The organism is Rhodococcus sp. NPDC060086 (assembly GCF_042730275.1).
Classification (GTDB): domain Bacteria; phylum Actinomycetota; class Actinomycetes; order Mycobacteriales; family Mycobacteriaceae; genus Rhodococcus.
Window position 1 is genome coordinate 1 of the sequence record NZ_JBHWWZ010000002.1, and the last position, 230,686, is coordinate 230,686.

203 protein-coding genes, 3 pseudogenes and 1 riboswitch (1 of these 207 cut by a window edge) are annotated in these 230,686 nt (G+C 66.0%); of the genes and pseudogenes, 123 read left to right on the forward strand and 83 right to left on the reverse strand.

Translation table 11 applies throughout. The features are described from left to right. A partial coding sequence (locus tag ACFWB0_RS01735) for a transposase (RefSeq protein ID WP_378488699.1) occupies positions 1 to 340 on the reverse strand: 340 nt, incomplete at its 3' end. Positions 341 to 478: 138 nt separating this feature from the next. Here ACFWB0_RS01735 and pglX point away from each other — a divergent pair. Continuing rightward, complete coding sequence (gene pglX, locus ACFWB0_RS01740) at positions 479 to 3,436, forward strand: BREX-2 system adenine-specific DNA-methyltransferase PglX (RefSeq protein WP_378488887.1); 2,958 nt, start codon at positions 479 to 481, stop codon at positions 3,434 to 3,436. Positions 3,437 to 3,517: 81 nt separating this feature from the next. On the opposite strand, the gene ACFWB0_RS01745 is transcribed toward pglX, so the two are convergent. Continuing rightward, a complete protein-coding gene (locus ACFWB0_RS01745) occupies positions 3,518 to 5,914 on the reverse strand; it encodes an ATP-dependent endonuclease (protein WP_378488700.1) in 2,397 nt (798 codons plus the stop codon). A gap of 1,608 nt (positions 5,915 to 7,522) precedes the next feature. On the opposite strand from ACFWB0_RS01745, the gene ACFWB0_RS01750 reads away from it, so the two are divergent. The 5 genes from ACFWB0_RS01750 to ACFWB0_RS01770 all read left to right on the forward strand — a co-directional run bounded on the left by ACFWB0_RS01750 (position 7,523) and on the right by ACFWB0_RS01770 (position 10,233). Then, positions 7,523 to 8,410, forward strand: a complete 888-nt coding sequence (locus ACFWB0_RS01750) for a GlcNAc-transferase family protein (protein WP_378488701.1) — start codon at positions 7,523 to 7,525, stop codon at positions 8,408 to 8,410. Then, a complete protein-coding gene (locus ACFWB0_RS01755) occupies positions 8,410 to 9,024 on the forward strand; it encodes a 2OG-Fe(II) oxygenase (protein ID WP_378488702.1) in 615 nt (204 codons plus the stop codon). Before ACFWB0_RS01750 ends, ACFWB0_RS01755 begins: the two co-directional genes overlap by 1 nt. Before the next feature lie 18 nt (positions 9,025 to 9,042). After that, positions 9,043 to 9,318 (forward strand): hypothetical protein, encoded by a 276-nt coding sequence (locus tag ACFWB0_RS01760; RefSeq protein WP_378488703.1) that lies wholly within the window; start codon positions 9,043 to 9,045, stop codon positions 9,316 to 9,318. Positions 9,319 to 9,692: 374 nt separating this feature from the next. Next, entirely contained in the window at positions 9,693 to 9,845 is a 153-nt protein-coding gene (locus tag ACFWB0_RS01765) for a hypothetical protein (RefSeq protein WP_378488704.1), read from the forward strand. Next, positions 9,832 to 10,233, forward strand: coding sequence for a Fic family protein (locus ACFWB0_RS01770; protein WP_378488705.1), 402 nt, complete (start codon positions 9,832 to 9,834; stop codon positions 10,231 to 10,233). Before ACFWB0_RS01765 ends, ACFWB0_RS01770 begins: the two co-directional genes overlap by 14 nt. Positions 10,234 to 10,471: 238 nt before the next feature. Here the strand turns inward: ACFWB0_RS01770 and ACFWB0_RS01775 are convergent, their stop codons facing one another. Further along, complete coding sequence (locus ACFWB0_RS01775; protein ID WP_378488706.1) at positions 10,472 to 10,810, reverse strand: hypothetical protein; 339 nt, start codon at positions 10,808 to 10,810, stop codon at positions 10,472 to 10,474. Between the two features lie 348 nt (positions 10,811 to 11,158). Here ACFWB0_RS01775 and ACFWB0_RS01780 point away from each other — a divergent pair, with 348 nt between their 5' ends. The 3 genes from ACFWB0_RS01780 to brxD are packed head-to-tail and all read left to right on the forward strand — an operon-like array spanning position 11,159 to position 18,797. Next, positions 11,159 to 14,866, forward strand: a complete 3,708-nt coding sequence (locus ACFWB0_RS01780) for a DUF6079 family protein (RefSeq protein WP_378488707.1) — start codon at positions 11,159 to 11,161, stop codon at positions 14,864 to 14,866. Then, positions 14,863 to 17,520, forward strand: coding sequence for a BREX-2 system phosphatase PglZ (pglZ, locus tag ACFWB0_RS01785; RefSeq protein ID WP_378488708.1), 2,658 nt, complete (start codon positions 14,863 to 14,865; stop codon positions 17,518 to 17,520). Before ACFWB0_RS01780 ends, pglZ begins: the two co-directional genes overlap by 4 nt. Beyond that, positions 17,517 to 18,797 (forward strand): BREX system ATP-binding protein BrxD, encoded by a 1,281-nt coding sequence (gene brxD, locus ACFWB0_RS01790; protein ID WP_378488709.1) that lies wholly within the window; start codon positions 17,517 to 17,519, stop codon positions 18,795 to 18,797. Before pglZ ends, brxD begins: the two co-directional genes overlap by 4 nt. Before the next feature lie 21 nt (positions 18,798 to 18,818). Here the strand turns inward: brxD and ACFWB0_RS01795 are convergent, their stop codons facing one another. Further along, positions 18,819 to 20,216, reverse strand: coding sequence for a GreA/GreB family elongation factor (locus ACFWB0_RS01795; RefSeq protein WP_378488710.1), 1,398 nt, complete (start codon positions 20,214 to 20,216; stop codon positions 18,819 to 18,821). Between the two features lie 840 nt (positions 20,217 to 21,056). Between ACFWB0_RS01795 and ACFWB0_RS01800 the strand changes: the two genes are divergently transcribed. Beyond that, positions 21,057 to 21,383, forward strand: a complete 327-nt coding sequence (locus tag ACFWB0_RS01800; protein WP_378488711.1) for a nucleotidyltransferase family protein — start codon at positions 21,057 to 21,059, stop codon at positions 21,381 to 21,383. Next, complete coding sequence (locus ACFWB0_RS01805; protein WP_378488712.1) at positions 21,380 to 21,643, forward strand: DUF86 domain-containing protein; 264 nt, start codon at positions 21,380 to 21,382, stop codon at positions 21,641 to 21,643. The genes ACFWB0_RS01800 and ACFWB0_RS01805 overlap by 4 nt, the downstream gene beginning before the upstream one ends. Here ACFWB0_RS01805 and ACFWB0_RS01810 read toward each other — a convergent pair. Continuing rightward, entirely contained in the window at positions 21,592 to 22,446 is an 855-nt protein-coding gene (locus tag ACFWB0_RS01810) for an IS5 family transposase (protein ID WP_378488888.1), read from the reverse strand. The two genes, ACFWB0_RS01805 and ACFWB0_RS01810, sit on opposite strands and share 52 nt — an antisense overlap. Positions 22,447 to 22,559: 113 nt before the next feature. Here ACFWB0_RS01810 and ACFWB0_RS01815 point away from each other — a divergent pair, with 113 nt between their 5' ends. The 4 genes from ACFWB0_RS01815 (at position 22,560) to ACFWB0_RS01830 (ending at position 26,658) form a co-directional block, all read left to right on the forward strand. Next, positions 22,560 to 22,724, forward strand: a complete 165-nt coding sequence (locus ACFWB0_RS01815; protein ID WP_378488713.1) for a DUF86 domain-containing protein — start codon at positions 22,560 to 22,562, stop codon at positions 22,722 to 22,724. Next, complete coding sequence (locus ACFWB0_RS01820) at positions 22,721 to 24,820, forward strand: DEAD/DEAH box helicase (RefSeq protein WP_378488714.1); 2,100 nt, start codon at positions 22,721 to 22,723, stop codon at positions 24,818 to 24,820. The genes ACFWB0_RS01815 and ACFWB0_RS01820 overlap by 4 nt, the downstream gene beginning before the upstream one ends. Before the next feature lie 846 nt (positions 24,821 to 25,666). Continuing rightward, positions 25,667 to 26,086 (forward strand): hypothetical protein, encoded by a 420-nt coding sequence (locus ACFWB0_RS01825; RefSeq protein WP_378488715.1) that lies wholly within the window; start codon positions 25,667 to 25,669, stop codon positions 26,084 to 26,086. A gap of 131 nt (positions 26,087 to 26,217) precedes the next feature. Next, the gene (locus ACFWB0_RS01830; RefSeq protein WP_378488716.1) at positions 26,218 to 26,658 is read left to right on the forward strand and encodes a VOC family protein; all 441 of its coding nucleotides are present in this window, start codon (positions 26,218 to 26,220) and stop codon (positions 26,656 to 26,658) included. 100 nt (positions 26,659 to 26,758) lie between these two features. Here ACFWB0_RS01830 and ACFWB0_RS01835 read toward each other — a convergent pair whose 3' ends face one another. The 3 genes from ACFWB0_RS01835 to ACFWB0_RS01845 form a co-directional block, all read right to left on the reverse strand. Further along, positions 26,759 to 27,547 (reverse strand): hypothetical protein, encoded by a 789-nt coding sequence (locus tag ACFWB0_RS01835; protein ID WP_378488717.1) that lies wholly within the window; start codon positions 27,545 to 27,547, stop codon positions 26,759 to 26,761. A gap of 72 nt (positions 27,548 to 27,619) precedes the next feature. Then, positions 27,620 to 29,878, reverse strand: a complete 2,259-nt coding sequence (locus tag ACFWB0_RS01840) for a hypothetical protein (RefSeq protein ID WP_378488718.1) — start codon at positions 29,876 to 29,878, stop codon at positions 27,620 to 27,622. Further along, positions 29,875 to 30,219: a hypothetical protein gene (locus tag ACFWB0_RS01845; protein WP_378488719.1), complete on the reverse strand. Its 345-nt coding sequence runs from the start codon at positions 30,217 to 30,219 to the stop codon at positions 29,875 to 29,877. Before ACFWB0_RS01845 ends, ACFWB0_RS01840 begins: the two co-directional genes overlap by 4 nt. Before the next feature lie 124 nt (positions 30,220 to 30,343). Here ACFWB0_RS01845 and ACFWB0_RS01850 point away from each other — a divergent pair, with 124 nt between their 5' ends. After that, on the forward strand, positions 30,344 to 31,840 hold the full coding sequence (locus ACFWB0_RS01850) for a YdiU family protein (protein ID WP_378488720.1): 1,497 nt from the start codon (positions 30,344 to 30,346) through the stop codon (positions 31,838 to 31,840). 75 nt (positions 31,841 to 31,915) lie between these two features. Here ACFWB0_RS01850 and ACFWB0_RS01855 read toward each other — a convergent pair whose 3' ends face one another. After that, a complete protein-coding gene (locus ACFWB0_RS01855) occupies positions 31,916 to 32,059 on the reverse strand; it encodes a hypothetical protein (RefSeq protein ID WP_378488902.1) in 144 nt (47 codons plus the stop codon). Positions 32,060 to 32,220: 161 nt separating this feature from the next. On the opposite strand from ACFWB0_RS01855, the gene ACFWB0_RS01860 reads away from it, so the two are divergent. Together ACFWB0_RS01860 and ACFWB0_RS01865 are read left to right on the forward strand one after the other, a co-directional pair. Then, positions 32,221 to 33,804 carry an ABC transporter substrate-binding protein gene (locus ACFWB0_RS01860; RefSeq protein ID WP_378488721.1) on the forward strand — a complete coding sequence of 528 codons (1,584 nt, stop codon included), beginning with the start codon at positions 32,221 to 32,223 and terminating at the stop codon, positions 33,802 to 33,804. Continuing rightward, the gene (locus ACFWB0_RS01865; RefSeq protein WP_378488722.1) at positions 33,789 to 34,043 is read left to right on the forward strand and encodes a hypothetical protein; all 255 of its coding nucleotides are present in this window, start codon (positions 33,789 to 33,791) and stop codon (positions 34,041 to 34,043) included. Before ACFWB0_RS01860 ends, ACFWB0_RS01865 begins: the two co-directional genes overlap by 16 nt. A 27-nt stretch (positions 34,044 to 34,070) precedes the next feature. On the opposite strand, the gene ACFWB0_RS01870 is transcribed toward ACFWB0_RS01865, so the two are convergent. After that, positions 34,071 to 35,027 carry a LysR substrate-binding domain-containing protein gene (locus ACFWB0_RS01870; protein WP_378488723.1) on the reverse strand — a complete coding sequence of 319 codons (957 nt, stop codon included), beginning with the start codon at positions 35,025 to 35,027 and terminating at the stop codon, positions 34,071 to 34,073. Positions 35,028 to 35,177: 150 nt separating this feature from the next. On the opposite strand from ACFWB0_RS01870, the gene ACFWB0_RS01875 reads away from it, so the two are divergent. Both ACFWB0_RS01875 and ACFWB0_RS01880 read left to right on the forward strand, forming a co-directional pair. Beyond that, entirely contained in the window at positions 35,178 to 36,416 is a 1,239-nt protein-coding gene (locus ACFWB0_RS01875; RefSeq protein WP_378488724.1) for a Glu/Leu/Phe/Val dehydrogenase dimerization domain-containing protein, read from the forward strand. Between the two features lie 307 nt (positions 36,417 to 36,723). Continuing rightward, positions 36,724 to 37,296: a peroxidase-related enzyme gene (locus ACFWB0_RS01880; protein ID WP_378488725.1), complete on the forward strand. Its 573-nt coding sequence runs from the start codon at positions 36,724 to 36,726 to the stop codon at positions 37,294 to 37,296. Between the two features lie 110 nt (positions 37,297 to 37,406). Here ACFWB0_RS01880 and ACFWB0_RS01885 read toward each other — a convergent pair whose 3' ends face one another. Next, entirely contained in the window at positions 37,407 to 37,631 is a 225-nt protein-coding gene (locus ACFWB0_RS01885) for a hypothetical protein (RefSeq protein WP_378488726.1), read from the reverse strand. A gap of 26 nt (positions 37,632 to 37,657) precedes the next feature. Between ACFWB0_RS01885 and ACFWB0_RS01890 the strand changes: the two genes are divergently transcribed. The 3 genes from ACFWB0_RS01890 (at position 37,658) to ACFWB0_RS01900 (ending at position 39,527) form a co-directional block, all read left to right on the forward strand. Then, a complete protein-coding gene (locus tag ACFWB0_RS01890) occupies positions 37,658 to 38,200 on the forward strand; it encodes a CGNR zinc finger domain-containing protein (protein ID WP_378488727.1) in 543 nt (180 codons plus the stop codon). An 81-nt stretch (positions 38,201 to 38,281) separates the two neighbouring features. Then, on the forward strand, positions 38,282 to 38,761 hold the full coding sequence (locus ACFWB0_RS01895) for a hotdog fold domain-containing protein (protein ID WP_378488728.1): 480 nt from the start codon (positions 38,282 to 38,284) through the stop codon (positions 38,759 to 38,761). Between the two features lie 121 nt (positions 38,762 to 38,882). Beyond that, entirely contained in the window at positions 38,883 to 39,527 is a 645-nt protein-coding gene (locus tag ACFWB0_RS01900; protein ID WP_378488729.1) for an MBL fold metallo-hydrolase, read from the forward strand. Positions 39,528 to 39,529: 2 nt separating this feature from the next. Here ACFWB0_RS01900 and ACFWB0_RS01905 read toward each other — a convergent pair whose 3' ends face one another. Genes ACFWB0_RS01905 through ACFWB0_RS01915 form a run of 3 tightly spaced genes read right to left on the reverse strand, consistent with a single transcriptional unit; the run spans position 39,530 to position 42,656 of the window. Then, positions 39,530 to 40,432, reverse strand: a complete 903-nt coding sequence (locus ACFWB0_RS01905; RefSeq protein ID WP_378488730.1) for a macrolide 2'-phosphotransferase — start codon at positions 40,430 to 40,432, stop codon at positions 39,530 to 39,532. Positions 40,433 to 40,476: 44 nt separating this feature from the next. After that, positions 40,477 to 42,006 (reverse strand): glycerol-3-phosphate dehydrogenase/oxidase, encoded by a 1,530-nt coding sequence (locus ACFWB0_RS01910; RefSeq protein WP_378488731.1) that lies wholly within the window; start codon positions 42,004 to 42,006, stop codon positions 40,477 to 40,479. Then, positions 42,006 to 42,656, reverse strand: coding sequence for a TetR/AcrR family transcriptional regulator (locus ACFWB0_RS01915; protein WP_378488732.1), 651 nt, complete (start codon positions 42,654 to 42,656; stop codon positions 42,006 to 42,008). Before ACFWB0_RS01915 ends, ACFWB0_RS01910 begins: the two co-directional genes overlap by 1 nt. Before the next feature lie 17 nt (positions 42,657 to 42,673). On the opposite strand from ACFWB0_RS01915, the gene ACFWB0_RS01920 reads away from it, so the two are divergent. Beyond that, positions 42,674 to 44,296 (forward strand): FAD-binding oxidoreductase, encoded by a 1,623-nt coding sequence (locus ACFWB0_RS01920; RefSeq protein WP_378488733.1) that lies wholly within the window; start codon positions 42,674 to 42,676, stop codon positions 44,294 to 44,296. Then, the gene (locus ACFWB0_RS01925) at positions 44,293 to 45,189 is read left to right on the forward strand and encodes a diacylglycerol kinase (RefSeq protein WP_378488734.1); all 897 of its coding nucleotides are present in this window, start codon (positions 44,293 to 44,295) and stop codon (positions 45,187 to 45,189) included. Before ACFWB0_RS01920 ends, ACFWB0_RS01925 begins: the two co-directional genes overlap by 4 nt. A gap of 307 nt (positions 45,190 to 45,496) precedes the next feature. On the opposite strand, the gene ACFWB0_RS01930 is transcribed toward ACFWB0_RS01925, so the two are convergent. Then, positions 45,497 to 46,885 carry a rhodanese-like domain-containing protein gene (locus ACFWB0_RS01930; RefSeq protein WP_378488735.1) on the reverse strand — a complete coding sequence of 463 codons (1,389 nt, stop codon included), beginning with the start codon at positions 46,883 to 46,885 and terminating at the stop codon, positions 45,497 to 45,499. A 314-nt stretch (positions 46,886 to 47,199) separates the two neighbouring features. Here ACFWB0_RS01930 and ACFWB0_RS01935 point away from each other — a divergent pair, with 314 nt between their 5' ends. The 3 genes from ACFWB0_RS01935 to ACFWB0_RS01945 all read left to right on the forward strand — a co-directional run bounded on the left by ACFWB0_RS01935 (position 47,200) and on the right by ACFWB0_RS01945 (position 48,947). Further along, positions 47,200 to 48,069, forward strand: a complete 870-nt coding sequence (locus tag ACFWB0_RS01935) for a sulfite exporter TauE/SafE family protein (RefSeq protein WP_378488736.1) — start codon at positions 47,200 to 47,202, stop codon at positions 48,067 to 48,069. A gap of 116 nt (positions 48,070 to 48,185) precedes the next feature. Continuing rightward, complete coding sequence (locus ACFWB0_RS01940; RefSeq protein WP_378488737.1) at positions 48,186 to 48,455, forward strand: metal-sensitive transcriptional regulator; 270 nt, start codon at positions 48,186 to 48,188, stop codon at positions 48,453 to 48,455. A 78-nt stretch (positions 48,456 to 48,533) separates the two neighbouring features. Continuing rightward, positions 48,534 to 48,947, forward strand: coding sequence for a DUF302 domain-containing protein (locus tag ACFWB0_RS01945; protein WP_378488738.1), 414 nt, complete (start codon positions 48,534 to 48,536; stop codon positions 48,945 to 48,947). Between the two features lie 124 nt (positions 48,948 to 49,071). Here the strand turns inward: ACFWB0_RS01945 and ACFWB0_RS01950 are convergent, their stop codons facing one another. After that, on the reverse strand, positions 49,072 to 49,404 hold the full coding sequence (locus ACFWB0_RS01950) for a type II toxin-antitoxin system Phd/YefM family antitoxin (RefSeq protein ID WP_378488739.1): 333 nt from the start codon (positions 49,402 to 49,404) through the stop codon (positions 49,072 to 49,074). Positions 49,405 to 49,669: 265 nt separating this feature from the next. Here ACFWB0_RS01950 and lexA point away from each other — a divergent pair, with 265 nt between their 5' ends. Beyond that, the gene (lexA, locus tag ACFWB0_RS01955) at positions 49,670 to 50,332 is read left to right on the forward strand and encodes a transcriptional repressor LexA (protein WP_378488740.1); all 663 of its coding nucleotides are present in this window, start codon (positions 49,670 to 49,672) and stop codon (positions 50,330 to 50,332) included. A gap of 37 nt (positions 50,333 to 50,369) precedes the next feature. Here the strand turns inward: lexA and ACFWB0_RS01960 are convergent, their stop codons facing one another. After that, on the reverse strand, positions 50,370 to 51,386 hold the full coding sequence (locus ACFWB0_RS01960; RefSeq protein ID WP_378488741.1) for a DUF2399 domain-containing protein: 1,017 nt from the start codon (positions 51,384 to 51,386) through the stop codon (positions 50,370 to 50,372). Positions 51,387 to 51,455: 69 nt separating this feature from the next. Next, positions 51,456 to 51,668 carry a transposase gene (locus ACFWB0_RS01965; protein WP_378488742.1) on the reverse strand — a complete coding sequence of 71 codons (213 nt, stop codon included), beginning with the start codon at positions 51,666 to 51,668 and terminating at the stop codon, positions 51,456 to 51,458. Between ACFWB0_RS01965 and ACFWB0_RS01970 the strand changes: the two genes are divergently transcribed. Both ACFWB0_RS01970 and ACFWB0_RS01975 read left to right on the forward strand, forming a co-directional pair. Beyond that, positions 51,662 to 52,996, forward strand: a complete 1,335-nt coding sequence (locus ACFWB0_RS01970) for an RNA-guided endonuclease InsQ/TnpB family protein (protein ID WP_378488743.1) — start codon at positions 51,662 to 51,664, stop codon at positions 52,994 to 52,996. The two genes, ACFWB0_RS01965 and ACFWB0_RS01970, sit on opposite strands and share 7 nt — an antisense overlap. Before the next feature lie 49 nt (positions 52,997 to 53,045). Continuing rightward, positions 53,046 to 53,312, forward strand: a complete 267-nt coding sequence (locus ACFWB0_RS01975) for a hypothetical protein (protein WP_378488744.1) — start codon at positions 53,046 to 53,048, stop codon at positions 53,310 to 53,312. Between the two features lie 144 nt (positions 53,313 to 53,456). Here ACFWB0_RS01975 and ACFWB0_RS01980 read toward each other — a convergent pair whose 3' ends face one another. Together ACFWB0_RS01980 and ACFWB0_RS01985 are read right to left on the reverse strand one after the other, a co-directional pair. Beyond that, positions 53,457 to 53,672, reverse strand: coding sequence for a maltose regulon activator MalT (locus ACFWB0_RS01980; RefSeq protein ID WP_378488745.1), 216 nt, complete (start codon positions 53,670 to 53,672; stop codon positions 53,457 to 53,459). Between the two features lie 91 nt (positions 53,673 to 53,763). After that, positions 53,764 to 54,555 carry a helix-turn-helix domain-containing protein gene (locus ACFWB0_RS01985; protein WP_378488746.1) on the reverse strand — a complete coding sequence of 264 codons (792 nt, stop codon included), beginning with the start codon at positions 54,553 to 54,555 and terminating at the stop codon, positions 53,764 to 53,766. Positions 54,556 to 54,642: 87 nt separating this feature from the next. Here ACFWB0_RS01985 and ACFWB0_RS01990 point away from each other — a divergent pair, with 87 nt between their 5' ends. After that, positions 54,643 to 54,981: a DUF1330 domain-containing protein gene (locus tag ACFWB0_RS01990; RefSeq protein ID WP_378488747.1), complete on the forward strand. Its 339-nt coding sequence runs from the start codon at positions 54,643 to 54,645 to the stop codon at positions 54,979 to 54,981. 12 nt (positions 54,982 to 54,993) lie between these two features. On the opposite strand, the gene ACFWB0_RS01995 is transcribed toward ACFWB0_RS01990, so the two are convergent. Further along, positions 54,994 to 55,563 (reverse strand): mismatch-specific DNA-glycosylase, encoded by a 570-nt coding sequence (locus tag ACFWB0_RS01995; RefSeq protein WP_378488748.1) that lies wholly within the window; start codon positions 55,561 to 55,563, stop codon positions 54,994 to 54,996. 146 nt (positions 55,564 to 55,709) lie between these two features. Between ACFWB0_RS01995 and ACFWB0_RS02000 the strand changes: the two genes are divergently transcribed. Both ACFWB0_RS02000 and ACFWB0_RS02005 read left to right on the forward strand, forming a co-directional pair. Then, positions 55,710 to 56,642: a winged helix-turn-helix domain-containing protein gene (locus tag ACFWB0_RS02000; protein ID WP_378488749.1), complete on the forward strand. Its 933-nt coding sequence runs from the start codon at positions 55,710 to 55,712 to the stop codon at positions 56,640 to 56,642. Positions 56,643 to 56,758: 116 nt separating this feature from the next. Next, positions 56,759 to 57,481, forward strand: a complete 723-nt coding sequence (locus ACFWB0_RS02005) for a DUF1906 domain-containing protein (protein ID WP_378488750.1) — start codon at positions 56,759 to 56,761, stop codon at positions 57,479 to 57,481. On the opposite strand, the gene ACFWB0_RS02010 is transcribed toward ACFWB0_RS02005, so the two are convergent. The 3 genes from ACFWB0_RS02010 to ACFWB0_RS02020 form a co-directional block, all read right to left on the reverse strand. After that, positions 57,482 to 58,909, reverse strand: coding sequence for an MFS transporter (locus ACFWB0_RS02010; RefSeq protein WP_378488751.1), 1,428 nt, complete (start codon positions 58,907 to 58,909; stop codon positions 57,482 to 57,484). A 122-nt stretch (positions 58,910 to 59,031) separates the two neighbouring features. Next, positions 59,032 to 59,400: a hypothetical protein gene (locus tag ACFWB0_RS02015; protein ID WP_378488752.1), complete on the reverse strand. Its 369-nt coding sequence runs from the start codon at positions 59,398 to 59,400 to the stop codon at positions 59,032 to 59,034. Positions 59,401 to 59,511: 111 nt separating this feature from the next. Further along, positions 59,512 to 60,348 carry a hypothetical protein gene (locus tag ACFWB0_RS02020; RefSeq protein WP_378488889.1) on the reverse strand — a complete coding sequence of 279 codons (837 nt, stop codon included), beginning with the start codon at positions 60,346 to 60,348 and terminating at the stop codon, positions 59,512 to 59,514. 350 nt (positions 60,349 to 60,698) lie between these two features. Between ACFWB0_RS02020 and ACFWB0_RS02025 the strand changes: the two genes are divergently transcribed. Further along, complete coding sequence (locus ACFWB0_RS02025; RefSeq protein ID WP_378488753.1) at positions 60,699 to 61,943, forward strand: mannosyltransferase; 1,245 nt, start codon at positions 60,699 to 60,701, stop codon at positions 61,941 to 61,943. Here ACFWB0_RS02025 and ACFWB0_RS02030 read toward each other — a convergent pair. Further along, on the reverse strand, positions 61,888 to 62,175 hold the full coding sequence (locus ACFWB0_RS02030) for a 4a-hydroxytetrahydrobiopterin dehydratase (RefSeq protein ID WP_378488890.1): 288 nt from the start codon (positions 62,173 to 62,175) through the stop codon (positions 61,888 to 61,890). The two genes, ACFWB0_RS02025 and ACFWB0_RS02030, sit on opposite strands and share 56 nt — an antisense overlap. 76 nt (positions 62,176 to 62,251) lie before the next feature. Next, complete coding sequence (locus ACFWB0_RS02035) at positions 62,252 to 62,434, reverse strand: hypothetical protein (protein ID WP_378488754.1); 183 nt, start codon at positions 62,432 to 62,434, stop codon at positions 62,252 to 62,254. A gap of 354 nt (positions 62,435 to 62,788) precedes the next feature. Here ACFWB0_RS02035 and typA point away from each other — a divergent pair, with 354 nt between their 5' ends. From typA to ACFWB0_RS02060, 5 genes are all read left to right on the forward strand, one after another. Then, a complete protein-coding gene (gene typA / locus ACFWB0_RS02040) occupies positions 62,789 to 64,687 on the forward strand; it encodes a translational GTPase TypA (RefSeq protein ID WP_378488755.1) in 1,899 nt (632 codons plus the stop codon). A gap of 128 nt (positions 64,688 to 64,815) precedes the next feature. Beyond that, positions 64,816 to 66,771 carry an ABC transporter family substrate-binding protein gene (locus tag ACFWB0_RS02045; RefSeq protein ID WP_378488756.1) on the forward strand — a complete coding sequence of 652 codons (1,956 nt, stop codon included), beginning with the start codon at positions 64,816 to 64,818 and terminating at the stop codon, positions 66,769 to 66,771. Continuing rightward, complete coding sequence (mshB, locus tag ACFWB0_RS02050; protein ID WP_378488757.1) at positions 66,768 to 67,652, forward strand: N-acetyl-1-D-myo-inositol-2-amino-2-deoxy-alpha-D-glucopyranoside deacetylase; 885 nt, start codon at positions 66,768 to 66,770, stop codon at positions 67,650 to 67,652. Before ACFWB0_RS02045 ends, mshB begins: the two co-directional genes overlap by 4 nt. Positions 67,653 to 67,688: 36 nt before the next feature. Further along, positions 67,689 to 67,847, forward strand: a complete 159-nt coding sequence (locus tag ACFWB0_RS02055) for a hypothetical protein (RefSeq protein WP_378488758.1) — start codon at positions 67,689 to 67,691, stop codon at positions 67,845 to 67,847. Between the two features lie 78 nt (positions 67,848 to 67,925). Continuing rightward, positions 67,926 to 68,360, forward strand: coding sequence for a hypothetical protein (locus ACFWB0_RS02060; protein ID WP_378488759.1), 435 nt, complete (start codon positions 67,926 to 67,928; stop codon positions 68,358 to 68,360). On the opposite strand, the gene ACFWB0_RS02065 is transcribed toward ACFWB0_RS02060, so the two are convergent. The 3 genes from ACFWB0_RS02065 to ACFWB0_RS02075 form a co-directional block, all read right to left on the reverse strand. Then, on the reverse strand, positions 68,323 to 69,015 hold the full coding sequence (locus tag ACFWB0_RS02065) for a uracil-DNA glycosylase (protein WP_378488891.1): 693 nt from the start codon (positions 69,013 to 69,015) through the stop codon (positions 68,323 to 68,325). The two genes, ACFWB0_RS02060 and ACFWB0_RS02065, sit on opposite strands and share 38 nt — an antisense overlap. A gap of 53 nt (positions 69,016 to 69,068) precedes the next feature. Continuing rightward, a complete protein-coding gene (locus tag ACFWB0_RS02070; RefSeq protein ID WP_378488892.1) occupies positions 69,069 to 70,544 on the reverse strand; it encodes a PH domain-containing protein in 1,476 nt (491 codons plus the stop codon). A gap of 62 nt (positions 70,545 to 70,606) precedes the next feature. Beyond that, positions 70,607 to 71,110, reverse strand: coding sequence for a PH domain-containing protein (locus ACFWB0_RS02075; protein ID WP_378488760.1), 504 nt, complete (start codon positions 71,108 to 71,110; stop codon positions 70,607 to 70,609). A gap of 112 nt (positions 71,111 to 71,222) precedes the next feature. On the opposite strand from ACFWB0_RS02075, the gene ACFWB0_RS02080 reads away from it, so the two are divergent. From ACFWB0_RS02080 to ACFWB0_RS02120, 9 genes are all read left to right on the forward strand, one after another. Further along, complete coding sequence (locus ACFWB0_RS02080) at positions 71,223 to 71,435, forward strand: hypothetical protein (protein ID WP_378488761.1); 213 nt, start codon at positions 71,223 to 71,225, stop codon at positions 71,433 to 71,435. Positions 71,436 to 71,490: 55 nt separating this feature from the next. Further along, positions 71,491 to 74,082, forward strand: a complete 2,592-nt coding sequence (locus ACFWB0_RS02085; RefSeq protein WP_378488762.1) for a bifunctional FO biosynthesis protein CofGH — start codon at positions 71,491 to 71,493, stop codon at positions 74,080 to 74,082. A gap of 152 nt (positions 74,083 to 74,234) precedes the next feature. Further along, positions 74,235 to 74,558, forward strand: coding sequence for a ferredoxin (gene fdxA / locus ACFWB0_RS02090; RefSeq protein WP_169687621.1), 324 nt, complete (start codon positions 74,235 to 74,237; stop codon positions 74,556 to 74,558). Positions 74,559 to 74,564: 6 nt separating this feature from the next. Then, a complete protein-coding gene (dapC, locus tag ACFWB0_RS02095) occupies positions 74,565 to 75,674 on the forward strand; it encodes a succinyldiaminopimelate transaminase (RefSeq protein WP_378488763.1) in 1,110 nt (369 codons plus the stop codon). A gap of 168 nt (positions 75,675 to 75,842) precedes the next feature. Further along, complete coding sequence (gene pruA, locus ACFWB0_RS02100; protein ID WP_378488764.1) at positions 75,843 to 77,498, forward strand: L-glutamate gamma-semialdehyde dehydrogenase; 1,656 nt, start codon at positions 75,843 to 75,845, stop codon at positions 77,496 to 77,498. After that, the gene (locus tag ACFWB0_RS02105) at positions 77,495 to 78,484 is read left to right on the forward strand and encodes a proline dehydrogenase family protein (protein ID WP_378488765.1); all 990 of its coding nucleotides are present in this window, start codon (positions 77,495 to 77,497) and stop codon (positions 78,482 to 78,484) included. The genes pruA and ACFWB0_RS02105 overlap by 4 nt, the downstream gene beginning before the upstream one ends. Before the next feature lie 30 nt (positions 78,485 to 78,514). Then, positions 78,515 to 79,201: a rhomboid family intramembrane serine protease gene (locus ACFWB0_RS02110; protein WP_378488766.1), complete on the forward strand. Its 687-nt coding sequence runs from the start codon at positions 78,515 to 78,517 to the stop codon at positions 79,199 to 79,201. A gap of 52 nt (positions 79,202 to 79,253) precedes the next feature. Beyond that, positions 79,254 to 80,696, forward strand: a complete 1,443-nt coding sequence (locus ACFWB0_RS02115) for an acyl-CoA synthetase (RefSeq protein WP_378488767.1) — start codon at positions 79,254 to 79,256, stop codon at positions 80,694 to 80,696. A 226-nt stretch (positions 80,697 to 80,922) separates the two neighbouring features. Beyond that, complete coding sequence (locus ACFWB0_RS02120; protein ID WP_378488893.1) at positions 80,923 to 82,143, forward strand: PucR family transcriptional regulator; 1,221 nt, start codon at positions 80,923 to 80,925, stop codon at positions 82,141 to 82,143. Positions 82,144 to 82,219: 76 nt separating this feature from the next. On the opposite strand, the gene ACFWB0_RS02125 is transcribed toward ACFWB0_RS02120, so the two are convergent. Further along, on the reverse strand, positions 82,220 to 83,545 hold the full coding sequence (locus ACFWB0_RS02125) for an amino acid permease (protein WP_378488894.1): 1,326 nt from the start codon (positions 83,543 to 83,545) through the stop codon (positions 82,220 to 82,222). An 82-nt stretch (positions 83,546 to 83,627) separates the two neighbouring features. Continuing rightward, positions 83,628 to 84,581: a 2,3,4,5-tetrahydropyridine-2,6-dicarboxylate N-succinyltransferase gene (gene dapD, locus ACFWB0_RS02130; RefSeq protein ID WP_378488768.1), complete on the reverse strand. Its 954-nt coding sequence runs from the start codon at positions 84,579 to 84,581 to the stop codon at positions 83,628 to 83,630. Positions 84,582 to 84,679: 98 nt separating this feature from the next. Between dapD and dapE the strand changes: the two genes are divergently transcribed. The 10 genes from dapE to ACFWB0_RS02180 all read left to right on the forward strand — a co-directional run bounded on the left by dapE (position 84,680) and on the right by ACFWB0_RS02180 (position 93,281). Continuing rightward, positions 84,680 to 85,756: a succinyl-diaminopimelate desuccinylase gene (gene dapE, locus ACFWB0_RS02135; protein ID WP_378488769.1), complete on the forward strand. Its 1,077-nt coding sequence runs from the start codon at positions 84,680 to 84,682 to the stop codon at positions 85,754 to 85,756. A gap of 10 nt (positions 85,757 to 85,766) precedes the next feature. Then, positions 85,767 to 86,579, forward strand: a complete 813-nt coding sequence (locus ACFWB0_RS02140; RefSeq protein WP_378488770.1) for a TIGR00730 family Rossman fold protein — start codon at positions 85,767 to 85,769, stop codon at positions 86,577 to 86,579. Beyond that, on the forward strand, positions 86,573 to 87,133 hold the full coding sequence (locus tag ACFWB0_RS02145; RefSeq protein WP_378488771.1) for a TIGR00730 family Rossman fold protein: 561 nt from the start codon (positions 86,573 to 86,575) through the stop codon (positions 87,131 to 87,133). Before ACFWB0_RS02140 ends, ACFWB0_RS02145 begins: the two co-directional genes overlap by 7 nt. A 136-nt stretch (positions 87,134 to 87,269) precedes the next feature. Beyond that, positions 87,270 to 89,045, forward strand: coding sequence for a long-chain-acyl-CoA synthetase (locus ACFWB0_RS02150; RefSeq protein ID WP_378488895.1), 1,776 nt, complete (start codon positions 87,270 to 87,272; stop codon positions 89,043 to 89,045). 19 nt (positions 89,046 to 89,064) lie between these two features. Continuing rightward, the gene (gene folP / locus ACFWB0_RS02155) at positions 89,065 to 90,042 is read left to right on the forward strand and encodes a dihydropteroate synthase (protein ID WP_378488772.1); all 978 of its coding nucleotides are present in this window, start codon (positions 89,065 to 89,067) and stop codon (positions 90,040 to 90,042) included. Continuing rightward, positions 90,039 to 90,956 carry a glucosyl-3-phosphoglycerate synthase gene (locus tag ACFWB0_RS02160; RefSeq protein WP_378488773.1) on the forward strand — a complete coding sequence of 306 codons (918 nt, stop codon included), beginning with the start codon at positions 90,039 to 90,041 and terminating at the stop codon, positions 90,954 to 90,956. Before folP ends, ACFWB0_RS02160 begins: the two co-directional genes overlap by 4 nt. A 34-nt stretch (positions 90,957 to 90,990) precedes the next feature. Continuing rightward, a complete protein-coding gene (locus ACFWB0_RS02165) occupies positions 90,991 to 91,416 on the forward strand; it encodes a DivIVA domain-containing protein (RefSeq protein WP_378488774.1) in 426 nt (141 codons plus the stop codon). Further along, positions 91,413 to 91,985 (forward strand): DNA-3-methyladenine glycosylase I, encoded by a 573-nt coding sequence (locus tag ACFWB0_RS02170; RefSeq protein ID WP_378488775.1) that lies wholly within the window; start codon positions 91,413 to 91,415, stop codon positions 91,983 to 91,985. The genes ACFWB0_RS02165 and ACFWB0_RS02170 overlap by 4 nt, the downstream gene beginning before the upstream one ends. 151 nt (positions 91,986 to 92,136) lie before the next feature. Continuing rightward, the gene (locus tag ACFWB0_RS02175; RefSeq protein ID WP_006554284.1) at positions 92,137 to 92,304 is read left to right on the forward strand and encodes a DUF3117 domain-containing protein; all 168 of its coding nucleotides are present in this window, start codon (positions 92,137 to 92,139) and stop codon (positions 92,302 to 92,304) included. 101 nt (positions 92,305 to 92,405) lie between these two features. Continuing rightward, a complete protein-coding gene (locus ACFWB0_RS02180) occupies positions 92,406 to 93,281 on the forward strand; it encodes a putative RNA methyltransferase (protein ID WP_378488776.1) in 876 nt (291 codons plus the stop codon). Here ACFWB0_RS02180 and glgA read toward each other — a convergent pair. Next, positions 93,268 to 94,440: a glycogen synthase gene (glgA, locus tag ACFWB0_RS02185; RefSeq protein WP_378488777.1), complete on the reverse strand. Its 1,173-nt coding sequence runs from the start codon at positions 94,438 to 94,440 to the stop codon at positions 93,268 to 93,270. The two genes, ACFWB0_RS02180 and glgA, sit on opposite strands and share 14 nt — an antisense overlap. Before the next feature lie 160 nt (positions 94,441 to 94,600). Here glgA and glgC point away from each other — a divergent pair, with 160 nt between their 5' ends. Further along, a complete protein-coding gene (gene glgC, locus ACFWB0_RS02190) occupies positions 94,601 to 95,815 on the forward strand; it encodes a glucose-1-phosphate adenylyltransferase (protein WP_378488778.1) in 1,215 nt (404 codons plus the stop codon). Between the two features lie 22 nt (positions 95,816 to 95,837). Here glgC and ACFWB0_RS02195 read toward each other — a convergent pair whose 3' ends face one another. Next, a complete protein-coding gene (locus ACFWB0_RS02195) occupies positions 95,838 to 96,473 on the reverse strand; it encodes an O-methyltransferase (protein ID WP_378488779.1) in 636 nt (211 codons plus the stop codon). 352 nt (positions 96,474 to 96,825) lie between these two features. Here ACFWB0_RS02195 and sigE point away from each other — a divergent pair, with 352 nt between their 5' ends. From sigE to tatB, 4 genes are all read left to right on the forward strand, one after another. Further along, positions 96,826 to 97,395 carry an RNA polymerase sigma factor SigE gene (sigE, locus tag ACFWB0_RS02200; protein WP_378488896.1) on the forward strand — a complete coding sequence of 190 codons (570 nt, stop codon included), beginning with the start codon at positions 96,826 to 96,828 and terminating at the stop codon, positions 97,393 to 97,395. Between the two features lie 16 nt (positions 97,396 to 97,411). Beyond that, positions 97,412 to 97,783: an anti-sigma factor family protein gene (locus ACFWB0_RS02205; RefSeq protein ID WP_378488780.1), complete on the forward strand. Its 372-nt coding sequence runs from the start codon at positions 97,412 to 97,414 to the stop codon at positions 97,781 to 97,783. 198 nt (positions 97,784 to 97,981) lie between these two features. Further along, positions 97,982 to 99,478 carry a trypsin-like peptidase domain-containing protein gene (locus tag ACFWB0_RS02210; RefSeq protein WP_378488897.1) on the forward strand — a complete coding sequence of 499 codons (1,497 nt, stop codon included), beginning with the start codon at positions 97,982 to 97,984 and terminating at the stop codon, positions 99,476 to 99,478. A gap of 68 nt (positions 99,479 to 99,546) precedes the next feature. Then, positions 99,547 to 99,963 carry a Sec-independent protein translocase protein TatB gene (gene tatB, locus ACFWB0_RS02215; RefSeq protein ID WP_378488781.1) on the forward strand — a complete coding sequence of 139 codons (417 nt, stop codon included), beginning with the start codon at positions 99,547 to 99,549 and terminating at the stop codon, positions 99,961 to 99,963. 35 nt (positions 99,964 to 99,998) lie between these two features. On the opposite strand, the gene ACFWB0_RS02220 is transcribed toward tatB, so the two are convergent. The 5 genes from ACFWB0_RS02220 to ACFWB0_RS02240 form a co-directional block, all read right to left on the reverse strand. Further along, positions 99,999 to 101,132 carry an Mrp/NBP35 family ATP-binding protein gene (locus tag ACFWB0_RS02220; RefSeq protein WP_378488782.1) on the reverse strand — a complete coding sequence of 378 codons (1,134 nt, stop codon included), beginning with the start codon at positions 101,130 to 101,132 and terminating at the stop codon, positions 99,999 to 100,001. Positions 101,133 to 101,157: 25 nt separating this feature from the next. Further along, positions 101,158 to 102,039, reverse strand: a complete 882-nt coding sequence (locus ACFWB0_RS02225; RefSeq protein ID WP_378488783.1) for a lytic transglycosylase domain-containing protein — start codon at positions 102,037 to 102,039, stop codon at positions 101,158 to 101,160. A 284-nt stretch (positions 102,040 to 102,323) separates the two neighbouring features. Next, positions 102,324 to 103,247 carry a hypothetical protein gene (locus ACFWB0_RS02230; protein WP_378488784.1) on the reverse strand — a complete coding sequence of 308 codons (924 nt, stop codon included), beginning with the start codon at positions 103,245 to 103,247 and terminating at the stop codon, positions 102,324 to 102,326. A 120-nt stretch (positions 103,248 to 103,367) separates the two neighbouring features. Next, positions 103,368 to 103,889, reverse strand: coding sequence for a DUF1003 domain-containing protein (locus ACFWB0_RS02235; RefSeq protein ID WP_378488785.1), 522 nt, complete (start codon positions 103,887 to 103,889; stop codon positions 103,368 to 103,370). Continuing rightward, positions 103,882 to 105,156 (reverse strand): magnesium transporter MgtE N-terminal domain-containing protein, encoded by a 1,275-nt coding sequence (locus ACFWB0_RS02240; protein WP_378488786.1) that lies wholly within the window; start codon positions 105,154 to 105,156, stop codon positions 103,882 to 103,884. Before ACFWB0_RS02240 ends, ACFWB0_RS02235 begins: the two co-directional genes overlap by 8 nt. A gap of 58 nt (positions 105,157 to 105,214) precedes the next feature. On the opposite strand from ACFWB0_RS02240, the gene ACFWB0_RS02245 reads away from it, so the two are divergent. Both ACFWB0_RS02245 and ACFWB0_RS02250 read left to right on the forward strand, forming a co-directional pair. Further along, a complete protein-coding gene (locus ACFWB0_RS02245; protein ID WP_378488787.1) occupies positions 105,215 to 106,171 on the forward strand; it encodes an HpcH/HpaI aldolase/citrate lyase family protein in 957 nt (318 codons plus the stop codon). 98 nt (positions 106,172 to 106,269) lie between these two features. Next, complete coding sequence (locus ACFWB0_RS02250; RefSeq protein WP_378488788.1) at positions 106,270 to 106,755, forward strand: general stress protein; 486 nt, start codon at positions 106,270 to 106,272, stop codon at positions 106,753 to 106,755. Positions 106,756 to 106,785: 30 nt separating this feature from the next. Here the strand turns inward: ACFWB0_RS02250 and ACFWB0_RS02255 are convergent, their stop codons facing one another. Beyond that, positions 106,786 to 107,445 (reverse strand): response regulator, encoded by a 660-nt coding sequence (locus tag ACFWB0_RS02255; protein WP_378488789.1) that lies wholly within the window; start codon positions 107,443 to 107,445, stop codon positions 106,786 to 106,788. Beyond that, on the reverse strand, positions 107,436 to 108,710 hold the full coding sequence (locus ACFWB0_RS02260) for a sensor histidine kinase (protein ID WP_378488790.1): 1,275 nt from the start codon (positions 108,708 to 108,710) through the stop codon (positions 107,436 to 107,438). The genes ACFWB0_RS02255 and ACFWB0_RS02260 overlap by 10 nt, the downstream gene beginning before the upstream one ends. Positions 108,711 to 108,936: 226 nt before the next feature. Between ACFWB0_RS02260 and ACFWB0_RS02265 the strand changes: the two genes are divergently transcribed. The 4 genes from ACFWB0_RS02265 to ACFWB0_RS02280 all read left to right on the forward strand — a co-directional run bounded on the left by ACFWB0_RS02265 (position 108,937) and on the right by ACFWB0_RS02280 (position 113,307). Continuing rightward, entirely contained in the window at positions 108,937 to 109,194 is a 258-nt protein-coding gene (locus ACFWB0_RS02265; protein WP_378488791.1) for a hypothetical protein, read from the forward strand. Between the two features lie 86 nt (positions 109,195 to 109,280). Further along, complete coding sequence (locus ACFWB0_RS02270) at positions 109,281 to 109,985, forward strand: ABC transporter ATP-binding protein (protein WP_378488792.1); 705 nt, start codon at positions 109,281 to 109,283, stop codon at positions 109,983 to 109,985. Next, entirely contained in the window at positions 109,982 to 112,471 is a 2,490-nt protein-coding gene (locus ACFWB0_RS02275) for an FtsX-like permease family protein (RefSeq protein WP_378488793.1), read from the forward strand. The genes ACFWB0_RS02270 and ACFWB0_RS02275 overlap by 4 nt, the downstream gene beginning before the upstream one ends. Before the next feature lie 20 nt (positions 112,472 to 112,491). Continuing rightward, the gene (locus ACFWB0_RS02280; RefSeq protein WP_378488794.1) at positions 112,492 to 113,307 is read left to right on the forward strand and encodes a hypothetical protein; all 816 of its coding nucleotides are present in this window, start codon (positions 112,492 to 112,494) and stop codon (positions 113,305 to 113,307) included. Here ACFWB0_RS02280 and ACFWB0_RS02285 read toward each other — a convergent pair. Continuing rightward, on the reverse strand, positions 113,296 to 113,733 hold the full coding sequence (locus ACFWB0_RS02285; RefSeq protein WP_378488795.1) for a protein-tyrosine phosphatase family protein: 438 nt from the start codon (positions 113,731 to 113,733) through the stop codon (positions 113,296 to 113,298). The genes ACFWB0_RS02280 and ACFWB0_RS02285 overlap by 12 nt on opposite strands. A 77-nt stretch (positions 113,734 to 113,810) precedes the next feature. Between ACFWB0_RS02285 and ACFWB0_RS02290 the strand changes: the two genes are divergently transcribed. Genes ACFWB0_RS02290 through ACFWB0_RS02300 form a run of 3 tightly spaced genes read left to right on the forward strand, consistent with a single transcriptional unit; the run spans position 113,811 to position 116,831 of the window. Beyond that, positions 113,811 to 114,926, forward strand: coding sequence for a winged helix DNA-binding domain-containing protein (locus ACFWB0_RS02290; protein ID WP_378488796.1), 1,116 nt, complete (start codon positions 113,811 to 113,813; stop codon positions 114,924 to 114,926). 21 nt (positions 114,927 to 114,947) lie between these two features. Continuing rightward, positions 114,948 to 116,177 carry a GNAT family N-acetyltransferase gene (locus tag ACFWB0_RS02295; RefSeq protein WP_378488797.1) on the forward strand — a complete coding sequence of 410 codons (1,230 nt, stop codon included), beginning with the start codon at positions 114,948 to 114,950 and terminating at the stop codon, positions 116,175 to 116,177. 60 nt (positions 116,178 to 116,237) lie between these two features. Then, entirely contained in the window at positions 116,238 to 116,831 is a 594-nt protein-coding gene (locus tag ACFWB0_RS02300; protein WP_378488798.1) for a suppressor of fused domain protein, read from the forward strand. Between the two features lie 58 nt (positions 116,832 to 116,889). Here ACFWB0_RS02300 and ACFWB0_RS02305 read toward each other — a convergent pair whose 3' ends face one another. Together ACFWB0_RS02305 and ACFWB0_RS02310 are read right to left on the reverse strand one after the other, a co-directional pair. Further along, positions 116,890 to 118,692, reverse strand: coding sequence for a hypothetical protein (locus ACFWB0_RS02305; RefSeq protein ID WP_378488799.1), 1,803 nt, complete (start codon positions 118,690 to 118,692; stop codon positions 116,890 to 116,892). Next, a complete protein-coding gene (locus ACFWB0_RS02310; protein WP_378488800.1) occupies positions 118,683 to 119,753 on the reverse strand; it encodes a magnesium and cobalt transport protein CorA in 1,071 nt (356 codons plus the stop codon). Before ACFWB0_RS02310 ends, ACFWB0_RS02305 begins: the two co-directional genes overlap by 10 nt. A 98-nt stretch (positions 119,754 to 119,851) precedes the next feature. On the opposite strand from ACFWB0_RS02310, the gene ACFWB0_RS02315 reads away from it, so the two are divergent. The 4 genes from ACFWB0_RS02315 (at position 119,852) to ACFWB0_RS02330 (ending at position 123,856) form a co-directional block, all read left to right on the forward strand. Beyond that, on the forward strand, positions 119,852 to 120,706 hold the full coding sequence (locus ACFWB0_RS02315; protein WP_378488801.1) for a PHP domain-containing protein: 855 nt from the start codon (positions 119,852 to 119,854) through the stop codon (positions 120,704 to 120,706). Then, the gene (locus ACFWB0_RS02320) at positions 120,703 to 121,131 is read left to right on the forward strand and encodes a hypothetical protein (RefSeq protein WP_378488802.1); all 429 of its coding nucleotides are present in this window, start codon (positions 120,703 to 120,705) and stop codon (positions 121,129 to 121,131) included. The genes ACFWB0_RS02315 and ACFWB0_RS02320 overlap by 4 nt, the downstream gene beginning before the upstream one ends. A gap of 483 nt (positions 121,132 to 121,614) precedes the next feature. After that, complete coding sequence (locus tag ACFWB0_RS02325) at positions 121,615 to 122,808, forward strand: NADP-dependent malic enzyme (protein WP_378488803.1); 1,194 nt, start codon at positions 121,615 to 121,617, stop codon at positions 122,806 to 122,808. Between the two features lie 103 nt (positions 122,809 to 122,911). After that, positions 122,912 to 123,856, forward strand: a complete 945-nt coding sequence (locus tag ACFWB0_RS02330; RefSeq protein ID WP_378488804.1) for a glycine betaine ABC transporter substrate-binding protein — start codon at positions 122,912 to 122,914, stop codon at positions 123,854 to 123,856. 13 nt (positions 123,857 to 123,869) lie between these two features. On the opposite strand, the gene ACFWB0_RS02335 is transcribed toward ACFWB0_RS02330, so the two are convergent. Genes ACFWB0_RS02335 through ACFWB0_RS02345 form a run of 3 tightly spaced genes read right to left on the reverse strand, consistent with a single transcriptional unit; the run spans position 123,870 to position 127,185 of the window. Continuing rightward, entirely contained in the window at positions 123,870 to 124,775 is a 906-nt protein-coding gene (locus tag ACFWB0_RS02335; protein WP_378488805.1) for an alpha/beta hydrolase, read from the reverse strand. Between the two features lie 8 nt (positions 124,776 to 124,783). After that, complete coding sequence (locus ACFWB0_RS02340) at positions 124,784 to 125,611, reverse strand: SDR family NAD(P)-dependent oxidoreductase (protein WP_378488806.1); 828 nt, start codon at positions 125,609 to 125,611, stop codon at positions 124,784 to 124,786. Continuing rightward, on the reverse strand, positions 125,608 to 127,185 hold the full coding sequence (locus tag ACFWB0_RS02345; protein ID WP_378488807.1) for a flavin-containing monooxygenase: 1,578 nt from the start codon (positions 127,183 to 127,185) through the stop codon (positions 125,608 to 125,610). Before ACFWB0_RS02345 ends, ACFWB0_RS02340 begins: the two co-directional genes overlap by 4 nt. Before the next feature lie 71 nt (positions 127,186 to 127,256). Between ACFWB0_RS02345 and ACFWB0_RS02350 the strand changes: the two genes are divergently transcribed. Further along, the gene (locus tag ACFWB0_RS02350) at positions 127,257 to 127,922 is read left to right on the forward strand and encodes a TetR/AcrR family transcriptional regulator (protein WP_378488808.1); all 666 of its coding nucleotides are present in this window, start codon (positions 127,257 to 127,259) and stop codon (positions 127,920 to 127,922) included. A gap of 37 nt (positions 127,923 to 127,959) precedes the next feature. Here ACFWB0_RS02350 and ACFWB0_RS02355 read toward each other — a convergent pair whose 3' ends face one another. From ACFWB0_RS02355 to ACFWB0_RS02375, 5 genes are all read right to left on the reverse strand, one after another. Further along, positions 127,960 to 131,691 (reverse strand): multifunctional oxoglutarate decarboxylase/oxoglutarate dehydrogenase thiamine pyrophosphate-binding subunit/dihydrolipoyllysine-residue succinyltransferase subunit, encoded by a 3,732-nt coding sequence (locus ACFWB0_RS02355; RefSeq protein ID WP_378488809.1) that lies wholly within the window; start codon positions 131,689 to 131,691, stop codon positions 127,960 to 127,962. 204 nt (positions 131,692 to 131,895) lie between these two features. Beyond that, complete coding sequence (locus ACFWB0_RS02360) at positions 131,896 to 135,726, reverse strand: ABC transporter ATP-binding protein (RefSeq protein WP_378488810.1); 3,831 nt, start codon at positions 135,724 to 135,726, stop codon at positions 131,896 to 131,898. Positions 135,727 to 135,777: 51 nt separating this feature from the next. Further along, positions 135,778 to 136,557, reverse strand: a complete 780-nt coding sequence (locus tag ACFWB0_RS02365) for an ABC transporter permease (protein ID WP_378488811.1) — start codon at positions 136,555 to 136,557, stop codon at positions 135,778 to 135,780. Next, complete coding sequence (locus tag ACFWB0_RS02370) at positions 136,554 to 137,603, reverse strand: ABC transporter ATP-binding protein (RefSeq protein WP_378488812.1); 1,050 nt, start codon at positions 137,601 to 137,603, stop codon at positions 136,554 to 136,556. Before ACFWB0_RS02370 ends, ACFWB0_RS02365 begins: the two co-directional genes overlap by 4 nt. Before the next feature lie 75 nt (positions 137,604 to 137,678). Beyond that, a complete protein-coding gene (locus ACFWB0_RS02375) occupies positions 137,679 to 138,425 on the reverse strand; it encodes a hypothetical protein (protein ID WP_378488813.1) in 747 nt (248 codons plus the stop codon). Between the two features lie 70 nt (positions 138,426 to 138,495). Here ACFWB0_RS02375 and ACFWB0_RS02380 point away from each other — a divergent pair, with 70 nt between their 5' ends. Together ACFWB0_RS02380 and ACFWB0_RS02385 are read left to right on the forward strand one after the other, a co-directional pair. Continuing rightward, positions 138,496 to 139,341, forward strand: a complete 846-nt coding sequence (locus ACFWB0_RS02380; RefSeq protein ID WP_378488814.1) for a helix-turn-helix domain-containing protein — start codon at positions 138,496 to 138,498, stop codon at positions 139,339 to 139,341. Further along, positions 139,338 to 139,781 (forward strand): VOC family protein, encoded by a 444-nt coding sequence (locus tag ACFWB0_RS02385; RefSeq protein WP_378488815.1) that lies wholly within the window; start codon positions 139,338 to 139,340, stop codon positions 139,779 to 139,781. The genes ACFWB0_RS02380 and ACFWB0_RS02385 overlap by 4 nt, the downstream gene beginning before the upstream one ends. Before the next feature lie 25 nt (positions 139,782 to 139,806). Here the strand turns inward: ACFWB0_RS02385 and ACFWB0_RS02390 are convergent, their stop codons facing one another. Next, positions 139,807 to 140,853: a glutathione S-transferase family protein gene (locus tag ACFWB0_RS02390; protein ID WP_378488816.1), complete on the reverse strand. Its 1,047-nt coding sequence runs from the start codon at positions 140,851 to 140,853 to the stop codon at positions 139,807 to 139,809. 40 nt (positions 140,854 to 140,893) lie between these two features. Further along, positions 140,894 to 141,574 carry a GNAT family N-acetyltransferase gene (locus tag ACFWB0_RS02395; protein ID WP_378488817.1) on the reverse strand — a complete coding sequence of 227 codons (681 nt, stop codon included), beginning with the start codon at positions 141,572 to 141,574 and terminating at the stop codon, positions 140,894 to 140,896. Positions 141,575 to 141,613: 39 nt separating this feature from the next. On the opposite strand from ACFWB0_RS02395, the gene ACFWB0_RS02400 reads away from it, so the two are divergent. The 3 genes from ACFWB0_RS02400 to ACFWB0_RS02410 all read left to right on the forward strand — a co-directional run bounded on the left by ACFWB0_RS02400 (position 141,614) and on the right by ACFWB0_RS02410 (position 145,283). Then, positions 141,614 to 143,095 (forward strand): MFS transporter, encoded by a 1,482-nt coding sequence (locus ACFWB0_RS02400; RefSeq protein ID WP_378488818.1) that lies wholly within the window; start codon positions 141,614 to 141,616, stop codon positions 143,093 to 143,095. A 44-nt stretch (positions 143,096 to 143,139) separates the two neighbouring features. Next, positions 143,140 to 144,195 carry a class I adenylate-forming enzyme family protein gene (locus tag ACFWB0_RS02405; protein ID WP_378488819.1) on the forward strand — a complete coding sequence of 352 codons (1,056 nt, stop codon included), beginning with the start codon at positions 143,140 to 143,142 and terminating at the stop codon, positions 144,193 to 144,195. A gap of 149 nt (positions 144,196 to 144,344) precedes the next feature. Further along, complete coding sequence (locus ACFWB0_RS02410; protein ID WP_378488820.1) at positions 144,345 to 145,283, forward strand: adenosine deaminase; 939 nt, start codon at positions 144,345 to 144,347, stop codon at positions 145,281 to 145,283. Between the two features lie 36 nt (positions 145,284 to 145,319). Here ACFWB0_RS02410 and ACFWB0_RS02415 read toward each other — a convergent pair whose 3' ends face one another. Next, on the reverse strand, positions 145,320 to 146,624 hold the full coding sequence (locus tag ACFWB0_RS02415) for a D-arabinono-1,4-lactone oxidase (protein ID WP_378488821.1): 1,305 nt from the start codon (positions 146,622 to 146,624) through the stop codon (positions 145,320 to 145,322). Between the two features lie 76 nt (positions 146,625 to 146,700). On the opposite strand from ACFWB0_RS02415, the gene ACFWB0_RS02420 reads away from it, so the two are divergent. From ACFWB0_RS02420 to ACFWB0_RS02430, 3 genes are read left to right on the forward strand one after another with little or no spacing between them, the layout of a single operon-like run. Continuing rightward, positions 146,701 to 147,345, forward strand: a complete 645-nt coding sequence (locus ACFWB0_RS02420; RefSeq protein WP_378488822.1) for a TetR/AcrR family transcriptional regulator — start codon at positions 146,701 to 146,703, stop codon at positions 147,343 to 147,345. An 18-nt stretch (positions 147,346 to 147,363) separates the two neighbouring features. Beyond that, positions 147,364 to 148,587, forward strand: coding sequence for an amino acid deaminase/aldolase (locus ACFWB0_RS02425; RefSeq protein WP_378488823.1), 1,224 nt, complete (start codon positions 147,364 to 147,366; stop codon positions 148,585 to 148,587). 15 nt (positions 148,588 to 148,602) lie between these two features. Then, a complete protein-coding gene (locus ACFWB0_RS02430; RefSeq protein WP_378488824.1) occupies positions 148,603 to 149,229 on the forward strand; it encodes an alpha/beta hydrolase in 627 nt (208 codons plus the stop codon). Positions 149,230 to 149,323: 94 nt separating this feature from the next. On the opposite strand, the gene ACFWB0_RS02435 is transcribed toward ACFWB0_RS02430, so the two are convergent. Both ACFWB0_RS02435 and ACFWB0_RS02440 read right to left on the reverse strand, forming a co-directional pair. Then, positions 149,324 to 151,126 carry an AMP-dependent synthetase/ligase gene (locus ACFWB0_RS02435; RefSeq protein ID WP_378488825.1) on the reverse strand — a complete coding sequence of 601 codons (1,803 nt, stop codon included), beginning with the start codon at positions 151,124 to 151,126 and terminating at the stop codon, positions 149,324 to 149,326. A 169-nt stretch (positions 151,127 to 151,295) separates the two neighbouring features. Next, entirely contained in the window at positions 151,296 to 151,931 is a 636-nt protein-coding gene (locus tag ACFWB0_RS02440; protein WP_378488826.1) for a phosphoribosyltransferase, read from the reverse strand. A 159-nt stretch (positions 151,932 to 152,090) separates the two neighbouring features. Here ACFWB0_RS02440 and ACFWB0_RS02445 point away from each other — a divergent pair, with 159 nt between their 5' ends. Further along, complete coding sequence (locus tag ACFWB0_RS02445; protein ID WP_378488827.1) at positions 152,091 to 153,950, forward strand: DEAD/DEAH box helicase; 1,860 nt, start codon at positions 152,091 to 152,093, stop codon at positions 153,948 to 153,950. 21 nt (positions 153,951 to 153,971) lie between these two features. Here the strand turns inward: ACFWB0_RS02445 and ACFWB0_RS02450 are convergent, their stop codons facing one another. The 3 genes from ACFWB0_RS02450 to ACFWB0_RS02460 form a co-directional block, all read right to left on the reverse strand. Continuing rightward, positions 153,972 to 154,493, reverse strand: coding sequence for a DUF664 domain-containing protein (locus ACFWB0_RS02450; RefSeq protein WP_378488828.1), 522 nt, complete (start codon positions 154,491 to 154,493; stop codon positions 153,972 to 153,974). After that, a complete protein-coding gene (locus ACFWB0_RS02455) occupies positions 154,490 to 156,391 on the reverse strand; it encodes an ABC transporter ATP-binding protein (RefSeq protein ID WP_378488829.1) in 1,902 nt (633 codons plus the stop codon). The genes ACFWB0_RS02450 and ACFWB0_RS02455 overlap by 4 nt, the downstream gene beginning before the upstream one ends. A gap of 224 nt (positions 156,392 to 156,615) precedes the next feature. Further along, complete coding sequence (locus ACFWB0_RS02460; protein WP_378488830.1) at positions 156,616 to 157,200, reverse strand: hypothetical protein; 585 nt, start codon at positions 157,198 to 157,200, stop codon at positions 156,616 to 156,618. A 125-nt stretch (positions 157,201 to 157,325) separates the two neighbouring features. On the opposite strand from ACFWB0_RS02460, the gene ACFWB0_RS02465 reads away from it, so the two are divergent. From ACFWB0_RS02465 to ACFWB0_RS02475, 3 genes are read left to right on the forward strand one after another with little or no spacing between them, the layout of a single operon-like run. Next, positions 157,326 to 158,057: an ABC transporter ATP-binding protein gene (locus tag ACFWB0_RS02465; protein ID WP_378488831.1), complete on the forward strand. Its 732-nt coding sequence runs from the start codon at positions 157,326 to 157,328 to the stop codon at positions 158,055 to 158,057. Between the two features lie 2 nt (positions 158,058 to 158,059). Next, complete coding sequence (locus tag ACFWB0_RS02470; protein ID WP_378488832.1) at positions 158,060 to 158,815, forward strand: ABC transporter permease; 756 nt, start codon at positions 158,060 to 158,062, stop codon at positions 158,813 to 158,815. After that, positions 158,812 to 159,444 carry a TetR family transcriptional regulator gene (locus ACFWB0_RS02475; RefSeq protein ID WP_378488833.1) on the forward strand — a complete coding sequence of 211 codons (633 nt, stop codon included), beginning with the start codon at positions 158,812 to 158,814 and terminating at the stop codon, positions 159,442 to 159,444. Before ACFWB0_RS02470 ends, ACFWB0_RS02475 begins: the two co-directional genes overlap by 4 nt. On the opposite strand, the gene ACFWB0_RS02480 is transcribed toward ACFWB0_RS02475, so the two are convergent. Then, positions 159,413 to 160,138 (reverse strand): SDR family NAD(P)-dependent oxidoreductase, encoded by a 726-nt coding sequence (locus tag ACFWB0_RS02480; RefSeq protein ID WP_378488834.1) that lies wholly within the window; start codon positions 160,136 to 160,138, stop codon positions 159,413 to 159,415. The two genes, ACFWB0_RS02475 and ACFWB0_RS02480, sit on opposite strands and share 32 nt — an antisense overlap. A gap of 100 nt (positions 160,139 to 160,238) precedes the next feature. Here ACFWB0_RS02480 and ACFWB0_RS02485 point away from each other — a divergent pair, with 100 nt between their 5' ends. After that, entirely contained in the window at positions 160,239 to 161,114 is an 876-nt protein-coding gene (locus ACFWB0_RS02485) for a helix-turn-helix domain-containing protein (RefSeq protein ID WP_378488835.1), read from the forward strand. Positions 161,115 to 161,405: 291 nt separating this feature from the next. Here the strand turns inward: ACFWB0_RS02485 and ACFWB0_RS02490 are convergent, their stop codons facing one another. After that, the gene (locus ACFWB0_RS02490) at positions 161,406 to 162,176 is read right to left on the reverse strand and encodes a deoxyribonuclease IV (RefSeq protein WP_378488836.1); all 771 of its coding nucleotides are present in this window, start codon (positions 162,174 to 162,176) and stop codon (positions 161,406 to 161,408) included. A gap of 41 nt (positions 162,177 to 162,217) precedes the next feature. After that, on the reverse strand, positions 162,218 to 162,835 hold the full coding sequence (locus tag ACFWB0_RS02495) for a hypothetical protein (protein WP_378488837.1): 618 nt from the start codon (positions 162,833 to 162,835) through the stop codon (positions 162,218 to 162,220). A gap of 156 nt (positions 162,836 to 162,991) precedes the next feature. On the opposite strand from ACFWB0_RS02495, the gene ACFWB0_RS02500 reads away from it, so the two are divergent. From ACFWB0_RS02500 to ACFWB0_RS02530, 7 genes and pseudogenes are all read left to right on the forward strand, one after another. After that, positions 162,992 to 163,753, forward strand: a complete 762-nt coding sequence (locus ACFWB0_RS02500) for an SDR family NAD(P)-dependent oxidoreductase (protein ID WP_378488838.1) — start codon at positions 162,992 to 162,994, stop codon at positions 163,751 to 163,753. Positions 163,754 to 163,831: 78 nt separating this feature from the next. Continuing rightward, on the forward strand, positions 163,832 to 164,599 hold the full coding sequence (locus ACFWB0_RS02505) for an ABC transporter ATP-binding protein (protein WP_378488839.1): 768 nt from the start codon (positions 163,832 to 163,834) through the stop codon (positions 164,597 to 164,599). 12 nt (positions 164,600 to 164,611) lie between these two features. Continuing rightward, positions 164,612 to 167,140, forward strand: a complete 2,529-nt coding sequence (locus tag ACFWB0_RS02510) for an ABC transporter permease (protein ID WP_378488840.1) — start codon at positions 164,612 to 164,614, stop codon at positions 167,138 to 167,140. Positions 167,141 to 167,254: 114 nt separating this feature from the next. Continuing rightward, the gene (locus ACFWB0_RS02515) at positions 167,255 to 168,868 is read left to right on the forward strand and encodes an alpha/beta hydrolase (protein WP_378488841.1); all 1,614 of its coding nucleotides are present in this window, start codon (positions 167,255 to 167,257) and stop codon (positions 168,866 to 168,868) included. After that, positions 168,865 to 169,350 (forward strand): LppA family lipoprotein, encoded by a 486-nt coding sequence (locus tag ACFWB0_RS02520; RefSeq protein ID WP_378488842.1) that lies wholly within the window; start codon positions 168,865 to 168,867, stop codon positions 169,348 to 169,350. Before ACFWB0_RS02515 ends, ACFWB0_RS02520 begins: the two co-directional genes overlap by 4 nt. Before the next feature lie 58 nt (positions 169,351 to 169,408). Beyond that, a complete protein-coding gene (locus ACFWB0_RS02525; protein WP_378488898.1) occupies positions 169,409 to 170,542 on the forward strand; it encodes a hypothetical protein in 1,134 nt (377 codons plus the stop codon). A gap of 58 nt (positions 170,543 to 170,600) precedes the next feature. Beyond that, positions 170,601 to 171,563, forward strand: a pseudogene (locus ACFWB0_RS02530) (MsnO8 family LLM class oxidoreductase); the annotation flags it as partial. On the opposite strand, the gene ACFWB0_RS02535 reads toward ACFWB0_RS02530, so the two are convergent. Next, positions 171,533 to 172,528, reverse strand: coding sequence for a glycerate kinase (locus ACFWB0_RS02535; protein WP_378488843.1), 996 nt, complete (start codon positions 172,526 to 172,528; stop codon positions 171,533 to 171,535). The pseudogene ACFWB0_RS02530 and the gene ACFWB0_RS02535 sit on opposite strands and share 31 nt — an antisense overlap. Next, positions 172,525 to 173,433: a hydroxymethylglutaryl-CoA lyase gene (locus ACFWB0_RS02540; RefSeq protein ID WP_378488899.1), complete on the reverse strand. Its 909-nt coding sequence runs from the start codon at positions 173,431 to 173,433 to the stop codon at positions 172,525 to 172,527. The genes ACFWB0_RS02535 and ACFWB0_RS02540 overlap by 4 nt, the downstream gene beginning before the upstream one ends. A gap of 184 nt (positions 173,434 to 173,617) precedes the next feature. Between ACFWB0_RS02540 and ACFWB0_RS02545 the strand changes: the two genes are divergently transcribed. From ACFWB0_RS02545 to ACFWB0_RS02580, 8 genes are all read left to right on the forward strand, one after another. After that, complete coding sequence (locus ACFWB0_RS02545) at positions 173,618 to 173,827, forward strand: hypothetical protein (RefSeq protein ID WP_378488844.1); 210 nt, start codon at positions 173,618 to 173,620, stop codon at positions 173,825 to 173,827. A 158-nt stretch (positions 173,828 to 173,985) separates the two neighbouring features. After that, complete coding sequence (locus ACFWB0_RS02550) at positions 173,986 to 176,109, forward strand: hypothetical protein (protein ID WP_378488845.1); 2,124 nt, start codon at positions 173,986 to 173,988, stop codon at positions 176,107 to 176,109. Positions 176,110 to 176,160: 51 nt separating this feature from the next. After that, positions 176,161 to 177,063 (forward strand): hypothetical protein, encoded by a 903-nt coding sequence (locus tag ACFWB0_RS02555; protein WP_378488846.1) that lies wholly within the window; start codon positions 176,161 to 176,163, stop codon positions 177,061 to 177,063. Positions 177,064 to 177,189: 126 nt separating this feature from the next. Continuing rightward, complete coding sequence (locus ACFWB0_RS02560) at positions 177,190 to 184,107, forward strand: amino acid adenylation domain-containing protein (RefSeq protein ID WP_378488847.1); 6,918 nt, start codon at positions 177,190 to 177,192, stop codon at positions 184,105 to 184,107. Then, the gene (locus ACFWB0_RS02565) at positions 184,107 to 184,748 is read left to right on the forward strand and encodes a DUF6875 domain-containing protein (RefSeq protein WP_378488848.1); all 642 of its coding nucleotides are present in this window, start codon (positions 184,107 to 184,109) and stop codon (positions 184,746 to 184,748) included. The genes ACFWB0_RS02560 and ACFWB0_RS02565 overlap by 1 nt, the downstream gene beginning before the upstream one ends. Before the next feature lie 18 nt (positions 184,749 to 184,766). After that, entirely contained in the window at positions 184,767 to 185,711 is a 945-nt protein-coding gene (locus tag ACFWB0_RS02570; RefSeq protein WP_378488849.1) for a LysR family transcriptional regulator, read from the forward strand. A 147-nt stretch (positions 185,712 to 185,858) separates the two neighbouring features. Further along, positions 185,859 to 187,196: an MFS transporter gene (locus ACFWB0_RS02575; RefSeq protein ID WP_378488850.1), complete on the forward strand. Its 1,338-nt coding sequence runs from the start codon at positions 185,859 to 185,861 to the stop codon at positions 187,194 to 187,196. Between the two features lie 3 nt (positions 187,197 to 187,199). Continuing rightward, a complete protein-coding gene (locus ACFWB0_RS02580; protein ID WP_378488851.1) occupies positions 187,200 to 189,098 on the forward strand; it encodes an FAD-dependent oxidoreductase in 1,899 nt (632 codons plus the stop codon). 88 nt (positions 189,099 to 189,186) lie between these two features. Here ACFWB0_RS02580 and ACFWB0_RS02585 read toward each other — a convergent pair whose 3' ends face one another. From ACFWB0_RS02585 to ACFWB0_RS02615, 7 genes and pseudogenes are all read right to left on the reverse strand, one after another. Continuing rightward, the gene (locus ACFWB0_RS02585; RefSeq protein ID WP_378488852.1) at positions 189,187 to 190,038 is read right to left on the reverse strand and encodes a (2Fe-2S)-binding protein; all 852 of its coding nucleotides are present in this window, start codon (positions 190,036 to 190,038) and stop codon (positions 189,187 to 189,189) included. A 20-nt stretch (positions 190,039 to 190,058) separates the two neighbouring features. Then, positions 190,059 to 191,153, reverse strand: a complete 1,095-nt coding sequence (locus ACFWB0_RS02590; protein WP_378488853.1) for an ABC transporter substrate-binding protein — start codon at positions 191,151 to 191,153, stop codon at positions 190,059 to 190,061. Continuing rightward, entirely contained in the window at positions 191,146 to 191,946 is an 801-nt protein-coding gene (locus tag ACFWB0_RS02595) for an ABC transporter ATP-binding protein (RefSeq protein WP_378488854.1), read from the reverse strand. The genes ACFWB0_RS02590 and ACFWB0_RS02595 overlap by 8 nt, the downstream gene beginning before the upstream one ends. Beyond that, entirely contained in the window at positions 191,946 to 193,007 is a 1,062-nt protein-coding gene (locus tag ACFWB0_RS02600; RefSeq protein WP_378488855.1) for a FecCD family ABC transporter permease, read from the reverse strand. Before ACFWB0_RS02600 ends, ACFWB0_RS02595 begins: the two co-directional genes overlap by 1 nt. Positions 193,008 to 193,161: 154 nt before the next feature. Further along, a riboswitch (cobalamin riboswitch) is annotated at positions 193,162 to 193,363 on the reverse strand. Positions 193,364 to 193,446: 83 nt separating this feature from the next. Beyond that, complete coding sequence (locus tag ACFWB0_RS02605) at positions 193,447 to 194,106, reverse strand: SDR family oxidoreductase (protein WP_378488856.1); 660 nt, start codon at positions 194,104 to 194,106, stop codon at positions 193,447 to 193,449. A 79-nt stretch (positions 194,107 to 194,185) separates the two neighbouring features. Next, positions 194,186 to 194,953, reverse strand: a pseudogene (locus tag ACFWB0_RS02610) (FAD-dependent oxidoreductase). A 139-nt stretch (positions 194,954 to 195,092) separates the two neighbouring features. Further along, the gene (locus ACFWB0_RS02615) at positions 195,093 to 196,289 is read right to left on the reverse strand and encodes an FAD-dependent monooxygenase (RefSeq protein WP_378488857.1); all 1,197 of its coding nucleotides are present in this window, start codon (positions 196,287 to 196,289) and stop codon (positions 195,093 to 195,095) included. Between the two features lie 69 nt (positions 196,290 to 196,358). Between ACFWB0_RS02615 and ACFWB0_RS02620 the strand changes: the two genes are divergently transcribed. The 4 genes from ACFWB0_RS02620 to ACFWB0_RS02635 are packed head-to-tail and all read left to right on the forward strand — an operon-like array spanning position 196,359 to position 199,910. Next, positions 196,359 to 197,231: an IclR family transcriptional regulator gene (locus tag ACFWB0_RS02620; protein ID WP_378488858.1), complete on the forward strand. Its 873-nt coding sequence runs from the start codon at positions 196,359 to 196,361 to the stop codon at positions 197,229 to 197,231. Positions 197,232 to 197,287: 56 nt separating this feature from the next. Then, positions 197,288 to 198,358, forward strand: a complete 1,071-nt coding sequence (locus tag ACFWB0_RS02625) for a cupin domain-containing protein (protein WP_378488859.1) — start codon at positions 197,288 to 197,290, stop codon at positions 198,356 to 198,358. Between the two features lie 5 nt (positions 198,359 to 198,363). Continuing rightward, positions 198,364 to 199,185 carry a fumarylacetoacetate hydrolase family protein gene (locus tag ACFWB0_RS02630; protein WP_378488860.1) on the forward strand — a complete coding sequence of 274 codons (822 nt, stop codon included), beginning with the start codon at positions 198,364 to 198,366 and terminating at the stop codon, positions 199,183 to 199,185. 11 nt (positions 199,186 to 199,196) lie between these two features. Beyond that, the gene (locus tag ACFWB0_RS02635; protein ID WP_378488861.1) at positions 199,197 to 199,910 is read left to right on the forward strand and encodes a maleylpyruvate isomerase family mycothiol-dependent enzyme; all 714 of its coding nucleotides are present in this window, start codon (positions 199,197 to 199,199) and stop codon (positions 199,908 to 199,910) included. Positions 199,911 to 200,026: 116 nt separating this feature from the next. Here the strand turns inward: ACFWB0_RS02635 and ACFWB0_RS02640 are convergent, their stop codons facing one another. From ACFWB0_RS02640 to ACFWB0_RS02650, 3 genes are all read right to left on the reverse strand, one after another. Next, positions 200,027 to 200,401 (reverse strand): excalibur calcium-binding domain-containing protein, encoded by a 375-nt coding sequence (locus ACFWB0_RS02640; protein WP_378488862.1) that lies wholly within the window; start codon positions 200,399 to 200,401, stop codon positions 200,027 to 200,029. 115 nt (positions 200,402 to 200,516) lie between these two features. Beyond that, a complete protein-coding gene (locus tag ACFWB0_RS02645; protein WP_378488863.1) occupies positions 200,517 to 202,460 on the reverse strand; it encodes a ketoacyl-ACP synthase III in 1,944 nt (647 codons plus the stop codon). Between the two features lie 51 nt (positions 202,461 to 202,511). Then, on the reverse strand, positions 202,512 to 203,342 hold the full coding sequence (locus ACFWB0_RS02650; RefSeq protein ID WP_378488864.1) for a beta-ketoacyl-ACP reductase: 831 nt from the start codon (positions 203,340 to 203,342) through the stop codon (positions 202,512 to 202,514). Between the two features lie 692 nt (positions 203,343 to 204,034). Between ACFWB0_RS02650 and ACFWB0_RS02655 the strand changes: the two genes are divergently transcribed. Next, a complete protein-coding gene (locus ACFWB0_RS02655; protein WP_378488900.1) occupies positions 204,035 to 204,796 on the forward strand; it encodes an alpha/beta fold hydrolase in 762 nt (253 codons plus the stop codon). A gap of 98 nt (positions 204,797 to 204,894) precedes the next feature. Next, positions 204,895 to 205,290, forward strand: coding sequence for a hypothetical protein (locus ACFWB0_RS02660; protein WP_378488865.1), 396 nt, complete (start codon positions 204,895 to 204,897; stop codon positions 205,288 to 205,290). 67 nt (positions 205,291 to 205,357) lie between these two features. Here the strand turns inward: ACFWB0_RS02660 and ACFWB0_RS02665 are convergent, their stop codons facing one another. Further along, complete coding sequence (locus ACFWB0_RS02665; RefSeq protein WP_378488901.1) at positions 205,358 to 210,835, reverse strand: carboxyl transferase domain-containing protein; 5,478 nt, start codon at positions 210,833 to 210,835, stop codon at positions 205,358 to 205,360. Between the two features lie 779 nt (positions 210,836 to 211,614). On the opposite strand from ACFWB0_RS02665, the gene ACFWB0_RS02670 reads away from it, so the two are divergent. The 5 genes from ACFWB0_RS02670 to ACFWB0_RS02690 all read left to right on the forward strand — a co-directional run bounded on the left by ACFWB0_RS02670 (position 211,615) and on the right by ACFWB0_RS02690 (position 215,659). Then, on the forward strand, positions 211,615 to 212,799 hold the full coding sequence (locus ACFWB0_RS02670; RefSeq protein ID WP_378488866.1) for a hypothetical protein: 1,185 nt from the start codon (positions 211,615 to 211,617) through the stop codon (positions 212,797 to 212,799). Positions 212,800 to 212,958: 159 nt separating this feature from the next. Beyond that, positions 212,959 to 213,426, forward strand: coding sequence for a hypothetical protein (locus tag ACFWB0_RS02675; protein WP_378488867.1), 468 nt, complete (start codon positions 212,959 to 212,961; stop codon positions 213,424 to 213,426). Positions 213,427 to 213,508: 82 nt separating this feature from the next. Further along, on the forward strand, positions 213,509 to 214,366 hold the full coding sequence (locus tag ACFWB0_RS02680) for a ParA family protein (protein WP_378488868.1): 858 nt from the start codon (positions 213,509 to 213,511) through the stop codon (positions 214,364 to 214,366). Further along, positions 214,363 to 214,854 carry a hypothetical protein gene (locus ACFWB0_RS02685; RefSeq protein WP_378488869.1) on the forward strand — a complete coding sequence of 164 codons (492 nt, stop codon included), beginning with the start codon at positions 214,363 to 214,365 and terminating at the stop codon, positions 214,852 to 214,854. Before ACFWB0_RS02680 ends, ACFWB0_RS02685 begins: the two co-directional genes overlap by 4 nt. Before the next feature lie 49 nt (positions 214,855 to 214,903). Continuing rightward, positions 214,904 to 215,659, forward strand: coding sequence for a hypothetical protein (locus ACFWB0_RS02690; protein ID WP_378488870.1), 756 nt, complete (start codon positions 214,904 to 214,906; stop codon positions 215,657 to 215,659). Positions 215,660 to 215,667: 8 nt separating this feature from the next. Here the strand turns inward: ACFWB0_RS02690 and ACFWB0_RS02695 are convergent, their stop codons facing one another. After that, the gene (locus ACFWB0_RS02695; RefSeq protein ID WP_378488871.1) at positions 215,668 to 216,087 is read right to left on the reverse strand and encodes a CoA-binding protein; all 420 of its coding nucleotides are present in this window, start codon (positions 216,085 to 216,087) and stop codon (positions 215,668 to 215,670) included. Positions 216,088 to 216,122: 35 nt separating this feature from the next. Beyond that, positions 216,123 to 216,992 (reverse strand): hypothetical protein, encoded by an 870-nt coding sequence (locus tag ACFWB0_RS02700; protein ID WP_378488872.1) that lies wholly within the window; start codon positions 216,990 to 216,992, stop codon positions 216,123 to 216,125. Positions 216,993 to 217,111: 119 nt separating this feature from the next. Here ACFWB0_RS02700 and ACFWB0_RS02705 point away from each other — a divergent pair, with 119 nt between their 5' ends. Next, positions 217,112 to 218,083, forward strand: a complete 972-nt coding sequence (locus ACFWB0_RS02705) for a TauD/TfdA dioxygenase family protein (RefSeq protein ID WP_378488873.1) — start codon at positions 217,112 to 217,114, stop codon at positions 218,081 to 218,083. A gap of 57 nt (positions 218,084 to 218,140) precedes the next feature. Here ACFWB0_RS02705 and ACFWB0_RS02710 read toward each other — a convergent pair whose 3' ends face one another. Continuing rightward, positions 218,141 to 219,031, reverse strand: a complete 891-nt coding sequence (locus ACFWB0_RS02710; RefSeq protein WP_378488874.1) for a hypothetical protein — start codon at positions 219,029 to 219,031, stop codon at positions 218,141 to 218,143. A gap of 217 nt (positions 219,032 to 219,248) precedes the next feature. Here ACFWB0_RS02710 and ACFWB0_RS02715 point away from each other — a divergent pair, with 217 nt between their 5' ends. Further along, complete coding sequence (locus ACFWB0_RS02715; protein ID WP_378488875.1) at positions 219,249 to 221,588, forward strand: esterase-like activity of phytase family protein; 2,340 nt, start codon at positions 219,249 to 219,251, stop codon at positions 221,586 to 221,588. 51 nt (positions 221,589 to 221,639) lie between these two features. On the opposite strand, the pseudogene fadD1 reads toward ACFWB0_RS02715, so the two are convergent. The 4 genes and pseudogenes from fadD1 to ACFWB0_RS02735 all read right to left on the reverse strand — a co-directional run bounded on the left by fadD1 (position 221,640) and on the right by ACFWB0_RS02735 (position 226,301). Next, positions 221,640 to 223,205: pseudogene (gene fadD1, locus ACFWB0_RS02720) on the reverse strand (fatty-acid--CoA ligase FadD1). Between the two features lie 2 nt (positions 223,206 to 223,207). Next, complete coding sequence (locus ACFWB0_RS02725) at positions 223,208 to 224,143, reverse strand: alpha/beta hydrolase (protein WP_378488876.1); 936 nt, start codon at positions 224,141 to 224,143, stop codon at positions 223,208 to 223,210. Continuing rightward, positions 224,140 to 225,468: a flavin-containing monooxygenase gene (locus tag ACFWB0_RS02730; RefSeq protein WP_378488877.1), complete on the reverse strand. Its 1,329-nt coding sequence runs from the start codon at positions 225,466 to 225,468 to the stop codon at positions 224,140 to 224,142. Before ACFWB0_RS02730 ends, ACFWB0_RS02725 begins: the two co-directional genes overlap by 4 nt. 53 nt (positions 225,469 to 225,521) lie before the next feature. Continuing rightward, on the reverse strand, positions 225,522 to 226,301 hold the full coding sequence (locus ACFWB0_RS02735; protein WP_378488878.1) for an SDR family NAD(P)-dependent oxidoreductase: 780 nt from the start codon (positions 226,299 to 226,301) through the stop codon (positions 225,522 to 225,524). A 194-nt stretch (positions 226,302 to 226,495) separates the two neighbouring features. Here ACFWB0_RS02735 and ctaD point away from each other — a divergent pair, with 194 nt between their 5' ends. After that, complete coding sequence (gene ctaD, locus ACFWB0_RS02740; protein ID WP_378488879.1) at positions 226,496 to 228,253, forward strand: cytochrome c oxidase subunit I; 1,758 nt, start codon at positions 226,496 to 226,498, stop codon at positions 228,251 to 228,253. A 4-nt stretch (positions 228,254 to 228,257) separates the two neighbouring features. Here the strand turns inward: ctaD and ACFWB0_RS02745 are convergent, their stop codons facing one another. Continuing rightward, positions 228,258 to 228,941: a TetR/AcrR family transcriptional regulator gene (locus ACFWB0_RS02745; RefSeq protein WP_378488880.1), complete on the reverse strand. Its 684-nt coding sequence runs from the start codon at positions 228,939 to 228,941 to the stop codon at positions 228,258 to 228,260. Between the two features lie 176 nt (positions 228,942 to 229,117). Here ACFWB0_RS02745 and ACFWB0_RS02750 point away from each other — a divergent pair, with 176 nt between their 5' ends. The 3 genes in view from ACFWB0_RS02750 to ACFWB0_RS02760 are tightly spaced (at most 7 nt apart) and all read left to right on the forward strand, a layout consistent with a single transcriptional unit that may run on beyond the window. Then, the gene (locus ACFWB0_RS02750; protein WP_378488881.1) at positions 229,118 to 229,960 is read left to right on the forward strand and encodes an urea amidolyase associated protein UAAP1; all 843 of its coding nucleotides are present in this window, start codon (positions 229,118 to 229,120) and stop codon (positions 229,958 to 229,960) included. Positions 229,961 to 229,963: 3 nt separating this feature from the next. Then, positions 229,964 to 230,629, forward strand: coding sequence for an urea amidolyase associated protein UAAP2 (locus ACFWB0_RS02755; RefSeq protein WP_378488882.1), 666 nt, complete (start codon positions 229,964 to 229,966; stop codon positions 230,627 to 230,629). Between the two features lie 7 nt (positions 230,630 to 230,636). After that, on the forward strand, positions 230,637 to 230,686 hold the beginning of the coding sequence (locus tag ACFWB0_RS02760; RefSeq protein ID WP_378488883.1) for a 5-oxoprolinase/urea amidolyase family protein. Its footprint extends 1,921 nt past the window's final position; 50 of the gene's 1,971 nt are visible here — the first part of the coding sequence; its start codon is at positions 230,637 to 230,639; the stop codon falls past the right edge of the window.

Genomic DNA, 230,686 nt, shown 5'->3' on the forward strand with positions numbered 1-230,686 from the left:
CGGCCAGGTAGCAGTCGGCGACCACGGTGATCAATGCCGCTTCGGCGCGTTTACGGCGTTCGAGAAGCCACTCGGGAAAATACGTCCCGGACCGGAGTTTGGGGACAGCGACGTCGATGGTGCCGACGCGGGTGTCGAGCGGGCGGCGCCGGTAGCCGTTGCGCTGATTGACTCGTTCGGTGGACTGTTGGCCCCATTCGGCGCCGCAGACCGCGTCGGCTTCGGCGGACAGCAGGGCGTTGATCATGGTTTGTAGCAGTTCGCGCATCAGGTCGGGAGACGCGTCGGTCAGGGCTTGGTGCAATACGCCCGCAGGGTCGACAATGTGGGGTGCGGTCATCGTGATGACTCCGTTCGAGGATTCTGTGGAAGGTTGACTCGAAGGATCACGCGGTGACCGTTTCACGTCCAGCAGCGACACGCTGTCGGTTGTGGTGCTGGTCACCGGGTTACACCACTCTATGGGGCACTACTGTTCATCCTCGACCAGACCCTCGAGCCGGCACTGAAGGAACGCCCACTCGAGGGCTTCACGGTGATCGACCCGACGTGCGGTTCGGGGCACTTCCTGCTGGGTGCGTTTCACCGGTTGTTGGAGCGGTGGGAGAGCGAGGCGCCAGCGCTCGGCCGACGCATGCTGGTGAAGAAGGCACTTGCCTCAGTGTTCGGTGTGGACATCAACCCGTTCGCGGTGGCGATTGCGCGGTTCCGGTTGATGATTGCGGCGTTGGATGCGAGTGGGGACAAGTCGATCGAGAAATTGATCGATATCGAACTGAACCTCGCGGCCGGTGATTCCTTGCTGTGGGGTTCCGACAAGGAGGCACTGGGCGACGATCTGCTGTCGATCGGGCAGGGTGAGTTCGCGTTGTCGATCGAAGACACCGGCGCGCTTAAGCGAATCCTGCGTAGGGAACACGATGTGGTGGTGGGTAATCCGCCGTACATCAGCATCAAGGATGCGGCGTTGCGGGACCTGTATCGACGCCACTACGACACGTGCCACGGAAAGTATGTGTTGACGGTTCCGTTCATGGAGTTGTTCTTCCGGCTCGCAAAGCGGGATGGCGCTGTGCCCGCTGGTTGGGTTGGGCAGATCACGTCGAACTCGTTCATGAAGCGAGAGTTCGGCACCAAGCTGATCGAGGAGTTCCTCGCGTTCAAAGACCTGCGGAAAGTCATTGATACTTCAGGTGCCTACATCCCCGGGCACGGAACGCCGACCGTGATCCTGGTTGGCCGCAACAAAGGCACCGAAAACGCGATACCGACAGTTCGTGCGGTCCTGGGGGTACGCGGTGAGCCTGGTCGGCCTGATGACCCCGCCAAGGGGATTGTGTGGTCGGCCATTGTGGATCACATCGACGAAGTCGGCTTCGACAACGGATGGATCAGCGTTGCGGACCTGCCTCGTGCCACGCTTCGTTCGCATCCGTGGAGCCTGTCCGGAGGTGGCGCGGTGGAGCTCGTCAGTGCGATCGAGTCCGCAAGCAATAGGGTTCTGGATCGTGTGGCGTCGTCGGTAGGTATCACGTCGTTCACGCTTGAAGATGACGTGTTCATCCAGCCACGCCGTGTTATGGATCGCGAGCTGGGAGGACAGTCGGCACGCGACATGGTGGTCGGTGACGAACTCCGTGACTGGGAACAGTCTGCCCACGAACGAACTATCTGGCCGTACGATCCGGATTTCCGTCCAGTTGAGTCAACTGATATCCCATTAATGATCAAGTTCATGTGGCCGTACCGAACCTTGCTGTCGCAGAACAAGATGTTTGGCGGTAAGACGAAGGTGGAAGTGGGTCTCAATTGGTATGAGTTTGGCCGGATGACGGCTGCAAAACTTCGCACCCCCCTCTCCATCACCTTCGCCGAAGTGGCAACCCACAACCATTTCGTCCTGGACCGCGGCGGCAAGGTGTTCAAGCAGACCGCGCCGGTGATCAAGTTGCCGGAGAGCGCAAGCGAGGACGACCACCTGCGCCTACTCGGCGTGCTGAACAGTTCGGTGGCGTGCTTCTGGCTCAAGCAGAATTGTCACAACAAGGGGCGACCGGGGGCTGAGCAAGCTGGCGCCGATGAGCCGTGGGAGCATCGCTACCAGTTCAATGGAACCACGGTCAAGGACGTGCCTCTTCCTGCGTCCTACCCCCTGGAACGTACCCGTAAGCTCGACGCTCTTGCGCAGGAACTCGTCACCAATGGCCCGGCCATCATCTTCGCGGCAGGAGTGCCGACCACTGAGGTTCTGGAAGTGTCGCGTACCGCGTTCGAGCGGATTCGTGGGCTGATGATCGCGCACCAGGAGGAACTCGACTGGGAGTGCTACCGCCTGTACGGACTCATCGACCAGGACCTCACATACTCCGGCGAACTTCCCGGAATCCTGTCCAGCGAGCGGGCGTTCGCGATCGACCTTGCCCGGTCTGTCGAGAAGGGCAATGACACGTCGTGGTTCAGGCACCACAACCATAAGTTCAGCCCGACCACCGAGATTCCGCCGCACCTGCCAGCTAGCTACCGCGACCTCCTGCAGCGTCGCCTCGATGTGATCGCGTCGAACCCGGGCATCCGGCTGTTGGAGAAGCCGGAGCACAAACGACGTTGGGCGTCGGAGCCGTGGGACAAGCGTGTCGCCGTGGCATTGCGCGATTGGCTGCTCGATCGTGTCGAGAATCGCGACCTGTGGTTCGAAGGTGACCACCCCACTCCGCGTAGCGTCGCTCAACTTGCTGATCGCCTCGACCGCGATGAGGATTTCCGTCGTGTGCTGCGGCTTTGGGCTGGCAGCGACCAGGTTGCCACGTCGGCTGCGTTGACGAAACTTCTCGATGTAGAAGGTGTGCCGTATCTCGCTGCGTTGCGGTACAAGCCGTCCGGTCTCATCAAGCGCGAGGCGTGGGAACACACCTGGGAGCTTCAGCGCCGCGAGGATGTGGGGGAGGGGCTGAAGGATCCGATCCCTGTGCCGCCGAAGTACAAGCCCGCCGACTTCCTCAAGACTTCGTATTGGTCGCGACGCGGCAAGCTCGATGTGCCGAAGGAACGGTTCATCTCCTACCCGAATGCAAACCGCGAGACGGACCCGACCATGCTTCTCGGCTGGGCTGGTTGGGACCACGCCGAGCAAGCACTCGCGCTCGCGGGCCTCGTCGACGAACGTGTCGCGACGGATGGTTGGGATCAGACGAGCCCCGAGAAGTTGACTCCGATGCTTGCCGGCCTCGCCGAACTTCTGCCGTGGGTACGGCAGTGGCACGGTGAGATCGATCCGGAGTACGGGGAGTCGGTGGCCGACACCATCGACGAGGTTCTGCGCTCCCATAGCGCCGACTTCGACGTCACCCCCGACGACCTCGCCGCTTGGCGACCTTCTGCGCCCACCCGCGGTCGCCGAACCAAGGAGAAGCTCGTCGCGAAAAACCAGCCCGCATGAGCAAGGTTGTCCATTGTCCTCAAAACGATTTGTAGCGGCGCATCTCCTACTTTGCGATGTTGGCTGCGTTACGTGCTTGAGTCATTTTGTGGGTGAGAGCGCCGCTTCCTGAACGTCAATTACCGGACGGTAGACGATCTCGGCTAGCGATTGCTTGAGTGCGTCGAAGCCGGCGACTGGCGTCATAGGGTCGACGTCCAGCTTGAAGTCCACGCGAATGCCTCGGATGGTGTCGCGCACTTTGTCTGCCTCCGCGTTGTTCTCGCGGAGCTGTTCGAGCATGCTGTCCAGCAGTTCCTCGACTTGCCGGCGGGTTGCCGTCGTGGGGTGATCCCGCTCGAATCGAGTACGGAGGTCTTTGAGGTTGCGGGTGGTGAGGTCGTTCGTCTTCTTACGTGTCGCGGCGCGTTGCGCGCGGTCAAGGAGGCGGAAGAGTTCGGTGAAGTTCGCAAGCGTGCGGTCGCGAAGCTCATCGTTCACGTCCTTCTCGACGACGTGAAGGACGGCGCGTGCCACACCTACCTTGTCCAGATCCAGAGGACGCTCCTGGCTCGGGCTCGCCGCCCGAGCCGCACGCTCGGCTGCTTTGAAGAGCTTCTCGTCGTCCTGAGGGTCGATCGTCGTGAGATGCTCGGCTATGTAGTCGGCGTCTACCTGGCTTAGTACTTCTCGAGCGAAGCGAATTACAGCCAGCCGAAGCACCTCGGCGGGAATCAGATCCTCAATCTCGATGAGTTTCCCAACGTCGGTAGCCAACCTGTCGCCGTCAAGGTCACCGACCTGGATGATGAAACCGTCGTCTACCAGGCGCTTGTTTCGGTACCCCCGGCGAAGCTCAGCGGCCTGGCGGTTCCCCTCATCGTCGGAATCGAGGAGAACGGTCACGGCGGGCTTGTCCACGTCGCGACCCCGTGCGAGATAGACCATGTACGGGATGTGTTCTGCACCACCGGCCGGAACGAGAGTCAACGTGTTGAGGTCGAGCGTCGTGTCTTTGGTCCCAAGCCGTCGTGCGAGCGAGCTGAGACCTGCGAGCAACACCTGATCGGCTTGGCCTTCAAGCATGAGGTTGCAGTTGCCAATGAAAGTGGTCTCAGCGACGAAGGCACCGAAGGCCGACCGGAGAGGCTCGTAGTGGTTCTTGGCCGCGTTCTCGACGACCCGGCTTCCCTCATCGCCCTGCCCCTTCTCCAGCACCCTGATGCGCTCGCCGTGGTTCTTGTCGATGAGAAACGGCGAGTGGGTGACGTAGAGAACCTGGACGGGCGCGACATCCGGTTCCTCCGGTGCAGCGAAGTCGGTGAAGATGCGGAGTAGGTCCTGCTGACCCTGCATCGAAAGGTAGGTGTCTGGCTCGTCCATAAGTAGAATCTCTTGGTGGTCCGCTGGAACGTGCGATCGGTATCGGACAAAGTACGACAGGAAGTAGCTCATCCCGCTCGACCTCTCACCGAAGGAATATTCCTGACCGGTTCGGTCGCGCACCGTGAAGATGAGATCGAAATCGCGCAGCGTGAGGTAGACCGAGAACTCGGCGTCTTGCGACCACCACTTGGGGAAGTTGAGGGCGTCGGCCAGTTGCGCGTTCATCTTTCGAACCAAGCCGTTCGCCCAGCCCTCTGCACCCGAGCCGGCCTCAACGGCCTCCTGAAGCTCAACGAAAGATGACTTGTCGATCTGGCCCACGTCAAACAGCAGCTTCTCAGCGAGCTCAAGCCGTGCGTGTAGGTCGTGGTCCGTGACCGCGGTGTACGAAGCGTAGGTCGTCACGACCTTCTCAGCCGCCTTGGCCAACGCGTCGGTTGTTTCGAAGATCTTGGTGTCATCGAAGAGTGTGCGGAAGAACCGCAGGCGGCCGTCGCGTGAGAATGCAGTCTTCTTCGACTTCGCAGCCGTCAGGTACTCAAGGGGGACACTGCTCGGGAGCGGAACATTTGCGTGAATCTCGAAAAAGGTTGGAAGCGCGATTTTCCTGATTTGGGTGTCCGTCAAGGTCTTGCTGAGCCACACAGGCTCCGCCGCGCCTGAAGCAGCCTGTCGGCCATAGATGGTGACTCGCTTGTTGAAGCGAAAAATCCAGAAGGAGTCGAGCGGATTGTCTGCATCGGCACCTAGCAATCCGCGGAGGACCGCTCGTTCCTCGTCGGTGAGATCCCCGAACATACCCCCGAACTCTGGTACCGCCATCTCCTTGTTGACTGCCAGTAGTTCGGAGTAACGGCAGAAGTCCCGCCGCTCGATGCGGTCGCCAGTCAGAAGACACTTGATTGCAGAAATGACCTGGCTCTTGCCGGACTCATTCGCTCCGACAACAGTGGTGATCTCCCGTTCGAGGGAGATTTGAACGAACGGAAAGAAGCGGATATCGTGCTCATCGACGACGTCCCACGGATCGGGCACCGCTCGGGTGTCGCTCTTGCGCAGATAGTCGTAGTTGAACGACTTGTAGAACCTGATGTACAAGGTCTTGACTCGCACGTGGACTCCCGTTCTGTTTCGGGACATGCTATCGGGCCCTCCCGACACCGTTCGGAGACACGATCGGCACGCATTCGGGCGACCGTCGGTGCAGGTAATGACGTTCAAGCCCATCTGGGCCGAACTATGCGCGGCCAGGACCTCGGGTACCCGGACCCGGACCGGACTTCCACCGGCAAGCGACGACGAGCTTACGAACAACACGTCACCTACTCAAGGGAGCCTCCCGTTCTGCTGGACGCACGAAAGCTCGAGGCTAGTCGGTCCAGGCGCGCACGACGTGCGGATTCGGTCAGGGTGTCCTTTAGCGGCTCGAAGCTCATCGATCGCGGCGACCTGCTGCCACTTCGCTCGGTCCGAACATTCATGCCGCGTCGGTGGCGGCGCGCGGACGCGACATGGTCGGTTATCTCGTCGTCGAATGCCGGCGGGCTTGTGGATCTCCGTCCGGGTGGTGGTCGGTGGGGTGTCGCTCGTTGCTCGGCAGTGGGAAACCAGCCACGGGATGGAATGTGAGAACGATTTACCCACTGCGGCTTTCGATGTGCTTCTGGAGACACGAAAAGCGGACGCCCTGCGGGCGGCTGCGCCCAACCGTATGGAGACCCTACGGGTCCCTGAGCTTGCCTTCGGCCCCTTCCCCAACGCTGCCCGGTCGACATGCCCCGATAGACCATCTCGGCCAACGCTTCTGGCCCCACGTCGGAGGTGACGTGTGGCTTGCGCTGGACCCGGTCGTTCGTGTCGACCCTCACGATCGGGTGCTCCACCGCCAGAATGGAGACGAAGGTACTGGCGCCCAGTCGGTTTCACGCACGGGAATGGCACCCCTGCGTGCAGCGTCGATGCGCTGACGTCGGACCTCGGGAGATGAGCGACGAATGCCCGACGTGTCGCGGCTACCGGACCGGCCCGCGCACACGTCGCAGCACAAACACCTCGAGCCTCTCGACCGGACGGGTCGAGAGGCTCAGAAGATCAGGACGTCAGCGAAGACCCCGGCGGGGCGAGAAGAAGAGAGTCGGAATCGAAGACCGACCCATGAGAAGCGCCCCCTGGGGGCGTGTGGATAGACTCCACCCTACGGTGCATGACAGCTCTTTCTGTCGTGTGCCCAGACCCCGGTTCGGTGTTACCAGCACCGGCCGGGGTCGACCTGTATTCAGGTTGGTGCTGGGATAATCCCATGCGCAGCGATGGGCGTCAACTCGAACACGCGTTCGTGTCGTCGACGGATGTGTGAACGCGGGCGTTGGGGTGCGCCCCACGGAGGGCGCGTTGTACCGCAGCGGCGTCATGTCCTTCTGTGCTGCGCCAGCGGGTAGAAGACTTGCTTGCTCGCACCTGCTTCACGGTCGAGGCAGGTCAGACCTTCCAAGAATTGCCACGCATGATGTACGACCGGATTATGATTGTCTCGGTCGGAGACGCTGGATCGGTGTGCCGACGTCCAAGAGAAGAGCTCGTGCAGGCGGGGGCAGCGGCACACCCGACACCGGGGGAATCCATGTCTCGCACCATCGACGGCGACAGCCGAGCCGGACAACGATCCTCCCGGCGCCGGAGCACAGTCCCGGGCAGGCGCAGTGTGGCACTGGTTGGCGCGCCATGGAACTGACCACCGGTCGGTCGTCGGGATCCGTCGCGCCGGATCTATATGTTCAGGTGCCTGCGTACCGGGATCTCGAGCTGGTCCCGACCCTTCGGGACCTGTACTCCAGGGCGGCCCAGCCTGGGCGTCTGCGGGTACGGGTGATGTGGCAGCGAACACCGGGCGAGGTGTTGCCGGGTGAAGTCCTCAGCTTGCCCCACCTGGAGATCGACGAGGTACCGGCCGATCTCAGTGAGGGCTGCAACTGGGCACGCCGACGATTGCAGGAGGCATGGGAGGGTGAGCGTTACACTCTGCTGCTCGACTCCCACCACCGCTTCGTCGCCGGCTGGGACGAACTGGCATTGGGCATGCTCGAACAGGTGCGGGCCGAAGGTGCGGTCAAACCGATACTCACGGGCTATCTGCCTGCGTACCACCCTGGGTGCGAGCTGTACGGGCCGAGCCGCCCGCAGCGACTCTATCCATACGCGCGGGACAGGGGCATCCTGACTCGACTCAAGGGCTCAGTGATCCGCGACGTCGACACACTCACCGCCCCGGTGGCCGCCGACTTCGTGTCCCTGCACTTCCTTCTCGCCGACGGATGCTTCAACGACGAGGTGCAGTTCGACCCCACGGTGTACTTCTTCGGTGACGAGGTGCTGATCAGTGTGCGGGCGTTTGCCGCCGGGTACCGGTTGTTTCATCCCCATCGGGTGATCGGCTGGCACGCCTACGACAGGACAAGCCGCGTGACCCACTGGGCCGACCACAAGCGGTACGACGAACGTCACGGCCGCTCCCTGGCTGAGCTTCGTCGCTCCTTCACCGGGCAGCGGGAGCTGTCCTGCGCGGATATCGCGGCGTTCGAGGACCACGTTCATCTGTCGTTGGTGTTCTGATGATCGCGGCCCCCGTCACCCTCCGCGACGGCAGCGTCACGTGCGTGGACGAGTTCCTCGACGCGCAGGAATGTGCCTGCATCACCGACGATCTGCGGTATACGTACTGGTGGAAGAGTCCTGTCATCCGGTTCGATCGGCGCAGCCGCCTGGTGTACGGGCAATCGATCGGCCGCACAAGTTCTACAACGGACGAAACCTGGCTCGGCGAAGACTCCCGCGCGTTCCTGCGCACCGTTGAGCACCGGTTGGCTGTGGACTTCGACGTGTCCGCCACACGCTTCGAGCCCTGGCAGATGTCGCGATACCGGGCCGGTGAGCGGTTCGACGAGCATCACGACAGTGGTTTCTTCGCCGGGGACCGGTGGGGGGAACGTTGCATCTCGGTGCTCATCTATCTCAGCACGTCCCCCTCGGGGGGAAGCACCTACTTTCCCACCCTCGGGCAGCGGTTCCAGCCGGTTGCAGGTCGGCTGCTGGCGTGGCCGAACCTGCTGCCGGATGGCTCGATCGATCCGACCATGCGCCACGTCGCGTGCCCGGCCCGACGGGTCAAAACGATCTTGGCGACATGGGTGCGTGAGGCGCCGACGACAACATCCACCACCGAGTGAAGGACGGATAACGTGTCGATGACGAACAAAGAGAACCGAGTGGTCCAGCAGGTCATCAAAGCGCATGGGCCCATCCTCGATCTCGAAGCCCATCCGGAGGTGCTTGTCGAGATCGTCCGGAAGTGGGCGTTCGATCTGGTCGAGGAGGTCCCGGACGCCGGCGTGAGTCCGGGTGGGGTGGGGCCGGTGGGTCCGACGAGCTTGGAAGGTGGACCCGGTATCGAGGAGGTTCTCAAGGCAGTGATCTCGTTGCAACGGCAGGTCGACAAGCTCGGCCGCCGACTCGGAGATTGATACTTCTCGTCCGCTGCGGACCCCAGCCGTGACGGTGATTGTCTGTCCATCGTTTGCGATCTTGCGGGTTCGTGGATTGCTCGGCTTCGTTGCCGCCTGTCATCATGTAGGTACGGGCACACGGACCTGCAAGGAAGGACGCACATCATGACTGTGCACAGCGTTCGGGCGCAGGTCGCACGGTGGCGTGCTTTACCTGACAGTGAGAAGGTCCATCGTCGGCGCGCTGCGGTGGTCGATCATGTGATTCACAGCATGGCGATGGAAGGCGAACCAGTCTCCGATCGGTGGGTCGAGGACGCGCGGAGAAGGCAGGATACTTCACTCGACTTGCACTGATTTGGTCCCCATTTTCCGAGGTGCAGCAACAAGCAGTGCGTGAGCCAGCAGAGCCGCTCGATACCGGCAGCACGCGTCAGTTCGACACGCTGTTCGGGGCCAAGACCTATCTCGAGGTCGCCGACCTGATCGCGGAACCCTTACGGCATCGCTGGCAGGTGGCGGAAGAAGTCGGTGGGGGTCGGTAGCCACTACCCGCCGGAACATATTCATGTCGACCGAGAGATGCGGGAGTTGTTCGACAGCTTCCACAGTCGGCTCGACTACTGCGCCGACGATGTTGAGCTTCAACTCGAAGCCCTCGCTTATCTGGAAGCGCAGGCGCTTCACATTCATCCATTCGAGGATTTCAACGGTAGAGCGGTGCGGGTGATGGTCGCCGAAGCGATGAGACGTCTGGATTTCCCCGTTCTCGAGCTCAGTGTCGAGCGTGACACCGACGAGCACGCCAAGTATGTGCTGGCGCTGCGGGAGTGGGACCAGCACCGGTCGTTGGTATTGCTCTGCGAGTTCTGGCGTGACGTACGTTTCGGGGTGCTCGGAGACGGGACAGAGAATCGGTCAGCGGGCGGGTAGTGCCGATGGTTCGCAGACGAGAGCAGATGTGAACTGCGTCCCGACCACTTCCGGCGCCTGGGGGACCCTCGATCCCGCTGCGCGGAAACACATCCGACCTCACGCGACAGCGTCGCGTACTCGGGAGTTCGGTTTCGTACGTAGGTACCGAGAATCGACTGGGAGCCGAAGACGATGACCTGGTCTTCTTCGATGTTCGCGCAGGCAGCCTTGATCGCCCGTTCCAACTCATCGCGGGTCACTGCAGAGCGAGCTTGCGCAGGTCGTCGAGCACCTTCATTCGCTCGTCCTCGGTCAGCAGGACGTAGAGCGGGGACAGGTTGCGCATCTCGTTGCCCGTCTCGTCGTCGGACTTGACGACCCGGCGAAGGGCCTCGACGTCGTTGTCCTCGATGATCTGCTCCCAGCAATCGAGCATCTCGGTGAAGTACGGGCTACGACTGACGTGCTCGCGGACCGTCTGGAGGCTGCGGCGAACGCGATCGGTGTTCAGTGGGAGATGCTCACGATCGACCTTGTCCAGTATGGCCGTCTGCATGAGACTTTGCCGGGTGACCCTCATGTTGACGACGGTCATCCTGCACTCCTCTCATGATCAGGCCGGCTACCCCGGCGGTCAATGCTCACAGTGTACGGGCCAAGGCTACCGTTTTCCCAGGTGAAAGCGGGTGCATTGGCCGCTGTCAACGTTCGAGGGCGCGGCCGACACCCGAGTCCTCGACCTGGCTCTCAGGGTGACAAGATGGCCGGCCGAGTGCTGCTCGAACGATACGAGCCGGGGCATCCGAAGGAGACCGACTGAGCACACGGCACGCCCGAGCCGGGCGGGATCAGTAACGCCACTGTTCTTTGGCAGGATGAACCCCGCAGCGACCTCCATATGGCCGCCGTACCGAGAACGACCATGAAGGAGTGCAAAGAAAGCGTGAGCATCCTGCTGCGGGACGTCATCGACATCCCCGAACGTATCGGCGCCGACGACTACGTGCTGCGCTTGACCGACAGCACCGACAACGACGCACACATCCGTGCCACCGTCGATGCGTACGTGCTCACCGACTCCCTCAAAGACAACTTCGCGTCGGCCATCTCCCTCATCTCCGACGCCGTCCGGAAGAACACCTCGCGCGGCGCCTACCTCGCCGGCTCGTTCGGCTCCGGTAAATCGCACTTCATGGCCGTGCTCTACGCCCTGCTCGGCAACCACCCGGCGCTGCGCACCGAACGTTTCCGCACTCTCACCGACCGCTACGACGCGGACATCGCCGGCAAGAAGATCCTCAGCCTCACCTACCACTTCCTCGGCACCAAATCGATGGAAGAAGCGATCTTCCGCGGCTACGTCGACCAGATCCGCCGCCTCCACCCCGAAGCCCCCCTGCCGGCACTGCACGTGTCCGACACCCTTCTCACCGACGCCGAGAACCTGCGCGAGCGGATGGGTGATGCTCCGTTCCTGGCCGGTCTCGGCGGCGACAGCACCGACGGTGGCGACGCGTGGGGTGGACTCGTCGTCGACAGCTGGACCCTCGAGCGCTATCAGGCAGCGCTCACCGCTCCCGCGGAAAGCGATCAGCGCAAGGAACTCGTCTCCGCGCTGGTGCGCAACTACTTCACGTCGTTCCTCGAACAAGCCGAGTATGTCGACCTCGACCGCGGCCTGAGCGTCATCTCCGAACACGCCAAGGAGCTCGGCTACGACGCCGTGGTGCTGTTCCTCGACGAACTGATCCTGTGGCTGATCTTCTACGTCCGCAACAACGAGATCTTCAGCCGCGAATCGCAGAAGATCACCAAACTCGTCGAAGGTTCCGGCAACCCGCGCCCGATCCCGTTGGTGTCGTTCATCTCCCGTCAGATGGACCTGCGCAAGTGGCTCGCCGACGCTGGTGCATCCGGCGCCGAGCAGGACGCCTCCGACCGCGTGCTGCAATACCAGCAGGGCCGATTCCGCACCATCGAACTCGGCAACGACAACCTCGCCGAAGTTGCCAATATCCGTCTGCTGCAACCGAAGAACGACGACGCCAAGCAGACCCTCGACGACGCGTTCCGCACCGTCACCCGCAGCCCCGAAGTGTGGGACGTGCTGCGCGACTCGATGAACACCACCGAAGAACACCGCGGATCCTCCGAGCAGGAATTTCGGCTCACCTACCCGTTCTCCCCGGCACTGGTGTCCACCCTCCGTGAACTCGCCTCGGTGATGCAGCGCGACCGCACCGCCCTGAAGGTGATGCAGCGGATGCTCGTCGAACGCCGCGACACTCTCACCACCTCCGACCTCATCCCCGTCGGCGACGCCTTCGAACCCATCGTCGACGGCGAACAACCCATCGACAATCTCGCCTCCACGCTGTTCAAAGCGGCTGAATCCCTCTATCGCGACAAGATGCTCCCGCTGCTGCTCACCCGCCACCAGCTGACGCAGGAACAACTCGACACCGACCCCGACTCGGTGCCCGCCGGGTTCCGTGCCCACGACCGGATCGCGAAGACGCTGCTGCTCTCGGCGATCGCCCCGAAGGTCCCGGCGCTGCGCGACATCACCGCCTCCCGGCTGGCCGCGCTCAACCACGGATCTATCAAGACCCGCATGAAGGGTGGAGAAGCGCGCGTCGTCCTCGGCGTGGTGCGTGAATGGGCCAAGGACATCCCGGAGATCACCGTCTCCGAGGGCGCCAACCCGATCATCCGGGTGCAGCTGTCCAACGTCGACTACAACTCCGTCCTCGAACGCATTCGCGGCGAAGACAACGTCGGCAAACGCAAGGTGCTCATCCGCACCCTCGTCCACAAGGCTCTCGGCGTCGACACCAAGCAGGACGACCTCGCCGGCGGCGCCACCCGCACCGTCATCTGGCGCGGCTCCCGTCGCGAAGTGGATGTGGTGTTCGGCAATGTGCGTGACGCCTCGTCGGTGCCCGAACAGAACTTCGACAACCGGCCCGGCACGTGGCGGCTCGTCGTCGACTACCCGTTCGACGAAGAAGGCTTCTCCGCCGCCGACGACATCGCCCGCATCGACCGTCTCCTCGCCGGCGGCGACCGCCACACCATCGTGTGGTTGCCGAAATTCTTCTCCGACGAAGCCATGCAAGACCTCGCGCTGCTCGTCAAGCTCGAGTGGCTGTTCAGCGGCACCGGCGATCACTGGCAGGAGAACACCGACCACCTGTCGCCGGCCGATCGAGCGCAGGCCCGCGGCATCCTCGAAAACCTCTACCGGGGGACGCTCAACGCCTTCGAGCGACTCCTCGAACAGGCCTACGGCATCGAGGCCGTCGACCCGAAACGCTTCATCGACGACCCCGGGCACACCGAGATCCTCGCCTCGCTCAGCAAGGACTTCAGCCCCAAACTGCCCACGGCGCTGAACCTGCAAGACGCCTTCGAGAAGGTCATCGACCAGGCGTTCACCGCGCTCTACCCGAACCATCCGCAGTACCCCAGCCCCGACGACGAGGTCACCACCCGCCACTACGAGATCGTGCGCAGCTACGTCGAGCAGGCTGTTGCCGACCGTCAAGGCCGAGTACCCACCGCTGGCGCCGAACGCAAAGTGGCACAACGCATCACCGTGCCGCTCAAAGTCGGTAAGGCCACCGAAGACCACTTCCTGTTCGGAGAGGACACCTTCGCGTACTGGGCCGGCGAACTCGACCGCGCAGCCGCTGAATCCGACCGCGTCACCGTCGGAGCGCTGCAGGCCCGCATCGACTCCGTCAGCCCCGCATGGGGTCTGCGTCCGGAAGCGCGCGATCTGATCGTCGCTGCGTGGGCGCTGCTTCGGAAACGTGCCTGGTTCGAGGCCGGAGCCCCCGTTCCGGCGCCGTCACTCGGACGGATGCGCGAGAGCATCGAGCTGCGTGCCGAAGAACTGCCCGAACAGACCGCGTGGGACGCCGCCCGCACCACCGCCACCTACCTCCTGGGCTACACCATCCCGCGCACCTTCCTCACCGGAGCGAACGTCGCCGACTTCGCGCAACAGGTACGCGCCAGGGCGGGGGAGAGGACCGCGGACCTGCGTCAGCTTGCGGAGCGTCTCGCTGACGCCCACCGCACCTTGGGCATGGACGTCACCGACACCGACCGCGTCAGCATCGCCCGCGCGCTCGTCGACTACCTCGACACCCTTGCCACGACAGCCGGCAACGTCGCGCTCATCGACCTCCTCGCCACCACAGAGGTGCCGGGGTCTGCAGAATCCGCCGGACGGATGCGGACCGAAGCCGCACACGACGCCGCAGCGCTGCGCAGCTTCCAATGGAAACTGATCGGAACACTCGTCGCCGGTGCCGAAACCGACGGTGAGCGCGGCGGATCCGCACGAGTGATCGTGAAAGACCTGAAGGAACTGATCACCACTCCGGGAACCTCGCTTGCCGACCAACTCAACCGCATGGAAACCCGCGTGGTCGAGTGGGTGGTGAGCGATCATGTCGAGCCGGATACCGACACCGACCCTGATCCCGACGACGACGGCGGTGATTCTCACGATGATGTCATCACGGACCCGGACGACGTCACCCTCGACGACATCCGCGACATCGAATCCGTCGCCAGGCGCCTGCGCGCGGCCCACAAGAAACACGGCAAGCGCCTGCACGTGAAGTGGTGGGTGCAGTGAACACCCTCACCGCCACCCGGCCCATCATCACGGCGAAACTGAACAAGGCAGTCAAAAAGCGCTACACCCACGGCGTTCTCGGCCTGCGTGCCACCCCCACGTGGGACGGCGGCAGCTTCCATCACGACGGGACACCGGTGACGGTCGTGCCGTGCCCGTCCACCCTCGCTGTGTGGGAAGCCCTCGAATCCCGCGCCGACGGACAGTGGCTCGTCATCCTCACTCCCGTGGACGACAAGGAACTCGGAGACGGGGTTCTCTCCCACCTCATCGACGGCAGGCTCCTCACCCCGGAGCCATGGGCCGCACTGCAGTCGGTGTTCGCAGCTACCACCGTCGAACCCGCCCTCTACCGAGTACAGAACGACCGTGCACTGGCCCTCGGATTGCTTGCAGCGATCCCTACCTCCGCACTCACTCCCGCGCCGGGTGGTGTCCTCACCCGAACCCATGCCATGACCACGATTGCGCGCGGTGCGCTGTCGATCACCGACGATCCCGCCACCGAGATCGACACCCTCGCCATCCTCGAATGGAGCCGCCGACCTGGCGTCACAGAAGATCTCGCTCGTCTCCGGAGTGATGGCGGCGCCGAGGTAGTCACCGCAGTCACCACATGGCTGGCCGAGCGGGCAGGGCGACTCGGCAAACCCGTCGCAGCGTTGCTGCAATCCCAGCGCATCACCGAGCTGGTGCCGCTCGGCCTCCTCGCAGGACTGTTCACCGACCCTGCCAGCAATCTGGAACGCGGCATGTTCCTCGGCCATTACGGCCTGCGAGGCCTGGAGGACGCGGATCTCGCCGCGTGGCACGACGACACCTCCGGACTCGTCGTCGGCACCCTCACCGAACGGGAACGCCGCGCCGTCCTCGAATCGGCAGCCACGCATGTGCGCGACCTGAACATCGAACATCTCGCTGCGCGGTCGGAGCTCCTTCCCCAGGGACTCACCGCGCGACTCGACGACCTGGCCAACGCTATCGAAGTTGCGCTCCCCGACGACGCCGCGCACAGCCCGAAGCAGACCGGCATCGACAGCGTCGAATGGGCATGGCAGCAGGTGCTCCAGCACCTGTCGGCGCGCACCTCCACCTCCTGCCGTGCCGCCGAAGCGGCCGTGCGGCTCTTGCGCTGGATGGCTGTCGACACTTCCACCAGCGGTGGGCTCGACACACTGACCCGTCGCTACGTCGATACCGACGGGTGGGTCGATGCTGCCTTGGTGGCGGCGCATCGAGGCTCCGACCATCGACGCCTCGCCGAAGCGCTCACCCGGGTGATCGACGTGATCGGCGCGCGTCGACGCGAACACGACCGCCGGTTCGCGACCGCCCTCGCCGACACACCGCAACCCACGGGTGCCCTCGTCGAGCAACTCATGGCGACCGTGGTCGTGCCGCTGGCCAAGGAACGGCCGACGCTGCTGGTGGTCGTCGACGCACTCTCGATCGCGGCTGCCACAGAACTCGCCTCTGTCGCAATCGAATTCGGTTGGACCGAATCCGGTGTCCTCGGGGACTCCCGCCGCACCGGCGCTCTCGCCGTATTGCCCACACTCACGCAGCGCAGCCGCTGCTCACTGCTCACCGGAGATCTCCGCGAAGGCACCGACACGGCCGAACGCACCGGCTTCCTGAAAGTGCTGCGCGAGGCGAAGTTGCAGGCAGCGCCCGGTCGCACCGACCCGATCTTCCACAAGAAGGCCCTCGACACGGTGCCCGCCGGCGCGGACCTGGCCACCGACGTCGCCAACGCGATCGCCGACACCGCGGGACGTCCGCTGGTGGCTGCGGTGCTGAACTTCGTCGACGACACCCTCCATCACACCGATCCCGGCGGAACCGACTGGGGAATCAACAACATCACCCACCTCCGCGCCTTGCTGCAGGCTGCGCAGCGGGCAGGTCGAGCAGTGGTCATCACCTCCGACCACGGGCACATCATCGAACGCCGCACCTCCGTCAAACGTGACCGCGCGACGGTGTACGGGCAGCGCGCCCACGGTGATCTCGACCGCGTGGACGACGGAGAGGTCGTGGTGCGCGGACCACGGGTGCTCACCGACAGTCGCGCCGCCGTGCTCGCTGTCGACGACACCATCCGCTACGGGCCCGTCAACGCCGGATACCACGGTGGTGCCAGCCCAGCGGAAGTGGTGGTGCCGGTCCTCGCCCTGCACACGGGGGAGCGACCCGAGACTCTCACCGCGCTCGATCCCGTCGAACCGCAGTGGTGGTACAGCCCCGTGCAGATCGACGCACCGGAAGTGCGCCCGGAACCGGTCGCCAAGCAAACTGCGCCGACACTGTTCGACAACGACGAACCCGCCCCTGCCGGTTCGGGTGTCGATGTGTCCGATCAGGTCCTCGCAACCGCGGTGTTCGCCGATCAGTTCCGGCTCGCGGGGCGGATCGTGGTGCGCCACGACCAGATTCGAATGCTGTTGAGCGCACTGCTGGCGGCTCCGGCCAGGGAAGTGACCACCGAGCGCGCTGCCGGTCTGCTCGGGCTGGCTCCGGCGCGTGTCGGGGGAGCGCTGTTGCAGGTCAAGCGGGTGCTCGATGTCGAAGGATACGAAGTGCTGCTTCTCGACGGTGGTGTCGTCCGCCTGGACGAGGCGGCCCTGCGCGAACAGTTCGGGATCGGCTCATGACAGCCGCAGTGTCGCCGCGCCGCCGCCGCGAGATCCTCGACGCGTTGCGTCGCGGCACCGTGCCGTCCAACGGACTCGACCAGCTGGCCGTCGGCCTCGGCCGGTTCGAAACCGAACTGGATGCCGAGCTGTCCGTCGTCGCCGGTGGCGGTGCGATGTTCAAGGCTGTGCGCGGCGACTACGGCTCCGGTAAGACGTTCTTCGCCCGCTGGCTCGCCGACCGCGCTATGAAGCGAGGATTCGCGGTCGCGGAAGTGCAGATCAACGAGATCGACACGCCGCTGCACAAACTCGAGACCGTATACCGGCGCAGCATCGAATCGTTGCGGACCGCGTCGATCGCGCCGTCCGCGCTGCGGCCGATCCTCGACGCCTGGCTGTTCACCATCGAAGACGACGCCACCACGCAGGGCGTCGGCGTCGACGAGCTGCTCGAACGAAGACTCGCCGACGTTGCGACCCGAGCACCCGTGTTCCCCATGGCGATCCGCGCCTACCGGCGGATGCTCGCCGAGGGTGACAACGACGGCGCTGACGGACTCGTCGCATGGCTCGGCGGGCAACCCCACGTCGCGGCCGCGGTGAAACGCCGCGCGGGGATCAAGGGCGACCTCGACCATTTCCTCGCCCTCGGATTCCTCCGCGGACTTCTCGCCGTCCTGGCCGATGCAGGCAACGCTGGACTGGTGCTGGTCCTCGACGAGATCGAAACACTGCAGCGAGTGAGGTCCGACGCCCGAGCGAAGGCGCTGAACGCGCTGCGTCAGCTCGTCGACGAAGTCCACGACGGTCATTTCCCGGGCCTGTATCTGCTCATCACCGGCACCCCCGCATTCTTCGAAGGACGGCAGGGCATCCAGTTGTTGCCGCCGCTCGCCGACCGGTTGCACACCGACTTCTCCCGGGACCCCCGTTTCGACAACCCTCGTGCGCCGCAGCTGCGCCTGACCGGGTTCGACCTCGATCGGCTTGTCGAGCTTGGTGGTCGGGTGCGGGATCTGTTTTGCGCTGGGCTCGACGATGCAGACCGCGTGCGCCACGTGGCCGATGACGAGTTCCTTCGCCGCTTCGCCGGCGCCGTAGCGGGGGGACTCGGTGGCCGCGTCGGTATCGCGCCGCGCTTGTTCCTGCGCAAACTCGTCGACGTGCTCGACGTCATCGAACTGCACCCCGACTTCGACCCGTACAGCGACTACGACATCAAGATCTCCGTATCTGAGCTGTCGGACGCAGAACGTGAAGTCGTCAACGCCGACGACGTCGAACTGGATCTGTGACTACTGCTGATCGGCGATAATTCAGGCTCGGTTGAGCTTCTGTCCGGCGGCGATGTACTTCGCGCCCAGGTCTTGGTTCAGGCGCTCGATGTACTCGACCGACCGTTTGGCAGGATCGACTGCTCTCGGACTCGTATGACGGGTTGGAAATTCCCAAATTCCGGCTGCGATGCGTGGATCTCGCTCCTTCATCACTCCCCAGACGCGTCTTGCGACGACGCCATTGAGGATCACGACTTGCAAGTGGGGAAGGAGTTCGAGGAAACCTCGAAGTGCGACCGCCGCAGCAAGGTCGGAAGCGTCCGTTTGTGGATGAGGCTTCGCCCACGGGTAAGCGTTCCAGGAAACAATTTGTGAAACATCGATTCCGGCCTGAGCCATGAAGTACTTCTGCCGAGCTGCCGTCAGGTCTGCGTTCTCGAGACAGATCATTCCCGAGCCGTTGTGCTTGGCCAAGTCGGTTTTCGGGCCAGGGTCTTGCATCAGCGTGAGCAACCGAGCGTGCACGCCGCCATACGTTGGCGCGACGTATGGAATGAAAACTCCAGGATGTTCAGACCTAAGCCGATCGACGTACTCGTTGATCGATCGCACATTCGGGTCGGTACGTCTGCGATACATGTCGTCGCGATAGGCCTTGTCGCTGCACTGCTGCTGTCCGATCCATCGGTCAGCATTGCTTGCTGCGGGCGCATGGTGGGGCGGTATCGGCTGAGTAGATCCGTTTCGAGCTGCGATTGGACTTCCCTCGGCGGAGCTTGAATCCACGCGGAATCCAGGGATTATGTCGACGATGACGAGTGGAGCTCCAGCGGGCAGCGAGACCTTGTCGCCGACCTTGCGTCGCCTGACCGTTTGGCCCAAAGGAGACTCGTAGGAGACGGTTTCGTACTCGGTGTCGATCGGCCGCTCCGTCAGTACGAACGTGGATTGATCGCCATCCAGATATCGGATTGTCACAATCGATCCGGCGACAACCCAGTCGTCTGTGGAGCCCCACGACGCGAGACGATCGCGGTCCGCAATGTACTGGCTTCGGTTGGCTCCCAGCCCGACGAGCTGTGCGTCTACCTGGCGAACTCTGTTGTAGTAGCGCTGATAGTCGACCAGGAGATCGCCGCCGTCGCGGCACTCGTCCATCTTTGCTTGGAGCGCTCGTTTGCGCTCGGTCAGCATTTCTTCGGCGAGTTGATACTGCTTGAGTTCGCGGTCGAATTGAGTGTGCGGAAGGTCGGCCATCGCCTGATCCTCGGCCGGAGTCACAACGGCGAACTGAGCCCTCTCGTCGCTCATCAGAGTCGCCGAATCCGGTTCGCTGGACACTGTTGTTTCGGCAACTTGGACCTGCGTGATCTCTGCATGTGCAGAGCGCCCGAACCTTTGTCGCAACTTCCACATTCGGCTGCGCCGTGCTTTCATTCCGCGATAGTAGCGTGCAACTCCGTCAAATCGGACGACGTGTCGATGTCGGTGAGCGGCACGTCATATGGCAGTTCCGTGGCGGGGTTCTACGTGGACTGGCAACAGTGCCTGTCGCCGGCGCGCGGTATCTGCCTGGGCACATGCTTGGTTGTACTCGGGTGGGAGGGCGAATGGCTCGGGCTCGTCGAACTGGGGTGCACTTGCACACTGGAGATCCGGGCAGCAAGGCACGGACGCCGGGGTTTCGCCATGCCGATGACTTGGCTGCGTTGCTCGATGTGCTGAGCACTGAGCGGACCGCGCTGACCGGTATCCATGGGGGCCGGATCGCCATCGATTGCGCACGCACGTATCCGGATCGGGCCGGTCGTTTGGTGCTGATCAGTCCCGGACTCGCGGGTTGGGACTGGTCGGACACCTGGTCGCCGCGGTGGTTCGAGCTGACCCGGACTGCACGGAGTGGAGACCTCGAACGCGCCAGGGACATGTGGTCCCACCACCCGTTGTTCGCCACTGCCCGCCGCGATCCGGCAATGCCGCTCAACTGTGGGCTGCCATCGCATCGGAGATGTCCGATGTAGAACGCGAAGTCGTCAGCGCAGATGATGTCGAGCTGGATCTGTAGACGAGCTCCGCACGAAGCACGGTACAGCGCCTTTCCGTGCTATTTCCGTGCGTGTCCTCGGTGAGTTGCTGCGTGGGATCGGTGGCCCCTCGCCGCCGCCGTGTGCCAAGGAACGAGCAACCGTCGATACAGGTGGTCTTCGGTATCGTCGATCATCGGCACGCAGCTCGGACTTATGCTGGACATGCCGGTGTCAGCGGAAGGAGCACGACATGACCGAACGGACACCCTCCGCCGACAGTCGACGTCTTCGTGACCTGCTGCGCACCCGCAGTGCTGAGGTTGCTGCCGTCCTCGACCGGTACGGGGCCTTCGACATCAAACTGTTCGGTTCCGTGGCACGTGGTGACGCCGGACCGCGCAGCGATATCGACCTCATGATCAGCATCGACGCCCCCGAGTACGAGCAGGTCGTATCCATGCTCGGACTGACCGAAGAGCTCTCCGAGCTCCTCGGTGTGAAAGTCGATGTGGTCGCACGTGGAGTCGCGCTCGAGCGGGTGTCCGCGTCCGCACGCGCCGATATGCTCGACGTGTGAGCCGAGTTGATCATGAGCGTTGTCGAGATATTCTCGACGCAGCTGCCGACATCGAGCGGTACGTGCCCGAACTCGGCGGCAAGTACGGCGACATGGCGTACGACGCGGTTGTTCGCAAGCTCGAGGTGATCGGAGAGGCCGCGAATCGGCTTACCTCAGCCGCGAAGGCGCTGGCCCCTAAGAGCGCATCTGAATACTCCGGTTCGGGTCAGGCAGTACGGGCGAGACGGCGCGACATGGTCGCGATCATGGCGATATAGACCATCGCTTCATGGTGGTCGGGCCGGGTCTCGTAGTCCCGGACACAGCGACGGTGTTTACAGATCCACGCGAACGTTCTCTCGACGACCCACCTGCGGGGAAGCACCTTGAATCCCTTGGCATCGTCGGTGCGCTTGACTATCTCGACCACAAGGGCGAGAACGTCTTTCGTCCAGCCGATGAGCCGTCCGGCGTAGCCGCCGTCGGCCCACACGAGCTCGACGGTGGAGAACCGGGCACGCAACGCCGCCAGCAGTCGCACCGCGCCGTCCCGGTCCTGGATCCCGGCCATGGTCACCGCGACCGTCAGCAGCAACCCGTTGGTGTCGACCGCGATGTGCCGTTTGCGGCCGTTGGTCTTCTTTCCCGCATCGAATCCACGACTCGACCGCGGTACGGTGTCGGCTCCCTGCACCGATTGGGAGTCGATGATCGCGGCCGACGGCAGTGGAGTGCGCCCGTCCCGCACGCGGGTGCGGTCGCGCAGTGCGTCGTGGATGCGCTGCCACACCCCTGCCCGGACCCAGCGGGCGAAGATCGCCCACACGGTGGTCGCCGGCGGGAACTCCGACGGCAGTTGCCGCCAGGCGATGCCGCCTCTCACGACGTAGAAGATTGCGTCGAGAACTACCCGACGGCAGTGCTTTTCGGGGCGGCCACCTCGACCTTCGGTGTTGCCGAAAGGTGGGAGCAGGGGCTCGAGGAGTGTCCATTGTGCGTCGGTCACCGACGATGACGGGTATACCGCGCACCGGTGTCCACCGAGCTGATCGGGGGTAGGACATGACGGGCACGGCGTGATAGGTGAAGATGACAAGTGAGCTCCTGGTAGGGCAGGGACGTAAGCACTCACTGACCTACCAGGAGTTCGCCCGTATCTCACCTGTCACACGCCGACGCTCACCGAGTTTTCAGATGCTCTCTAAGATCGAGTGGTACAAGATAAGTGGCTTTCGGAACATCGCCATCCACGAATATTGGCGCCTGAATCCTGCGGTTGTCGAAGCGATCGCCGTCAACTATCTTCCTCCACTGCGCGCCGCGATCCAGCAGATCATGCCTGAGCAGGGCGATTCATGACCGATGACGCCTTCGCCCAGCTCCATCCCGGAGTCCAGTACCATCTCGCGAACACGCTGCGTTGGGATGGGCTGCGTCCGACACAAGCCGCAGCGGTCGCCCCGATCCTCGCCGGTGAAGACGCGCTCGTACTGGCTCCGACTGCGGGCGGCAAGACCGAAGCCGCGACCTTCCCGCTGCTGTCGGCGATGGCCGAACACGACTGGCAGGGCACCTCGGTGCTCTACGTCTGTCCACTGCGCGCGCTGCTCAACAACCTGCAACCACGCCTGCACGGCTACGCCCAATGGCTCGGCCGCAGCGCCGCAGTGTGGCACGGGGACGTCGGTCAATCCGCCCGCACACGCATCTTGCGTGAGCGCCCCGACATCCTGCTCACCACCCCCGAATCGCTCGAAGCGATGCTCGTGTCCACCAAGGTCGACCCACGGGTCCTGTTCGCGGGGTTGCGGGCGGTGGTCGTCGACGAGGTCCACGCGTTCGCCGGAGACGATCGCGGCTGGCACCTGCTTGCCGTCCTCGAACGGCTGTCCCGCATCGCAGGTCGGGAGATTCAGCGCATCGGTCTGTCGGCTACCGTCGGCAACCCGGACGAACTGCTGTCGTGGCTGCAGGGCGGGTTCACCGACCGGACCAAGCGCGTCGTCGCACCCACCGTTGCTGCGCCCGCAGTCCGACCCGACATCACCGTCGACTACGTCGGATCCGTGTCCAACGCCGCGACCGTCATCGCCTCTCTCCACCAGGGAGAGAAGCGGCTGGTCTTCGTTGATTCGCGTCGTCGAGCCGAGGAACTGGGCGCCGCGCTGCGTGATCGTGGTATCACCACGTTCCTGTCCCACTCGTCATTGTCCGCCGCCGAGCGGCGCCAATCGGAGGAAGCCTTCGCCGAGGCCCGCGACACGGTCATCGTCGCGACGTCCACCCTCGAGCTCGGTATCGACGTCGGCGACCTCGACCGGGTCATCCAGATCGGCGCACCCCGCACCGTCGCGTCGTTCCTGCAACGGCTCGGACGGACCGGACGACGCTCCGGATCAACTCGAAACTGCCTGTTCCTGTGCCTCGACGACGAACAGGAACTTCTTGCGCTGGGAATGCTGGATCGCTGGTCGCGCGGGTGGGTCGAACCCATCACGCCGCCGCCATCCCCGCGGCACATCGCCGCCCAGCAGATGATGGCGTTGTGCCTGCAGGAACACCGCATCGGAGCCTCATCGTGGCAGCAGTGGTGGGGTGCGCTGCCCGTGTTCGACGATTCTGCCGGAGAAATCATGGAGTTTCTCTGTGCCGAAGGTTATTTCGAACGTGACGGCGACTTCCTGCACATCGGCCCCGAAGCCGAGCGACGGTTCGGCCGCCGCTACTTCTCCGACCTCACCGCGGTCTTCAGCGCGCCCCCCGAATTCGCGGTGCTCGCCGGCCGCAACGAGGTCGGCACCATCGGCACCGATCTGCTCGTCGAGGAGGTCGACGGTCCACGAGTGCTGTTGCTCGCGGGTCGCTCCTGGGTGGTCACCCACGTCGATTGGCAACGCCGACGTTGCTTCGTCGAACCCGTCGACTCCGGTGGTCGCGCGAAGTGGTCGGGGCTCGGAGGCGGCGTGTCGTATGAGATCGCACAGGGAATGCGGGCGGTGCTGCTCGGCAGCGACTCTGGCGGAGTGACTTTGACCAGGCGTGCGCAAAGCACCCTCGACGACCTGCGCGAGACCTACACCGAGTCGGTCGCGGCAGATGCGTCGGTGCTGGCCTTGCCGTCGTCGGGCACCGGACGCTGGTGGACCTGGGTCGGTACCGCCGCGAATCGAACCCTCCAGGCGTCGTTGCCCCACCTGGTCGACCCGCGGCAACGTATCGACGAGAAGTCGTTGCGCCTGCTACCCGGCATCACCGCGCGAGATGTGTCCGATGCGCTCGGTCAGGTGGTCTGGCAGGCTCCAGTGGTCGCGGAGACCGCCGTGTCGGGATTGAAGTTCTCCGCGGCGCTGCCTCCCGGACTTGCCGAGCGCACTCTCGCTGAGCGACTCGGTGATAGCTCGGGTGCCCGGGCGGTGGTGGACTCACCGCGCATGATCTACCGAAGATTCGAGTAGGGGTTGTGTCGAGTCCCGTAGATTTCGTGGATGGGTGACTGGACGGTGTACACGCGACTGGACGTCGCTCCCCTTCGCTGGCTGAACCATCAGGGCGACGGTGTCGAGGATTGGGTCGCCGACCTCGAGACGACCTACCTACTCAGCGATTCGCCGTTCGTGTTCCCGATCACGCCTACGGGCCGTTGTGCGCCGGCATCCGTAACGAATCCGACTTGTACGCAGCGGCCCTCTACATCATCCCGGCGGCAGCCGCCGTTGGCGACGTCCCGCCGTATCCAGATCTTCCTCCCCTGATCGAGGGTGCCGTGTACTGAGTTCGGTAGATGCGGCAACGGTCCTGCCCGATTGCGGTAGATGAGTCAGGCGACTTCGAACCGGGAAACGTCTGAGCGTCTTCAACCGATGTTTCAGGGTGTGACGCCCTAGCTGATCTATCAGGCGTCGAGGACTTCGTCGCATTGGGCTAATGGAGGTCGGATGGCTCGGGTTCGTCGATCTGGGGTGCACCTTCACACCGGTGCACCCGCGAGCAATGCACGTACGCCCGTGTGGGGTGCACGCGATGCAAAGGGAACCGGAGTTGTCGACCCGGATCTCCCGCGTAAGGCTGCTCCGCGCGCGAGTGTCGTGAAATGCGGCTGGTGTAGCGCAGCGAACGCAGTGATCGGATCGAATCCGAGGCGTTGCAAGCGTTGCGCGAAACTCGAACGCACGATCTCTGCGGCGGAGAAGTTTCTGGCTTCCAGGGGATTACGCCCGCTTGGCGGATCAACCAGTTCGGACAGCTCGGAAGAGGAGCAACACCGTCGGACTGCTGCAAAAGCTCGGACGACGCTCAACAACGTGCAGCACAAGCCCTCGAAGAAGAAGTCCGGTAAAGCTGGCGGGGAACTTCAATCAGCACGTCTTGGAGGTTCGCGCGCAGCCGTGCGGTCGACAGCTCAGCGGGCTCAGCAGAAGAAGTCGAAGAAAAACAAAAGGGTCGCCCACGAGGCGGATCCAGGTATCAAGAGTGAGCGGCAATTGCTTGCGTCGGTGCAGTTACGTATCCGCGACGAACAGAAGCAGGGTTACGACCGAACAGCGAGCGGACAGACGCGTATCGAAATCTCCGTGCGATGGAACGCGAACTGGAGCGACGTCTGGCAGGTAGAGGCAGGAGAGCAAGGTCCACCCCCGTACCAAGGCCGGGCGCGTCAGGGGATGAAGCCGCAGTCTCGAGAGACTGGTAGTCATGGTCACGCCGTTCCGCTGAACTCGTGACGTCCGACGTCGAGGCGAAGCCGACGTGTCGCGGCTCGACTGGCAGCGCATCGGCCTCGGTTCTTCGAGGTCTTGCCGCCAGACCTTGCGAACGACCGCGGGCCGAAGACCGCAAATGGAAGATGGATCTCATGGCACACGTGCAGCGTTTCGACCACGTCGGTATCACCGTCGCGGACCTGCCCTCGGCAACGACGTTCTTCGTGGGGCTTGGGCTCGAGGTGGAGGGCACCGGATCGGTGGAAGGCGAGTTCGTTGAGACCGTCTGCGGCATCCCTGGTGCGCACTGCGAGATCGAAATGCTGCGACCGCCTGGCGGAGGGTCCGGGCTGGAACTCGCGAGCTTCATCACGCCCGACCACGAGCCCGGATCGCCGACAGCGATGGCCAACGAGGTCGGACTGCGGAATGTGTCCTTTGAAGTCGGTGACCTTCAGGCTGCTCTCGACGCCGTGGCAGCCGATGGGTACGGGCTCATCGGTGGCATCGGTGAGTACGAGAACAGCGTACGGATGGCTTATGTGCGTGGGCCCGAAGGGATGATCGTGTCGCTGTTCGAGCAACTTAGCTGACGAAATGAGTTTCGCTGACGTCGTGTCGATGAAATTGGTGCAGAACATGGCTTGGGAATATGCCGCAGGACGATCACCCGGAGCTGCCTGAGTCTGGAAATCAAGGCTGAGACGGGCCGATCCACTCGGGATACTGCGGCGCACGCGGGACGCCAGGAACAGTTCCGGGCGGGCGGAAGGTGAAGTTGTCGACGACCCGCAAGGTGTCAGGGTGATTGGCCAGCCACCACGTCGTGCAGGCAGGGTCAGCAACGTTCCGCTCGGTGTCGAGGCTGTCGGGGGTCAGTCGGGTGATTTTCCAGGTGCCGAACACATCCCAGTCCGGGGTTCGGCGGGCGTGGGGATCGTGGTTGTCGGGGTCGGTATCGACGATTCCGGGGAGGCCCGGAGTGTCGGAGGTGTTGCGGAGTGCCACGGTCCACGAGTAGCCGTGACGGGTAGGGCTGTCGTATATGACTGGCTCAGTGTTAACGATGTCCTTGCAGATGCTTGCTGTTACTTCAGTGGGTGATTCACTGAGTTCAGTTATGTGGTAGTAGGTGGTGAACTCGCCAACCCGGTCGTTTGCGGTGTTCTCGGTTTGGACGCCCCAGGTGATGTCTCGGTTGGTGTTGTGCGGGTAGTCGATCGCTTCACGGTATCCGGGAAACGAATCCTTGAACGTGTACATCGAAGTCTGCCAGCCGGCTTCGAGGGAAGCGCGGACGAGTTCGGCTCCGCGGCTGAACAAGTCGATACCGGTTTCGGCGGACCATGAGCTCGTGTAGGAGGGTTGGAAGTCAGACAGTGCTTCCAAGACGTCGGCAGGATCTGGGTCCTGAGGAGTCGCGCAGCCGCCGATGAGCGTACCTATGGAGAGCGCAATTGTGATGCGTCTGAGTCTGGTCATGGAGATCACGATCCTGGTATCTGTGAAGCGAAGACCCGGCGGTGTTCCAGTCTGGGGTATGTCAGAGATCTTTTAGCCATTTGGCGGTCTCACCTCGTTGTAGGCGAGAATGAGATCGTTCGCGTTGCCGTACTCGCCCAGCAGACCTGCAAGGGAGTAGCCCGCTGTCTCACGCTTCTCAGGCGCTCGCTCGCCTGCGAAAAGCTCGTCAGGTCCACGGAGTTCTCCGGCCTCATCGAACAACTCGGAGTATCTAGCCCGGATCTCGGGTGGGAAAGCGTCAATTGCGGCCACGGCAAAGTAACTGAGGCGCTGGAAATTTGGACGGTTGACGTATGCTTCCGCCGCTGGGTCCGGCTTAGGCCCGATCACGGCGTCTTTCATTGGTTCTCCGCCGGCGGAAATTGTGTCGAAGAGCAAATCGGTGCCAGGTACAGCATGCGCACCGAGCCACGTCGCGGCGTTATAGACATTTGCCTTTTGTTCGTACACAGCCAGTTCGCGGGCGGCTTCGTCGTCGTACCGGTCTTGCATCGACATTTCGATGCCCTTGTCGGTCAACGCCAAGAGTTGACCGGCGTTGGCGAGATGCTGGTTCGAATTCGGAGCATCCGGGTTCTCCCCGAATCGGATCTGGGCCGCGACAGACTCTTTCAGGGCATGGGACTGGAAGTGCGTTCCAGCTTCGTCATCAGTGGACAACGCGGCGAAGACGTTTGCGGAGCCGCGGTAGCTTCCGGAGCCTTCGGGGTCCGTCCACCCTTCGATATCGAACCCCGGTCGATCAGGTGTCTCGACGCTTACGAGGCTCGGGATGTACGGCGTCATGCTGTGAGAAATAGTGCGCACCAGTTCGGGATTCACCTCGCCGATCGAGTGGTGGTCTGTACCGGGAATGCTCGACATCTGCTGCCACGCCGCATCTGTGCTCATCGCCGACGCGACCGCCGACATGATCTGTCCGCTACGGGTTGCCTCTGCGACATCGACGGGATCGTTGGGGTCCTGGACGGCGCCTTCGAGTTCGTCGAAGTCGAACATCGGCTGTACAGCGGATTCGTCGGACCACGAGTGGGTCAGGACGTCTCGGACGAAATCGGATCCGTTCGCGTCCCTGACCGCTTGCTCGACGGCGACTCGATCGTCGGAGACCGCTGCGAATATCGGGTCGAGGTACGGATCACCCGGGGTGAAACCGTCGACCTCGAAGATGGTCGTTCGCCCCTGAGGATCTTGATCGTGTGTGACGTGCGCATCGAGATACTCGCGACCGGCAGCGAGGAGTTGCCTGTCGAGTTCGCTGCCGTTGCGGTACTCACCGTCTCCTGCAGAGACGATCGACGCGATGGCGTGCGTGTCTTCCACACCGAGGACGGTGGTCTGTCTGAGTGCAGTGTCGCCGAACACCTCGACGCCGTGGACCACCCGGTCTTCTCGCGACAGTGAGTCGCGGATGCCTTCGGGGAGGAGATCGAAGCTGCCTCGTGCCGGGACGTCCGGGTCGCCGCTGGTTGCGACGGTGATGGTGTCGGTCGAGATGATCTGCAACGAGTTGGCCAAACCCGCTCGAGCATCGTCCGGCAGTGTGGACATCAACTGCTGTATCTGGTGTGGGCTGAGCTTGTCGAGGGAGCGGGCCATGGTGCCCAGGTATTCCATCTGGGATGCCGGGATCGATGTGGGTTCGCCGGCGCGCAGGTCGGCGAGTTGTTCGGGTGTGAGGGTTCCCGATTCGGTGATGCGGTGCAGGGTTTCGGCGTCGGCGTTTCCGGCCGTGAGGGCTGCGGCGTCGGCGATGCCCTGAGTGTCGCCGAGCGCGGCTGCGGAGGTGAAGGCGATCCGCAGGCTGGTGCGGGCCTCTTCCAGGCTGCGCGTCAAATCGAGATCTGCCTGCTCGGCGAGCGAAGCATAGCGCTGCAGGTTGGTCTGCAGTCCTGCACGGAACGCCTCGCGGTCTTCGTCCGGTTCGGTGCGGGGGTCGATCACCTCGAGGTTTTCGGTGATGATGAAGCAGTGTTCTTGGGCGGTCGTGAGAGCGTCGCGCGCGACGTCGAGGTTGCCTTTGATCGCGTGGTACCCCGTGGTGATGGTTCCGGCGACCCGCTCGAGTGTGTCGACGATGGCGCGCGCCGTGGTGCGGTCGTGGTGGGCGCGTTCGTAGGCCGCTTCGGCGGCCAGGCCTTCCCAGTATTGGCCGTCGACTTTCTCGACGTGGGAGACGTAGGTGTCGAAGAGTGCTTCGATGCTGGTCCCGAGGCTCAGCCACCCGTCGCGCCAGGTGAGCAGCGAGCCGGGAGTCCAGGTTTCGACCTGGGTTTTCGTCGGTGTCACGTGTCGCTGCTGGTGGTCCAGGTGCCGGTGGCATACAGGTAGGTCGCGGCAAGCTGTTCCACTGCGTCGTCATCGGCGTTCCTGTACTGCGCCACGGACTGACGCATGACGTCGGCAGTTTCCTCGAACCGTTCGGTGACAGCAGCGACCAACGCTGTATCGAGCAGGTCTGTCGAGACGCTGATAATTGCCCGAAGCGACGACAGGCTTGCCGCAGGAGCGTCGATCCACGGCTCGTGCGGTACGACCTTCAGTGTTTCGGCGCTTCGTGCGAGTTGGTCGAGCCGGCCCGACAGGTGCGAAAGTCGATCAAGATCAACTCTCAAGGCATCATTAGGCATGTGTCCCCCCTTGACAGCGTTGGAGAGTAACAGAGCCGTCGGACCTGCGCGGAGGTGAACAGATCGTGTGATGCTCCGCGCGATGCACAATCCACTGGTAGATCGGGGTGGCTACCCTCGAAGCATGGCGGCTACCCAGGATTCACCAGTAGGTACGAACACAGCATTCGGTCTCGAGAGCACCTTCGTCGACGAGCTCGGCGTCCTCACTGTGGCCTGGCAAGGGGCCGAGGTTCCTGACCCGACACTGCTGGTGCTCAACGAGCAGCTCGCGACGTCGCTGGGTTCGGACGCTGCCACGCTACGGAGCGACGACGGCATCGCGGTCCTGTCCGGCGCGGAGGCGCCTGCCGAATCGCAGCCGGTTGCGATGGCGTATGCGGGACACCAGTTCGGCGGGTACGCCCCGCTCCTCGGAGACGGCAGAGCGTTGCTGCTCGGTGAACTCGTGGGCACTGACGGTCGACGGGTCGACCTGCATCTCAAGGGGTCGGGTCCCACGCCGTTCTCCCGGGGCGGCGACGGATTCGCGGTGGTCGGCCCGATGCTGCGCGAATACCTGGTGAGTGAGGCAATGAATGCCCTCGGCATTCCCACTACCCGCGCGCTGTCGGTGGTGGCGACCGGCCGTCCTGTCCACCGTGAGGGCGTCGAGTCCGGTGCCGTGCTCGCGCGGGTCGCAGCGAGTCACCTCCGGGTGGGGACCTTCGAACTCGCGGTTCGTCAGGGTGAGATCCTGCGTACGCTCGCCGACTACGCGATCGCCCGCCACTACCCGGAGCTCACCGAACTACCTGCGGAAGGTGAAGGGAACCGCTACCTGGCGTTCCTCGGAGCCGTGGTCGAAGTGCAGGCATCCTTGGTCGCGCGATGGATGCTCACCGGTTTCGTGCACGGGGTGATGAACACCGACAACACGACGATCTCGGGGGAGACCATCGACTACGGTCCGTGCGCCTTCCTCGACGCATACGACCCGACCGCGGTCTTCAGCTCCATCGACCGGAGCGGCCGCTACGCGTTCGGCAACCAGCCCACCGCCCTCAAATGGAATCTGGCGCGCTTCGCCGAAGCGCTTCTACCGCTGCTCGATTCCGACCCGAACGCCGCGATCCCCGCAGCGACCGCGATCCTCGGCACCTTCGACGAATACTACGAGAACCACTATTCACACGGCATGGCGGCCAAGCTGGGTCTGAACGGCGAGGACGCCGATCGAGCGTTGGTCGACGATCTGCTGACGCTGATGGCCGAACACGCAGCCGATTGGACAGGCACCTTCCGGGCCTTGGCAGACGAGCTTCGTGGAAACGCGACGCCACTCGACGAGCTCGTTCCGCGCGAGCACATCGGTCCGTGGTTGACACGCTGGCGCAGTGCACTCGAGGGGCACGAGCACGACACCGCGGACGCAATGGACCGCGTCAACCCGCTCTACATCCCGCGCAACCATCGGGTCGACGAAGCCTTGCGCGCCGCGACGGACGGCGATCTGGCTCCGTTCGAGAAGTTGTTGGAGGTCGTGACGCATCCGTTCGAGCGTCGTGACGAGTGGTCGGACTACACAGAACCTGCTCCGCGAGCGTTCAGCGATACTTTCCGAACATTCTGTGGCACATGACGAAACCGGTGTTGTGTTCGAGATCCTACGAGGAAATCGCACACAACACCGGTCTCGATATCGAAGCTCGACGGCTCAGCCTTGCACCAGTCGCGTGCGACCCTCGTCGGGGACGCCGATGACAGCGACGTCGAGCACTACGGGATGGCCGATGAGAACATCCTCGGTCTCTTGCAGGTAGATGTTCACCCCACCGGAGATGATCATCCGGTACTTCACCGACACCAGGCTGTCGTGAGGGCCTCTCCTGGTTCGACATGCGCTAGAGAATTATATTCTTGTATGTGAGAGTATCGTTTCGGAAATGCCTGGGCCACCCCGAGCTTCCTGTTCGAGCTGAACCCATGCTCCCGCAGTCGCTCCAATGAAGGAGTCTCGAGATGCCCAACCTTCCGTGTCGCCGATCCCGGATTCGACGCCCGATGCTGCTGGCAGCGCTTGTCGCGTCGATGGCCATGGTGGTGGGGGCCTGCGGGAACGGCGGTGCAGTGCGCACCGATGAGGCAGAGGTCGGCGACCCGGTCCAGGGTGGGACGGTCAGCGTCGTGCAGGGCGGTGAGCCGCGTTCGCTCGACCCGGCCACTCTCGTCAACGCTTGGGTATCGAACAGTCTCATCGGCAACGCGCTGTACGGAACGCTACTGGTCAACGATCCTGAGACGCTCGAGATCACCCCCGTCCTCGCAGAATCGTTCGGCACCGCCGACGGTGGTGCGACCTTCGAACTGAAGCTGCGCGAGGGGCTCCTCTTCACCGACGGAACCGCCTATGACGCCGAAGCCGTTCGGTACAACTGGGACCGCATGCGCGACGAGGCCTCGGGATCACCCTCGCTGATCCAGTCCTCGCAGATCGCCGCTCTCGAGGTCACCGATCCTCTGACCCTGAAGGTGACACTCGGCTCGCCCAACCCGCACTACGCGCAGGCCGTGGTGTGGAGCGGCCTGAACTGGATTGCGTCACCGGACGCGCTCGAAGCCGGACGTCAGGCCTTCGACGAACGTCCCGTCGGGGCCGGACCGTTCACTATGACGCAATGGCGGCGGCAAGACCGCATCATGCTCGAACGCAACACCGGATACGAGCCGGCGCCCTACCTGGACGGCATCGAACTGGTCCACAACGGCGACACGAACCAGCGCATCAACGCCGTGGTCTCCGGCCAGGCCGGTCTTGCCATCGAAGGGAGCTGGGCGTCTCTCGGGCGCGCCGAGGACGCCGGCCTCCGCACCCTCGTCGAACCCACAGGTGGCGGGCAGTTCCTGGCGCTGAACACCCGCCGCGCGCCGTTCGACGACGAACGCGCCCGACGGGCACTCGCGCTCGCCATCGATATCGACACACTGAACGAGGTCGTCTTCGAAGGCCGCGCCGAACTTCCGCGAACTCTGTTCGACGAATCCTCACCGTTCTATGCGGACATCGAGATCCCGGCGTACGACCCGGACGCGGCGCAACGGTTGTTCGACGAACTGGCCGCCGAGGGGAAGCCCGTCTCGTTCACCTTCCTGGCCTACACCTCGGTCGAGAACAAGGCCGTCGCGGAAGCCGTCCAAGCACAGCTGAGTGCCTTCGACGGTGTCGAGGTCCAGGTGGAGGTGCTCGATTTCACCTCCGCGCTGCCACGGCTGAGCACCTACGACTTCGATGTCGCGATCACATCGGCCACGATTCTCGACCCGGATACCGCACTGTGGGCCAATTTCCACGGCGACTCGACGGGGAACTTCACCGGTATCGACGACCCGGAGCTCAACGCCGCCATCGACGAAGGCCGGATCGCGGCCGGACTCGAGGAACGCAGTGCCGCCTACGAAACAGCTCAGCAGCGAATCGTCGACCTGAATCCTGCTGTGTGGTACATCCGCACCGCGCCCGCGGTCGTACTCGGTGAGGACGTCCACGGCGTGCAGATGTACGGGATGGGGTCGATCCGGCCGGAGCTGTTGTGGACGACCCGATAGTGTCCGGAGTCTCTGAGCAGAAGCGCACGCAGCTCGTCGAACTCGTGAGGAAGCTGATCGAGGGAACTGGCGGCGACGAGGACGAGCAGCGCTGGCTCGACCGGCTCGAAGCGGCGGTGCCCGATCCACGTGTCAGCGACTACATCTATTGGGACAGGTCCGATCCGCCGCTGACCGCAGAGCAGATCGTCGACAAGGCGCTGTCGTATCGTCCGATCGCGTTCGGCGGGCCCGAGTAGCCGCAAAATTGACCGGCGGTGCTGATCTCAATCCGGCGAGTAGTCGGGCATGGCCGTCTGCTCCTCGGATGGTGACGACACCGCGAGACCCTGGGCGGCCGCGGCGGTGCGGACCGCGTCGATCACCAACTGCAGCGGCCGTCGTTGTGCGTCCGCGCCGCGATGGGCGATGGAGATCGTGCGCATCAGCGGGTCGGTCAGGGCGACCACTTCTATCCCCGGTGGACGCAGGGTCAGCCCGAGGTCGGAGACGAGGGTGACTCCCAGTCCTGCAGCGACCATCGCGAGTGCCGTCGCCTGCTCACCGACCTCGTGGTTGATTCTGGGTTCGAATCCGGAATGTTGACAGGCCGAGCGCACCGCCCGGCCGAAATGTGAGTTGGGTCCGGCCAGTACCCACGGATACTCGGCGAGATCTGCCAGGGACGTCGTGTTCGCGGGTTCCGAGCCGGGAGGCATCACTGCGTGTAATCGTTCCACCGCGATGACCACTCGGCTCAGCTCCGGATCCCACGGCATCGGATAGTTGGAGTAGTCGATCACGAACGAGAAATCCAGCGTGCCGACCTGGACGGCACCCGCGGTGTCCTCCGGCGCGAGTTCCTTCGTGCGGACCTCGATGCCCGGATACTCGGCAGCAAGCAACGTCAGTGCCCTCGGCAGCAGGCTCGATGCGACCGACGCCCACACACCACCGATCAAACGTGCGGTGACCCCGTCCTGTGTTCGTTCGAGAGCGGTCGTCGCGCGCTCGACCGATCGGAGGATCTCCTCGGCGTGCTCGGCGAGGACGAGGCCGACGTCGGTGAGCTGCACCCGGCGACCATGCCGGACGAAAAGAGTTGCACCGACGTCACGTTCGAGCAGAGCGAGTTGTTGGGACACGGCCGAGGTGGTGTAATGCAAAGCCGCGGCAGCAGCGGTCACGGTGCCTCGGCGATGCAACTCGCGAAGCATCCGCAACCGGCGCAGAGACAGCTCCATATCGCCAGGGTAGGGGTTGTGTAGGAACCGTGAACGCAATCATTCAAGTTTCGTAACTGGACGCCGGACCGCATCCACCTGCACGCTGGCGTTGTCAGCCGATTACTCGTGGCGACGACAATCTACTGCGGATGATTGGGGTGGCTCACTATGACCTCGACGATGGAGCGCGCGTTCGGCCAAGGCCCGGACAATGCAGAGCAAGGCCCCCGTGAGCCTCTTCTTCGGATGACCTGGACCGATCCGATCACCGGAGCACACGGATACCTCGTCGTGCACACGTCGGTCTCCGGGCTTTCCACCGGAGGCACCCGGATGCGGGCGGGCTGCACGGTGTCGGAGGTCGAGGATCTGGCTCGGGGGATGGCAGCGAAGACTGCGGTGTTCGACCTGCCGGTGGGCGGTGCGAAAGGTGGCATCGACTTCGACCCGAAGGATCCCCGAGCGATCGGTGTTCTGGAGCGGTTCTGTCATGCAATGCGTCCGTGGCTGGACACCCATTGGGTGACCGCGGAGGACCTGGGAGTGCCGCAGCATCTGATCGATGACGTCTTTGCGCGGCTCGGACTCCAGCAGTCGTACCATGCCGCAATAGGACGCTCGGAGAATCCGGAACGCACACTGCAGCGCGTCCGGACCGCACTCAATGCACCGGTGAGCGGCGGCTTTCTGCTCGGTGACGTGGTCGGCGGGTACGGAGTTGCACAGGCCTGCATCGGCACGATGCACGCGCACGAGTGGGTGCCGGCCGACACGACCGTAGCGATTCAGGGCATCGGCACCATGGGAGGTGGTGCAGCCTGGTATCTGCACGAAGTCGGCGTTCGCGTGATCGCTGTCGCCGACGCCGCGGGCACGCTGTACTGCGCGGACGGACTCGATATTCCGACTCTGCTCGATCTGCGCGACGGCTACGGCGAGATCGACCGCACCCGTGTTCCGGCGCATGTCCAGCAGTTGCCGCGCGCTGCCGTGATCGGTGTAGCCGCAGATATTTTCGTCCCTGCCGCGATCTCGTATGCGATCACGTCGGACAACGTCGACCAGGTCGCCGCTCGAGTCGTCGTCGAGGCCGCGAATGCTGCGACGACCCCGGACGCCGAGGCGGCGCTGATCGGGCGGGATATTCCGGTGGTTCCGGATTTCGTGGCCAACGCCGGGGCAGTCGCCTGGGCATGGTGGGTGCTGCTCGGTCAGGTCGGCGACGATCCGGACGATTCGTTCCTGCGGTTGCGTACCGAGATGCTGGCCAAGGTCGCGCTGCTGGTCGAACGATGGTTACTCGACCGCGTACCGCCGCGGCAGACCGCGGGGGAGTTGGTCGCGGTGCACCACAACGCGTCGGCGCCGGTGGATCCCGTTGCGGTGCCGGTGCTGGTGATCCCGTAGAAGTTCCTGTTTCGGCTTCGTTGGTGAGGTGGCGTTATGGTCGGGATCCGGAAAGAATGTCCATACGTATTCGTCCGAGTGGCCGCGGCAATTGCATGACCGAGTCGAAACTGAACTTTCCTCCGGTTCCACGAGTTTCCGTGGGTCGTGTTCGTGGGGAAACCCGGGCAACGGGAGGAAAGCTCACAGGTAGGGCATTGCCGTCACCATGACGACGCGGACGCGCGGCGTTGGCGGGTACCGTCGGTTTGCTCGATCGCTAGCATGAGCTCTGGACAACTCGGTTAATTGCCCCTAACTTACAGGGGTGAGCGAACGTTTCCCACTGCCTGATCTGGCGGACCTGCCAGAGGACATCGTCGAACGCATCCTTGAAGTACAGAACAAGTCGGGTTTCGTCCCGACCGTGTTTCTGGCCTTCGCGCGCCGGCCCGCCGAATGGCGAGCATTCTTCGCCTATCACGACGCGATCATGCTTCGTGAGGAGTCGGGATTGACGAAGGGCGATCGCGAAATGATCGTGACCACCATCTCGGCGGAGAACAAGTGTCTGTACTGCGTCGTCGCGCACGGTGCGATCCTCCGAATCTACGAGAAGAAGACGACTGTCGCCGATCAGGTGGCTGTCAACTACCGCGTCGCCGACATCACGTCCCGGCAGCGGGTCATGCTCGATTTCGCGAGCAAGGTCAACACGCGGTCGCACGAGATCTGCGATGACGACTTCGCGGCGCTGCATGCACATGGGTTCACCGACGAGGACGCGTGGGACATCACCGCAATCACAGGTTTCTTCGGATTGAGCAATCGCATGGCGAGCGTGACCGGGATGATGCCCAACATCGAGTTCTACACGATGGGACGTGAACCTCGGGCATGAAACTAGCAATATCGGCGTGAAGTCCTGCCCCGGGCTTCCCCATAGAAAGAACCAACGGAAACCCCAACGGCGGGAGGGAAGTGTGCGAGGCGGCGTGCACCGATGTGCGTTCAGGTGAGATCTTTGCTGAGCGCGGCCGGGGGAGCCTGGGTGTGGTGTTGAAGATCGAGCCGTCGAGTGCCACATGCTTCGCAGCGGACGTAGAGCACTTGACCCATCGACGTCGGGTGACTCGACTCGACCGTCCACCCGTGTTCGTGGACGGTGCTCTGTGTGCTCTGTGTGCTCTGTGTGCCGGTGGGTGTGGGGTTGTCGTGGGTTTCCCGTGTGATCATGCCTACCACCATGATGTAATGCCGTTATGCATCTCAACCCTTACGGTGAGTACGCGGTCGTGCTCGCTGCGTCGCTGGCCAATGATTGGCCCGCCACTCGCGCCGAGATCGAGGAGCGGACGCGAGACGTCGGGATGACGATGGAGTTTGCCGAAGCACCGGAGGATCATGCACTCACTCGGGACGTGATCGACGAGTGGTTGACCGTCGTCGACGCATCCGACCCGCAGGTGCGCGCACGGCTGCTCAACGCGCAGATGGCCACGGCCTCGGCCTATCCACGGCTGACCGATCATGACGGTGAAGGGTGGCATCTGCACTACCGCGCTGAGGAGAAATCGCTCCCCGATGTCCTCCGATCCATCATCAGCGTCGGCACCGCACTGCACCTGACCACCCGCGGAATGCATCGCCTCGGATGGTGCGCCGCGGGGCAGGTTCCGGGGGATCCGTGCTCTGCCGTGGTCGTCGATGTCACCCGTAACGGCCGCCAGAGGTATTGCTCCGTGCGGTGCGCGAATCGCGATGCCGTTCGTCGGCATCGCGCGAGGGTGAAAGCCGATCACTGAGCGCAGGGGAGCATCAGGGACCGAGACGATTCAACCCGTTCATCACCCCACTCCCTTCTTACTTTGAAGTAAGGTCTGGGCATGGAACCCGTCCTGACATCGACATACCGGAGCTGGCTGAAGTTGCCGCGCAACGCCGTCGGCTCCGCGCTCTTCTCGGTGGGCATGTGCGTGCGCGTGCCCTATTTCGCGACTGTGCTACCTCGTGTCACGCACCTCGAACCGGGCCGCTGCGAGGTGCGAGCCCCGAAATGGTGGGGCGTCCACAACCATCTCGGTACCTTCCACGCGATCGCCGCGTGCAACCTCGCCGAAGCTGCCATGGGGATGCTCGCCGAAGCGACAGTGCCCTCGACGCATCGATGGATCCCGAAGGCCATGTCCACCCAGTACCTTGCCAAGGCGGAATCTCGTCTTCGCGCGGTGGCCGAACTCGGCTCGCTCCCGGACTTCGCATCCGATTCCGAAGGTCTGGAACTGGTTGTCCCGGTGCGTGTTTACGATACCGGCGGAACCGAGGTCGTGCACGCGGACATCACGATCTGGGTCACGCCGCGCTAGCGCACCCGATACGACGCTTCCTTCCTCATCATCGTGAATCGGTTGGAGTCCTTGACCTCGAGTGGACTCGAGGTTGCACCGTGGAGTTGTGGTTCGACACCGACAACGAGGAGCGACAACTATGCGTCAAGTACTGCCTGACCTGTGGGAAACACAACAAGACAATCCGTTCCCCGGCCTGACCACCCATGCCTACCTGTGGAACGGAAACACCAACGTGCTGTTCTACTCGGTCGCAGGCGAGGCCGACTTCGCCGAACTGGAGCGACGAGGTGGATTCACTGATCAGTATCTGTCCCATCAGGACGAAGCGGGACCGATGCTCGGAAGGATCGCCGAGCGGTTCGGTGCGAAGTTGCACGCTCCTGCGGCCGAAGCCGACGAGATCGGCCGGCACGCCCGCATCGATGTTGCGCTGGGGGAGTGGCATACCGATCGCAATGGGGTGGAAGTGATTCCGACACCGGGACACACCATCGGCAGTGTCTGCTATCTGGTTCCGGGCGCCGACGGAGCCCGCTATCTGTTCACCGGCGACACCCTGTTCGTCGGTACGTCAGGGGAGTGGACAGCCGGTTACATCGAGAGCTTCAGCGACCCCAGCGCTCTGGCCGACAGTCTGCGACTGCTGGGCACGCTCACGCCGGACGTGGTGATCTCCAGTGCCTTCCCCAGCGAGTCGGCGGTGCACAGGATCGATCCACACGAATGGCGATCCCACCTCGAGCAGGCCCTGGCCGGGCTGTCTGCTGCGGTGCAGCGGTGAGGTCAGCGCGGGTCGAGCATGGCGGATGCTGCGGCGAGATCGGAAGCTTCTCCGGTGGTCAGGGCGTAGAGGGCATATCCGATGGGGGAAGCGTCCCATAGGTGTCTTGCCTGGGTCGCGAGACCGGGGTGAGTCTGTCCGCCGGCGGCGGCATAGGAGTCGATGGTGGCCTGCAGCATGTCCTCGCCTGCAGCACCGTACTGGGCGGACAGGTCGCGGGCCGGATCGTCTACGCGGGCGGTGGTCCAGTCCAGGACCCCGGTGATCGCGCCCTCCTCGTCGAGGAGGACGTGCGCGGGATAGATCTCACCGTGTGTCATGACAGTTTCTTCGGGCCAGCAACTCTCGTCCTCGAGCCAGGTCTGCCATTCCCGGCTCAGGGAAGGGGCGACGGTGAAAGCCTCACTCACCCGATCGATGTCGTCTCGCCACGACTCGCGTACCTGGGCGGGGCTGCGTACCTCGACGCCCGCGGCCTCGGCCTGCTGCGCGCCGAGGGAGTGCAGGCGGGCCAATAGGCGTCCCAGACGCTGGGCGTAGTCCGGGCTGGCAGGGTCGATGTGCCAGACGGGTTCTCCGGTGTCGGTGAGGGTCAATCCGGGCGCGCCGGGTAGAGCAGGATAGGCGATCAGCTCAGGGGAGCGGATCCGCCACTGCGGGACGGCGATACTGTCCTCGGCCAGGACGGGGGAGACCAGGTCGAGAATGCGCATTTCGGTGGCCATACCCGCAGAGACGTCGTCGCGGCGGGGCACGCGCAGCACCCATCGTTGCCCCGTGTCGTCGGAGGCCATGACTACGCGGTAGTCCAGGCCGGCTTCGTTCACCGTGGCGTCGTCCGCGGACAGGTGCAGGCCGTGCGCTACGGCGAGCGAGGTGGCGTCGGTGGCGTCGAAGGAGGTCATGACACTCACCATTTCACTCATATGCAGGCCCGGTCCAACGAGTTTCACTCGAATGCGGCGGAGACCCCGTCCTCGGCGAGCTTCCGTTGAGCCGGTACCAAACCGATTCGAGTGCGACGATCGAGCACGTCGTCCACGTCGAGCGCACCTTCGTGGCTCACCGCGAACTCCACTTCCGCTCTCGTGATGTCGATTCCGGGTGCGATGGGCCCCATCCTCGTGGGATCGGCCGCAAGCAGCGCCGCCTCGGTTCCGTACCGCTGCACCAGTGACTGCGGCGCCGTCAGCATGCCGAGCACTGCGGAGTTCGCGGCGCCGACCACCGGCAGTTGCCGGGTGCGGCACGGCCGCGCAGTCAGGCCGGCCACTTCGATCGCCGCGTCGACAGCGTCCTCGGCCATCTTCCGGTAGGTGGTGAGCTTGCCGCCGACGATGCCGATCGGTCCGCCCTCCGTCCTGATCACCGCGTGTTCGCGCGACAGGTCGGCTGTCGACCCCCCGGCGTCGGACGCGGTGGTGTCGAGCAGTGGGCGTAGTCCGGCGAACGTTCCCAGCACGTCGTCGCGGGTCAGTGGTGTCGCGAGTGCCGTATTGACCGTGTCGAGCAGGAACTCGATCTCACCGTCGCTGGCCTGGGGCACGTCCGGAAGCTCACCCGGCGCTTCCTCGTCGGTCAATCCGAGGTAGACGCGGCCGAGTTGGGCAGGTAGGGCGAACACGAAGCGGTTGCGTTCACCCGGGATCGGCACCGTGAGCGCGGCCGTCGGGTTCCCGAGTGCTGCTGCGTCGAGCACGAGGTGGGTACCGCGGCTGGGTCGCAGCCTGATGGTGGGGTCGACACCACCGGCCCACACTCCGGCGGCGTTCACGACGGCGCGGGCCCGGATATGCAGGTTTGTGCCGGTGAGGGTGTCGCGGAGCGTTGCGCTGTTGCCGGTGACGTCGCGGGCTTCGACGCGGGTGAGGATCCGAGCCCCGTACGCGGCGGCCGTGCGGGCGAGCGCAACGACGAATCGCGCGTCGTCGACGAGTTGACCGTCGTAGGCGAGGAGGCCGCCGCGCAGCCCGTCACGCCGAACGGCCGGGGCAAGCGCTGCGGTGTGCGCCGCGCTGACGCGCCGGGACCGCGGAAGAACGGTGGCCGGTGTTCCGGCGGTGGCGCGCAACACGTCACCGGCGAGAAATCCGGTGCGCACCAGAGCTGTGTCGGCGGCTCCTACGGAGGGCAGGAGGGGTACGAGCTGGGGGAGTGGCCGCACGAGATGCGGTGCGGTGCGCGTCATGATGATGTTGCGTTCGACGACGCTCTCTCGGGCGATGCCGACATTGCCCGTGGCGAGGTAACGCAATCCGCCGTGTACGAGCTTCGAGCTCCAGCGGCTGGTGCCGAAGGCCAGATCGTGGCGCTCGGCGAGCACGACGCTCAATCCGCGGCTGGCAGCATCGAGGGCGACACCGGCTCCGGTGACACCGCCACCGATGACGAGGACATCGACGTCGGAGTGTTCGCCGAGTTCGTCGAGTTCGCGGCTACGGCGGAGGGCATTGAGGGCGCTCGACCCGGTGGGGGTCATCAGGGGCGCCTTTCCGTGGGGGCCAGGTAGGAGTCGACGGCGTGTCCGAGTTCGTCGAGCAATGTTCGGTGGTCGACGAACTCGCTGATCATGCGGACGGATTGCACCGTCGATTGGGCGGTGAGCAGTACGAACGCAGCGAGTGCGCGGGGCTCACCGGTCCGGATGGATCCATCGTGCTGACCCTGTTCGATCGCAGTGACGAGGACGTCGAGGATGACGCGTTGGCTGGTGCCGAGCCGGTCGACGATGTAGGTGATGAATATTTCCGGGTCTGTGCGCAGGACCTTCTCGAAGATCGGGTGGGTGCCGATGTCGTAGGCGGCAGCGGTGACCGCCGAGACCAGGAGTGGACGAATGGGCCCGACGCCGCGTGTGTCGGGAATCGCGGCCCGGATTTCCCTGGTGAGCAGGTCGGCGAGGACCGAGTCGGTGTCCGGCCACCGACGGTAGACGGTGGGTCGGCTGACGCCGGCTCGTCGAGCGATCTCGGCGAGGGTTGTGCGCCGCAACCCGAAGTCGAGCAGACAGGAGCGGGCGGCGTCGAGGATCCTGTCCTCGACGCTGTTGTCGGTCCGGTCTGCTGCGGGCGACATCGAGTGCTGCGCGGATGCCGCGTCACCGAATTTGTCGTTACGAACAGTCGTCATGTGTAAAACTGTAACGCATGACTGAGAGTATCACGCCCCATCGACCCGACCAGCCCGCCCCGGACATGGAGTGGGACGCGTGGGGAACGGCCGAACACCGAACCGAACTCGGCCCCGAGGTGCACACCCTGCTCGAGCAGGCGCTCGGAGTGCGTCCCCGTCGAAACCCGCTCGCCGAATCCGACGTCCGGCTCGCCCCCGCCCAGCTGACTCCCGAGCGCCGAACCGGTCTCGTGCACCTTCTCGGCGCCGAGCATGTCCTCGACGACGACGCGACGCGCCTGCGTCACGCCGGCGGGAAAAGCACCCTGGACCTGTTGCGCCGGCAGGATCGCGACCCGCAGCCCGCACCCGACGCCGTTGTTCTACCCGCCGACCATGACGAGGTCCTCGCGCTTCTCGAATACTGTGCAGCACAGTCGATCGCAGTTGTTCCCTTCGGTGGGGGCACCAGTGTCGTCGGGGGCGTGGACCCCGACTCCGGTCACCTCTCTGCCGTGATCGCCGTGGATCTGCGCCGACTGAATGCTCTCAGCCATCTCGATCCCATCTCACGTATCGCCACTCTGCAGGCCGGTGCCACTGGGCCGCAGGCCGAAGAGTTGCTCAGCGCGCACGGCTTCTCGCTCGGCCACTACCCGCAAAGTTTCCGCCACGCGACCATCGGCGGGTTCGCGGCCACTCGGTCCTCCGGTCAGGCCTCGGCCGGATACGGGCGGTTCGACGACATGGTCGAACACATGACCGTGGCGACGCCCCGCGGCACCATCCGGGTCGGTCACCCACCGGCTTCGGCGGCGGGCCCGGACCTGCGGCAACTCTTCCTCGGATCCGAGGGCACGTTCGGCATCATCACGGAAGTCGGTGTGCGGGTCCACCCCATTCCCGCCGTGGTCGAGCACCGGGCATGGACCTTCCCCGATTTCGCCACCGGCGCGGACGCGCTGCGAACTCTCGTTCAGAGCGGCCTGCCGCCGACCGTGCTCCGACTCTCGGACGAAGCCGAAACCGGCCTCAACCTCGCCCTGCACAAGGACATCGGGCGCACATCTCCTGGCGGATGTCTTGCGGTGACCACCATCGAGGGCGACGAGCGATACGTACGCGACCGTGCGGCAGCAGTGCAGGAAATCCTCGGTGCGGCAGGAGGTGCCGACCTCGGTGCGGAGCCTGCCCGCCAATGGGAACACGGACGATTCGGCGCACCACACCTGCGGGATGCGCTGCTACAGGCGGGTGCCCTCGCGGAGACCCTCGAAACCGCGACCACCTGGTCGAACCTGTCGCGGCTGCGTGCCGCGGTCACCGAGGCGCTCACCGGCACACTCCGCGAGGGCGGCACGCCACCGTTGGTGATGTGCCACATCTCGCACACATATCCGGCCGGTGCGTCACTGTATTTCACCGTCGTGTGCGCGCAGACCGACGATCCGGTCGGCCAATGGGTAGAGGCGAAGAAGGCCGCCACCGCCGCGATGGTCGCCGCCGGCGGCACCGTCACCCACCATCACGCAGTAGGGCGCGACCATCTGCCGTGGATGACGGACGAAATAGGTCACTGCGGTGTGGAGGTGCTTCGCGCAGTCAAGAACGCGCTCGATCCGCACAACATCCTCAATCCCGGAAAGCTCATCCTGTGACCACCGGGTCGATTGTCGTGCTGAGCAATCCCGCTGCCGACAAGGATGCCCACCACACGCTCGCGGTGGCCAGCGCGCGACTACGTGAACACGGGTTGCGCATCGCCCACATCGCCGCCGATTCCGTCGAGGAATCGATAGCATTGGCCCGCCACGCTGTCGAGGACGGCGTCGACGGGATTGTCGCAGTGGGCGGAGACGGTATTGCCTGGCAGGCGTGGCAGGCAACCGCCACCACGGGCACACCCGTCGGCATCGTCCCCGCCGGCACCGGAAACGACCTCGCCAGGGTCCTCGGAATTCCCCACGACCCGGCCGAGGCAGCCGAGGTGATCGCTGCCGGTCGCAGGCGCACCATCGATCTGGGGCGCGTGAGCTCAGACCACGGTCCCGACCAGTGGTTCGGCACTGTCCTCGCCGGGGGCTTCGACGCCCTCGTCACCGATCGCGCCAACCGCATGAAGTGGCCGCGCGGTCGGCTGCGGTACAACGCCGCCACCGTCGTCGAACTGGTCAACCTGCGACTGCTCCCGTACCGGATCACCTTCGACGACGAACCGCCCATCGAACTCGACGCAACATTGGTGGCCGTCGGCAACGCCTCCACCTACGGGGGCGGGATGCGAATCGCACCGGGTGCGCTGCTCGACGACGGACTGCTCGACGTGGTGGTGGCCACCTCCGCGAACCGTTCTCGCCTGCTGCGTTTGTTCCCGACCGTGTATCGGGGCACCCACGTCGACCTGCCCGAGGTGATGGTGCGCCGAGCCCGGCGGGTACGGCTCGAGTGCCCGGGCATCACGGTCTATGCCGACGGTGAACCCCTCCGGCCGCTGCCGGTCGATGTCGAGGCGGTGCCGGGTGCCGGGACGGTGCTGGTGCGGGACCGTTGACTTCGGTGGATTTGTCGGCGACACGATCCTCGTAGTCGAGCATGCCGAGCGCCTGAGAAGGCATCGGTCAGCGGCGGAACAAGGAACGCAGACTCCGTCGCGGGTGCCTGGCCCGAGGGTCGGCGTTCTGATCGCAGGTGCAGCGTCCGGAAGTGGGCACGGAAGCCATCACGGCCTCGACGTGTCGCCCGCAGCCGCCCCAGCCGGTCTTACCGCAGGTGGCGCAGATGACGGGATAGCACACGGGATACCTCCTGGAAGTCGAGTCGGCGACAACTCGTCGGTGGTGGGTGAGGGGGCAGTGGTCTTACGGAGGATCAGCCGGGGCGTGGGCCGCTGCCCAGGCGCTGTAGCCACCGATCAGGTCGGAGACGTCGTCGAAGCCCTCCGCCCGCAGCATCGATGCCGCCACACTCGAGCGCCATCCGCTGGCGCAGTGCACCACGATGGGCTTGCCGGCAGGCACCTGGTCCAGGCTGGTGCGCAACTGCGCCAAGGGGATCGGAACCGCGCCTGCGATGGTGCCGGTGTCGCGTTCGCCGGGATTGCGGACATCGATCAAGGTCACCGCGTCGGCGTCGAGCAGCGCATCGAGTTGCTCGGCGGTGGTGCGCGGTGCGGTCTGTACCGATTCGGCCAGGTCGGCGGGGAACTCTCCGTCGCGGTCGACGTTCAGGTAGCCGGCCGCCCCATCGGACCCGATCCGAGCCAGGCGCACCGCGGCGTCCTGCTCCTCACCGGGGTAGGTGACCAGCACGATTCTCTCGCCGACCTCGGCGACCATGCCGGCGGTCTCGGCGAAGCGGCCCTCGAATCCGACGTTGACCGACCCGCGCAGGTGACCGGCGGCGAAATGGTCTGCCTCGCGGGCGTCGAGCACACGGGTGCCGGCGGCGAGTTCGGACTTCACCTGTGCGGGTGCCAGTTCGGGAATCGAGCGGTCCTGGGCAAGGAGGGGGTGGATTCGCTTGTTCATTGCGGCGTCGGCGGAGAAGTACGCCGGGGCCGCGGGCTGACCGCCGGTGATCAGGGCAACGAAGGCGTCCTCGCTCATCGGTTGCACAGACAGGTTCGTTGCCCGCTGCTCGCCGATGGTGGAGGTCAGCTCCTCCGACAGGTTCTTTCCGCATGACGAACCGGCTCCGTGGGCGGGCATGACGGTGACCTGATCGGGTAGGGTCAGCAACTTTTCGTGCACGGTGCGGTACATCGCTCGGGCCAGATCGGCGGTGGATCCGTCGCCGAGGTTGACCAGATCGGGGCGGCCGACGTCGCCGATGAAGAGCGAGTCGCCGGTGAGTACCGCAGTCGGGATTGCACCTGGATGCTCGCGCACCAGCACGGAGAGCGACTCCCAGGTGTGGCCCGGGGTGGCGAGAATCTCGAGGTCGATGTCGCCGAGCGAGAGTCGTTGACCGTCGTGCAACCGTCGGATCGGGTAGTCGGTCTCGGCCGTTTCGCCGAAGCCGATCCATGCGCCGGTGGCATCGACGAGTTCGAGGTGTCCGGAGACGAAGTCTGCATGGAAATGGGTGTTGATCACACCTTCGATGGTCAGCCCGTATGTGTTTGCGGCGGCGAGGTATTCAGCGATATCGCGCCGTGGGTCGACCACGATTGCTCGGCCGGTTCGCTCATCGCCGATCAGGTAGGAGGCGTGTGAAAGGCATTGGATGTAGTACTGCTCGAGAATCATAGGTCCTCCACTGCTGGGAGTTCGGTGGTGTGGCCGGGGATGCCATCAGAATGACATATACCCCCTGGGGTATGTCAAGTACCCCAGGGGGTATATGCCGTTTCAGTGTCGAGCGGGGAGGAGAGGCCGATCACGCTCGCTTGAAGATACCCCAGGGGGTATGTATACATGGTGGAGAAATACCCCCCCGGGCACTGGATTCGTGTGCCCCTCCGCTCACACCCCTCGAACCGAAAGGCTCCGATGGCCGAGCCCAGCCCCGTCGTCGCCCAGTCGGTCGAGTCGGAGACCGCCGCACTCGAACGGAGCTGACCATGATCGCGTTGACCGTCGCGCTGGCTGTCGTCGTCGGCGTCAGCTTGGGGCTGCTCGGTGGTGGGGGGTCGATCCTCACGGTCCCGCTGCTCACCTATGTCGCGGGTATGGATGCAAAGGAAGCCATCGCCACCTCATTGCTCGTCGTCGGTGTCACCAGTGCGGTCGCGGCGATCACTCACGCGAAGGCCGGTCGCATCAGGTGGCGCGTCGGCTTCCTCTTCGGTCTGGCCGGAATGGCCGGTGCCTACGCAGGTGGCCTGCTCTCCCGCTTCATCCCCGGCAGCGTCCTGCTGCTCGCCTTCGCCGCGATGATGATCGCCACCGCCGTGGCGATGCTGCGTGGCCGCAAGAATGTCACCGCGCCGGACGATACTGTTCCCTCGATGCCGGTCGGTAGGATCCTGCTCGACGGCACGATCGTCGGCCTGGTCACCGGGCTCGTCGGTGCCGGCGGCGGCTTCCTGGTCGTCCCGGCGCTTGCCTTGCTCGGCGGGCTCTCCATGCCCGTTGCCGTCGCTACCTCGCTGATCGTGATCGCAATGAAGTCCTTCGCCGGCTTCGGGGGCTACCTGTCCGCGGTGCAGGTCAACTGGCCTCTGGCGGCGATGGTCACCGCCGCCGCCGTCGTCGGGAGCCTCATCGGCGGGCGTCTGACCTCGTCGGTCGACCCCGACACTCTGCGTCAGGGCTTCGGCTGGTTCGTCCTGCTCATGTCCTCGGTGATCCTCGCTCAGGAGCTTCACCCGGTCGCCGGCGTCGCACTGGCCGCCCTCACGCTGACCGCTGCGGGTACCGACTACGCCTGCGCCCGCAGTGCTCGCTGTCCGCTGAAGCGCTGGAGAAACACCCCCGCGGCCACCGCTTGACCTCGGCACCGCTTGACCTCGGTCGCGTCCTTCGTGAGGGGCCTCGCCGCGTCCGCGACACGACTAGAAATACCCCAGGGGGTACCATGAGTGAAAGCCGAGGAAAGGACACCGAAATGGTCGGCGACGACGAAAGCATTGCATTGGTACTCAACCGGCTGCGCCGTGCTCAGGGGCAGCTCGCTGGTGTGATCTCGATGATCGAGCAGGGGCGCGACTGCAAGGATGTCGTCACCCAACTCGCTGCGGTTTCCAAAGCTCTCGACCGTGCCGGGTTCAAGATCGTGGCGACAGGGCTTCGGGAATGTCTGACCGGCACGGACGAGGGGAACAAAGAGCCGATGACCGAGGCCGAACTCGAAAAACTCTTCCTCGCTCTGGCATGAGAATTCACATCCTGACGTTCGACACCGAGATCGACCACCATTCGACCTGATCCGGTCCCAGAGAGGTAGAACACGCTCATGGCACTCGCACTGTCGACCACCTTGCGCACCTCCTTCGGTGACGCCGTCGACCGCACTCGAAAAGCACTGGCCGAGCAGGGCTTCGGTGTGCTCACCGAGATAGATATGAAAGCCACCTTGAAAGAGAAGCTGGGAGAGGAGCTCGACGACTACGTGATCCTCGGCGCCTGCAACCCACCGCTCGCGCATCGGGCAGTCACCATCGACCCGCAGATCGGACTGTTGTTGCCGTGCAACGTCGTAGTGCGCGCCGATCCGGCCGACACGCACATGGTGCTGATCGAGGCGATGAACCCGCAGATGATGGTCCAAGTCGCGGATCATCCAGGACTGGCCGAGGTCGCCGATGACGCCACCGCCGCGCTGCAAGAGGCCATCGACTCATTGACCATCGGCGCATCGAAGAACTGACGAGGTTGCGCAACCCGCTGACCCCGTCACGGCGTCAGGAGCGGCCCCGACGAAGGCGTCGTTCGAAATCGCGTCAGGTCAGCCGGGACTACGGACCAAGGCGTGACGGCGGGAAATGCAAAGGTTATCGGGCTCGTCGACGCTTCGTGCGCTTCTTTCGCTTCTTGGATGACCGCGACGGGGCGGGCTTCTCGGCGGATCCGTCCTCCGAAACAGGGGCCGCGACCATCTGTTCCTGCACGGACCGTTCCATCTCCCGACGCAGACTCGCCATCAACTCGGGGGAGCGCAGGAGGAACGAGGCCTCCTGGAGAGCGAGATACCGTGCCTTCGAGATCAGCACGGCGGTGTCGCGTTTACCGGCGATCTCGACCGCGACCGTATCGTCGTTGACCTTCCGAACCAGATCCCTCAACTGCGCGCGGGCGGACTTCACCGTGATTGATGGCACCCGCATGAACTCCGTTCGTCTGCTCGACCGACCCCGCGCATCATCGCATCGCGGGGCCGGATTCGGGCGCGTATGCGGCCCGCGTGTCAGCGTGGGATTACGGCAGGACGCCTGGGATGAAGATCTCAACGAACCATTTCTCGTTCGCGTCGAGATGGTGATCCGGCCGACCGCGGTGTTGCCCCATCGCAGTGTTACCCACAGGCTCGGCCCCGGCCGCGCGGCCACACCGCACTCGAGCGCGCCGTCGCCACCGCCTACGATTCTTAAGGTGACCGTTTACGACGACTTCGACATGTTCGGCGGCCTCGACGCCTCCACCCTGCCACCTCGCCAGCAGCGGATTCTGGTGACGATCCGGGATTGGGTGGCTGCACACGGATGCGCTCCGAGCACCCGACAGATCGCGGACGCGGTGGGCTTGAGATCGACGTCGTCGGTGTCCCAGCACCTGAAGAGCCTCGACGAGAAGGGCTTTCTCCGACGGGGTACGTCCATGGCTCGCCAACTGGATGTGCGCCCGTTCCTCGCCGGCACCGAGCGCGGCCGTGCGAACGACAACAATGTGGCAGTGCCGGTGGTCGGCGACATCGCGGCGGGCGCACCGATCCTCGCGGAGGAGTACGTCGACGAGACGCTGACGCTTCCCCGCGAGCTCGTCGGCTCCGGCACCGTGTTCGCGCTGCGGGTTCGCGGTGACTCGATGACCGACGCCGCGATCTGCGACGGCGATGTCGTCGTGGTGCGCCGCCAGGACGAAGCCCATTCCGGCGAGATTGTTGCCGCGATGATCGAGGGTGAGGCCACGGTGAAGGTGTTCCGGCGCCGCAACGGTCACGTCGTCCTCGAGCCACGCAATCCCGCCTACGCCGAGATCGACGGTGACGGCGCGGTTGTTCTGGGCAAGGTGGTCTCGGTCATGCGCCGGATCTGACGACGCATCGAGCCCACGAGAAGGTCGTCCTCGACGACTATCGACGGAGATGCTCCAACAGTTCCGGGATCAAACGCTCTTCCATCACCGCTCGCCCGGACCTCTCCAAGGCCGTGGCAAGCTCGGGATCCCACGGCGACTCGGCTCGCGTATCGGTGGCCTTCAATCTCTCGGACTCGCCGCGCGTGAGCGCCTCACGATACGTAGCCGCATCCATCAGCCAGGGCAGTGCGCCGAGCTCGTTGCACGCGCGGCCGGTGGTGCGCAGTCCCGTCCAGTCGAAATCGCCGCGCCAGTGCACGATGCCGCGGGCCGTGCTCATCAACGTGCGGACGGCCTCGGATGGCTGTCCCTCCGTGCACACCAACGGTCTGCACCGTTCGCCGAGTTCACGTTCGGCGGCCTGGACGACGGTGGGGTTCTCGCACACGTACACATCGTCGGCAGTCAGCGTCGCATTCCAGGTGCGCAGCTGCGCCAGTGTCCATACCTGATGGATCCCCGAGTCTGCCGCGGCCTCGGAGATCGTCACCGCAGCGGGGTGGCCTTCGAGCCGGACACCGAGAGTCAGGACGCGACTCGTCAGGCCGCTGTCGAGCACGCCGAACTGCTCCCACAGTGCGGCACGCTCGGCGCCGGTCGATGGTGGGTCGACACCGCAGGCTGCCGCGAGAAGACGCAGGACCCATCGGCGTATAGGCGTGTCGGTCAGCGCCTTGGTGTCGCCGAGCACACGCTGAGCGAGCTCGACGGGGGACGCGCCCTCGGCGGGCAATGCGGCGAGGATGTGGGCGACGTCGCGCATCGTTCCCGTTATCAGGTCGGGTGACGTGACCCGCGCGGCGTCGATGAGTTCGAGCCATCGCCGATGTTCCGGCGCTGCGAGGATGTCGTGGATCTGAACCCAGGCCTGGTCGACGGCTGCCCTCTGTGCAGCCTTCATTGCCGGCCGGTCGATCAGCGGAGACTCGGCGTCCAGTACTTCGAGCAGTGAGCGACCGCCGTTGAGGGGGTGTTGCAGATACGTGTCGAGGGAACGAACATAGATCGGCACGCTGGTAGAAGCGCTGTCTACCGATCTCGGTGAGAGTGCTCCATCGTTCACGGTGGAGGTGAATCACCGTCACGCAGGGCGACGTTGGGACTTCACGTACTCGGCAATCACCGACAACGGCGCGCCGCCCGCAGTCCCGCAGTAGTAGGAGCGGGACCATACATGCCCGCCCCACAGGTACCGGGAAAGGTGCTCCGCATGATCTTCTCGCAGTCCATCAAGATCGGTCCGGTGAACGCGCCCCGGCGGAATTTTGTGACAAACACCAAATGTACATGGCAATCCCAGAGAGCATGTCTGCCACGTCGGACAAGGTCAACATCAGTCATGACACCAAATGCTATCGTGCTGGTGTGCTCAAGCGATACCGCTACCGCGCCTACCCCACAGGGGAACAGCAGCACGCGCTGTCTCGATTGTTCGGGTGCTGCCGGGTGGTGTTCAACGATGCACTCGCCGCGAGGGAATCTGCCCGCAGGGCGGGCCGGCCGATCCCGAGTAAAGGTGAGTTGTCGGCGGCGCTGACCGCCGCGAAAACGACTCCCGAACGGGCGTGGCTGGCTGAGGTGTCCTCGGTGCCGTTGCAGCAGTCCCTCGCAGACCTGCATCGCGCGTACGCGAACTTTTTCGATTCCCGCACCGGCAAACGCAAGGGACGCAAGGTCGGTGCGCCACGCTTCAAGAAGTGGACACATCGCCAGTCTGCTCGTTTCACCCGCAACGCCGGGTTCTCGGTTCTCGAGCCGGGGACCGGCATCGGCCTGGTGCGGTTGCCGAAGATCGGGTGGGTGCGGTACGAGTCGTCGCGGCCGTTGCCGGCGGACCCGTCGAGTGTGACGGTGATCCGGGAGGCGGACGGTCGGCACTATGTGTCGTTCGTGGTCGACGAGCCCGTGCCCGTGCCCGTTGTGGTTGTCCCTGAGTCGGCGCCGGCCCGATGCGCGGGCATCGACGTCGGCCTCACTGACCTTGCGGTGATCGTCTACGACGACGGTACTCGTGAGAAGATCGACAACCCCCGCTGGCTGCGGTCGAAGGAGCGAGGATTGGCCCGTGCGCAGCGGGCATACTCACGCACCATGAAGGGGTCGAAGAATCGGGACAAGGCGCGCCGGAAGGTGGCGGCGGCGCACCGCAAGGTGCGCGAGACCCGCCTGGATCACCATCACAAGCTGGCATTGAGGTTGGTCCGCGAGAACCACGCGGTCGCCCTCGAGGGATTGTCGGTGGCGGGTTTGGCGCGCACGAGGGTGGCGAAGTCGGTGCACGATGCCGGCTGGTCGACGCTGACCCGGCTGATCGAGGAGAAAGCCGCCCGGTATGGCGCGGTGGTCCACACGATCGGCCGGTGGGAACCGACGTCGCAGGTGTGCGCGGGTTGCGGGGTGCGGGACGGGAAGAAGCCGTTGGATGTGCGGGTGTGGGTGTGCCCGTCGTGCGGGCTGGTGCTGGATCGGGATTACAACGCCGCTGTGAATGTGTTGCTCGCCGCCGGGCTGGTGGAGAGGGTAAACGCTTGTGGAGGGAGCGTAAGACGTGTGCTTGCATGCGCGGACCCGGTGAAGCAGGAACCCGCTGAACAGACCGCACCATGTGGTGAGGCTGCGTAGGAATCCTCCGTGTTCACGCGGGGGAGGAAGTCAAGAGATCTTGTTGCGCATGTCCGAGAACCCGATCGTCACGCTCAATCACGCCGTCGCGGTTGAGATGGCTCGCGGCCCCGCGGTGGGCCTGGATCTCCTCGCGAGGCTAGCTGCCGATGACCGTGTGTCGGATGATCGACGATTCCACGCGGTGCGGGCGCATCTGCTCGAGATGACCGGTGATGATGCGGGAGCCCGGGAGGAGTACGACGAGGCGGCCCGGCGTGCCACGAGCCTTCCCCAGCAGCGATACCTGCGCGCGCGAGCCGAACGTCTCGGCTGATGGCGCTCGCCGTCTGCCTGCTCTTCGACACCCCCACCGACCGCGCGGTGCGGAAATTGTGGAGCAGGATCGAGGATGACGGGCACCACTCATCGACACCGTGACCGGCGAACACCGGCGGCTGCGCACTCTGCCCAGATGAGGTCAGTCGTCGGGGTTTTCGACCCAGTGCCCGTACGGCGGCGGTCCCTCACTCTGGATCTGGATGCCGAACACCGGCGAGTGTTTCCACACGTACCCGTGGAGTATGTGTTCTTCGGACGAGGACTTGTTCGTGACCACGATGTCCCCGGTAGGACGTTCTTCGACGGCGTATCCGTCTTCCCGCCCGTCGATCACCCACCACTTCGCAGTGCTCATGATCGGTCGCCTCCGGATCAGTTCGAACAGCTTCCTCTCGAACCGTACGCCCTGTGGCGTCGTGTGAGGGCAGAGTTTGCGCGACGTGAACTCAGCGGTGCAGGGCAGCGGTGGTCGCGTCGTCGGCAGGGTAGAACGCTTCGATCGCGAGTTCCGACACCGTGACGTCGAGCGGTGTCCCGAACAATGTGGTGGTGCTCAAGAATGACAGCTCGCCGTCGTCGGTGCGTATCCGCAGGGGAACCACGAGTGAATGCGACTCTGCCTGCTCGTCCAGGTCCATGGTGTCCGAGTCACCGCACGGATAGCCGGACAGCTCGTCGTACAGGCGCAGGAGAACAGGATCGGCGGTCGCGCCGATCTGATGACGGAGCCGGACGAGCAGGTGGGCACGCCACTGGCCCAGATTCGCGATCCGCGGCGCCAGGCCGTTCGGATGCAGCGACAGTCGCAGCACATTGACAGGTGGTTCGAGCAACTCCGGTGAACACCCGACGACGAGCGTTGCGACCGCGTCGTTGCCGTCGATCATCGTCCAGTGCCGATCGACGACCAGGGCGGGAAACGGCTGGTGCGACCGCAGGATTCGCGTGATGGCGTCGGACACCGCGGACATGGGTACCTCGCCCAGGTGATGCTCGGGATAGGCGGGTGCTAGGCCTGCGGCCATCAGTATGGAGTTCTGCTCGCGCAGAGGGATTTCCAGCTCTTCACTGATCTTCAACAGCATGTCGCGCGAGGGACGCGACCGGCCGGTCTCGACGAAACTCACGTGTCGCGCGGAGACGCCTGCCCGGTTCGCGAGCGCAAGCTGGCTCAGGCCTCGGCGTTCCCTCCAATGTCGGAGCATCGCGCCTGCCGGTTCTGACTGCAGCGTCGTCATGCGTCCGACATTAAAGGTGCGGGGGAAGCGTCGCCATTACCTCTCAGGTAATCGATCTGTCGCGTTCGAAAGTGCAGAGTCGACGGCATGAGCGCATACGCAATCGCACACCTCCGTTCCGTCGACTTCGGAGCGGACATCATCCGATACCTCGAGAAGGTCGACGAGACCCTCGTTCCCTACGACGGCCGATTCCTCGTCCACGGCGTCGACCCCGAAGTGATGGAAGGACCGTTCCCCGGGAACGTGATCGTCATCGAGTTCCCCGACATCGAGCGTGCCCGCGGGTGGTACCACTCGCCCGGATACCAGGAGATCCTTCCGCTCCGCACGGACAACTCCGACGGCGTGGCCGTCCTGGTCGGAGGGACGCCGGACGGCTACCGCGCGACCGACTATCTCGCGAAGGCGATGGGTCGCGGGTGAACCAGGGCACGGTCACTCGGTGAGGATGCCGGCGGCTCGGGCGGGCGCCGCGTACGCCTCGGCCAGGGACTCGACGGTGTCATGGGCGTTGAGGCCGCTCGGATTGGGGACCACCCATACGGGAACGCCGCCGATCGTCTCCTCCTGTAGCCCGGTGACCGCCTTGCGTCGACTGAATGCAGTGCGGTACGCGGTGATTCCCGCAACTGCGATCACACGCGGCCGCCACCGTGCGACCACCTGGATCAATCGCTCAGGGCCCGCACGCAATTCGTCGGAGGTCAGCTCGTCCGCGCGTGCGGTCGCGCGGGGTGCCAGGTTGGTGATGCCGACGCCGCGCTCGAGCAGATGCGCGGTGTCGGTCTCGCTCAGACCGGACGTGGGATCGACGGGACGGGTGATGATTCCGGCCCGCAGCAGCGCGGGATAGAAGCGGTTGCCCGGACGCGCGAAGTGTGCCCCCGTCGCGGCCGTCCATAATCCCGGATTGATGCCGACGAAGAGTAGACGGCAGTCGTCCCCGATCAGGTCGGGAACGACGGCATCGCGGAAGGACTCGAGTTCGGCGCGTGTGAAGCCCACACGCTCACGTTAGGAGATGTCAGGGAGTCACGCCCCATGATGGCGGGTGCCCGTGCTGAAACGGACACCGTCGATCCGATAGGGTGTTTCCCGTCCTGTAGGAGCGACCGGCGGTACTGAGCAGGGCCGCAACGATTGGGGGAGGTATGCAGCGCCGAAACGTTGTCGGAAACCCCCTCGGCACAGCAAGTGCAGCCGGCGCCGAGAGTGAGCTCCCGCCCTACACGGATCTGTTGTGGCCGACCGTGCAGGCGGTGATCGGGCTCGGTGGTTCCGGCGCGATCGACGAGATCGACGCAGCGGTCGCGGAGCGGGTCGGCCTGTCGGCGGAGGCGCGGGCCGTTCTGCACGGCGAGGGTCCGGGGACCGAGATCGAATACCGGGTGGCGTGGGCACGCACCTACCTCAAGGGCATGGGGTTGCTGTCCAACGCCCGTCGCGGCGTGTGGAGCGCCACCGACCGGGGGCGTGCGGTGCGGGAATCCGAGATCAGGCCCATGCAGATCGCCTACACCGCAGAGAAGCGGCGCAAGCGGATGGTGCGTGCGTCGTCGGGCGCGCAGGTCGTGCCGCTCGTCGCAGCCCCGGAAGATCCGGAATTGTGGCGCGAACCGGTGCTGGGCGCCGTCACCGACCTGCCCGACGACGGCTTCGAGCGGTTGGTCACGGCAATGCTTCGCGCGGCCGGATTCAAGACGTTGACGACGCTCGACCCGGATCAGAGCACCGACGCCGACGTCGTCGAGGGCACCGGGGTGTTGCGGGTGTCGCTGATCAGTTTCTCGGTGTTCTTCCGCTTCGTCCGCGGTCGTGAGCGGGTGGGCGCCGACGTCGTCCGAGAGTTCCGTGCGGCGATGGTCGGCCGAGGTGAGAAGGGCCTGCTCGTGTCCACCGGCGAATTCACCGAGGACGCCCGGGCGGAGGCACATCGGCATGGAGCGCCGCCGATCGATCTGGTCGACGGCGAAGGCCTGTGTGATCTGCTCAAGGAACACGGATTGGGTGTGCGCACCACGAGGCGGACGGTAGAGGACGTCGCCCTGGTGCCTGCGTTCTTCGCGGAGCTCGCCGGGCGCTGATACCGGACCCTCGAATCCGGGCGAATCGGGCGTCTTCGTCTATGTGACAGGCGTGACCGGTGGTGCTGTGGTGCAATACCGGGTGGCATCTGCCCCACCTGCGAAGCGAGGCGCGCATGACACTCACCCGTCGGGAATTGTTGCGGTATACGGCGATCGGGTCGGGTGCGGTGATCGCCTCCGCGCTCGCCGCGCCGGGGATCGCCCAGGGACGTGAGGTGCTCGGCACCATCGTCGACTACTCCGCCGGTGTACCGTCCCCGTCGTCGATCCGTTCTGCCGGGCACATCGGTGCGATCCGCTACGTCTCCGACCGCAGGCCGGGTGCCGAATGGATGTTGGGCAAGCCGCTCACCGAAAGCGAGGCCGATGCGCTCACCGGCAGCGGCCTGGAAGTGGTGTCGAACTACCAGTTCGGCAAGGGTGAGACCTCCGACTGGCTCGGTGGCTACCAGGCCGGGTTGAAACACGCGCGACGCGGACTCGAACTGCATCGCGCGGCGGGCGGCCCCGACGATCGGCCGATCTACGTATCGATCGACGACAATCCGACCTTCGCGCAGTTCACCACCCAGATCGTCCCGTACCTGCTCGCATGGCAGGAAGTGGTCGGGCCGGCGAACACCGGAGTCTATGCGAACTCACCGACCATCGACTGGGCCTCGGCCGTCGGGCTCGGAGCCTTCTACTGGCAGCACAACTGGGGAACACCCAAGGGATTGGTCCACGGATCCGCGCATCTACATCAGGTGTCCGGGGGCGAGATCGACGGCATCGGCATCGACGTCAACAACGTGCTGGCTGCCGACTACGGGCAGTGGTCGCTGTCGAAGCTCTGATCACTTCCTGACGCGACGTGGAGTCGGCTGCGCCCGAGGGATCAATCCGGTGAACATCAATGAAATCAGCGCCGCGACGATCGCGACCAGGAAGGTGACCCGGAAGGCGTCGAGGGACGGGACCACGGCATCGCCGATACGAGTGGTCATTGCGGCAAGCACGACACCGATGACGGCCGCCGACGTAGACGTGCCGATCGACCGCATCAACGTGTTGAGGCTGTTCGCTGCTGCCGATTCGCTCAGAGGTACCGCTGCCATGATCAAGGCCGGCATAGCTGCGAACGCCAGGCCGATCCCGGCGCCGATGACCATCGCTGCCACGACGATGTGCCAAACCTCGGTGTACAGCACGTATGCCACCAGATACCCGATCCCGACGATCGCTGCGCCACACGCGAGAGTGACGCGCGGACCGAACCCCTGGGTTATCCGGGCAGACACCGGTGACAGAGCCATCATCACGATCCCGCTCGGGGCGAGCGCAAGGCCCGCGGCCACCATCGAGAGCCCGAATCCGTACCCGGTCTCGGTGGGGGCCATGAGCAGCTGCGGAAAGGCGAGGGCATTGGAGTACATTGCGAAACCCAGCGCGATCGACGCCATGTTCGTCATGAGTATCGGGCGTCGCTTGGACAACCGGAGGTCGACGAGCGGCCTGGGGCGACGCAGCTCGTAGGCACCCCACCCGAGGAACACGACGGCAGCAGCGGCGAACATCCCGAGTGTCGTCGGGCTCGTCCAGCCCCACGCGTTGCCCTTGCTGACCGGGAGAAGGAGCAGCACCAGCGCGATGGACAACAGAATCGCGCCGACGAAATCGAAACGTCCGGGGTTGCGTTGCGACGACTCGGGAACGAAATACAGCACCGCGGCGATGCCGAGAACTCCGATGATCCCGGAAACCACGAACAGCATGTGCCAGTTGGTCAGCTGCGCGACGAACGCCGCGAACGGCAGGCCGATCGCACCGCCGACGCCGAGCGTGGCGCTGAGTGTTGCCATGGCGCCCGGGATCTTCTTGGGCGGTAGTTCGTCGCGCAGAATCGCGATGCCCAGGGGAATCGCGCCGACAGCGGCGCCTTGGAGGGTGCGACCGACCAGGAGGGGAACCAGGGTGGTCGACAGCGCGCACACGGCCGAGCCGATCACCATCATGCCGAGGCTGGCGATCAGCATCCGGCGTTTCCCGAACATGTCGCCGAGGCGTCCGGAAATGGGGGTGATGACAGCCCCGGCGAGCAGTGTCGCGGTGACGGCCCAGGAGGTGTTCTCGGGGGTGGCGCCGACGAGCACCGGCAACTGCGGCAGGAGCGGAACGATGAGTGTCTGCATGAGCGCAACGCCGATGCCGCACACCGCGAGAACCGGAACGATTGCGCGCGGTACGGGCCGCTCCCGGGTAGAAGTCGGGCTGTCGACGGCCATAGGGTCCTCGTCCGAGCCACGTTCGAGCGCGGTCTCAATTGTGATGTGTGCGAAAACAACGATGTCGCAACTTGTCTAACATGCCGACAGTCGGGAAGCCCAGTGGACCCACCGCGTGTGGGTCAGGACTGACAGTGACCGGCAGGATCCGCTTCGTCGGCGGTAACCACGAAGCGTGGATGCTCCTCCGGCACCGAATGCATACCGCGCCTGGACATCAGCGACCAGCGCGACAGCGCCGACATGCACGACCCCAGACTGCCGAACGACAACGACGACAGCGCCGAGAGTGCAGATCCGGCGGACCCGACCGACAGGATCGATCCGACGCTGCCGATCGACAGGATCGAATAGGCGGACCCGATCGAGAGAACGGACCGTTCGGAGGCGATCGACAGGATCGAGCGGTGTGAGCGCAACGACCGGATCGACCGGTGCGACGAGTGCGAGCCGATCGCCTGCTGCGGGCGTGAGTGCGGCGTGCGGGCCATACCTCGGTCTATCACGTGTGGCAGCTCGTGAGAAGGGAGCGGGAAATTTCGGCCGCATATGCAACGAGGCCGCCGGAGAGAATTCCGGCGGCCTCGTGCTGAATGCATCGATCAGGGAACTGCGACGAGTCCCAAGGTCGGCAGGAAGGTGCACGAGCGCGGAGCCTCGCCTGCCTCCTGCGTGGTGACGCCACCCGAGATCAGGGCGACGATCTGACCGGGGCCGGTGTCGGCGATCGCGGTCAGTGTGGTCGGGCCGTCCGGGTTGACATTGGCCGCATTGGTCAACGGCTGCGCGCCGGTGCGACCGTTCGAGACGTTGATCCAGGTCAGGGTGAGCGGTTCGGTCTGCTCAGCGGCGGCCGGTGCGGTACCGAGGGCGGTGAACACGAACCCGGCCTGGCCGGCGGCCGGTCCGGGAGGCGGCAGCAGTGCCGGGCCCGCGACCGCGAGTGCGGTGCCCACGGAATCAGCGCCGTCGCCGATGCAGTCCTCGCCCAGCGTCGGGTACAGGAACTGGGAGATCACGACTTCACCGGGAGCCGGGAGGTCGGGGCCGCCGCCTCCGCTGCCGTCGAGGAAGGTGATGACGCGTTCGAGCGTGGCCTTCACCGAATCAGGTAGCTCGGAGTTCGCGAGCAGTTCCTTGGCCTGAGCGAGGATGTCGTTCTTGCCGTCGTCCGAGATGTCGGAGGGGCCGGCAGCGGCACCCACGATCGCGGGGGCGAGCGACGCGAGCGCCTCGGTCTGTTCGAGGTCGACCTCGGATCGGGGGAGGAACTGCGTCAGCGACTCGATGGACAGATCGGCCGGCACAGCGAACTCGGGGAGCCTGACGAGCTCGGCCAAATCCGGTAGTGCGGGCGGTGCAGGTTGCGCGACTGCGTGCATCGGCACGGCAAGCCCCGCGGTGGCGGCGAGTGCGCACACGGTGAGCGCCCTCCGCATTCCTCGAGTACGAAGCACTGTTCCCCATCCTTGTCGTTGAAGCTCCCGGTTTTCCTGGACGGACAACCAGACGCTGACGGCTCGAAGAGACACTCTATGTAGCCCCCCCGTCCGGTACAAGCCATAGCGCCCGTTTTCAAGGCCATGGCCCACACCTGCGGGGAGTGTAGTCATAAGGTGTTCCGAATGGCGGTTTCCGGTCGACCGTAACGCGACACGCATGTGAAAGGTGTGACCGGAGATGAAATTGTTACTCGACGGGCTGTCGCTTTTCGATCCGAGTCGTCACACCGGTAACCTCTGACGCCGGGTCGGAGCACCCGGACGACTACGACGGGAGGCGCACCGCAGTGCCAGAACGTGCTCGGTCGTACCGTCGGTGGTGCGTTTCGCTTCTGCTCGTGTCGGTGGTGGTCAGGCTCGCCTGGGGTCTGCTGACTCCCAACGGCATGAACCTCGTCGACCTGCACGTGTACGTCGATGGTTCCGCCGCACTCCTCAGCGGTGAGCTCTACGATTTCACCTACTCGCGGGACACTCCCGACTTCCCGCTCCCGTTCACCTACCCGCCGTTCGCCGCCCTCGTGTTCCTGCCGCTGCACTATCTGCCGTTCGGGCTGCTCGGCATCCTGTGGCTACTGCTGACGATTGCGGCGCTGTTCTGGGTCATCCGGATCGCACTCGAACTGCTCGTCGGCCCCGCAGCGCGCGGAGCACACTGGACATCGGTGGCGCTTGTCTGGACGGCGATCGGCGTCTGGGTGGAACCGATCCGCACAACCCTCGACTACGGGCAGATCAACGTCTTCCTCGTCCTCGCCGTGATGGTGGCGGCCCGCAGCAGCCGGTGGTGGCTGTCCGGGGGACTTGTCGGGATCGTCGCCGGTATCAAACTCACCCCGGCGATCACGGGCGTGTACTTCCTGGCCAGGCGACGCTGGCGCGAAGCGTTCTTCTCGGCTGTCGCGTTCTGCGCCACCGTCGTGGTCAGCAGCGTGCTGCTCGGGGAGCAGGCGCGCACGTATTTCACCTCGATGTTCGGTGACGCCGATCGGATCGGCCCGGTGGGGTCGGTCTGGAACCAGTCCCTGCGGGGCGCGCTCAGCCGGCTTGTCGGGCGGGACGTGGAGACCGGTCCGCTGTGGATCGCCGCGGTCGGTGTGTGTGCGCTCCTCGCGTTCGCGGCATGGCGTTCGCTCGGCCCGGACGACCGTCTCGGCACGCTCGTCATCGTGCAGCTGTTCGGGCTGCTGGTGTCGCCGATCTCGTGGGTGCACCACTGGGTATGGGTCGTGCCGATGTTGCTGTGGCTCGTCTACGGGCCGCTCGCCGATCGTCTCGGCACCCGGGTCGTGGCGGCCTGCTGGGCAGTGGTGACGTTGGTGGGCGTGCCGTGGGTGCTGAGCACCTTCCAGAATTCGATATGGGACATCGACCGGCCCACACCGCTCGCCTGGCTCGGTGCGGTGAACGTCGTCGGTGTTCTCGCTGTCTACCTATGGATGATCATTGCGCCGCGGTGGGGCAGCCGCGATCTCACTACGGCCCTGCCAGCGCATCGATCCTGCGAGCCAGATCCGGATCTGCTGCGGTGATTCCACCTGCGGAGTGGGTGCTGAGCGAGTAGGTCACCTTGCGCCATCGGATGTCGATGTCGGGATGGTGGTTCGCTTCCTCGGCGACGTCGGCCACCCTGCCGACCAGGGTGATCGCGTCGGGGAATGTCGGTGATTCGATGGTGCGCACCAGGGCGTCGCCGGCCCGGTGCCAATGCGGAAGGTCGGACAGTGCGGCGTCGATCTCGCCGTCCGTGAGCAACTGGGCCATGACCCATTGTGTCGCGTGACTGTAGGTACTCGCAATCACATGGGCGAAAGCACTCGCGGTGACCGTGAGTACCGACTCAGGCGGCACGCACCTTCTCCAGATGCTTGCGCAGCTGCTTCTCGCTCATCCCGTCGTCCTGGACCTTCTTCATGCGCATGATCACGACAGGACACTTCACGCAGCGCGTCTTCTTACGACAGCATTTCTTCTTCGGCTTCAGGCCTGCGACAGTGCTCGCCTTGAACTTCTTCTTGCCCATCGTCGTCCTGCTTCCTGTCCACGCGTCGAAGTCAGGTTAGCGTGCCCTCACTTGAACACCAAGGGGTGCTCAGTGGGCGCTTGTGGTGCCCGAGTTGCGCTCCCGTGCGTGGCGAACGTCACTTCGGGGTAGGGTGAGCTGGGCCGATAGGTTCGCGATGCCGCGTGCATACCGGTGCGGCCTGTAGGGTGTTCGTGGCCGCAGTGCCTGCGTGGAACTTCGAAATATCGACTCCGAAGACCATGTCGGGTGTCTCGCATTCGCGTCGCGGCCCAGAACGAAATTGCGCCGTACGGGCGAGGTGCCAACCGGGTCCAGTGCCGTGTGGCCGGACTACAGCAGGAGAGCCATCGCGTGAGCACCGCCGATTTTCGAAACGTCGCCATCGTGGCGCACGTCGACCATGGAAAGACCACCCTGGTCGACGCAATGCTGCGCCAGTCGGGCGCGTTCGCCGAACGCGCTGAACTCGTTGATCGAGTCATGGACTCCGGCGACCTCGAACGCGAGAAGGGCATCACCATTCTCGCCAAGAACACCGCGGTGCACCGTCACCATCCCGACGGCAACGTGACGGTCATCAACGTCATCGACACCCCCGGCCACGCCGATTTCGGCGGCGAGGTCGAGCGCGGTCTGTCCATGGTCGACGGTGTCGTGCTCCTCGTCGACTCGTCGGAGGGTCCGCTGCCGCAGACCCGCTTCGTCCTCCGCAAGGCGCTCGCCGCATCGCTTCCGGTGATCCTGGTCGTGAACAAGACCGACCGCCCCGACGCACGCATCGCCGAGGTCGTCGAGGAGAGCCAGACGCTGCTGCTCGACCTCGCGTCCGATCTCGACGACGAAGCCGCCGAAGCCGCCGAGCTCGCTCTCGGACTTCCGGTCCTCTATGCCTCCGGCCGTGAGGGCAAGGCCAGCCGAAAGCAGCCCGAGAACGGGCAGGTTCCCGACGCGGAGAACCTCGACGACCTGTTCGACGTGCTGATGGAGTACGTCCCCGCCCCCAAGGGGGAGATTGCGGCACCGCTGCAGGCGCATGTCACCAACCTCGACGCCTCCGCGTTCCTGGGACGCCTCGCGCTGGTTCGTATCCACAACGGCGAGCTCCGCAAGGGCCAGACCGTGAGCTGGATGCGCGTCGTCGACGGCGAGCCGGTCGTCACCAAGGCGAAGATCACCGAACTGCTCGCGACCGTCGGCGTGGAGCGGCATCCTGCCGAAGCCGCCGTCGCCGGCGACATCGTGGCTGTCGCCGGGTTCCCCGACATCATGATCGGCGACACTCTCGCAGATCTCGAGAACCCGGTGGCGCTTCCTCAGATCACCGTCGATCAGCCTGCCATCTCGGTCACCATCGGCACGAACACGTCGCCGCTGGTCGGGCGGGTCAAGGGCCACAAGCTGACCTCGCGCATGGTCAAGGCACGCCTCGACGCGGAACTCGTCGGCAACGTGTCGCTCAAGGTGCTCGATATCGGACGCCCTGACGCCTGGGAGGTCCAGGGTCGAGGCGAGCTGGCATTGGCGATCCTGGTGGAGCAGATGCGCCGCGAGGGTTTCGAGCTGACCGTCGGCAAGCCACAGGTGGTGACCAGGCAGGTCGACGGCAAGCTCCACGAGCCGTACGAGGAGCTGACGGTCGACACCCCCGAGGAGTACCTCGGTTCCATCACGCAGCTGCTTGCCAACCGCAAGGGCAAGATGGTGCAGATGACCAACCACGGTACGGGGTGGGTGCGCATGGAATTCCTCGTCCCGTCCCGCGGCCTGATCGGTTTCCGCACCGACTTCCTCACTGAAACGCGTGGCACCGGCATCGCAAACGCCGTCTTCCACGGCTACGCGCCGTGGGCAGGCGAGATCCGGGCACGCCACACCGGGTCGCTGGTGTCCGACCGCGCGGGATCCGTGACGCCGTTCGCGATGATCCAGTTGGCCGACCGCGGCACGTTCTTCGTCGAGCCCGGAGCGGACACCTACGAGGGCATGGTCGTGGGCATCAACCCGCGTCAGGAAGACCTCGACATCAACGTCACCCGCGAGAAGAAGCTGACCAACATGCGTCAGTCTTCCGCCGACGTGATGGAGACCCTCGCCAAGCCGATCGAACTCACCCTCGAAGCGGCCATGGAGTTCTGTGCCGGCGACGAGTGCGTGGAGGTCACCCCGGAGATCGTGCGGGTGCGCAAGCTGCACCTGTCGGCTACCGACCGTGCCCGTGCGCGTTCGCGCGAGAAGGCTCGCAACCAGTAGGAACAGTGTGGAAGCGGCCCCGGTAGCCTAGGCTCCCGGGGCCGCGACATACCCGATGGACATAGGTCGACGAGAGGAAGCCCCGAGTGTTGCGTTCGCGCATCCGGCATCGGCGGTGGATCGGTCCGGTGGCCGTCGCGACAGTCGTACTGGCGTCGACGGCATGTACCGCAGATCCACCTCCGCCGATCGAACAGACCGAGCCGACGGCAGCGCCCGCTCCCGCCCCCCAGCGCAACACCGTGGTGGTGGCGATCGACGGTGTGGACACCGGTTTCAACCCGCACCTGCTGGCTGATCAGTCACCGGTCGGCAATGCGGTTGCACAACTCGTCCTGCCCAGCGCATTCCGCCCCGTAGCGGGTGCAGAGGATCCCGCTGTCACCGAATGGGCACTGGACGACTCGGTGCTGGCGTCCGCCGAGATCACCTCGCAGGCGCCGTTCACCATCGAATACAAGGTGCGCACCGACGCCCAGTGGTCCGACAGCGCGCCGGTTGCGGCGGAGGACTTCCATTACCTCTGGCAGCAGATGATCTCGCAGCCCGGAGTCGTCGACGCCGCAGGCTATCGGTTGATCGAGGATGTCCGATCCTCGGGCGGCGGCAAGACGGTCACCGTGACTCTGCGTGAGGCCTATCCCGCATGGCGGGAGCTGTTCGCCGACATGCTTCCGGCACACCTCGTCAAGGACACTCCGGGTGGTTTCGCCACCGGCCTGTCGGAAACGATCCCCGTCTCGGGTGGTCCGTTCAAGGTGGAGTCCGTCGACCGAGGTCGCGGGGAGGTGCTGCTCGAACGCAACGACCGGTTCTGGGGCGAACCTGCCCTTCCGGACGAGATTCTCATGAGGCGCGGCGGCACCGACGCCCAGCTCACCGAATCCATGCGTAGCGGCGACACCCAGCTCGCACAGGTCGCAGGGGGATCCGCTCTACTCGCCCAGCTCGGTGCGGTGCCGGGCCTGCGCACCCATGTGCAGCTCGAGCCCAGAACGCTCGAATTGACGCTCAACACACGTACTCCCGCGCTCGCCGACCCGCGGGTGCGCCGCGGTGTGCTCGGTCTACTCGACCCCGAGATGCTCGCACTGGTCGCGGCGGGGTCCGAGTCCGAGGTCGTCCCCGACAGAGCCCAGATTCTCGCCCCGTCCGACCCCGGGTACGCGCCGACGATGCCGCCTCGCCCGAGCAGGGAGGAAGCGCTCGCGTTGCTTGCGGAAGCCGGGTACGTACCCAACGCGGCGGTAGCGGTGAACGAGCCGCCCCCGGATCCGTCGACTCCGACCGCAACGACCACACCGGAGACGACGACACCGGAGACGACGACACCGGACACGACCACATCGCAAGCGTCGTCCTCGGATGAGGATTCGTCGGAACAGACGGCAACGGGACGCGCAGAGCCGATCGAGGACGGCGCGCTCGTCCGCGACGACGCCCCGCTCGTCCTCACTCTCGGAGTTGCCGAAGGATCCGAGACCGCGCGCACCGTGGCACGGACTGTGGCCGATGTCCTGACCGGTGCGGGAATCGCCGCCACGGTGAGCGAGTTACCGCCGGACGAGCTCTACGGAGAAGCTCTCGTCGACGGAGACGTACATGCGATCGTCGGCTGGATGCGGGCCGGTTCCGACCCTGCGACCGCGGCGATGTCCCGATTCGGCTGTCCGCCTGCTCTTCCCGACCCCGCCGCGCCGGAGACACCGGAGGGGCCGGTCACCTCGCCCGACTCCGAAGCTCCCGGCTCGGAAGACACGGGCCTGGAAACCGGCGACGAGGACGCTGCGGACGAGACCGAAGAGGCCGTCGCCGCGCAGCTCGAAGCGCCGAGCAACCTCTCCGGCGTCTGTGATCCCGGGGTGCAGGCCGAGCTCACAGAGGCCCTGCACGGTATCGGGGACGTCCCGGCGATCCTCGCCTCCGCGGAGCCGCGATTGTGGGAGCTCGCCGTGAACCTGCCGATCATCCAGGGCCGGTACGTTGCCGCTGCCGTCCCGGGGATCGACGGCGCCTCGCTGACCGGTCCGGTGCCGGCGGGTATCGTCGGTGACGCTCGATTCTGGTGGAGGGACACACCGTGACCGATCACGAACCACACAGACTGCTGCTCGTCCATGCCCATCCCGACGACGAGACTCTCACCACCGGCGGCACGATCGCCCGCTACGTGGCCGACGGAGCCGAGGTCACCGTAGTGACCTGCACCCTCGGTGAGGAAGGCGAAGTCATCGGCGACGAGTGGGCACAGCTCACCGCCGATCGGGCAGACCAACTCGGCGGCTACCGCGTGCTCGAACTGACCCGGGCGCTGAACGCACTCGGGGTCGCCACGCCCTGCTTCCTGGGTGGAGCGGGCCATTGGCGGGATTCCGGGATGGCAGGCATGCCGTCGGCCGCGAATCCTCGCGCATGGGTGAACGCCGATTTCGATGAAGCCGTTGCGGAGCTCGTCGCCGTCATCCGGCGTACCCGGCCCCATGTGGTGATCACCTACGACCCGGTCGGCGGGTACGGGCACCCGGACCACATCGCGGTGCACGAACGCGTCACCGCCGCAGTCGAGCTCTCCGGAACCGATTCCCATCCCGGTGCAGGCGCGCCGTGGACCCCGGCGAAGGTGTACTGGACGGTCACCGAGAGATCGGCCCTCGAAATGGGGGTCGCCGAGATCGGCGACCTCCTCGACGGATGGCGTCGACCCGGTCCGGGGGAGCTTCCCGCCGTGCCCGACGATCAGGTGACGGCCGTCGTCGATGTCCGCGGGGTGCTCGATGCGAAACGTGCCGCGATGGCTGCCCACGCGACCCAGGTGACCGTCGCGCCGGGCGGTGAACAGTTCACGTTGTCGAACTTCGTCGCTCAACCGGTCTTCGGTGAAGAGCATTTCCGTCTGGTGCGTGGAGAACCGGGCGAAGTGGACAGTTCCGGACGGGAGCGTGACCTCTTCTCCGGCATCGGCTAGTGTGGCCGCCGTCACCAACCGAGGGGAGGGGCGGCGATGTACAACTGGTCCGTCCAGAATCAGATCATTGCATTCGTCGATTCCTTGAGGCCGCATGCCGACGAGATCCGCGCCGACTACTTCCATGCGCTCTACGGATTCGTCGACATGCAATCGCACCTTCTGACCATGCTCGGCTATCCACCGGTGCCGTAACTCGTCGCAACCTCGGCCGGCTCGGGCCGGGTCGACCCCGGCTGGTTCTGCAGAGGCGCCGTCCCGCACTATGGAACGATGACCGTCGACCCTGCAACAGCACTGCCGGACGTACCCGCGCTGCCACCGGAGCCCCGTAAGGGACTGGTCGCGCTGCTCGTCTTCGACGGATTGTTGTGCGCAATCCTGTCGGTGATGTTCCTCGGTCTCTACATCGGTTCGGTCCCGTTTCCGATCACGATCCTGCTCGCCGCGGTGATCAATCTGCTGCTGGTGATGGCCGTGAACAGCGAGACCGGATCGCTTCGTACCGCGATGTTGCCACTCGGGGCGTGGTTGCTCGGATTCCTCGTGTGCCTCGCCGTCGGGCCGGGTGGAGATCAGCTCGTCATGGCCGACTGGCGAATCCTGATGCTGCCCATTGCAGCGCTCGCGCCTGCAGGCGGCTACCTCTTCTCCGCGCGGATCAAAGCGATCATGCAGACAACCCGGCCGCCTGCGCCGCAGCTGTGAGCACCGCCGCGGTCATCGCCGGGGTGAGACGGCCGGTGAAGGTGTTCTGCTGACTCACGTGGTAGCACCCGAACAGATGCAACGGGGCCTTCTCTCCGGTCGCCGCGGCCAAAGTGACACTCGCGCCGTGCCCGAACTTCGGGCGCGGTGACGGCACGACCCAGCCCGCGGCCGCCAGCACCGGTAACAGCGCCTGCCACCCGAATCCGCCCAGCACCACCACAGCTCTCAGCGTCGGCGAGAGCAATGCGAGTTCCTGCTCGAGCCAGCCCCTGCACGTGTCGCGTTCGGTCACGGTCGGCTTGTTGGCAGGCGGTGCGCAGTGCACCGGTGAGGTGATCCGCGTACCGAACAGTTCGAGTCCGTCGCCGGGATGTGTCGCCGTGGGCTGTGACGCGAGACCGGCCTCGTACATCGCGGCATACAGGAAATCGCCGGAACGATCGCCGGTGAACATCCGCCCCGTCCGGTTGGCGCCGTGCGCTGCCGGTGCCAACCCCACGATCAGCAGCGCCGCATCGGCGGGACCGAAACCGGGTACGGGTCTGCCCCAGTACTCCTCGCCCCGGAATGCGGCCCGTTTCTCTAGTGCGACCAGTTCGCGCCACTCCACTAATCTCGGACACGCGCGGCAGTGCACGAGTTCGGTGTCCATGGCGGCGAGGGTGCCGGCGCCGGGCCTGTGCCAGGGATCGGTCACGTCGTGCGTCATGGGCGTGCCCAGATGTCGCCCGCACCGGGAGTCACCGATTCGATCAACGACCACGCGTAGCGTTCGGGTACGTCCACGATCTCGTAGTGCCCCGCGCCTGCGGGAGTCGCCGCAATCACCGTCGCGACTCCCGCGCGCCGCTGGAAGAACGACTGGCGCACCGTCCATCCGATGATGCCGTCCGACTCGAGGCAGATCCGGTGGCGGTCGAGCGAACCCGCCCGCGTGACGAGATACCCGGCCGGTGCGGCATGCCCGAGACCGCGATAGCGATCCCACCCGAGTGCTGCTGCCGCTACCACGAGCACCGCTGTGCCTGCCACGATCACGGGGATCGGTAGCGACCGGTCGAGGACCGCGGCAACCGCGATGCCCACCGCGATCAGGCACACGACCGGAACGAGTGCCCGAGTGAACCGGCGACGACGGGCGGCGGGGCCGTGGGGAACCAGGGGCACGGTCAAGGGGGAACCGGTGGTGAGCACCTCACCCGCAACCCGGCGTACCTCACCGTCGGGCGCCGACGGCAACACGAGCGACGACTCGCCCTGTTCGGCCGACACACCCGTCATGATCGCATCGAGACGCGCCGCCCCCGCGAGTCGCAACGCGAGGGGTTCGTGGACGTCGACGCCGCGAAGCCGGGCACGGTCGAGCGTCGTGTGCCGCACCCGCAGCAGGCCTCGCCCGACACGCAGCATCCGCCCGTCGTCGGTGACCAGAAGGTTCCCGTACAGCAGCAGGTACCGGATGCACGCCGCGATGCTCGCCACGATGAGGATCGCGAGGACCGCGACACCGACAGCGACTGCGATACCCGCTGCCGCGAGCGCATCGACCCCCCGCGCGACCGTGTCCGATTCGGTGAGTCGTTCGCCGATCCCGTATTGGAACGCCAGCCCGATCACGGCGGCGACGGCGACGAGACCGGTGGCCGAGAGCGGCGCGTACCGGACCCATCCGGGCCGGAACCGGGCCAGCTCGCGTTCGCGCGGCGCAGCGGCCACGGGACCGGATTCGGTGGATGCGCTCGGACCGGGACCGTCCGGACCGGCAGTGGTGCGCGCGCCCTCGAGCAGTCCTGCGCGCAGGGCAGGAACGTCGTCGATCGCGATGCCGTTGAGCTCGAATTTGTTGTGGTCGGTGCTACCTCCACCGGATTGGCCGGTACCGATCTTCACGACCGCGAGACCGAGCAGCCGGTGCAGCACCCGCCGGTCGACGTCGACGGACCGGATACGGCTGCGCGGAACCGACAGCTCGCGGCGCTGCAACAGGCCGCGGCGCAGTTCGACGTGCACGGGTCCGACCCGATAGGTCGTGGTGAACCAGCGGGCGAGCCCGACGAGAATCAGGAGCACCGCGACACCGAGCCCCCAGTACGGGTTACCTCTGCTGCTGCCCAGCAGCACCGAACCGATCAGGAGGGGAAACAGCTTCAGAATCTCTTCGACCGGATGGATCAGCAGCATCCGGCGGTCGAGACGCTGCCAGCCGACGGTGTCGTCGGTGACAGCGGTATCGGATTCCGGGTTCACGTCGCGTCGGCCCCGTTCCGGCCCGCGATCGCGGTGAGCCGCGCGACCGTGTCGTCGGCCACCGCCGTGTCGAGTGCGGTGATCTCCACGGCACCGGCAGACGACGCGGTGGTGACGGTGACGGTCGCGAGCCCGAGCCACCGGTCGATCGGGCCGCGTTCGGTGTCGACGGTCTGGATCCGCGAGATCGGGGCGATCCGGCGCTCCTGCGTGAACCAACCCGAGCGAGTGTGGACGGCGGTGTCGCTGATCTCCCACCGGTGCACCCGGTACCGCCACAGCGGAACCACCCCGACATGCAGACCCGCAACGACGACGGTCGCGACTGCCGCCGCGATGTGCCACCCGATCCGTCCGGAGTCGAGCACACCCCACACGACCTGCGCAATGACGATCGGCACCCACATCAACGCGGCGTTGATCGCCCACAGTGCACGCGCTTTCGGACTCGGCCGCCATGCGGGCTCGACCATCGTCGTTCCGCTGTCGCTCTCCACCATCACACTCCCGACTCGGTTCCCTGTTCCAGGTTAGGCTGGGCCAGGCCCCTGATCGCGGTGGCCACGGTCAACCGCACCGCCGGGTGTTTGCGCCACGACGAGGAGGATCGACATGAGTGAAGCCGATATGACCGACACTTCCGCGCTCGAGTTCCCGAGCCTGTCGACCGAGGATTCGGAGGGTGATCGCGTCGAGCAGTCGACGCCGGCCTACGACGACCCTCGCGACACGTTCCCGTCCGACCTGCCGCTCGAGGTCGATGCTGCGGACGCCGCCGATCAGAATCGAGAGGTATCGGTGGACGAGGATTATCCGCACGCGTGAATCGCCGATGCACCCCGAAGTGGCATGCGACACGGCGGGGGCGCATGATCGGCCCATGACCGATTCCGTTGACGACACCCCGCACTCCGCGATGCTTCCGTCGCCGTCGCTGCGTCCCGGTGCCGCTCCACAGCCGACTTCGTCGGCGATGCGGCGGGCGCTGCGTCGCGCGCGCGACGGGGTGAGCCTCAACGTCGACGAAGGCGCTGTGCTGCTGCAGGCACGCGGCTCCGACCTCGACGATCTGTGTGCGTCGGCGGCTCGGGTGCGCGATGCAGGCCTGCTCGCGGAGGGCCGTCCCGGAATGGTGACCTACTCGCGGAAGGTGTTCGTCCCGATCACTCGATTGTGTCGGGACAAGTGCCATTACTGCACGTTCGTCACTGTCCCGGGCAAGCTTCGTGCCGCGGGTCAGGGCATGTACCTCGAGCCCGACGAGATCCTCGAGATCGCGCGTCAGGGTGCCGAGCTCGGCTGCAAGGAAGCGTTGTTCACCCTCGGCGACCGGCCCGAGGACCGGTGGCCCGAGGCACGGCAGTGGCTCGACGAGCGCGGCTACGACTCGACGCTCGACTACGTGCGGGCGATGTCGATCAGAGTGCTCGAGGAGACCGGTCTGCTGCCGCACCTGAATCCGGGTGTGATGAGCTGGGCCGAGATCTCACGGCTCAAGCCGGTGGCGCCGTCGATGGGCATGATGCTCGAGACGACCTCGGAGCGGTTGTTCACGGAGAAGGGCCAGTGCCATCACGGCAGCCCCGACAAGGAACCGTCCGTACGGCTGCGGGTACTGACCGATGCGGGCCGTCTGTCGGTGCCGTTCACCACCGGCATCCTCGTCGGTATCGGGGAGTCCTTCGTCGAGCGGGCAGAGTCGATCCTGGCGATCCGGAAGACGCACAAGGCGTTCGGTCATATCCAGGAAGTCATCGTGCAGAATTTCCGAGCCAAGGACGACACCGCGATGCGCGACGTCGACGACGCCGCACTCGACGAGTTCCTGGCCGCGATCGCGGTTTCACGTCTTGTCCTCGGCCCGGGCATGCGCATTCAGGCGCCGCCCAACCTCGTGTCGCTCGACGAGTGCCGCGCACTGCTCGCGGCGGGTGTCGACGACTGGGGCGGCGTGTCGCCGCTGACACCGGATCACGTCAATCCGGAGCGGCCGTGGCCGAATCTCGACACGCTGGCCCGGCTCAGCGCCGACGCCGGATTCCGGCTCACCGAACGTATCGCAGCGCAGCCTCAGTACGTGCTGGCCGGTCAGCCGTGGATCGACCCGAGGATCACCGCTCACGTGCGTGCGTTGTCCGACTCGGAGACCGGGCTCGCGCGGCAGGTCATCCCGTCGGGGTTGCCGTGGCAGGAACCCGACATCGACTGGGAGTCGTCGGGACGTGTCGACCTCAATTCCGAGATCGATGTGACCGGACGCAATACAGATCACCGCTCCGACCTGGGCAGTGCCTTCGGCGACTGGGACACCGTGCGTGAGCAGGTGCTCGCGCTCGGCGAGTCGGCGCCGGTACGGCTGGAACGCGACGTGCTGTCGGCGTTGCGGTCTGCGGAGCGCGACCCGGGCGGATGCTCCGACGCCGAGTACGTCGCACTCGCGAACGCCGAAGGAGCCGGCCTAGAGGCGATCATCGCGCTGGCCGATCAGTTGCGTCGCGACGCGGTCGGTGACGACGTCACGTACGTCGTCAACCGGAACATCAACTTCACCAACATCTGTTACACGGGGTGCCGGTTCTGTGCGTTCGCGCAGCGTAAGGGCGACGCCGATGCCTTCACGCTGTCCGCGCAGGAAGTGGCCGACCGGGCGTGGGAAGCACACGTCGCGGGCGCGACCGAGGTGTGCATGCAGGGCGGTATCGACCCAGAACTGCCCGTCACCGGCTACGCCGATCTGGTGCGCGCGGTCAAGGCGCGGGTGCCGTCGATGCACGTGCATGCGTTCTCGCCGATGGAGATCGTCAACGGTGTCGCACGCAGTGGTACCTCCATCCGTGAATGGTTGACCGAGTTGCGTGAAGCCGGCCTCGACACCATCCCGGGCACGGCCGCGGAGATCCTCGACGACGAGGTGCGCTGGGTGCTCACGAAGGGCAAGCTGCCCACCGCGGAGTGGATCGAGGTGGTCACCACCGCGCACGAGGTGGGGCTGCGGTCCAGTTCGACGATGATGTACGGGCATGTCGATCAGCCACACCACTGGGTGGGGCACCTGAATGTGCTGCGCGGCATCCAGGACCGCACGGGCGGGTTCACCGAGTTCGTGTTGCTTCCGTTCGTGCATCAGTCGTCGCCGCTGTATCTGGCGGGTGCGTCCCGGCCGGGGCCGACGATGCGCGACAACCGTGCGGCGCACGCGCTGGCCCGCATCATGCTGCACGGACGCATCCCGAACATCCAGACCAGCTGGGTCAAGCTCGGTGTGGCCGGAACGCAGGCAATGCTCGAGGGCGGCGCCAACGATCTCGGTGGCACCTTGATGGAGGAGACGATCTCGCGGATGGCGGGCTCACAGCACGGTTCGGAGAAGACCGTCGCTGATCTGGTATCGATCGCCGAGGGTATCGGTCGTCCGGCCCGCGAACGCACCACCGCATACGCCCGTCGTGAGATCGGCGTCACTGTCCGATAGGTCCGAACCGGTGCCGCGGTCAGGTCAGGGCACCCTAACGCGAGGCGGACCACCGGCGACGGTGGATACTGTTCGGTTGTGGGCGCCGATGCGTCCGATGCGCTGGGACCGTACCGGGTCGGCGGGCATTCAGAGAGGCAGGGAGAACAGCAGTGACGTACACGATTGCGGAGCCGTGCGTGGACGTGTTGGACAAGGCATGCATCGAAGAATGCCCGGTCGACTGCATCTACGAGGGTGGTCGCATGCTGTACATCCACCCGGATGAATGCGTGGACTGTGGCGCCTGTGAGCCGGTCTGCCCCGTCGAAGCGATCTTCTACGAGGACGATGTGCCGGACGAGTGGTCCGAATACGTGCAGACCAACATCGACTTCTTCAAGGATCTCGGGTCTCCCGGCGGTGCGGCGAAGCTCGGCAAGGTCGACTACGACACGCCGTTCGTCAAGAACCTGCCTCCCATGGGCGAGGACTAGGCGCCGGTGGCCACTCGCACACGCCGGTCGGTCGCGCAGAGCCTTCCGGATTTTCCGTGGGATTCGCTGACCGACGCGAAGGCCGAGGCCGCGGCGCATCCGGGAGGGATCGTCAACCTCTCGGTGGGCACCCCCGTCGACCCGGTGGCTCCGGTGATCCGGGAAGCGCTCGCCTCGGTCGCGGAGGAGCCCGGCTACCCGACGACTCACGGGACACCCGAACTGCGGCAGGCCGCCGTGGGTGCGCTCGCACGTCGCTACGGGATCACCGGCATCGACGAGGCCGCGATTCTGCCTGCGATCGGCACCAAGGAGATGATCGCGTGGTTGCCGACCCTGCTGGGCGTCGGGGCGCCGGATCTCGTCGTCATCCCTGAGCTCGCGTACCCCACCTACGAGGTCGGCGGGTTGCTTGCGGGTGCACGGTTGATCCGTGCCGACGGCCTCACCCGCCTCGGGCCGGAGGGCGCGTCGCTTGTGTTCGTCAACTCGCCGTCGAACCCGACCGGAAAGGTGCTCGGCCTCGATCATCTGCGCAAGGTCGTCGATTGGGCACGCAGCAGGAACGCGATCGTCGTGTCCGACGAGTGCTACCTCGGTCTCACCTGGGAGGGCGAGGCTCTCTCGATCCTGCATCCGAGCGTGAGCGACGGAGACCACACCAACCTGCTTGCGGTGCATTCTCTGTCGAAGACATCCAACCTCGCGAGCTACCGCGCGGGATTCGTCACCGGCGATGCCGAACTCGTCGCCGACCTGCTCGAAGTGCGCAAGCACTCGGGCATGATGTTGCCGCTGCCGATCCAGGCCGCGATGACCGCAGCACTGAACGACGACGAGCACGAGAACATCCAGCGCGAGCGGTACCGGGCGCGTCGCGAGACGCTGCTCGCAGCCGTGCGCGGCGCCGGCTTCACCGTCGACCATTCCGAGGCCGGACTGTACCTGTGGGCCACCCGCGGTGAGGAGTGTCGCGCCACTGTCGACTGGTTCGCCGACCGCGGCATTCTCGTCGCACCGGGTGAGTTCTACGGGCCGGGCGGGGTGCAGCACGTGCGGATCGCGTTGACGGCGACCGACGAGCGAATCGCTGCCGCCGCCGAACGTCTGAAATAGCCGCGCCCGAATCCGAGCGAACGGCACCTTTGCTCGCTCAGATCGACTGAACGGCACTTTCGCTCAGAGACGGGTGGAGCTGCAGGGGCGGGTGGGGTTGGTACGGCGAGGCAGTGTATTCGGCCCGCCGGTCGCGGTGTCGGCGCTACTCTGGGCCCAGGAGGCACCATGGACGCCGTCACAGTTGTTCCTGAGCCGACGAACGAGCCGGTACACGGATATGCGCCGGGCAGCTCCGAGCGGGCCCGCCTGCTCGGGAAGCTCGCGGAACTCACCGCCGAACCGATCGATGTCAGCCATGTGATCGGGGGAGCGCACCTCCACGGTGAGGGCGATCGTGTCGATATCGTGCAGCCGCACAACCATGCCGCGGTGCTCGGCACCCTCCGCAATGCCACCGCGGCGGATGCGGCAGCGGCGGTCGATGCAGCCACCGCGGCGGCACCCGCGTGGCGCGACATGCCGTTCGATGCGCGCGCCGCCATCCTGCTGCGGGCCGCCGACCTGATGTCGGGTCCGTGGCGCGAGACCATCGCCGCCGCCACGATGCTCGGCCAGTCGAAGTCGGTGCAGCAGGCCGAGATCGACGCACCGTGCGAACTCGTGGACTTCTGGCGGTTCAACGTCCACTTCGCACGCGAACTCCTCGCGGAGCAGCCGACGTCGTCCCCGGGCGTGTGGAACCGGATGGATCACCGTCCGCTCGAAGGGTTCGTGTACGCGGTGACACCCTTCAACTTCAGCGCGATCGCCGGGAACCTGCCCACCGCGCCCGCACTCATGGGCAACACCGTCGTCTGGAAGCCCTCACCCACCCAGTCCCTGGCCGCGTACTGGACGATGCGTGTGCTCGAGGCGGCAGGCATGCCGCCGGGGGTGATCAACCTGCTCACCGGCGACGGCAGGGCCGTGTCCGACGTGGTCCTGAGTGACCCCCGCTTCGCCGGGCTTCATTTCACCGGGTCGGTCCCGACATTCCGGCACTTGTGGAAGGAGATCGGAGGCAACCTCGACAGGTATCGGACCTATCCGCGGATCGTGGGGGAGACGGGAGGGAAGGATTTCGTCGTCGCGCATCCGTCCGCGGACCCGGCCGTCCTCACCACCGCACTGATCCGCGGCGCGTTCGAGTATCAGGGGCAGAAGTGCTCGGCGGCGTCGCGCGCATTCGTGCCGCGCTCGGTGTGGGCGCGAATGCGGGACGACTTTCTCGCGGAGGTCGATGCGCTCACCTACGGCGACGTCACGGATCTGTCCAATTTCGGTGGTGCGTTGATCGACCGCCCGGCCTTCGAGAAGGTTGTCGGTGCCCTCGACCACGCTCGGAACCGCACTTCGGTCGAGTTCGCCGTCGGCGGCGGGTACGACCAGTGGGTCGGCTGGTTCGTGCGACCCACGGTGCTCCTCGTCGACGATCCCCGCGACGAAGCGCTCACCACCGAATACTTCGGTCCGATCCTCGCTGTGCACGTCTACGACGACACTGTCACCGGTGCGTGGGAGAACGTGCTCGAGATGATCGACATCGCAACCCCGTACGCGCTGACCGGGGCGGTGATCGCCGAGGATCGCGCCGCGATCGAGCGGGCCGCCACCGCCCTGCGGTTCTCGGCAGGCAACTTCTATGTCAACGACAAGCCCACCGGTGCCGTCGTCGGGCAGCAGCCCTTCGGCGGTGGCCGGCTTTCGGGCACCGACGACAAGGCGGGCTCGCCGCTGAACCTGATGCGCTGGGTGTCGCCGCGGGCTCTCAAGGAGACGTTCGTCCCGCCCACGGATCACCGCTACCCGCACATGGAATCCGACGAGGGGGAGGGGCCGTGAGCAGCCCGGCCGTGGGCCGTGTGCTGTCGAATCCACTGCGTCCGGTCATCCTCGCGGCTGCGAAGTCGAACGCGGCGCGTCGTCTGGTCACCGGGGCACCGCCCACTCGCCGGATCGTCGACCGGTTCGTCGCCGGAACCACACGCGCGGACGTGCTGGGTGTGGCCGCGCGACTGCTGGGTTCGGGCCGGGCGGTGAGCATCGACCATCTCGGTGAGAACACCCTCGACATCGGGCAGGCCCGCGCGACCGTCGCCGAATACCGTGAGCTGCTCGCCGATCTCGGGACGCTCGGCGACATCACCCCGGACACGTTCACGGGTACGCCCGCGGTCGAGGTGTCGGTCAAACCCACCGCGCTGGGGTTGTCGCTCGGGCCGGACGGGCCCAAGGTTGCGTTGGACCATGCCCGGGAGATCTGCGCTGCCGCGGAGGACACGGGCGCGTGGGTGAGCATCGACGCCGAAGATCACACCGTCACCGACGACACGCTCGGGATCGTCCGGGATCTACGCGCCGATTTCCCCGATGTGGGGGCGGTCGTGCAGGCCTATCTGCGCCGCACGGAAGGAGACTGCCGCGAACTGGCGGCGCCGCGGTCGCGGGTGCGGTTGTGCAAGGGTGCCTACGACGAACCGGTGTCGGTGGCGTACCGGGATCGCGCCGAGGTCGATGCGTCGTATCTGCGGTGTCTGCGGATCCTCATGGCGGGCGACGGCTACCCGATGGTGGCGTCGCACGATCCCACGTTCGTCACGGCGGTCGATCCGCTTGCCGCGTACGCCGGACGTGGACGTACGGGGTTCGAGCATCAGATGCTGTTCGGGATTCGTGACGGGGAACAGCATCGATTGGCGACTGCCGGACGCCGGGTCCGCGTCTACGTACCGTACGGGTCGCAGTGGTACGGCTATCTCATGCGGCGGCTCGCCGAACGCCCTTCCAACCTGCGATTCTTCCTGCGGTCGCTGGTGAGCCGCGACTGAGCGGGCCCCCTCGCCGGTAGATTGGCGCTCGTGGGCACTTCCGGCGACGACCCCCGTTCGTGGGTGCTCTATGTCGTCGTGGTGGCGCTCACCGCACTGATGGCCGCCCCGCGTCGCGGCCGCGACGCGCAGAGTTGGTGGTGGCCGCCTCCGGTCGCGGCGATCGTGTTGTGGGTGCTGATCGCGGTGCCGTCGGTGATCCGGCTGATCCTGCCCCCGCTGCTCGACGTGCTCCGTCGCGATCCCGTCCGCACCCGCGACGGCGAATGGTGGCGGGTGTTCACGTCGGCGCTGACGCAGGATGGTGGTGTCGCCGGGACGGTCGGAAATCTGGTGATGCTTGCGATCGTCGCGATCGCGGTGGTGCGTATCTGGGGGTGGGAGCGCGCGGTCGCGTTGTTCGTCGTCGGCCAGTTGTTGTGGGCATTGTTCACGTCGTTCGTTGCGCCGTCGGTGGGGGCGGGAGTCTCCGGTGCGACGTTCGTGATGGCAGCGTCCCTTGCTGGATTGTGGCCCGTGGCGGGTGCGCGGCGCACGCTGTTGGTGGCGTCGGCGGGCACGTTCGTCGCCGGGGTACTGCTCGTGCTCCTCGACGACGCACACGGCGTCGCGGTGCTGATCGGCATGCTCCTCGGCGCAGTGCTCGGAATCGTGTTGCCGCCGTCGCGGCAGGTCACCGCGGCCGGGCCCGGAGCACACGGACGGCTCCGTTCCTGACTGCTCGCAACACAATCGTGGGATCGGTGATCGCGACAGTATCGTGACAGTTGTGTCTGCACTTCTGCGTTCGTTGAATCCGCTTGCCGTCGCCCGTGGTGACGATGTGCCCGATGCCGTCCGGATCGACGGCCATACCCTGTCGCGCAGCGACATTCTCGGGGCAGCGACGGCGGTGGCCGCTCGCGTGTCGCGAGCCGAGCGGGTTGCGGTGCTTGCCACCCCCACGGCGACCACGATCGTGGCAGTCGTCGGCTGCCTGCTCGCGGGCGTCACGGTGGTGCCGGTGCCGCCGGACTCGGGTCCGGCCGAACTCGCTCACATACTGAAGGACTCGGGTGCACAGGCGTGGCTCGGACCGGCTCCCGAGACGGGGGACAGCGCTGCGGGTGCGCAGGTGCCGGAACTTCCGGTGTTGCCGGTACGACTGCACGCGCGCGACTGGCATCATCTGCCGGAGCCGAGCCCGGCGAAGATCGCGTTCGTGCTCTACACCTCCGGCACCACGGGAGCCCCCAAGGGAGTGCTGCTCAGCAGGCAGGCGATTGCCGCAGGGCTCGACGCGCTCGTGGGGGCGTGGGACTGGACGGAGCGCGACACCCTCGTGCACGGACTGCCGTTGTTTCACGTGCACGGTCTGATTCTCGGTGTGCTCGGTCCACTTCGGTTGGGCAGCAGACTCATCCACACGGGTAAGCCGACGCCGCAGGCGTATGCGGAGGCCTCCGGCACCCTCTATTTCGGAGTGCCGACGGTGTGGTCGCGTGTGGCAGAGGACGAAGAGTCCGCGCGGGCACTGAGCGGTGCCCGACTGCTCGTCTCCGGCAGTGCCCCGCTTCCCGTGCCGGTGTTCGAGAAGTTGCGTGAGCTGACCGGGAAGGCCCCGATCGAGCGCTACGGCATGAGTGAAACGATGCTCACCCTGAGCACCCGCGCCGACGGTGAGCGCCGACCGGGCTGGGTGGGGACGCCGGTCGCCGGGGTGCAGACGAGGCTGCGCGACGAGCACGGTGCCGACGTGCCCCATGACGGGGAGAGCATCGGGGTGTTGCAGGTGCGGGGTCCGATGTTGTTCGACGGCTATCTGGGTCGCCCCGAGGCGACCAGTGCGTCGTGGACCGACGACGGCTGGTTCGTCACCGGCGATGTCGCGGTGATCGACGCCGACGGATTCCATCGGATCGTGGGCCGGGAGTCGACCGATCTGATCAAGACGGGTGGCTTCCGAGTGGGGGCCGGGGAGATCGAAACCGTGCTGCTCGGCCACCCATCGGTAAGGGAGGTTGCGATTGTGGGCCTCGAGGACGATGATCTCGGCCAACGTATCGTCGCGTTCGTGGTTCCTCATGTCGATGGCCCCGAAGTGGTTGAAGACGAGCTGATCGCGCTTGTCGCGCAGCAGCTTTCGACCCACAAGCGCCCGCGTGAGGTGCGGGTCGTCGACTCGTTGCCGCGCAACGCGATGGGAAAGGTGCAAAAGAAGCTGTTGCAGTAGTGACGTTGGCCGGACAATCTCCGGCGGAGTGCCGGTGCCGACGAAAAATCGACAAACAGTCGGCTCGGGGGTTGCGTGTGCCACACTCCAGGGCGGATTGTCTACTGCAGAGTAAGTAGGTGTACTCACTTCGATGGGGGTTCGAGGTATGTCTTTGACGGATCAGATTCGGGAAACCGATCGGTTGAGCGGTGGTGATCGACCGGGTGGTGCCGTACCCGCTTTCATGGTCGACGGCAAGCCCGCGTCCGTTCCACTTCGCGACCTACCGGCGGTCGCGCGCAAACTGGTCGCGCATTTCGCCGACAACGTCGCGCCGTGTTCGCTGCGACCCGGCGAATCGTTGCGCGGCGACGTCACCGAGGTCACCGTGCGGTGCCTGCGCATCGCGATCCACCTGCTCGACTCCGGCGAACTACCGACGGACGCCGATCTGGCGGATCTACGCAGCAGTGCAGCGCAGTGGGCACGGGCGGGATTCCGCCTCGAATACATGCTGCGCATCTACCACGAGGGAATTCGCCTCGGCTGGGAGCTTGTCAGCGACCGGGCCCGTGAGGGCGACGTCATGTCGCTCGCCGACGCCTCGCGGCTGTGGATGGCGCTGCTCGAACGGGTCACCGTGACCGCGACGACCGGATTCGTCTCGGAACTCGAGGTCATCCGCCGCGAGCGCGACGTCGCCGCACAGGAACTCATCGCTGCGCTGCTCAGTGGTCAGGACGCCGCGTCCGTCGCGCGTCGTTCCGGGCTCGAACTCGCCGACGGATACACCGTGCTCGCCGTGTCGCTGGCGCGGCACCCAGACGAGCGGAATCCGCACGTGCGTCCGGAGGTCGTCGCCCGCCGGACCCTGCGTCGCGTCGAGGTCGAACTGGAAGCCATCTGCGACGGTAAGCACTTGGCGTTGCTCGGCCCCGAAGGCGGCACGGTGTTGCTCGCGGGTTCGTCGGCATCACCTCCGGTCGACGATCTGCGCCGACGGATCGAGATGGTGGCAGGTGTGTCGGTGACGGTGGCGCTGGTGCACGCGTCGGTACCGGAAGTACCGGCGGCAGCGAAGCAGGCCCACGAGCTGCTCGACCTCGTCCGGTTGCTCGGCCGCCCGGTCGGCGCGTACGGCATGCACGATCTCGCTCTCGAATACCAGCTGACCCGGCCGGGACCTGCCAGGCAGTATCTCGCGCGTGTCCTGGACCCGCTCGACGACTCACCCGAACTCGTCGAGACGCTCGAGACCCACATCTCGCACGACCTGAGCCGGCAGCTGACTGCGCGCACACTGCACGTGCACGCCAACACCGTCGATTACCGGCTCAAGCGGGTCTCTCAGCTGACCGGATTCGACCCCACACGGCCCTCGGGTCTGCGGCAGCTGCAGGCCGCGCTGATCGCGCGGCGGCTCGAGGGCCTGGGTGCGGATCGGGAGTTCCTCGCCGCCCAGTAGCCCCTGCCACGAATAGCCGAATATCACCTTCGGTCAGTTCGACTGACCGAAGGTGATATTCGGCTGAGGGCCTGGTTCAGCGGGGCGCGGTGTCGACCGAGGAGTGGGGATGCGTCCGGCGCCAGACGACGCCGATCACCGTGATGATCGCGAACAGGATGGCAGTGGCCGTGAGCTGCGCGCGAGCATCCGAATCGGACAGCATCAGGATGATGAATGCGACGAGCATGGCGAGCGTGAACCAGCTCAGGTAGGGGAACGCCCACATCTTCAGCTTCAGCGTGCCGTCCTGCTCGAACCGCCGCCGCAGTCGCAGGTGCGCGACCACGATGAAGAGCCAGACCGCGATCAGTGCCGAGCCGACGGCATTGAGCAGGATCCCGAGAATCTGATCGGGAAGCAGCCAGTTCAGCCACACGCTGACGAAGCCGAAGAACACCGACACCAGCACCGCGTTGCGCGGCACTCCGTTGTGCGAGAGCTTGCCGAGCCACGCCGGTCCGTCCCCGCCGCGCGCGAGGGAGTACGCCATCCGCGACGTTCCGTACACGTTCGCGTTGAACGCCGACAGCAGTGCGATCACGACGACGAGTTCCATGAACCCGGAGACGTAGGGGATCCCGGCGATATCGAGGACGGATACGAACGGCGAGGTGTCGCCGCTGGCGGTCGTCCACGGCAACACGAGCACCATGATCGCGATCGACCCGAGGTAGAACAGGGTGATACGCCATACGACCGAGCGCACGGCGGTGGCGATCGACCGTTCCGGATCCTTCGACTCGGCAGCGGCGATCGTGACGATCTCGATGCCACCGAATGCGAACGCGACCGCGAGTAGGCCTGCCGCGATGCCTGCGATGCCGTTGGGTGCGAATCCGTCGCCGTCGCCGAGCAGATGCACCGTGCCGACCGGGTCGGTTCCGGGAAGCAGGCCGAACACCAGCAGCACACCGATCACCAGGAAACCGATGATGACAGCGACTTTCAAGGCGGCGAACCAGAATTCGAACTCACCGAAGTTGGCTACGCGCGCGAGGTTGACGACCGCGAAGAACGAGACGAACACGAGCGCCACTACCCATTGCGGCACCCCGGGGAGCCATGACTGGACGATCGCGGATGCGCCGGTGATCTCGACACCGAGCACCATGATCAACATGAACCAATAGAGCCAGCCCATCGTGAACCCGGCCCAGCGTCCGATGCCGATACGCGCGTAGTGCGAGAACGAACCGCTGACGGGAAGAGCAGCCCCCATCTCGCCGAGCATCCGCATCACGAAGATGATCATGATGCCGGCGAGGAGGTACGACACGATCACTGCGGGACCGGCCGCGGCGATACCTACACCGGAACCGAGGAACAGGCCCGCGCCGATCGCGGAGCCGAGCCCCATCATGGTCAGATGTCGGACTTTGAGTCCGCTCCCGAGATGCTGCGGTTCGGTTGCGGGCGACTCGGCTGTGCTCACGGGATTCTTCTCAGTCGTTGGCGTGGAGGGCTGCGTTCAGTTCGACTCCGGTGCCCTTGTTCGGCACTACCTCGACGGCACCGCTCACCGAGTTGCGGCGCAGCAGGAGGTTCGACTTGGCATTGAGATCCTTGGCCTTGATGACGGTGCCGTCGGGGCCGGTGACCTTGGTGCCTGAGGTGACGTACAGGCCGGCCTCGACGATGCAGTCGTCACCGAGCGAGATACCGACACCGGCGTTCGCGCCGAGGAGGCAACGCTTGCCGATGGAGATGACTTCCTTGCCACCACCCGACAGGGTGCCCATGATCGAAGCGCCGCCGCCCACGTCGGAACCGTCGTCGACGACGACGCCCGCGGAGATGCGGCCCTCGACCATCGAATTACCGAGGGTGCCTGCATTGAAGTTGACGAAGCCTTCGTGCATGACGGTGGTGCCGGACGCGAGGTGCGCACCGAGGCGGACACGGTCGGCATCGGCGATGCGCACACCGGACGGCACGACGTAATCGACCATGCGCGGGAACTTGTCGACGCCGTAGACGGTGACCGGTCCGCGGATGCGGAGGCGAGAACGGACCAGCTCGAAACCCTCGACCGCGCACGGACCGTAGTTGGTCCACACGACGTTGGCGAGCAGACCGAAGACGCCGTCGAGGTTGATCCCGTGCGGCTGGACGAGACGATGGGAGAGCAGGTGCAGACGCAGGTAGGCATCGTGTGCGTCGACGGGCGCCTTCGACAGGTCGGCGACGGTGGTGCGAACCGCGACCTGGTTGACGTCGCGTGCCTCGTCGGTGCCCGCCAGCAACGCGAGGTCGGACGGAATGTCCTTGCCCTCGAGTCGCGTCGTCCCGGTTTCGGTGTATTCGCCCAGCGTGGGGGCCGGGAACCAGGTGTCGAGGACGGTGCCGTCCGTCGCGATGTTCGCGATGCCTACTGCTGATGCTCCGTGTGCACTCACGGTCGAGAAGCGTACGCGAGCCGACCACGCTCCTGTGTAGGCCCTGTGAAAAACCGATGCCGAACCTGTGAAAATTGATGATTCCGTATTGTGCGGCTATGGCCGTACCGCACCTTGACCTGCATGCCGATCCGATCGACCTCACCGCCGCCCTGGTGGATATCCCCAGCGTGTCGCAGGACGAATCGGTCATTGCCGACGCCGTCGAGAAGGCGTTGCGCGAACAGACGTCGGGGTTCGAGGTGATCCGCAGTGGCAATGCCGTCCTGGCCCGCACGAATCGGGGTCTCGGCAGTCGCGTGATGCTTGCCGGTCACCTCGACACGGTGCCGATCGCCGACAACGTGCCGTCGCGGCGCGAAGGTGACCTGATGTACGGGTGCGGCACCTCCGACATGAAGTCGGGCGACGCGGTGTTCCTGCATCTCGCGGCAACCGTCGCCGAACCCGCACACGACCTCACGCTCGTGTTCTACGACTGCGAGGAGATCGCCGCTTCCTTCAACGGACTGGGCCGCATCGAGTCGGATCTGCGCGAGTGGCTCGACGCCGACGTCGCGATCCTCGGCGAACCCACCGGTGGGCTGATCGAAGCGGGATGCCAGGGCACGCTGCGGGTGCGGATCACCACGGGCGGTGTGCGCGCGCATTCGGCCAGGTCGTGGCTCGGCGACAACGCCATCCACAAGCTCGCACCGGTGCTCGACCGGCTCTCGCGGTACGAAGCACGATCGGTCGACATCGACGGCTGCGTGTACCGCGAAGGACTGTCCGCCGTGCGGCTCGGCGGGGGAGTAGCGGGCAACGTCGTACCCGACGCGGCGGAAATCGACGTCAACTTCCGCTTTGCGCCGGACCGCAGCCCCGACGAGGCCCTCGCGCATGTGCAGGAGATATTCGCGGGCCTCGACATCGAGATGGAACTGACGGACATGTCGCCGGGCGCTCTGCCGGGGCTGTCGAATCCTTCCGCGGCGGCGCTGGTCGCGGCGGCCGACGGCCGTTTTCGCGCGAAGTACGGGTGGACCGACGTGTCGCGGTTCGCGGCCCTGGGGATTCCGGCCGTCAACTACGGTCCCGGCGATCCCAACGTCGCGCACAAGCGGGACGAGCACGTCGACGTGCGCCACATCACCGAGGTGACCGCGGTGCTCCGCGGGTACCTCACCCGATAACGTGACCGACATGCCAGGCGACGAAGCCCCGACGAACTCCGACAGTCGACGCGATCGCGACGAGATCGTGCATCGCGGACCCGTGCAATTGCGCGGCGACCGGGCTTTCGAGTCCACCATGATGGATCAGCGCCTGCTCGACCGGCGCGGTCCCGCCGACTGGGTGCACACCGATCCGTGGCGGGTCCTGCGCATTCAGAGCGAATTCGTCGAAGGGTTCGGTGCGCTCGCCGAGGTGCCGCGTGCCGTCGCGGTGTTCGGGTCGGCGCGTACGCCGACGGACCACGCGGACTACGAACTCGGTCGTCGCCTCGGTGCTGCCCTCGTCGAGGCCGGCTACGCCGTGATCACCGGTGGTGGGCCCGGAGCGATGGAGGCTGCGAACCGCGGGGCGAGCGAGTCGAGTGGATTCTCGATCGGCCTGGGCATCGAACTGCCCTTCGAGCAGTCGCTCAACGACTGGGTGGATCTGGGCCTGAACTTCCGGTACTTCTTCGCGCGCAAGACGATGTTCGTGAAGTACTCGCAGGCGTTCGTCTGCCTACCCGGTGGATTCGGCACGCTCGACGAGCTGTTCGAAGCGGTCACGCTGGTGCAGACCCACAAGATCACCCAATTCCCGATCGTGCTGGTCGGTACCGAGTACTGGTCGGGACTGCTCGACTGGATCCGCACGGCGATGCTGCGTGAGGGCAAGATCTCGGCGGAAGACATGGACCTGATCTCGGTCACGGACAGCATCGAGGAAGCGGTACAGATCATCGTCGCTGCGCACCGCGGTGAGGACGAGCACGAGCTCTACGGTGAGGAGGCCTCGTGGTGAGCGAGCCCGGCCTGGCGGTGTGCGTCTACTGTGCGTCCGGTCCGGTGGACAAGTCGTACCTCGAGTTCGCGAGCGCGGTCGGCACGGCGCTGGGGCGCCGTGGCTGGCGGTTGGTCTCGGGTGGGGGCAACGTGTCGATGATGGGTGCGATCGCCGAGGCCGCCCGTGCGTCGGGGGCACACACGGTCGGGGTCATCCCGAAGGCACTCGTGCACCGCGAGGTTGCCGACGTCGATGCGGACGAACTCGTCGTCACCGACACGATGCGGCAGCGCAAGGAGATCATGGAGACGCGCGCCGACGCGTTCATCACCCTCCCCGGTGGGATCGGCACGCTCGAGGAGCTGTTCGAGACCTGGACCGCGGGATACTTGGGAATGCACGACAAACCCATGGTGCTGCTCGATCCGGTCGGGCATTACACCGGACTGCTCACGTGGATCGAGTCGATGGTCGACACCGGGTTCGTGGCGCGGCGTGCACTCGATTCCCTGCAGGTCACAGGCGATATCGAGGACGCGCTCGATCGGTGTGTCGTGGCCGTACAGGCGTAGAGGGGGTTTCGCTCGACCGATCGATTATCTACTCTTCGGTAAGTTCGGGGGGAGCTACGACTTCGTCCGAACCCGCCGCCCTGAACACCGCCGTGAGCCCTGAACACCGCCGTGAGGAACGAAGTTGAACAACCCCGTGTCCACCGAGCGTGATTCGACCGTCTCCCCGATCGGTCTCCTTACCCAATTGCCTGCCATGCTGCCCGATGCGCCGAGCCTGCTGCGCGGAGCACTCGGAATGACCCGCACCCCACGGGCGCGCGAAACGATCGGCTCGGTGTTCCAGAAACTCGCCGACCGCCGGCCCGATCACCCCTTCCTACGCTTCGACGGCGACACATTGAGCTACGGCGACGCGAACGCACAGGTCAACCGATACGCAGCTGTGCTGACAGCGCGGGGCGTGCAGGCGGGCGACGTCGTGGGCATCCTCATGACGAACCGCCCCGAGGCCCTGCTCATCACCCTCGCAGCGGTCAAGCTCGGAGCCGCCGCAGGCATGCTCAACAACCACCAGCGCGGTGAGGTGCTCGCCCACAGCCTCGGACTGCTCGACAGCCGTGTCCTCGTGGTCGGCGAAGAGTGCGAAGAAATCATCGAGTCCCTCGACGGTCCGCCGCAGGCGGAAGCGGTGCTGCGCGTCGACGAACTCGACTCGTTCGCCGCCGAAGCCGATTCCGCGAACCCGGCCGTCACCGAACGTCTGCAGGCCTCCGAGACCGCTTACTACATCTTCACCTCGGGTACGACGGGTCTGCCCAAAGCCAGCAAGATGTCGCACTTCCGCTGGCTGAAATCGATGTCCGGGCTCGGAGGGCTGGGCGTGCGCCTGCGCCGCGACGACACCCTGTACTGCTGCCTTCCGCTCTATCACAACAACGCGCTCACGGTTGCGCTGTCGTCGGTGCTCAGCTCGGGCGCGACACTGGCGCTCGGCCGCAAATTCTCGGCCTCGGGATTCTGGACGGACGCCCGCCGCAACGGCGCCACCGCATTCATCTACATCGGCGAGATCTGCCGCTACCTGCTCAACCAGCCCGAGCGCCCCGACGATCGCGACAACGGCATCCGGCTCATGGTGGGCAACGGACTGCGACCCGAGATCTGGACCCAGTTCACCGAACGCTTCGGAATCGAACGCGTCGCAGAATTCTACGGCGCCAGCGAATGCAACATCGCATTCATCAATGCCCTCAACCAGACCCGCACCGCGGGAATCTGCCCCCTGCCACACGCCGTGGTGGACTACGACCCGGACACCGGCAAGGCGCGCCGCGGTGCAGACGGGCGGCTGAAGGGCGTCCGGCGAGGTGAGGCCGGACTGCTGCTCGCGAAGGTCACCTCCCGCGCCCCCTTCGACGGGTACACCGATCCGGACGCGACCGAGGCCAAACTCGTCCGCGACGCGTTCAGCGACGGCGACGTCTGGTTCGACACCGGCGACCTCGTCCGCAAGCAGGGTTTCCTTCACGTGGCATTCGTCGATCGCCTCGGCGACACCTTCCGGTGGAAGGGTGAGAACGTTGCGACGACCCAGGTCGAAGGCGCAGTGTCGTCCCACGAGTCGATCGCCGAGGCGGTCGTCTACGGCGTCGAGGTGCCCGGTGTGGAAGGCCGCGCAGGCATGGTGGCGGTGACGTTGCATCCGGACGCGGAGCTCGACGGTGCGGAACTCTCCGCTGCCCTGCACCGTGCGCTCCCCGACTACGCCGTACCGCTGTTCGTGCGGATCGTCGACGAACTCGAGCACACGACGACCTTCAAGAGCCGCAAGGTGGATCTGCGCAATCAGGGCTACACCGACATCGGCTCCGACGAACTCCTCGTTCTCGCGGATCGCTCGGAGGGATACCGCCCCCACTACGAGGGATACGTCGATGCGGTCACGCGTGGTGAAATGCCCCGACGCTGATCATGTCAGGATGGGAGCCATGACCGGTTCCGCCGCAGAGGTTCCCGAGTTGCCCGCGCAGGCCCACGTGCGCCCACCCGGGCCCGCGTCTCCGACGCTGGGCGGACAGCCCTCTCCGACGCTGGGCGGACGACCGTCTCCGACGCTGTGCGGCCGCCAGGTCCCCACCGACCGTGCCCTCGTGATGGCGATCGTCAACCGCACCCCGGATTCCTTCTACGACCGGGGTGCGACGTTCACCGATGACGCTGCGCTCGCCGCCGTCGACCGGGCGGTCCGCGAGGGCGCCGATCTCGTGGACATCGGCGGCGTCAAAGCGGGACCCGGCGAACTCGTCGACGCCGCCGAGGAGATCAGGCGGGTCGTGCCGTTCGTCGCGGCGATCCGTGAGCGGTACCCGGATGTGCTCATCAGCGTCGACACGTGGCGCAGCGACGTGGCCCGGCGTGCCGTGGCCGAAGGTGCCGATCTGATCAACGACACGTGGGCGGGTGCCGATCCCGAGCTCGTCGATGTCGCAGCCGAGCTCGAGGTGGGCATCGTGTGCTCCCACACCGGTGGCGCCATCCCGCGGACCCGACCCCACCGGGTGCGGTACGCCGATATCGTCGCCGAGGTCGCGGCCGTGGTCGTCGGAGCTGCCGAGGACGCTGCGCGGCGAGGTGTCGCGGCCGACTCGATCCTCATCGATCCGACTCACGACTTCGGGAAGAACACCTACCACGGGCTCGAATTGTTGCGGCACGTGGACGTTCTCGTAAAAAGCGGGTGGCCGGTGCTCATGGCGCTCAGTAACAAGGACTTCGTAGGCGAGACTCTGGGTGTCGAACTCGCCGAGCGGTTGGAGGGCACATTGGCAGCGACAACACTGGCCGCGGCAGCAGGCGCGAGGGTGTTCCGGGTACACGAGGTCGCAGCGACCCGTCGCGTGGTCGACATGACGGCGGCGATCGCCGGCACCCGTCGGCCTGCACGCACAGTCAGGGGACTGGCATGAGCGCCCCCACGCGCACCTGGAGCGAAGCGAACAGCTGGGACCGTCCCACATGGACGGTCGCGGAACTCGAGCGCGCGAAGGCCGGACGCACGGTCACGGTGGTATTGCCTGCTCTCGACGAGGAAGACACCGTCGGGAAGGTCGTCGACACCATTCATCCGCTCCTCGGCGGTCTGGTCGACGAGCTGGTGGTGCTCGACTCGGGCTCCACCGACGAGACCGTGACTCGCGCGCGTGCCGCAGGTGCGCGCACGATCTCACGAGAGGATGCGGTGCCCGGTCTGCCGCCGGTCCGAGGGAAGGGCGAGGTCCTGTGGCGGTCGATCGCGGCAACGTCCGGCGACCTGATCGCGTTCGTCGATTCCGATCTCATCAACCCCGACCCGGCGTTCGTGCCGAAGCTCCTCGGGCCGCTGCTGCTCGGCGACGGGATCCACCTCGTCAAGGGTTTCTACCGGCGACCCCTCCGAGTCAGTGGCGCCGAGGACGCCTCCGGCGGCGGCCGGGTCACCGAGCTGGTCGCGCGACCGCTGCTCGCCGCACTGCGACCGGAACTGACGTGTGTACTCCAACCTCTCGGAGGCGAATACGCGGGCACCCGGGAGCTGCTGCAGTCGGTTCCGTTCGCGCCGGGCTACGGCGTCGAGATCGGACTTCTCCTCGACACGTACGACCGGCTCGGTCTCGATGCGATCGCCCAGGTCAACCTGGGAGTGCGCAAGCATCGAAACCGCCCGCTGTCCGAACTCGGGGCGATGAGCCGGCAGATCGTCGGAACCATGTTGGGCCGTTGCGGAATCGCGGATTCGGGTGCGCCGCTGACCCAGTTCCTCGTCGACGGCGACTCGTTCAGTCCCGTCGAGACCCACGTGAGCCTCGAGGACCGCCCGCCGATGGTGACGATCACCGGCTGACTCGGATGTCGGCGCGGCGTGTCAAGATCGAGGAATGCTGACGATTCTGCTCTACGTGCTCGTCATCGTCGTCGTCGGCGCCGCGCTGTTCGTCGTCGCGACCGTGGTGTTCGGGCGCGGTGAGGCGCTCGCCCCCATCCCGCCCGGCACCACCGCCACGGTTCTGCCCGCGTCCGAGGTGACGGGGACCGACGTGCGAGACCTGCGCTTCCAGCAGACGCTGCGCGGGTACAAGATGGGCGAGGTCGACTGGGCGCTCGATCGGCTCGCTCGTGAGATCGACGAACTCCGGGGCCGGATCGAGGAGTACGAGGGGTCGGCCGAGACTCTCGGCGACGATGCGCCCGTGTCCGATGCACCAGTTCCCGCCGTCGACGAGCCCGGCGACGATCCTGAGGTCCGGACTTCGGAGCAGCCCGAGGCCGAGAAGCAGGATGCAGACGAAGGGGCCACATCATGACCGACGATGCGCGGGTGCGATGCCCTTGGGCGATCGATCGCCCCGGCGAGACGCTCTACCGCGATTACCACGACACCGAGTGGGGACGGGAACTGCACGGTCGCGACGAACTCTTCGAGCGACTCGCCCTCGAGGCCTTCCAGTCGGGTCTGTCGTGGCTGACGATCCTGCGCAAGCGGGAGGCGTTCCGTGCGGCGTTCGACGGTTTCGATGTCGACGTCGTCGCCCGCTACGACGACGAGAAGATCGCCGAACTGATGGCCGACGCGGGCATCGTCCGTAACCGGCTGAAAATCGAGGCGGTGGTGTCGAACGCGCGAGCGGTACTCGACCTCGACGATTCCGACCTCGACACGTTGCTGTGGTCGTTCGCGCCTGCGCGGCGCGCCGACCGGTTCGATTCCGTGGATCGGATCCCGGCCGTGACCCCGGAGTCGACGGCGATGGCACGTGAGCTCAAGCGGAGAGGCTTCCGTTTTGTGGGCCCCACCACTGCGTATGCCCTCATGCAGGCCACCGGAATGGTCGACGATCACCTCGCCGAGTGCTGGGTTCGATCGGACGCTTGACCTACTCCGCGCGGCCGCACGCGGGAGTCCGCTGTCCAGCGCGGACCTCGATAGGGAACAATGGTGGAGCGCGCATCGTCGACGGCGACGAGGCAACCACACGGTAACCCACGCGCCCGGAGGTCGGGTGCAGATTTGGAGGGAGCAGAGGATGGCGGCCATGAAGCCCCGGACCGGGGACGGTCCCCTCGAAGCAACCAAAGAGGGACGAGGAATCGTCATGAGGGTTCCACTCGAGGGCGGCGGACGTTTGGTCGTCGAGCTCACGCCGGAAGAGGCTGCGGCCCTCGGCGACGAACTCAAGAGTGTCACCAGCTGATCAGCGCCTCTTTCGTGCGTTTCCGGGCCTTGCGTTGTTACGTGCGGGGCCCGGTTTCGTACCGGTCGAACTGCCGTGTGCGTCGTGGATGAAGGGAAACCATGCTCGACTCGGTGATCGACCTCCTCGCCTGCCCACACTGTGAGTCTGCGATGGACCTCGACGACACAGCGGTGCTGTGCGAACGCGGCCACAGCTTCGACATCGCGCGACAGGGTTACGTCACGCTCCTTACCGGCGCGGCGACACGGTTCACCGGCGACACCGCGGAGATGATCGCCGACCGGGCCGAGTTCCTCGGAACCGGCCACTACGATCCGATCCGCGACGCGGTGGCAACCGCATGCACGTCGGCCCCGTCCGATACCGGTGTGCTCGAGGTGGGTGCGGGAACCGGGCAGTATCTTGCGAGGGTCCTCGACGAGATGCCCGGCTCCCGAGGTATCGGTCTCGACGTATCGAAGCCGGCGGTCCGCCGAATCGCCCGTAGCCATCCCCGCACCGGCGCCGTCCTGGCGGACGCGTGGGAGCGAATTCCGGTTCGGTCCGGGTCGCTCGGGCACGTCCTGTCGGTGTTCGCGCCGCGGAACGCGTCCGAGGTGCACCGGATACTCGAGCCGGGAGGGACGCTCGTGGTGGTCACTCCGACCCCGGAGCACCTGGGTGAACTGGTGTCGCTGCCCGGGATGGTCAGCGTCGACGAACGCAAGACCGAACGATTGTCGGCCGCGCTGTCGGGGCGGTTCGAACGCCGCGACCGCTCCGAGGTTCGTTTTGCGATGGAGCTGACACGTCCGGCACTCACCGGTCTCGTCGGTATGGGTCCGTCCGCCTTCCATCTCACCGCGCAGCAACGCACCGAGATGGTGGAGGCGCTGCCCGACGGATTCGAGGTGACTGCGTCTGTAGTGGTGTCGACGTGGGTCCGGCAGGACGGTGACAGGGTCCGGCAGGACGGTGGGATCAGCGACGGCTGAGCGCGTCCTGGTAGACGGCGAGGGTGTCGCGCGCGATCTGCGCCCACGAGAATTCGGTGATCGCCCGCTGCCGTCCCGCCCGTCCGTATTCGGCGGCACGTGCGGGATCGGAGGCGAGGTCGTTGACTGCGTCCGCGAGGGCCCGTTCGTAGGCGGTAGGTTCGTACGAGTTGTAATGCACGAGCGTGCCGGTGACACCGTCCTGCACCACCTCGGGGATCCCGCCCACGTCCGACGCCACCACGGCCGTCTCGCAGGCCATCGCTTCGAGGTTCACGATGCCGAGCGGCTCGTAGACCGAGGGACACACGAAAACCTGTGCGGCGGCGAGTAGCTCGCGGACCGATTCGCGTGGAAGCATTTCTTTCACCCAGATGACGTTGCCCCGGGCGCTCTGCAGTTCCGCCACGGCCCGTTCGGTGTCCGCGGCGAGTTCGGGGGTGTCGGGTGCACCCGCGCACAGCACCAGCTGGATATCGGGTGAGATCCGGTGTGCGGCCGCGATCAGATGACCGAGCCCCTTCTGCCGGGTGATGCGTCCGACGAACACGGCGATCGGGGCCTCGGGATCGACACCGATCGTCGGCAGCACCGATTCGGTACCCGGTGCGAGTGGGCTCGGATGCCACGCCTCGGTGTCGATGCCGTTGCGCACCACGTGGACACGCGCGGGGTCGACGAACGGGTACGCATCGAGAACGTCGAGGCGCATGCCGTCGCTGACAGCGATGATGGCATTCGCGTACTGCACCGCGTTGCGTTCGGACCACGACGAAATGCGGTAACCGCCGCCGAGTTGCTCGGCCTTCCACGGGCGCCGGGGCTCGAGCGAATGAGCGGTGAGGATATGAGGCACGTCGTACAGTTCGGCGGCGAGATGACCGGCCAGACCCGAGTACCAGGTGTGAGAGTGGACGATGTCCGTTCCGGCCGCCGCGTGGGCCATGCGCAGTTCCGCCGAAAGAGTGGTCAGCGCAGCGTTGGCACCGGCGAGAGCCGGGTCGGGGGAGTGCACGATCGCCGTGTCGCGGGGTGCTCCCATGCAGTGCACGTCGACCTCGCACAGTCGCTGGAGTTGCGACACGAGCTCGGTTACGTGAACGCCTGCGCCGCCGTATACCTCGGGCGGATATTCCCGTGTCATCATTGCCACCCGCACCGCATCAAACTATCCGCCCGTCGAGATTCCGGCCACTCGATCCCCGAACGCCGAGACAACAGGACACATGCGACAGCGGGACACATGCGACAGGCCGGGACACGCCGTCCGACTCGCGCTTGGCTGGCGGCATCGTGGGCAGTGCGGATAGGTTGAGCGTGTGAGGAGCCAGCCACATGTGCTCGGGATAGTGCTCGCCGGCGGCGAGGGTAAGCGGCTGTATCCGTTGACCGCGGACCGCGCGAAGCCCGCGGTGCCGTTCGGTGGCGCATACCGGCTGATCGATTTCGTGCTGAGCAACCTCGTCAACGCGGGATACCTGCGGATCTGTGTGCTGACGCAGTACAAGTCGCACTCGCTCGATCGGCACATCTCCCAGACCTGGCGACTGTCCGGCTTCACCGGTGAATACATCACCCCGGTGCCCGCGCAGCAGCGCCTGGGACCGCGCTGGTACACCGGGAGCGCCGACGCGATCCTGCAGTCGCTGAACCTGGTGTACGACGAGGACCCCGAATACATCGTCGTGTTCGGCGCCGACCACGTCTACCGGATGGATCCCGAGCAGATGGTGCGTCAGCACATCGAATCCGGTGCCGGTGTCACCGTCGCGGGTATCCGGGTTCCGCGTAGCGAAGCGTTCGCGTTCGGATGCATCGACAGCGACGAGCAGGGCCGCATCACGCAGTTCCTCGAGAAGCCCGCGCACCCGCCCGGCACGCCGGACGATCCCAACGTGACCTTCGCTTCCATGGGCAACTACGTCTTCACCACCAAGGTGCTGGTCGAGGCGTTGCGGGCGGATTCGGAGAACTCGGACTCCGACCACGACATGGGCGGCGACATCATCCCCGCGCTCGTGGCGCAGGGCGTCGCGCACGTCTACGACTTCAACAACAACGTGGTTCCGGGAGCCACCGAACGCGACCGCGCCTACTGGCGCGATGTCGGAACACTCGACGCGTTCTACGACGCGCACATGGATCTGGTGTCGGTCCACCCCATCTTCAATCTGTACAACACGCGCTGGCCCATCCGAGGCGCCGCCGAGAACCTCCCGCCCGCGAAGTTCGTGCAGGGCGGTCTCGCGCAGGAATCGATCGTCGGGGCCGGAAGTATCCTGTCGGCCGCGACCGTCCGCAATTCTGTGCTCAGTTCCAACGTGATGGTCGAGCACGGCGCCACCGTCGAGGGCAGTGTGTTGATGCCCGGCGTGCGGATCGGCAAAGGTGCAGTGGTGCGCCACGCGATTCTCGACAAGAACGTCGTCGTCGGAGACGGCGAGATCATCGGAGTCGATCTCGAACGCGACCGTCAGCGCTTTGCGGTGAGCAACGGCGGAGTCGTCGCCATCGGTAAGGGTGTGTGGATCTAGCTGTACTGCCCAGGGACGTCGCTCAGCTCATGCGCACAGCGCACAGCAGACCGTCGCCGAGCGGCAGTACCACCGGCGCCAGCCGATCGTCCTGAGAGATGGCACGCGCGGCCTCACGAACGGCGAGCACCGTCGAATCCCGTGCGGACGGGTCGGCGACCCTCCCGTCGAGCAGTGCGTTGTGCAACACGATGACCCCGCCGGGCCTCAGCAGTCGTACGCCCTCCCGGACGAAGTGCGGATGGTCGGCGGGGGTGGCGTCGACGAAGACGAGGTCGTATCCGGAATCCGCGAGCCGTGGCAGGACGTCGAGTGCGCGGCCGTTGATCAGCCGAGTGCGGGACGCGACCACCCCGCCGTCGCGGAACGCGATCTTCGCGGCCCGCTGGTGCTCGGGTTCGCTGTCGATGGTGGTGAGCACCCCGTCCTCGCGTAATCCGTGGAGCAACCACAGTCCGCTCACACCGGCGCCGGTGCCGATCTCGACGACGGTTCGCGCATCGAGCATGCGCGCGAACAGGGACAACGCTGCGCCCACGGACGGTGAAACGGGTTCGGCGCCGAGATCGAGGGCGCGTTCGCGCGCGTTGACGAGATCGTCGTCTTCGACGACGACATTCTCCGCGTGGGCCAGGATCCGGTCGGCATTGGTCTGCACCCCACTGAGGCTATCCTCGCGACCGCATCAACGCAGGCAGGCGCGCCCCAGAATCCGACGTTCGTGGTTTCTCAGCTGACTTTCAGGGTACTCATACGGCGTCCACATCGCCGTGGTGAACAGTGATGGTCGGATACGCAACAGACCGCAGGTTCGACGATCATCGGACGACGATCGGAAACGACGGAGCGGGCACGCGGCGGGAAATAGAATTCCGCGCCCGAACGTTGAACACCGGGAGAATGTCGTTTTGATCAGCGGTCCCGAAGAGGAGGATCCACCGATCCACATGCAAAGATCCGACACCGTCCCCACCCCCGACGTGCTCACACCCACCGATGCCGATGCCGACATGAGCGGCACGGCGGTCTTCGATGCCACCGGTGATCGTGCTGCGATGCCGTCATGGGACGAGTTGGTCCGTGAGCACGGCGACCGCGTGTACCGCCTTGCCTACCGTCTTTCCGGCAATGCCCAGGATGCCGAAGATCTCACCCAGGACACGTTCATCCGGGTGTTCCGCTCATTGCAGGACTATCAGCCGGGCACTTTCGAGGGCTGGCTGCATCGAATCACGACGAATCTGTTCCTCGACATGGTGCGCCGACGGAATCGCATCCGGATGGAAGCGCTTCCGGAGGACTACGATCGGGTACCGGCCCAGGGGCCGAACCCCGAGGAGATCTACCACGACGCCCGCCTCGGTGCCGATCTGCAGTCCGCGTTGGACTCGTTGGCACCGGAGTACCGTGCCGCGGTGGTGCTCTGTGACATCGAGGGACTCTCCTACGAGGAGATCGGTGCCACACTGGGGGTGAAGCTCGGTACGGTGCGTAGCCGCATCCACCGAGGCCGCCAGGCGCTGCGTGAGCACCTGCGCGAGCATGGAAAGGTCGAAGTCGGTCGCGTCGATGCGGGGTAGCCGCCGGGAGGATTTGATGACGATGGTGCAACCACCTCGCAGGTTCGGTTCCACGGAACACTTGGCCAGCGAAGCTGTTGCCGCATTCGTCGACGGGGAACTCCGGATGTCGGCGTATCTCCGCGCCGCACAGCACCTGTCCATCTGTCCCGAATGCGCGACCGAGGTCGAAGCGCAGGAACAGGCCAGCCGCGCACTGCGGTCTGCGGCCCGTCAGGCTCCGCAGATGCCGTCCTCGCTGCTCGGTGCCCTGAGCAACATTCCCAGCCACCTCTGCGACAAGCCCCCCGCCGACCCCGTCCGCCCACCGGGTGCGGGCGGACTTTTCGACGCAGCCGCCCAGGATCCGTGGAGTACACGTCGGTGGTCGATCCGCCGTCGTCGTTGACAGCGAGCGGGCGGTAGCAGCAGACACAGTGCCATCGGTGATACTGGGCTGCGTGACGGACCTACACGGGGGAGACGGACACGCGTGAGCGGCGATTCTGTGCAACCGACGGGCGGGCAACCGACGGCCAGGCAACCGGCGGGAGGGCAACGGCCGGGTGTGCAACGGACGGGGCGAGGTGACCCCCATGCAGAGGGCCTGCCCGACGCCGCTTCGGGCCGGCCCGACCGATCGCCCGGGGTGATCGAACGACCCGCCGACGCGCCGCGCCTCGAGCCGCGACCCGTGTATCGGCCCTCCGTCGATCCCTCCGCCGCTCGGGTCTTCGGCCGACCCGCAGGTTCCGACGGTCCCTTCGGAGCGATCCCGCGAGACCGGAACCCGGATCCGCGGATTCACCACGCGCCACCGCCCGACCCGATCTTCGCCGAGGCGTACGGGCGTCCCGACGACGCCGTCGACACGCTCCAGCGCCCACCCGGTGACGTCGGTGAGGAACCTGCCGAGACCATCGAACCCGACCCCTGGCGCGACCCGGACTCGGCCGTGCGACTCGGCCCGCCTGTCGCGGAGACCGTCGAACACGACCTGCCGCCTGCCCGCAAACTTGCGCTCCGAGAAGTCCTCTTCGACCGCCGCGTCGAACCGCGCGCACTTGCGACCCTCGCTGCCGTTGCCGTCGTCATCGGAATGGTCGGGGGACTCGTCGTCGCGTTGGTGCTGTCCGAGGACGGGTCGTTGACCAGTCGCGGTGTGTCGCTGGCCCAGGTCGCGGCAGGCGAGGAAGCACCGACCGGCACGGTCGCGCAGGTGGCCGACGCTGTGCTGCCCTCGGTCGTGTCGATCCAGGTCACGCTCGGCCAGGATGCCGGAACCGGATCGGGCGTAGTGATCGACGGCGAGGGTTACATCGCCACCAACAATCACGTGGTGTCGATGGCCGCCAACAACCCCGAGGCCAACGTGCAGGTGACGTTCAACGACGGCACGAAGGTGCCTGCGTCGATCGTCGGGCGCGACATCAAGACCGACCTCGCGATCCTGAAGGTCGACGACGTCGACAATCTCGTCGTCGCCGAACTGGGCCGGTCGGAGGACGTCCAGGTGGGCGAAGACGTGGTGGCGGTGGGGTCACCCCTCGGACTGAACAAGACCGTCACCCGCGGCATCGTCAGTGCGCTGCACCGGCCTATGCGGTTGAACGGGCAGGGCACCGACACCGACGCGGTCATCGATGCGGTGCAGACCGACGCGGCCATCAACCCCGGAAATTCGGGCGGGCCTCTCATCGACGCCGAGGGCCGGGTCATCGGTATCAACTCGGCGATCAAGTCGGAGACCGGCGGATCCGTGGGTCTGGGCTTCGCGATTCCGATCGATACAGTCACAGAGGTTGCGCAGGCTCTCATCAGCGACGGCGTGATGCATCATCCCGAGATCGGTGTGAATGCCCGAACCGTCGTCAACGACGTCGCCAGCGGCGCCGAAGTGGCCAACGTGCAACAGGGCAGCCCGGCGCAGAGTGCAGGCATCGTCGAGGGCGACGTGATCGTCAAGGTCGGCGATCGAGAGGTCACCAGTGCGGACGAGCTCGTCGTCGCAGTTCATCTGCAGGAGATGGACGAGCCGGTCACCGTGCAGCTGGTGAGGGAGGGAAGACTCGTCGACATCGAGGTCACGCCGGTATCGGACTGATCCCGATCAAGGATTGTGATATCCGCTGCAGGTACTGCAATTCTGCATCGACCACGTAGTCTGGTGCGGTGTTCGGCAACATCGGTTGGGGCGAGTTCATGGTCCTCCTCATCGCGGCCCTCGTGGTTCTCGGTCCGGAGAGACTTCCGGGTGCGGTGTCGTGGGTGACCAAGTCACTGCGTCAGGTGCGCGAGTACGCGTCGGGCGCCCGCCAGCAACTCAAGGACGAACTCGGGCCTGACTTCGAGGATCTGCAGAAACCCTTGTCCGACCTGAACCAGTTGCGGGGCATGACACCGAAGGCCGTCATCACCAAGCATCTACTCGACGGCGACGACTCGATCCTCACGGGCAACTTCGAGTCGCCGTCGCCACCGTCGGCCAACGGCACGGGCTCGTCCACCGGCCCGGCCTCGTCGCGGCCGAACATGTCGAAGCCCCTCGCTCCGGGCGAGACCCCGCCGATCGATTTCGACGCGACGTAAGGCGCTCGCCCCGAGGAGGGGCTTCGTAGGGCAGCTCAGAAATTCCGGGTGGTGTCGATCCCCAGCGACATGCCGGCCAGACCGCGGCGACGTACAGCGAGCTTCTCGGCGATCTCCCGCAGCGCGATGCCCGGTGGGGAATCGGGTGCACTGAGAACGATCGGAGTGCCCGCATCGCCGGATTCGCGGATGGCCGGGTCGAGAGGGATCTGCCCGAGCAGCGGCACGGGGGCACCCACGGCGCGGGAGAGCCGATCGGCGACGGCCTGGCCGCCACCCGTTCCGAAAATATCCATCTTCGTGCCGTCGGGCAGTTCGAGCCACGACATGTTCTCGACGACACCTGCGATGCGCTGACGGGTCTGCAACGCGATCGACCCGGCGCGCTCGGCGACCTCCGCGGCTGCCTGCTGCGGGGTGGTGACGACGAGGATCTCCGCATTGGGGACCAATTGCGCCACCGAGATCGCGACGTCGCCTGTGCCGGGCGGAAGGTCGAGCAGCAGCACGTCGAGATCGCCCCAGAACACATCGGCGAGGAACTGCTGCAGTGCCCGGTGAAGCATCGGGCCGCGCCACACCACCGGGGTGTTCCCCTCAGTGAACTGGGCGATGGAGATCATCTTCACTTCGTGCGCGACGGGCGGCATGATCATCCGCTCCACCTGGGTGGGCTTGGCCGACGTGCCGAGCATGCGCGGAATCGAGTGGCCGTAGATGTCGGCATCGAGCACACCCACCGACAGCCCGCGATCGGCCAGCGCAGCGGCGAGGTTGACAGTCACCGACGACTTACCGACACCACCCTTGCCGGAGGCCACGGCGTAGACGCGGGTGAGCGAACCGGGTTGCGCAAACGGGATGACGGGTTCGGCGGAATCACCGCGAAGGGACTTGCGCAGGGCGGTGCGCTGCTCGTCGTTCATCACGTCGAGCGTCACCCGGATCTCACCTACTCCGGCGACGTCGGCTACGGCCTTGGTGACGCGATCGGTGATCTCGGTGCGCATCGGGCACCCGGCCGTCGTGAGATACACCTCGATGTCGACGCTGCTGTCGTCGCGGATGTCGACGCTCTTGACCATTCCGAGGTCCGTGATGGGCTTGCGGATCTCCGGATCCTGGACACGTGCGAGCGCGCTTCGGATTTCGGACTCGAGGACTGCCATGGTGACCATGGTAGGTGGCGGTGGGTCAGTGGATACTCGGCAGGTCGGCTGCGCTGGGTGAGATGCCGGTGGAGTACGCGGCAGACCAGGCGAGGACGTTCGCGACGTACGCCATCGAATTGTTGTAGCGGTGGATGGCCTTCGTCGAATGCGCGAGGTTGCGCATGTCGAGGCCGCCGTCGCACAGGTACCGCGCGGTGGTCAGCGTCGAGTCGTAGAGGTTCTGCGGGTCGGCCTTGCCGTCGCCGTTGCCGTCGCCTGCGTACTGGGCCCACGTGGTGGGGATGAACTGCATCGGTCCGACGGCCCGGTCGTACACGGTGTCGCCGTCGAGGACGCCGCCGTCGGTGTCGGTGATCACGGCCTGGCCGGGAAGGCTGCCGTTGAGGGGGAGGCCGATGACGGGCTTGTGGAGGTTGCCGTCCTCGTAGGCCTGGCCTCCGTTGGCATGGCCGGATTCGACGCGGCCGATGCCTGCGAGCAGCGTCCAGTACATGCCGCAACCCGGGTTCTCCTCATTGAGGATCCGTTCGGCGTTGATGTAGGCGTCGAAGTTGATGCCGGGAATTCCGAGAGGACCTTCGTGCAGAACCTTGGGTTCGGGTTCCGGTTCGGGCGCCGCCTTCGGTGCAGGTGTGGCGGCGGGCTTCGGAGCGAGCATGACGTTCTGGGCGACAGCGATGGCCTGCGGGATGTCGACGGCGTTCACGGCTGCGGTGATGTCGTCGATCGGTGTCGCGGCTGCTGCGGGCTCGGCTTCCTGCTGGTGGATACCGAGGAGTGTGCGGGGCGATGCGCCCGCTGTGGTGGCGGCTGCAGCAACCAAGCCCACCGGCACCAATCCCGTCATGGCGATGACGGAATTGCGACGGAGCTTCGAATCCAATGGCTTAGCGTGCCGGCCCACTACTTACCTCCCTCGGGCATCATTCTCGAGATGCCTCCGTTATATGGCCGGGCCGACACTACAGGATTTGATGCGCTTCCGTTACTCAACCGTGATGTAACAAGGGTTTACGGATATCGAGGCGGAGCGTAGCCGCCGGTGGCGACGGGATTCGAAAACCCACGGTCGGGGCGCTGAGTGGCGCGCGATGCCTTTCGGGGAGGGCGAAAATGCTGTTACGTCGATGTGATCTTAGTAACAGAAAAGATGGGGTAAATGTCCGGCTCTCCGTCCGGAGTGCGGTGTCACTGCCCGCAGAGCGTGGGGACGAGACACGGGATTTCCGACAGTTCCGGAATTGTCATCATGGGCAGTTCCGGCGTGGGCGGGTCGGTCTGCTCGCGGGTGGGGCCGTCGGTCGTGTCCGGTGTGGCCGGAGCGGCCGCGTCCGCAGTGGGAATCGGGACAGCGGCAGGGATGGGCACAGCTGTCGGTGGCACCGCAGGGATCGCCGGGGAAACCTCTGCGCCCTTCTTGTAGGCCGCCGACCACGTGCGCACATTCGCCAGGTACTCCGGTGAGGGGTTGAACATGGCAGCCACCCGGGCCTCACCTGCACCGTCTCGCGCGGAAGCGCCGTCTGCGCAGGTCCACGCCCCGGCGGCGAGGGTCGCGTCGAACACGTTCTGCGGATCCGTCACGCCGTCGACGTTTCCGTCCGAAGCGAATTGCTCCCACGCGGCAGCCGGAAGCTGCATCGGGCCGAGGCGGCCGTCGGGTGTCACCCGCGCCGCCGCGAGGGTGCCGAGGACGTCTGTGCGCCCGTTGTCGGCGTGATTCGATTCGAGGCGTCCGATCGCTGCCAGGAGGTGCCACGGCAGCCCGCATTCCGGCGAATCGATCGCGAGCTGCATCTCGGCGGCGCGATACGCGTAGAACACGAGCTCCGGGATTGCGAGGGGTCCGTCGCCCAGAATGGCGAACCCGTCACCGGGCATCGCCGGCGGCGCCTGGGACAGCGGATCGCCCGGGTTCCCGGAGGCTGCGGACGGGCTGCGCATCGCCTGTGGGATTGCCGGCTCGGCGGGCAGGATGCCCACTTCCCGTACGGCGGCGGTAGGCGTGGGCGCGGGATCGACGGAAGCGCCGCTCGGCGCGGGCGCCGACGCTGTCGCAACGAAACCTGCTGCCGCGAGCAACGGAACAACCAGAGCCGCCTGCCACCGCACCCGAACACCCCACCTTCGAACCGAACGCACATCCACCTGTTGTGACGCACATTACAGAATGCGGTCGGGTTATGTGCAACCTGCCGTTGCGGCATCCGTCCTCTTCGACGCCCCGGTGTGTCAGCGCCTCGGTGGCTTCGCCTGTGCGGTACCCACGTCGTCGCCCTTGTCGGCTTCGGTGATCAAGGCCTTCAGATCGTCGAGTTCTCGTCGCAGATAGTCGCGTGTCGCGACTTCGCCGACCGCGAGTCGCAACGCGGCAAGCTCACGCGCGAGGAACTCGGTGTCGGCTTTCGTCTGTTCGGCGCGTGTCCGATCCTCCTCCAGCGACACACGGTCCCGGTTCTCCTGGCGGTTCTGGGCGAGCAGAATCAGCGGCGCCGCATACGCGGCCTGCGTCGAGAACGCAAGATTGAGCAGGATGAACGGATACGGATCCCACCGCAGACCGACCGCGAAGATGTTGAGTGCGATCCAGACGATCACCACGACCGTCTGAATCGTCAGATAACGGCCGGTACCGAGAAAACGGGCGATCGATTCGCTGACACGACCGACGGCTTCCACATCGAAGTTGACCCGGAATCGGGAAGTTCGGGGAGTCTCGAGCCGCTGTGAACCCAAGGAGTTGCGGTCACTCATCCTCTTCCTCCTCTTCACGCCAATCCTCGGGCAGCAGATGGTCGAGCACGTCGTCGACACTCACCGCACCGAGCAGATGCTGCTCGTCATCCACGACCGGACCGCACACCAGGTTGTACGTCGCGAAGTACCGAGTGACCGAAGCCAGGGAGTCCTCCGGATCGAGTCGCGGGAGATCATTGTCGATGATGCCTCCGACGAGGCTCGCCGGCGGTTCGCGAAGCAATCGTTGCAGATGAACGCAACCCAGATATCGGCCGGTCGGTGTCGCGGTCGGCGGCCGGACCACGAACACCATCGACGCCAGCGCCGGAGTGAGATCGGGATTGCGTGCTCGGGCGAGTGCCTCCGCGACCGTCGTCGCGGGAGTGAGCACCACCGGCTCCGGTGTCATCAGACCACCCGCCGTATCGGGAGAGTGCTCCAGGAGACGCCGCACCGGCTCGGAGTCTTCCGGGTCCATGCGTTGCAGAAACCATTCGGCGTCTGTCTCGGGCAGTTCGCCGAGCAGGTCGGCGACATCGTCCGGATCCATGGCTTCGAGCACGTCGACGGCGCGGTCGACCTCGAGGTGTTTGAGCAGATCGGTCTGGTCGTCCGCGGGCAACTCCTGCACGATGTCGGCGAGGCGCTCGTCGTCGAGCGCAGCGGCAACCTCGTTGCGGCGCTTGGCCGGGAGATCGCGCAGCACGTTCGCGACGTCGGCGGGACGCATATCCTCGAACTGCAGCAGCAACTGCGAGACACCCTGCCCCGGTAGTGCCAGGGCCTGCTGCGTCAGGCCGTGCACATGTGGCCATTCGACGACCTGCACGGGAGCGCGGCGGGAGAGCCGCCCGCGGTGTCGTCGTACCGCGACACGCGCGACCAGCCAGTCCCGGCTGCGAGTGAGTTCGATCCCGAGATCGACGACGGTGACGTCCGCCGCGTGGAGATCGGTGAGCTCCGGATCGTCGATCCGCACGCGGGAGTCCAGCACCTGCGCGAGCGCGAGCACCTCGGACGGGCGCTGAGTGAACCTGCGCAGACTGACATTGCCCGTGACGAGGGTGACCGAACCCGGCGCGATCGCCGTGACTCGCAGCATCGGGACGAAAATCCGCTTCCGGGTCGGAAGTTCCACGACCAGACCGAGAACACGCGGCTGCTGGCGGCCTATTCGGATGGTGAGCACGACGTCGCGGACACGACCGATCGATTCGCCGTCGGGGCCTAGCACGACCAGGCCGGCCAGCCTCGCTGCGAATACCTTGCTCACTGCTGCCATGATTGCCAGGCTAGAGCGTGCGCTCGTCGATCACGGAACACGGAGGTTCGGTCACCCCATGTCGTTCTCATTCAGGCCCAGACGGTCGGTACTCGCGGTTCCGGGTAGCAGTCGCAAGATGATCGACAAGGCGAAGGGCCTGCCCGCCGACGCGCTCTTCCTCGATCTCGAGGACGCCGTGTCGCCGCTCGCCAAGGAGCAGGCACGCACCACCATCGTCGAGGCACTGAACGAAGACGGTTGGGGCGATCAGCTCAAGGTCGTGCGCGTCAACGACTGGACCACCGATGCCACCTATCTCGATGTGTCCACCGTCGTCGGTGGCGCAGGCGCGCACCTCGACGCGATCCTGCTGCCCAAGGTGCCGGACGCAAGCCACGTGAAGGCGCTCGATCTGCTGCTCACCCAGGTGGAGAAGGCCCACGGACTCGAGGTCGGGCGGATCGGGATCGAACCGCAGATCGAGGACGCCCTCGGCCTGACGAACATCAACGAGATCGCGACAGCCAGCCCGCGCGTGCAGACCCTCGTGTTCGGCCCCGCCGACTTCATGGCCAGCATCAACATGCGCACCCTCGTGGTGGGGGAGCAGCCCGAGGGCTACGACCGCGGCGATGCCTACCACCACATCCTCATGACGATTCTCATGGCCGCGCGTGCCCACGGACTTCAAGCCATCGACGGCCCCTACCTGCAGATCCGCGACGTCGAGGCGTTCCGTCGGTCGGCGCAGCGCTCGGCAGCACTCGGATTCGACGGTAAGTGGGTGCTGCATCCCAGCCAGATCGATGCTGCCAATGAGGTGTTCAGCCCGCGCCAGGAGGATTACGACAAGGCGGAGATGATCCTCGACGCCTACGAGTGGCATACCTCCGCCGCGGGCGGCGCCCGCGGTGCCGCGATGCTCGGTGACGAGATGATCGACGAGGCCAGTCGCAAGATGGCGCTGGTCATCTCGGCGAAGGGTCGCGCCGCGGGCATGGCACGCACCACGTCGTTCGAGCCGCCGCAGTAGTCATCGCCGCCCGCGTTCCGATACCGGCAGAATGGACCGGAGACGTGGATCCGCGTCGGAGGAATCGAGACGCCGACGGCACACGAGAAGGAGCGAGAATGACGAATCCCATGGGGCCCGGACGACAGGCGCCGGGTCTTCCGGAACCGCCGAGCGGGTGGCCGGTCGGTTCCTACACGACGTACGCCGAAGCGCAACGTGCGGTCGACCACCTGTCCGACCAGAACTTCTCTGTCGAGGACGTCACGATCGTCGGTGTCGACCTCATGCAGGTCGAACGAGTCACCGGGCGGTTGACGTGGGCCAAGGTGATCGGCGGCGGCATCGTTTCCGGCGCGTGGCTGGGCCTGTTCTTCGGTCTGCTGCTCGGGATCTTCTCCACCGACTTCGTCGGTCCGCTCATCGTGGGCCTGGTCGGCGGCATCATCTTCGGGTTGATCTCGGCGACGATCCCCTACGCGGCGACGCGCGGGCAGCGCGACTTCTCGTCGACGATGCAGCTGGTCGCCGGCCGCTACGACGTGCTGTGCGAGCCGCGCAGCGCAGAGACGGCACGCGACCTGCTCGCCAAGCTGGCCCTGTAACCGCACTGCCTGCTCGCAGGCAGTGCAGGGTCACCCTCGGATGCCGGTGGCGTCGAGGTGCCGCAGTACCGCGACGACCCGCCGGTCGGAGTCGTCGCCGGCGTGCAGGCCGAGCTTGGCGAATATGTTCCGGATGTGTTTGTGGACTGCGTTCTCGGTGATGAACAACCGAGTCGCGATTGCGCCGTTGCCCAGCCCCTCGGCCATCACGGCGAGAACCTCGCGTTCGCGCACGGTCAGGTCGGCGAGCCGGTCGGCGGCGCGTTGCCGTGCGAAGAGCTGGGCAACCACTTCGGGATCGATCGCGGTGCCGCCGTCGGCGACGCGATGCAGCGCCTCGATGAAGGTGTCGACCCGCCCGACGCGTTCCTTGAGCAGGTATCCGGTGCGATGAGCACCGCCCGCGAGCAACTCGGTGGCGAAGCTCTGCTCCACGTACGCGGACAGCACCAGGACGGCGAGGTCGGGATGAGCAGCCCTGGCCGCGACGGCGGCCCGGATGCCTTCGTCGGTGTGAGTCGGTGGCATCCGGACATCGACGATCGCGACGTCGGGGCGATGCTGCTCCACGGCGCTCTGCAGTGCGTCCGGGTCGCCGACCCCGGCGACCACGTCGAGTCCCTCTCCTCGCAGCAACAGCACGAGCCCTTCCCGGAGCAACGCGTCGTCCTCGGCCACCACTATCCGCACGGGATCACCGCCGTCACCGTCGTCGGCCCACCGGCCGGGCTGTCCACCTGTAAGGTCCCATCGTGCGCCTCGACGCGTCCCCGGATCCCCGCGAGCCCGGAGCCCGGTCCGACGGCCGCACCCCCGGAGCCGTCGTCCCTCACCTCGACTACGAGTGTGTCTCCGTGTCGCTGCACCTGTACATCGGCTCGCTGTGCCCCGCTGTGTCGGGTGACGTTGGTGAGTGCTTCGGCCACTGCGTAGTAGGCGATGGCCTCGACGGCCACCGGGCATCGAGGCGAGACCCGTGTGTCCACTCGGGTCTCGACCGGGCATTGTGCGGCCAGCGCCGACAAGGCACCCGGCAAGCCCTCGGACTCCAGAACGGGCGGCAGAATGCTCCGCACCACCGAGCGCAGTTCCGCGAGGGCGACTTCAGCGCTCTGCTGGGCACGCTCGAGCAGCGGATCGGCGGTCGCGGGATTCCTGGCCAGGGCCTGGCGAGCTGCTCCGGTGAGCACGGCGACGGTCACGAGTCGATTCTGCGCGCCGTCGTGCAGCGCCCGCTCGATCCGGCGCAATTCGACGGTATGGGCGTCCAGGGCTGCCGCTCGTGTCGCTGTCAACTCGGCGACGCGTTCGGACAGGTCGACGTCCGGATGCGGGGACAACAACCGGATACCGGGGGCCACCTGCGCCCGGAGAAGCAACGGGGGCAACACGAACCACAGGATCGTCCAGCCGAGACCGGTGACGATCGCCCAGCGTGCATCGGTCCATGAGTCGACGGGTACCAGGCCACCGAGGATCGTCGCGCCACCCGGCGGAGCCAGCTGCCACCACAGCGGAACGCTGAGCTCTTCCACAGCATTCGAGAGCAGTTCCAATGGCAGCAGGCCGACGACGAGACCGAACGTCGCGTGGATGCACAACCATGCGATGTCTCGCCGGGGCCCGGGGTCGGAGCGCAGGAACCGCCATGTCTCTCGCCACTCGGTGGGAATTCGACCGTACGGCGACGGGACAGGAGTTCCGATCGCGGCGAGCCGTCGCCGTTCCAGATCTGCGAGCCATCGGATTGCGGACAGCACCGGCGCGAGCAGAAACACTCCGACACCCACCAGGCACAGCGCGGCGACCAGGATCAGGGCAAGCACGCAGAGGAGCGCCAGGGCAGCGGTGCTGGCTCCGATCACCAGCCATTTCGTCGCCACGGCCGCGTTCTTCGCCGCTGAAACTGCATTCTCGCGCAGTGTCGTTCGCCGAGCGTCGCTACCGGCAGCCAATGACCCTCCTCGGATCCTCACGTGGAGGTTGTTGATGTGCCGACGGTATGCCGTGTGCGCCTGAGCCGTCCATACGGGTGCGATGCTCGCAATGAAAAGTACAGCCTGCTGTACCGGAACCCGGTAGCCGTCGGGATGTCGAGACGACGCGGCCGCTCATAGCGTCGAGACCAGTGAACGACGGCTCCGCGCAGCGCTCGCGGCGTCGACCTCTGGAGGAGACATCGTGGACGACCCGTATGGCATCCGACCGAACTATGGCCCCGGACAACCTGAGCCACTCTCGGCGGCGCACTCTCGGCCGGAGCCCCGCGACCGGGCGACCGGGGCGCTGTGGGGCGCGCTCGCGGTGTTCGTCGGTCTGAATGCGGTGTTCTCGATCGTCAAGCCCGACGATGTGCTGTTCTCGCTGGTATTCGGGATTCCCGCTGTCCTTTGCCTCGCGATGCTGGCGGCGCGCTACCTGGGGCGGCGGCACTCGTGAACAGCGCCGTCGCGCACACTGCTGTCGCACACACGCGGACCACCGTCGAGGGAAGATGCGTGACAGCCGCAATCAGATTGGAGAGGGTGACCAAACTCTTTCGGCCCAAGGGAAATCGAGGAAGCGCACCCGCGCTCGACGAGGTGAGTCTGACCGTCCCCCGTGGCGCGTTCCTTGCCGTCATGGGCCGGTCCGGTTCCGGGAAGAGCACGCTACTGCACTGCGCGGCCGGACTCGATGCGCCGACGCGCGGCAGGGTGTGGATCGGCGACACGGAGATCGGTCGACTGCGGGAGACCGCCCGCACACGGCTTCGGCGTGAACGGGTGGGATTCGTGTTCCAGGCCTACAACCTGATCCCGTCCCTGACCGTCGAGGAGAACATCACCCTGCCGCTGCGTCTGGCCGAGAGACCCGGAGACAGGGCGTGGCTCGCCACGGTCGTCGATCGGGTCGGCCTGGGCGACTTCCTGTCTCGCGCACCCGGAGAACTTTCCGGTGGTCAGCAACAGCGGGTCGCGGTGGCCCGTGCACTCGCGACCCGCCCGGACGTCGTCTTCGCCGACGAACCCACGGGCGCGCTGGACCCCGCCACCGGCGACCGGATCCTTTCCCTCCTCGATGATCTCGTGCGCGACCTCGGACAGACCGTCGTGATGGTCACCCACGATCCCGCAGCTGCCGCCCGGGCACACGACGTCGTGGTGATGGCCGACGGGCGCATCGATCAGGTCCTGCGCGGTCCCGATGCGCGAATGCTGACCGCATTGCTGGGAGGACGAGCCGGATGACGGTGCGTTTGCCGGCTCGGGCCGGTGAAGTGCTCGCGGTGATGTGTGCGGTGGCGGTGGGCGCGGCCCTGGTCACGTTCTGCCTCGTCCTGGGCGAATCAGGCCTTCGTTCACAGGTGCCCACGGAGCGGTTCGCCGGCATCGACATGGTTGTCGCCGGCGACCAGAGCGTCCCGCAGGACGAAGATTTCGATCCGGTGCTGCCCGAGCAGGTCGGAGTTCCGGCAGATCTCGCCGGCGACCTGAGGGAGGTGCAGGGTGTGCGTGCGGTTGCGGCAGACCTGAGCTTCCCGGCGGCAGTCATCGACGGTCGCGGCCGGGTGCTGCCCGTGGACTCGGTCCGCGACAACGGGCACGGATGGAATTCTCTTCTCGGAACGGTCGACCTGAACGGCGACGTACCGAGCGGGTCCGCCGACGTCGTACTGGCCGCGGATGCAGCCGCCCGGGCCGGTGTCTCGGTCGGCGACGCGGTGGAGGTACTGCTCCGCGGACAAGTCCGGGACATGCGGGTCACCGGCATCGCAGATCTCGCGGGTGGCAGCGTCTTCGTCAGCGACACCTCGGCGCGCGAACTCTCCCGGAAGCCGGCAGACACTGCAGACCTGTTCACCGTCGTATTCGACGACGACGCCGATGCCGCCGCGATCACCGGCAGCATCGAGGAACTCGTCGCAGGACGGGGTTTCGTGGTCGCGACAGGCGGCGATATCGGCCGAGCCGAACGTCCGGCGGTGACGTCCGCGACCGGCATGCTGACGGCCGCAGCGCTCTCGGTCGGGGGAGTGGTGGTAGTACTTGTCGGATTCATCACCGCGGGAGCGGTTTCCGTCGGTGTGGCGAACCGGTCCCGGGAGATCGCATTGCTCCGTGCCGTGGGCGCGACACCGCGACAGATTCGGTCGATGACGGCCGAGCAGACGACGCGTGCGGCGTTCGGGGCTGTGATCGTGGGCATCATCGGTGGCTACGTGCTGGCTGCGGCAGCCACGAGGCCGTTGGCCGCGGTGGGGATGCTTGCGACCGGGCAGACACCGAGCTGGAGTGCCGGTCCGGCGCTGGGCGCCGGACTCCTGATGTTGGGCATGGTTCAAGTGGCGGCGCGTACGGGATCGCTGCGCATCTCCCGAATGCCGGGCACCGAGGCGATCCTCGAGACCGAGGTCGAACCCCGCAGCGGCAGTTCACTGCGGACCCGGGTGGGGTTCGTGGTGCTGGCGCTGTCTGCCGGATCTGCCGTCGTTCCACTGGCGATCCGAAGCGAGGACGCTCTCATCGGCACGGCGTCGGGAACGCTCCTGGCGATCATCGGCGTGGCGCTGATCGCCCCGGCGATGGTGGGTCGTGTCTGCGGGTGGGTCGCGCCGAGGACCGGTTCTGCGAGTGGCTGGCTGGCCGTGCGCAACTCGGGAAGCAATGCCCTTCGGACGGGTGGCACTATCGGCGTCCTCGCACTCGCGGTCGGACTGCTGACCACACAGATCTTCGCGGGCACCACCGCAAGCGCCACGGTGGATCACGAGGTGAGCGAAGGCGCAGTCGCGGATGTGCTCGTGTCCGCTCCCGCCGCAGGCGGTGTGTCGGTGTCGGCGCTCGCGGCGATCGAGCGCGCACCCTCGTCGACCGCGGCCGTCGCCGTGATCCGGTCCACCGCACTACGTCCGTTTCAGCAGGATGGCGGGGCCCGTGCCGAGGAATACCCGATGCTCGCTGTCGGTCCCGGCGTCGGACAGGTACTCGATCTCGCCGTCACCGACGGCAATCTGTCGGACCTCACCGGTGCGTCCGTAGCAATGGAATCGGCTGCGGCCAGGCTTGCCGGGGTCGACGTCGGCGACACCCTGCCGCTGATCTTGTCGGACGGGACCGAGGTGGAGCCGACGGTCGTCGCGACCTACGCCCGCGGCTTCGGATTCGGCAAGATCGTCGCGTCGTTGGATCTGCTTCCGCAGGGGCCGTCCGGGCTCTACGACGAGGTGCTCGTCGCCGGCGACCGCGCGGGGATCACGACCGAACTCGCGCCGCTTCTCGCGGGCTCGCCCGGGCTGAAGCTCGACGATGCCCGCACGGCCCTGGCGGGGCCGGCCGCACAAGATCCCTCACGCGTGCTCAACATCGGCGTCTCCCTCGTCCTGATGGGATACATCCTGCTCGGTGTCGCCAACCGTCTCGTGGCGAGCACACTCCGACGTCGACGGGAGTGGCAACTGCTGCGGGCCGTCGGGGCCACCCCGCGCCAACTCCACACGATGGCGTGGTCGGAAACCGCGCTCGCTTGCCTCGTCGCAACCGTCATCGGACTGGCGATCTCACTCGGCCCGATGACGATCCTGGCCATCGGGTTCGTCGGAGAACCTCGACCTCAGGGTCCGCTGTGGCCGGTGGTGGGGACGGTGCTTGTCACCTGCGCGGTCGCGCACCTGGCGACGACGCTGCCCGCACGCTATCTGCTGCAGGGATCGGGTGTGCCTGTGCCGGCGGGGTGATCGCCACTACGCTCGACCCCATGCCCACTCTCGACTCGGTGGCCGACTCCCTGTACGGCCTCGACCCCGGGGAGTTCATCGCCGCGCGCACCGAACACGTGGCGCGGGCCCGCGAATCCGGCGACCGGGAACTCACCGCCGCGATCGGCCGACTCCGCAAGCCGACGGTCGCGGCCTGGCTGGTGAACCTCCTGGCACGTGAACGAGCCGACGAACTCGGTGTCCTCTTGGATCTCGGCGATGCCCTGCGCACCGCGCAGCGAACCCTGTCCGGTCAGGACCTGCGCGCACTGTCGGTGCAGCGACGGCAGGTGATCTCCGCGCTCGAGCGGGAGGCCGCCGAACTCGCCTCCGAGCGTGGAAGACATGTGGGCGAGAGCGCGCTGCGTGAGGTGGCGCAGACCCTCAACGCCGCTCTGGCGGATCCGGCGGTCGCCGACCGTGTGCGCAGGGGCAGGCTCGACGCGATCATCGAGTCCAGCGGGTTCGGTGATCTCTCGTCGGCGCCGCTGACTGTGGTTCCCGATCGGGCCGCACCGGAACCCGAACGCGCCGCAGAACAGGCCGAAGTGAAAGAGGCCACCGCCGCAGCGCAGGACGCACGTCACGCGGTCGAGCAGGCCCGCGACGTCATGGCATCGGCGGAGGAGAAACTTGCCCGGCACGAGGCGGAGGTCGCTGCGCTGCAGGACAAGCTGATCCACGCCGAAGAACAGCGCAAGTTCGCGCGTCGCTCGGTCGCGGCAGCGAAGAAGGAGGTCACCGCCGCCGAGCGTGAGGCATCTGCGGCCGAAGCCGAGGTGGTCCGGGTGAAGGGACGCCGTTCACCCGGGTGAACGGAACCGTCCGACGAAGCGGCGCTGCCACGGGGTTTCGACCGCGCGCGGATCGTAATGGCGGCGGACGAAGGAGACTGCTTCCTTCGCCGGGATGCCGTCGAGTACGGCGAGGCATGCGAGCGCAGTTCCGGTGCGTCCCCGACCGCCGCTGCACGCCACCTCCACGCGTTGCCGTCCCGCGCGGACCCACACCTCGTACAGCGCGTCGTACGCATCCGCGCCGTCCGACGGCACGCGGAAGTCGCGCCAGTGCACCCATCGCGAGTCCCAATCGATCGGGACCAGTGGACGCCCTTGGAGGTACACGCCGAATTCGGGTAGCGGGCCATCGGGCAGCGGCGCGCGTAGGGCACGTCCGCGTACGCGCCTCCCCGACGGCAACTGCAGTACGCCGGGAGACCCGATGTCCCATTCCTCATGCACGAGGGAAACCTACCTGTGCCGATGCTGTCCGCCTGCTCCACACGAGTTCGTGTCGGTCGTGTGTGTCAAGGTGCACTGTGACCATCGGCACCCTCACCGACCGTGCACTCGGCCGCGCGACGCTCGCCCGGCAGCATCTGTTGCGCCGCAGCGACATGGATCCGCTGACCATGATCGAACATTTGATGGGTGTACAGGCGCAATCACCCACCCCTCCCTACTACGCACTGTGGACCCGACTCCGCGGCTTCCGCCCCGAGGCACTGTCCGACCTCCTCGAATCCCGACGTGTGGTGCGGATCGTGCTGATGCGCGGCACGGTGTTCGCGGTGTCGGTGGCCGACGCACACGCACTGCGTCCGTGGGTGCAGCCGCTGCTCGACCGCGACCTCGACACCAACCCGGCCCATCGCGCCGGCCTGCGCGATGTCGACCGGAAGGCGCTCGCATCGCTCGCACGAGAATTGTTGTCCGATACTCCGCGCAGTCAGACCGAGCTCCGCCCCCTGCTCGCTGAGCATTTCCCCGAGCAGGATCCCGCGGCGCTGGCCCATGCCGTGCGGTGCCTGCTTCCGCTGGTGCAGGTCACGCCGCGCGGGTTGTGGGGGCGCTCGGCGCTGCCGAGACTTACACCTCTGGACGTGTGGGCAGGTCCACCGGCATCGGACCTTCCCGGCCCGGACCGGCTCGTTCTGCGGTATCTCGCGGCGTTCGGCCCGGCGAGCGTTCGTGACCTGCAGGCATGGTGCGGTCTGACGCGGCTTTCGGAGACCGTCGAGCGGCTGCGCCCGGAACTCGTGACGTTCCGCGACGAGCGCGGAGTCGAACTGTTCGATCTGCCCGACGCACCGCGCCCCGACCCGTCGACTCCCGCGCCGGTGCGGATTCTTGCCCCGTTCGACAATGCGTTGCTCGCACACGCCGACCGCCGCCGGTTCATCTCGGACGAACACCGCGCCCGCACGATGACGAAGAACGGAATCATCGCTCCCATGGTTCTCGTCGGTGGGCGGGTCGCCGGAGCTGCGAAGCTCATCACCGGCCGCAGGTCTGCGGTGTTGGAGGTCACCGCGTGGCGGTCCCTCTCAGCGTCGAGTCGGTCGGCGATCGAGACAGAAGGGGCGAAGCTGATGAAGTTCGCCGCCCCGGACGCCGACGAGCACGACGTACGGCTCATCGCCTACCCGATGTGAGGAAGCCCTAGTCTCGGGCGTATGAGTGAACACCCCGAAGTTGCGATCCGCGTCCTCGAGTCCGAGGGGGAGTTGCGGCAGGCGATGGCGCTGTTCCGCACGGCCATGGTCGGCCTGCCCGCAGGTCTGGACTATCCGGAGGGGCGGATGGGCGCCTACCTCGAGAAGGGTCGCACCTTCGGCGCCTTCATCGACGGCGCACTCGTCGGGACCGTCGATGCCACGTCGGGCTTTCTGGTGTTGCCGGGAGGCGAGCGGGTGCCGCATGCCGGTGTCACCCACATCGGGGTGCTCCCCACCCACACGCGCCGCGGAGTGGTCACGTCGCTGGTCCGCCGGCAGTTGCAGGATGCACGCGACCGCGGTGAGGTCGTAGCGAGCCTGCGTGCCTCGGAGGCCACGATCTACGGGCGGTTCGGGTACGGCATTGCGTCGACGTCCACGACCCTCGACGTCGACGTTCGCCGTGCGACTCTGCGCGCGGGCGTGCTGGAGGGCGGTCCCGTCCGGTTCGTCGACTACCCCGATGCGTGGGATCTGTTGGAACGCATCTATTCCGAGCAGGTGGCACACCGGCCGGGACGTATCGAACGCACCTCGTTCTGGTGGGCTTCGCAACGGTTCCGTTTCTCGGCGGTGAACGGGCCCGTCTATGTCGCTGTGCACGGCAGTGCGGGAGGGGAGGACGGGTTCGTCCGATATCGCCCGGAGAACACCGGGGCATGGTTCGGCGGTCGCGACCGGACCATTGTCGTGAGCGACTTCTTCGCTCCCACTGCCGAAGCGCACGCCGGTCTCGTCCGGTTCCTGCTGAGCCTCGACCTCGTCGACCGGATCGTGTTCGACGCGGTACCGGCCGACGATCCGCTGCCGTGGATGCTGACGAATCATCGTGATGCTGTTGTCCGTTCGGTGTCGGACGAGACCTGGTTGCGGATCCTCGACGTGTCGCGGGCGCTCGAAGCCCGCTCGTTCGTGGGTGCCGGGAGCGTGCGCATCGCGGTGACCGACCCTGTCTTCGCGGAGAACACCGGGGTCTTCGAGATCTCTGCCGACGGTGTGTCCACCTCGAGTGGACCTGCGCAGCTCGAGCTCGATGTAGCCGAACTCGGATCCTTGCTGCTCGGCGGCGTGGGATGCCACCAACTGGCGGCTGCTGGGCGGATCGAGGTGCACGACCGGGCGGCGCTCCACGTCGCCGAGGCATTGTTCACGTGGCCGCTGGCGCCGTTCGCGGGAACGATGTTCTGACATTCCCGCGGGAGGCAACACGGGTAACGGCTCGGGGGCGGGGACAGTTAGATTGCAGAGGTGACCGAAGCCGTCCTCACCGCAGTCCGTGCCCACCTCGTCGCCAGTCTGTCCGGTGCAACCGGACCGGCGCCCGAATCCGCGTCGGTGACGTTCCTCGGCCTCGAGCCGATCGACATTCTGCGGTTCCGCGCCGCCGATGGCCTCACCCGATTCGCGACACTGGGTTGTTCGCGTCATCCGATGGGCGACCCCACGGCAACGGTCGCCGATCCGACCCGCGGTCCGCGAGCAGAGTTGGTACTGAGCTTGCACAGAGCGGATGGACTCACCGCAGGTGTGCACCGCAGCCTTGCGGTACTCGCGGCGCTCCCCGCCGTGGAAGGCGTGGTGCTCACCGCGGATGCCCTCCTCGATGTCGGTGAGCCGCTGTGGGAGGGAGCACCCTTCACCGCGGTGCTTCTCCAAGCGAGCGATGTGCCCGATCTGGAGTTGCCCGAACCGGCCGATCCGGTGGCCTTCTTCGACGCGGTACCGATCACTGCCAACGAAGCGGCATGGAAGCGTCTGCGAGGCGCCGATGCGCTCCGTGATGCGTGGGCGGAGGCAGAAATCGATGTGCGGGATCCGGAACGCGCCGCCGCCCGTATGTGACCGCCCGTATGTGACCGCCCGTATGTGACCGCCCGTATGTGACCGGTCGGTGTGACGGTCAGCTCGGGACGACGACACCCATCGATCCGCCGCCGATACACACGTTCAAGCCCGGTGTCGCCGACTCGACCTGCAGTGCAGCACCGCCACCGGGGAGTCGCACATACACCGAGCCGAGTCCTTCGGTGACCGGCACGGTGACGCGGGGCCGCCCGGGGAACCCGAGGTCGATCTCGCCTTCGTCGGCGGCCATGTAGTTGAGCTCGACGGTCCACTCCCAATCGCCTGCGGGTTCGTTCAATGGCAGCGATGTCACCACATCGTCGGTCACCGCGTACCCGCACTCGGGCACCGATCCGGGGAGAACGCCGCGCAGCGGCATGAGTTCGGCGGGCACCAGCGCACCGCGATCGTCGAGGACACTCGGCTCTGTGGTGTGATCACTGATGGCGGAACGTCCGGGCAACGCGGAGAACACCGACCCCACGAGATTGTGCGGATGGGTGATGGGCAGCAACACCCACACCGACACCGGATGATCGAGCACAGGATCCTGCGGATGCTCGGTGAGCGACGCTTTTGCGGTCGCAAGGTATTCACCGGTGGGGTTGTCGGTCCAGCTGCGGGTGAATGTCGTGGTCGACCACACCGAGCTCACGACGAACGCGATCGCACATGCGAGGGCTACCGCACGCGACCGCACCGCTGTCGGTCTGTTCTCGGGGGCGCGCAGGATCAGTGCAGCCGCTATCGCGAAGACCACCGACGAGTCGGCGAAGTAGCGCAGTGTCTGCGCCAATTCGTACGTCGTCTCCGGCCCGAACCGCGTGCTGATCATTGCCACGAGCGAGGCGCACACGTACGCGACCGACGCGATCCACACCCAACCGGTCCGGGCTCGGCAACGCAGGCTCCACACCAGCGCCCCCGCGAGGGCTACCCACGCCGCGACTACGAGGAGCATCGGTGGGTCGGCCCAAGGCGGGCTCGGATTCCACCGGTCCCACTGCCACGGTCCACCGAGCAGCGACGGCGCCAGCCCGTACGACAGGCCGTGGTGGGTCAGCCCCGCCACCATCGACCACGGCGGCACTCCGAACCTCGATGCGACGACCGTGCTGTACCACGCAGCCCATGCCACCAGCACGGCCCCGGTCCCGAGCCACAGGGGACGCGCTCGCTGCCATGCGGCGAGGACGGGTCGCGGTGCACCGTCGACGCGGTACACGAGCGCGACCGTTGCGAACGCGACGAACGGTACGAGGATCGACTTCTCGAAGAACACCAGCGCGCCGAGCGTGACGACGATGCCGGAGACGGCATGACGCGGCTTTCCGGTCCGCGCGAGTTGCAGGGCGTCGCCGGCCACCCAGGCGAGTGCGGCCTGCAGGGGGAGTGAATTGAGGCCGGCCGCCCACCACGCGAACGCGGGCAGCGTCAACGGCGAGAACAGATAGAACAGCAGCGGGCCCCACAACACCCGACGTGGACCGAGGACCAGCCACAACAGTCGCAACACCGCGAGCGAGGCCAACAGCTGGCCGACGACGAGAGTCAGTGCAGCAGGCCACCATTGCATCGGTGCGAGCCACGTGACCAGCGAGGCGACCGCGAAAGCCCCCGGCATCAGATGTCCGTCGTGGTCGTAGTTCAGCAATTCCGGCGACAGTAGCGGGTACGTCCCTGCTCGCCCGATCAGAATCAGGTCGTCCCAGTAGAATTCGCCCCGGAATGCGAGGACGCCGCGGATCGCTACCTGCACTGTGATGAGCGCGAGTGCGACGAACAGCACCGTACGCCCGCCGAGGCGTGAACCGGACGAAGCAGGGACGCGCTCGAGAAGTGCGGAGCTCACAGCCATTTGTTGCGGCGGAACAGGACGAACAACACCGCCACGATGAGGGCGATTGCGCCGATGACCACGTAGTAGGCGTACTCCCAATGCAATTCCGGCATGTGGTCGAAGTTCATGCCGTAGACGCCTGCGATCATCGTGGGCACTGCGGCAATGGCCACCCATGCGGAGATTCGCCGCATGTCGGTGTTCTGCTGCACCGTTACCTTCGCGAGCGCCGCATCGAGGAGGGTGCTCAGTGTTTCGTCGAAGAGCGCAATGCGGTCGGACACCGTGGTGTGGTGATCGGCGACATCGCGGAAATAGCGGCGAATGTCCTTGGGGATCGGGTTTCCGGGTGCGCGGATCAGCCGTTGCAGCGGCTCCTCGAGTGGCACCACGGCGCGCCGTAGCTGAAGGATCTCGCGCTTGAGGAGATAGATCTGCTCGACGGCGATCCGGGTGTCGGGTGTGAAGACGAACTCCTCGAGATCGTCGACGTCCGGTTGCACCGCAGTGGTGACCTCGAGGTACGAGTCGACGACATGATCGGCGATCGCGTGCAGAACCGCAGCCGGCCCGCGCGCGAGTTGCGTGGGGTCGGCTTCGAGACGAGTGCGCACCGCAGACAGTTCCGAATGGTCGCCGTGGCGCACGCTGACGATGAAGTCGGGACCGGTGAACAACATGATCTCGCCGGTTTCGACGATGTCGTTGGTGGTGGTCACCGATTCGTGCTCGACATACGTCACGGTGCGCAGCACCAGGAACAGCAGATCGTCGTAACGTTCGAGTTTCGGGCGTTGATGGGCGTGCACTGCGTCCTCGACCATCAGTTCGTGCAGATCGAACGTGCGGGCCACGCTCGTCATCTGATGTTCGTCGGGTTGGTGGAGCCCGAGCCAGACGAAGCCCTCGCCGCGTCGACGAACCTCCGCGAGGGCGGCGGCATGGGTGTACCGGCCGGGGAGACGCGTGCCGTCGACGTAGATCGCACAGTCGACCACCGCGCGTTCGGCAGGAATCTGAATCGTCGGTGTGTCGGTCGTAGCGCGGCGTCCGGGACGCGGCAGGGAGTGGTTCGGCAACGGGTTCCCTTCCGTATCCAGAGGTGCCTTCGGCACACGTCGAAGACGCTGTCCGGTCGCTCGATCATCGTAGTCGCTGCACCTGACACACTGATGTGGTGCGCATCGATCTTCATTCCCACTCGGCCGCCTCCGACGGTACGGACACCCCGGCCGGGCTGGTCCGGAACGCGGCTGCAGCAGGCCTCGACGTGGTGGCCCTGACAGACCACGACACCACAGCGGGGTGGGACGAGGCCGCCGATGCTCTGCCCTCCGGCCTGCGGTTGGTCCGGGGAATGGAGATGTCGTGCACCGGTCGTGGTGAGGACGGCCATCCCGTCGCGGTGCACCTACTGGCCTACCTGTTCGATCCCACGGATCCGGTGTTCGTGAACGAACTCGAGCGGCTGCGCGGTGAGCGCGTGTCGCGGCTGCGGGTGATGGCGGAACGCATGGCGGCGGACGGACTGCCCATCGACGCGGACCGCGTCCTCGCGCAGGCCGGACCGGCGGCCGGCCGGCCGCATCTGGCGCGCGCGCTCGTCGAGGCCGGCGTCGTGCCGACGATCGGCGATGCCTTCCTCGATCTCCTGTCGCCGAAAGGCCGCTATTACATGGCCAAGGAAGACACGCCTCTGTCCGACGCGGTGAAGATGGTGCAGACGGCTGGTGGCGTCACGGTCGTCGCGCACGCCCGTGCGAGAGCGCGCGGACGATTGCTGGCTCTCGATCACATCGAGGAACTCGCCGAGATCGGGCTCGGCGGTGTCGAGGCCGACCATCCCGACCACAGCGACGCAGATGCGCGCCTGATGAAGGACCTGGCCTCGAACCTGGGGCTGTTCGTCACCGGTTCGTCCGACTATCACGGCGAGAACAAGTCGGTCGAGCTCGGTCGGTTCACGACGGATGGCGACGCCCTCGCGGACCTGCTCGATCGGGCACACGGTGTCGAGGTGGTCGAGGGATGAGATCTCGGGATCCGCGTCGCGGCGATGCGCAGCAGAATGAAATCTACCGGCACAGCAACTATTACGACGATGAGTACTACGCGGATGAGTACAACTCGAGTGAGTACTACGGCGATGATGCGCGCTACGGAACTTCGCCCCGGCGGGCCGGGATCGTCGTGAGGGCGGCACGCGTCCTCTCGGGAATCGTGACCGGCGCCGTCCTGGTTCTCATGTTGGTCGTGTGCGGGGCCCACTATCTCGGGAGCGAGCGCGATTTCCCCGGCCCGGGTACCGAGACGGTGGCGGCGCATGTCGCGGCGGCGGTCGTCGCAGTCGTGGCGCAGGTGTTTGCGGATCGTCGGCGAGGGCCGATTTCTGTCCTTGCCGCAGTTGTGGTGGTTTTCACTGCATCGATTCTGTTGTTCACGCAGTGGTGGGGTTGAGCCCGCGAAATCCCTGTGCTACTCGCGGGTAGCTCGGACGTAACCCCAGGAACCACTGAGAAATCGCCGAAAAGTCGGCTCGTCGAGTTGCAAACTCACAGGTAGGGCGGGCAAACAAGTGAGAACCTTCGCAATCAACACCGATTTGATGTTTGGTCTGTGAAGGTGGCAAACTTCTGTGTGGTTCGAGGTGGTGCTACCGCCCCGCTTCGGGCAGAAGATGGCAGACCCTGTCGCTCGTTGGAACGAAGGGCCGCCGCCAGGGCCACCCTCCTCGGCGCCATCACGCTCCGGAAGTCGTACAGCGTTGTACAGCGGTAATCGTGATCGCGCCCGGAAGCTTCACCGAACCCGTCCTTGGCGAAGCTGCTGCAACTACACAAGGTCGAGGCATGCACGTTGGTGCATACCAATGGTGTTCTGTTGCAGTTACTTCGCAGTAACCGAGACCCGCCTGGTCTCGGACCACGCAGGAGTGTCATCGTGTCTATTGTGTCCGACGCACAAACCCCTCAGAAGCTCGCATTGACGGACGACGAGATCTTCGGCAGCCACGTCGACGGCAAGCTCTCCGTTGAGCTCACCTCGCCGCTGGATACCCAGCGCGACCTGTCCATCGCGTACACCCCCGGCGTTGCGCAGGTCAGCCGCGCGATCGCAGCCGACGCGACGCTGGCCGACCGGTACACCTGGACCAATCGTCTCGTGGTGGTCGTGTCCGACGGCACCGCCGTCCTCGGACTCGGCGACATCGGTCCGCGCGCCTCGCTTCCTGTGATGGAGGGCAAGGCCGCGCTGTTCAAGAAGTTCGCCGGACTCAACTCGATTCCCCTCGTCCTCGACACCAAGGACTCCGACGAAATCGTCGAGACCATCATCCGGTTGCGCCCCAGCTTCGGTGCCGTCAACCTCGAGGACATCTCCGCGCCGCGTTGCTTCGAGATCGAGAAGCGTCTGATCGAAGCACTCGACTGCCCGGTCATGCACGACGACCAGCACGGCACGGCCATCGTCCTGCTCGCCGCACTCAAGGGCGCGGTGAAGGTGCAAGGCCGCGACATCACGAAGCTGCGGGTCGTCATCTCCGGCGCCGGTGCAGCCGGTGTCGCGTGCGCCAACATTCTGCTCGCCGCGGGAGTCGACGATGTCACGGTGCTCGATTCGAAGGGCATCATCTCGCACGAGCGCACCGACCTGTCGGGTGTGAAGACCGATCTGGCCGACCGCACCAACCCCGCCGGTCGTCACGGCGGGATCGTCGAGGCGCTCGACGGCGCGGATGTGTTCGTCGGCGTGTCCGCCGGCACGGTGCCGGAGGAGATCGTCGCGACCATGGCCGACGACGCGATCGTGTTCGCACTGTCGAACCCGGACCCGGAGATCCACCCCGACGTCGCCTCCAAGCACGTGGCGATCGTCGCGACCGGCCGCAGCGACTTCCCGAACCAGATCAACAACGTGCTTGCCTTCCCCGGTGTGTTCAAGGGTGCACTCGACGCAGGCGCCCGCCGCATCACCGAGGGTATGAAACTCGCCGCCGCCGAGGCCATCCTCTCGGTCGTAGGCGATGAGCTGGCTGTGGACAAGATCGTTCCGAGCCCGCTCGATCCGCGTGTCGCGCCCGCCGTCGCAGAGGCCGTTGCGGCCGCTGCGAAGGCAGAGGGTGTCGCCGACTGACGTGATCGCACCGGACGCCCCGGCTCGAACCCGCACCAAGGTTCGACCGGGGCGTTCGGTGTCTGTGCACCGGGCGATCGGCTTCCGCCGAGGATGCGCGACAATGACCGCCGTGGGAATCCAATGGATGCGGAAGCGACTACCGATCGTGGCGGTGGCGGCCGCGATGTCGCTCTCGGCCGGATGCGCGTCGTCGGTACTCGACCCTGCGGAGGTGTCCGGCCCTGTCGTGGTCGGGGCACGGGACGGCGCGGACGCCGAACTGCTCGCGCACCTCTACGCCGGGGTGCTGCGCACGACCGGCATCGACGTGCAGGTGCGCGACGGTCTCGGCGACCGGTCTGCGTCCCTTGCCGCATTCGACACCGCCGGCGTGACGGTGATTCCCGACTACTCCGGTCTACTGCTGGCGCACTACGATCCCGGTGTCACCTCCACCGACGCCGAGGATGTCTTCGAAGCGCTGGCCCGCGCGCTCCCGGACGAGCTGACGATCGCGGACTATGCGTCGGCCCAGAATCGCGCGGTTCTGGCCGTAGGCACCGAACTCGCGTCGCAGCAAGACGGCGCCAGGGTCGCCGACCTTGCCGATCGCTGCGCCGATCTGACCTTCGTCCTCACCCCCGAATTCGAGGCCGCGGGGGGCCTCGAGGCTCTCACCGGCATCGGATGCGAGCCACGGTCGGTGGAACGCGCCGACTCCACTGCGGCCTTCGCTGCGGCGTCAGGCGACACCGTCGCGGGTCTGACCACCCTCGCACCCGTGTTCGCGGCGGAACGCAGCGGAAGTGATGTGGTCGCGGTGCCCGACGCCCCGGATCGCGCGCCCATGGAGAAGGCCTCCGCAGACGCGGAGGCGCCGGTGTTCGTCGCACAGAACGTCGTCCCCGTCTTCCGTAAGGACGTGCTCGGCGAGCCTCAGCTCGATGCGCTACGGACCGTCGCCGGCGAACTCACCACCACGGACCTGGCCGAGATGCTGGCCCGCATCGACGACGGCGGCGACATCACCGAAGTCGCCGACACCTGGCTCGCCGAACACGCCTGACGGTGCCCACCGGTCAGGCCTGCGACCGCGCTGCCATGTGTGAGCGCAGGAACTCACCGAACTCGACCACGGCGTCTGCGGCCTCCTTCACGAGAGAAGCCTGCAGCCCCGCGACATGCCACAACTCCGGCTGCTCCACCAACGTGAGATCCACACCGGCCGCGCGCAGTTTGCCCGCGAACTCGAGGATCTGCGGGTAGAGCACCTCGGTGGTACCTACCTGGATCAACGTCGGCGGCAGACCCGTCAGGTCCGAGTACATCGGCGCGTAGCCCGGGTCGGTGGGGTTGCCACCGCCGAGGTACGCCTCGGCGGAGGAATACGCCCACCCCGTGTTGATGACGACGTCCCGTTCGAAGGGGGCTGTTCGCGAACCAGGATCGGTCCACGGCGACAACAGACCCAGCGCGGCCGGAGTGGTGCCGTGTTCGCCGATGAGCCGGTTCGCGGTGGCGACGGTGAGGCCACCACCCGCCGAATCCCCTGCTATGGAAACAGTTTCAGGAGTCAGATCGTGCTCGGACAGAAGTTCGAGATAGGCAGCGACCGCGTCGTCCACTGCGGCGGGGTACGGATGTTCCGGTGCGAGCCGGTAATCCAGCGTGTAGACCACCGAACCGCTGGCGGCGGCGAGGTGTGCGACGAGCGAGCGGTGCGTAGCCGGCGAGGCGCAGGTGTAGGCACCCCCGTGCAGGTACAGCACTGCGGTGGGCCGTTCGGAGGCTCCCACTGTCACTCGCTCGGTGGGGCGTCCGGCGAGGGTGGTCTGCCGGACCACGGTGCCGGACGGCAACGTCTGGATCGGTGCGGCGGCCTCGAGCAGCCGCCGCTGCACGGGGAAGGGGAGTCGCGCGTTGAGCGTGAGTGCGTACAAAGGTCGAAGTACGGCACGGACCAGCGGCAGCGGTAGGTGAGGCATGAGGCAGGCTATCCCTTCGGCATGATACGACCCGCGACCAGCGCCACGACACGCTGATACGACGGCCCGACGAGACGCACCCAGCCGTCGAGCAGCTTGGCATCGGCGCCGATCAGCACGCGCCCCTTGTCTTTCCGGACGCCGTTCACGATCGTCGCGGCAGCATCCTCGGGGCTGGTGCGGGCCAGCTTGCTGTCGAAGAACTGCGCGAAGGACACCTGGTCGTCGCCGTCGGGGACGACCGCGTTGCGCGCGATCGCTGTCTTGATGCCGCCGGGATGCACGCACGTGACCCGAACGGGATGTTTCGCGACGAGCATTTCCTGCCGTAGCGACTCGGTGAACCCGCGCACCGCGAACTTGGCTGCGTTGTACGCACTCTGGCCGGGAATGGAGAGCAGCCCGAACAGGCTCGACACATTGATCAGGTGGCCGTCGCCCGAGGCGATGAGATGGGGGAGGAACGCCTTCGTGCCGTTGACGACCCCCCAGAAGTCGACGTCCATGATGCGCTCGAAGTCTTTGAACTCGGTGCGCTCGAATTCGCCGTGGTAGGCGATGCCCGCATTGTTGTAGACCTGGTTGACCACGCCGAAGCGCGCGACGACCTTGTCCGCGTACTCCATCACCTTCTCGCGCTGCGAGACGTCGAGCGCGTCGGCCTCGACCTCGGCGCCGAGATCGCGTGCACGGCGGGCGGTTTCCTCGAGTCCGACGGTATCGACGTCGGAGAGGGCGAGCCGGGCCCCCTTCGCTGCAAGGTTCAGCGCAAGAGCGCGGCCGATGCCCGATCCGGCGCCGGTGATGACGGCGACCTTACCCAGGAATTCACTCATTTCGCTGCGACCTTTCGGGCGGTGCGCTTCGGTGTGGACTCGGCTGCCTGTGCCTGCGTGGGAGCGGGAAGATCCGCGGTGGCGACGCTACGGTACGCCTCGAGATCGAAATGTTCCGTGATGCGGCGGAATTCGAACGTGAATCCCGGCCACAGCGTGGTGTTGTTGCCGTGCTTGTCCAGGTACCAGCTCGCGCAGCCACCGTTGCTCCACACGCTCGATGCGAGTGCCTTCTGGAGATCGCGGTTGTACTGGTCCTGGGCATCCTGACGTACCTCGACGGTGCCGATGCGGTGCTGGTCGATGGTCCGGACTGCATCAGCAAGATAGTTCAGCTGCGATTCGATCATGTACACCATCGAGGTGTGGCCGAGTCCGGTGTTCGGGCCGACGAGGAAGAACATGTTGGGGAAACCGGCGACCGTGGCCCCCTTGTATCCCTGCATACCGGTGTCGTCGAACACTTCGGCGAGCGAGCGGCCGTCCTTGCCGAAGATGCCGGCGAAGGTGGGGGAGTCGGTGACGTGGAAACCTGTGGCGACGACGATCGCATCCACCTTGCGAACAGTGCCGTCCCTGGTGACGATGCCGTCGGCGGTCACCTCGGCGATGCCTGCCGTGACCAGATCGACGTTCGGTCGGGTGAGCGCCGGGTAGTAGGCATTGGAGATCAGCATGCGCTTGCAGCCGATCTTGAAGGTAGGGGTGACCTTGCGCCGGAGGATCGGATCGGAGATCTGACGACGGATCTGGGCGCGAGCGGCGAGTTCGAGGGGCTTCATGAAGACCGGAGCCTTGGCGAGACCGACGACCTGCGTCTCACGCATCAGATACTGCAGGGTGCGGGACAGTCGCTGGAAGCCCGGCACGTATCGGAACGCGAACTTCTCGGCCTTGGTGTACTCGCGGTCGGCACGCGGGAGGATCCACGGCGCAGTGCGCTGGTAGACATCCAGATGTGAGACCTTCCCGGCGATCGAGGGAACGATCTGGATGGCAGAGGCTCCGGTACCGATCACCGCGACACGTTTGCCGGTGAGGTCGGCATCGTGGTTCCAGCGCGACGAGTGGAAGACTTCGCCTTCGAAGCCGTCGATGCCCTTGATGTCGGGCAGCGAGGGCTCGCACAGCGCACCGACCGCGGAGACGAGGATCTTCGCGCTGAATGCGCCCTTGGTGGTCTCGACGTCCCATCGGAAAGTGGTCGTGTTCCAGGTCGCGGACTGTACGTCGCATCCGAACACTGTGCGGCGGCGGACGTCGTACTTGTCGGCGACCGACGAGATATATGCCTGGATTTCCGGTTGCGGAGAGAACGAGCGGGTCCAGCCGGGGTTGAGTGCGAAGGAGTACGAGTACAGGTTCGACGGCACGTCGCACGCGGCGCCGGGGTAGGTGTTGTCGCGCCAGGTGCCGCCCACCTCGTTGCCGCGTTCGAGGACGAGGAAGTCCTTGCCCGCGCGGGTGAGCTTGATAGCGGCGCCGAGTCCGGCGAATCCGCTGCCGATGATGAGGGTGTCGACCAGGCGGGGACTCGTGTCGGCCGCGGAGGTGTCTGTAACCGGAAGACTCATGTATCTAAGCGTAGGCACTTGTTGAGCGCTGGTCAATAGCCTTGTTGACTCGAGTTCAGTAGGGCTGTTGCATGGAAGGCGTGAAAGACACCGACACCAAACGAAGAAGGCTCGGACCGGAACAACGTCGCGCCCAGCTGATCGACCTCGGCATGCGGATGCTCGCGCAGCGTCCACTCGACCAGATCTCCGTCGAGGACATCGCAGACGAAGCGGGAGTGTCGCGCGGGCTGCTCTTCCACTACTTCTCGTCCAAACACGAGTTCCACGTCGAACTCGTCCGGCACATCAGCCGCGACATGCTCGAGTGCACAGCACCGGACGAGGCCCTCGAACCCGTCGACATGCTGCGCGGCACGATCGTCGCCTACGCGGACTACGTGACCGAGCGTCGCGCCACCTACGTGTCCATGCTGCGCGGCACTGCGAGCGGCGACCCGGACATGCGCGAGGTCTTCGAGGACACGCGTACCGCGATGGTCGAGCGAACCCTTCGATACCTGCCGGACATCGGGATCGAGGCCGGCCCCGCGGTTCGCCTCGCAGTTCACGGCTGGGTGGCCTTCGTCGAAGACATCACGATCGCGTGGCTCCGCGATCCGGTGATCGACCGCGACCAGTTCATCGAACTCGCGGTCGGCGCACTTCCTGCCGTCACCTACGCGGCGGTCGGGCTCGGTGAAACAGCGCGAGCCGGGTCGGTCGCCCCGAAGGACGAACCGGCCCGGCTCGCATGAGAACCGTCATGCTCCGTTCGAGCACGAATGAGGCTTGCTAGCTTTCGAAGGCCTTGTCGAGGATCTCCTGCTGCTCCACGGCGTGCACCTTGCTCGATCCCGACGACGGAGCAGACATCGCGCGACGCGACACCCGCTTCACACCGGAGAGGTGATCGGGAAGAAGCTCGGGCAGAGCCAGACCGAGGAACGGCCATGCACCCTGGTTGGCCGGCTCTTCCTGCACCCAGAAGAACTCGGTGGCATTCGGGTACTTGTCGAGAGTCTCGGCGAGCCGGCGACGCGGCACCGGGTACAGCTGCTCGACGCGGACGATCGCGATGTCCTCGCGGCCTTCCTTCTGCTTCTTCGCGAGCAGCTCCCAGTAGATCTTGCCCGAGGTCAGCAGCACGCGCGTGGCCTTGGCCCGATCCGCAGTCTCGTTCTCGAACGGGACCTCTTCGAGAATCGAGCGGAACTTACCGTGCGTGAAGTCCTCGACGTTGCTGACCGCAGCCTTGTTGCGCAGCATCGACTTCGGCGTGAAGACGACCAGCGGACGGCGGATGCCGTCGAGGTGATGGCGACGCAGCAGGTGGAAGTAGCTTGCCGGGGTCGACGGCACTGCCACCGTCATCGAACCCTCGGCGCACAGCTGCAGCCAACGCTCGATACGACCTGAGGTGTGGTCGGGGCCCTGGCCCTCGTGGCCGTGCGGCAGGAGCATCACGACGTCGGAGAGCTGACCCCACTTGGCCTCACCGGACGAGATGAACTCGTCGATGATGGGCTGTGCGCCGTTGACGAAGTCGCCGAACTGCGCCTCCCACACCACCAGCGCCTCGGGGTTGCCCACCGAGTAGCCGTACTCGAAGCCGACACCGGCGAACTCGGTCAGCGCGGAGTCGTACACCATGAAGCGGCCACCCTGGCCGGAAGTCGCGGCGAGCTCGGCGAGCGGGTTGTACTCGTTGCCGGTCTTGCGGTCGATGAGGACCGAGTGCCGCTGCGTGAACGTGCCGCGACGCGAGTCCTGACCGGCCAGACGCACCAGCGCACCCTGCTCGGCGAGTGACCCGAACGCGAGCAACTCGGCGTACGCCCAGTCGATGTTGCCCTCGCGGGACATCTCGCGTCGCTTCTCGATGACCGGCTTGACGCGCGGATGCACGGTGAAGCCCTCGGGAACATTGACGAATGCGTCGCCGATGCGGTCGAGCGCACCCTGATCCACCGCCGTCGTCAGGCGAGGTGCAGGGGTCTGGTCGAGTTCGACGGACTCGGACGGCTCCGGCTGGAACTTTTCGAGCTCGCGGACTTCGTTGAACACCCGCTCCAGCTGACCCTGGTAGTCGCGCAGTGCGTCTTCGGCTTCCTTGAGCGAGATGTCGCCGCGGCCGATGAGGGCTTCGGTGTAGCTCTTACGGACGCTGCGCTTGGTGTCGATCACGTCGTACATCGCCGGCTGTGTCATCGACGGGTCGTCGCCCTCGTTGTGGCCGCGACGGCGGTAGCAGATCATGTCGATCACGACGTCCTTGTGGAACTTCTCGCGGAAGTCCACGGCGAGCTGCGCAATCCAGACGCAGGCCTCCGGGTCGTCACCGTTGACGTGGAAGATCGGCGCGCCGATCATCTTCGCGACGTCGGTGCAGTACTCGGACGAACGCGAGTGCTCCGGTGCGGTGGTGAAGCCGACCTGGTTGTTGACGACGATGTGCACGGTGCCGCCGGTGCGGTACCCGCGCAGCAACGCGAGGTTCAGCGTCTCGGCGACCACGCCCTGGCCCGCGAACGCGGCGTCGCCGTGCAGCAGCAGCGGCAGGACGGTGAAGCCGCTCTCGCCCTTGTCGAGGATGTCCTGCTTGGCGCGAACGAGACCCTCTAGCACCGGGTTGACCGCTTCGAGGTGCGACGGGTTCGCGGTGAGCGAGACCTTGATGTCGTTCTCACCGAACATCTGGATGTAGGTGCCTTCGGCGCCCAGGTGGTACTTCACGTCGCCGGAGCCGTGTGCGGCCGACGGGTTCAGGTTGCCCTCGAACTCCGTGAAGATCTTCGAATACGGCTTGCCGACGATGTTGGCGAGCACGTTCAGGCGACCACGGTGCGGCATGGCGATCGCGACCTCGTCGAGCTGGTGCTCGGCAGCCTGGTCGATGATGCTGTCCATCATCGGGATGACCGACTCGGCGCCCTCGAGCGAGAACCGCTTCTGGCCGACGTACTTGGTCTGCAGGAACGTCTCGAACGCCTCGGCGGCATTGAGGCGGCTCAGGATGTACTTCTGCTGCGCCACCGTCGGCTTGACATGGTGCGCCTCGACCCGCTCCTGCAGCCACTGCTGCTGCTCGGGCTCGAGGATGTGTGTGTACTCGATGCCGACGTGGCGGCAGTACGCATCGCGCAGCACCGACAGCACATCGCGCAACTTCATGCGCTGCTTGCCGTGGAACCCGCCGACGTTGAACTCGCGGTCGAGATCCCACAGGGTCAGGTCGTGGGTCGTGACATCGAGGTCGGGATGCGAACGGAACTTGTCGCGGACGAACTGCAGCGGATCGGTATCGGCCATCAGATGACCGCGGTTGCGGTACGCCGCGATCAGCTCGAGCACACGGGTGTGCTTGTCGACGAGACCTTCCGGCACGTCCTTGCGCCAGCGAACAGGCTCGTAAGGAATGTGCAGCGTGTGGAAGATCTCGTCGTAGAACTCGTCGGAGATCAGCAGCTGATGGATCTGGCGGAGGAACTCGCCCGACTCGGCGCCCTGGATGACGCGGTGATCGTACGTCGAGGTCAGAGTCAGCAGCTTGCCGAGGCCCATCTCTGCGATGCGCTCGTCGGAGGCGCCCTGGAACTCTGCCGGATACTCCATCGCGCCGGCACCGACGATCGCTCCCTGACCGTTCATCAGACGCGGAACCGAATGCACGGTGCCGATGCCGCCCGGGTTGGTCAGCGAGATCGTGACGCCGGAGAAGTCCTCACCGGTGAGCTTGCCGTCGCGCGCACGACGGACGATGTCCTCGTACGCCGAGTAGAACTGCGCGAAGTTCATCGTCTCGCAGTTGCGGATGGCAGCGACGACGAGCGAACGCTGGCCGTTCTTGCCGGGCAGGTCGATGGCGAGACCGAGGTTGGTGTGCGCCGGGGTGACGAGGTTCGGCTTGCCGTCGATCTCCGCGTAGTGGTTGTTCATGTTCGGGTACGCCTGGATCGCCTGGACGATCGCGTAGCCGAGCAGGTGAGTGAACGACACCTTGCCGCCGCGCGTGCGCGCCAGGTGGTTGTTGATGACGATCCGGTTGTCGAACATCAGCTTCGCCGGGACGGCGCGGACGCTGGTGGCGGTGGGGATCGTCAACGAGGCGTTCATGTTCTTCGCGACAGCACCGGCAGCACCGCGGAGAACCTTCTTCTCGGTCGCGGGTGCGGCGGAAGGTGCGGCAGCAGCCTTGGGTGCGGGCTTCGCTGCGGCGGGCTTCGCTGCGGCGGGCTTGGCCGCCGGAGCTGCCTGGGATGCAGGCGCGGCCTTCGGTGCCGCAGCCTTGGGAGCGGTAGCGGCCGGAGCAGTCGAGGCGGGTGCGGACGTCGCCGGTGCGGGCTTCTCGGGTGCCGTGGTGTCGGATCCGTTCACACCTCCTGCAACCGCTGCTTCCGGCGAGTAATCGGTCAAGAACTCGTGCCAGCTCGCATCCACAGACGACGGGTCGTCCTGGAAACGCTGGTACATCTCGTCAACCAACCACTGGTTCTGTCCGAACTGTGATGTAGAGCTGCTGCTCACGGCAGTTGTTCGCCTCGTTTCTTTCTTCGGTACCCGATCGGAGCGCCTGTGGTTATGAGGCTAGCCCTTGGCATGTGACGATTCGAACCTATCGTTCATGCCCGAGAGCCACCTCACAATCTCGAGTCGACGGGGTCTCCATCGATGACGGTTCTCGCCCGCCGATTATTCCCTGTTACGTGCATCGCCGCAGCACGGGCCCCGTTACAAACCCGAGCTGCGAGGGGTCGCAACCTGTTCGGCACTTCCTTCGGGCGTGTCGGCCGGAATGTCCGGAACCAGCACTCCGGTAGCAAGCTGCCACAAAGTGGTGTACAGACCGCCTGCCCGATGAAGAGTCTCGTGCGGTCCGCTCTCGACCACCCGTCCTCCGTCGATCACCACCACCAGATCTGCCCGGGCAGCGGTCGCCAGCCGGTGCGCGACGATCACCGCTGTCCGTGATCGGGTGAGGGATGCACCGGCCTCGAGCACCGCCTGCTCGGTGGCCGGATCCAGGGTGGCGGTCGCTTCGTCGAGCAACAGCAGATCCGGATCGACGAGCTCGGCCCGCGCCAACGCGATCAACTGACGCTGACCCGCGGACAAGCCCTGCCCGCGCTCCCTGACGGGGTACAGCATTCCTCCATCGAGTCCGGCGATCATGTCGAGTGCCCCTACCGCGCGCGCCGCGGATTCGATGTCGGACCGGTCCGCGTCGGGTCGGCCGTACGCGATGTTGCTCGCCACCGTCCCGGTGAACAGATGCGCCTCCTGCGGCACCACACCGAGCCGGCCGCGGTACTCGGGCAGCCGGTATTCGCGCAGATCCGTGCCGTCGACCCGCACCGAGCCCGACGTGGGGTCGTAGAAGCGGGCGAGCAGTTTGACGATCGTCGACTTCCCCGCGCCCGTGCGACCCACCAGCGCGACGGTCGAACCCGGAGGGAAGCTCAGGTCGACGTCGGCGAGCGCATCGGTGTCGGCGCCGCTGTAGCGGAACCCGACGTCGTCGAGACGGATATCGCCCCGCAGGTGGCCGGACACCTCGACAGTGCCTGCAGGCCCGGACTCGAGCGAACTCTCGGTGCGCAGCAGATCGCCGATACGGCGCAGGCCGACGCGTGCCTGCTGATAGCCGTCGAACACCTGCGACAGCTGCTGGATCGGACCGAACAACAGGTTCAGATACAGGACGAACGCGATCAGCACACCGGCGGTGGTGGCGCCGGACGAGACCTCCCGCGCACCCACGAACACGACGGCGGCCAACGCCAGATCCGACAGGAACGTGATGAACGGGAAGAACAGGGAGATCGCCCGCTGAGACCGCATCCGGCTGCGGCGGTACGCGTCGGCGCGTTCGGCGAACCGGCGCGCGGAAGTCTCCTCACGGCGGTACGCCTGCGCTGCGCGCAGTCCGGTGATGTTCTCCTGGAAATCGGCGTTGACGAGGGAGATACGTTCACGCGAGACCGCATACGCCGTGCCCGACACCTTCCGGAACCAGAGTGTGGCCGCCACCAGCACCGGGATGACGCTCAACACCACGACTGCGAGCGAGGCGTCGGTGGCCAGCAACGCCACCGAGATGCCGAGCAGGGTCAATACGCTCACGACGGCGGTCGACAATCCGGTCTGGATGAACTGCGACAGCGCGTCGACGTCGGTCGTCATCCGGGTCATGATCCGGCCCGACAGCTCCCGCTCGTAGTAGTCGAGACCCAGTCGCTGCAGGTGTGCGTAGCTGCGCACCCGCAATCCGAAGAGCACACGTTCTCCGGCGCGGGCGGTGAGCACCGTCATGGCAGCGACCACGGCCCACGCGAGCAGAGCGAGGCCCACACCCATGACTGCGGCCAGCCACAACATCTCGGGGTCGCCGGGGGTGACCCCGCGGTCGACGGCGAACCGCACGATCGACGGGAACGCGATGTTGGTGAGGGACTCGACAGCCAGGCAGAGAATCACCACGGCGAGCAGCCCGCGCACCGGGCGCAGCGTGCGCATGAGCCGGAACTCCGGATCGGGTCGGCGCAGCGCACGAGACTGCAGTTCGGGTGCGGTACCGGGTTCCTCCGTGGCCGGTGGCAAGGCCGCGACCGCCGCGCGTAGTTCCGGGGTGGGCGCCACCGAGCCGAGCGCGCCGCTCATAGGGCCGCCTCCACCACCCCCTGGGCCGCGGGCCGGGGGAGCGACGGCAGCCGGCCTGCCGGGTGACTCGGCCGCGGTCGCTGCCTCGGGCCACAGCGCATGCGATCCGGAGGGCGCAGGCACTTCGGGCGACACCGGCGGGTCCGACGTCGTGCCGGTCAGCAGACGTCGGAACACCGGGCTGCGCCGGTCGAGTTCGTCGACGGTCCCGATGTCGACGATCCTGCCGCCGTCGAGCACCGCGACACGGTCGGCGAGCGTCAGCGTCGACCGCCGGTGCGCGAGCACCAAGGTGGTGCGGTCGGGTCGGCCGCGCAGCGCGGCGTAGATCGCGGCCTCCGTCTCGGCGTCCACCGCGGATGTCGCATCGTCGAGGATCAGCACCCGAGGATCGAGCAACAGCGCGCGGGCCAGCGCGACACGCTGCCGTTGCCCACCCGACAGCGTGAGGCCGCGTTCGCCGACGATGGTGTCGTATCCGTCGGGCAGGGATTCGATGAACTCGTCGGCACGGGCCGCGGTGGCGGCGGCGCGGATCTCCTCGTCGGATGCGTCCGGCCTACCCAGTGCAATGTTCGACGCGATGGTGTCGGAGAACAGGAACGGCTCGTCGAACACGAGGCTCACCGCTTCGCGTAGCCGGTCGGCGCGCAGCGAGGCCACATCGATGTCGTCGCCGTCGGATGTCAGGCACACGGCGCCCGACGACGGCGTGTAGAAGCGCGGCGCGAGCAGCGACAATGCGGTCTTACCCGACCCGGCGGGCCCGACGATCGCGACGGTCTCGCCGGGCGGCACCTCGAGTTCCATTCCGTCGAGTACGTCGCGACCCTCGTCGAAACCGAAGGTGATGTTGCGGAAGGCGAGCCCGAGCGGGCCGTCGGGGAGCGGCACCGGATGCGGAGGATCAGCGACGTCGGGCTCGGTGTCGATCACCTCGTACACCCGCTCGACCGCGGCGCGGGAGAGCTGCGCCATGATCACGACCTGAGCCAAGGTGCGGGTGGTCGCGCTCATCGTCGCGACGTACGCGGTGAACGCGACGAACGTGCCGACCGTGATGGTGCCGTTCAAGGTGAGCCAGCCGCCGAGCACGATCGTCGCGACCAGACCGAGCTGCGGGATCGCACCCATCGGCGCGGCGAACCGCGCGTTGATCCGTGCCGCCCGCATGCGCTCGGAGTACAGGATCCGGCCGTGGTTCTCGAGCTGGTCGACGGCTCGGTCCTCCTGCCCGAACCCCTTGACCACCCGAACACCGGTGACAGTCTCCTCGACGTGTTGTGCGAGGTCGGCGGCACGCTGCTGCGACGACCATGTCGCGGCGAAGAGCTTCGGGCGGACCACCCGCACGATGGTCACGATGACGGGCACGGTGGCGACGGCGATCAGCGTGAGCAGGGGTGAGAGCGACGTCATGATCACGAGGGCCAAGGTGAGCTGCAGCAATGCGCCCGCCGACATCGGGACCATCGCGAGCAGGCCCTGGATGAGCTGAAGGTCGGTGATCGAGCGCGACACCACCTGTCCGGTTCGGATTCGATCCTGACCGTGGCCGTCGAGTCGTTGCAGCGAGCCGAGAAGGCGTAATCGGAGATCGTGTTGGACATCCAGCGAGAGTCTGCCCGCCAGCATCCGTCGCCCGTACTGGCATCCGAAGCGGACGGCGGCGCCCACCGCGATCGCTGCGGCAGCGAGTCCGATCAGGTTGGGCACCGAAGCGAATTCGGTGCCCTCACCGGTGGCGCTGTCGAGTGCGACCTTGGTGAGCAGCGGAAAGGCGATATCGATCAGCGCGGCGATGGCCGTGAGCACGAGTGCGCCGATCGCCGTTCCCCGATGACGCATGCATTCCGCGCCGAGTCGGCGGACCCAACCTGGGGCGTGTGTGTCGTGTGGCATTTCCTCCGACATTAGCGGCGGACTACGACAGCAGTGCTACGACGGCGGTGCTCAGGTGAGATCGCGACTGCGGGTCCGCCACCACCCGAGCCCGCAGATCAACGCGGTCCAGAAGATCAGGACGAGCGGGGCCAGCGGCCACGACACCGGCATCTCTGCCTCACCGGACAGGTCCACGACTCCGAACAACGCGTACCAGGTGACCTGGGCGGGCAGGAACTGCGCCACACCCCCGAGTCCGATGCCGTGGAGCACGAGCGAGACGGTCAGCTCCCCGAAAGGAACCCACGCGCAGATCGCGACAACACTGCCGACCATCGAACCGGTGAGAAGTCCGAGACCCGAGCCGATGAGTGCCCACAGCACCGCGCAGAGCAGACCGGTGCCGAGGACACCGGCGATGCCGCCGAGGTCGGCGCCCGAGAAGCCGCCGCCGAACATGAGGATGGTCAGAGCCGATACGAACTCGACGATCACGCAGTACAGCAACCCGAACAGCGCTGCGGTCGCGTACTTGGAGGCGATCACCAGGTCGCGGCCACGGGTGGTGAGGAAAGTAGTGATCACGGTGCGGTGCTGGTATTCACCACCGGTGTTGACCACACCGAACAGCGCGGCGAACAGGAACACCAGGGCGAGCGCGAACGAGATGCCCACCGCAGCCGCGGCAGCCTCGGCGAAGCCGGGCCCGAGAATGTCCTCGACCTGACGCATCACCGGGAGCGTGAGCGCCCCGCAGAACAACCCCACCACCAGCGGCGCGATACCCAGGATCCACCAGTACCGCAGGCCGAGCACCTTCCGGAACTCGGCTGTCAAGAGTGCGGTCACGAGTGTCCTCCGGGTCCGGTCGGCGGTTGCTGGAAGTTCTGGGGTGCGCCGAAGTTCTGGGGTGCACCGAAGTTCTGGGGTGCGGCCGTGTACTGGCCGGCTGTCATGGCCAGGAAGACCTGTTCGAGGTCGACGTGCTCGATGCTCGTGCCGAACAGCGTGATGCCGTGTTCACCCGCAAGTGCGGCGATGCGGTCGGGTTCGACCCCCACAACGGCCAATCGGCCGTCGGGCTGGATCTGCGCGTCGGTGAATCCGTTCGCGGCGAGTGCAGTCGCCAGCGTCACGGGGTCGGACGCCGCGACGAGCACGCGAGACCGGTACGCGCTGCGCAGATCCGTCATGCTGCTCTGCATCACGAGTGCCCCGCGGCTGACGATGACCAGATGGTCGGCCATCTGCTCGACCTCGCGGAGGATGTGGCTCGAGATCAGGACGGTGCCGCCGTTTCTCGCAAACGTCACGAGGAAGTCGCGAAGCCACGCCATTCCCTCGGGGTCGAGACCGTTGGCGGGTTCGTCGAGCACCAGATAGCGCGGCTGGCCGAGCAGCGCAGTCGCCAACGCGAGGCGCTGGCGCATCCCGAGCGAGAACTCACCGACGCGTCGACGCGCTGCCGGGGTCAGCCCCACGAGGTCGAGCATCCGAACGGCCCGCTCGTCGGGCACACCCATCGCCGCGCAGTACGCCCTCAGATGGGTGGCCGCAGTGTGCTTCGGATGCGCGCTGTGCGCGTCGAGCACCGCGCCCACGATCTGAGCGGGCTGATCGAGCCGAGTGAACGGCACGCCGTCGATGTACGCGGCACCTGCGGAGGGTCGCACCAGACCCGTCAGCATGCTCAGCGTCGTCGTCTTGCCCGACCCGTTCGGGCCGAGAAAACCGGTGATCGAACCCCGGGGCACGGTGAAACTCAGGTTCGACACGGCGGTGACGTTGCCGAACGTCTTGGTGAGCCCTTCTACAACGATCCCGGGAGGGGGTCCGCTTGCCGGTGCGGTGAAATGCGGCTGCCCGTGCGGAGTGTTCGCTGACGGTGCTGTCACGGAAATGTTCCCCCGGTTACCTCTCGCGGTTGTGTCGCCGCGAGCATACGTGCAGGCAGAATCGAGGCGAGTACCTCAGCCTTCCAACGTCGGTGCCGGGCGTGACGGCAACGCGCTCTGCTCGGCCGGCCACGTCGCGGGAGGTGTTCCGAAGGCTTCGCGCGCGTTGATGATCGTGCGTTTGCCGATCGTCCGGTTGCCGGCGCCACCGATCGCGGCACCGATACCTGCGGGTACGAGCTTGCCGATGAGAAGTGCCCCGCGCCTGGCCGCATACTTTCGGACGAACTTCTTCACGAGCGTGTTGTTCATCAGCTTGAGCTGTTTGCTGCCGACCTGCCCGGTCAGTGCCTTCGGCCAGTTCTTCAGCGATGTTCCGGTCGCCGCCGCGACGATCTCCTTACCGGAGTCACCGAGTGCGATCGCGAGCACCAGCGCGCGGCGCTGGTTGTGGTCGTGAGGTTCGATTCCGTGCACCGACGCGACAGCGAGTGTCAGCAGCGCCGATGCTTCGAGGAAGAACACCGATTCCGCGCCGATCGCCCCGATGGCAGCGATCGTTCCGACGCCGGGGAAGGCGGCGGTGGCCCCGGCTGCGGCACCGCTGCCCGTGATGGTGTTGAGGAACTGCTTCTCGAGGCGCGCGATGATCTGCGCCGGTGCTTCGTCGGGATGTGCACGACGCAGCAGAGCGACGTATTTGGCGACTGCGGGGCCCTGCAGCCGGCTGCCGTTGTCGAGCAGGGTGATGAGCGCGCGTTCGATCGCGCCACCCTTGATGGGCTCACCGTTCTTGTCGACGGCGCCGGACTTCTCGCTCATTTCGATCCTTGTCGTGTGTCCGCAGGTGGCTACGCTGGAGGTTGTGGTCCGGTCGTCCATTCCAGTCGGCATGTCCGACGGCGTCCGGCAGCGGCCGGCGCCGGTGCTGCAACCCTACGTGCGTCAGTACGAAGGATATCGGTTGACGGGCTTTCCTCCGGGCCGACATCTGGGTCTGTCGTCGCCGGACCTCACCGTCGTTCTGAGCCTCGATCAGCCCGTCGACATTGCCAGGGCGGCCGCGCCGGGCCAGAAACCCGGCCGGTTCTCGGCACTGGCCAGTGGCCTCACCACATCACCGGTGACGATCGCGCACGACGGCAACCAGCACGGCATTCAGCTTGCGTTGACGCCTGCGGGAGCCCGCGCGCTTCTCGGGGTTCCTACATCCGCGCTCGGCGCGTGGGTGGTCGAACTCGAGGACCTGCTGGGCGTCGATGCGCAGGAACTGCTCGAGCGGATAGCCGCGACACCCGGTTGGCCGGAGCGCTTCGCGATTCTCGACCGTGTCCTCACCCGGCGATTGTTCGGTGCTCGCGATGCCGTGCAGATGGATGCGCGTGTGGCGTACGCATGGCAGCAACTCGTCGCCCGCCCCGGCATCGCAGTGCGCGATGTGGCCGGCGATCTCGGATGGAGCCGCCGCTATCTGACGGCACGCTTCACCGCGGAGCTCGGGGTCACGCCCAAGGAATCCGCACGCATCGCCAGGTTCGCCCGGTCGAAGACGATGCTGAGCAGGCCTGAGGCGCGCCTGTCCGAGGTGGCGGTCGGCTGCGGGTTCTACGACCAGGCCCATCTCGCCCGCGAGTGGCGTGAATTCGCGGGCGTGCCACCGTCGCGCTGGAGACAGGATGAGGTGTTCCCATTCGTCCAAGACTCCGACGCCTCATCCGAGGAAGGCTTGTCTTCATGACCAGCACAGCAGCAAACCAGGACCGATCCACCACCGACAACCGCGCCCCGAACGTGTGGCCGTGCCTCGCCTACACCGATGCCCGAGGCGCAATCAGCTTCCTCGTCGACACTCTCGGATTCACCGAATCCGCCTGCTACGGCGAAGGCGACCGCATCGATCACGCAGAACTGACGTGGCCCTATGGCGGAGGCATCATGCTCGGCTCCGCCGGGCGCGACACCCCGCTCGATCAGCACGCAGACTCGGGAACCGTGTACCTCGTCGTCCCCGAGGACGCTCTCGCGGATGACCTCTACGAGAAGGTCCGTGCCTCCGCCGCGACCGTCACCGTGGAGATGCGCGACGAGGACTACGGCTCACACGGCTTCACGTGCCGCGACCCGCAAGGGGTGTTCTGGAGCATCGGCACCTATGCGGGGCACGGATTCGGTCAGTGATTCAGAGAGGGGACTCGGAGAGGATTCAGAGAGGCATGTGATCCGACGGCACCGTCTCCTCCGCACGCGGCGGGGGAGGCGGTGTGCCGTCCCCGAAGGGCCGGCCACCGAGTTCTTCCCTGCCGTGCGGAGTCACCCAGCCCGACAGGTCGGGGCCCTTCGGCACGATCTGCGTCGGATTCACATCGGTGTGCACGATGTAGTAGTGCTGTTTGATCTGCACGAAGTCGGTGGTGTCGCCGAAGCCGGGCGTCTGGAACAGATCGCGCGCGTAGCCCCACAGCGCCGGGAACGCGGTGAGCGGGTTGCGGTTGCATTTGAAATGACCGTGATAGACCGGATCGAACCGGGCGAGGGTGGTGAACAGCCGCACGTCGGCTTCGGTGATCGTCTCGCCCACCAGATAGCGCCGGTCGGTGAGCCGTTCCTCCAGCCAATCGAGTCGGGCGAACAACCGGTCGAACGCTGCGTCGTACTTGTCCTGTGAACCGGCGAAGCCGCACCGGTAGACGCCGTTGTTGACATCGCGGTACACAAGATCCGCGACCTCGTCGATCTCGCTCCGCAGCGACTCCGGGTACAGATCCGGTGCTCCGTCGCGGTGGAATGCGGTCCATTCGGTCGAGAAGTCCAAGGTGATCTGCGCGTAGTCGTTGGTCACCACCTGTCCGGTGGGGACGTCGACGATGGCGGGCACCGTGATGCCGCGGGGGTAGTCGGGTTGCCGCGCGAAGTAGGCGTCCTGGAGGTGTCCGATGCCCAGCACCGGGTCGACGCCACCGGGGTCGAGATCGAAAGTCCAGCTGCGCTCATCGTGGGTCGGACCGCACAGACCCAGCGACAGTGCGTCCTCGAGACCGAGTAGTCGTCGCACGATCAATGTGCGGTTCGCCCACGGGCAGGCACGTGCCGCGACGAGACGGTAGCGACCCGCTTCGACGGGGTATCCGTCGCGGCCGTCTGCGGTGATCCGCGTCGAAATGTAGTTGGTGTCGCGGGTGAACTCGGTACCCGGCGCCACGTAGCTTGCCTGGCTGTCTGTGCTGTTGTCGCTCACGGAGACTCCTGCCATCGGGTCGGATACAACTCGGGTCGGATACAACTCGGGTCGGCTACCTGGCCGACATACGCACTGTGATGAGGGTTCCCCACTCGACATATCCCGACACCGCTGCGAGTCCCCGCGCCGCGAGATTGTCGTGGCGAGCCCGCCACAGGGGGATCAGGCCGGCGTCGAGTGCTTCGTGTGTGCACAGTGTCGCGACGGTGGCACCCAGGCCGAGACGCCGATTCTCCGGTGTCGTCAGGACCCTCACATCCGCGAGAAGCGACTGGAGTTCGCGGTAGCCCGCAACGGCGAGCGGCTGGTGGTCGTCGTCGAGCAGGACGAATGCACGATCGGGCACGTCCGGCCCGACCTCGGTGCCGTCGTCGGGTGGGCAGCGTCGCAACAGTTCGGCGAGGTCGGCGGTGTCGTGCGAGATCAACGGATCCTCGACCCGTACCGCGTCCGTCCACTCCGGGCACAGGCAGAGCACCTCGGCACGCGCCGCGTAACCACCGGCCGCGGAGCGCACGGCACCTTCGTCCGGGTCCGCGGAGAGAGCGGTCACAGCGGATACCGCCGGCTCGGGGCCCACCACGGCGACGGTGTCGCCGATTCGGAGTACTCGCACCGTGGTGGCCGTATCGTCCACGTTCGTCACGAGTCCACCGGAGGAGAGGGCGTCGTCGGCAAGGCCGAGTTCACGACACCACGCGAGGGTCGCGATGCTCGAGAGATGGGGGTCCACGCGGATACCGTATCCCGGAGACCGTGGAGAGGACGTGTAGTGAGATCTGGGGACGAACCTGCCGTACCCGACTCTCATTGGCCCGCCCTCGGCGCATTGTGCCTCGGCTTTTTCATGATTCTGGTGGACAGCACGATCGTGTCGGTGGCGAATCCGGCCATCATGCGCGCGCTCGACGCGGATATCGAGAGTGTCGTGTGGGTCACCAGCGCCTATCTGCTGGCGTACGCGGTACCCCTGCTGATCACCGGTCGCCTCGGCGACCGATTCGGCCAGCGCAGGCTCTACCTGTCCGGGCTGGTGGTGTTCACCTTCGCATCGCTGTGGTGTGGGATGTCGTCGACGATCGAGACGCTGATCGTGGCGCGTGTCCTGCAGGGGTTCGGGGCAGCGCTGATGTCTCCGCAGACGATGGCCGTGATCACCCGCGTCTTCCCGCCCGACCGGCGCGGGACGGCAATGGGAATGTGGGGTGCCGTCGGCGGGGTCGCGACCTTGGTCGGGCCGCTCGCCGGCGGGGTGCTCGTCGACGGACTCGGCTGGGAATGGATCTTCTTCGTCAATGTTCCGTTGGGGCTGGTCGCGTTCGTGCTGGCAGTGCGGTTCGTCCCTGTTCTCCCGACCCAGGCCCACCGGTTCGATGTTCCGGGAGTGATCCTCAGCGGCGTGGGCATGTTCTTCCTGGTGTTCGGACTCCAGGGGGCCGGCGAGTATCCGTGGTCGCCGGGCGTGTGGACGAGTATCGGCATCGGTATCGCGATCCTGGTGATCTTCGTGTGGTACCAGTCGCTGGGGCGGGGAGAACCGCTGGTGCCACTGGTCTTGTTCCGCGACCGGAACTTCGCGCTCGCGAACATCGGGATCGCGTCGATCGGCTTCTCGATCACCGCCTTCATGCTTCCGCTGATGTTCTACGCGCAGGATGTCCGGGGCCTGGGCCCCACCGAGTCGGCGCTCCTCATGGTGCCGATGGCGGTGTTGAGCGGTGGACTCGCACCGTTCGTCGGGCGCCTCGTCGATCGGGTGCATCCGAGGTATGTCGCGGGCCCCGCTTTCGCGCTGCTGGCCGTCGCGTTCGTGTGGCTCTCGTCGGCGATGACCCCGGACGCGCAGGCCTGGCAGCTCCTGTTGCCGATCGGGTTGACCGGCTTCGCATCGGCGGGGATCTGGTCGACTCTGTCGACCACCGCCACACGCAACCTCGACCTCCGGCTGGCGGGCGCCGGTTCGGGCGTCTACAACGCCACCCGGCAGCTGGGCGCGGTCCTCGGCAGCGCGGCGATCGCTGCCGTGATGGCCGCACTGCTGTCGGCCCGCGGCCTCGGGGACGGGGTGTCGCAGACCGCTGTCGGTGATCTGCCCGAACCCGTACGCGAGGCGTACGCGGCATCGATGGCGCAGTCGATGTGGTTGCCTGCGGCAGCGTTGACAGTGGGATTCGTCGCGTCGGTGAGTTTCGCTCGTCCTCAGCAGCCGAAGATTCGGCACACATCGAAACACAGTTCCCCGGCCAGAATGTGACCTACGCCATATAGTGCAGTCACGGACGGCGTTGGGAGGTTGCGATGTCGCTGGCGGTCGTCGGAAAATCCGCGGGAGCAGGTTGGCTGCAGGGCGAACGCGTCATGCGCCGTTCCGGCGGGATCCTGCACTACGAAGACCTGGAACCGTGCCTTGCCGAAATGCTCGATCGCAGTGCGCTGCGGTACTCGAACCGTGTGGCAGCGGTCGACGGCGACGGAGGTGCGATCACCTACCGCGACCTGTGGACCGAAGCTGCGAAGGTTGCCGGAGGGCTCCTCGACCAAGGCGTCGGCCCGGCCGACCGCGTCCTCGTGCATTACCGGAACGGCTTCGAGTGGTTGCGCGCATTCCTCGGGGTCGTTCTCGCAGGTGGTGTGCCCGTCCTGCCCGACCCCACGTGCAGCGACACCGAGATCGACTGGATGGCGTTCGACAGTGGTGCCGTACTGATCCTCGACGGCCCCCTTCCGGAGGGAGTCCCGTTCCTCGACGGCGGTGCCTCACCCACCGAATTGGCGTTGCTCTATTACGTCCGAGGCTGTGGCGCCGAACTGCGAGGTGTGGAACTGACCAACTCGAACGTTCTGTCGACGATCGAGGCCGTGGGGCATGCCATGGATCTGGTGAACGAACCCGGCCGCACCGTGATCACCACACCGTTGTCCACGGCGGTCGGATGCAGCGTGCAGTTGCTCCCGACCCTCGCGTTCGGAGGAACCGTCGTCGCGGCGGGCACGCGAGGAACCCGCGTGCCGTGGCGGCATCTGCGGGCGTCGTTCCCCGCCTCCCGCTGCATCCGCGGATGGGGTGTGGCCGAGACCGGAGGGATCGGTCTGCTGCTCCCGTCCGAGCACCGTCGCAGGCACCCGCGCAGTGTCGGTGTGCCCTTCGGCGGGATCGAGGTCGCGCTGCTCGGCCCCGATGCGGAGGACGGCAGAGGCGAACTGCTGTGCCGTGGGCCGAGCGTCGCCCGCGGTTATCGGAACAATCCGGCTGCGACCGCCGCGATGTTCGACGACGGCTGGTTCCGCACCGGCGACCAGGTCTCCATCGACGCCGCAGGCTTCGTCAATCCTGTCGCGGTGCGGGTGTCGTGACGTGCCACATCCGGCGGCGGTGTCTGTGACCCAGTGCTCCTTTGCAGGTCGGGTATCCTTTTCCGGAAACACGCAAGGGTGCAATCGCATTCGTCGAGAAGCGTGCACCCGTCTGGAAGGGCAATACAGCGATGGTCGAGGAACACACGGTGCCGCATGAGCACGGCTTGGCGGAACTGCACGTTCACATCGAAGGAACCCTCGAACCCGAGCTGATCTTCGCCCTCGCGGAACGCAATCGAATCGAGCTCCCGTATCGGGACCTCGACGATCTGCGCAGCCGATACGAGTTCGGTGATCTCGTGTCCTTCCTCGACCTCTACTACGCCAACATGGAAGTCCTGCGCACGGCACAGGACTTTGCCGACCTTGCCCGCGCGTACTTCGCGCGGGCAGCGCGGGCCGGTATCACCCGGGCCGAGTTCTTCTTCGATCCGCAGGCCCACACGGCGCGCGGAGTGGAGTTGCGTGAGGTCGTCGACGGTCTTGCGGACGCCGCCGCCGGTGCGCGCCGCGAGTACGGCATCGACGCCGCGATGATCGCGTCGATCGTGCGCGATCGCCCCGTGGCCGAAGCGAACGACACGTTCTCGGATCTGATGAAGATGCAGGCCCCGATCATCGCCCTCGGACTCGACTCTGCGGAGGTCGGATACCCGCCGTCGCTGTTCGAGGACGTGTTCGCGCGGGCCCGCGCGGAAGGTCTGCGCATCACGGCGCACGCGGGCGAGGAGGGCCCTCCGGAGTATGTCCGGCAGGCGCTGGATCTACTCGGCGCCGAGCGCATCGACCACGGCATCCGATCCCTCGAAGACCCGGAACTCGTCACGCGGCTGGTGGACGAACAGATTCCCTTGACGGTGTGCCCGTTGTCGAATGTCAGGTTGCGGGTGGTCGATACGCTTGCGGATCATCCGCTGCGCCGCATGCTCGAAGCAGGGCTGTCGGTGACCGTGAACTCCGATGACCCCGCGTACTTCGGCGGGTATGTGGACGATGCCTTCACCGCATTGCGTGAGCAGCTGGGATTGACCGATGAGGAACGAAAGGTCTTGGCGGACAATTCGATGCGCGCTGCCTTCCTCTGAATCGGATCAGTACCACGCGAGTATCGGATCCGCGTACTACGCGCCGAGTACGCGTTGCAGATACTCGTTGTCGAAGACGCGCTGCGGATCGACACGGTCGCGCACCGCGATGACGTCGCCGAACCGGGGATACGCTTCGCTCAGATCAGCGGCGGTGAGTCCGTGCAGTTTCCCCCAATGCGGGCGCCCGCCGACGGCCCGGGCGATGGCCTCGACGGCCGAGAAGTACTCGCGATGCTCGCCGCGGTGGAACTGGTGCACCGCCACGTAGGCGGTGGCGCGACCGTGGGCGGTGGACAACCAGACGTCGTCTGCGGCCGCGAATCGCACTTCGATCGGAAACCCGATCCTCAGTGCGGAGCGGCGCAGCCATGCGGCGATCTCGTCGAGCACCGCGGGTAGCGCGTCGACCGGTATCGCGTACTCCATCTCCTTGAACCGCACACGCCGATTCGATGCGAACACCCGGTGACTGCGGTCGGTGTACGTGCGCTCCGACAGTGCACGCGACGACACGGAATTGAGGCCGGGGATCAGCGTGGGCACTCGCGTTCCGAGGTGCTGGAACGCGTTGAACACGCCGTTGGACAGGACTTCGTCGTCGATGAATCCCCTGATCCGTCCGACCGGGTCGACCGGCGTGGTACCGGGGAGTCGAGTGTTGCTCTTGGTGAGCACGCCGTCGGTGTGGGGGAACCAGTAGAACTCGAAATGGTCGGCGCGGAGTCGGTCGTCGAGGCTGTCGAGCGTCTCGTGCAAGGAGCCGGGCGCCTCGTGGGCACGGAGTCGGAATGCGGCCACGCAGTCGAACGTCACGCTCGAGAGCACACCGACGGCTCCGATGCCGAGTCGGGAGACCTCGAACAGTTCGGGCTGGTGAGCGGGGGAACACTCGACGACCGATCCGTCGGCGAGCACCGTCGTCACGGCACGAACCTGCGCTGCGAGACCGGTGAAACCCGCACCGGTTCCGTGAGTCCCGGTGGAGATCGCTCCGGCCACGGACTGGACGTCGACGTCGCCGAGGTTGGGTAGCGCGAGACCGAGTGCCCACAGCTGTTCGCTCAGGTCGTGGAGTCGCGTCCCCGCCCGCACGCTCACGAGCGCGCCGGTCGCGGTGGGCAACACGGTCTCGATCCCGGTCATCCGGTCGAGTGAAAGCAGAGTTCCATCGGTGACGGCAGCGCCGGTGAAGGAATGGCCCGCGCCGACGGCCTTGACGTGTCGGCCTTGTTCTACGGAGCGCGCGACCACTGCTGCGAGCTCGTCCGTGCTTTCCGGCGTGTCGAACCGCTGCGGGTTCGAACGCTCGGTCCGTGCCCAATTGTGCCAGGTCGCCATTGCCCCATGATCGACCTGGACAGGCGTTCAGGTCAATACCCGGGTCTTGGACGCGCGCCCGATCTACGATCGGGGAATGTCGAACCGGTTGCCTGCGGAGGAGCGTCGAACCCAACTCGTCGAATCTGCACTGGAATTGGCCGGACGGGGCGGGGTCGGAGCAGTCACCGTCCGGGCGGTTGCGGAGAACGCCGGGGTATCCCTGGGGGTGGTGCATTATTGCTTCGACAGTAAGGAAGCCCTTGTCGTTGCGATGGCCGAAACGCTGATCCAGCAACTCGCCGACACCATGCAGACGGCGTTCGACGTACCCCACGACGAGCCCGCACCACAGGGCGTCCGTGGCCTGCGAGAACTGCTGTTCAAAGGACTCAGCGCGGCGTGGCCGTCGATCGAGGCGACCGCCGGACGTCAACTCCTCACCTACGAGATCACCACCTATTCGCTTCGTCACCGCAATGCGGGTGCCGCGCTCGGTGGCGACATCGCCGTACAGCAGTACCGCATCATGGACGAACAGGCGCACGCCTTCCTCACCGCGTGTGCCGAACAAACCGGGACGACGTGGACGGAGCCGATCGAGAGCGTTGCGCGGACCGCGCTCGCACTCATCGACGGCTTCACGTTGCGCTGGCTCGTCGACCAGGAAAGCGATTCGATCGTCAGTGAACTCGACGACATGGCGGGGATCATCGCACATCGCGCCGTCGACAAAGCCTGATCGCCCACCTCCACACCGATGGGATCACCCTTGAGCACTGCTGTACCCGGAAATACTGCTGTACCCGGCAACACTGCTGTTCTCGATCGCCTCGATGAGGCAACGTCGGATCTGGATCCACCCTTCGCGGCGTTGGACCTGACCACACTGCGTCGCAACGCGGACGATCTGGTCCGTCGCGCATCGGGCACCCCCGTCCGGGTCGCGAGCAAGTCGGTGCGCTGCCGAACCGTGCTCGAGGAGGTACTGGGTTCCGGTCTCACCGCGCAGGGTGGATTTCGAGGCATCATGTCGTACTCGTTGCGCGAGGCGCTGTGGCTCATCTCGCACGGTGCGCGCGATGTCCTTCTCGGGTACCCCACCGTCGACCGCGCGGCACTCGCGGGACTTGCGTCCGACCCCGTCGCGCTCGGGTCGGTGACCCTCATGGTCGATGCTCCTGCGCAGCTGGATCTGATCCGGAACGCGGTGGGCACCGGTGCTGTTCGTCCTCGGGTATGCCTCGATATCGATGCATCGCTTCGTGTCGGGCCGGTGCATCTCGGGGTGCGACGGTCGCCGCTGCGCACCCCGGATCAGGCAGCCGCGCTCGCACGGGTGGCGGCGGCCGGGGGGTTCGACGTCGTCGGAATCATGTTCTACGAGGCACAGATCGCGGGCCTGCCCGATTCGTCGCTGCCCGTCCGGATGGTCAAGCGAATGTCGGCGCGGGAACTCGCGACACGGCGGGGCGAGGTGGTCGATGCGGTTCGCGCGGTCGTCGGCGACCTCGAGATCGTCAACAGCGGAGGTACCGGATCGCTCGAGGTGAGCTCGTCCGATCCGGTTGTCACCGAGGTCACCGCGGGGTCGGGACTGTACGTACCGACGTTGTTCGACGCCTACCGCTCGTTCACTCCGAATCCTTCGTTGTTCTTCGCGTTGTCCGCCGTGCGTAAACCTGCCCCGTCGATCACCACCCTGTTCGGCGGTGGGTACATCGCGTCGGGGCCACCGGGTGCGGCCCGGATACCCCGACCTGTCCGGCCTGCGGGGCTGACACTGCTGCGCAACGAGGGAGCGGGAGAGGTACAGACCCCCGTGCGTGGGCGTGCTGCGTCGGATGTCCCGATCGGTGGGCGTGTGTGGTTCAGGCACGCGAAGGCGGGGGAGCTGTGCGAGAGATTCGGGCAGATCCACATCGTCGACGCCGGTGCTCGCACGACCGTTCCTACCTACCGCGGCGAGGGCCACTGCTGGTGAGCGGATAATGCACCCATGCCGTTCTTCGACGGGGCCGCAGGCCGCACCCATTACCGCAGCTGGACCACCGACGCGGCTTCTGCCGGTATCGTCTTCGCGCACGGCATCCGGCAGCACACCGGCCATTACCACCGCTTTGCCGCGGGCCTCGGCGCGCGCGGTATCGCATTGTGGGGTATCGACCTGGCCGGGCACGGATTGTCCGAGGGCACACCCGATGCCCCGGGGTCCGTTGCATCTCACGCGGCCGACCTGTCCGCGTTGACCGCGATCGCGGAGGACACCGGGATTCCACTCGTGCTGATGGGGCATTCTCTCGGGGCGGCGTCGGCGCTGGCGCTGCTGCACACCGACGCCGGCCGATTCCGGGCCGCGGTCCTGTGCGGAACCCCGCGAACGGCGACACGACCCGAGTTCGCGCGGGCACTGGCCGAGGCCGGGCTGCCCGTTCTCGCCGTACACGGGATCGACGATCGGCTCGCCCCCATCGAACCGGTGCGGGCCTGGGCCGCGAAGGTGCCGAACCTGCAGTTCGACGAGTACCCCGACGCGGGGCACGATCTGCTTCACGAACCCGTCCATCGCGCCGTTACCCGCGACATCGCGGAATTCGTCCTCGACGTCACGGGTCACCGGCTCTGAACGCCTCCTCCTGAACGAACGAAAGTGCCGTTCATCTCGACCAGTCGAGTGAACGGCACTTTCGCTCAGAGGTGCTCGCGGGGGAACAGGCGGATCAGGAGTAGATCGCCTCGATCGCCGCACCGTGCTTCTCGTGAATGATGTTGCGCTTGAGCTTGAGCGTCGGGGTCAGCTCACCGGTCTCGATCGAGAAGTCCGACTCGAGGATGCGGTACTTCTTGATGGCCTCGGCCTTCGACACCTTGGCGTTCGTGGCTGCCACGGCCGAATCGATCTCGGCGATCAGGTCGGCGTTTTTGATGAGATCCGTAAACGCGGTGTCCGCAGGCAGGCTGTTGCGCTCGAGCCAGCCGGGGAGCGTTTCCGAGTCGATGGTGATGAGTGCGCCGATGAACGGCTTCGCGTCGCCCACGACGAGGACTTGGCTGATCAGCGGGTGTGCGCGCAGGGAATCCTCGAGGATGGCAGGCGCGACGTTCTTTCCGCCGGCCGTGACGATGAGTTCCTTCTTGCGTCCGGTGATCGAGATGAACCCGTCGGAGTCGATCGTGCCGATGTCGCCGGTATGGAACCAGCCGTCGCGGATCGAGTCGGCGGTGGCCTCGTCGTTCTGCCAGTAGCCGTCGAACACGATGGGGCCCTTGAGCAGCAGCTCGCCGTCTTCGTCGATCTTCGCGGAGTGTCCGTCGAGAGGGCGTCCGACGGTGCCGACCTTCTGATGCTTCGGGGTGTTCATGACGATGCCGCCCGTCGTCTCGGTGAGGCCGTAGCCCTCGTACACCGTGACGCCGACACCGCGGAAGAAGTGGCCGAGGCGCGCGCCGAGTGCGGCTCCACCCGACACGGCCCTCGTCGCGTTTCCGCCGAGTGCAGCGCGAAGCTTGCCGTAGACGAGCTTGTCGAACAGGGCGTGCTTGGCCTTGAGGACGAGTCCGGGGCCACCCGCTTCGAGTGCTTTGCTGTACTCGATTGCGGTGTCGGCCGCCTTGTCGAAGATCTTGCCCTTGCCGCCGTCGTAGGCCTTCTGCTTGGCGGAGTTGTAGACCTTCTCGAACACGCGCGGAACCGAGAGGATGAAGTTCGGTTTGAACTCGGCGAACTGGTCGAGCAGGGTCGTCAGATCCGAGGTGTGGCCCACGGTGACCTTGTGATCGAACGAGGCGAAGGAGATCAGTCGCGCGAACACGTGTGCCATCGGCAGGAACAGCAGCGTGCGTTGTCCCGCTTCCATCGAGTCGGGCAGACCGAGCTGCGCGGCAGTGGACTCGGCGTAGAAGTGGCGGTGCTTGAGCTGCACGCCCTTGGGCCGGCCCGTGGTGCCCGAGGTGTAGATGAGGGTGGCTGCGGATTCCGCGTTCACCTGGTTGCGACGTTCCTCGACCTGCTCATCGGTGATCGCGGCACCACGCGCGGTGAGTTCCTCGACGGCACCCTTGGCTCCCGAGGCAGCCTCGATCTGGAGCAGCTCGCGCACGGTCGGCGCAGCATCGGCGACCTCCCGGACGGCGTCTGCCTGCTCCGAGTTCTCGACGATCAGCAGCGATGTTCCCGAGTCCTCGAGGATCCACTTGGACTGGTCGGCCGCGGACGTCTCGTAGATCGCGACCGTGGCGCCTCCTGCGGTCCAGATCGCGTAGTCCAGCAGGACCCACTCGTAGCGGGTGCTCGAGAGGATCGCGACGCGGTCGCCCAGCTCGATCCCGGATGCCATCAGGCCTTTCGCGACGGCGCGGACCTCGGCGGCGAACTGGACCGCGTTGACCGGAACCCATTTACCGTCGATGAGGCGTTCGAACGGAACGAAGTCGGGTGACTCCTTCTCGTGCCGGAACACCGAATCTGCCATCGACACGTCGTCCGGAATCGCGAACGACTGCGGAACGGCAATCTCACCCATCTGTGACCCCTCCATCTTTTTGAACTTGCGATGTGCATTGCATCACAATGCGTTCACTTCCGCACCACCCGGGCTGCCGGTTTTGGGAAGTTTCAGGGTTCATTGTGCGTGATGTACAACACGAAAGCTACCCGTAGGTAGCTTGAAACCGAAGCTATGTTCGGGGCGTTCAGGTGCTCTCTCTCAGGATGCGGGCAGCTTCGTCGTCACTCAGCTGATGAAAATCGGAGTAGCCCGCGCCCACCGAGTCGTAGCCTGCCGGTGCCCACGGGCAGATCACCTCGTCCGCGTCCTGCGCGACCCGGCGCACCGCGTCGGGGGATGCGATGGGAACGGCGAGCGCCACCCGGGCGGCACCGGCCGCCCGTACGGCCGTGCACGCGACCGCTGCGGTCGCCCCCGTCGCCATCCCGTCGTCGACGATCACGGCGGTGCACCCGTTCAGCGCGACACGTTCCCGCCCGGACCGCAGCAGTGCGCCACGACGTTCGAGCTCGACATGCTCGCGTGCCCGGACCTGTTCGATGGAGTCGGCGCTGATCTCGGCGATCCGGATCACCTCGTCGTTCAATACTTGGATGCCCCCCTCGGCGATCGCGCCCATCGCAAGCTCGGGATTCCAGGGCACTCCGAGTTTCCGGACGACGAGCACATCGAGGGGGGCGTCGAGGGCTCGGGCGACTTCGCGGGCCACGGGAAGCCCGCCGCGGGGCAGTGCGAGAACCACGGTGTCCGCTCCGCGGAGATGTCCGACCGAGCGGGCGAGCCGCCGTCCGGCCTCTTCTCGCGAGGGATACCGTCGCACCACCCCAGTATGGCGCGCTCCACCGGTCTACCGGCGGGTAGAGTCCGGTGTCCGGGTCTCTCATGAGTGCCGACACACACCTGTTCGGGGCGTGTTTCGGCACACTCTTGCGTGGGTGTGGCACGGAATCGTCGAGCCATCCGATAAACTGCTGGTCAAATGAGTGAAATAGAAAACGCCCCCGACCAGGAGACCGCATCCCTCACGTTTGCCGATCTCGACATCGACGACCGTGTGCTGCAGGCCCTTTCGGACGTGGGTTATGAGTCCCCGTCGCCGATCCAGGCAGCTACCATCCCACCACTGCTGGAGGGTCGGGACGTAGTCGGTCTCGCTCAGACCGGCACCGGCAAGACTGCCGCGTTCGCGGTGCCCATCCTCTCCCGGATCGACACCACGAAGAAGCGGCCCCAGGCGCTCGTACTCGCGCCGACCCGAGAGCTCGCGCTGCAGGTGGCGGAGGCTTTCGGCAAGTATTCTTCGCACATCCCGGGCTTGCATGTGCTGCCCATCTACGGCGGTCAGGCCTACGGCGTTCAGCTGGCCGGTCTTCGTCGCGGTGCACAGGTCATCGTCGGCACCCCCGGACGTGTGATCGATCACCTCACCAAGGGCACCCTCGACATCTCCGAGCTCGAATTCCTCGTCCTCGACGAGGCCGACGAGATGCTCACGATGGGCTTCCAGGAGGATGTCGAGCGGATTCTTGCCGACACCCCCGAGACCAAGCAGGTCGCGTTGTTCTCGGCGACGATGCCCGGCGCGATCCGCCGGCTGTCGAAGCAGTACCTGAACAACCCGCAGGAGATCACGGTCAAGTCGAAGACCACGACCTCCTCGAATACGACCCAGCGCTGGGTGCTCGTGTCGCACCAGCGCAAGCTCGATGCCTTGACCCGGATCCTCGAGGTCGAGACCTTCGAAGCGATGATCATCTTCGTTCGCACGAAGCAGGCCACCGAAGACCTCGCCGAGAAGCTCCGTGCCCGGGGCTTCTCTGCCGCAGCGATCAACGGCGACATCGTGCAGGCCCAGCGCGAGCGGACCATCGGTCAGCTCAAGAGCGGAGCCCTCGACATCCTGGTTGCCACCGACGTCGCGGCCCGCGGTCTCGACGTGGAGCGCATCAGCCACGTCGTCAACTACGACATTCCCCACGACACCGAGTCGTATGTGCACCGCATCGGCCGTACCGGTCGTGCAGGACGCAGCGGTGACGCACTGCTGTTCGTGGCGCCGCGCGAGCGGCACCTGCTCAAAGCGATCGAGCGGGCCACCCGCCAGCCGGTCGCCGAGATCCAGTTGCCGAGCGTCGACGACGTCAACGCGCAGCGTGTGTCCAAGTTCAACGACTCGATCACCGAAGCGTTGACGTCCGACCATCTGCAGTTGTTCCGCACGTTCGTCGAAGATTACGAGCGCGAACATGACGTCCCGCTCGCCGACATCGCGGCCGCGTTGGCTGTGCTGTCGCGCGACGGCGATTCGTTCCTCATGGAAGAGCAGCCGGAGCCGGTCGTGCAGCCACGCCGCGAGCGTGAGCCGCGGCCGCCTCGCCGCTTCGAGGACGACGGCGCGACACGTGTCGGGCGCGACGGCCAGGAGATGGCGACCTACCGCATCGCGGTGGGCAAACGGCATCGCGTGCAGCCGGGTGCGATCGTCGGTGCGATCGCCAACGAAGGCGGCCTGCGTCGAGGAGACTTCGGGCATATCAGCATCCGTGCCGACCACAGTCTCGTGGAGCTCCCCAAGGATCTGCCGCAGCAGGCACTCGAGGCGCTGCGTGCCACCCGGATTTCCGGTGTGCTGATCCAGCTTCAGCGCGACTCCGGTGCGCCGGGTGGGCGCCCCGCGTCGTCCCGTGGGGGTGATCACCGCGGTGGAGACCGCCGCGGTGGCGATCGCGCAGACCGCGGTGGCGATCGTCGCGGTGGTCGCAAGGAGTACGGCAGCGGCGACTTCACCCACCGCAGCGAGCGCAATGACCGTGGCGGTCGCGGCGGATACCGCGACTGAAAGCCGTTCACAGGTAATCGATCACGGCGCCTCCGCCAGTACATCGGCGGTGGCGCCGTCGATCGTTTCCCGGATGATGTCGGCGTGCCCGGCATGCCGGGCCCACTCCTCGAGCTGGTGGAGTACCAGAAAGCGCACGGTGAACGGCACACCTTGATCGAGCCAGACGGCTGCCCCTGCGGGAATGTCGACGACACGGTCGAGGTCGGGCTCCGCGTGCAACTGCGCCGCGAAACGATCCGCAGCAGCATCGAGGCGGGCGAGCTGGTCGGCGATGGATTCGGCGTCGTCGACCTTCCATGCGGCCATCCACGCCGCGACCGGATCGGTTGTGCGGCTCTGTTCACCGGAGATGCGGTCGATGGTCGTTTCGAGACCGTCGATCAGGTGGCCCAGTAGCGATGCCAAGCTCATCGCCGATGCGCTCGGGACACTGCGAGCCTGTTCTGCGGTCAGGCCCGACAGTGATCCGCGTAATCCGGCGAACTGGTTTCCGAGAAGCGTCAACAGCAGTTCGGTTTCTTGGTTCTTGTGTGTCGTCATGATTGAAGTATTGGCGCAATCGCGGACGACTTCGGTCCGGAATCGGCGAATTGGGTTCGATACAACTCGGCGTAGCGTCCCCCGGCCGCGAGCAACTCCTGATGCCCGCCGCGTTCGACGATGCGTCCGGCCTCGACCACGAGAATCTGATCGGCGGCCCGGATCGTCGACAAGCGGTGTGCGATCACGACCGATGTGCGGCCCGCAAGGGCCTCGGTGAGTGCTTCCTGCACGGCGGCTTCGGACGTCGAATCCAGATGTGCGGTCGCCTCGTCCAGGATCACCACACGTGGTTGCGCGAGCAGCAGCCGTGCGATGGTCAATCGCTGTCGTTCACCGCCCGACAGGCGGTAGCCGCGTTCCCCGACGACCGTGTCGAGACCACTCGGCAGGCTGCCGATCAGGTCCGCGAGCCGGGCGCGGCGCAGTGCGTCCCACACCTGCTCCTCGGTGGCGTCGGGTCGCGCCAGCAGTAGATTTCCGCGCACCGTGTCGTGGAACAGATGGCCGTCCTGCGTGACGAGGCCGACCGTGGCTCGGATCGAATCCGCCCTCAACGTGCGCACGTCCGTGTCGCTGAGCAGCACAGCGCCCGAGTCGACGTCGTACAAGCGCGGAATCAGCTGCGCGATGGTCGATTTCCCGGCCCCGGAGGACCCGACGAGCGCGACCATCTCGCCCGGTTCGACCCGGAACGACACGCCGTGCAGCACGGTCTCGCCGCCGCGCGAGTCGAGCACCGCGACCTCTTCGAGCGACGCGAGCGACACCTTGTCGGCCGACGGATACGCGAACTCCACATCGCGCAGTTCCACTGCCACGGGACCGTCCGGGACGGGCTTCGCATCGGGGAGCTCGCGGATCAGCGGTGTCAGGTCGAGTATCTCGAAGACCCGCTCGAAGCTCACCATCGCGCTCATCACGTCCATCCGTGCGCTGGCCAGTGCCGTGAGCGGGGAGTACAGGCGGGTGAGCAACATGGCCATCGCCACCACCGATCCCGGATCGAGCTGTCCGCTCAGCGCGTAGAAGCCGCCGAGCCCGTAGACCAGCGCCAGCGCGAGTGCGGAGACGAGTGTCAGCGCGGTCACGAACACGGTCTGCAGCATCGCGGTGCGAACTCCGATGTTGCGGACGCGTTGTGCGCGCACCGCGAATTCGGCCGATTCGTGGGCAGGACGCCCGAACAGCTTGACCAGTGTGGCGCCGGGCGCAGAGAATCGCTCGGTCATCTGGGTGTTCATCACCGAATTGTGGTTGGCTGCTTCGCGGCTCAGCTGAGCGAGCTTTGTGCCCATCGTGCGAGCGGGAATGATGAAGATCGGCAACAGCAGCAAGGCCAGCAAAGTGATCTGCCACGAGATGCCGAACATGACGACAAGAGTGATCACGAGTGTGACGACATTGCGGGCCACCCCGGACAGCGTGTCGCTGAATGCGCGCTGCGCGCCGATCACGTCGTTGTTCAGTCGAGACACGAGAGCACCCGTGCGGGTGCGGGTGAAGAACGCGATCGGCATGCGCTGCACATGATCGAACACCGTGGTCCGCAGATCCAGGATGAGGTCCTCGCCGATCCTCGCCGACAACCACCGATTGGCCAGGCCCAATCCAGCCTCTACCAGTGCGATCGCTGCGATGATCACGGCGAGCCACACCACGACCGATAGTGCTGCATTGTCGACGATCGCGTCGACGACACGTCCGGCGAGGACCGGTGTCGCCACACCGAGCGCAGCGATGAGCACGCTGAGGATCAGATACGCGATGATGTTGCGTCGATGTGGCTGGGCGAACGCGCCGACCCTGCGCAATGTTGCGCGAGAGAACGGGCGCCGATCGCTCTCGGCGTGCATCGCGTTGTACATCGCGTTCCACGCCGTGACTTCCATGCTCATGGGGGAGCCCTCCTTGTGTCGCGCTCGACCTTAGAACCTCGAGCGCGCTCGAGGTCAAGCGTATGCGCACGTCCAGAGAAAGCATCCTGCGCGGAATCGCGGAGAAACAGAACAACGTCGTCCGCTGGATCGAATTCGACCGCGGCGGTCACTTCGCAGCGAGGGAAGCGCCCGACCTCCTCGTCGACGACCTACGTGAATTCTTCGCCACGTTTCGTCGAGACTCAGTTCGCTACGTCGATCACCAAGCGGGTGGGATCAGTGAGGGAAGAGACGGAGAATGGGGTGTCCGGGTCGGCCACGCCGATGAACGACTGGGTCACGCCCTCGAACACACCCGACCCGTTCACCTCGACGACGGATCCGCCCGACGGCCCGAGAACCGGATTCGGGCCCGCATACGGCTCGACGCCGCTGTCGAACGGGTACGCCGAGCCGTCGATGAGCACCTGGATCACGGCACCACCTGCGACGGGGATCTCGTTGCCGCTGCCATCCTGCACGGCGCTGTCGACGTAGCCGACACGCCACCCGGGCACGCCTTCCCCGCCGAGTTCGTACACGACGCGGTCGAAGCCCTCGTGCCTGCCGGTGCGGATGTCGGTGACCGTGAGTTTCGCGCCGTCGCCCGCGGGGGAGATCTTGTCTGCGGCGTCGGTCGGGGTTGTGGAGGGGGCATCCGGCGTCACGACCTGCGTCTCGATCGACGCGGCGGTGTCGGGTTCGGGTACTGCGTCTCCGTTGGCGGTGCACCCCGCGAGAACCAACGCGGCGGCGGTGACGGCGAGGGCGTGACGGGTGCGAAGCATGGGCCTCATGATACGTCGTGACGCCGCCCGATCGAGGGAGGCGCGGTGGAAGTCTTGACCCAGGACGTGCCCGGGCGCACAATTCAACACACGATGATGTCAACACTCGATGAATTGAGTGAAACATGAACGTCACCTCCGAATCCCTCGCCGTGGACGTGCGTGACCTGCAGGTTCGGCGCGGTACCCACCGAGCGCTCGAAAGCCTCAACGTGCAGGTCGCCAAGGGCTCGATCACCGGATTGCTCGGGCCCTCCGGATGCGGAAAGACCACCCTGATGCGTTCGATCGTCGGCACCCAGATCGTCGAATCCGGCAGCGTCACCGTGCTCGGGAAACCAGCAGGCTCTGCAGATCTACGCCGCCGCGTCGGGTACGTCACCCAGTCGCCGAGTGTGTACCTCGACCTGTCGGTCACCGACAACGTCTCCTATTTCGCTGCGCTCTACGGCCGACGCGGTTCCGCCGTCGCCGACACGATCGCTGCAGTCGGGCTGACCGACCATGCACGCAATGCTGCGAGCGCACTCTCGGGTGGTCAGCTCGGTCGCCTGTCGCTCGCATGTTCCCTCGTCGGCGACCCCGAACTGCTCGTGCTCGACGAACCCACCGTCGGCCTCGATCCGGTGTTGCGCGCCGAACTGTGGGAACACTTCCGAAACCTCGCCGCGCGCGGCACCACACTGCTCGTCTCCAGCCACGTCATGGACGAAGCAGACCACTGCGACGAACTCGTCCTGCTCCGAGAGGGGCGGTTGATCGCGCAGCTCACCCCCGCCGACCTGCGTGATCGGACCGGCGAGCCGAGCCTCGAGAACGCGTTCCTCCATCTGATCCGAACGTCGACGGGAGCATGATCATGAGCGCCGTCATCTACGCCTCCACCACGACCCGCATCCTTCGGCAGCTCCGATCCGACCATCGCACGGTCGCCATGATCGTGTTCGTGCCGAGCCTGCTGATGATTCTGCTGTACTTCATGTACCAGAACGCACCCGTCGGGCCGGACGGTTTCTCCCTGTTCGACCGGATTGCCGTGACAATGCTCGGGATTCTGCCGTTCGTCGTGATGTTTCTGGTCACTTCCATTGCGATGCAACGTGAACGGAGCTCGGGGACGCTCGAGCGACTCCTCACGACACCGCTGACGAAACTTGATCTCCTCGCCGGATACGGCAGCGCGTTCTCGCTCGCCGCCGCACTCCAGGCCGGGCTCGCGTGCGCAGTCGCCTTCTGGCTGCTCGGCGTCACCAGCGCCGGTTCGGTGGCATGGGTGCTCGTCACCGCGGTGCTCGTCGCTGTACTCGGGGTCTCCCTGGGGTTGCTGTGTAGTGCATTCGCCCGCACGGAATTCCAAGCGGTGCAGTTCATGCCCGTGCTCGTCATCCCGCAATTCCTGCTCTGCGGTCTGCTCGTCCCGCGCGATCAACTCCCGGACTGGCTGCGCTGGATCAGCAACGCGTTGCCCCTGAGTTATGCGGTGGAAGCGCTGCAGGAAATCACCCGACACCCCGGAACCACCGCCGTCATGGTGCGGGACCTCCTCGTCGTCGCGGTCTTCGCTGCGGCGGCCCTCGCGCTCGGCGCTGCGACGCTGCGTCGCAGGACGCCGTGACCACCGAACCCCGGGGCGCTCGGCGTTCGGGCCGGCGCCCCGGAAACTCGGGTGCACGCGAATCGATCCTCGGTTCCGCGCGAGAGTTGTTTGCAGCCAATGGGTTCGACAAGACGACGGTGCGCGCTGTGGCGGCACGTGCACGCGTGGATCCAGCGCTCGTCCATCACTACTTCGGTACGAAGATGGAGCTGTTCACCGCCTCCATCGCGCTGCCCGTCGACCCCCGAGAGGTCCTCGCTCCGGTGTACGCAACGCCGGTGGAGGAACTCGGTCATGCTCTGGTTTCCGCACTGATCGGCGTGTGGGAGTCTCCACATCGCGACGCGGCGGTCGCGATGTTCCGAGCCCAGATCGCGGGCGGTGACAGTGGGTTGATCCGGACATTCCTGCTCGAGGTCGCGCTCGAACCATTGCTGGACAGGATCGACCGTCCCGAAGGCACAGGCCGGTTGCGCGCCGAGTTGGTGGCAACCCAGATGACGGGGGTGATGCTCGTGCGCTACATCCTGAAGTTCGAGCCCTTGGCGTCGCTGCCACCGGAGCAACTCGCCCTGATCATCGCGCCCACAGTCCAGCGCTATCTCACCGGCGAGCTCACCACAGCACCGGACCGTGACGGTCGATGAACATTCCCGCAGGTGAACGTGCGGTGCAGGCCTCGACGATCGCATCGGTGCCTTCTTCGACCGATTGGGTGCCGGAGAAGCCGTTGAGTGCGGTGGCTGTGTAACCGGGGTCGGCAGCAACGACCCGAACGTTCGGAAGTGCCTTCGCGTACATGGTGGTCACCATGTTCAAAGCCGCTTTCGACGACGGATACACAAGGCCGTGCAACGTCGATTCGATTCGCATGGGATCGGTCGTCACGGCAAACGAACCCATTCCGCTCGACACCATCACCAGCCGCGGTGCAGACGACATCGTGAGTAGCGGCAGGAATGTGTGGGTCACGCGGACCGGTCCGAGCAGGTTCACTCCGAAAACAGGCAGGAAATCGGTGGGGACCGTGTCTGCGGGGGCAGCGAGAGTGCCTGCGATCCCTGCGTTGTTGACGAGGACATCGAGACCCGTGCCCGAATCCGACACCGCCTGGTAGGCGGCCGTGACGGAATCGTCGCTGGTGACGTCGAGTTCGACGACGCGAACATCGGCGTCGGGGATGTCGGCTCCGATCTTCTCCGCAACCTTGTGGCCGGCGCCGACATCACGCACGCCCATCCAGACGGTGTGTCCGGATGCGGCGAGACGTCGGCATGTTTCGGCGCCGAGTCCTCCGGTGGCGCCGGTGACGAGGACTGTGGATACGTGGTGTGTGGTCATGCCTTCACGGTCGTCTGCGGATCCATCTCACACCAGGACCGGACGATCGTGGGATCGGCGGTACTACCCACGCGGCGTACGAAGTCGTCATGCTGGAGCGATGACGATCAACCGCACCGAACTGGCGGCGGTGCTGCGGCACGCTCGTGAACGAAGCACGCCGGGCGAGGTCGGTCTGCCGTCGGGTTCGCACCGCCGCACGCCCGGCCTACGCCGCGAAGAGGTCGCGATGCTTGCGGGAATCAGCGTCGACTACGTCGTCCGTCTCGAACAGGGACGCGGACCGGTTCCGTCGGCGCAGGTCCTCGGGGCATTGGCCAGGGCGCTGCGACTCGACCTCGACGGACGCAATCAGCTGTTCCACCTGGCAGGTGTCTCGCCTCCCGGCCCGGGCACGATCGACATGCACGTGCGGCCGAGTGTGTTGCGCCTGATCGACCGGTTCGCAGACCTGCCCGTCGTGGTGATGAGTGCCAAAGGGGATGTGCTCGCGTGGAACGCGATGGCCTCTGCGCTGCATGGCGACTGGTCGGCGCTGCCTCCGCATCGTCGCAACATCAACAGACTGCGCTTCCTTCCCGACCCGGCGGATCCTCCGATGAGCACGGTCGGTGCCACCGAGGAGGAACTCGAGGCGACGGCAGAACAATCGGCCGGGAGCCTTCGTGCCGCGTCGGCCCGCTATCCGAGCGATACCGGCTTGAGCGCACTCGTAGCTGAACTGCGCAGCAAGTCGGAGCAATTCGCGGCCTTGTGGAGTAGCGGCAAGGTCGGAGGGTGGCGCACACACACCAAGACGGTGAACCACCGGGGATTGGGGCCGATCGTTCTCGACTGCGACGCGTTGTACATCCCGGATGTCGACCAATCGGTCATGGTGTATTCGGCAGCGCCCGGCACACCCGCGGCCGAGTCGCTCGCGTTGCTGAGGGTGGTGGGAATTCACGAGTGGGAGGGAGACTCTGCTCGGCCGTGACGGCTCGATCCTGGTCGTCCACGACCTCAGCAGCAGGTCGCGCCCGATCGCCGTGGAATCCCCTGACATGCATCGAATGCCTGTGCCAGATGTTCTGTCATCGCGGTCTCAGGCCTACGATCGGTATATGCACGTCGATGTCGGCGGGCTGGATATCGCCTTCGAATACACAGGGTCGACGTGGGGCCATCAGATCGACGCTCTCTCCGGTGAGTTCACCGTGATCGCCTGGGACGCGCCCGGGGCAGGTGGTTCATCACGGCAAATCGTTGCGGATCAGGTGACCACTGCTCAAGACGTCTGTTCACGTAGATAGGCGATGTCGTCGGCGAGCCCGCCTGCGGGCGTCTCCAGGATCACCGGCGCATTCGCCTTCAACGCGACTTCGGCGAGCAATAGCGGGTCGATCGTGCCGTCGGCAAGATTCGCGTGGCGGTCGCGGGCGGAATCGAACTCGTCGCGAGAATTGTTCAGATGCACCAGATCGATACGACCCGTCAGCGCGCGTACCCGTTCAACGGCGTCTACGAGGTCTTCGCCCGCTGCCCACGCATGGCACGTGTCGAGGCAGAAACCGACATCGTAATCGCCGATCACGTCCCACAGCCGGCCGATGGCGTCGATGTACCGGGCCATCGCGAAATCCCCGCCTGCGGTGTTCTCGACGAGGATCGGCACCGCGAACCCGCCTTTGTCCTCCTGCCGTTCGAACAGCTTGCGCCAGTTCTGGACGCCGGAGGCGACATTCTCGCCGTCGCGAACATGTCCGCCGTGCACCACAAGACCGAACGCACCGATCTTCGCTGCGGCATCGGCATGCTCGGCGACGGCCTTGCGCGACGGCATGCGAAGCCTGTTGTTCAGGCTCGCCACGTTGATCACGTACGGCGAGTGCACCACGACGTCGATCTCGGACGCGAGAATCTGCTCGGTACGAGGGTGTTCGCCCGGTGTGTGCCATTTCTGCGGGTCCGAGAGGAACAGTTGCACCAGATCTGCGCCGAGCCGTTCGCCCTGACCGATGGGATCGTCGTCCTGCCGGACATGCGCACCTATCCGCATGCGGCCAGCGTAGCCCCGGATCGTGGTGCCCCGAGTGGTTATCAGGCCTCGGGTCGCCCGACCGGGATGTCCGAACCCAGGTCGCCCGCATCCTCGCCGCCGTGGCCGCAGGTGCAGTCTTCACCGCAGCCACCGCCACCGCACGGACCGGCATACGACGTGTCGTCGGCATCACAGTCGAGGACACCACCGAATCGCGCTGCGAAGTCGTCGTCGAGTTCGTGCGTGAGTTCGTGGATCTCGTCGATGAGATTGACGAGATGCTGCGGCGCGAACGGATCGGCGTCGAGAATCGTCGAGACGAGCAGATGCTCGTCCTGGATGGCGAAACGCAGACGCGCCCACTCGCTCGACAGGTCGGCCAGCTGATCGACGGCCTTGGCGCGGTCGGCGAGACCACCGAGCAGAGACGACCAGATGTGCAGCTGCGGGCCGTCCTGCGCGACCGTCACGTAGACACCGAAACCGTGGATGGGAATCGCGATGTCGCCGTCCTCGTCGGTCTCCGGTGCGCTGCCCAAAAGCTCGGCGAGCGCGCTGATCGACAGGTTGCGGAGCTGCGAGTACTCCTCGGTGACGACGGCCAACGCGCCGCCGACGCGGAGGGGCTCGGTGGCGGTGGTGCCCTGGCCGAGACCGTCGTGGTTGTGCTCGCTCATGCTGCCCTCGCTTGTGGTGCTTGCGGACCGAGATGGTCCGGTGTCGGGTAAAGCCTAGGCGATGGCGCCGGTGGATTTCCGATGAGCAGGACATCGGAGGGCAACGAGGCGGTTCGGTCTGTTTGCATGCGATGACCGAGACTGGGAGGTCGCAGAATGGGCACATTGGATGGCAAGGTCGCGTTCATCACCGGAGCAGGCCAGGGGGTCGGGCAGGGTATCGCCTTCGCCCTCGCCCGCGAAGGGGCCGCGGTGGCGGTGACCGGACGGACGGAGTCGAAACTTGTCGAGACGGTCGAGCACATCCGCGGGTTCGGGGGTACCGCCGAGCCGATCACGTGCGACATCTCCGATACCGAACAGATCACCGCCGCGGTGGAGAAGACGGTGGAGGCGTTCGGGGGAGTGGACATCCTCGTCAACAACGCGAGTCTCAACCCGCTCGGTCCGGTGCTCGATCTGACTCCCGACCTGATGATGAAGGCGTACCGGTCCGGGCCGGTCGCGTCGCTCCACGCCATGCAGACCGTGTATCCGATCATGAAGCAGCGCGGCGGCGGATCGATCGTCAACATGGTCTCGTCTGCGGCGGTGCGATGGGACATGAGCGGCTACGGGGGATACGCCTCCGCCAAGGAAGCATTGCGCAGCTTGACACGGGCCGCGGCCGCGGAGTGGGGGGCCGACGGCATCCGCGTCAACGCGGTCGCACCACACGCGCTGTCACCCGGACTGAAATGGTGGACCGAGAACCGGCCCGACGAGGCAGCGGAGTTCGTCAAGAGCATCCCGCTCGGTCGTATCGGCGACTGCGAAGAGGACATCGGACGGCCTATCGTGTGGATCGTCGGCGACGACGCCCGCTACCTCACGGGCGCGACGATCCCCCTCGACGGTGGCCAGGCACGCTGGAGCTGACGTCCCTGACGGGCGCCGATCACAAATCAGGGGAGTCCCCGATGGTGCGGTGACGCATCACCGGGAAAGATGGTGCGCATGCCATCGCATTCGGCCCCCGCCGCCCGAGCCCAGAACCTGAAGAAAATCTACGGAACAGGTGAAACAGCTGTTCACGCCCTCGACGGTGTGACCGAGGATTTCGCTGCCGGTGAGTTCACCGCGATCATGGGCCCCTCCGGATCCGGCAAATCGACCCTGATGCACTGCCTCGCCGGTCTCGACAGTGCGACCTCCGGTGCGGTGCTCATCGGCGACACCGATCTGACGACGCTGTCCGACAAGGCGATGACGCAGCTGCGTCGCGACCGTATCGGCTTCGTCTTCCAGGCGTTCAACCTCGTCCCGACGCTCACGGCGCTCGAGAACATCACGCTGCCCCTCGACATCGCGGGTCGCAAGGTCGACACCGAATGGCTCGATACCGTGGTCGGCAGACTCGGTATCGGCGACCGGCTCGACCACAAACCCGGCGAGCTGTCCGGCGGTCAGCAGCAACGTGTCGCGTGTGCCCGCGCGCTCGCAGGAAGGCCGGAGATCATCTTCGGCGACGAACCGACCGGCAACCTCGACTCGCATTCGTCCGGTGAGGTGCTGTCGATCCTGCGCGCCGCGGTCGACGAATTCGAGCAGACCGTCGTGATCGTCACCCACGATCCACGTGCCGCGGGGTACGCCGACCGCGTCGTATTCCTCTCCGACGGCCGCATCGTCGACGAGATGCGCGACCCGACCGCAGACTCGGTCCTCGACCGTATGAAGCAGTTCGACACCGTCACTGCGCCCCCGGCGCCCACGGCGCAGTAGGAGCCGGCGACCATGAGTGGAAATCCCGTCCGCAAAGTTGCGCTGCGCAACCTCGCCGCGCACAAGGTGCGGCTCGCTCTGACGGTGCTGTCGGTGGTGCTCGGCACCGCATTCATCACCGGTTCCTTCGTGTTCACCGACACCCTCCAACGCACATTCGACGACATCTTCGGTGATGTTGCCAAGGGCGTCGACGTCCGCGTCAGCAGTGAAGAGTTCGGTTCGAGCGGTGTACCGATCGAGGACACGGTCCGTGTCGCCGAACTGAACGGCGTCGAACGTACGGCGCCGACGATCGGCGGCGGGCTCATCGTGCTCGGCTCCGACGGTGCCTCGATCCAGACCGGCGGTGCACCCGCCGAGGGATACGCGTGGTTCCCGCCGGAGCAGACCGTCGGAGAACCCGAGGTGTTCGTCGCGGGCACACCGCCGACGGAGACCGGGCAGATCGCGCTCAACACGAGCGCGGCCGAACGAGGCGGCCTCGCTGTCGGCGACGCCACGAAGGTCCTGACCATGGCGCAGGGCATGGTTCCCGTGACCGTGAGCGGCATCTACGACCTCGACACCGACACCGGCGGCTACATCGGTGCACTGTTCACCGAGCAGCAGGCGAGCCAGTTGTTCACCGATGGCGAGCACGTCCAATTCCTCGATGTCGTCGGCGACGGGTCGATGACTCCGGAAGCGTTGCGCGACGAGATTGCCGCGGCACTGCCCGACCTGAAGGTCCAGACCGGTGCCGAAGTCACGGAGGAAACCCAGAATCAGGTCTCCGAGGCGCTGAGCTTCCTCAACTACTTCCTGCTCGCGTTCGGTGCCATCGCGCTGCTCGTCGGAACGTTCATCATCTACAACACGTTCTCGATGATCGTGGCTCAGCGTCTACGCGAACTCGCACTACTGCGCGCCATCGGCGCAAGCCGTAAGCAGGTGGGCCGGTCGGTCACCCTCGAAGCGCTCGTCGTCGGGGTGATCGGTAGCGCGATCGGGATCGCAGCCGGTGTCGCGCTCGCATACGGACTACGTGCGGCGCTCAATGCCGCCGATCTCGGTCTGCCGTCCGGTCCGCTCCAGTTGTCACCGCGCACCGTGATCGTCGCGTTGCTCGTCGGCGTCATCGTCACCGTCGTCAGCGCGTACGCACCGGCGCGGCGTGCCATGCATGTGCCTCCGGTCGCCGCGATGCGCGAGGAATCCACCGCGTCCATCGAATCCCTGAAGACCCGCACGATTGTCGGCGTGGTCGCCGCGGTCGTGGGCGCGGTGCTCGTCGGGGTCGGAGCTCAGAGCACCGGCGGTGGCGCTGCCGCGACCGTCGGAGCAGGAGCGTTCGCGCTGATCCTCGCCGTCCTTCTCGCAGCACCGGCCCTGTCGCGGCCGGTCGTGAAGGTTCTCGGCGCGGTGTTCGCGCGACCCTTCGGTGCAGTCGGACGATTGGCCCGCACCAACGCGACCCGCAACCCGCGCCGCACCGCAGCAACCGCCTTCGCGCTGACTCTCGGCCTGATGCTCGTGTCCGTCATCGGAGTGTTCGGCTCGTCCGCGAAGGCAAGCGTCGACGCGCTCGTCGACACCGGCGTCAAGTCCGAATTCGTCCTCACCGGCCCGCCGATGTTCGGCTTGCCGATTGCTGCCGCGGACGCCGCGCGTGGCGTCGACGGTGTCGTCGAAGTGGTGTCCGCGCACGGTGTGCGGGCATCGATCGACGACGAACCCGCGTTCGGCACTGCCGTGACGGGCGGTGCCATCCAGGACGTCCTCACGCTGGAGATGCAGGAAGGCACCGATACCGTCACGGGCGACCAGATGGTCGTGTCGGAGAGCGCCGCGTCGGACAACGGTTGGCAGGTCGGCTCTACCGTGCCGCTCACGAGCAGGGACGGTGAAACGGTCGACACCAGTGTCGTCGGGATCTATGCGGACAACCAGCTCATCGGGCCGTGGATCGTCTCGAACGAGCTGTACGAACAGTTCACCCCGGTAGCGTCGCGGTCGGCGCAGGTCGTGCTCATCAACTCGGCGGACGGTGCGGATCCGGAGGTGATCCGGACCGGACTCGAGGACGCCACCAAGGATCTCGTGATCGTCCAGGTGATGGATCGCGACCAGTTCAAGGGGCAGCAGGCCCAGCAGATCGACATGCTCCTCGCGATCCTCTACGGCCTGCTCGCACTCGCTGTCGTCATCGCGATCCTCGGCATCGTCAACACGCTCGCGCTGTCGGTCGTCGAGAGGCGACGTGAGATCGGTATGCTCCGCGCCGTCGGGATGCAGCGTGCTCAGGTCAGACGCACCATCTACATCGAATCGCTGCTCATCGCCGTGTTCGGAGCGGTCGTGGGTCTCGTGTTGGGCCTGGTGTTCGGCTGGGCGTTCGTGAGCACCCTCGCCGATCAGGGACTCGACCGGATCTCGGTACCGTGGGGTCAGGTCGTGGGGATGCTCATCGGTTCCGGTGTGGTGGGTGTGCTGGCCGCGTTGTGGCCCGGCCATCGTGCCGCGAAGACTCCGCCACTGGAGGCCATCGCCGACGTGTAGCACGTGGTTGTCCACAGGCAACCGATTCATCCACAGATTCCGGCCCGGGGACCCCTCCTCGGGCCGGTAGTCGTATGCGCCCCCTATGCTTTCGTGCCAGGGGGTGGAAGCGACATGGATTTGCAGGATCTGGCGGGGTGGGACCCGGACGCATTGGAGCGCCTCGGTGCCGAGCTCGGCAAGCTCGCCGAGGAACTGGACCGTATCGAAGGCGACATCCGCCGGGCGGCCACATTCGGGGGAACCTGGACCGGCGACGCCGCGGATGCCGCAGCAAGACCGCTCCGGATTGTCATCGATACCGTTGACGTTCAGGTCAACTCGTACCGTCGGGTGAGTGCGTGTGCAGCCGCGGTGGTTCCGCGCCTGCGCGCATTGCATGCCGAACTCGAGGCTGTACACACCTGGGCGGACGAACACGGTCTCGTCATCGGAGCCGACGGAGCCCTCACCGATGTCCCCGGTAGGGCCGGAGTCGAACTCGACACTGACCGCAGCACTTTGCGCACACGACTCGACACGCTGCTTCGGAGCGCGCAGGAACTCGACAGGGAGGCTGCATCGGTACTCGCGCGCGCCCTCCCGGATGAGAGTTGTTCATCGGCAACACAGTTCGTCTCTTCTTCCACTCGGTTTCCGGAGCTGGGGCCCATCCCCGGTCCTGGATCGGATCCGGGTGCGGTCGCCGCCTGGTGGAGCAGTCTCGATCCCTTCGATCGCACTGTGCTGCTCACCGAATACCCGGAGAGGGTCGGTGGTCTCGACGGGGTGCCCTCCGAGGCGCGCGACCTCGCGAATCGTGCCCTGCTCGGAATCGAACGCGAACGGTTGACGGGCGTCGCCCTGGTACTTCAGGAAGAGCTGGAGGGCAACATGTTCGGCGGTCTGGTCTCCAACGCGGATGCGGGGCTCGCGCAGACCTCGAACAAGCTCGACGCACTCGATGAGATCGACCGTACGCTCGCATTGGACGACCGTCGGCTGCTTGCGCTCGACATGTCCGGCCGCGAAGCGATGGCCGTGGTTGCGGTCGGAGACGTCGACACCGCCGACCACATCGCGGTATTCACGCCCGGTGCAGGATCGACCGTGCAGGGCAACCTCCATGGATACGACCAGCAGGTGTCTGCGCTCCGCGACGAAGCCCAACGCGAACTCGGTCGTGTCGACCGAGGTTCGGAAACCGTTGCCGCTGTCACCTGGATGAATTATCAGGCGCCACATTTCGGTTGGGGGCTTGCCTTCACCGAACGCAGTCCTGTCTCGGATCTGTCCGCCACGCTGGCTGCGCCGCGACTGACCACGTTCCTCGACGGGCTCGATGCGTCACGACCCGATTCGCCACCGCACGTGACCGCGGTCGGTCATTCGTACGGTGCACTCGTCGCGAGTCTCGCGTTGCAGCAGGGTGCGGACGCCGACAAGGCGGTCTTCGTCGGCGCTCCGGGGCTCGGTACCTCCGACGTCGGCACACTCGGCATGGCGCCCGGGTCGATGTACCTGATCGAGGCGGACGAGGACCTCATTGCCGACACCGGGATATTCGGCGGAGACCCCAGTCGTCTTCCCGGTCTGACCCGTCTGTCCAGCGATGCGGGAGAAGATCTTTCGGGCGATCTACGTACCGGTTCCGTCGGGCACAGCTCTTATCTGGTGCCCGGATCCATGAGCACGTACAACATTGCGGTCGTCATCGCGGACACCGCCGCCGAACGGAGTGTCCGATGAGCGAGTTCTCTGTCCGCGTAGGTATCGCTGCAGCCGTGATGGTGACGACCACCGCATGCACCACGGCGAGTTCCCGTGCTGTTCCCGAACCGGTCGCCGACACCAGCGTCGCAGCCGTCGAGTACTACCTCCAGGTCCAGCGCGACGTCATGGACGTACTCTCCGAGGAATTCCCCGGACTCGAGTTCTCCGAGAAGTACGCGCGCACGAACGCGGGGTGCACCCTCGCCGACGGTACACACGGGATGTCGGTGCACCTTCCCATCCATGGGAGTTCGAGCCCCGTACCTGTGGCAGACCTGCAGCGTGCCGCCGACCTGTTCGAACGCACCGCTGCCGGTGCCGGTTTCCACGGGCGTCAGGTCCTGCCACCCGATACGGGGTTCTCGATGCGGATGTTCGCCGCCGACGGTTCGTACATCACCTTCGGCAGCTATGTGGCCGCGATCGTCGGACTGACCGTCGGGTGTTACCGGATCTGAGCGTCGAATTCGGATACGCTCGTGCGGTCTGTGGCGATCTCGAGAAGGGGCGGTGACGATGCGTCCTGTACTCGGCGTTGCCGTCGACGACGGTGAAGTCTCCGCGGTCCTCGTCGACGCGGACGTTCCGCAACTCGGTCCCTTCGACTCGCAGCGTTGGGCGGCCGAACCGGACGTGTCGCAGGCCGACGCGGTCGCGCGGGCCGTGACCTCGATGGCGGAGCGAGCCGAGAACGCGTCGTTGACCGTCGGCACGATCGGTCTGGTCGCGCTTCCGAGCGGTGATGCAGACACAGCCGCGGTCGCGGAGGCCATCCGCGCGGTGAGCGAAGCACCCGTCGAGGTGGTTCCGCTCGACGACGCACGACTCGCGTACCTGGCCGGAGCACCCGAACTTGCCGACACACCCGTCCTGGCGCTGCACACACGTACCGGCGGTGTGGAGTCGGTGTCGATCGTCGATGCCCGATCCCGGACGGTGCTGTCGTCGGTCGTGCGCGGCGACGACGAGCTCACCGGCCACACCGATGCCTTGCCCGACACGATGGACGAAGCACTGGCCCGAGCCGGTGTCGGACCGTCGGCGCTGGTCTTCCTCGACCTGCGCCCCGGCGACGCGCCGCCCGCCCGGGAACTCTCCACGATCCTCGGAGTGCCGTTCGTGACGCCGCACGGCGTGCCGTGGCACCGCGCGACCGGGGGAGCTCTGGTTGCAGCGCGTCGCAGTCGGGCACAACCTGTTGCCGCGGGCGCGGCGTCGACCCGCCGAAACGCGGCTCTCCTGGCCGTCGTGGTTGCGCTTGTCGCGATGCTCAGCGGGGGACTGGCACTCGCGATGGGTGGGTCCGAAGACCGGGGCGGTTCCGCGGATCAGGGCGAGATATCGGACCCGACCGAGTTCACGCCCGACACGGACACTCCGGAACTGTGGGATCGGATCGCGCCGCACCCTGTTCCGCGCGACGCGGGTAGGCCGGACGATGCCGACACACCCCAGAAACCCGAATTGCAGAACCCCGAACTGCAGAGCCCTGCACCTCAGGACCCGGCGATTCAGGGCAGTGATCCGTGCGGCGTTGCGCTGCCCGCGTTGTGGCCGGCCCGCGGGTCCGATCCCGCCCCGAGTCCGGCACCGGAACATGCTCCCGAGCCCGCACCGCCCTGCGACCCGCCGGCGAACCCGGCACCCTGACCACCGCAGGCAGATCCTCCCGGGATGATCGCCGCACGGTGAGACGTTGATATCCGACATGGATGTCGCACTGTCGCTACTGGACCGCTCCCGCACCCGGGAAGGCCAGGACGACGCGTCCGCACTGCGGCAGACCCTGCACCGCGCGGAGCTCGCCGAAGCCGCGGGATACCTTCGCTTCTGGGTCGCCGAACACCACGCGGTACCGGGGGTGGCATCCGGTGCCCCCGCACTGCTGATCCAGGCCATCGCCGATCGCACGCACCGCCTCCGGGTCGGGTCGGCCGGAGTGATGCTGCCCAACCATCAGCCGTTCGTGGTCGCCGAACAGTTCGCCACACTCGAAGCGCTGCATCCGGGCCGGATCGATCTGGGCGTCGGGAGGTCGCTCGGTTTCACCGCACCTGTTCGCGAGGCCTTGCGCACGACCCGAGCCGACCCGGACGACTTCGCCGCCGACATCGACGAGCTGCGCGCGTATCTCGACGACACTGCGGCCGTGTCGATCAGACCCCGTGTCGCGCAACCGCCTCCGGTGTTCGTGCTCGGAACCGGGGCCGGCCTCCGGGTGGCATCCCGACTGGGCCTGCCCGCTGTCGTTGCAGGTCCGATAGTGAAGCAGGGTCCCGAACCGTTCGACCGCTATCGCGCCGACTACCGTCCCAGCGCGGCGAACCCCGAGCCGTATCTGGTGATCGGCGCCGACATTCTCATCGCCGACACCGAAACCGAAGCCGCCGATCTGTTGTTGCCGGAAAGCTGGGCAATGACGTTGTCCCGAGAGCGCGGCTTCTTCCCGCCGCTGTCGCCGGTCGAGGCGCTGCGGCGCCTGCCCGTCACCGAGCGCCGACAGCGGATCCTCGACGACACGGCAGCGGCGGCGATCGTCGGCACCGAGGATCAGGTGGCCGAACAGATCGAGAAGCTCATCGCGACGACCGGTGCCGCCGAGGTGCTGAGTTCGGCGTCCACGTTCGACCTCGATGCGCTCTACGCATCGGATGCGCGGCTCGCGCGCCTGTTCGGAGTGGGCACAGCGAGCCCCGCTCCGGCAGCCCGCAGCGCATCCGCATCCGACGCCACCACCACGTCCGCGAACCGCGACCGGTAGTCGCCGAGATCATCACCGACCGACCCGACGACCGCGACGACGGGCACCGAAGCGCTGCGCGCCAGGATCGCCGAGACGATCTTGCCCGCACGCGACTGCGCGTCGAGTCGTCCCTCGCCGACCACTACGAGGTCGGCGGCGGCGAGCGCGGCGTCGAAACCGGCCACGTCGAGCACGTAGTCGGCGCCGGGGCGTAGTTCGGCGTCGAACCTGGCCCACATTCCGCCCGAGAATCCGCCTGCTGCACCCGTGCCGTCCACGTCCCGCGGGTCGCGCGGTAACGACGCGGCGGCCTCGTGCAGCCGCGTCGTCAGCAGTTCGACGGTCGCGGGGTCGGCGCCCTTCTGCGGTCCGAACACCCGCGCGGCGTCGGTGTAGCGGGTGGTGACATCGGTGAGCACGACGACGGACACCGAACCCAGACCACCGGCATCGTCGATCGCGGCGATTGCTCCGAGGCCGCCGTCAGTGGTGGCCGAACCACCTGCGGCGACGACGATCTGTCGCGCACCACGCTGTACCGCAGCGGCCATGATCATCCCGGTGCCGTACGTGTCGGCGGTCGCAGCATCGCGAACACCGTTGTGCGGAGTCGTGATTCCGCTGACCGTCGCGAGCTCGACGATCGCGGTGCCGTCGGAGGACAGGCCGAAGAATCCGGGGCAGGGCGCGCGCCACGGGTTGACGGCGTCGACGTCGATCCGTTCGAGACCGAGCGGACCCGTGAGGACGTCGAGCGTGCCCTCACCGCCGTCGGCCACGGGCATCCGGACCGGCTCGTGGCCCGCGGACTCCGCTCCGGCCGCGATCGCGTCGGCGACCTCGGCCGCGGTGTAGGTGCCCTTGAAACTGTCGGGAGTGATCAGGACTCTCATGCGCGGACGACCCAGTCGAACGCCTCGGCCTCCGACCGTGCCCCCTGCCGGGCGCGCGACCGATTGGGCTCGTCCAGTTCGGTGACGACGTCCTCGCCGAGCCGGACGATGTCTGCGAACACCTGCGGTGTGAGCCACGACGGGCGAGTCGCGAAGAGGAGATCCTCACTCGCGGTGTTGCCGCTCGCACCCGGGGCGAACGGACAACCGCCCAGCCCTCCCAGCGCGCCATCGACGACGTTCGCACCTGCCTCGACAGCCGCGAGGCTGTTGGCGACACCGAGGCCCCACGTGTCGTGGCCGTGGTAGACGATCCGACGGTCGGGCGACTCCGCGCGGACGCGCGTGACGAGCTCACGAACCTGCCCGGGGACCGCCTGGCCGAGGGTGTCGGCGACAACGATGTCGGCCGATCCGTCCGCCCGCGGGTCGCACGCGATCTCGAGGACACGGTCGGGGTCGACGGGGCCGTCGAACGGGCAGGTGAACGACGTCGCCAGACACAGCTGGATGCTGCCGCCCGCGGCGTGAGCGAGTTCCACGGCGGCGGGCATCGCTGCGAGGCTGTCTTCCGTGTCGCGGCCGATGTTGGCGCGGTTGTGGGAATCGGACACCGAGAAGCAGTACTGGAACCTCCGCGCTCCCGCAGCGAGTGCCTTCTCCACGTGCCTCGGGGTGGCCACCCAGATCCAGCAGCGGTCGAGTTCTTCCTCGGTGAGGGCCGACACCAGCTCGAGGGTGTTCGCCATCGGCGGCACGAGGTCGGCGCGCGCCAGCGACCCGATCTCGAGTTCGGGTATCCCCGCGGCGAGGAGGGCGCGCACGATCTCCACCTTGCGCTGCGTCGGGAGCAGTTTCCCGGTGAGCTGCAGTCCGTCGCGCAGGGTGACATCCCGCAGGATCACATCGTGTCCGGTCGATCGTGCATCCACGTCGTGCCTCTCATTCCTCGCGCCACGTTGTGCCGAGTATCCTCTCGCCGCGAGAGGTACACCAATTCAGGACACACCGCCCGGGTGTTGCCGGTTTTGTGACAGGTGACACTATCGTTGCGTCGTGGATGGGGACTTGCCGGAAGGTATTTGAGAAATGGGAGCGTTCGTCGGGAAAGCGCTGCTGTGGTGTGCGCTGCTGGCAGGACTGACCGGATCCGGGATCGCGGTATCCGCCTTGCACGTGAACGGGGCAGTGGGCTCACTCATCGTCGCATCGGTCGCGGGACTCGTGCTGTTGCGTCTGAGGCCGGAAGGAGGAGAAGAAGCGGGAGACGAAGCCCCTCACGACGCGGCGGTCACCTGACGTCGACGTCGCCGTCCGGCGGCGCCGAGCAGCAGGATCGCCTTACGCTGCGTGCGCGGTTCCGGTCGGTATGCTGGGCGGTCGGGCGCCCGCACGGGCGTTCTGCACGGAGGGACCCATGACGGTTCCCGCCGGACGTCGAAGAGGAGCATCGGTTCGTGTCGCTGTGGTCACGTGCGCTTTCGGTCGACGAACTCGACGGCCGAACCTGGCTCGAGCTGATGCCGTGGCTCGATCGCTACGGGTCAGCACGCGCCGCAGCATTGAATGCGCTCGCGCCGACACCGAACTGGTGGGAAGTGCAGTCACCGGTAGAGACCGGCGCCGACACCGAGATCCCCGAACTGTGCGCGGAACTGTCCCGGATCTACGTCACCGACCACCCCGAACTGCGGTTCGCGGACGGACTCATCCGTACCGTGGAAGTCGCCGTCGACGCCCTCGACCTGGGAGTGTCGGCCGCGACGCTCGTCGCGCGCCTGCCCCATGCCCCCACCACCGCGGAGTTGTTCAGCCGCAGCCCCGCCGACCTGTTCGATGTGCGCGGTGCCGGAAGCGGCGAGGTGCACGAAATCGTCTGCGCGGCTCTCATACTCACGGTGCTGCGCGACCCGGCCACGCTCCGGCCGGAAGCGTCGGCCGCGTCCGTCCCGGCGCTGGCGCTTCTCGTCGACGACCTCGCCGCCCTCGCGCGATGGCGGATGCTGTGCGACGAACGGGATCGCCCGTTGCTCAGCATCGACCTCGATACGGGTGCTCCCGAGGAGATCCAGGAGGCCGTCGCGCGCCTCGGTGCGGTCGCTGCTCGCGATCTTCCGGTGAGTGCACCGGTCGATCCGGTGACCGAACTCGCCGACTACGTTGCGTCGTTGCCCGCGGCCGAGCGCAACGTCCTGCGGCACCGCATCCACGACGATTCCGGCGCCGATTCGCCCGCACCGTCGACGTTCCCGTTCGGCACCGCGGTGGGGGACTTCCTGGCGGCACTGCGCACCGACGTACGACCCGTCGCCGCGTTCGACCGGATCCTGCGCGATCGTCCGGTGCTCGCGCAGGTCGTGCCAGGACTCGACGCACCGCTGTGGAAGGTCCTCGACCGCCTCGACGACCGGTGCACCGTCGCCGACGGCTGGATCGCCGTGCCCGACCTCGCCGAGGCGGAGAAACAGACCCGCGCGCTGCTCGGCGAATTCGAATCCGCCAACGGAGTGGTGCAACCCGCCGGGGTAGCGGCCATATGGGACCTGCCCGCCGGCGAACTCGAAGCGTGGATGAACTACTGCGGAACCAGCATGCTCGAAGGCTGGATTCTCACGCCCCAGGCCACCGTGGCGGGTCACGCCGCACAGATCCTCGAGGTGGTCGGCGACCCGCTCTCCGTCGAAACGCTCGTTGCGCGCATGGACGCGAATCTCGACATCCACAGCGTCGTCGAAGAACTCGGGGACGACGAGCGGTTCACCGTCACCGAGGACGACGGTCTGTGGGGCCTGCTCGAATGGGAGACCGACCTGGTCACGGCCGTCGGGACGCGCATCGCGCGCCTCGTCGACGGCGCTGCCGGACCGGACGGAGCGCCGGGCTCGATCGAGCTCGACAAGGTGGCCGAAGCGCTGGTCCAGAAGTTCTCGATCTCCGATGCCTCTGCCCGGGTGTTCGCGGCGAGCGGGGATTTCGAAGTCGTTGCCGACTGTGTTCGCCGTCGGCGCCGCACTCATGTTCCCGCGGTGCCCCCGGAACGCACCAAGCGTCTGTACCGGCTCGACGAGCGCTGGCGCCTGCGGATTCCCGTCACGCGCGACCATATGCGCGGCGCCGAATTCCCGATTCCGTCCGCAGTTGCGGGCATCGTCGGGTGCGAGCCCGGTGCCGAGACGGTATTGAAGTCGAGGCTCGGACCACAGGCGTTGCGGTGGACAGGGCCGATTCCGCAGCTCGGGTCCGTGCGCCGTTTCCTGGACGAGATCGGTATCGACGAGTACGGCGAGCTGTTCTTCGAATTTCGGTCGGATGGCCGTTTCGACGTGCTGCCGCTGCGTACGTTTGCCGCGAATGCCGATCCGCTCCGCAAGGCGCTCGCGCTCATCGGCTACACGACACCGGAGGTCGTGCCCGAGGAGAGCATCGCCGCCGCGTTCGCAACGGCCATCGGACTCGACGGTGAGACTCGCCCGCGCCGCATCCTCAGCGCCTACCGTGCACGTCACGAAGCCGAGGTCGTCTCGCTGCTCGAGAGCGCATGGGTCCGCGTCCCGTCCGGTCAGGACCGTCCCCGGTTGTGAGTGGTGTGGCCGGGTGGTGCATCCGGGGTGCCTCGTAGGACGATGGTGGACATGAACGACCTGCCGAATCCCGACGTTTCCGGCGCGCTCCCCGCGGATGCGATCGTACGTGCCCTGGCCGGTGCCGTCGGATCGGTCGAAGCTGCGATCGTGCGGCTCCGGGGTGACGACGCCGAGCCCGACACCGTCGAGAAGATCCTGGCCGCAGCCGGCGCTCCCGATCTCGGCGACGTCGTCGCCCACCACAACACGCTGACGCGAGCGATCGCGATCGTCGATCACCGCGGAACGCTCCCCGATCAGGAGTGGACGCCGATCGCGGAACTCGGTCCGCTGCTCTCCGTGGTGGTCCAGCGGCTACGCGCGTATGCCTTCGAACTCCTGGGCCCGGTCGAGCCCGAGATCACCGTGTCGGCGCATGTCGCGCTGCTGCTCACCATGGCCGACGAGGGCCGGTTCGGGGAGACACTGCAGCTGCTCGTGCTCGTCGAGGACGCCGCGACCATGTGGCAGCGGCTGCGCATCGAACGCGCCCGCACCGCTGAGCCGGACGAACTGAGCGAAGTCCTCAGCGCTTCACGCACCCTGCTCGCCGAGCACTTCGAGCAGGACGGCGAACTGCTCCGCCGTGGACGCCGCGCACTCGCCCGGCTCGCCGAAGACACCCCGCTCGAGGTCGTCAAACGCCTGTCCTCGCCGCGCACCATGCGCACGCTTGCACGATTGCGGCAGGACCTCGAGGACTTCCGCTCGGCATGTCGAGCCGACGCTGCAGGATGGCTCGTCGACGAGGATCCCGAGAGCGCCGACGCGCTCGATTCGATCGACAGCCCGCTCAAGTCGGTGAGCGGTGTTCTCGGCAGAAGCCTTGCGAAGGTGTCCGATGCGCGGCACCGCGGAGGCGAGAGCGATGACGAGGGCGAAGCCGAGGAGCCCGTCTCCGAGCAAGACTAGGTGGTGAGGGTCCACACCTAGGGTGCGTATCTGCGAGGTCATGCCCGCGGGACAGTAGTGGAGCCGGTTCTCCGGCCGTCCGGATCGAACGGACGCCACCTCCGCCGCTACCCCGGGTGTGATTACATGGCCATCGCCACTGTTGTTGTCCACGAACCGTTTCCGCTGTCTCCCGCGCAGCGTGGGTTGTGGTTCGCTCAGCAGCTCGCACCGGATGTGCCTATCTGCATCGCGCAGTACGTCGACATCCGTGGCCGTCTCGATGTCGACCTGTTCCGACGGGTCTCGCTCGTCGCCGCACACGAATTCCAGTCGGTGTTCCTGCGGCTCGTCGACATCGACGGCGAACCTCACCAGGTGGTCGCGCCGCCTCCCGATGTGGAACTGGGCGTGCACGATTTTCGTGCGGAGCCGGACCCGGCGGCGGCAGCACACGAGTGGATGGACCACAACCACATCGCAGGCATCGATCTCACCGACGATCCGCTCACCGAGGCCGCGCTGCTGCAGGTCGGCGACGACCGGTATTTCTGGTACACGCGCATCCACCACATCGCCCTCGACGGGCACGGTGCCGCGACGATGGTCGACCGGGTCGCCGAGCTGTACACCGCTGAGTTCGAGAATCGGGAACCACAGCCGAATCGCGCCGCCGACCTGCGCGCCCTGCAGCAGATCGACCACGACTACCGCGTCTCTCGCAGGTACCGACACGATCGCGACTACTGGGCAGAACGGCTGCATTCACGTTCGGCCGCAGTCACACTCACCGACAAGATCGCACCGCCGTCGGTCCGCAGTCTGGTGGCCCGCGCCGCGCTCACCGAGGAGACCGCAGCCCGGCTGGACGCGTCCGGAGCCGACGCGGCGGCACGGGTCGTCGCCGCATTCGCATGCCACCTCGCGCACACCACCGGACGGCAGGAAGTGCTCGTCGACATCCCCGTCTCTGCGCGCACCACCGCGGTGCTGCGACGGTCCGGAGGCATGCTCGCCAACGTCGTCCCACTGCTCGTGGCGGTGCGCACCGACGACACCGTGGGCACGCTCGTCGACCGGGTCCGGCTCGAACTCACCGGTGCGCTGCGGCACCAACGAGGCAATGTCGAGGACATCCTGCGTGAACTGGGTGCGGGCGCCGCCGACCGACGGGTCTCGTCGCCCGTGGTCAATGTGATGTTGTTCGACCGGGAATGGCGGTTCGGGGCATGCTCGGCCGATTTCCACATCCTCACCTCGGGGCCGGTCCCGGACATCATGATCAATATCTACCGGTCCGGCCACCCGCCGCGGACGATCGTCGAGATCCGCGCCAATCCCGGCCGGTACACCGACGACGAGGTGCACCGGCACCATGCGCGGCTCGTCGAGCTCGTCGACGCGTTCGCATGGGCGTCGTCGGACACACCGTTGACGGGTATCGGGGCGATCGATGTGCCCGCCGCTGTCCGCGGCGCGGAGGGGGAGACCGGCATGACGATGCCGGAGGTACTCGCCGCCGCGGTTGCTGCGAATCCGCAGGGTGTCGCGGTGCAGTATGAGGGCCGCACCGTCACCTACGTCGAACTCGACGCGGTCACCGACCGGATCGCCCACGCGCTCCGAGTGTCGGGGGCCGGGCCGGAGACGGTCGTGGCCGTCGCGATCGCGCGGTCGATCGACTCGGTGGTCGCGCTGTGGTCGGTCGTCAAGAGCGGCGCGGCCTTCGTTCCCGTCGACCCCTCCTATCCCGTCGAACGGATCGAGCACATGCTCGCCGATTCGGCTGTGGCGGTAGGGATCACCACGCCGAAATGCCGCGCGACGCTGCCCGACTGGGTCCGGTGGCTCGAGCTCAGGGACGGACTGCCCACCACAGAACTCATTGCGTGCGCACCCGCGGCCGTGCATCCCGACCGGGCCGCATACCTGATCTACACATCCGGATCGACCGGCCTTCCCAAGGGTGTCACCGTCACCCACCGCGGCATCGCGAATCTGATCACCGAGCAACGCGACCGCTTCGGCGGGCACCCTGATGCCCGTGTGCTGCACTGTGCCTCACCGAGCTTCGACGCCTCCGTATTCGAGATCCTGTGGGCGGCGGGAAGCGCTGCGCGGCTGGTCGTGGTGCCGCCCACCGTGATGGGCGGCGACGAACTCGCCGACATTCTCCACCGCGACCACGTCACCCACGCCGTCCTCACTCCCACCGTGTTGTCCACGGTGCCGCGGCTCCCGCACTCCCTGCACACGCTCGCGGTGGCGGGGGAGGCCTGCCCGGACGAACTCGTCGAGCGCCTGGCCCCCGGTCGTACGATGATCAACGGTTACGGGCCGACGGAATCGACGATCATGTCGAACGCCGCGACGCTCACTGCCGGTGAACCCGTGGCGGTCGGCGGACCGGTCCGCGGACTCACCGAAACCGTCCTCGACGACCGGCTACGGCCGGTCCCCGTCGGTGTGGCCGGGGAACTGTACGTAGCGGGTCCGGCGCTGGCGCGCGGCTACCGCAACCGCGAGGTCCTCACCGCGACACGTTTCGTCGCGGCCCCCGACGGCACACGTATGTACCGGACCGGCGACGTGGTGCGCTGGCGGCGCCTGCCCGCCGACAGTCTTGTTCTCGACTACGTGGGCCGCTCCGATTTCCAGATCAAGATCCGTGGCATCCGGGTCGAACTCGGCGAGATCGACGCAGCGCTGGTCCGCCACCGGCTCGTTGCTTCGGCTGTGACGGTCGGGCGTACCGATCCGGCAGGCGATGTCGTTCCCGTCTCGTACGTCGTGCCCGTGCAGGACGAGCCCGTCACCCGCGAACTCACCGCCTATCTGCGCGGCTGTGTGCCCGCCCATCTGGTGCCTGCCGCGATCGTCGTCCTCGGTGAGCTGCCGGTCACGCCTGTCGGGAAACTCGACCGAACTGCTCTGCCGGAACCCGTCTTCGGTACCCGCACCACCATGTTCGTCGCCCCGGTCGGCAGCGCCGAACAGGCTGTCACGGAGGTGTTCGCCGAGGTCCTCGGACTCGAGCGGGTGGGTCGCAATGATCACTTCTTCGATCTCGGTGGCAACTCTCTGAGCGCAACCCGCGCGGTCGCCCGAGTGAACGCCGCGCTCGGTGTCGGGTTCGGCGTCCGCGACCTGTTCGAGGCGCCGGTCGTCGCGGATCTCGCCACCCGAGCATGCAGCGCTGCACCGGCAGCGGCGTATGCCCCTCTCGGGCCTCGACCCGACCGGATTCCCCTTGCCCCCGCCCAGCGGCGCATGTGGATCGTCAACCAGGTCGACGTCGCCTCGCCCGCATACAACGTGCCGCTCGCGTTGCGCGTCACCGGTGGCCTCGATCTCGACGTGCTCGGCGCTGCCTTCGCGGACGTCGTCGCGCGACACGAACCGCTGCGTACCCGCTACCCGTCGTCCGAGTCCGGCCCCTACCAGGAGGTACTCGACGACGCGGAGTTCGATTTCACGCCCGTGGCCGTACGCGGAGAAGACGGCCTGCTCGCTGCGTTGCGTGAGCTTGCCTCCGCGGGATTCGACGTGAGCCGCGAGGTCCCGGTCCGCACCGCGTTGCTGCGGGTCGGGCCGATCGACCACGTCGTCGTGGTGGTCGTGCACCACATCGCGGCCGACGGCGCGTCGACGCTGCCCCTCGCCCGCGACACGATGCTCGCCTACACCTCCCGGCTGGAGGGGAAGGAACCCGAATGGGCTGCGCTGCCTGCGCGCTACACCGACCACGCGCTGTGGCATCTCGGCCGACTCGGCGACGCCACCGACCCGCAATCCCCACTGTCGCAGCAGATCGACTTCTGGCGGTCGACGCTCGACGGCGTCCCCGAACTCCTCGACCTGCCCGTCGACCGGCCCCGGCCCGCGAGGCGCACCCACCACGGCGCCGCCGTGCCGTTCGAGATCCCGGCCGAGCTGACCTCGGGGGCAGCGACCCTGGCCCGCCGGCACGATGCAACCGTCTTCATGGTGATGCACGCGGCGTTCGCCATCCTGCTCGAACGGCTCACCGGGGCCACGACACTGGCGATCGGCACTCCTGTGGCCGGCCGCGGGGCCGCCGAACTCGACGACGTGGTCGGCATGTTCGTCAACACCGTCGTACTTCGCTCCGACATCGATGAGTCCGCGTCGTTCGGTGAACTCCTCGACCGCACCCGCGACCGCGACCTGGACGCCTTCGACCACGCTGACGTGCCGTTCGACCAGGTCGTGCAGGCTCTCGATCCGCCACGGTCGACGTCACACGCCCCGCTGTTCCAGGCGTTGCTCGAATTCCGCAACATCGCGCCGGTCCGCGTTCAACTGCCCGGCCTCACGGTGGACACCGTCGACGCGGCACCGCCGGTCGCCAAATGCGACCTCTATCTTGCCGTGGAGGAATCTCGGGACGGCAACGCCGTGATCGCCGAGTTCGGTTACGCCACCGACATTTTCGACGAGACGACAGTCCACGGATTCGCCGAGGCATTCACGCGCGTGCTCGAGGCAGTCGTCACCCGACCCGACCGCGAAGTCGGCGATATCGACATCCTCGGCTCGGCCGAACGCGCCGCGCTTGTCCCGGTGCCCGGTCGGCCGACGGAACCCGCGGTCACCTTGCCACGACTGCTGGCGCGTGGTGCGACGATCGGTGGCGACGCCGTTGCAGCGGTGTGTGGCAGCGAGAGAATCACCTACCGCGAACTCGACTCTCGCTCGAATCGGCTGGCGCGCCGGCTCATCGAACTCGGCGGCGGCCCTGAAACCGTGATTGCGGTCGCGTTGACCCGCTCGGTCGAGTCGGTTCTGGCACTGTGGGCCGTCGCGAAGACCGGCGCGGCGTTCGTTGCGGTCGACCCGAAGTACCCGTCCGCGCGGATTGCCCACATGATCGAGGATTCCGAGGTTGCCCTCGGCATCACTGTCGGAGAAGTGCACGCAGATCTGCCGTCGCAGAGATGGGTCGTACTCGATGATCAGGCCGAAAGGGCCCTGATTGCATCCCATTCGGACCACGCGATCAGCAACACCGATCGACGCGCACCGCTGCGCCCCCACCACGCGGCCTACGCCGTCTACACCTCGGGATCGACGGGGACTCCCAAGGGGGTCGTGGTCACACACACCGGACTCGCAGGATTCGTCGAGGAACAACGCACACGGTTCGTGCTCGGATCACGATCGAGGGTGCTGCATTTCGCGTCACCGAGTTTCGACGCCGCGATCCTCGAGCAGCTGTGGGCCTTCGGTGCGGGCGCCTGCCTGATCATCGCCCCGCCCACGGTCTACGGCGGCGCAGAACTCGCCGATCTTCTGGACCGAGAGCGGGTCACACACATCGCACTGACACCGTCGGTGCTCGCGACGGTCGACCCGGTCGGGCTCGGACACCTGCGCACCGTCGTCGTCGGAGGTGAAGCCTGCCCGCCCGAACTCGTGGCGCAGTGGGCACCCGGCCGCGAGATGGTCAACACCTATGGGCCCGCCGAATGCACCGTTCAGACCAACGCCGGCGCACCGCTGGTCGCGGGTGGTCCCGTCGGACTGGGCGGGCCCATTCGCGGACTCACCGAACTCGTCCTCGATCACCGGCTCCGTCCTGTCCCCGTCGGAGTGGTGGGGGAACTGTATGTGAGCGGACCCGCCGTGGCCCGCGGCTACCGGAACCGGCGCGCGGGCACCGCATCCCGGTTCGTCGCTGATCCGTCCGGGAAGCCGGGGGAGCGGATGTATCGCACCGGCGATGTCGTACGGTGGCGGCGCGCCGCCGACGGCACACTCACCCTCGACTACGTCGGCCGCAGCGACCTGCAGGTCAAGGTCCGCGGATTCCGCATCGAGCCCGGCGAGATCGAGTCGGTGCTGCTCGATACCCCCGGCGTGGCTCGCGCGGTGGTCACCGTGCGCGGTGACCGGCTCGACAGTTATGTCGTTCCGACTCCCGGCGTCGTTCTGTGCACCGATGCGGTGCGTGCCCACGCCCAAGCGTGTCTCGCCCCGCACATGGTTCCCGCGACCCTCACCGTGCTCGACGCACTTCCCGTCACCCCCAACGGCAAGCTCGACCGGGCGGCACTTCCTGTCCCCGACCTCAGCGAAGGACGCCCGCCCTACCGGGCGCCGCGCGACACGACGGAGACGGCGGTGATCTCCGCGTTCGCCGGAACCCTCGACACACCACAGGTGGGGCTCGACGACGACTACTTCACTCTCGGAGGGACCTCGCTCGGCGCGACGGCCGTGGTCGCTGCGCTGTCGGAGTCCCTCGGCCGTCCCGTTCCGGTGCAGTGGATCTTCACCCATCCCACCCCGGGCTCGCTGGCTCGGCGCCTGCTCGACACGCCGCTCGGCGACGAGTCGTTCGACGCGGTGATCCCGTTGCGCGAGAACGGTTCCGAGAATCCACTGTTCTGCGTCCACCCCGCGGCAGGTCTGGCATGGTGCTTCCGCGGACTCGCACGTCGTATCGACGACCGGCCCGTGTACGGACTGCAGTCGCCGCTGCTGACCGATCCGGATCGGGACATCGATACCCTCGCGGAACTCGCCGCGGCGCACGTCGAGAGCATCCGGTCGACGCAACCACACGGTCCGTACCACCTGCTCGGCTACTCGGTGGGCGGGCAGATCGCCCACGAGATCGCGGCCCAGCTCACCGCGGCCGGGGAACTCGTCGCGACACTCACGATGCTCGACACTCACCTACAGGGCGAGACACCCGACGCGGAGGTCATCGCCGCAGAGGTCATCGCCGTCGAAGTCGGGGCAGCGGCACCTGATTCCTCGGCGCAGCACCGGGACCTCCTGCGTCGCGCCTTCGGCCGGACGGTCGGCCTCGCCACCGAACACCGGCCGACCGCACGACCCGTCACCGACCTGGTCTTCTTCGAATCGGCCGACGCCGTCGCCGCCCGGATGCCGGACCCGGCCCGGGTCTGGCGCCCACACATCGACGGGCCCATCCGGGCGTACCGCCTCGACGTCACACACCGGGACATGACCGGTCGTCGAGCACTCGATCAGATCACCCCGGTCCTGATGGACCACCTCCGGAAAGGCCAGTGATGACCGACCAGACCAGTGTTCTCCGCGGCCGCCGATCCGGCATCGTGCCGGTGAGCGTCTTCGACGACGTCCGGGACGACGAGCATCCCCGCACCGGGGAGTTGCGTCGCTGGGCAGTCGACTTTCTGTGCAGCCCACACGACGACCTCGGGCGCAGCGGCCCGGTCTGCCCGTTCGCTGCGCCGTCGATCGGACGGGGTCTGTTCTATGCGGTGTTCGTGCGGGGCGCGGTCGACGCGCAGCGCATGCGCGACGTCGCCGACGACCTCGCCGAACTCTTTCCCCAGCTGTCGCCTGCCTCGGGACCGGATGCGGCGCTCGAGTCGGTCGTTGCGGTGTTCCCCGACGTCACCGACTACGACGTGATCGAACTCGTGCAGAACGAGCGCAAGTCGGATTTTGTGCTCGGTGGGTTGATGCTCGGCCAGTTCTACCCGGGCTGCACCGTCTCCGGCCTGCGGAACAGTGCGTTCCGGGCGCTCGACGCACCATTGCCGATGCTCGCTGTCCGACACATGGTGGGCTCGGATTTCCCGTTCCTCGCCTCTCAGCGTGAATGGATCCTTGCGTATCTGAAGAAGTTCGCCGCGAGGGTGCCGTCGATGGTGCGATCCGACATTGCCGATCGCGTCGTGACGTAGTCGATCTACCGTAAGCGCATGGCCAGATCCGACGATGTGCCCGCGTACACGATCCGTCAATTGGCGGCGTTCGTTGCCGTCGCAGACTGGGGGACCATCACTGCTGCGGCAGACGCACTGCGCATGTCCCACTCGGCGCTGTCCGCCGCCATCACCGACCTCGAGCGGATACTCGACGTCAAGCTGTTCGTACGACAGCGGGCCCGTGGGGTGCGGCTGACACCCACGGGGCATGCCGTCCTCGAGCGGGCGAAGATGGTGTTGCATTTCGCTGCGGAACTCGAGAGCGACGCCCACTCCGAGGCGGGCTCCGTCGCCGGCCCCGTCGCAGTGGGTTGCTACCCGTCACTCGGACCCACCCTGCTGCCGTCGTTGATCACCGGATTCACCGAGGCACACCCGAGGGCGCGCGTCGACTTCCGGGAAGACACACAGAACCGGTTGCGGGCGCAGCTCGACTCGCGCGACCTCGACGTCGCATTCCTGTACGACCTCGACCTCGAGCCCGGGCTGGAGTCCGTCGTCCTCGAATCCAGGGAACCGATGTTGCTGCTGCCCGCAGACCACCCGGCGGCGTTGACGGGGTCGCCGGTGCAGTTGACGGATCTCGCCCACGAACCCATGGTGATGCTCGACGCGCCGCCGAGTTCGGGTCACGCGGTGAGAGTGTGCGCCGAGGCCGGATTCTCGCCGGTGGTCGCGTACCGGACCCAGAACTACGAGACGTGCCGCGCTTTCGTCGGTCGGGGGCTGGGGTGGTCGCTGTTGCTTCAGCGTCCCTCCCTCGACGTGACCTACGAGGGCCTGCCGATCGCGGTGCGACCGTTCGCTGAGCCGAAACCGGATCCCGTCGACGTCGTGCTCGCGTGGCGAAAAGATGCGCTGCCCAGTCGGGTGGCGCAAACGTTTGTTCACTTCGTGGTCACAGCCCGTAAGGGGAAAGTGCCTCATGAGCTGGGATAATGCGCTAATAACGGTTTTTCGGGGATAGTTCCCCGACTTTATCCGCTTTTCAAATGATTGTGACCGCCCTCATGATGCTTGTATCGCGTCCGAACGCTCGTTAACCGGACGCACTCCAGTTCACCTCGCCGAAGGGCACCCGTACTCATGACCGTTCTTGACTCGACGCCCCAGACGTCGACCAAAGCGGCGCGCAAAGCCGCGCTCGGCAGCTTCGTCGGCACCGCCATCGAGTGGTACGACTTCTTCATCTACGGCACCGCAGCGGCGCTGGTCCTAGGACCTCAGTTCTTCCCGGGTTCATCGGATGTCGCCGGCACCCTCGCGGCGTTCGCGACGCTCGCGGTCGGCTTCATCGCCCGCCCCATCGGCGGCGTGGTCATGGGTCACTTCGGTGACAAGATCGGCCGCAAGTCGATGCTCGTCACGTCGCTGCTCCTGATGGGCTTCGCGACGGTGGCCATCGGCCTGCTGCCGAACTACGACGCCATCGGCGTGGCCGCCCCGATCCTCCTCGTGACTCTGCGCTTCATCCAAGGCCTCGGCGTGGGCGGTGAATGGGGTGGCGCAGTGCTCGTCGCGACCGAGAACGCACCCGCGGGCAAACGCGGCCTCTACGGCGCGGCGCCTCAGCTGGGTGTGCCCGCAGGTGTGCTGATCGCGAACCTCGTCTACCTTCCGCTGACCGCGTTCCTGAGCGAAGAGGCCTTCAATTCGTGGGGCTGGCGCGTGCCGTTCCTCATGTCGGCCGTCCTCGTCTTCGTTGCCATGTGGATCCGTCTCGGGCTCGAGGAGAGCGCAGAATTCAAGGCGTCCAAGGAAGCCCCGGCGGATGTCGATGAGAAGATGCCGATCCTCGAGGTGCTCACCCAGCACTGGAAGACCGTGCTCCTGGCCGGGGGCACGTTCATCGCCACCAACGGCATCGCGTACGCCTACATGGTCTACGTGCTCAAGTACGGCGAAACCGAACTCGGCTACAGCAAGACCGCGATGCTGGCCCTGCTCATTGCGTCCTGCCCGTTCTGGATGGCAGGCATGGCCTACAGCGCTTGGCGTTCCGACCTCGTCGGCCGCCGCACGATCTACATCAAGGCGTCCGCTGCGCTCGTCGTCGCCGCTGCCCTGTTCTTCCCGCTGATGGACACCGCCATCCTGCCGGTGATGGCCCTGTCCATGATCGCCCTCGGCTTCACCCTCGGCTGCTGTGCCGGCCCGCAGTCCGCGCTGTTCGCCGAGCTGTTCCCCGCCAAGATCCGCTACAGCGGTGCATCCCTCGGCTACCAGGTCGGTGCGATCCTCGGCGGTGGCCTCGCGCCCATGGTCGCGACCTCGCTGTTCGCCGCGACCGGCACCTCCATGTCCATCACCGGCTACTTCGTGCTGATCGCCCTGATCAGCCTCATGAGCATCCTGCTCCTGCGTGTGCCCTCCGCAGGCACCGGCACCGAGCAGGCACAGTCCCCCTCGCAGGAAGGTGTCTGACCCATGTCGACCTACTATCAGCCTCCCAAGTACCCCGCGTCGACGTTCGAGTCGATGACGCCGTCCGACGAGACGTTGCCCGTCGTCGTCGTGGGTGCCGGACCGGTCGGCATGGCCACCGCACTCGGACTCGCGCAGCGCGGCATCCCCGTCACCGTCATCGAAGCCGCCGACCAGGTGTCCTTCGGTAGCCGCGCGATCTGCATCTCCCGACACAGCCTCGAAGCCGCCGGTCGCCTCGGATTCGGCACGGAACTCGAGAAGATCGTGCTTCCGTGGGTCGGTGGCCGCAGCTACTACCGCGACGAGCAGGTCCTGCACTTCCAGATGCCGCTGCGCGACTTCGACGTGCGCCCGCCCATGATCAACGTCTCCCAGTCGGAGTTCGAGCAGATCATGGTCGACACCCTCGAGCAGAACCCGCTCATCACCCTGTACTGGCAGGCCTCCATCGCAGGCATCCTGCGCGGGGACGACGAGGTCACCCTCGAGATCGACACCGCCGAGGGCAAGCGCCACCTGCGCGCGCAGTACGTCGTCGCCGCGGACGGCGGCCGCAGCCGCATGCGTGAACTCGCCGGCCTGCGCCTGCAGGGCACCAGCTACGAGGGTCGCTACGTCATCGCCGACATCCACTGGGAGTCGGATCTGCCCGCAGAGCGGATGGTGTGGTTCGACCCGCCGAGCAACCCCGGCTCGACGATCATCATGCACAAGCAGCCCGGCGACATCTGGCGCATCGACTACCAGCTCGACCCGTCCGAGGACGCCGAGATCGAGACCCAGGAAGACGCCATCCGGGCCCGCATCGCCAAGCACCTCGACTGGCTGCAGAACGACCTGCCGTGGACCCTCGAGTGGAAGGGCTTCTACAGCGCCCGCGCACTCGCACTCGACGAGTTCACGCACGGACGACTCCTGTTCGCCGGCGACGCAGCACACCTCGTCCCGATCTTCGGTGTGCGCGGCCTGAACTCCGGCATGGAAGACGCCGAGACCCTCGCGTGGCAGCTCGCGGCCGTGATCAACGGCAACGCCGACACGGCTCTGTTGCAGGCGTACTCCTTCGAACGTCACAACGCGTGGCAGCAGAACGTCGCCAACGCAGGCAAGTCGACGCTCATCATGAGCCCCGGCAGCCACGGCTACCGCACCACCCGCGACGCGGTACTCGCGCTCGCGGTGGGCCGCCCCGAGTTCGGTCATCTGATCAACCCGCGCCAGTCCAGCGCCACCCACGCTCGGCTCTCGCCGCTCACGTGGTCGGTTGCGGCCGGTGCCGAAGGGGTGCTTCCGGGCGACCCGGTCGAGGACCGCAAGATTCGCATCGAGGGTGTCGACACCTCGCTCAACGTCGCGCGTGGCACCGGTTTCGCAGTGCTCGGCGTCGGACTCGACGAGGCGGGCAGCGTCGCGCTCGCGACCGCGGCCACTGAACTCGGCACCGCTCTGTCGCCCGAGAGCGTGCGCGCACTCGCCGTCGACAGTGCTGCCGCCGACGGCGTCACCGTCCTCGACGCTGCCGACCTGGCGGATGCGCTCGGCGCGACCCCCGGCGAAGCATTCGTCATCCGTCCCGACGGTCTGCTGCTGTGCCGCGTGCCGGTCGCGCAGTTGTCCGGTGTCGCGGGCGCACTGCGGTCCGGTGCCGCACCGGCCGGTGACGCGCTGCCCGCGCGTCCGGCCGAGCACGTCACCGAGGACGAGCAGCGTCGTGAGAACGTGTGGCTGGGCCTGTCCACCGCACTCGACCAGGTCGCCGAGGACGATCGCGAAGGCTTCCTCGCCCGGCTCGCGCTGATGCTCGGATCCCAGGTCGATCACCGGCAGTTCGAGGAGGCCATCGCGGCCGCCTCCGACACCTCCCCGGTGCGCGTCGAGGTGCTTGCACCGCAGGCCTGATCCCCGCTGCACTATGGCCGAATGTCACCTTCGTTCAGTTGGATTGGATGAAGGCGACATTCGGCCATTCTGTGCCTGTATCGCGTTACTACCGGTTCTGTCGTCGGACGCGTTCCACCAGCCGTTCGTGCCGAACGTCGGGGTGTTGACGAGGGCATGTCGAGCACTTCACTCCGTGCGGCCCGTTGTACAAGAGGCAGCACGACACCCTGTGCACGAAGGTGCACGGCGGTTCCTGGACGTCGGACACAACGGACTGGAATCGCGGGTCCGGCAACCGAGGTCCCGGGAGTTGTTCCGAGATTCGCAGCACCGTCGCGCGCGCAGCGTCCATCGCTTCGTCCACCCGTCCGGTGGCGGCACCGGCCCACAGGAACCGCGTGGCGATGGAGTCCACCGCCACGGCCCACAGTCGCCGCTCACCCTTCCCACAGAGGGACGCCATGTATTCGATTCCCGACCCCAGGGCTTCGGTGAGCGCAGACTCGGCCGATGTGGTGAGGACACGAGTGGACCGTGCGCCGACCAAGCGTCCGTACATCTTTCTGTTCGGCGAGAAAGTTCCGTCCAGTGTCGAGGTCTCACCGCGGGGGGTGAAGTCGATGTCGCGACCGGTCAGTGCGCGGCGATGCAGTACCACGTCCTGCAGCGCGGGGCTCAATCCCGTGCCCGTCACGAACAGGCTCGCGATCGTCGGCAGCACCACCGAGTTGCTGATCGCCCGCCACAGCACGGTCCCCAGGATCAGTGGGTCGTCGACCTCCCACCGCGCGGCGCGCAAGTGCAACTCGTTACCGATCCATTCCGGATCGAGGATCGCGGAGCCGGGGATCTCGTGCGAACCCGTGTCGAGTACCAGGGGAGCGTGCTCACTCACCGGCAGTGCACTCATCAGTTCGGTGAGTACAGCTTCCGCGTTCGTGAGTGAAATGTCCGTCATCGCACGCCGCCTTCGGTCGGTCATCTCAGTGAGCCCAGATCCATCCGTGGTTCGATCTCGCTCTGCGGCAACAACTCCACCTCTTCGAGCGCTTGCCGAAGTTGTTCTGCCGAGTCCATCATCAGAGCGCCGCTGCGTCCCATGTCGGTGGGAAGGTTGAGAATTCGGCCTTGCGTCACGGCATCCATCGAGCGAGTTGCGGGATTCTCGGTGAGTAGAGCCAACTTCGCTTCGAATGCGCCGGAGCCATCTCCGGTATCGGTGAGGACGATGATATCCGGGTTCGCGGCGGTCACCGATTCCCAAGACATCTTCGGACTCTTCTCGTCGACGTGGTCGAACACGTTACGCGCCCCCGTCACGTCGATGATGGACGTGAACAAGTGGGGATTCCCCGCGCTCGACACACCTTCGTTCGACACCGAGGTGACGTACATGACGGTGGGTGCGGTAGCTGCCCGTGGGGCCGATTCCATCTCCTCGCGACGCTGCTGCAACTCCTCGATCTTTTCCGCGGCTATGTCGTCGTGGCCGACGATGCTGCCGATGTTCGACAGATCGGCGTATGCCTCATCCCACGGGGACATCGCCTCCATCGAACCGGGAAGGCATGTCGGGGTGACTGTGTACGCAGGAATGTCGAAGTCGTCGTTCAGTCGTTCCGGCGTGATGTTCTTTTCCACGCTGAAGCCCCAGCCGTGTCCTGCCATCACGACATCGGGGCGCTGAGCCTGGATGGTTTCGAGATTGAAGGACTCCTCGGATGTCATGGGTAAGGCGTCGATGCGCTCTGCGCCGTACATGCCGCGAAGCTGGTCGAGCCGTGAATTGCGGATACCGCTGATCGCCGTGATCCGGTTGTCTGCCTCCAGTGCAAGCAGATTCAACAGGATCTGGCTGTCGTTGGCGTAGATCGCGGTTGCGGGCGATGGGAAGGTGAGTTGCTGTCCGCAGTTCTCGACGGTGACATGACCGTCCGGGGAGGCAACGTCGCTGTCGGTGCCGCTGCTACACCCGGCGAGTGCCACAGTGGCTGCGAGGAGGCCGACGGCGAGTGATGCGGGCGCCGGTGTGCGCGACCGCATCGTCGAACGGGACTTCGGATGATCAGGCATGGTTCTCCGTTGGTGGTCGGATCCCTGCTGCATCGGAGCCGAGCACCAGGTGCTGTCGTCCGGTCGCGGGATCGGTGAGTTGGGTTGCAGGAACAGAAAAGACGCGTGCGACAGTTGCCGGGGACAGGGCATCGTGCGCGTCGGCGCATGTTTCGAGCGTGCCGTCGTGAAGCACGGCGACCCGGTCGAAGTGCGACGCGGCGAGTGTGAGGTCGTGCATTGCGGCCACCACCGTGCAGCCGAGACCGCGCAGGGTCTCGAGTAGATGGATCTGATGACGAATATCGAGGTGATTGGTTGGTTCGTCGAGGATCAACAGGGTTGATTCCTGTGCGAGTCCTCGGGCAAGCATCGCGCGGCGTCGCTCGCCGCCGGAGAGTTGATCGCAGCGGCGGTCGACTGCATGGGCCAATTCGACGGTGGCCAGCGCGCGGAGCGTCACTTCCCGGTCCGATTCCTCTCCCAAAGACCATGGAGATCGGTGGGGGATGCGGCCCATGGAAACCATCTCGCCGAGCAGTAGATCCTGAGGCGGTGTCTCCTCCTGACCGACATAGGCGATCGTTCTGGCCCGCGCACGAGGTGGAAGGGAATAGAGGTCCTGGCCGTCGATGGTGATGGTTCCCTCGGCCGGAGCGCGCAAGCCTGCGAGGGTCCGGAGCAGCGTCGACTTGCCGCTTCCGTTGATTCCCACCAGGGCGATCATCGCGCCGTCCGGAAAGTCGAGGTCGATGCCCGACAGAATGTCCGTTCCGGCGATCCGGCAGCCGATGTTTCGCATCTGGATATGCATCAGTCACCGTCCGAGAAGCTGTAGTGTCGCCGTCCTAGCAGGAAGAGGAACACCGGCGCCCCCACGAGGCCGGTCATCACGCCGAGGGGGAGTTCCTCCGGGCTCAGCAGCACCCGCGCTGCGATATCGATCCACAGCAGGAACAGCGCGCCGCCGAGCGCAGCGACCGGGAGAACGACCCGGTGGCGCGCACCTACCAGGAGCCTGGCGAGATGCGGCATGATCAGGCCGACGAATCCGATGCCACCGGACACCGAGACCAACACACCCACCAGGATCGACGACAATGCGAAAAGTCCGAGCCGAAGCTTCTGGACGGGCACGCCGAGCGCTCTGGCAACGTCCGGTCCGCTCGCCAGCGCATCGAGCCACGAGTGGATCGCGAACAGAATGACGGCGGACGCGACTACGACAAGCAGTGCAGGAAGAATCTGTTTCCACATCGAGCCCGCAACGCTTCCGAGCGTCCAATGCAGGACCGAGCGAACGGCATCTCGGTCGTCGCTGAGGAACACCAGAAAACTGGAGACGGATGAGAACGCCGAAGCCATGACCACACCGGTCAGAATCAGCCGAAGTGGTGTCAATCCGCCCTGTGCCATGGAGACGCCGAAGACTGCGGCGCCGGCCACCATAGCGCCGAGCAGTGCGCCCAACGACAGGGCCCACACGCCGAGTGTGGTCAGCACGCCGAACATGATGACGAGTGTGGCCCCGACGCCGGCACCTGCCGAGATCCCCAGAAGATATGGATCGGCGAGGGGGTTTCGCACCAAAGTCTGCATCGCGGCGCCGGCCATGGCCAGACCGGCGCCGACGATCAGCGCCATCAGAATACGTGGAGCTCGCAGTTCCCAGATGATCGTGTCGTACACCGGATCAGGACCTACACCGCCGGTGAAGTGGGCTCGCACGACGTCCCACGTGGCGGAGAAAGGCACCGGCTCGGACCCGAAGGTCAGCGACAGGAATCCGCTGGCAACTACGGAGACGCCGAGGAAGACCAGGAGCGGGATCGCCGGAACCCGAGTGGGTCGCGGCGATTTCGCGACCTCGAGCACCTCAGCTGCCCGACGGGGTCGATTCGATTCCCGATGGAGGAGTGAGAGGGACCCCCGGCGCGGAGATGGGGGCATGAATGGGCATGGCAAGGTAACTGATCTGGGGGTGCATCGTTCGTTCTCTCGTATCAGGGGCCCAATCGCGAGGCCCGAGTCTGTGATTCGGCGAGCCAGCAGGTTTTCGGACTCAGGATCGTTCCGACAGGACGCCTTCCCAGACCGTTTCCGGTCCAGTGGCACGTGCCCTGTCGGTCACCTTCACCGCTGCGCGACAGCTCCGGATTCTCACCGGATTCCCTTTGCGTTTCCGACGCATGATCTGCGTCAGGGTTGCGTCTGACTCGTGGAGAACGTAACACAGGCGTGACAATGGCCGTGAGTTCGGATCCCCTGTGCGAGATTCCGAGCCCACGGCCATTGTCACGCCGGTGACTGCTCGTCAGAGCAGCGCGTCGAGCGCCTCGGTGATCGGGGTATCGCCGTTGTTGAATTCGATGGTACGACCCGCGGTCTCGGGACGTTCGAGCACCGCAGCGACGACGGCAGCGACATCGGCGCGCGACACCTGCCCCGTGTCGCTCGCGCCCTGGCCACCGATCTCGATCTGCCCGGTGGGCGGGTCCAACGTCAGCGCGCTCGGCCCCAGAATCGTCCATTCGAGATCGGTGCCCCGCAGATGCGCATCGGCGGCGGCCTTCGCCTCGGCGTAGGGATGGAAATTGTTGTCCTCCGGTACGCCGTGATCCGGCCGAGCCCCGAAGTACGACACCATCACGTACCGGCGCACGCCCGCTTCCTGCGCGGCCGTCATCGACTCGATCGCTGCATCGCGGTCCACGGAATACGTGCGGGCGGGGTCGCCGCCGCCGGCGCCTGCAGACCACACCACCGCGTCGTGCCCCCGCAGCAGTTCGGCGAGCGCCGTGATGTCGAGTTGTTCGACGTCGGCGACGACCGGTGTGGCACCTGCCGCTCGTACGTCGTCGGCGTGGTCGGGGTTGCGGATGAACGCACTGGTCTCGTGGCCGGCGTCGGCAAGCAATCGCTCGAGATGGAGTGCGACCTTGCCGTGTCCGCCGAAGAGTGCGATGCGTGCCATGTCGGGTGCTCCTTGGTATTCGGGATCAGTGCCGCCTCCCAGCATGCCTGCCTGCCCGGGTCCGTGTGTCCGAACCACGTCAGCGCAGCCGTTCGAGTGCCGCGTCGACGAGATGCTCGGCGATCGCCATCGACGACGTGGCTCCGGGGGAGGGTGCATTGCGCAGGTCGCGCCACGAGCCGTGGATTCCACCGTAGGTCTCGCGTCCGGGCGAGAGAAATGCGTTGGGCCCCAACATGACTTCACCGTCGATACGCTTCGTCAGATGCACCCCGAGGAACGGGTAGCGAGGGTCGGGCACCGGATGGATCAGGCCACGAATCTTCGAGGCGGCCGCGGGTTTCAGCAGGCGGTAGTCGCCCGCATCCGTCACCTCGTCGGCGAGCGCGCGGCTGACTGCGGCGTAGTCGATGATCGCGGTCTGCGGTGAATGCAGCGCGGAGATGCCCACGGCGTGCGGCTCGATCGCCGTGATCTCGTCGGCACCGATTCGCCGGATGGCCGGGACTCCGTTGGCGGTCGCACGAGCCTCGATTGCGTCGAGTCGATCGAGTTCGGACTCGTCCAACGCGACGACGAGCTTTTCGCAGTCGTCGTACGGGATGCCCTTCTCCGCAACGAATTTCTCCAGCAGATCGACACCGCGCCGACACAGGCGAGCCTTCAAGCCCCCCAGGGTGTATTACAGGCCTGCTTGCACCACACCGCTGTTGTGACCGGTCTGGTGCGCTGCGAGTGACGACTCCTTCTCGAACAGGGTGACGTCGTGGTCCAGCACTGCAAGGCGGCGTGCCGTGGCGGCGCCGATGATCCCGCCGCCGACAACGGCGACGCGCAGCGTACTCATGGCGACACTCTATTCGCGTCGATACAGGGCATCCAGACGATGCAGGACTTGCGCCTCCACCAGGGGAAGATCCCAGAGTGGGACGCATGGACGACAACGCGCTGCCCTCGATCGGCCATCTTTCGGCGACGCCGCGGACTCAGCCCTTGTGGTCGGAGCTGTAACCCCAGAGCCAGTCGGTGTATTTGTAGCTCGACGTGTCGCGGGTGCGGAACAACTCGTTGCGCGCTTCACGACCTGCGCCGTCGAGGTGCCACAGATCGCCCCACATGCGACCGACAGTGAGGATGCGGTTGCACCGCGGTGCGCGCTCGGCGTTCACGTCGCGCAGGATCTTCGGCCAGTTCTGTGCGTCGCCGCGAAGGCCCTCAGCAGCGTAGTCGGCCAGGCACCTGGCGTCCTCGAGGGCCATGACCGCGCCAGATGCCAGATACTGCAGCGGCGGGTGGGCGGCGTCGCCGAGCAGGATCATGCGGCCGTCGACCCAGTCGTCGACCGGGTCGCGGTCGAACATCGGCCACCAGCGGTCGGTCCACAGGTACTTCAGGGCTTCCTTGACCGAGTCGTGGCAGTGGTCGTAGGCGTGAGCCAGCTCGTCCGGGCTTCCCCACTTCTCTTCGCCGCGCAGGAACGCGGGTGATTGGAAGACCGCGACCTGATTGAGCATCTCGCCGCCCCGCAGCGGGTACTGGATGAAGTGACAGCGCGGGCCGATGTAGCCGACGACGTCCTCGATCTCTTCCTCGAGGGGAACCTCGTTCATGGGGAAAGTACCGCGGAAGGCGACGTAGCCTGAGCCGACGGGCTTGTCGTCGTGAAGTTTCGGGCGCAGACGCGAGTGCAGGCCGTCCATGCCGAGAGCGACGTCACCGACGTGCTCGGAGCCGTCCTCGAGGATGACGCGTACCCGGTCGCCCTCGGTCACCACGTCGTTCACGGAGGAATTGACGCGCAGGTCTGCGCCGGCCTTGCGAGCAGCCTCCACGAGCACGGAATGCAGGTCGGAGCGGTGAACCACGAAGTACACGCCGCCGTAGTGCTCTTGGTACTCGCGCCCGAGATCGACCTTGGTCAGGATCTCGGAGGTGACGGCATCGCGGAAGACGAGGTTCTTGGGCAGGACGCCCTTGGAGATCACCTCGTCGTAGACGCCGAGCGATTGGAGGATGCGGCTACCGTGCGGTCCGATTTGAAGGCCGGCGCCGACCTCACCGAATTCGGGGGCACGCTCGAAGAGTGTGACCTCCGCGCCTTTGAGCGCCAACGCGAGAGCATTGGCGACGCCGCCGATGCCGCCACCGGCAATGAGTACCCGGGCGTCCTTCAGATCGGACATGAGACTCCTTCGGTTGTGTATTTCTCCACCTTCGGTGTGCGGTGCAATGTGGTGCAATAGAGTTCTGCTATGCAGAAGAAACCGGGTCGGATCGAGCGACCCACCTACGCCTTGGAGTCGGTCGACAACGCACTTCGCCTACTGCAAATGCTGCGCGATGTGGGCGCCCTGCGATTGAAGGACGCCGCCGACGAGCTCGGCACGGCGCCGTCGACCGCGCATCGTCTGCTCGCCATGCTGGTCTACCGCGGGTTTGCGGTGCAGGACGAGAAGCGGATCTACCATCCGGGGCCTGCAATGGGGGTAGGGCCTGCGCGGCAGGGGTGGACCCGCGAGTTCACCGAGCTCAGCAGGCCGCATATGGAGGCGCTCGCTTCGCTGGCAGGCGAAACGATCAACCTCGTCATCCGAGTCGGGTCGCAGGCGCGATTCCTGTGGACGGCGGAGACGGAATCGATCCTTCGGGTGGGCGATCGGCAGGGTCAGGTGCTTCCGGCCGAGCTCACAGCAGGCGGCCGGATCCTACTGGCCGAGCAGCCGCGCACGGTTCTCGAACAGTTGTATCTGCGACCGGCCGACGAACCGCACATCGATCGAGGTCGATCTCCCGCATACGAGACCGACCGGAGGATGGCGATCGGGGAGTTCGAGATGTTCGTCCACGAGCTCGATGCTGCGCGCAAGCTGGGGTTCGCCGTGAACGTCGAGAACACGGAGGAAGGCGTCGCGGCGCTCGGCGTTGCAATCCGCAACGGCAGCGGTCGGGCGATCGGAGCACTCACGGCGGCGATACCGATCAACCGGTACCGGACGCATCTGCGAGGGCAGCTGGTCAACCAGGTGCACGCCGCTGTTCGGGGTCTCCAGGTGGACGTCGCGGGCATCGAGCCCACCGAGTTCTTTCATTCTGGAGAGCAGAAATCTATTCCACTGCAGGAGTGACCGGACATACGTTGGGTGCACGCCGGACATGTGCTGCACGCGTGACGAGGAGAACAATGACCGCCACCGAACCCATCGACCCCGAGGTCCAGAAGCTCTACGACGACTTCGCCACCGAGAACCTCAATCCGCTGTGGACGCAGCTCGGCGACCTGATGCCGATGGCGCCGGCCTCCAAGGCTGTGCCGTTCGTCTGGAAGTGGTCGACGCTGTACCCGCTCGCCCAGCGCGCCGGCGATCTCGTGCCGGTCGGTCGCGGCGGTGAACGTCGCGCTATCGCACTGGCGAACCCCGGCCTCGGCGGCGTCCCGTACGTCACCCCCACCCTGTGGGCAGCGATCCAGTACCTCGGGCCGAAGGAAACCGCGCCCGAGCACCGCCACTCGCAGAACGCCTTCCGCTTCGTCGTGGAGGGCGAGGGCGTGTGGACCGTCGTCAACGGCGACCCGGTCGCGATGCGCCGCGGCGACTTCCTGCTGACCCCCGGGTGGAACTTCCACGGTCACCACAACGAGACGGATCAGCCGATGGCATGGATCGACGGTCTCGACATTCCGTTCGTCCACTACACCGACACCGGGTTCTTCGAATTCGGCTCCGACGGGGTGACCGACGAGAGCACCCCGGATATCTCCCGCTCCGAGCGGCTGTGGGCGCACCCGGGTCTGCGTCCGCTCGTCGGACTCGACCGCAAGACCAGCTCACCGATCGCGTGCTACCGCTGGGCCCACACCGACCGCGCTCTCGATGAACAGCTCGCACTCGAGGACGAGGGCTACGCCGCGACACCGGAACCCGGCCACGCCGCCATCCGCTACACCAACCCCACGACCGGCGGCGACGTCATGCCGACGATCCGCGCCGAATTCCACCGCCTCCGCGCCGGCGCGCACACGCGGAAGCGCCGCGATGTCGGTTCCGTGGTGTTCCAGGTCTTCGAGGGCCAGGGCCGCTTCCACCTCGGCGATCTGAGCCACGATGTCACCAAGGGCGACATGATCGTGGTGCCGTCCTGGACGGAGTGGTCGCTCGAGACCGACAACGGCGTCGACCTGTTCGCGTTCTCGGACGCACCGATAGTGGAACGTCTCCACTTCAACCGCACAATCATCTCCGAAGGAGCCTGAAACTCATGCGACTCGCCACTCTCCGCCTCGATGGCACGACCGCTGCCGTGAGGGTCGACAGCGACTCGGCCGCAACCGTGATCGACGGTTATGCCGACCTGTCCGCGCTGCTCGACGATGCAGACTGGAAGTCCGTTGCCGAGAAGGCTTCGGGTAAGACCGTCGACCTCGCGAACGCCGACTACGCACCCGTGGTGCCCAGCCCCGGCAAGATCGTGTGCGTGGGCCTGAACTACGCAACGCACATCTCGGAGATGGGCCGCGACCTCCCCGAGTTCCCGACCCTGTTCTCGAAGTTCAAGGAAGCCCTCACCGGCCCCTACGACGACGTGATTGTGCCCGAATACGCAGGCGCGCAGCTCGATTGGGAAGCGGAGCTCGCTGTTGTCATCGGCAAGCAGGCGTATCAGGTCAGCGAGGACAACGCTTCCGACTACATCGCGGGCTACTCGGTCATCAACGACTACACGATGCGCGATTACCAGTACCGCACGCTGCAGTGGGATCAGGGCAAGACCTTCGAGAAGAGCAGCGGTTTCGGGCCGTTCCTCGACACCGACTACACGCTCGGCACCAAGATCGAGACGATCCTCGAAGGCGAGGTCATGCAGTCCTCGAACACCCAGGACCTGGTGTTCACCCCGGCCAAGCTCGTCGACTACATCTCGCACATCGTCACGCTGCAGCCCGGCGACGTCATCATCACCGGCACCACCGGTGGCGTCGGCCATGCCCGCAAGCCCGCGCGGTACATCCAGAACGGCGAGACCGTCGAGGTCACCATCGAGGGTCTCGGCACCGTCAAGAACAAGACGATCATCAAATAGGAGAACCGGGCGTGGGATTCAACGATCTCGAACTCTCCGAGCGTCTGCTGATCGCCCGGCGCGGCACGGCATTTCTGTCGCAGCGGCTCGCGGAGCTTACCGATGACGAACTGGACGGGCCGACCCTGCTCGAGGGGTGGAGCCGTCGGCACCTCGTTGCGCACCTCGGCTACAACGCCGCGGCCCTGTGCCGGCTCATGGACTGGGCTGCAACAGGTGTCGAGACCCCGATGTACGCGTCGACCGAGGAACGCGGCCAGGAGATCGCCGAGGGATCCACACTGAGCCCCGCGGCGCTCCGGAACCTGTTCGCCCATACCGTCGCACGACTCGACGAGAAGTGGCGGAACCTGCCCGAGGCTGCGTGGCAGGCGCAGGTGCGCACCGCACAGGGGCGACTTGTTCCGGCGGAGGAGACCGCGTGGATGCGTACCCGAGAGGTGTGGATCCACGCAGTCGATCTCGACAACGGTGGCCGTTTCAGCGATTTCCCGACGGTCGTCCTCGAGTCTCTGCTCGACGACATCGTCGGAATGTGGCGTAAGAAGGATCTCGGTGCGGGTATTGCGGTCGAGGTCGAGGGCAACACCCCGGTTGTGGTGAAGGAGGACGTCGAGATCACCCACAAGGTGCAGGGTTCTCTTCCCGCTGTCGTGCGCTGGGCCGCAGGCCGGGGTGCGATCGGGGTCGAGGGTGGCGAGCTCACCCCTCCGCGCTGGCTCTGACCCTCGACGAAAGCGTCCATCCCGTGGGTGTTTCCGGTAGCGACAGCAACCGGAAACACGCACGGGATGTTCACGTTCGACGGCCCTCTACGTGCTGGAGGCCGGGGCGAGAACGATCAGCGAGGATCGTGCTCGCAGCCGACACCGTCGTTGTCGCGGTCGAGGCGCGGAGCGTATCCGGGATCATCGCGGTAGACCGGCGCAGCTCCGGCATTCCACGCCTCGGTGCAGTTCTTGAACCCGCCGCTCGGTGCCGACCGTGGTGCAGGGGCCGGTGCCGACTGCTGTGGAGCGGGTGCCGAGTGCTGTTCCGGCGCCGGGGGAGCAGGCAGTGCCGGGGGCGCAAACGGGTTCCACGAACCACTCGGAATCAGATCGGCCACACCTGTGGGGAGCAGATCGACCAGGGTGAACGCGTTCGCGGTGGCCGGAGCAGCGACCGTCAGAGCCAAGCAGCTCAGGGTCGCGGCAGTCAGGCGTCGGATCTTCATCGGTGTTGCCTTTCGAGTCATGTGCAGCCCATCGGGGGGAATGGGGCCTCGAAACGGGTATCGTCCCGTCCGCACAAAACGTTGCGAACGGGACGATCGGCAGAAAATGGTCTTGTCAGCGGAACGCGAGCTCCACGTCGGACGATGACGGCTGCCCATGTGTCGGATCGATCGCGGCGTGTTCTTCCGCATCGCGGAACGGTACGACGACCTTCGGATCGATTCGCATCACGGTGTAACCCGCTACAGCGCCGGCACCGAATCCGGGAGCGAAGATACGCACCGGCTTGTCGATGACACCGTCGCGGACAGCGTCGTGGATCGCGAGCGGGATGCTCGCCGACGACGCGTTGCCGACCTGCTCGATGTTGAAGTACAGGCGGTCGGCCGACAGTCCGGCATTCGCGGCGAGTTCGATGATCATCGTCTTGTTCGCCTGGTGTGGCACGATCAGATCGATGTTGTCGAGCAGCGACCCCTCCTTGCCGGACGGTGCGGGCAGTTCCTTGATCTCGTCGAGCATCTGCCCCAGGTAGCGACCGGCGAGCGACTTGACCTCGGGACCGTAGACGGTGATGAAGTTGTCGAAGTCGGGGTTGGGCCAGATGATCGAATTGACTTCGCTCGTCGGACCACTCGCGTAACTGTTGAAGTACTCGATATCGGTTTCCGCGCCTTCGTCTGCGGGCGACACGACGATCGCCGCAGCGCCGTCACCGAAGATCATGCGCGAGGGCCGCACGTTGCCGATCTTGTCGGAGAACTTCTCGACACACACCACCAGCACCGGTCGCTTGACCTGCTGCATGATCCGGGTCGCCTCGGCAAGGCCGTAGGGCATTCCTGCACACGCGGCAATCAGGTCGAACGACGCATGGCTCTGCGCGATGCCGAGTTCACCCGAGATCCACGTGGCGAGCGACGGGATCAGCCGCCCACTCGTGCAGGTGCACACGATGACCGCACCGATTTCCTCGGGGCCCACCTTCGCGTGCTCGACGGCCTGCTTCGCAGCGGACAATGCGAGATCCTCGAACGTGCCGGAAGTATAGCGGCGCTGTTCGATTCCGGTCTTCTGCGCGATCGATTCGGCCGTCATCGGCGACCAGTTGTACGCGGTGTTCCGGATCAGGTCCTCGTTGGTGCAGACCGTGTCGCCGTGTGCGACCGCGATAGCGTCGATGCGCGGCCGGACGGTGAACTCCTTGGCCACGTCGATGGCCGGGTACGGCTTCGCCGGGGGCACGGGTGTCGGGCTCGTGTAGCTCAGGCCCTTGCGGGACTTCCCGGACGTGGCGCGGTTGATGAAGCGCTGTACTTCGCGATCGCGTGGATGGAAGACGATCACGTAGTCGTCGTCCTTCAGTTCCGAGGCCTTGACGACCTCGAGATCGTTACGGTTGTACGGGTGCTGGTTGTGCAGCACCATCGACCACCGACCGAGAGCCTCGAGTTCGGCGACGTCCTCGCTGCTGTCGAGCACCTCGTCGTAGGTGTAGATCGGGAAGTTCGGATCGTGATTGCCGATCCGGAGCGTCATGTTCTCGTGGTGGGCGAGTAGTTGCTCGACCGTCGGCTTGACGGTGGGCAACGATCCCGCAATATGCCGACGGGATCCGAACACGTTGAACAGCCGTGCGAAGATGAGATTTTCGGCAGCGTCGTTCCAGGCGGCAGGCAATTCGTGGAAGGCGGCCTGGACGGCGGCCATCCGCTCGGCTGCGTCGGGCCACGGGGTGAGGATCGGCATGTAGATGTCGTCGCGGTTGCGGGGGACATCGGACCAACGTGTCGGAGTCTTGTCGAACATGGTGAGCGCGAAGCGATTTGCCCAGAACCCGCTCAGCGCCATGTCGCGCATGAGCTCGAACTTGGATTTGTACGCACCCTGGGCGCTACGCGAGAGGATTTCGGAGACCGAGGGGGCCTTCGTGTCGAAATCGCGGCGGATCACCGAGTCGAGGTGTTCCGGGCTGGTGAACGCCGAGAAGTCGAGGTCGGGAAAGAAGTTCGAGGGAAAGACGATCTTGCCGTGCCGATTGAGCTCGAAAGACTGCATGTGAAGAGAAACCGTTCAGTGGAATGTGAGCTGGAAGGGTGGAGTGAGCGGTCACATGTCGAGTCCGCCGTTGACACCCCACACCTGACCGGTGATGTACGACGAGGCGTCTGCAGCGAGGAAGTGGACGACGCGGGCGATCTCCTGCGGATCGGCAAGGCGCTTCACCGGGATGCTGTCGGTGATGCGGCTGAGAACCTTCTCCGGGATGCTGTCGACCATTTCGGTGGCGACGAATCCGGGGGTGACCGTGTTGACCGTGACGCCGATGCTGTCAGGGGTGAGCAGACCCGCCTTGCCCAGGTGGAAGGTGGCTTCCTTGGCGAGGGTCTTGGTGAGGCCGAAGAGGCCGGCCTTGGACGCCGCGTAGTTGGCCTGGCCGATGTTGCCGGTCTCGCCGATGACGGACGAGACGTTGACGATACGGCCGGTGCCGCGCTCGAGCATGTGACGAAGGGCGGCCTGTGCCAGGTAGAAGGCACCGGAGAGGTTGACGGAGATGACCTTGTCCCAGTCCTCGTCCTCCATCTTCAGTACCGTGCGGTCGATGGTGATGCCGGCGTTGTTGATCAGGATGTCGAGACGACCGTGCTCAGCGATGACCTCGTCGATGGTCCGGCGGCAATCCGCGGCGTTGGCGACGTCGCCCTTGTGAACGGAGTACTTCGCATCATCGCGGCCGTTCGCCTTCAGATCTGCCAGGAACTGGTCGGCCTGCGAGGTGTTGCGTGCGTAGCCCGCTGCCACGGTTGCGCCCTGGGTGGCCAGGCTGCGGCTGATTGCGGAACCGATACCCCGGGTTCCGCCGGTCACGAACGCGACGCGTCCGCGAAGCTTGTTGCCCTGGACGGACTGTGTGGTGGGTTCAGCGGTGCTGGTCATTGTCGTCTCCTCTGGCTGGCGGCGATCGCGTCAGGCACGGCGACGTGCCCTCTGGGGGCTGCGTATGCCCGATGGTCTTGTGGTAGTGCGCGATTGCGAGTTATTCCCTGCATTGCGTCCCGCGCCGAGCGCCCCTGCTCGTTGTTCCCTGCGCATCCAATGATGCAGTACTTCCCGGTTATTGTCATGTGGAATGTATCGCCACCGATTTCTCCCCGAAATTGCCAGAAATTCGAAAAGTGTTGCAGCGCAAGATAAGTGAATTGTTCATGCTCCCTACTGCTTGGTACGAACATGCTGTCTGTTCGTAGCGCCTCTTCTGATGTGAAGATGTGTTTGCTTGCGAATCTGTTGTGGCGCACAGTATTACTTCTGGGTCAGGTCGCACTGTGATCCCATGTCGATGATCTTGAGCAGTTCGTGCGGACAACCGAAAAGTGCTGGTGGACAGTGCTCCAGGGAATTGCTCGACCGGGGAGGAGATAGTGGCATCTAGTGCACAAAGCGGTAGCACTCGGTGCCAAGAATGGTGTTCTGAATCGGCCGGGCGGCAATGCGCGTCCGGCCGAAATGATTTCTGCGACAGTCTGTGATGTTGGGCACAAGCAAGTCTGCTGTGTGTCGACGAACCGCGTTTCGGTGCCGTTGTGAGGTGTCCGACTGGAATGATGGTCGGCGTGGCACAGACGAAGATGATCTCCACCGGTCGAACGCAACTTGAAGTGCTGGTGAACGGCACGGGGCCTGCGGTGGTCCTGTTGCCGTCGCTCGGCCGCGACTCCTACGAATTCGAGCCGATTGCGCGGGATCTGGACGCCGCGGGGTACTGTGCCCTGCGTCCCCAACCTCGTGGAGTCGGTTCGAGCACCGGACCGCTCGACGGGCTGGATCTGCACGACCTCGCAGGGGACATCGCCGATGTCCTCTCGGCACTCGGGACCGGACCCGCGGTAGTGGCAGGACACGCGTTCGGTCACTATGTCGCCCGCGTGCTGGCCGTGGACCGTCCCGAACTGGTCCGAGGCGTCGCCGTGCTGGCCGCCGGCGCGCGTCGCTTCCCGTCGTCGTTGACCGCACGCGTCGCGAAGTGCTCCGATCTCGGGCTTCCCGATACCGAGCGTCTCCTTCATCTGCGTGAGGTGTTCTTCGCCGACGACCACGACCCCTCCGTCTGGCTCGACGGCTGGTGGCCCGACGCCATCGTCTGTCAGCGCGCCGCTATGTCCGCGACCGACAAGGAGTCGTGGTGGCCGATAGCGTCGTCCCCCCTGCTCGACGTGCAGGCCGGCGACGACGTGTTCCGCCCGGCCGATACCCGATCGGAGCTCCTCGACCAGTTCGGAGCCGACCTGGTCACGACCGTCCTCATCCCCGGAAGCGGCCACGCGCTGATCCCCGAGGTCCCGCACGAGGTCGCGCGCGCTCTGATCGAATGGATCCGCACGCTCGACTGAGATGAAGAATTCGTCATCTTCGCCTCATGCACGTCTCATCGAGGGACATCAGAGTAAGGGTGCACCGAACGGAACACCCTCGCGAAGGAGAGAAGATCATGGCCCTGAGCCGCACCTGGTGGGCAGCCACAGCACTGGTGACCGCGGTCGCAGCAGGCACGACAGGTTTCGTGCTTTCGAGCTCGAACGAGGCCGCGCCGACCGCATCGCCGTCGACCTACACGATCTCGACGGTCGCTGATCCTTCCCCGACCGGACCGACCCAGACCACGACGCCGAATACCGCGATCGCGACGGCGCACGGAACAGGTTCCGCAGATCTTTCGAATGCGCTGCCGCCCGGTGTTCCGTTCATCGACACCAACACCTGCGACGCCTGGTTCGAGGACTGGGACGACACCGTCCCCGATTTCGTCGAGGACTTCTACGACGAGTGGGACGACCGGTGTGACGACCTCATCGACGACGACGACTGGGACGACTGGGACGACTAGAAGCAACGACGAAGCCCCGCACCGGATTCGCAATTCCGGTGCGGGGCTTCGTTCGGTCTACGGGTGCTTACGCGGGGGTCCGCGCAATGCCGCGCTCGAGGGCCGCAATGATCTGCGGACGCAGTTCGGCGGCAGGCACGATCGCGTCCACCGACCCGACCTGCTGGGCCCGCTGGATGTTGTGGATCGCCTCGAACTCCGCGGCGACCTCACCGAGCTTCTCCGACCGGACGGCTGTCCGCAGCGACGCGAGCTCGACACCGAGGCGGGCCTTCTCGCCGTCCTCTGCCGACGCCACCTGGGTTTCGAGTTCGACGATGCGCGGGTCGCTCGCCGTGCGCTTGTTGACGTCGCGGGTGAACACCACGGCCGCGGCGGGTGCGCCACCGAGCACCGAGGCAAAGGAACCCTCGACCGCGAGAACCTCCATGTTCTCGTTGAGCGCCCCGGAGAACACCACGAACGCACCGCCGTGGTAGCGGGAGACCACCACGAACACGATCGGTCCGTCGAAGTTGACGATCGCTCGGCCGATCTCGGCGCCGTTCTCGAGCTGCACGTTGCGCAGCGACTCGGGGGAGCCGTCGAAGCCCGACAGGTTCGCGAGGACCACGAGCGGACGGTTGCCGCTCGCCGCGTTGATCGCGCGCGCCGTCTTCTTGGACGACTTCGGGAACAGCGTGCCCGAAGTCCACTGGTCCGGTCCGTCGGTCGGGAACCAGCCCTTACGGGCGATCGCCCGCGACTCGATGCCGATGACGGAGACCGCGTGGCCGCCGAGGTGCGCATCGAACACGACCGAGGTGTCGGCGTCGGCCATGTCTGCCCAGCGCTCGAGCACCGTGTGGTCCTGGTCGACGACGGCCCGCATCACGGTGCGGATGTCGAAGGGCTTCTTGCGATCCGGGTTGGTCTCGGACGAGAAGATGTCGCCGACGGTGGTGAAGTCGCTCGACGGGTGCACGTGCGGGTAGACGCGCACGTCGCGGTCGATCGGGTCGGTCGACTCGGCCTTGCGGGGGAAGCGCTCGCCGGGAACGACGTACGCGTGGGCGTAGTGCCCGAAGAGCACCTCGATCGCGGCCGACAGGTTCGGGGCCCAGTACTGCGCCTGGCCGTTCGGGCCCATGACGCGGTCATAGCCGCCGATACCGAAGTTGTCCTCGGCCGACACGCCACCGGAGTAGTCCAGCGACTGCTTACCGGTGAGCACCATTGCGCTGTCCGGCGTCATCACCAGGATGCCCTTGGTGTGCATGAGCATCGTCGCCTCGGCGTTCCAGTACGGCTGTGCGCCGACGTTGATGCCCGTGACCACGACGTTGATCTCGCCGCCGTTCTGCGTGAACGTGATGATGCGGCGCAGTGCGCGCGACACCCAGTCCATGTTCTCGGTGCCCGAATCCATCGAGATCGTCGCACCGGACGACAGCGCGAACCATTCGACGGGGGCGCCGAGCTTCTCGGCGAGGTCGACGGCGGCGACGACGCGGGAGCATTCGGCCTCTGCGACGGTACCGAGTGCCTTCGTCGGGTCGCCGAACATCGCGACACGGGTCATACCCTCGGGATACAGCTCGGTCGCTGTGGTGACGACGCCGACGATCAGGCCGGCCTTGTTGCGGCCGTACGGGCGGTCGACCGGGACCAGCTCGCGGTTGTCGTCGAAGTCGTACTCGACGAAGCTGCCGTCGTTGCCGGTGAGCAGCGGGATCAGCTCGTACGGGTACACAGTGTTGCGGGCGCGGGAGCGCTGAACCTTCTGCGTGTACTCGTCGAGCGGCTTGAGCGGCTCCTTCGGCGGATCGGTGAGGCCCACGACCACGCCGGCACCCGAGCGGTACGAGAAGCGCAGCGCGACCTCACGCGCAGGCTGGTCCGGATTATCGCGGAGCCACCCGATGACGGTGATTTCCTCGAGTCCGGCACCGACGGTGAGTGGAGCGGCGTTCTGGGCCGTCCGACGCAGTTCGTCGAATGTCAGGTCGACGAGGGGCCAGACGAACAGGACGACGCGATTGGCGTCGAGGCGACGACCACCGCGGGCCGACTGCGCGCGCCGCATGCCGTCGAGCGAGCTCGCGAGTGCCCGCTCGAAGGCGGGAAGGCCCACGATGACGCCCGACTCGTCGCGCTGCGGTGTCAGGTCCCGCACCTCGGCGAGAGCGATGAACCGCTCGTCGGATGGGTTTTCCTGCGAGACAATGTGATACAGGTACGTATCCGGATTCGCGGGGAGGCGGGTGCCGTCGAAGTTCTTCAGACGCCACAGGTCGAGACGCTGGCCGGTGAGCGGGTGAATGTCGCGGATGTTGGTCTCCTCCGCGAATCCTGTCTCGTAGGGCCGGAACGTGAAGACGTGCTCCTCGGCATTGTCGGTGTGGCACACCGTGATCGTCACGCGACGCGCGGACGCGGTGACCTCCCTGGATGCCAGCACGGTCTGCAACGCCTGCGCCTGCGCATCTGCCTCGGCGGGAGCGTCGTCCCAGGCCAGATAGAGGTCGACGACGAGGTTTTCGGTGCTCGGCAGAGGCTTCACAGCGTCCTCGACGGAATCGAGCAGCGCAGCGAGCTCGGAGTGCTCGGCCTCGGCCGAGATCAAGTACAGGCGGGTGCCGCGCAGATCGAAGTTGCCGGTGACGAACTGGCGACCGTCGCGAACATTCGACTCCACATCCTCGAGGGTGCGGATCTTGTACGCGCGCCGGGTGATCACCTCGAGCAGCGGTCCGGGAACCGACCCGGGACGCGAAATCTGCTGTGCGAGAAGATCAATGAGCGGCTCCGGGGTTGCGACGAGCGCTTCGATCCGCTGCGCGTAGTCGGCGGAACTCTGGTGCTCGGCGAGGTAGGCGAGCGAACCGCGCACTCCGTCGTACACCTGCTCGCGAGCCTTGCGGATCACCGGCTCCTCGAAGAAGCGGTAACGCAGGTTGCGGGCGGTGTCACCGATGACGGGGAAGCGGACCTGCGTGGCGACGATGAGCCGGTCGAGGACCTCGTTGAGTTCGTTCGACACACCGGACTCGCCGGTACCGTGCTCGAGCCACCGGTCGAGGAGTGCCGAGACCACGGGGATCTGCGCCTCGATGCGCTCCTGCGCGCAGAACAGCCGGTAGACGGCCTCTTCGAGTTCAGGAGTGCGCTCGAGCTCGATCACGTCGTAGTGACGCAGCGCGCGCGAAAGACGTCCGCGGAAGCTCTCGGGCAGTCCTCCGACCTCGACGTCGAGTGACTGCAGGTACCCGTGGAAGAACTCGCGGGGGCTGTGCACCTTGTCGTCGCCGGTTTCCTCGTCCTGCGTCGGACGGTTGCGAGACAGTTCGCACACGTCGGCGAATGTGGTGAGCAGAGCGAGTTCGGCGCGCACCAGGTCGCAGGACGCGGCCTTCGCGGTGAGCTGCTCGTACTCGCCGAGCAGGGTTGCTGTGCGCTCGGCCGACACGTCGTAGCCGGTGATCAGTGCTTCGAGCCGGTCGAGGCGAGCGTGGGCGTCGGCGACGGCGTCGTCGGTCAACGCAGGTGCAGCGGTGGGGAACTGCACCCGCTCGGCCACCGCGGTGGTGGTCTCCTCGGCAATCCGATCGACGCGCAGCAGCGGAGCGCCGGCGTCGACCTGGCCGTTGACGACCGCGAGGATCTCGCGGACCTTACCTGCGAACGGTGCGCGGACCGCGGTCTCCATCTTCATGGATTCGAGGACGACGAGCGTCTGACCGGCCTCGACCTCATCACCCACGGCGACGGGAACGGCGACCACGACTGCGGGCGCGGGCGTGCGCACGACACCGGCTTCGTCCTGGCTGATCTGGTGGCTGACACCGTCGACCTCGACGAGGAAGTGTGCCGGGCCTGCGATCGAGACGACGTTGTGGCGCTGTCCGTCGAGCGTGAGACGTGTTTCGTATTCGCTGAGACGCTCGATGTCGACCTCGAGGTCGGAGTCCTCGGCGCCGATGCGGTAGCGGTACGGACCGATCTGTCCGACGAGCAGTTCGTAGCCCTGGCCCTGGTAGCTCAGTTCGACCTTGCGGGTGCCGGTCTGGCCGGCGCGGGGGCGTCCGCCGCGGGCCGAGGCGAGGAATCCGGCGCGGGCGCGGGCCTCGTCGGCGTCGTACACGTCGACCGCGGTCGCGAGAAGTGCGATGTCGGCGACCTTCGTCGGACCGGTGGCCGTGCCGGCGCCGGTGCGGTCGAGCCAGCCGGTGTCGGCGGTGGCATCGATGACCTCGCTGCGGCTCAGCAGGTCGAGGAGGAACGACTTGGTGGTGGTGCCGCCGTCGAGGACGACGGTGGTCTCGCGCAGCGCCGTGCGGAGGCGGGCGAGGGCTTCGTCGCGGTCGCGGCCCCACGCGATGATCTTGGCGACCATCGAGTCGTAGTCGGGCGGGATCACGTCACCCTGGGCGATGCCGGTGTCGACGCGCAGGCCCGAGCCGAGCGGGAACTTGAGCAGCTGCACGGTGCCGGGCGCGGGAGCGAAGCCGTTGTCGGCGTCCTCGGCGTTCAGGCGGGCCTCGACGGCGTGTCCGAACTCCGGCGGGCAGTCGCCGGGGAGCGTCTCGCCTGCGGCGACGACGATCTGCAGCTTGACCAGGTCGATGCCGGTGGTCGCCTCGGTGATCGGGTGCTCGACCTGCAGTCGGGTGTTGACCTCGAGGAAGGTGAACATCTTCAGGTCGGGTTGGTACAGGTATTCGACGGTTCCGGCACCGCAGTAGCCCGCGGCGCGGACGAGGTCGGCGGACACCTTACGCAGTTCGTCGGCCTGGTCCTTGGTGAGCAGCGGGGAGGCCGACTCCTCGATGACCTTCTGATTCTTGCGCTGGATGGAGCAGTCGCGCACGCCGGGGGCCCACACGTTGCCGTGGTTGTCGGCGATGATCTGTACCTCGACGTGCCGGGCATCGGTGACGAGACGCTCGATGAACACGACGGGGTCGCCGAAGGAACGCTCGGCTTCGCCCTGGGTGCGTTCGAGGGCGAGTTCGAGCTCGTCCTCTGCGTAGACCTTGCGGATGCCGCGTCCGCCGCCACCGGAACGGGCCTTGATGATCAGCGGGTAGCCGATGGCCTGGGCGTGCCTGCGCGCATCGGCGCGGTTCTCGACAGGGCCGCCGGACCACGGGGCGACGGGGACGCCGACCTTCTCGGCGAGGAGCTTGGCTTCGACCTTGTCGCCGAGCAGACGCATGGCGTCGGCGGACGGGCCGATGAAGGTGATGTTCAGCCGGGCGCAGAGCTCGGCGAATGTGGGATCTTCGGCGACGAAACCCCAGCCGACCCATACGGCGTCGGCCTTGGCTTCGGTCAACGCGCGCTCGAGTTCGGTGTAGTCGAGGTACGGGGTCGAGGCCGTGGTGGACGGTCGGAGGGTGACACCCTCGTCGGCCTGGCGGACGAACATTGCCCGCCGCTCGGCCTCGGTGTGCAGCGCGATCGTCGTGATGCCGTAGTTGTGCTCGGAGTTCAGCTCCCGGACTGCCCGGATGAGACGTACAGCCGCCTCACCCCGATTGACCACTGCGATCCGTTTGAACATACTCGTTGCCACCGTTCTCCATGGTTGTGCGCAATACCGCGCTCGTCGAAGCTCAACCCCATTCGAGGAAGGCAGGTCAACCGAATGCTCGGCCCACGTCACAGGTTGCTAACGCGGCTGGGAACATCTGTCGGTCGGCTCCTCGTGGTTGGCGTGGGCATGCGTGTCGGTCCCCGGCCCGTGGGCCCTGCCCCAGGGCGCCGTTGGGCGGTTCGGACGGATCGTTGCATGAAGCCCGCGGTTGTCGGTTGTAGCAACGCCGCCCCCTGCTTCGGGTGATCCGTCCGGATAACAGCATGGAGGAAACATGAGGGTTTGTCACGTTTCGACCACTGGCGCTCGGGCCGGTGAGTGGGGCCCGGTTGCGTCACTGGGAGGTGTTGTAGGGCAGGGCTTCCCGGTCCAACCGTTGCGAACTGCGACGGAATCCCGACGGGTAGTGCTGGACGTACTGTGCGGTAACACCGCCGGGTAACTTGCATGTGGACCGGAGTGTCCACCGGGGTGACCCGGAGATACTGTTGCACGACAATGTAATTCGTCGCAAGGTGGAGGTCTCGGCGGCACCCGGTGACGGGCTGTGTCCAGTTTTCGGAGATTCTCCGTGTGACATCCATCACCGCAGCTCATCGGTGTCTTCGGTCGAGTGGAATGCCTGTCGGAGTTGTCCCGCACGGCTCGCGCGGTGACCCTGGGTGAAACCTGGCGAGACCGCCGTACCGGCCACTGTCGGAAAATTCTGGAACAGTGGAGGTCGACAGTCTCCGAGGAGGGCCACGATGACCGAACCCGACCGGTCGAGAGCTCCCATGGACTTCGAGTCCGAACTCGAACGACGTGAGCGTATCGCCGCCCAGGTCCGACGATGGTGCGATCAGTGCCGGATCGACGGCCGCCGCGAACCGTTGTCCGACGATGCCGCGATAGCGATTGCGTCCGGCCACCTCGACGACCCGGCCAGAGCGATCCTTGCTGCCCGTCGGAGTCTCGCGCGGAGGATCCCGGATATCGGGGGGTTCGGTGAACTCCGGCGCCTGAGCGACGAGCGGGAGAGATTCGCCGCTCGTGCCGCGGCCCAGCGACCCGGTGTGTCGCGGCTGATGCTCGAGCACCGCGCGAGCGAGATCGACAAGCGAATCCGGTCGGCGCGACAGGCGATCGTTCATTCCCCGGCGCACTACGCGCAGGGCGTGCGTGCCGTGCGTCGCGAACGCCGCGACGGCATCCATCTGGAAATAGAGCAGCGCGAAGCGTTGTTTCGGGCGTTGCAGCACACGCCTGCCCCGATTCCTGTGGCGGCGGTGGACCGTGCCCGCGACACGGTGTTGAGCATCGCGAGTGACCGCCTGGGTCGGTGGTCCGAGCACACGCCGGCAGCGGAAACGGGACGGCGCGCCGCCGAAGTGCTTGCCCGGCAGGTGCCGGGAGAGGCCGATCGCTTCGTCGACCGCTACGACACCCTGTTGTTTCTCGCGGGAGCTCTGTACGACCAGATCGAGTCGTCGCCTGCGTGGCATTCGGAGCATCTCGCGGTGCAGCGAACGCAGTTGAACCTCACCGACGAGCTCACCCAGATCGCCACCGACGCGGTCGCCCTCCGTGGTCTGCTCGCCGAATTGGAAGACGCGATCGACACAGCGCCCGCGGCCAGGGCAGGGTTCGAGTCCCGGATCGCGGCGCTCGACCCGGTGTGGGCACAGCTTCTCGACCGGGTGGCGGCCCTTGCTCGTATCGGAGACCTCCTCGAGTTTGCAGACGGTCGGATGGCGATGGTGGACGTTGCGGAGCGCGCGGCAAACCTCGACGCAAGGATCGACGATCTCATCGGGCGCTCCGGCTCGCGAGAGCTTTCGACCGACAACACCAACTTCGTCGGCGACCAATTCGGTGGTGCTGCGGAGTCGATAGGAGTGCTCCAATCTGCGCTTCTCGGAGACATTGCGGAGCTGACAGCAAAGGATTGACGTCGAGATTTGTGAATCGCCACAATGCCAAATTGCCTGTCGCATATAGGTCCGATTCGGCTTCGATAATAGTGATCTGCGCCACTGATCGGCCGCTTGCTCGGGTGTAGCGTCCGTCGCGTTCGGGTGAGGGGGACATAAGTGACGCGAGGGGCAAAAGTGACATTTGGCAGGGGATTGAAATCGGCTGCATTCGGCGGAATTGCTGCTGTGATGTTGGTGGGTTGCGGCTCCGGCGGCACCGTGACCGTGGTCGATGACCCGAAACTGGAATCGGAGTTCGACTCGGTTCTCACGTCGGGGCAGCAGCGGAGCCTCGGTGATATCACGGAAGCGGGCGGGCTCGAGAGCGGTTCGTGGGACCGGATGTATTACTTCAGCGCACCGCTACTCATGAGCGAGATCAATCGCTCGCTCGGTACCGAGGGTGCGGTGTGGGAAGGGCTCCCGGGCGACGAAGCCAAGGGGATTATCGTGTTCACCTCGGGTGGTGACGTCGTAAATGCCGTGATCGACCACAAGCCGGCAGTAACGCTGTCGGGATATGCAACCGCGGAGTCGATGGTCGGTCGCGACCAGGCTATTGCGGACTTCGAGCGCGTGGCAGTGGAGTCGCAGGGACACTGAGCGAGCCCCGCGTCGCCTTTGTCCGCCTTCCGGTGTAGTTTGCTGCAGCGACGTGTAGCAACATTTTCGGAGGAGTGCGCTGGTGGCGCGGGTGATCGCGACAATCAACCTGAAGGGCGGAGTCGGCAAGACTACGACGACCGCCGCCCTGGGTGAGTTCATGGCGGCCGAGTTCGGTCAGCGAGTACTGCTCGTGGATCTCGATCCGCAGACCAACCTCACGACGATGATGATCGGCGAGGAGCGGTGGCGGGAACTCAACGAACTCGGTCGCACTCTCGCCACGCTCTTCCAGCATGCTGTGGACCCTGACTCCGAGGCATTCGACATCGAGAAGGCCCTCCAGCACGACGTTTCACCCGTGACCGCGGTGCGCGGTGTCGATCTGCTCGCTTCCTCGCTCGACCTCATGGAAATCCAGGAGGGCCTGAGCTTCCAGCAATATGCCGATCCCGGATCGCATCGGCCGATCGAAGTCCTGCACTCGGCGCTCGAACCGATAGCCGGCGACTACGACTACATCCTCGTCGACTGCCCGCCGAACCTCGGGATGCTCACCCTCAACGGGCTCCGGGTTGCCGACGGCTACATCGTCCCCACGATTCCGGACATCCTGTCCACATACGGAATCCCGCAGTTGCAGAAACGCGTGGAGAAGTTCTCCGACCGCACCGGCCATTCGATTCGTGAACTCGGCCTGGTCGTCACCAAGTATCGCAGCGCATCGAGCCTGCACCGCACGATCATCGAGCAACTCCAACGCGACGACAGGATTGCGAACGTCGTTCCCGCCTGGATTCCCGAAGCGAATCAGATCGCTGCGTCCGCCGAGTTCGTTCCATACGGCACGCTCAAGCGAAAATACGGTGGCGCAGGGCAGTTCGATGCCCTACGCATGCTCACCGAGACAATCCTGATGAATGCGCAGGTGTACCTGTGATCGATTCCGAAAACGGCGTGCCCGATGCCCGCCTGCGAGTGCAGATCGGTGAGGCGGGTGCCGCGTTGCTCCGACTCAACGGCAGCGCTCCGAATGCCGCCGGATCGCTCGTCGCACTCGTTCGGGTGATTGCGGACGAAGCCGCACGCAATCAGAGGTTCGCCAGCGCGGTAGCCGGTGCGCTCGGCCACACCGCCGAGACAGCGCCACCTGCGGTGACGGCTGCGGCGCCCAGGAAGACCCCGGCGCGGCGAGCCACGCGTGCGCCCGGCCCGTTCGACCCGTTCGACGCGTTCCGTGATGGGGGAGAAGCGGGTCTGCGCGACAGGCTCGCCCCGCTCGATGTCGACCGATTGAAGGACATCATCGCCGAGCACGCGATGGACTACGACAAACTCGCGATGCGCTGGCGCACCCCGTCCAAGCTGCAGGAACGCATCGTCGATCGAGTCAAGGCGTTGTCCACCAAGGGTGATGCCTTTCGCTGACCGGTATGGGGGCTTTCCGACAACCGGTACGTAAACGTATGGTTGGCCCATGGAAGACTCAGCCGACCGGGGCGTCCGGGCGTTCGTCACCGATGTCGTTCAGCGCGGCGGAAGCGCGACACCGCTGAAGGGGTCTCGTGCCGTACGGGTCAAGGGAGTGGACGGACGCAGTTGCGTCGTCCGCGTCCGCTCGACGACCCGGGGACAATGGATGGCTCGCAGACAGGACGGCACACCCGGCAGTGATTCCACGGGTTCGTCGTACTGGGTGTTCGTAGATTTCGCTGGAGAATCCCCGGAGTTCTACATGGTCGAATCCGACGAGGTGGAATCAGGGATTGCCTCCGACGTCGAACTGTGGCTCGCCGAACGCCCCGGCCGTGTACCCACAGGTAGCCATCCCATCCCGATGAGCAGTGTCGCGCACGGGCACGATCGGTGGGATCTGCTCAACCTCAACCGAGTTCGTGACTCTCTTCAGCGTAAGGAAGTGTCGCGGCCACGAACCCGGCCCGTGAAGGCGGTCAAGCCTGCGGCCGAACCCGAATTCGTCGACCCCAGAATGGCGATCGTGTCGGACTTCGGTGGATATCGGATCCAGGCGCGTTTCGATCCGGAGAACAGCAACGTCGAGATCACCCGTGGTCCGATGGAGGGTCGCCGATTCGGCCATCCCACCACCGCCGCGAACGCCGTCACCAAGTTCGTCAGCGACGACGACGCCGAATACGACGGCTGGACCTTCTGGCGTCTCGACGATCCGTCGGGCGACCCGCTCGGAAAGCATCTGTCGCACAGCGGATAAGCAGAGACTCAGTCCCGTTTCTGCGTCCCCCACTCGATGGCGGGACAGGTGTCCATGACCATCGCGACCCCGGCGTCGACGGTGCGCGCGAAGGCGTCCTCGTCGATCACACCCAGCTGGAACCACACGCCTTTCGCGCCGATTTTCACAGCCTGGTCGGCGAAGACGCCGGCGGCTTCGGATCGGCGGAACACGTCGACCACGTCGATGGGGAACGGAACGTCGGCGAGGGTCGCATAGCCCTGCTCCCCGAAGACTGTCGGAGCCTTCGGGTGGATGGGCACCACCCGCTTCCCGCGCTCGCGGAGTAGCTTCGCGATGCGGTATGCGGTCCGGTTGGGGTCGCCCGACAGGCCCACCACTGCCCATGTCGCGCAGTTGTCGAGCATGAGGGACACGGAGTCGGGATTCTGCCATGCGGTGCTCATGTTCTCCACCGTACGTAGGGACGGTGGAGTAAGCGTCACACTCCGCAGAATGCGGCGCCCAGTTGAGGCGGAACCGTGTCGAGAAGTGCTTGCGCGGGGGCGCCGAGGGCAGGGTCGCCGGCGAGCCACGCCACGGCGGGGCAGTCCTCGAGCAGATAGCCGTTCCTGGAGGGCGAGGGCTCGCCTTCGGTGAACGCGCCGAGGACATCGTCGGTCAATCTGCTCGCCGACCCGTACACCGACGCGGCCACGGAGAAATCGGGTCCGAACGACGCCGACGCGTGGAACGCGCGATCGTCGCTCCAGCCCCACTTTGTGCCGATCACTCCGGCGAGCAATGCGGTGCCGAAGTTCTGCGGGTAGCCGTCGGCTGCGGTTTCGTGGGCGGATGCCATCGCGGCGAGCACTGGGGAGCTGGGGTCGGTGCGTTTCTTTGCTTCGAGGTACGTCACCATGTCGTGCGTCGACGTGGTGCCGAAACCCCAATAACCGGGGACGTGGGTGTCGACGAGACCGAACTCGGCGACGGTGGTGGAGATCGCCTGCGGATATTTCGCGTGAAGCCGATCGGCGATGGCATCGTCCGACGAGCGGATCATCTCGACGGCGTCCACCCGGTCGGCCGGATCACCCTGCTGAACAACGTATTCGGCAAGGTACAGCTTGACGATGGAGACCCCTGCCCGTGACTCGTGCTCGTTCGCGGTGCCGGCGCGCGTACCCGACGGGGTGTGTGCGAACGAAATCGCCGTCGAACTCGGGGCGACGATCGTGCCGTTGCCGTTGCCGTTGCCGTTGCCGTTGCCGTTGCCGTCGACGATCGGTGCGGGCGCTGCTGCTGCCGTCCCCGTTGATGTCAGGACGATGGCGGCGGTCGCGAGGAGAACTCTCGTCGAGGTGCGCATGGGCATTGATGGTACCCGGCCACGAGGGGTTCTGATCTGCGTGAGTGGAACCGTCGACCCGTCGCCGTCGCGTTGGAAGTCTGTGTGCAGGCAATGAAACATCGACCCAGGAGCCTCACATGACACTCAGCGAACTCGAGCGCCCGGCGACAACTGCGGAGGAGATCTACCGCGCCGGCGGAATCGTGGTCACCAAGCTCGGTGAGAACATCGGGGCCAGGATCGATGGGGTGAGACTGTCCGGTGATCTGTCGTCCGAGACCGTCGAAGCCATCCGCTACGCGCTGGCCGTGAACAAGGCGATCGTCTTTCGAGATCAGGAACATCTCGACGACGAGGGTCAGTGGACGTTCGCGGGTCTCCTCGGGCAGCAGACGCAGTCGCATCCGACGGTGCATTCGAAGGGGAAACGTCTCCTTCCGATCGAGGGCGCCGCGAACAGCTGGCACACCGACGTCAGCTTCGTCGACCGCATCCCGAAGGCCTCGATCCTGCGTGCTGTGACGATTCCGCCGTACGGCGGCGCAACGACGTGGGCGTCGACGACGGCGGCCTACAACCAGCTCCCGGAGGCGTTGACGTCGTTGGTCGACAACCTGTGGGCGCTGCACACGAACCTGTACGACTACGCGGAGAAGCTGGATGCCGGAAACACGGATCCTGAACTCGCGGAACGCAAGCTGTACCAGGACGAGTTCCGCCGCAATACCTACGAAACGATCCATCCCGTCGTGCGCGTGCACCCCCAGACAGGGGAGCGCACCTTGCTCCTCGGGCACTTCGTCAAGGAGTTCGTGGGTCTGAAGTCGTCCGAGACGACCGCGCTCCTGCAGTTGCTGCAGGCGCGGGTCACCAAACTCGAGAACACTTTCCGCTGGGCATGGTCGCCCGGGGACGTCGCGATCTGGGACAACCGTGCCACCCAGCACTACGGCATCGCCGACTTCGGCGACCACACCCGTCGCCTCCACCGCATCACCCTCGCGGGAGACCTGCCGGTGGGGGTCGACGGCACCGAAAGCCGCGTGGTGCAGGGGGATGCGTCGGAATACTCGGTGATCGAGACCCCATCGCGCCTGCCCGGCTTCTAGGCCTGCAAAAGTGCACGAAGTAACGGTTGATGTGGTGATATATCCCTACATCAACCGTTATTTCGTGCGTCTACGTGACCGAGCACGTTCGAACCGTTGAACGACGACATCGAAATGGTCCAGTTCTGCCCAGTTCCAACGGATCACCTCCAGCCCGATGTCGCGCAGCGCGTCCTCACGGCGCTTCTCGGCGACAAGGTCGCGTCGGTCGGCGTACTTCCCCAACCCGTCGAATTCCCCGACCACGCCGTCGCCTTCCCAGAAGAAGTCGAGGCGGTAGCGTCGCCCATCGCGGACGACAACCTCGTGTTGGAGTTCTGGACGCGTCAACCCCGCCTCGGCGATCCGCACCCGCGACACCGACTCGCCGACGCTTTCGCTTCGCGCATCGAGAAAACCGATCAGTGCTCGCGCGCGTGCGACACCTTTCGACCCCGCTACTGTTTCCACAATGGACGGCAATGCGGATGCGGCTGCGGTGTCGATGCGAAGGAGCGCATCACCGATGACGACAGCTTCCGTCCGCCCTACGGTACGTGCGACATCCGCGATCGTCCGTGCCACGGAGGTTACCGGCACACCGTCGACGACGGCGAGGTCCGCATCCGACCACTGCGCAGCGTGGGTGTGGACCCGCCCCATCTGCCGTGCACCCGAACCCCGCGACACGTGTACGCGCTCGAGCGGAACGTTCCACACCGGCGCTCCGTGGAGGATTGCCGCAGAGACGTGACTGATCGTGTGCCCCGTGCCCATTGTCGAGCCGATATGACAGGCCAGAACCCGGTGACGTCCGACCTCGTCGAGCGCGTCGTAGTCGCCGCGGCGTAAGTGGATTCCGTGCGCGATCGGGACCAACTCGCCGCGCCGCAACTTCTGTGCGATCTCGAAGGCAGAGATGCCTGAATCGAGGAGTTGTGCTCGGGTCAGTACTCGTGGATCCCCCATGCGGGCGATCCTGCCGCACGCCGGAACAGTGCCTCGACGAAAGACGGTCGAAACCGTCGGTTCTGTGGATGAATCGGCCGCCTGTGGACAACTTCCGGCCAAGGCGGCGTACCGGACATGTGCCTGACGCTCCGTGTTCATCCGGAAATCCCCTTCGGGTCATCCGCGGGGGAAAAGCTCGCACGATCATGCACAGGAAAACGAACAAAGAGGACAGATGACGACGTCGAACCGAAGCCGCATGGCGGCGATCGCTGCCATCGCAGCATTGATGACAGCCGCATGCTCGACGGACGGGGGTGGCACATCCGACGAACCCGACCGGGAGGCCCCGCGAGCTACGTCGTCGATCGACTGGAATGTTCCGGATTCGGAACGCTACCACCGGCAGGCGACCTACCCGGTGTTCCAGAATCGGCCCGCCGACGAGCCTCTCGATACCGAGACCGTGGCCGAGATCTCGACCGTCACCCCCGACGGCAACACCGTGATCTACACCGATGCGACAGCAAAGCGAATCGGGTTCGTCGATATCCGCGACCCCGCGAACCCGGTGGGTACGGGAACACTTTCGCTGGTAGATCTCGGTAACGCCGACGATCAGCCGACCTCCGTCGTCGCATTCGGCGAATTCGTCCTGGTGGTCGTCGACACCAGCGGAGGCGACTTCACCGACCCGTCCGGACGCGTCGACATCGTCCGGGTCGCCGACCGCACGCGGGTGCACAGCATCGATCTCGGCGGCCAGCCGGACTCGATCGCCATCAGCCGCGACGGCACATTCGCGGCGATCGCGATGGAGAATCAGCGCGACGAGGAGTTCACCCCGGACGGCGCCGAGGAAGGCGACCTCCCGCAGGCACCCACGGGTTTCATGCAGTTCATCGACCTCGTCGGAGAGCCGGCCGCCTGGACGGCACGTACGGTCGACTTCGACGTCGAGCAGGCCCGCACCGCCGGACTCGACACCCCCGAAGACCTCGAGCCCGAATACGTCAGCATCAACTCCCGCGGCCAGGTCGCGGTGACGATGCAGGAGAACAACGGCATCGCGATCATCGACGGGCCCACCGGTGAGGTGACCTCGATCTTCAGTGCCGGAACCGTCTCCGTCGACGGCATCGACACCGCAGAGGACGGCGTGCTCGACCAGACCGGCTCGATCCCCGAGACGCCCCGTGAACCCGACGCCATCGGCTGGATCGGCGACGACCACCTCGCCACCGCCAACGAAGGCGACTGGAAGGGCGGCACTCGCGGCTGGACCATCTTCGACGCCGCGACCGGCGACGTCGTGTGGGACGCAGGCAATTCGTTCTCCCAGTTGGCAGTGCGTACCGGCCTACACATCGAGGGCCGCGCGGAGTCGAAGGGCCCCGAGCCCGAAGGCCTGGCCATCACCGATATCGGTGGCCGGCCGACTGCTCTCGTGGCCTCGGAACGCAGCAACTTCGTCGCGGTGTACGACGTCAGCGACCCCACCGCACCCGAATTCGTCCAGACCCTGCCGACGACACCCGGCCCCGAAGGCATCCTGCCGATCCCGGAGCGCGACCTGCTTGTCATCGCGTCCGAAACCGACGACGCCGAGGCGCGGGTCCGCGCCTCGATCAGCGTCTACGGATACGGTGACGCGTTCGCGGAGAACGCCGGAACCCCGTCGTTCCCCTCGATCGTGTCCGGCGACCTCGACGAAGTGCCCCTCGGCTGGGGTGCGCTCGGTGCACTGTCGGCAGACCCGGCCGACGACAACCGGTTGTTCACCGCCACCGATATCGCATACGGCCCGGCGCGGGTCCTCGGCGTGGATCTGTCGCAGTCGCCCGCGCTGATCGACAGCGAACTTGCGATCACCGAGAACGGCGAGCCGGTCGCACTCGACGTGGAAGGCGTCTCCGCGCGTCCCGACGGTGGATTCGTCCTGGCTGTCGAAGGTGAGGAAGGCCCCGGCAACGAACTCGTCGTCGTGGCGGCGGACGGCAGCATCGAGGAACGGATCGTACTGCCCGACGACATCGCGGCCGGGCTCGGCGGTCAGGGATTCGAGGGCGTGGCCGTCGACGGTGACGCGATCTGGGCGGTGCTGCAGCGCGAAATCGAGAGCGACGACGAGGGTGTCGCCCGCATCGGCCGCTACACCTCCGAGAACGGAGAGTGGGAGTGGTTCGGCTATCAGCTCGAGAGCACCGACGCAGAGGGAGACTGGATCGGCCTGTCCGAGATCGTCGTCCACGACGGAGCGCTGCTGATTCTCGAACGAGACAAGCTCAACGGACCCGATGCTCGCGTCAAGGCGATCTACCGCGTCGGCATCCCCACCGCAGGCGGAGTGACCACGGCCGACGAGACCCCGCAGGTGCTGCCCAAGAGCCTGGCGCGCGACCTGCTGCCGGACCTGCAGGCAACCCGCGGCTACGTGCAGGAGAAGGTCGAAGGTGTTGCGATCGCCGGCAACGGCAACCTGTACGTCGTGACCGACAACGACGGACTCGACGACGCGAACGGCGAAACGGTGTTCCTCGACCTGGGGCCGGCCGGAGCTGCGCTCGGCGGCTGACCTAGACGCCCGAAATGATGGTTGGCGCCCGATATTGCGACACACCAACCATCATTTCGGGCACATATAGCGGCCGTCGCGGAGGGTCCACACGCCGTCGCCGGCCCTCCCGGCTTCCTTCAGCGCGCGTATGAGGATTTTGTTGGTGGCGGTGGTGGGGAGGTCGGAAGCGATCCGCACGTACCGCGGCCAGGCCTTGGGCGACAGATCGGCCTGGTCGGCGAGGAACGCGGAGAAGGCGTCGGGAGTCAGCGACGTGTCGTCTCGCAGCACGATCGACGCCATCACCTGGTCGCCGACATGCTCGTCGGGCACGCCGTACACCGCGACCCGGCTCAGCTGCGGCAGCCGCTGCAGGATGCGCTCGATGGGCGCGGCCGCAAGGTTCTCGCCATCGACGCGCATCCAGTCGGCCGTGCGCCCCGCAAGGTAGATCCAGCCGTCGCCATCGGCGTAGGCCAGATCGCCCGACCAGAACATGCCGTGCCGAAGACGCTGGTCGGTGGCAGCGTCGTCGTTGTAGTAACCCGAGAAGAAGCCGGCGCCCTGTGTGTTGACGAGTTCACCGATTGCCTTGTCGGCGTTGACGAGCGCGCCATGCGCATCGAATTCCGCAGGCGGACACTGGGTGACGGTAGCCGAGTCGTACACAGCGACACCCGGGAGGCCTTTACCGATCGACCCCGGTGGAGTGCCCTCGTCGCGGGTGATGATGACGGCGCTCTCCGTCGAGCCGAACCCGTCCCACACCTCACAATCGAAGCGCCGGGCGAACTCCTCGATATCGCGGTCCGTTGCTTCGTTGCCGAACGCGACGCGCAGCGAGTTGTCGGCATCGTCGGGTTGCGGTGGGGTTGCGAGCACGTAGGCGAGGGGTTTGCCGACGTAATTCATGTACGTCGCGCCGTAGCGGCGGAGGTCCGGGAGGAGTCCCGACGCCGAGAACGACGCCGGCGCCATCGCCGCTCCACTGCACAGCGACACGCACCAGCCGCCGAGGATCGCGTTCGAGTGGAACAGCGGCATCGACAGATATACGACATCGTCGCTCGTGATCGAGAAGCGGTCGACGAGAGTGGTGCCCGCGAACAACACCATGATGTGTGCGAGCCGCACCGGTTTCGGGTCGCCGCTGGTGCCCGATGTGAAGATCAGCATGAACGGATCCGTCGGGTCGGCTTCACGCAGCGGTTCGAATTTGCCGGCCGACGCCACGGTGTCGGTCCATTCGGTACTCGACACATCGATCACCCGTACGTTGCCGAGGTCGAGTCCGTCGAGCAGTGGTTGGTGCTCGGGGTCCGTCAACAGGATCTGGCAGTCGGCGCGCAGGATGTCGTGGGCAAGACCCTCGCCACGCCGCATGGTGTTGATGCCGACGAGCGGATACCCGCCGAGCCCCGCCGCCGCGATCGCGAGGAGCATATCCGGGGTATTGCCGAGTAGCGCGCCGACGTGAACCGGAGCGGTGCGGTCGACGAGCGACAACAGCGCCGCCGCCTGTGCCGACGCCAGCGCGAGGTGCTCGCGCCAGCTCTAGGTGCCGGTGTCGTGAACGAGTGCCGTGGTGTCGTCGTCGAGCCGCTCACGGAGTGCCTGCTGAACGGTGTCGGCCATGTCTACCTCGCAGTGGTGGGAGTAAGAGCGATGGGATCTACAACCAGATGTCTTGTGAGAAAAGAGATTTGGTGCCCTACTGCAGTGGCGAACAAGTCCTTGCTCGGCCACACGTCGAAATGGTCGCCGGGGTAGTGCCGAACCTCGGCGCGCGCCCGGAACGCTGCGTCCGCCGCAGCACGCGGTGGTGCACTGCGGTCGAAGTCGGCTATCTGCACGAGCATCGGGCACGACACGGCAGACGCGTGTCGCCCTGGGCGGAACGAACCCAGCGTCAGGCCGATGTCGGCGTCGACCTCGTTGCGCCAGGTCGGTCCGGCGAGGGCCGTGTAATCCTCGAAGTAGCCGTCTAGGCTCAGCGCGGCCACCTCGCCCGGGCGGCCGACGAGTGGAATCCTCGTCGGCGCTCTCCCCGTCAGCGAGCGGAGTCGGCTCCGCACGCCGGCCGAGGTGGAACGTGCCAGTGCGCTCGGCGGATGGTGCCGTGCGGCAAGAACACCCGCCGCGACGCCGTCGACGAGCGGCGTCAACGATACCGCTGCCGCGACCGATGCCTGAGCCGCCACAGTGAACACATGCCCACCCGACAGCGACACACCCCAGACCACCACGCGGTCGGGATCGGCACCGTCGAGAGAGCGGGCAACCTCGATCGCGGCGTGGTAGTCGGCGACCTGACCGTCGGGATCGACACGTTGCCGTGGGCTTCCACCGGACGTCCCGAAACCGCGGTAGTCGAATGCGAGGACCTGCAGGCCTGCGCCGGCCAGTGCGTCGGCGAACGGTGCCAGCCCCGAATCCTTCGTGCCGCCGAGCCCGTGGGCCATCACCACCACCGGAGCACGACCGTCCCGGACGAAGGCCTCGCCGTGCGCAGCGAAATGCCACGCGTCGATGTCGTCGTTCCCGGATCGGAAGGTGAGCTGCGTGTACGTCATGATGTCCTTCCCCGGGAGGCGCGGGCAAGCCCGGCGGGAAGCTCACGGGTGCGAATGTCGTGCTCGTACACGAAGTAGTCGAGCTGTTGGGTGTGCCGTGGCCGGTCGAGCATGTGACCGGTGAACTTCTGCTGGTCGGCGACGATTACGCGTTCCATCGTGCGGGGCGACGGCAGCGCATAGTGACCGGTCACGTATGCCGCGATCAGCCGCGCCTGACATTCGACGAACGGGAACAGTGTCGGGACGGCCTGCGCGAACCCTGCGAACGCGAGGTCGTCGATGCCCGGTGCGAAGATCCGCTTGTAGAGAGCGATGTGATTGTCGGGGGCACTGATGAACTCGGGGTCGAAGAACGGGAAGGTGATGTTGTACCCGGTCGCGTAGACGATGATGTCGAATTCTCCCGACGTTCCGTCGACGAAATGCACTGTGCGACCGTCGAAACGTTCGATGTTCGGTGAGGGGGTGATGTCGCCGGATCCGAGTCGCAACGGCAACTCGACGGACTGGGTGGGGTGTGCTTCGAAGAATTTGTGGTTCGGGGTCGGAAGCCCGTACCGCTCGGGACGGCCCGACAACAGTGGCTGGCCGAGCTGAGCGAGCGTGCGTTGCCACCCGAGCGGCACGTGGGGGAGTGTGCGGAAGTACTTGTCGGCCGGTCTGCCCGCAATGTACTTCGGGACGATCCACGCGCTCGACCGCGTCGACAACGTCACCTCGGTGTCGAGGGCCCTCGACGACAACTCGACGGCGATGTCGGCGGCGCTGTTGCCGATACCGACGACGAGGATGCGTTTGCCCGCGAAGTCGAGCGGCGTGCGGGGGTCGATGTAGTGGTGCGAGTGGAGCGCGTCTCCGGTGAATTCTCCGGGAAACTCGGGCACGCGCGGATCCCAGTGGTGACCGTTGGCCACCACCAGGAATTCGAAAGCGCGGGTGCTGCCGTCGTCGAGGTCGAGCTCCCAACCGCCGCCGGGTACATGCCTCGCGTGCCGTACACCGTTGCCGAACTCGATGTGCTCACGTAGGCCGAAGGCGTCGGTGTAGCCGTCGAGATAGTCCTTGATCTGACTGTGGTGAGGAAAATCGGGGTAGGACTCCGGGATCGGATAGTCCCGGAACGACAGTTGATGCTTGGACGTGTCGATGTGCAGCGACCGATACGCGCTGCTACGCCCGTTCGGATTGCCGAACGCCCAGTTCCCGCCCACGCGATCGGACGATTCGAAGCACGTGTAGGGCACCCCGTAGTCGCACAACATCTTGCCTGAGGTCAGGCCGCTGATACCCGCGCCGATGATGGCGGTGGTGGGTGCCTTCATGGGGAGCAATGTAGAACATGTTCCATGCGATGTACATGGATTCGGCCGACGGATCACGGGCTCTGCGGCCCTGACACCATCGCCGCTATGTGGGCGGGCATGTCCGGGTAGCGGCCCGTATGGGCGCCGCCGTTGAGATCGACGGTCGCTCCGGTCATCCACGACGCGGCGTCGGACGCGATGAACGCGACCATCTCGGCGATCTCCTCCGGTTCGCCGGCACGCCCCAACGGCATGTTCTCCAGGTAGTCCTCCCGTAAACCCGGGACCAGCGACACCCCTGCGGTCAGGGGAGTGTCGACGAGCCCGGGCGACACGGCATTGACGCGGATCCCCCGCGATCCCAGTTCGAGCGCCGCGACCTCGGTGAGCATGAGAACTCCCGCCTTCGCCGAGCAGTACGCCGCCATTCCTTGCGCCGGCTGACGACCGTTGAGCGACGCGATGGTCGTGATACTTCCCCCGCCTCGCAGTACGCGACCGGCATGCTTGAGCACCAGAAATGCGCCGGTCAAACAGACGTCGAGCGTCATCTTCCACTCGTCCAACCCGAGATCGGTGATCAGCCCGAGTGCTGACAGACCCGCGCATCCGACCACCGTGTCCGGTGCGCCTTCCACGTCGACGACGCTCGCGAACAGCGCCTCCACCGACGCTTCCTCGGTCACGTCCACATGGAGTGCACGAGCACGATCGCCGAGTTCGGCTGCCCGCTCGGCGGCTGCCTGTTCGTTCACGTCTGCGACCACCACTGTCGCTCCGCGCTCGTGCAGGAGACGACACGTCGCCCAGCCGATGCCCGACGCGCCGCCCACGACCACAGCTGTCTTCACGAATGCTCCTTCGAGAGTCCGGTTTCCGAGGAGTTCTACTCGCAGATCCCGGATTCGGTCAATCCATGGCCGTGTCGGTCGAGGGGGTCTACGCTCGTGGCTACCGGCCTGTTCCGGGGAGTTCAGGCATGCGGAGGGGCAGGCGCCGGTGGAATGCCGTACGTCGGCGCCGCGGTCGACCGGGAGGTTCGTGCATGAATCCGGTAGTGGTGGAAACCCGAGCAACAAGGCCGTATCCGGAGCGGCGAGCCCGCAAGGGGGCGGTGCTCTACAACCTCATCACGACGACCGATCCGAAAACGCTCGGGATCATGTACATCGTCACCGCCTTCGCCTTCTTCCTGGTCGGCGGGCTGATGGCGCTGCTGATGCGCACCGAACTCGCTGTGCCGGGACTGCAGTTCCTGTCGAACGAGCAGTACAACCAGCTGTTCACGATGCACGGCGGCATCATGCTGCTGCTCTATGCGACACCCATTGTGTTCGGCTTCGCCAACTACATCCTCCCGCTGCAGATCGGCGCACCCGATGTCGCATTCCCCCGACTGAATGCGTTCAGTTACTGGCTGTTCCTGTTCGGTGCGCTCGTCGTCCTCTTCGGTCTGATCACTCCCGGTGGTGGCCCGGACTTCGGCTGGACCTCGTACATGCCGCTCGCCAACGCGATCCACGCGCCCGGGGTCGGTGCGAGCCTGTGGTTCGCCGGCCTGGCAGTCACCGGCCTCGGCACGATTCTCGGTGGCGTCAACATGATCACCACCGTTGTGTGCATGCGCGCGCCGGGTATGACCATGTTCCGGATGCCGATCTTCACGTGGAACATCTTCATCACGATGATCCTGGTGCTGCTGGTGTTTCCCCTTCTCACGGCGGCGTTCATGGGAGCGTTGGTCGATCGGATCCTCGGCGGACACATCTACGATCCGGCGACCGGCGGCGTACTGCTCTATCAACACCTGTTCTGGTTCTTCGGGCATCCCGAGGTCTACGTGGTCGCGCTGCCGTTCTTCGGCATCGTCTCGGAAGTCTTCCCGGTGTTCAGCCGCAAACCGATCTTCGGGTACTCCGGCCTGGTCTACGCGACCATCGCGATCGCGGCGCTGTCCGTCGCGGTGTGGGCCCACCACATGTACGCGACCGGCGCGGTGCTGTTGCCGTACTTCGCGTTCATGACCTTCCTCATCGCGGTGCCGACGGGCGTGAAGTTCTTCAACTGGATCGGCACCATGTGGCGAGGTCAGATCACCTTCGAGACACCGATGTTGTTCTCGGTCGGCTTCCTGATCACGTTCCTGTTCGGTGGCCTGACCGGGATCATCCTCGCGAGCCCGCCGCTCGACTTCCACGTGCACGACACCTACTTCGTGGTGGCACACTTCCACTACGTGCTGTTCGGCACCATCGTGTTCGCGACCTATGCCGGCATCTACTTCTGGTTCCCGAAGATGACGGGCCGCATGATGGACGAGCGGCTCGGTAAGTGGCATTTCTGGCTGACGTTCGTCGGGTTCCACACCACGTTCCTGGTGCAACACTGGCTCGGCAACGAGGGCATGCCACGTCGGTATGCCGACTACCTGCCGTCCGACGGATTCTCCACCCTCAACGCGGTCTCCACCATCGGTGCGTTCATCCTGGGTGCGTCGACGTTGCCGTTCCTGTGGAACGTGTTCAAGAGCTACCGCTACGGTCAGGTCGTCACGGTCGACGACCCGTGGGGCTACGGCAACTCACTCGAGTGGGCCACCACCTGCCCGCCACCGCGCCACAACTTCACAGAATTGCCGAGGATCCGGTCGGAGCGGCCCGCGTTCGAACTGCACTACCCGCACATGTCGGATCGGATGCGCGCTGAGGCGCATGTGGGTCCCGGCAGTCAGAAGCACAACGTGAGTGTGCTCGAGGAAGGTGCGGAACGCACCCCACCCGACAGTGCGGAAACACAGCACTGACGCCTCATTCGCACGCGCGAACAACGCCGAGTGACTCACTCGCGAGACCGACGACGAGTGCTCGCGCCCGATCTACGACGTCAGAGGGACGGCCGAGTACGGTGAGCGCCGCGGTGGCGAGGGTTTCAGGAAGGCGCGCGTCGATCGGGTGTTCGTCGGCGCGGATGTCGATGACCGATTCCACGAGCCGGAACGGCAGGTCGGCGCGCGGATCTCTACCGGCGAGCACTCCGCCGCCGAGTACTTCGACGGCGAGGTCGCGGTAGCGACGCGCAAGGCGTAAGCGGCCTCGCCGGAACGTCTCGAACGGATCGGTGCGCACTTCCGGCAGTAAGTACAGGGCGCCCAGATTCCACCGACCCGCGCACAGCTGCGCCGCGTCGAACCACGTCAGCGCACACAGCAGCACCTCGGCCGGCTCGGTGTCGTCGAGGCTCTCGTCGAACTCGATGGTCGGGGCGATGGTGTCGTGGAGCAGTGTGACGAGGATGTCGTTCTTCGTCGCGAAATGGTTGTAGAGCGACGCCTGACGCACACCGACGGCGTCGGCGATCTGCCGCGTCGTGGTGGTCGCGAAACCGCGCGTGCTGAACAACTCCGCGGCGGCGTCGAGGATCTCCGCGCGAGCTGTGTTGCCCGGGCGTCGGGGGCTTGTCAGCCGTGGTCGGCCTGGTCCTGCTCTGGTCACATCGCCACCCTGCCACAGCGAGTTATGTTGCTGCCCAATCTGATCGATGTGTGAGTGTTACGTCATCCGCCCGAAACATCGGCCACACACTTGTTACGCCGTGGACATCCTCCGAAGATGCGCGCTCTGAAAACTGTCACTCGACAGTTTCCCCGTCCGCCACGAATCGGAGCGCCATGACCGAGACACTCGCGACAGCCACGACCCACGCCGCCCGAACCCATGCACGTGCTCAGGCCGGAACCGTCACCGATGCCATGCCGATCGTGCCTGCGTCGGCGTGGCCGACCCCGCCCACCGGCCGACCCGTGTCGATGACCTGGGCCGAGACCGTGCCCGGCGGTCGGTACACCGGCAAGGTCCTCGCCCGCGGCACCCGCCTGCGTCTGCGCGACCTCGACGGCGCCGCGTGCGCCCACCTCCTGCTGTTCCGCGCCGACGCCACGCACGAGCGGCTCAACGTCGCCGACACCGTCAAGGTGCCGTGGCAGGCCTACCTCGGCGTCGGGCATCCCCTGCTGTCGGATCAGGGCCGTGTACTCGCGACCGTCATGGCCGACACCTCGGGCCACCACGATGCCCTGTGCGGTACGAGCCACGCGGCCGGAAACACCGCGCGATACGGCGCGGGTGCGCTGCACTCGACTTCACCGGCGGGACGTGAACTGTTCAAGGTCGCCGCAGCCAAGCACGATCTGCAGCCCCGCGACCTCCCGCCGTCACTGTCGTTCTTCCACGGTATCCGCGTCGGAGACGACGGCGCGCTCACCAGCATCGGCACCGCGGGCGCCGGCGCGTACGTCGAACTGCTCGTACACCTTCCGGTCGTCGTGCTCATCGCCAACACCGCGCACCCGCTCGACCCGAGCCCCGACTTCGACACCACCTCACTCGAAGTGACCGCATGGCGCGCCGTCGGCGACCTCGATTCGGTCGGTACCTCCGAGCCCGAGTACCACCGCGCTGTGCTCAACACCGAAGACGCCTGGGCTGCTGCCGAATCCGGAATGGAGAACTGAGACATGACCGCCACCCTCGCCCCTGCCACCCTCGACCCTGCCGCACTCGTCCCAGGAACCGTCGTGCTCGACGAGACCGTCGAACTCCGCGGACCCTGGTCGGCGGTCGTCGCCGCCGGTGACGTCCTGACAATCGTCGATCTCCACGGCAACCAGGCTGTCGACACCCTGATCTACGACGCCCACGACACCGCCTCCCGCTACAGCGCCGCCGCGACCGTCGCGGGACAGGGCAATCTGTTCCTCTCTACCGGATCGGTACTGCGCGACGCCGACGGCGAACCCCTCATGACGCTCGTCGGCGACGAGGTCGGCAGCCACGACACCGTCGGCGGAGCGTGCTCGCAGGAATCGAACACACTCCGCTACGGACACCACACCAAACATCAGCACGCATGCGTCGAGAACTTCCTGATCGAAGGTGCCAAGTTCGGGCTCGGCAAGCGAGACCTGGTGTCCAACATCAACTTCTTCATGAATGTGCCTGTCGAGGCCGACGGCACCCTCGGCATCGTCGACGGACTCTCTGCACCCGGCAAGCGCCTCGCCATCCGCGCCGAGCGCGACGTGCTGATGCTCGTCTCCAACTGCCCGCAGATCAACAACCCGTGCAACGGTTTCGATCCCACACCGGTGCGGATGATCGTCACACGCCCGCAGGAGGTGTGAACAAGCCATGACCACGAAGATCACCGTCGAACGCCCCGGAATGCTCACCACCGTCCA

Bases quoted from the DNA above. Each gene is read 5' to 3' on its own strand.
- ACFWB0_RS02405 (WP_378488819.1), top strand. From the start codon at position 143,140: ATGTCGCTGGCGGTCGTCGGAAAATCCGCGGGAGCAGGTTGGCTGCAG.
- ACFWB0_RS01910 (WP_378488731.1), bottom strand. From the start codon at position 42,006: ATGACCCCCACCGGGTCGAGCGCCCTCAATGCCCTCCGCCGTAGCCGC.
- ACFWB0_RS01760 (WP_378488703.1), top strand. From the start codon at position 9,043: ATGACGAACAAAGAGAACCGAGTGGTCCAGCAGGTCATCAAAGCGCAT.
- ACFWB0_RS02035 (WP_378488754.1), bottom strand. From the start codon at position 62,434: ATGGGCAAGAAGAAGTTCAAGGCGAGCACTGTCGCAGGCCTGAAGCCG.
- ACFWB0_RS02515 (WP_378488841.1), top strand. From the start codon at position 167,255: ATGGATTTGCAGGATCTGGCGGGGTGGGACCCGGACGCATTGGAGCGC.
- ACFWB0_RS02560 (WP_378488847.1), top strand. From the start codon at position 177,190: ATGGCCATCGCCACTGTTGTTGTCCACGAACCGTTTCCGCTGTCTCCC.
- ACFWB0_RS01985 (WP_378488746.1), bottom strand. From the start codon at position 54,555: ATGACGACGCTGCAGTCAGAACCGGCAGGCGCGATGCTCCGACATTGG.
- ACFWB0_RS02490 (WP_378488836.1), bottom strand. From the start codon at position 162,176: ATGCGGATAGGTGCGCATGTCCGGCAGGACGACGATCCCATCGGTCAG.
- ACFWB0_RS02535 (WP_378488843.1), bottom strand. From the start codon at position 172,528: ATGAGAGTCCTGATCACTCCCGACAGTTTCAAGGGCACCTACACCGCG.
- ACFWB0_RS01945 (WP_378488738.1), top strand. From the start codon at position 48,534: ATGGCACTCGCACTGTCGACCACCTTGCGCACCTCCTTCGGTGACGCC.
- ACFWB0_RS02585 (WP_378488852.1), bottom strand. From the start codon at position 190,038: ATGACGGACATTTCACTCACGAACGCGGAAGCTGTACTCACCGAACTG.
- ACFWB0_RS02630 (WP_378488860.1), top strand. From the start codon at position 198,364: ATGCGACTCGCCACTCTCCGCCTCGATGGCACGACCGCTGCCGTGAGG.
- ACFWB0_RS01970 (WP_378488743.1), top strand. From the start codon at position 51,662: ATGGCAATCCCAGAGAGCATGTCTGCCACGTCGGACAAGGTCAACATC.
- ACFWB0_RS02360 (WP_378488810.1), bottom strand. From the start codon at position 135,726: ATGCCACACGACACACACGCCCCAGGTTGGGTCCGCCGACTCGGCGCG.
- ACFWB0_RS02495 (WP_378488837.1), bottom strand. From the start codon at position 162,835: ATGAGCGAGCACAACCACGACGGTCTCGGCCAGGGCACCACCGCCACC.
- ACFWB0_RS02700 (WP_378488872.1), bottom strand. From the start codon at position 216,992: ATGCGCACCTCGACGAGAGTTCTCCTCGCGACCGCCGCCATCGTCCTG.
- ACFWB0_RS02640 (WP_378488862.1), bottom strand. From the start codon at position 200,401: ATGAAGATCCGACGCCTGACTGCCGCGACCCTGAGCTGCTTGGCTCTG.
- ACFWB0_RS02480 (WP_378488834.1), bottom strand. From the start codon at position 160,138: ATGACCACACACCACGTATCCACAGTCCTCGTCACCGGCGCCACCGGA.
- ACFWB0_RS01980 (WP_378488745.1), bottom strand. From the start codon at position 53,672: ATGAGCACTGCGAAGTGGTGGGTGATCGACGGGCGGGAAGACGGATAC.
- ACFWB0_RS02505 (WP_378488839.1), top strand. From the start codon at position 163,832: ATGCCATCGCATTCGGCCCCCGCCGCCCGAGCCCAGAACCTGAAGAAA.
- dapE (WP_378488769.1), top strand. From the start codon at position 84,680: ATGGCCGTACCGCACCTTGACCTGCATGCCGATCCGATCGACCTCACC.
- ACFWB0_RS02625 (WP_378488859.1), top strand. From the start codon at position 197,288: ATGACCGCCACCGAACCCATCGACCCCGAGGTCCAGAAGCTCTACGAC.
- ACFWB0_RS01830 (WP_378488716.1), top strand. From the start codon at position 26,218: ATGGCACACGTGCAGCGTTTCGACCACGTCGGTATCACCGTCGCGGAC.
- ACFWB0_RS02705 (WP_378488873.1), top strand. From the start codon at position 217,112: ATGACACTCAGCGAACTCGAGCGCCCGGCGACAACTGCGGAGGAGATC.
- ACFWB0_RS02665 (WP_378488901.1), bottom strand. From the start codon at position 210,835: ATGTTCAAACGGATCGCAGTGGTCAATCGGGGTGAGGCGGCTGTACGT.
- ACFWB0_RS01860 (WP_378488721.1), top strand. From the start codon at position 32,221: ATGCCCAACCTTCCGTGTCGCCGATCCCGGATTCGACGCCCGATGCTG.
- ACFWB0_RS02500 (WP_378488838.1), top strand. From the start codon at position 162,992: ATGGGCACATTGGATGGCAAGGTCGCGTTCATCACCGGAGCAGGCCAG.
- ACFWB0_RS02240 (WP_378488786.1), bottom strand. From the start codon at position 105,156: ATGGCAGCAGTGAGCAAGGTATTCGCAGCGAGGCTGGCCGGCCTGGTC.
- ACFWB0_RS02140 (WP_378488770.1), top strand. From the start codon at position 85,767: ATGCCAGGCGACGAAGCCCCGACGAACTCCGACAGTCGACGCGATCGC.
- ACFWB0_RS01975 (WP_378488744.1), top strand. From the start codon at position 53,046: ATGTCCGAGAACCCGATCGTCACGCTCAATCACGCCGTCGCGGTTGAG.
- ACFWB0_RS01895 (WP_378488728.1), top strand. From the start codon at position 38,282: ATGGAACCCGTCCTGACATCGACATACCGGAGCTGGCTGAAGTTGCCG.
- ACFWB0_RS02220 (WP_378488782.1), bottom strand. From the start codon at position 101,132: ATGGCAGTCCTCGAGTCCGAAATCCGAAGCGCGCTCGCACGTGTCCAG.
- ACFWB0_RS02565 (WP_378488848.1), top strand. From the start codon at position 184,107: ATGACCGACCAGACCAGTGTTCTCCGCGGCCGCCGATCCGGCATCGTG.
- ACFWB0_RS02650 (WP_378488864.1), bottom strand. From the start codon at position 203,342: ATGACCAGCACCGCTGAACCCACCACACAGTCCGTCCAGGGCAACAAG.
- ACFWB0_RS02420 (WP_378488822.1), top strand. From the start codon at position 146,701: ATGTCGAACCGGTTGCCTGCGGAGGAGCGTCGAACCCAACTCGTCGAA.
- ACFWB0_RS01900 (WP_378488729.1), top strand. From the start codon at position 38,883: ATGCGTCAAGTACTGCCTGACCTGTGGGAAACACAACAAGACAATCCG.
- ACFWB0_RS01890 (WP_378488727.1), top strand. From the start codon at position 37,658: ATGCATCTCAACCCTTACGGTGAGTACGCGGTCGTGCTCGCTGCGTCG.
- ACFWB0_RS02235 (WP_378488785.1), bottom strand. From the start codon at position 103,889: ATGAGTGACCGCAACTCCTTGGGTTCACAGCGGCTCGAGACTCCCCGA.
- ACFWB0_RS01885 (WP_378488726.1), bottom strand. From the start codon at position 37,631: ATGATCACACGGGAAACCCACGACAACCCCACACCCACCGGCACACAG.
- ACFWB0_RS01750 (WP_378488701.1), top strand. From the start codon at position 7,523: ATGGAACTGACCACCGGTCGGTCGTCGGGATCCGTCGCGCCGGATCTA.
- ACFWB0_RS01815 (WP_378488713.1), top strand. From the start codon at position 22,560: ATGCTCTCTAAGATCGAGTGGTACAAGATAAGTGGCTTTCGGAACATC.
- ACFWB0_RS02020 (WP_378488889.1), bottom strand. From the start codon at position 60,348: ATGCGGAGGGCGCTCACCGTGTGCGCACTCGCCGCCACCGCGGGGCTT.
- ACFWB0_RS01755 (WP_378488702.1), top strand. From the start codon at position 8,410: ATGATCGCGGCCCCCGTCACCCTCCGCGACGGCAGCGTCACGTGCGTG.
- folP (WP_378488772.1), top strand. From the start codon at position 89,065: ATGACCGGTTCCGCCGCAGAGGTTCCCGAGTTGCCCGCGCAGGCCCAC.
- ACFWB0_RS02295 (WP_378488797.1), top strand. From the start codon at position 114,948: ATGAGTGAACACCCCGAAGTTGCGATCCGCGTCCTCGAGTCCGAGGGG.
- ACFWB0_RS02425 (WP_378488823.1), top strand. From the start codon at position 147,364: ATGGGATCACCCTTGAGCACTGCTGTACCCGGAAATACTGCTGTACCC.
- ACFWB0_RS02465 (WP_378488831.1), top strand. From the start codon at position 157,326: ATGAACGTCACCTCCGAATCCCTCGCCGTGGACGTGCGTGACCTGCAG.
- ACFWB0_RS02120 (WP_378488893.1), top strand. From the start codon at position 80,923: ATGGTCGACGGCAAGCCCGCGTCCGTTCCACTTCGCGACCTACCGGCG.
- ACFWB0_RS02750 (WP_378488881.1), top strand. From the start codon at position 229,118: ATGACCGAGACACTCGCGACAGCCACGACCCACGCCGCCCGAACCCAT.
- ACFWB0_RS02075 (WP_378488760.1), bottom strand. From the start codon at position 71,110: ATGGTGGAGAGCGACAGCGGAACGACGATGGTCGAGCCCGCATGGCGG.
- ACFWB0_RS01940 (WP_378488737.1), top strand. From the start codon at position 48,186: ATGGTCGGCGACGACGAAAGCATTGCATTGGTACTCAACCGGCTGCGC.
- ACFWB0_RS02570 (WP_378488849.1), top strand. From the start codon at position 184,767: ATGGCCAGATCCGACGATGTGCCCGCGTACACGATCCGTCAATTGGCG.
- ACFWB0_RS02715 (WP_378488875.1), top strand. From the start codon at position 219,249: ATGACGACGTCGAACCGAAGCCGCATGGCGGCGATCGCTGCCATCGCA.
- ACFWB0_RS02415 (WP_378488821.1), bottom strand. From the start codon at position 146,624: ATGGCGACCTGGCACAATTGGGCACGGACCGAGCGTTCGAACCCGCAG.
- ACFWB0_RS02725 (WP_378488876.1), bottom strand. From the start codon at position 224,143: ATGACGTACACGCAGCTCACCTTCCGATCCGGGAACGACGACATCGAC.
- ACFWB0_RS02375 (WP_378488813.1), bottom strand. From the start codon at position 138,425: ATGAGCGAGAAGTCCGGCGCCGTCGACAAGAACGGTGAGCCCATCAAG.
- ACFWB0_RS02470 (WP_378488832.1), top strand. From the start codon at position 158,060: ATGAGCGCCGTCATCTACGCCTCCACCACGACCCGCATCCTTCGGCAG.
- ACFWB0_RS02165 (WP_378488774.1), top strand. From the start codon at position 90,991: ATGCTGACGATTCTGCTCTACGTGCTCGTCATCGTCGTCGTCGGCGCC.
- ACFWB0_RS02605 (WP_378488856.1), bottom strand. From the start codon at position 194,106: ATGGCACGCATCGCACTCTTCGGCGGACACGGCAAGGTCGCACTCCAT.
- ACFWB0_RS02065 (WP_378488891.1), bottom strand. From the start codon at position 69,015: ATGGACACCGAACTCGTGCACTGCCGCGCGTGTCCGAGATTAGTGGAG.
- ACFWB0_RS02655 (WP_378488900.1), top strand. From the start codon at position 204,035: ATGATCTCCACCGGTCGAACGCAACTTGAAGTGCTGGTGAACGGCACG.
- ACFWB0_RS02575 (WP_378488850.1), top strand. From the start codon at position 185,859: ATGACCGTTCTTGACTCGACGCCCCAGACGTCGACCAAAGCGGCGCGC.
- ACFWB0_RS02450 (WP_378488828.1), bottom strand. From the start codon at position 154,493: ATGACGACACACAAGAACCAAGAAACCGAACTGCTGTTGACGCTTCTC.
- ACFWB0_RS02390 (WP_378488816.1), bottom strand. From the start codon at position 140,853: ATGGCAGGAGTCTCCGTGAGCGACAACAGCACAGACAGCCAGGCAAGC.
- ACFWB0_RS02510 (WP_378488840.1), top strand. From the start codon at position 164,612: ATGAGTGGAAATCCCGTCCGCAAAGTTGCGCTGCGCAACCTCGCCGCG.
- ACFWB0_RS02710 (WP_378488874.1), bottom strand. From the start codon at position 219,031: ATGGGGGATCCACGAGTACTGACCCGAGCACAACTCCTCGATTCAGGC.
- ACFWB0_RS02525 (WP_378488898.1), top strand. From the start codon at position 169,409: ATGCGTCCTGTACTCGGCGTTGCCGTCGACGACGGTGAAGTCTCCGCG.
- ACFWB0_RS02175 (WP_006554284.1), top strand. From the start codon at position 92,137: ATGGCGGCCATGAAGCCCCGGACCGGGGACGGTCCCCTCGAAGCAACC.
- ACFWB0_RS02125 (WP_378488894.1), bottom strand. From the start codon at position 83,545: ATGATGGGGCTCGGCTCCGCGATCGGCGCGGGCCTGTTCCTCGGTTCC.
- ACFWB0_RS01920 (WP_378488733.1), top strand. From the start codon at position 42,674: ATGACTGAGAGTATCACGCCCCATCGACCCGACCAGCCCGCCCCGGAC.
- ACFWB0_RS02695 (WP_378488871.1), bottom strand. From the start codon at position 216,087: ATGAGCACCGCATGGCAGAATCCCGACTCCGTGTCCCTCATGCTCGAC.
- ACFWB0_RS02005 (WP_378488750.1), top strand. From the start codon at position 56,759: ATGACACTCACCCGTCGGGAATTGTTGCGGTATACGGCGATCGGGTCG.
- ACFWB0_RS02545 (WP_378488844.1), top strand. From the start codon at position 173,618: ATGGGAGCGTTCGTCGGGAAAGCGCTGCTGTGGTGTGCGCTGCTGGCA.
- ACFWB0_RS01935 (WP_378488736.1), top strand. From the start codon at position 47,200: ATGATCGCGTTGACCGTCGCGCTGGCTGTCGTCGTCGGCGTCAGCTTG.
- ACFWB0_RS02330 (WP_378488804.1), top strand. From the start codon at position 122,912: ATGACCGCCGTGGGAATCCAATGGATGCGGAAGCGACTACCGATCGTG.
- pruA (WP_378488764.1), top strand. From the start codon at position 75,843: ATGGACGCCGTCACAGTTGTTCCTGAGCCGACGAACGAGCCGGTACAC.
- ACFWB0_RS02455 (WP_378488829.1), bottom strand. From the start codon at position 156,391: ATGAGCATGGAAGTCACGGCGTGGAACGCGATGTACAACGCGATGCAC.
- ACFWB0_RS02060 (WP_378488759.1), top strand. From the start codon at position 67,926: ATGACCGTCGACCCTGCAACAGCACTGCCGGACGTACCCGCGCTGCCA.
- ACFWB0_RS01795 (WP_378488710.1), bottom strand. From the start codon at position 20,216: ATGAAAGCACGGCGCAGCCGAATGTGGAAGTTGCGACAAAGGTTCGGG.
- brxD (WP_378488709.1), top strand. From the start codon at position 17,517: ATGACAGCCGCAGTGTCGCCGCGCCGCCGCCGCGAGATCCTCGACGCG.
- ACFWB0_RS02350 (WP_378488808.1), top strand. From the start codon at position 127,257: ATGGAAGGCGTGAAAGACACCGACACCAAACGAAGAAGGCTCGGACCG.
- ACFWB0_RS02460 (WP_378488830.1), bottom strand. From the start codon at position 157,200: ATGCTTCGCACCCGTCACGCCCTCGCCGTCACCGCCGCCGCGTTGGTT.
- ACFWB0_RS01915 (WP_378488732.1), bottom strand. From the start codon at position 42,656: ATGACGACTGTTCGTAACGACAAATTCGGTGACGCGGCATCCGCGCAG.
- ACFWB0_RS02380 (WP_378488814.1), top strand. From the start codon at position 138,496: ATGTCCGACGGCGTCCGGCAGCGGCCGGCGCCGGTGCTGCAACCCTAC.
- ctaD (WP_378488879.1), top strand. From the start codon at position 226,496: ATGAATCCGGTAGTGGTGGAAACCCGAGCAACAAGGCCGTATCCGGAG.
- ACFWB0_RS02385 (WP_378488815.1), top strand. From the start codon at position 139,338: ATGACCAGCACAGCAGCAAACCAGGACCGATCCACCACCGACAACCGC.
- ACFWB0_RS02305 (WP_378488799.1), bottom strand. From the start codon at position 118,692: ATGGCTGTGAGCTCCGCACTTCTCGAGCGCGTCCCTGCTTCGTCCGGT.
- ACFWB0_RS02340 (WP_378488806.1), bottom strand. From the start codon at position 125,611: ATGAGTGAATTCCTGGGTAAGGTCGCCGTCATCACCGGCGCCGGATCG.
- ACFWB0_RS02080 (WP_378488761.1), top strand. From the start codon at position 71,223: ATGAGTGAAGCCGATATGACCGACACTTCCGCGCTCGAGTTCCCGAGC.
- ACFWB0_RS02445 (WP_378488827.1), top strand. From the start codon at position 152,091: ATGAGTGAAATAGAAAACGCCCCCGACCAGGAGACCGCATCCCTCACG.
- ACFWB0_RS02055 (WP_378488758.1), top strand. From the start codon at position 67,689: ATGTACAACTGGTCCGTCCAGAATCAGATCATTGCATTCGTCGATTCC.
- ACFWB0_RS01850 (WP_378488720.1), top strand. From the start codon at position 30,344: ATGGCGGCTACCCAGGATTCACCAGTAGGTACGAACACAGCATTCGGT.
- ACFWB0_RS02485 (WP_378488835.1), top strand. From the start codon at position 160,239: ATGACGATCAACCGCACCGAACTGGCGGCGGTGCTGCGGCACGCTCGT.
- ACFWB0_RS01775 (WP_378488706.1), bottom strand. From the start codon at position 10,810: ATGACCGTCGTCAACATGAGGGTCACCCGGCAAAGTCTCATGCAGACG.
- ACFWB0_RS01800 (WP_378488711.1), top strand. From the start codon at position 21,057: ATGACCGAACGGACACCCTCCGCCGACAGTCGACGTCTTCGTGACCTG.
- ACFWB0_RS01990 (WP_378488747.1), top strand. From the start codon at position 54,643: ATGAGCGCATACGCAATCGCACACCTCCGTTCCGTCGACTTCGGAGCG.
- ACFWB0_RS02275 (WP_378488793.1), top strand. From the start codon at position 109,982: ATGACGGTGCGTTTGCCGGCTCGGGCCGGTGAAGTGCTCGCGGTGATG.
- ACFWB0_RS02755 (WP_378488882.1), top strand. From the start codon at position 229,964: ATGACCGCCACCCTCGCCCCTGCCACCCTCGACCCTGCCGCACTCGTC.
- sigE (WP_378488896.1), top strand. From the start codon at position 96,826: ATGAGCGGCACGGCGGTCTTCGATGCCACCGGTGATCGTGCTGCGATG.
- ACFWB0_RS02580 (WP_378488851.1), top strand. From the start codon at position 187,200: ATGTCGACCTACTATCAGCCTCCCAAGTACCCCGCGTCGACGTTCGAG.
- ACFWB0_RS02660 (WP_378488865.1), top strand. From the start codon at position 204,895: ATGGCCCTGAGCCGCACCTGGTGGGCAGCCACAGCACTGGTGACCGCG.
- ACFWB0_RS02245 (WP_378488787.1), top strand. From the start codon at position 105,215: ATGTCGTTCTCATTCAGGCCCAGACGGTCGGTACTCGCGGTTCCGGGT.
- ACFWB0_RS01820 (WP_378488714.1), top strand. From the start codon at position 22,721: ATGACCGATGACGCCTTCGCCCAGCTCCATCCCGGAGTCCAGTACCAT.
- ACFWB0_RS02730 (WP_378488877.1), bottom strand. From the start codon at position 225,468: ATGAAGGCACCCACCACCGCCATCATCGGCGCGGGTATCAGCGGCCTG.
- ACFWB0_RS02345 (WP_378488807.1), bottom strand. From the start codon at position 127,185: ATGAGTCTTCCGGTTACAGACACCTCCGCGGCCGACACGAGTCCCCGC.
- ACFWB0_RS02280 (WP_378488794.1), top strand. From the start codon at position 112,492: ATGCCCACTCTCGACTCGGTGGCCGACTCCCTGTACGGCCTCGACCCC.
- ACFWB0_RS02435 (WP_378488825.1), bottom strand. From the start codon at position 151,126: ATGGGTGAGATTGCCGTTCCGCAGTCGTTCGCGATTCCGGACGACGTG.
- ACFWB0_RS02010 (WP_378488751.1), bottom strand. From the start codon at position 58,909: ATGGCCGTCGACAGCCCGACTTCTACCCGGGAGCGGCCCGTACCGCGC.
- ACFWB0_RS02320 (WP_378488802.1), top strand. From the start codon at position 120,703: ATGAGATCTCGGGATCCGCGTCGCGGCGATGCGCAGCAGAATGAAATC.
- ACFWB0_RS02615 (WP_378488857.1), bottom strand. From the start codon at position 196,289: ATGTCCGATCTGAAGGACGCCCGGGTACTCATTGCCGGTGGCGGCATC.
- ACFWB0_RS02070 (WP_378488892.1), bottom strand. From the start codon at position 70,544: ATGCTGCTGATCCATCCGGTCGAAGAGATTCTGAAGCTGTTTCCCCTC.
- ACFWB0_RS01950 (WP_378488739.1), bottom strand. From the start codon at position 49,404: ATGCGGGTGCCATCAATCACGGTGAAGTCCGCCCGCGCGCAGTTGAGG.
- ACFWB0_RS02000 (WP_378488749.1), top strand. From the start codon at position 55,710: ATGCAGCGCCGAAACGTTGTCGGAAACCCCCTCGGCACAGCAAGTGCA.
- ACFWB0_RS02590 (WP_378488853.1), bottom strand. From the start codon at position 191,153: ATGCCTGATCATCCGAAGTCCCGTTCGACGATGCGGTCGCGCACACCG.
- ACFWB0_RS02620 (WP_378488858.1), top strand. From the start codon at position 196,359: ATGCAGAAGAAACCGGGTCGGATCGAGCGACCCACCTACGCCTTGGAG.
- ACFWB0_RS01905 (WP_378488730.1), bottom strand. From the start codon at position 40,432: ATGACCTCCTTCGACGCCACCGACGCCACCTCGCTCGCCGTAGCGCAC.
- ACFWB0_RS02205 (WP_378488780.1), top strand. From the start codon at position 97,412: ATGACGATGGTGCAACCACCTCGCAGGTTCGGTTCCACGGAACACTTG.
- ACFWB0_RS02430 (WP_378488824.1), top strand. From the start codon at position 148,603: ATGCCGTTCTTCGACGGGGCCGCAGGCCGCACCCATTACCGCAGCTGG.
- ACFWB0_RS02085 (WP_378488762.1), top strand. From the start codon at position 71,491: ATGACCGATTCCGTTGACGACACCCCGCACTCCGCGATGCTTCCGTCG.
- ACFWB0_RS02520 (WP_378488842.1), top strand. From the start codon at position 168,865: ATGAGCGAGTTCTCTGTCCGCGTAGGTATCGCTGCAGCCGTGATGGTG.
- ACFWB0_RS01930 (WP_378488735.1), bottom strand. From the start codon at position 46,885: ATGATTCTCGAGCAGTACTACATCCAATGCCTTTCACACGCCTCCTAC.
- ACFWB0_RS02595 (WP_378488854.1), bottom strand. From the start codon at position 191,946: ATGCATATCCAGATGCGAAACATCGGCTGCCGGATCGCCGGAACGGAC.
- ACFWB0_RS02335 (WP_378488805.1), bottom strand. From the start codon at position 124,775: ATGCCTCACCTACCGCTGCCGCTGGTCCGTGCCGTACTTCGACCTTTG.
- ACFWB0_RS02555 (WP_378488846.1), top strand. From the start codon at position 176,161: ATGAACGACCTGCCGAATCCCGACGTTTCCGGCGCGCTCCCCGCGGAT.
- ACFWB0_RS02030 (WP_378488890.1), bottom strand. From the start codon at position 62,175: ATGGCCCAGTTGCTCACGGACGGCGAGATCGACGCCGCACTGTCCGAC.
- ACFWB0_RS02250 (WP_378488788.1), top strand. From the start codon at position 106,270: ATGACGAATCCCATGGGGCCCGGACGACAGGCGCCGGGTCTTCCGGAA.
- ACFWB0_RS01875 (WP_378488724.1), top strand. From the start codon at position 35,178: ATGACCTCGACGATGGAGCGCGCGTTCGGCCAAGGCCCGGACAATGCA.
- ACFWB0_RS01870 (WP_378488723.1), bottom strand. From the start codon at position 35,027: ATGGAGCTGTCTCTGCGCCGGTTGCGGATGCTTCGCGAGTTGCATCGC.
- ACFWB0_RS02180 (WP_378488776.1), top strand. From the start codon at position 92,406: ATGCTCGACTCGGTGATCGACCTCCTCGCCTGCCCACACTGTGAGTCT.
- ACFWB0_RS02015 (WP_378488752.1), bottom strand. From the start codon at position 59,400: ATGGCCCGCACGCCGCACTCACGCCCGCAGCAGGCGATCGGCTCGCAC.
- ACFWB0_RS02690 (WP_378488870.1), top strand. From the start codon at position 214,904: ATGGAAGACTCAGCCGACCGGGGCGTCCGGGCGTTCGTCACCGATGTC.
- ACFWB0_RS02670 (WP_378488866.1), top strand. From the start codon at position 211,615: ATGACCGAACCCGACCGGTCGAGAGCTCCCATGGACTTCGAGTCCGAA.
- ACFWB0_RS01835 (WP_378488717.1), bottom strand. From the start codon at position 27,547: ATGACCAGACTCAGACGCATCACAATTGCGCTCTCCATAGGTACGCTC.
- ACFWB0_RS02645 (WP_378488863.1), bottom strand. From the start codon at position 202,460: ATGCAGTCTTTCGAGCTCAATCGGCACGGCAAGATCGTCTTTCCCTCG.
- ACFWB0_RS01845 (WP_378488719.1), bottom strand. From the start codon at position 30,219: ATGCCTAATGATGCCTTGAGAGTTGATCTTGATCGACTTTCGCACCTG.
- ACFWB0_RS02160 (WP_378488773.1), top strand. From the start codon at position 90,039: ATGAGCGCCCCCACGCGCACCTGGAGCGAAGCGAACAGCTGGGACCGT.
- ACFWB0_RS02170 (WP_378488775.1), top strand. From the start codon at position 91,413: ATGACCGACGATGCGCGGGTGCGATGCCCTTGGGCGATCGATCGCCCC.